The organism is Paenibacillus segetis (assembly GCF_014639155.1).
GTDB classification, from domain to species: domain Bacteria; phylum Bacillota; class Bacilli; order Paenibacillales; family Paenibacillaceae; genus Fontibacillus; species Fontibacillus segetis.
The window spans coordinates 1730147-1960832 of the sequence record NZ_BMFT01000001.1; the positions used below are offsets into that span (position 1 = coordinate 1730147).

General features: G+C 40.6%; 237 protein-coding genes and 6 pseudogenes (2 of these 243 cut by a window edge). 150 read left to right on the plus strand and 93 right to left on the minus strand.

From position 1 onward, the window contains the following. From IEW05_RS07900 to IEW05_RS07915, 4 genes are all read left to right on the plus strand, one after another. A protein-coding gene (locus IEW05_RS07900) for a DUF817 domain-containing protein (RefSeq protein ID WP_188537455.1) crosses the window boundary here: on the plus strand, positions 1-380 show its 3' portion. Its footprint begins 427 nt before the window's first position; the window shows 380 of its 807 coding nt (coding positions 428-807); its start codon lies off the left edge, out of view; it ends in the stop codon at positions 378-380. 12 nt (positions 381-392) lie between these two features. Beyond that, entirely contained in the window at positions 393-788 is a 396-nt protein-coding gene (locus IEW05_RS07905; RefSeq protein WP_188537457.1) for a hypothetical protein, read from the plus strand. A 34-nt stretch (positions 789-822) separates the two neighbouring features. Then, on the plus strand, positions 823-1707 hold the full coding sequence (locus IEW05_RS07910; protein WP_188537459.1) for an NAD-dependent epimerase/dehydratase family protein: 885 nt from the start codon (positions 823-825) through the stop codon (positions 1705-1707). 83 nt (positions 1708-1790) lie between these two features. Continuing rightward, on the plus strand, positions 1791-2540 hold the full coding sequence (locus IEW05_RS07915; protein ID WP_188537461.1) for an SDR family NAD(P)-dependent oxidoreductase: 750 nt from the start codon (positions 1791-1793) through the stop codon (positions 2538-2540). Positions 2541-2783: 243 nt separating this feature from the next. Here the strand turns inward: IEW05_RS07915 and IEW05_RS07920 are convergent, their stop codons facing one another. After that, positions 2784-4013, minus strand: coding sequence for a chromate transporter (locus tag IEW05_RS07920; RefSeq protein WP_373285824.1), 1230 nt, complete (start codon positions 4011-4013; stop codon positions 2784-2786). Between the two features lie 187 nt (positions 4014-4200). On the opposite strand from IEW05_RS07920, the gene IEW05_RS07925 reads away from it, so the two are divergent. Further along, complete coding sequence (locus IEW05_RS07925) at positions 4201-5127, plus strand: Gfo/Idh/MocA family protein (protein WP_188537463.1); 927 nt, start codon at positions 4201-4203, stop codon at positions 5125-5127. Positions 5128-5162: 35 nt separating this feature from the next. Further along, on the plus strand, positions 5163-6101 hold the full coding sequence (locus tag IEW05_RS07930) for a V-type ATP synthase subunit I domain-containing protein (protein WP_229753295.1): 939 nt from the start codon (positions 5163-5165) through the stop codon (positions 6099-6101). Positions 6102-6191: 90 nt separating this feature from the next. On the opposite strand, the gene IEW05_RS07935 is transcribed toward IEW05_RS07930, so the two are convergent. Both IEW05_RS07935 and IEW05_RS07940 read right to left on the minus strand, forming a co-directional pair. Beyond that, positions 6192-6698: a YfiT family bacillithiol transferase gene (locus IEW05_RS07935; RefSeq protein WP_188537466.1), complete on the minus strand. Its 507-nt coding sequence runs from the start codon at positions 6696-6698 to the stop codon at positions 6192-6194. Positions 6699-6759: 61 nt separating this feature from the next. After that, positions 6760-7998 (minus strand): multidrug effflux MFS transporter, encoded by a 1239-nt coding sequence (locus tag IEW05_RS07940; RefSeq protein ID WP_188537468.1) that lies wholly within the window; start codon positions 7996-7998, stop codon positions 6760-6762. Positions 7999-8476: 478 nt separating this feature from the next. Between IEW05_RS07940 and IEW05_RS07945 the strand changes: the two genes are divergently transcribed. The 8 genes from IEW05_RS07945 (at position 8477) to IEW05_RS07980 (ending at position 15866) form a co-directional block, all read left to right on the plus strand. Continuing rightward, a complete protein-coding gene (locus tag IEW05_RS07945; RefSeq protein ID WP_229753296.1) occupies positions 8477-9820 on the plus strand; it encodes a lytic polysaccharide monooxygenase in 1344 nt (447 codons plus the stop codon). 271 nt (positions 9821-10091) lie between these two features. Beyond that, positions 10092-11126: an ABC transporter substrate-binding protein gene (locus IEW05_RS07950; protein ID WP_188537470.1), complete on the plus strand. Its 1035-nt coding sequence runs from the start codon at positions 10092-10094 to the stop codon at positions 11124-11126. 31 nt (positions 11127-11157) lie between these two features. Further along, positions 11158-12072 carry an ABC transporter permease gene (locus IEW05_RS07955; RefSeq protein WP_188537472.1) on the plus strand — a complete coding sequence of 305 codons (915 nt, stop codon included), beginning with the start codon at positions 11158-11160 and terminating at the stop codon, positions 12070-12072. After that, positions 12072-12866: an ABC transporter ATP-binding protein gene (locus tag IEW05_RS07960; RefSeq protein ID WP_188537474.1), complete on the plus strand. Its 795-nt coding sequence runs from the start codon at positions 12072-12074 to the stop codon at positions 12864-12866. The genes IEW05_RS07955 and IEW05_RS07960 overlap by 1 nt, the downstream gene beginning before the upstream one ends. A 230-nt stretch (positions 12867-13096) precedes the next feature. Beyond that, positions 13097-13399: an antibiotic biosynthesis monooxygenase family protein gene (locus IEW05_RS07965; RefSeq protein ID WP_188537476.1), complete on the plus strand. Its 303-nt coding sequence runs from the start codon at positions 13097-13099 to the stop codon at positions 13397-13399. Positions 13400-13423: 24 nt separating this feature from the next. Next, positions 13424-13930 (plus strand): GNAT family N-acetyltransferase, encoded by a 507-nt coding sequence (locus tag IEW05_RS07970; protein ID WP_188537478.1) that lies wholly within the window; start codon positions 13424-13426, stop codon positions 13928-13930. A 71-nt stretch (positions 13931-14001) separates the two neighbouring features. Continuing rightward, complete coding sequence (locus IEW05_RS07975; protein ID WP_188537480.1) at positions 14002-14616, plus strand: TVP38/TMEM64 family protein; 615 nt, start codon at positions 14002-14004, stop codon at positions 14614-14616. Between the two features lie 44 nt (positions 14617-14660). Next, positions 14661-15866, plus strand: a complete 1206-nt coding sequence (locus tag IEW05_RS07980; protein WP_188540777.1) for an MFS transporter — start codon at positions 14661-14663, stop codon at positions 15864-15866. 76 nt (positions 15867-15942) lie between these two features. On the opposite strand, the gene IEW05_RS07985 is transcribed toward IEW05_RS07980, so the two are convergent. Further along, complete coding sequence (locus tag IEW05_RS07985; protein ID WP_188537481.1) at positions 15943-16641, minus strand: metal-dependent hydrolase; 699 nt, start codon at positions 16639-16641, stop codon at positions 15943-15945. A gap of 127 nt (positions 16642-16768) precedes the next feature. On the opposite strand from IEW05_RS07985, the gene IEW05_RS07990 reads away from it, so the two are divergent. Then, a complete protein-coding gene (locus IEW05_RS07990) occupies positions 16769-16924 on the plus strand; it encodes a hypothetical protein (RefSeq protein WP_188537483.1) in 156 nt (51 codons plus the stop codon). A 254-nt stretch (positions 16925-17178) separates the two neighbouring features. Further along, entirely contained in the window at positions 17179-18072 is an 894-nt protein-coding gene (gene rpoD, locus IEW05_RS07995; RefSeq protein ID WP_188537485.1) for an RNA polymerase sigma factor RpoD, read from the plus strand. A gap of 86 nt (positions 18073-18158) precedes the next feature. Here rpoD and IEW05_RS08000 read toward each other — a convergent pair whose 3' ends face one another. Next, positions 18159-19256, minus strand: coding sequence for a chymotrypsin family serine protease (locus IEW05_RS08000; protein WP_188537487.1), 1098 nt, complete (start codon positions 19254-19256; stop codon positions 18159-18161). A 167-nt stretch (positions 19257-19423) separates the two neighbouring features. On the opposite strand from IEW05_RS08000, the gene IEW05_RS08005 reads away from it, so the two are divergent. Further along, positions 19424-20734: a voltage-gated chloride channel family protein gene (locus IEW05_RS08005; RefSeq protein WP_188537489.1), complete on the plus strand. Its 1311-nt coding sequence runs from the start codon at positions 19424-19426 to the stop codon at positions 20732-20734. A 78-nt stretch (positions 20735-20812) separates the two neighbouring features. Here IEW05_RS08005 and IEW05_RS08010 read toward each other — a convergent pair whose 3' ends face one another. After that, the gene (locus IEW05_RS08010) at positions 20813-21232 is read right to left on the minus strand and encodes a DUF4183 domain-containing protein (protein ID WP_188537491.1); all 420 of its coding nucleotides are present in this window, start codon (positions 21230-21232) and stop codon (positions 20813-20815) included. Positions 21233-21445: 213 nt separating this feature from the next. Between IEW05_RS08010 and IEW05_RS08015 the strand changes: the two genes are divergently transcribed. The 5 genes from IEW05_RS08015 (at position 21446) to IEW05_RS08035 (ending at position 25440) form a co-directional block, all read left to right on the plus strand. Further along, positions 21446-22372: a DUF4183 domain-containing protein gene (locus IEW05_RS08015; RefSeq protein WP_229753297.1), complete on the plus strand. Its 927-nt coding sequence runs from the start codon at positions 21446-21448 to the stop codon at positions 22370-22372. Positions 22373-22638: 266 nt separating this feature from the next. Continuing rightward, positions 22639-23187: an RNA polymerase sigma factor gene (locus IEW05_RS08020; RefSeq protein WP_188537493.1), complete on the plus strand. Its 549-nt coding sequence runs from the start codon at positions 22639-22641 to the stop codon at positions 23185-23187. 21 nt (positions 23188-23208) lie between these two features. Beyond that, on the plus strand, positions 23209-23901 hold the full coding sequence (locus IEW05_RS08025; RefSeq protein WP_188537495.1) for a hypothetical protein: 693 nt from the start codon (positions 23209-23211) through the stop codon (positions 23899-23901). Positions 23902-23919: 18 nt separating this feature from the next. After that, entirely contained in the window at positions 23920-24423 is a 504-nt protein-coding gene (locus IEW05_RS08030; RefSeq protein WP_188537497.1) for a GNAT family N-acetyltransferase, read from the plus strand. 126 nt (positions 24424-24549) lie between these two features. Next, positions 24550-25440, plus strand: a complete 891-nt coding sequence (locus IEW05_RS08035) for a radical SAM/SPASM domain-containing protein (RefSeq protein WP_229753298.1) — start codon at positions 24550-24552, stop codon at positions 25438-25440. A gap of 257 nt (positions 25441-25697) precedes the next feature. On the opposite strand, the gene IEW05_RS08040 is transcribed toward IEW05_RS08035, so the two are convergent. Both IEW05_RS08040 and IEW05_RS08045 read right to left on the minus strand, forming a co-directional pair. Then, complete coding sequence (locus IEW05_RS08040; RefSeq protein ID WP_188537499.1) at positions 25698-26543, minus strand: 1,4-dihydroxy-6-naphtoate synthase; 846 nt, start codon at positions 26541-26543, stop codon at positions 25698-25700. Next, positions 26540-27217 carry a futalosine hydrolase gene (locus IEW05_RS08045; RefSeq protein WP_188537501.1) on the minus strand — a complete coding sequence of 226 codons (678 nt, stop codon included), beginning with the start codon at positions 27215-27217 and terminating at the stop codon, positions 26540-26542. The genes IEW05_RS08040 and IEW05_RS08045 overlap by 4 nt, the downstream gene beginning before the upstream one ends. A gap of 262 nt (positions 27218-27479) precedes the next feature. Here IEW05_RS08045 and IEW05_RS08050 point away from each other — a divergent pair, with 262 nt between their 5' ends. After that, on the plus strand, positions 27480-28331 hold the full coding sequence (locus IEW05_RS08050; protein ID WP_188537503.1) for an ABC transporter ATP-binding protein: 852 nt from the start codon (positions 27480-27482) through the stop codon (positions 28329-28331). 5 nt (positions 28332-28336) lie between these two features. After that, the gene (locus tag IEW05_RS08055; RefSeq protein ID WP_229753423.1) at positions 28337-29017 is read left to right on the plus strand and encodes an ABC transporter permease; all 681 of its coding nucleotides are present in this window, start codon (positions 28337-28339) and stop codon (positions 29015-29017) included. A 52-nt stretch (positions 29018-29069) separates the two neighbouring features. Here IEW05_RS08055 and IEW05_RS08060 read toward each other — a convergent pair whose 3' ends face one another. From IEW05_RS08060 to IEW05_RS08070, 3 genes are all read right to left on the minus strand, one after another. Beyond that, positions 29070-29726 carry a CatB-related O-acetyltransferase gene (locus IEW05_RS08060; RefSeq protein ID WP_188537506.1) on the minus strand — a complete coding sequence of 219 codons (657 nt, stop codon included), beginning with the start codon at positions 29724-29726 and terminating at the stop codon, positions 29070-29072. Positions 29727-29948: 222 nt separating this feature from the next. Further along, a complete protein-coding gene (locus IEW05_RS08065) occupies positions 29949-30140 on the minus strand; it encodes a hypothetical protein (RefSeq protein WP_188537508.1) in 192 nt (63 codons plus the stop codon). Then, on the minus strand, positions 30137-31291 hold the full coding sequence (locus IEW05_RS08070; protein ID WP_188537510.1) for a DUF4062 domain-containing protein: 1155 nt from the start codon (positions 31289-31291) through the stop codon (positions 30137-30139). The genes IEW05_RS08065 and IEW05_RS08070 overlap by 4 nt, the downstream gene beginning before the upstream one ends. Positions 31292-31511: 220 nt before the next feature. Between IEW05_RS08070 and IEW05_RS08075 the strand changes: the two genes are divergently transcribed. From IEW05_RS08075 to IEW05_RS08090, 4 genes and pseudogenes are all read left to right on the plus strand, one after another. Further along, the gene (locus IEW05_RS08075; RefSeq protein ID WP_188537512.1) at positions 31512-32108 is read left to right on the plus strand and encodes a nitroreductase family protein; all 597 of its coding nucleotides are present in this window, start codon (positions 31512-31514) and stop codon (positions 32106-32108) included. A 149-nt stretch (positions 32109-32257) separates the two neighbouring features. After that, positions 32258-32863, plus strand: a pseudogene (locus IEW05_RS08080) (pentapeptide repeat-containing protein). Positions 32864-32937: 74 nt separating this feature from the next. Further along, positions 32938-33597: a phosphatase PAP2 family protein gene (locus tag IEW05_RS08085; RefSeq protein WP_229753299.1), complete on the plus strand. Its 660-nt coding sequence runs from the start codon at positions 32938-32940 to the stop codon at positions 33595-33597. A gap of 207 nt (positions 33598-33804) precedes the next feature. Further along, positions 33805-35100 carry a glycosyl hydrolase family 8 gene (locus tag IEW05_RS08090; RefSeq protein ID WP_188537514.1) on the plus strand — a complete coding sequence of 432 codons (1296 nt, stop codon included), beginning with the start codon at positions 33805-33807 and terminating at the stop codon, positions 35098-35100. A 73-nt stretch (positions 35101-35173) separates the two neighbouring features. Here IEW05_RS08090 and IEW05_RS08095 read toward each other — a convergent pair whose 3' ends face one another. Continuing rightward, positions 35174-35338, minus strand: a complete 165-nt coding sequence (locus tag IEW05_RS08095) for a hypothetical protein (RefSeq protein ID WP_188537516.1) — start codon at positions 35336-35338, stop codon at positions 35174-35176. A gap of 195 nt (positions 35339-35533) precedes the next feature. On the opposite strand from IEW05_RS08095, the gene IEW05_RS08100 reads away from it, so the two are divergent. The 14 genes from IEW05_RS08100 (at position 35534) to IEW05_RS08165 (ending at position 47190) form a co-directional block, all read left to right on the plus strand. Further along, entirely contained in the window at positions 35534-35836 is a 303-nt protein-coding gene (locus IEW05_RS08100; protein ID WP_188537518.1) for a DUF6509 family protein, read from the plus strand. 12 nt (positions 35837-35848) lie between these two features. Further along, entirely contained in the window at positions 35849-36373 is a 525-nt protein-coding gene (locus IEW05_RS08105; protein WP_188537520.1) for a hypothetical protein, read from the plus strand. Positions 36374-36397: 24 nt separating this feature from the next. Next, positions 36398-36790: a VOC family protein gene (locus tag IEW05_RS08110; protein ID WP_188537522.1), complete on the plus strand. Its 393-nt coding sequence runs from the start codon at positions 36398-36400 to the stop codon at positions 36788-36790. A gap of 73 nt (positions 36791-36863) precedes the next feature. Continuing rightward, entirely contained in the window at positions 36864-37262 is a 399-nt protein-coding gene (locus IEW05_RS08115; RefSeq protein WP_188537524.1) for a GNAT family N-acetyltransferase, read from the plus strand. 270 nt (positions 37263-37532) lie between these two features. Beyond that, positions 37533-39500 carry a stalk domain-containing protein gene (locus IEW05_RS08120; protein WP_188537527.1) on the plus strand — a complete coding sequence of 656 codons (1968 nt, stop codon included), beginning with the start codon at positions 37533-37535 and terminating at the stop codon, positions 39498-39500. A 296-nt stretch (positions 39501-39796) separates the two neighbouring features. Continuing rightward, on the plus strand, positions 39797-40156 hold the full coding sequence (gene nrdI, locus IEW05_RS08125) for a class Ib ribonucleoside-diphosphate reductase assembly flavoprotein NrdI (RefSeq protein ID WP_188537529.1): 360 nt from the start codon (positions 39797-39799) through the stop codon (positions 40154-40156). Beyond that, positions 40143-42227 carry a class 1b ribonucleoside-diphosphate reductase subunit alpha gene (gene nrdE / locus IEW05_RS08130; protein WP_188537531.1) on the plus strand — a complete coding sequence of 695 codons (2085 nt, stop codon included), beginning with the start codon at positions 40143-40145 and terminating at the stop codon, positions 42225-42227. The genes nrdI and nrdE overlap by 14 nt, the downstream gene beginning before the upstream one ends. 58 nt (positions 42228-42285) lie before the next feature. Then, positions 42286-43251 (plus strand): class 1b ribonucleoside-diphosphate reductase subunit beta, encoded by a 966-nt coding sequence (gene nrdF, locus IEW05_RS08135; RefSeq protein WP_188537533.1) that lies wholly within the window; start codon positions 42286-42288, stop codon positions 43249-43251. Between the two features lie 129 nt (positions 43252-43380). Further along, positions 43381-43548 carry a hypothetical protein gene (locus tag IEW05_RS08140; RefSeq protein ID WP_188537536.1) on the plus strand — a complete coding sequence of 56 codons (168 nt, stop codon included), beginning with the start codon at positions 43381-43383 and terminating at the stop codon, positions 43546-43548. A gap of 16 nt (positions 43549-43564) precedes the next feature. Further along, positions 43565-43954 carry a response regulator gene (locus tag IEW05_RS08145; RefSeq protein WP_188537538.1) on the plus strand — a complete coding sequence of 130 codons (390 nt, stop codon included), beginning with the start codon at positions 43565-43567 and terminating at the stop codon, positions 43952-43954. Between the two features lie 127 nt (positions 43955-44081). Beyond that, complete coding sequence (locus IEW05_RS08150; RefSeq protein WP_188537540.1) at positions 44082-45998, plus strand: beta-N-acetylhexosaminidase; 1917 nt, start codon at positions 44082-44084, stop codon at positions 45996-45998. A gap of 64 nt (positions 45999-46062) precedes the next feature. Beyond that, positions 46063-46899 carry a glycosyltransferase gene (locus IEW05_RS08155; RefSeq protein WP_505818317.1) on the plus strand — a complete coding sequence of 279 codons (837 nt, stop codon included), beginning with the start codon at positions 46063-46065 and terminating at the stop codon, positions 46897-46899. Positions 46900-46901: 2 nt separating this feature from the next. Then, positions 46902-47057 carry a hypothetical protein gene (locus IEW05_RS26055; protein WP_194434103.1) on the plus strand — a complete coding sequence of 52 codons (156 nt, stop codon included), beginning with the start codon at positions 46902-46904 and terminating at the stop codon, positions 47055-47057. Continuing rightward, entirely contained in the window at positions 47035-47190 is a 156-nt protein-coding gene (locus tag IEW05_RS08165) for a hypothetical protein (RefSeq protein WP_188537546.1), read from the plus strand. Before IEW05_RS26055 ends, IEW05_RS08165 begins: the two co-directional genes overlap by 23 nt. Positions 47191-47236: 46 nt before the next feature. Here the strand turns inward: IEW05_RS08165 and IEW05_RS08170 are convergent, their stop codons facing one another. Further along, entirely contained in the window at positions 47237-47569 is a 333-nt protein-coding gene (locus IEW05_RS08170; RefSeq protein ID WP_188537548.1) for a helix-turn-helix domain-containing protein, read from the minus strand. Between the two features lie 414 nt (positions 47570-47983). Between IEW05_RS08170 and IEW05_RS08175 the strand changes: the two genes are divergently transcribed. The 8 genes from IEW05_RS08175 to IEW05_RS08210 all read left to right on the plus strand — a co-directional run bounded on the left by IEW05_RS08175 (position 47984) and on the right by IEW05_RS08210 (position 56161). Then, positions 47984-49222 carry a hypothetical protein gene (locus IEW05_RS08175; RefSeq protein ID WP_194434104.1) on the plus strand — a complete coding sequence of 413 codons (1239 nt, stop codon included), beginning with the start codon at positions 47984-47986 and terminating at the stop codon, positions 49220-49222. Positions 49223-49434: 212 nt separating this feature from the next. Continuing rightward, on the plus strand, positions 49435-50184 hold the full coding sequence (locus tag IEW05_RS08180; RefSeq protein ID WP_188537553.1) for a YfjL-like protein: 750 nt from the start codon (positions 49435-49437) through the stop codon (positions 50182-50184). A gap of 35 nt (positions 50185-50219) precedes the next feature. Then, complete coding sequence (locus IEW05_RS08185) at positions 50220-50627, plus strand: MerR family transcriptional regulator (protein ID WP_188537555.1); 408 nt, start codon at positions 50220-50222, stop codon at positions 50625-50627. A 74-nt stretch (positions 50628-50701) separates the two neighbouring features. Then, the gene (locus IEW05_RS08190; RefSeq protein WP_188537557.1) at positions 50702-51655 is read left to right on the plus strand and encodes an alpha/beta hydrolase; all 954 of its coding nucleotides are present in this window, start codon (positions 50702-50704) and stop codon (positions 51653-51655) included. Between the two features lie 132 nt (positions 51656-51787). Continuing rightward, a complete protein-coding gene (locus IEW05_RS08195) occupies positions 51788-52660 on the plus strand; it encodes a carbohydrate ABC transporter permease (protein WP_188537559.1) in 873 nt (290 codons plus the stop codon). A gap of 56 nt (positions 52661-52716) precedes the next feature. After that, complete coding sequence (locus IEW05_RS08200) at positions 52717-53595, plus strand: carbohydrate ABC transporter permease (protein WP_188537561.1); 879 nt, start codon at positions 52717-52719, stop codon at positions 53593-53595. 67 nt (positions 53596-53662) lie between these two features. Beyond that, positions 53663-54829 (plus strand): efflux RND transporter periplasmic adaptor subunit, encoded by a 1167-nt coding sequence (locus IEW05_RS08205; protein WP_229753300.1) that lies wholly within the window; start codon positions 53663-53665, stop codon positions 54827-54829. A 42-nt stretch (positions 54830-54871) separates the two neighbouring features. Beyond that, a complete protein-coding gene (locus IEW05_RS08210) occupies positions 54872-56161 on the plus strand; it encodes an ABC transporter substrate-binding protein (protein ID WP_188537563.1) in 1290 nt (429 codons plus the stop codon). Positions 56162-56207: 46 nt separating this feature from the next. On the opposite strand, the gene IEW05_RS08215 is transcribed toward IEW05_RS08210, so the two are convergent. Then, positions 56208-57029, minus strand: a complete 822-nt coding sequence (locus IEW05_RS08215) for a class I SAM-dependent methyltransferase (protein ID WP_188537565.1) — start codon at positions 57027-57029, stop codon at positions 56208-56210. A gap of 176 nt (positions 57030-57205) precedes the next feature. Between IEW05_RS08215 and IEW05_RS08220 the strand changes: the two genes are divergently transcribed. The 7 genes from IEW05_RS08220 (at position 57206) to IEW05_RS08250 (ending at position 63758) form a co-directional block, all read left to right on the plus strand. Further along, complete coding sequence (locus tag IEW05_RS08220) at positions 57206-57709, plus strand: ferritin (protein ID WP_188537567.1); 504 nt, start codon at positions 57206-57208, stop codon at positions 57707-57709. A gap of 196 nt (positions 57710-57905) precedes the next feature. Next, on the plus strand, positions 57906-58655 hold the full coding sequence (locus tag IEW05_RS08225; RefSeq protein ID WP_188537570.1) for a GTP pyrophosphokinase: 750 nt from the start codon (positions 57906-57908) through the stop codon (positions 58653-58655). 45 nt (positions 58656-58700) lie between these two features. After that, positions 58701-59843, plus strand: a complete 1143-nt coding sequence (locus IEW05_RS08230) for a DNA alkylation repair protein (RefSeq protein ID WP_188537572.1) — start codon at positions 58701-58703, stop codon at positions 59841-59843. A 102-nt stretch (positions 59844-59945) separates the two neighbouring features. Beyond that, on the plus strand, positions 59946-60785 hold the full coding sequence (locus tag IEW05_RS08235) for a DegV family protein (RefSeq protein ID WP_188537574.1): 840 nt from the start codon (positions 59946-59948) through the stop codon (positions 60783-60785). A 221-nt stretch (positions 60786-61006) separates the two neighbouring features. Then, the gene (gene msrA, locus IEW05_RS08240; protein ID WP_188537576.1) at positions 61007-61519 is read left to right on the plus strand and encodes a peptide-methionine (S)-S-oxide reductase MsrA; all 513 of its coding nucleotides are present in this window, start codon (positions 61007-61009) and stop codon (positions 61517-61519) included. A gap of 39 nt (positions 61520-61558) precedes the next feature. Further along, the gene (locus tag IEW05_RS08245) at positions 61559-62248 is read left to right on the plus strand and encodes an HAD family hydrolase (RefSeq protein ID WP_188537578.1); all 690 of its coding nucleotides are present in this window, start codon (positions 61559-61561) and stop codon (positions 62246-62248) included. Then, entirely contained in the window at positions 62232-63758 is a 1527-nt protein-coding gene (locus tag IEW05_RS08250) for a prenyltransferase (RefSeq protein WP_188537580.1), read from the plus strand. The genes IEW05_RS08245 and IEW05_RS08250 overlap by 17 nt, the downstream gene beginning before the upstream one ends. Before the next feature lie 115 nt (positions 63759-63873). Here IEW05_RS08250 and IEW05_RS08255 read toward each other — a convergent pair whose 3' ends face one another. Further along, positions 63874-64926: a 2,3-butanediol dehydrogenase gene (locus IEW05_RS08255; protein ID WP_188537582.1), complete on the minus strand. Its 1053-nt coding sequence runs from the start codon at positions 64924-64926 to the stop codon at positions 63874-63876. Between the two features lie 283 nt (positions 64927-65209). Here IEW05_RS08255 and IEW05_RS08260 point away from each other — a divergent pair, with 283 nt between their 5' ends. Continuing rightward, on the plus strand, positions 65210-66235 hold the full coding sequence (locus IEW05_RS08260) for a LacI family DNA-binding transcriptional regulator (protein ID WP_188537584.1): 1026 nt from the start codon (positions 65210-65212) through the stop codon (positions 66233-66235). 90 nt (positions 66236-66325) lie between these two features. On the opposite strand, the gene IEW05_RS08265 is transcribed toward IEW05_RS08260, so the two are convergent. After that, entirely contained in the window at positions 66326-66688 is a 363-nt protein-coding gene (locus IEW05_RS08265; RefSeq protein WP_308420391.1) for an iron-sulfur cluster biosynthesis family protein, read from the minus strand. Positions 66689-66906: 218 nt separating this feature from the next. On the opposite strand from IEW05_RS08265, the gene IEW05_RS08270 reads away from it, so the two are divergent. The 17 genes and pseudogenes from IEW05_RS08270 (at position 66907) to IEW05_RS08350 (ending at position 84504) form a co-directional block, all read left to right on the plus strand. Then, positions 66907-67707: a DUF427 domain-containing protein gene (locus IEW05_RS08270; RefSeq protein WP_188537586.1), complete on the plus strand. Its 801-nt coding sequence runs from the start codon at positions 66907-66909 to the stop codon at positions 67705-67707. A gap of 161 nt (positions 67708-67868) precedes the next feature. Beyond that, positions 67869-68609 carry an IclR family transcriptional regulator gene (locus tag IEW05_RS08275; protein ID WP_188537588.1) on the plus strand — a complete coding sequence of 247 codons (741 nt, stop codon included), beginning with the start codon at positions 67869-67871 and terminating at the stop codon, positions 68607-68609. 259 nt (positions 68610-68868) lie between these two features. After that, positions 68869-69606: pseudogene (locus tag IEW05_RS08280) on the plus strand (ABC transporter ATP-binding protein); the annotation flags it as partial. 48 nt (positions 69607-69654) lie between these two features. Beyond that, on the plus strand, positions 69655-70305 hold the full coding sequence (locus IEW05_RS08285) for an ABC transporter permease (RefSeq protein WP_188537593.1): 651 nt from the start codon (positions 69655-69657) through the stop codon (positions 70303-70305). Positions 70306-70333: 28 nt separating this feature from the next. After that, positions 70334-71269, plus strand: a complete 936-nt coding sequence (locus tag IEW05_RS08290; RefSeq protein ID WP_188537595.1) for an ABC transporter substrate-binding protein — start codon at positions 70334-70336, stop codon at positions 71267-71269. A 22-nt stretch (positions 71270-71291) separates the two neighbouring features. After that, positions 71292-72650 (plus strand): LLM class flavin-dependent oxidoreductase, encoded by a 1359-nt coding sequence (locus IEW05_RS08295; protein ID WP_188537597.1) that lies wholly within the window; start codon positions 71292-71294, stop codon positions 72648-72650. A gap of 6 nt (positions 72651-72656) precedes the next feature. Next, positions 72657-74333 carry a thiourocanate hydratase gene (gene ertB, locus IEW05_RS08300; RefSeq protein WP_373285787.1) on the plus strand — a complete coding sequence of 559 codons (1677 nt, stop codon included), beginning with the start codon at positions 72657-72659 and terminating at the stop codon, positions 74331-74333. Continuing rightward, positions 74326-75435 carry a thiohydantoin desulfurase gene (gene ertC / locus IEW05_RS08305; protein WP_188537599.1) on the plus strand — a complete coding sequence of 370 codons (1110 nt, stop codon included), beginning with the start codon at positions 74326-74328 and terminating at the stop codon, positions 75433-75435. Before ertB ends, ertC begins: the two co-directional genes overlap by 8 nt. Next, positions 75428-76951 (plus strand): HAL/PAL/TAL family ammonia-lyase, encoded by a 1524-nt coding sequence (locus tag IEW05_RS08310; RefSeq protein WP_188537601.1) that lies wholly within the window; start codon positions 75428-75430, stop codon positions 76949-76951. The genes ertC and IEW05_RS08310 overlap by 8 nt, the downstream gene beginning before the upstream one ends. Positions 76952-76999: 48 nt before the next feature. After that, on the plus strand, positions 77000-77821 hold the full coding sequence (locus IEW05_RS08315; RefSeq protein WP_188537603.1) for a DUF427 domain-containing protein: 822 nt from the start codon (positions 77000-77002) through the stop codon (positions 77819-77821). A gap of 37 nt (positions 77822-77858) precedes the next feature. Beyond that, positions 77859-78761 (plus strand): DMT family transporter, encoded by a 903-nt coding sequence (locus tag IEW05_RS08320; RefSeq protein WP_188537605.1) that lies wholly within the window; start codon positions 77859-77861, stop codon positions 78759-78761. Positions 78762-78794: 33 nt separating this feature from the next. Continuing rightward, complete coding sequence (locus tag IEW05_RS08325; protein WP_188537607.1) at positions 78795-80375, plus strand: phospholipid carrier-dependent glycosyltransferase; 1581 nt, start codon at positions 78795-78797, stop codon at positions 80373-80375. Positions 80376-80483: 108 nt separating this feature from the next. After that, complete coding sequence (locus IEW05_RS08330; RefSeq protein ID WP_188537609.1) at positions 80484-80930, plus strand: divergent PAP2 family protein; 447 nt, start codon at positions 80484-80486, stop codon at positions 80928-80930. 33 nt (positions 80931-80963) lie between these two features. Next, positions 80964-82433, plus strand: coding sequence for a sensor histidine kinase (locus IEW05_RS08335; RefSeq protein WP_188537611.1), 1470 nt, complete (start codon positions 80964-80966; stop codon positions 82431-82433). Then, the gene (locus IEW05_RS08340; RefSeq protein WP_188537613.1) at positions 82430-83119 is read left to right on the plus strand and encodes a response regulator transcription factor; all 690 of its coding nucleotides are present in this window, start codon (positions 82430-82432) and stop codon (positions 83117-83119) included. Before IEW05_RS08335 ends, IEW05_RS08340 begins: the two co-directional genes overlap by 4 nt. 166 nt (positions 83120-83285) lie before the next feature. Beyond that, on the plus strand, positions 83286-84071 hold the full coding sequence (locus tag IEW05_RS08345) for a COG4705 family protein (RefSeq protein WP_229753301.1): 786 nt from the start codon (positions 83286-83288) through the stop codon (positions 84069-84071). Between the two features lie 118 nt (positions 84072-84189). Further along, a complete protein-coding gene (locus IEW05_RS08350; protein ID WP_188537615.1) occupies positions 84190-84504 on the plus strand; it encodes a MazG nucleotide pyrophosphohydrolase domain-containing protein in 315 nt (104 codons plus the stop codon). A 39-nt stretch (positions 84505-84543) separates the two neighbouring features. On the opposite strand, the gene IEW05_RS08355 is transcribed toward IEW05_RS08350, so the two are convergent. Next, the gene (locus tag IEW05_RS08355; protein ID WP_188537632.1) at positions 84544-85233 is read right to left on the minus strand and encodes a Crp/Fnr family transcriptional regulator; all 690 of its coding nucleotides are present in this window, start codon (positions 85231-85233) and stop codon (positions 84544-84546) included. A 78-nt stretch (positions 85234-85311) separates the two neighbouring features. On the opposite strand from IEW05_RS08355, the gene IEW05_RS08360 reads away from it, so the two are divergent. Beyond that, positions 85312-86049 (plus strand): HAD-IIB family hydrolase, encoded by a 738-nt coding sequence (locus IEW05_RS08360; RefSeq protein WP_188537634.1) that lies wholly within the window; start codon positions 85312-85314, stop codon positions 86047-86049. A gap of 134 nt (positions 86050-86183) precedes the next feature. Here the strand turns inward: IEW05_RS08360 and IEW05_RS08365 are convergent, their stop codons facing one another. From IEW05_RS08365 to IEW05_RS08375, 3 genes are all read right to left on the minus strand, one after another. After that, positions 86184-86534, minus strand: a complete 351-nt coding sequence (locus tag IEW05_RS08365) for a DUF2178 domain-containing protein (RefSeq protein WP_188537636.1) — start codon at positions 86532-86534, stop codon at positions 86184-86186. After that, positions 86524-86763 carry a helix-turn-helix transcriptional regulator gene (locus IEW05_RS08370; RefSeq protein WP_188537638.1) on the minus strand — a complete coding sequence of 80 codons (240 nt, stop codon included), beginning with the start codon at positions 86761-86763 and terminating at the stop codon, positions 86524-86526. The genes IEW05_RS08365 and IEW05_RS08370 overlap by 11 nt, the downstream gene beginning before the upstream one ends. A 325-nt stretch (positions 86764-87088) precedes the next feature. After that, positions 87089-88030, minus strand: coding sequence for a tyrosine-type recombinase/integrase (locus IEW05_RS08375; protein WP_188537640.1), 942 nt, complete (start codon positions 88028-88030; stop codon positions 87089-87091). A 251-nt stretch (positions 88031-88281) separates the two neighbouring features. On the opposite strand from IEW05_RS08375, the gene IEW05_RS08380 reads away from it, so the two are divergent. Continuing rightward, positions 88282-88461 carry a transcriptional regulator gene (locus IEW05_RS08380; RefSeq protein ID WP_188537642.1) on the plus strand — a complete coding sequence of 60 codons (180 nt, stop codon included), beginning with the start codon at positions 88282-88284 and terminating at the stop codon, positions 88459-88461. Positions 88462-88796: 335 nt separating this feature from the next. Here IEW05_RS08380 and IEW05_RS08385 read toward each other — a convergent pair whose 3' ends face one another. The 3 genes from IEW05_RS08385 to IEW05_RS08395 form a co-directional block, all read right to left on the minus strand. Continuing rightward, on the minus strand, positions 88797-89732 hold the full coding sequence (locus tag IEW05_RS08385; protein ID WP_188537644.1) for an alpha/beta hydrolase: 936 nt from the start codon (positions 89730-89732) through the stop codon (positions 88797-88799). Between the two features lie 54 nt (positions 89733-89786). Then, complete coding sequence (locus IEW05_RS08390; protein ID WP_188537646.1) at positions 89787-91121, minus strand: metallophosphoesterase; 1335 nt, start codon at positions 91119-91121, stop codon at positions 89787-89789. A 72-nt stretch (positions 91122-91193) separates the two neighbouring features. Then, positions 91194-92552, minus strand: a complete 1359-nt coding sequence (locus tag IEW05_RS08395) for an MATE family efflux transporter (RefSeq protein WP_188537648.1) — start codon at positions 92550-92552, stop codon at positions 91194-91196. A 333-nt stretch (positions 92553-92885) separates the two neighbouring features. On the opposite strand from IEW05_RS08395, the gene nhaC reads away from it, so the two are divergent. The 5 genes from nhaC (at position 92886) to IEW05_RS08420 (ending at position 98831) form a co-directional block, all read left to right on the plus strand. Then, the gene (nhaC, locus tag IEW05_RS08400; protein WP_188537650.1) at positions 92886-94256 is read left to right on the plus strand and encodes a Na+/H+ antiporter NhaC; all 1371 of its coding nucleotides are present in this window, start codon (positions 92886-92888) and stop codon (positions 94254-94256) included. Between the two features lie 174 nt (positions 94257-94430). Continuing rightward, positions 94431-94988, plus strand: a complete 558-nt coding sequence (locus IEW05_RS08405) for an RNA polymerase sigma factor (RefSeq protein WP_188537652.1) — start codon at positions 94431-94433, stop codon at positions 94986-94988. A 13-nt stretch (positions 94989-95001) separates the two neighbouring features. After that, positions 95002-95937, plus strand: a complete 936-nt coding sequence (locus IEW05_RS08410) for a hypothetical protein (RefSeq protein ID WP_188537654.1) — start codon at positions 95002-95004, stop codon at positions 95935-95937. 83 nt (positions 95938-96020) lie between these two features. Further along, on the plus strand, positions 96021-97445 hold the full coding sequence (gene wsfD, locus IEW05_RS08415; protein WP_188537656.1) for a glycan biosynthesis hexose transferase WsfD: 1425 nt from the start codon (positions 96021-96023) through the stop codon (positions 97443-97445). 273 nt (positions 97446-97718) lie between these two features. Further along, complete coding sequence (locus tag IEW05_RS08420; RefSeq protein WP_229753302.1) at positions 97719-98831, plus strand: D-alanyl-D-alanine carboxypeptidase family protein; 1113 nt, start codon at positions 97719-97721, stop codon at positions 98829-98831. A gap of 15 nt (positions 98832-98846) precedes the next feature. On the opposite strand, the gene IEW05_RS08425 is transcribed toward IEW05_RS08420, so the two are convergent. Next, the gene (locus IEW05_RS08425; RefSeq protein ID WP_188537660.1) at positions 98847-99668 is read right to left on the minus strand and encodes a YiiX/YebB-like N1pC/P60 family cysteine hydrolase; all 822 of its coding nucleotides are present in this window, start codon (positions 99666-99668) and stop codon (positions 98847-98849) included. Positions 99669-99968: 300 nt separating this feature from the next. Between IEW05_RS08425 and IEW05_RS08430 the strand changes: the two genes are divergently transcribed. The 7 genes from IEW05_RS08430 to IEW05_RS08460 all read left to right on the plus strand — a co-directional run bounded on the left by IEW05_RS08430 (position 99969) and on the right by IEW05_RS08460 (position 104953). Beyond that, positions 99969-100571, plus strand: coding sequence for an RNA polymerase sigma factor (locus tag IEW05_RS08430; protein WP_188537662.1), 603 nt, complete (start codon positions 99969-99971; stop codon positions 100569-100571). After that, positions 100498-101811, plus strand: coding sequence for a DUF4179 domain-containing protein (locus IEW05_RS08435; protein WP_188537664.1), 1314 nt, complete (start codon positions 100498-100500; stop codon positions 101809-101811). The genes IEW05_RS08430 and IEW05_RS08435 overlap by 74 nt, the downstream gene beginning before the upstream one ends. Before the next feature lie 487 nt (positions 101812-102298). Next, on the plus strand, positions 102299-102757 hold the full coding sequence (locus IEW05_RS08440; protein WP_188537666.1) for an NUDIX hydrolase: 459 nt from the start codon (positions 102299-102301) through the stop codon (positions 102755-102757). Between the two features lie 223 nt (positions 102758-102980). Continuing rightward, positions 102981-103451 carry a P-loop nucleotide/nucleoside kinase family protein gene (locus IEW05_RS08445; RefSeq protein WP_188540784.1) on the plus strand — a complete coding sequence of 157 codons (471 nt, stop codon included), beginning with the start codon at positions 102981-102983 and terminating at the stop codon, positions 103449-103451. A 54-nt stretch (positions 103452-103505) separates the two neighbouring features. Further along, entirely contained in the window at positions 103506-103928 is a 423-nt protein-coding gene (locus IEW05_RS08450; protein WP_188537668.1) for a macro domain-containing protein, read from the plus strand. A 199-nt stretch (positions 103929-104127) separates the two neighbouring features. Then, a complete protein-coding gene (locus IEW05_RS08455; protein ID WP_188537670.1) occupies positions 104128-104550 on the plus strand; it encodes a DUF6678 family protein in 423 nt (140 codons plus the stop codon). A gap of 19 nt (positions 104551-104569) precedes the next feature. After that, positions 104570-104953 carry a NisI/SpaI family lantibiotic immunity lipoprotein gene (locus tag IEW05_RS08460; RefSeq protein ID WP_188537672.1) on the plus strand — a complete coding sequence of 128 codons (384 nt, stop codon included), beginning with the start codon at positions 104570-104572 and terminating at the stop codon, positions 104951-104953. Positions 104954-105106: 153 nt separating this feature from the next. Here the strand turns inward: IEW05_RS08460 and IEW05_RS08465 are convergent, their stop codons facing one another. Beyond that, complete coding sequence (locus IEW05_RS08465; RefSeq protein ID WP_188537674.1) at positions 105107-105784, minus strand: stalk domain-containing protein; 678 nt, start codon at positions 105782-105784, stop codon at positions 105107-105109. Between the two features lie 233 nt (positions 105785-106017). Between IEW05_RS08465 and IEW05_RS26060 the strand changes: the two genes are divergently transcribed. The 23 genes from IEW05_RS26060 (at position 106018) to IEW05_RS08575 (ending at position 128653) form a co-directional block, all read left to right on the plus strand. Beyond that, positions 106018-106224, plus strand: a complete 207-nt coding sequence (locus IEW05_RS26060) for a DUF4181 domain-containing protein (RefSeq protein ID WP_194434106.1) — start codon at positions 106018-106020, stop codon at positions 106222-106224. Positions 106225-106522: 298 nt separating this feature from the next. Continuing rightward, a complete protein-coding gene (locus IEW05_RS08475; RefSeq protein ID WP_188537678.1) occupies positions 106523-107011 on the plus strand; it encodes a GNAT family N-acetyltransferase in 489 nt (162 codons plus the stop codon). Between the two features lie 21 nt (positions 107012-107032). Further along, a complete protein-coding gene (locus IEW05_RS08480) occupies positions 107033-107566 on the plus strand; it encodes a GNAT family N-acetyltransferase (RefSeq protein ID WP_188537680.1) in 534 nt (177 codons plus the stop codon). A 75-nt stretch (positions 107567-107641) separates the two neighbouring features. Next, the gene (locus tag IEW05_RS08485; protein WP_188537682.1) at positions 107642-108445 is read left to right on the plus strand and encodes an aminoglycoside phosphotransferase family protein; all 804 of its coding nucleotides are present in this window, start codon (positions 107642-107644) and stop codon (positions 108443-108445) included. 323 nt (positions 108446-108768) lie between these two features. Continuing rightward, a complete protein-coding gene (locus IEW05_RS08490; protein ID WP_188537684.1) occupies positions 108769-110310 on the plus strand; it encodes a hypothetical protein in 1542 nt (513 codons plus the stop codon). Continuing rightward, positions 110307-112241, plus strand: a complete 1935-nt coding sequence (locus IEW05_RS08495; RefSeq protein ID WP_188537686.1) for a TOMM precursor leader peptide-binding protein — start codon at positions 110307-110309, stop codon at positions 112239-112241. The genes IEW05_RS08490 and IEW05_RS08495 overlap by 4 nt, the downstream gene beginning before the upstream one ends. Positions 112242-112351: 110 nt before the next feature. Continuing rightward, positions 112352-112462 (plus strand): YjcZ family sporulation protein, encoded by a 111-nt coding sequence (locus tag IEW05_RS25745; RefSeq protein ID WP_229753304.1) that lies wholly within the window; start codon positions 112352-112354, stop codon positions 112460-112462. A gap of 327 nt (positions 112463-112789) precedes the next feature. Beyond that, positions 112790-113245, plus strand: coding sequence for a RidA family protein (locus IEW05_RS08500; protein WP_188537688.1), 456 nt, complete (start codon positions 112790-112792; stop codon positions 113243-113245). Positions 113246-113338: 93 nt separating this feature from the next. Continuing rightward, positions 113339-114061 carry an AAA family ATPase gene (locus tag IEW05_RS08505; protein ID WP_188537690.1) on the plus strand — a complete coding sequence of 241 codons (723 nt, stop codon included), beginning with the start codon at positions 113339-113341 and terminating at the stop codon, positions 114059-114061. 226 nt (positions 114062-114287) lie between these two features. Next, on the plus strand, positions 114288-114857 hold the full coding sequence (locus tag IEW05_RS08510; RefSeq protein WP_188537692.1) for a hypothetical protein: 570 nt from the start codon (positions 114288-114290) through the stop codon (positions 114855-114857). A 375-nt stretch (positions 114858-115232) separates the two neighbouring features. Next, positions 115233-115595: an ArsR/SmtB family transcription factor gene (locus IEW05_RS08515; protein WP_373285788.1), complete on the plus strand. Its 363-nt coding sequence runs from the start codon at positions 115233-115235 to the stop codon at positions 115593-115595. 22 nt (positions 115596-115617) lie between these two features. Further along, complete coding sequence (locus IEW05_RS08520) at positions 115618-116616, plus strand: NADP-dependent oxidoreductase (RefSeq protein WP_188537696.1); 999 nt, start codon at positions 115618-115620, stop codon at positions 116614-116616. 13 nt (positions 116617-116629) lie between these two features. Beyond that, complete coding sequence (locus IEW05_RS25750; protein ID WP_188537699.1) at positions 116630-116968, plus strand: DUF3626 domain-containing protein; 339 nt, start codon at positions 116630-116632, stop codon at positions 116966-116968. Between the two features lie 156 nt (positions 116969-117124). Continuing rightward, positions 117125-118744: a Na/Pi cotransporter family protein gene (locus tag IEW05_RS08530; RefSeq protein WP_188537701.1), complete on the plus strand. Its 1620-nt coding sequence runs from the start codon at positions 117125-117127 to the stop codon at positions 118742-118744. 150 nt (positions 118745-118894) lie between these two features. Next, positions 118895-121486 (plus strand): glycoside hydrolase family 84 protein, encoded by a 2592-nt coding sequence (locus tag IEW05_RS08535; RefSeq protein ID WP_188537703.1) that lies wholly within the window; start codon positions 118895-118897, stop codon positions 121484-121486. Positions 121487-121921: 435 nt separating this feature from the next. Beyond that, the gene (locus IEW05_RS08540) at positions 121922-122596 is read left to right on the plus strand and encodes a DUF4339 domain-containing protein (RefSeq protein WP_188537705.1); all 675 of its coding nucleotides are present in this window, start codon (positions 121922-121924) and stop codon (positions 122594-122596) included. Between the two features lie 690 nt (positions 122597-123286). Further along, entirely contained in the window at positions 123287-124069 is a 783-nt protein-coding gene (locus IEW05_RS08545; RefSeq protein WP_188537707.1) for an SDR family oxidoreductase, read from the plus strand. A 57-nt stretch (positions 124070-124126) separates the two neighbouring features. Further along, positions 124127-124705, plus strand: a complete 579-nt coding sequence (locus tag IEW05_RS08550; protein ID WP_188537709.1) for a histidine phosphatase family protein — start codon at positions 124127-124129, stop codon at positions 124703-124705. Positions 124706-124721: 16 nt separating this feature from the next. Further along, positions 124722-125327: a class I SAM-dependent methyltransferase gene (locus IEW05_RS08555; protein ID WP_188537711.1), complete on the plus strand. Its 606-nt coding sequence runs from the start codon at positions 124722-124724 to the stop codon at positions 125325-125327. Between the two features lie 531 nt (positions 125328-125858). After that, entirely contained in the window at positions 125859-126308 is a 450-nt protein-coding gene (locus IEW05_RS08560) for a YhfM domain-containing protein (protein ID WP_194434107.1), read from the plus strand. Between the two features lie 322 nt (positions 126309-126630). Beyond that, a complete protein-coding gene (locus IEW05_RS08565; RefSeq protein ID WP_188537715.1) occupies positions 126631-127080 on the plus strand; it encodes a DUF1569 domain-containing protein in 450 nt (149 codons plus the stop codon). Positions 127081-127323: 243 nt separating this feature from the next. After that, complete coding sequence (locus tag IEW05_RS08570; protein ID WP_188537717.1) at positions 127324-127761, plus strand: GNAT family N-acetyltransferase; 438 nt, start codon at positions 127324-127326, stop codon at positions 127759-127761. Positions 127762-127999: 238 nt separating this feature from the next. After that, entirely contained in the window at positions 128000-128653 is a 654-nt protein-coding gene (locus tag IEW05_RS08575) for a lysozyme inhibitor LprI family protein (RefSeq protein WP_188537719.1), read from the plus strand. Positions 128654-128869: 216 nt separating this feature from the next. Here IEW05_RS08575 and IEW05_RS08580 read toward each other — a convergent pair whose 3' ends face one another. After that, positions 128870-130435 carry a histidine kinase N-terminal 7TM domain-containing diguanylate cyclase gene (locus IEW05_RS08580; protein ID WP_188537730.1) on the minus strand — a complete coding sequence of 522 codons (1566 nt, stop codon included), beginning with the start codon at positions 130433-130435 and terminating at the stop codon, positions 128870-128872. A 737-nt stretch (positions 130436-131172) separates the two neighbouring features. Between IEW05_RS08580 and IEW05_RS08585 the strand changes: the two genes are divergently transcribed. From IEW05_RS08585 to IEW05_RS08640, 12 genes are all read left to right on the plus strand, one after another. Continuing rightward, a complete protein-coding gene (locus tag IEW05_RS08585) occupies positions 131173-131415 on the plus strand; it encodes a hypothetical protein (protein WP_229753305.1) in 243 nt (80 codons plus the stop codon). A 360-nt stretch (positions 131416-131775) separates the two neighbouring features. Next, positions 131776-132333, plus strand: coding sequence for a GNAT family N-acetyltransferase (locus IEW05_RS08590; RefSeq protein WP_188537731.1), 558 nt, complete (start codon positions 131776-131778; stop codon positions 132331-132333). A 127-nt stretch (positions 132334-132460) separates the two neighbouring features. Continuing rightward, complete coding sequence (locus IEW05_RS08595) at positions 132461-133396, plus strand: P-loop NTPase family protein (protein ID WP_188537733.1); 936 nt, start codon at positions 132461-132463, stop codon at positions 133394-133396. A gap of 192 nt (positions 133397-133588) precedes the next feature. Then, positions 133589-133984 (plus strand): hypothetical protein, encoded by a 396-nt coding sequence (locus IEW05_RS08600; RefSeq protein ID WP_188537735.1) that lies wholly within the window; start codon positions 133589-133591, stop codon positions 133982-133984. A gap of 213 nt (positions 133985-134197) precedes the next feature. Next, positions 134198-134650, plus strand: coding sequence for a VOC family protein (locus tag IEW05_RS08605; protein ID WP_188537737.1), 453 nt, complete (start codon positions 134198-134200; stop codon positions 134648-134650). A gap of 289 nt (positions 134651-134939) precedes the next feature. Further along, complete coding sequence (locus IEW05_RS08610) at positions 134940-135431, plus strand: hypothetical protein (RefSeq protein ID WP_188537739.1); 492 nt, start codon at positions 134940-134942, stop codon at positions 135429-135431. Positions 135432-135564: 133 nt separating this feature from the next. Next, positions 135565-136122 carry a GNAT family N-acetyltransferase gene (locus tag IEW05_RS08615; RefSeq protein WP_188537741.1) on the plus strand — a complete coding sequence of 186 codons (558 nt, stop codon included), beginning with the start codon at positions 135565-135567 and terminating at the stop codon, positions 136120-136122. 113 nt (positions 136123-136235) lie between these two features. Further along, positions 136236-136742: a DUF4188 domain-containing protein gene (locus tag IEW05_RS08620; RefSeq protein ID WP_188537744.1), complete on the plus strand. Its 507-nt coding sequence runs from the start codon at positions 136236-136238 to the stop codon at positions 136740-136742. A gap of 251 nt (positions 136743-136993) precedes the next feature. Continuing rightward, the gene (locus tag IEW05_RS08625) at positions 136994-137503 is read left to right on the plus strand and encodes an AAA family ATPase (protein WP_188537746.1); all 510 of its coding nucleotides are present in this window, start codon (positions 136994-136996) and stop codon (positions 137501-137503) included. Positions 137504-137834: 331 nt separating this feature from the next. Continuing rightward, positions 137835-138695, plus strand: coding sequence for an EamA family transporter (locus IEW05_RS08630; protein ID WP_188537748.1), 861 nt, complete (start codon positions 137835-137837; stop codon positions 138693-138695). Positions 138696-138819: 124 nt separating this feature from the next. Then, entirely contained in the window at positions 138820-139146 is a 327-nt protein-coding gene (locus IEW05_RS08635; RefSeq protein ID WP_188537750.1) for an ArsR/SmtB family transcription factor, read from the plus strand. 65 nt (positions 139147-139211) lie between these two features. Then, positions 139212-139718 (plus strand): SRPBCC domain-containing protein, encoded by a 507-nt coding sequence (locus tag IEW05_RS08640; RefSeq protein ID WP_188540785.1) that lies wholly within the window; start codon positions 139212-139214, stop codon positions 139716-139718. A 167-nt stretch (positions 139719-139885) separates the two neighbouring features. Here the strand turns inward: IEW05_RS08640 and IEW05_RS08645 are convergent, their stop codons facing one another. Further along, complete coding sequence (locus tag IEW05_RS08645) at positions 139886-140527, minus strand: glycoside hydrolase family 16 protein (protein WP_229753425.1); 642 nt, start codon at positions 140525-140527, stop codon at positions 139886-139888. On the opposite strand from IEW05_RS08645, the gene IEW05_RS25925 reads away from it, so the two are divergent. From IEW05_RS25925 to IEW05_RS08710, 14 genes and pseudogenes are all read left to right on the plus strand, one after another. Next, positions 140480-140602: a hypothetical protein gene (locus tag IEW05_RS25925; protein WP_268238751.1), complete on the plus strand. Its 123-nt coding sequence runs from the start codon at positions 140480-140482 to the stop codon at positions 140600-140602. The two genes, IEW05_RS08645 and IEW05_RS25925, sit on opposite strands and share 48 nt — an antisense overlap. 177 nt (positions 140603-140779) lie before the next feature. Beyond that, complete coding sequence (locus tag IEW05_RS08650; protein WP_188537754.1) at positions 140780-141700, plus strand: ABC transporter permease; 921 nt, start codon at positions 140780-140782, stop codon at positions 141698-141700. 18 nt (positions 141701-141718) lie between these two features. Continuing rightward, entirely contained in the window at positions 141719-142603 is an 885-nt protein-coding gene (locus IEW05_RS08655; protein ID WP_188537756.1) for a carbohydrate ABC transporter permease, read from the plus strand. Between the two features lie 91 nt (positions 142604-142694). Continuing rightward, positions 142695-144362 carry an extracellular solute-binding protein gene (locus IEW05_RS08660; RefSeq protein WP_188537758.1) on the plus strand — a complete coding sequence of 556 codons (1668 nt, stop codon included), beginning with the start codon at positions 142695-142697 and terminating at the stop codon, positions 144360-144362. Between the two features lie 140 nt (positions 144363-144502). Then, positions 144503-146341, plus strand: coding sequence for a sensor histidine kinase (locus tag IEW05_RS08665; RefSeq protein ID WP_188537759.1), 1839 nt, complete (start codon positions 144503-144505; stop codon positions 146339-146341). A 3-nt stretch (positions 146342-146344) separates the two neighbouring features. Further along, positions 146345-147916, plus strand: a complete 1572-nt coding sequence (locus tag IEW05_RS08670) for a response regulator (RefSeq protein ID WP_188537761.1) — start codon at positions 146345-146347, stop codon at positions 147914-147916. Positions 147917-148182: 266 nt separating this feature from the next. Further along, entirely contained in the window at positions 148183-148581 is a 399-nt protein-coding gene (locus IEW05_RS08675; RefSeq protein WP_188537764.1) for a hypothetical protein, read from the plus strand. Positions 148582-149105: 524 nt separating this feature from the next. Then, entirely contained in the window at positions 149106-150125 is a 1020-nt protein-coding gene (locus IEW05_RS08680; RefSeq protein WP_188537766.1) for a 3-oxoacyl-[acyl-carrier-protein] synthase III C-terminal domain-containing protein, read from the plus strand. A 125-nt stretch (positions 150126-150250) separates the two neighbouring features. Beyond that, a complete protein-coding gene (locus tag IEW05_RS08685; protein WP_188537768.1) occupies positions 150251-150655 on the plus strand; it encodes a hypothetical protein in 405 nt (134 codons plus the stop codon). A 481-nt stretch (positions 150656-151136) separates the two neighbouring features. Continuing rightward, a complete protein-coding gene (locus IEW05_RS08690; RefSeq protein ID WP_188540786.1) occupies positions 151137-152066 on the plus strand; it encodes a VanW family protein in 930 nt (309 codons plus the stop codon). A gap of 199 nt (positions 152067-152265) precedes the next feature. Further along, on the plus strand, positions 152266-154335 hold the full coding sequence (locus IEW05_RS08695) for a serine hydrolase domain-containing protein (RefSeq protein WP_188537770.1): 2070 nt from the start codon (positions 152266-152268) through the stop codon (positions 154333-154335). Between the two features lie 178 nt (positions 154336-154513). Continuing rightward, positions 154514-154729 (plus strand): annotated as a pseudogene (locus IEW05_RS08700) (RNA ligase family protein); the annotation flags it as partial. Between the two features lie 200 nt (positions 154730-154929). Then, a complete protein-coding gene (locus IEW05_RS08705) occupies positions 154930-155328 on the plus strand; it encodes an Rrf2 family transcriptional regulator (RefSeq protein WP_188537772.1) in 399 nt (132 codons plus the stop codon). Positions 155329-155442: 114 nt separating this feature from the next. Next, entirely contained in the window at positions 155443-156387 is a 945-nt protein-coding gene (locus tag IEW05_RS08710; RefSeq protein WP_188537774.1) for a DMT family transporter, read from the plus strand. 888 nt (positions 156388-157275) lie between these two features. Here IEW05_RS08710 and IEW05_RS08715 read toward each other — a convergent pair. The 4 genes and pseudogenes from IEW05_RS08715 to IEW05_RS08730 all read right to left on the minus strand — a co-directional run bounded on the left by IEW05_RS08715 (position 157276) and on the right by IEW05_RS08730 (position 160172). Beyond that, complete coding sequence (locus tag IEW05_RS08715; RefSeq protein WP_188537776.1) at positions 157276-158058, minus strand: polysaccharide deacetylase family protein; 783 nt, start codon at positions 158056-158058, stop codon at positions 157276-157278. Positions 158059-158238: 180 nt separating this feature from the next. Continuing rightward, positions 158239-158355 (minus strand): annotated as a pseudogene (locus tag IEW05_RS08720) (helix-turn-helix domain-containing protein); the annotation flags it as partial. Positions 158356-158372: 17 nt separating this feature from the next. Further along, complete coding sequence (locus IEW05_RS08725) at positions 158373-159644, minus strand: sensor histidine kinase (protein WP_188537778.1); 1272 nt, start codon at positions 159642-159644, stop codon at positions 158373-158375. Between the two features lie 18 nt (positions 159645-159662). Then, positions 159663-160172 carry a DUF885 family protein gene (locus IEW05_RS08730; RefSeq protein ID WP_188537780.1) on the minus strand — a complete coding sequence of 170 codons (510 nt, stop codon included), beginning with the start codon at positions 160170-160172 and terminating at the stop codon, positions 159663-159665. Between IEW05_RS08730 and IEW05_RS25595 the strand changes: the two genes are divergently transcribed. Continuing rightward, complete coding sequence (locus tag IEW05_RS25595; RefSeq protein WP_194434108.1) at positions 160158-160457, plus strand: hypothetical protein; 300 nt, start codon at positions 160158-160160, stop codon at positions 160455-160457. The genes IEW05_RS08730 and IEW05_RS25595 overlap by 15 nt on opposite strands. A 64-nt stretch (positions 160458-160521) precedes the next feature. Here the strand turns inward: IEW05_RS25595 and IEW05_RS08735 are convergent, their stop codons facing one another. The 5 genes from IEW05_RS08735 to IEW05_RS08755 form a co-directional block, all read right to left on the minus strand. Continuing rightward, the gene (locus IEW05_RS08735) at positions 160522-161199 is read right to left on the minus strand and encodes a response regulator transcription factor (protein ID WP_188537782.1); all 678 of its coding nucleotides are present in this window, start codon (positions 161197-161199) and stop codon (positions 160522-160524) included. 886 nt (positions 161200-162085) lie between these two features. Continuing rightward, entirely contained in the window at positions 162086-162982 is an 897-nt protein-coding gene (locus IEW05_RS08740) for an NAD-dependent epimerase/dehydratase family protein (protein WP_188537784.1), read from the minus strand. Positions 162983-163165: 183 nt separating this feature from the next. Beyond that, entirely contained in the window at positions 163166-164035 is an 870-nt protein-coding gene (locus tag IEW05_RS08745; protein WP_188537786.1) for a LysR family transcriptional regulator, read from the minus strand. A 594-nt stretch (positions 164036-164629) separates the two neighbouring features. Continuing rightward, positions 164630-164824: a helix-turn-helix domain-containing protein gene (locus IEW05_RS08750; RefSeq protein WP_188537788.1), complete on the minus strand. Its 195-nt coding sequence runs from the start codon at positions 164822-164824 to the stop codon at positions 164630-164632. 10 nt (positions 164825-164834) lie between these two features. Next, positions 164835-165224, minus strand: a complete 390-nt coding sequence (locus IEW05_RS08755; protein ID WP_373285825.1) for a DUF2975 domain-containing protein — start codon at positions 165222-165224, stop codon at positions 164835-164837. Positions 165225-165615: 391 nt separating this feature from the next. Here IEW05_RS08755 and IEW05_RS08760 point away from each other — a divergent pair, with 391 nt between their 5' ends. Then, positions 165616-166110 (plus strand): hypothetical protein, encoded by a 495-nt coding sequence (locus IEW05_RS08760; RefSeq protein ID WP_188537792.1) that lies wholly within the window; start codon positions 165616-165618, stop codon positions 166108-166110. Positions 166111-167119: 1009 nt separating this feature from the next. Here the strand turns inward: IEW05_RS08760 and IEW05_RS08770 are convergent. From IEW05_RS08770 to IEW05_RS08795, 7 genes and pseudogenes are all read right to left on the minus strand, one after another. Further along, entirely contained in the window at positions 167120-168049 is a 930-nt protein-coding gene (locus IEW05_RS08770; protein ID WP_188537796.1) for a poly(ethylene terephthalate) hydrolase family protein, read from the minus strand. 726 nt (positions 168050-168775) lie between these two features. Continuing rightward, entirely contained in the window at positions 168776-169864 is a 1089-nt protein-coding gene (locus tag IEW05_RS08775) for a GNAT family N-acetyltransferase (protein ID WP_188537799.1), read from the minus strand. 657 nt (positions 169865-170521) lie between these two features. Continuing rightward, positions 170522-170938 carry a VOC family protein gene (locus IEW05_RS08780; RefSeq protein WP_188537801.1) on the minus strand — a complete coding sequence of 139 codons (417 nt, stop codon included), beginning with the start codon at positions 170936-170938 and terminating at the stop codon, positions 170522-170524. Positions 170939-171060: 122 nt separating this feature from the next. Beyond that, positions 171061-171421: pseudogene (locus tag IEW05_RS25600) on the minus strand (VOC family protein); the annotation flags it as partial. A gap of 13 nt (positions 171422-171434) precedes the next feature. Next, complete coding sequence (locus tag IEW05_RS08785; RefSeq protein WP_188537803.1) at positions 171435-172061, minus strand: type 1 glutamine amidotransferase family protein; 627 nt, start codon at positions 172059-172061, stop codon at positions 171435-171437. Positions 172062-172186: 125 nt separating this feature from the next. After that, positions 172187-173149 carry a helix-turn-helix transcriptional regulator gene (locus tag IEW05_RS08790; protein ID WP_188537805.1) on the minus strand — a complete coding sequence of 321 codons (963 nt, stop codon included), beginning with the start codon at positions 173147-173149 and terminating at the stop codon, positions 172187-172189. Positions 173150-173392: 243 nt separating this feature from the next. Beyond that, complete coding sequence (locus tag IEW05_RS08795) at positions 173393-175705, minus strand: glycoside hydrolase family 3 N-terminal domain-containing protein (protein WP_194434109.1); 2313 nt, start codon at positions 175703-175705, stop codon at positions 173393-173395. Positions 175706-175919: 214 nt separating this feature from the next. On the opposite strand from IEW05_RS08795, the gene IEW05_RS08800 reads away from it, so the two are divergent. Continuing rightward, the gene (locus tag IEW05_RS08800) at positions 175920-176933 is read left to right on the plus strand and encodes a copper amine oxidase N-terminal domain-containing protein (protein ID WP_188537809.1); all 1014 of its coding nucleotides are present in this window, start codon (positions 175920-175922) and stop codon (positions 176931-176933) included. Between the two features lie 253 nt (positions 176934-177186). Here IEW05_RS08800 and IEW05_RS08805 read toward each other — a convergent pair whose 3' ends face one another. From IEW05_RS08805 to IEW05_RS08880, 16 genes are all read right to left on the minus strand, one after another. Further along, on the minus strand, positions 177187-178971 hold the full coding sequence (locus tag IEW05_RS08805) for a S41 family peptidase (RefSeq protein ID WP_188537811.1): 1785 nt from the start codon (positions 178969-178971) through the stop codon (positions 177187-177189). A 251-nt stretch (positions 178972-179222) separates the two neighbouring features. Then, on the minus strand, positions 179223-179987 hold the full coding sequence (locus IEW05_RS08810) for an ABC transporter permease (RefSeq protein WP_188537813.1): 765 nt from the start codon (positions 179985-179987) through the stop codon (positions 179223-179225). Beyond that, a complete protein-coding gene (locus IEW05_RS08815; protein ID WP_188537815.1) occupies positions 179984-180733 on the minus strand; it encodes an ABC transporter permease in 750 nt (249 codons plus the stop codon). Before IEW05_RS08815 ends, IEW05_RS08810 begins: the two co-directional genes overlap by 4 nt. Next, positions 180730-181443, minus strand: a complete 714-nt coding sequence (locus tag IEW05_RS08820; protein ID WP_188537817.1) for an ABC transporter ATP-binding protein — start codon at positions 181441-181443, stop codon at positions 180730-180732. Before IEW05_RS08820 ends, IEW05_RS08815 begins: the two co-directional genes overlap by 4 nt. Positions 181444-181535: 92 nt before the next feature. Next, entirely contained in the window at positions 181536-182543 is a 1008-nt protein-coding gene (locus IEW05_RS08825) for a HAMP domain-containing sensor histidine kinase (RefSeq protein WP_188537820.1), read from the minus strand. Further along, positions 182540-183217, minus strand: a complete 678-nt coding sequence (locus IEW05_RS08830) for a response regulator transcription factor (RefSeq protein ID WP_188537821.1) — start codon at positions 183215-183217, stop codon at positions 182540-182542. The genes IEW05_RS08825 and IEW05_RS08830 overlap by 4 nt, the downstream gene beginning before the upstream one ends. A 241-nt stretch (positions 183218-183458) precedes the next feature. Next, on the minus strand, positions 183459-184412 hold the full coding sequence (locus IEW05_RS08835; RefSeq protein ID WP_188537823.1) for a cation diffusion facilitator family transporter: 954 nt from the start codon (positions 184410-184412) through the stop codon (positions 183459-183461). A gap of 366 nt (positions 184413-184778) precedes the next feature. After that, the gene (locus IEW05_RS08840) at positions 184779-185663 is read right to left on the minus strand and encodes a YwqG family protein (RefSeq protein ID WP_229753307.1); all 885 of its coding nucleotides are present in this window, start codon (positions 185661-185663) and stop codon (positions 184779-184781) included. Between the two features lie 58 nt (positions 185664-185721). Beyond that, complete coding sequence (locus tag IEW05_RS08845) at positions 185722-186060, minus strand: DsrE family protein (RefSeq protein WP_188537825.1); 339 nt, start codon at positions 186058-186060, stop codon at positions 185722-185724. Between the two features lie 209 nt (positions 186061-186269). Next, positions 186270-186929, minus strand: coding sequence for a DNA-3-methyladenine glycosylase family protein (locus IEW05_RS08850; protein WP_188537827.1), 660 nt, complete (start codon positions 186927-186929; stop codon positions 186270-186272). Positions 186930-186982: 53 nt separating this feature from the next. Continuing rightward, complete coding sequence (locus tag IEW05_RS08855; protein ID WP_188537829.1) at positions 186983-187861, minus strand: cation diffusion facilitator family transporter; 879 nt, start codon at positions 187859-187861, stop codon at positions 186983-186985. Between the two features lie 248 nt (positions 187862-188109). Beyond that, positions 188110-188613: a DUF3600 domain-containing protein gene (locus IEW05_RS08860; protein WP_188537831.1), complete on the minus strand. Its 504-nt coding sequence runs from the start codon at positions 188611-188613 to the stop codon at positions 188110-188112. Beyond that, positions 188603-189166 carry a sigma-70 family RNA polymerase sigma factor gene (locus IEW05_RS08865; RefSeq protein ID WP_188537833.1) on the minus strand — a complete coding sequence of 188 codons (564 nt, stop codon included), beginning with the start codon at positions 189164-189166 and terminating at the stop codon, positions 188603-188605. The genes IEW05_RS08860 and IEW05_RS08865 overlap by 11 nt, the downstream gene beginning before the upstream one ends. 408 nt (positions 189167-189574) lie before the next feature. Then, positions 189575-189871, minus strand: coding sequence for a putative quinol monooxygenase (locus IEW05_RS08870; protein WP_188540790.1), 297 nt, complete (start codon positions 189869-189871; stop codon positions 189575-189577). Positions 189872-189881: 10 nt separating this feature from the next. Further along, positions 189882-190520, minus strand: a complete 639-nt coding sequence (locus IEW05_RS08875; RefSeq protein WP_188537835.1) for a nitroreductase family protein — start codon at positions 190518-190520, stop codon at positions 189882-189884. A 21-nt stretch (positions 190521-190541) separates the two neighbouring features. Then, positions 190542-190946, minus strand: coding sequence for a MarR family winged helix-turn-helix transcriptional regulator (locus tag IEW05_RS08880; protein WP_229753308.1), 405 nt, complete (start codon positions 190944-190946; stop codon positions 190542-190544). A gap of 236 nt (positions 190947-191182) precedes the next feature. Here IEW05_RS08880 and IEW05_RS08885 point away from each other — a divergent pair, with 236 nt between their 5' ends. Continuing rightward, positions 191183-191818 (plus strand): LysE family translocator, encoded by a 636-nt coding sequence (locus tag IEW05_RS08885; RefSeq protein ID WP_188537839.1) that lies wholly within the window; start codon positions 191183-191185, stop codon positions 191816-191818. A gap of 105 nt (positions 191819-191923) precedes the next feature. Here the strand turns inward: IEW05_RS08885 and IEW05_RS08890 are convergent, their stop codons facing one another. The 5 genes from IEW05_RS08890 to IEW05_RS08910 form a co-directional block, all read right to left on the minus strand. Further along, on the minus strand, positions 191924-193309 hold the full coding sequence (locus IEW05_RS08890) for a hypothetical protein (protein ID WP_188537841.1): 1386 nt from the start codon (positions 193307-193309) through the stop codon (positions 191924-191926). Positions 193310-193641: 332 nt separating this feature from the next. Next, positions 193642-194259, minus strand: a complete 618-nt coding sequence (locus IEW05_RS08895) for a suppressor of fused domain protein (RefSeq protein WP_229753309.1) — start codon at positions 194257-194259, stop codon at positions 193642-193644. Between the two features lie 43 nt (positions 194260-194302). Next, positions 194303-194875 (minus strand): hypothetical protein, encoded by a 573-nt coding sequence (locus IEW05_RS08900; protein WP_188537843.1) that lies wholly within the window; start codon positions 194873-194875, stop codon positions 194303-194305. Positions 194876-194948: 73 nt separating this feature from the next. Continuing rightward, a complete protein-coding gene (locus IEW05_RS08905) occupies positions 194949-195461 on the minus strand; it encodes an SMI1/KNR4 family protein (RefSeq protein WP_188537845.1) in 513 nt (170 codons plus the stop codon). 23 nt (positions 195462-195484) lie between these two features. Continuing rightward, on the minus strand, positions 195485-196204 hold the full coding sequence (locus tag IEW05_RS08910; protein ID WP_188537847.1) for a suppressor of fused domain protein: 720 nt from the start codon (positions 196202-196204) through the stop codon (positions 195485-195487). 280 nt (positions 196205-196484) lie between these two features. Here IEW05_RS08910 and IEW05_RS08915 point away from each other — a divergent pair, with 280 nt between their 5' ends. After that, entirely contained in the window at positions 196485-196856 is a 372-nt protein-coding gene (locus tag IEW05_RS08915; protein WP_188537849.1) for an ArsR/SmtB family transcription factor, read from the plus strand. Positions 196857-196988: 132 nt separating this feature from the next. Here the strand turns inward: IEW05_RS08915 and IEW05_RS08920 are convergent, their stop codons facing one another. The 3 genes from IEW05_RS08920 to IEW05_RS08930 all read right to left on the minus strand — a co-directional run bounded on the left by IEW05_RS08920 (position 196989) and on the right by IEW05_RS08930 (position 202424). After that, entirely contained in the window at positions 196989-199211 is a 2223-nt protein-coding gene (locus tag IEW05_RS08920) for a heavy metal translocating P-type ATPase (protein ID WP_188537851.1), read from the minus strand. Between the two features lie 114 nt (positions 199212-199325). Beyond that, positions 199326-201320, minus strand: a complete 1995-nt coding sequence (locus tag IEW05_RS08925) for a heavy metal translocating P-type ATPase (RefSeq protein WP_188537853.1) — start codon at positions 201318-201320, stop codon at positions 199326-199328. Between the two features lie 261 nt (positions 201321-201581). Beyond that, positions 201582-202424 (minus strand): aldo/keto reductase, encoded by an 843-nt coding sequence (locus tag IEW05_RS08930; RefSeq protein WP_188537856.1) that lies wholly within the window; start codon positions 202422-202424, stop codon positions 201582-201584. 450 nt (positions 202425-202874) lie between these two features. Here IEW05_RS08930 and IEW05_RS08935 point away from each other — a divergent pair, with 450 nt between their 5' ends. The 3 genes and pseudogenes from IEW05_RS08935 to IEW05_RS08945 all read left to right on the plus strand — a co-directional run bounded on the left by IEW05_RS08935 (position 202875) and on the right by IEW05_RS08945 (position 204124). Next, entirely contained in the window at positions 202875-203054 is a 180-nt protein-coding gene (locus IEW05_RS08935) for a hypothetical protein (protein WP_188537858.1), read from the plus strand. 41 nt (positions 203055-203095) lie between these two features. Further along, positions 203096-203221: pseudogene (locus IEW05_RS08940) on the plus strand (winged helix-turn-helix transcriptional regulator); the annotation flags it as partial. Positions 203222-203329: 108 nt separating this feature from the next. Then, a complete protein-coding gene (locus tag IEW05_RS08945; RefSeq protein WP_188537860.1) occupies positions 203330-204124 on the plus strand; it encodes an SDR family NAD(P)-dependent oxidoreductase in 795 nt (264 codons plus the stop codon). 124 nt (positions 204125-204248) lie between these two features. On the opposite strand, the gene IEW05_RS08950 is transcribed toward IEW05_RS08945, so the two are convergent. The 4 genes from IEW05_RS08950 to IEW05_RS08965 all read right to left on the minus strand — a co-directional run bounded on the left by IEW05_RS08950 (position 204249) and on the right by IEW05_RS08965 (position 208954). After that, positions 204249-206198 (minus strand): FtsX-like permease family protein, encoded by a 1950-nt coding sequence (locus IEW05_RS08950; RefSeq protein WP_188537862.1) that lies wholly within the window; start codon positions 206196-206198, stop codon positions 204249-204251. Then, complete coding sequence (locus tag IEW05_RS08955; RefSeq protein WP_188537863.1) at positions 206173-206943, minus strand: ABC transporter ATP-binding protein; 771 nt, start codon at positions 206941-206943, stop codon at positions 206173-206175. The genes IEW05_RS08950 and IEW05_RS08955 overlap by 26 nt, the downstream gene beginning before the upstream one ends. Before the next feature lie 338 nt (positions 206944-207281). Then, positions 207282-208256: a sensor histidine kinase gene (locus IEW05_RS08960; protein WP_188537865.1), complete on the minus strand. Its 975-nt coding sequence runs from the start codon at positions 208254-208256 to the stop codon at positions 207282-207284. Next, positions 208253-208954: a response regulator transcription factor gene (locus tag IEW05_RS08965; protein ID WP_188537867.1), complete on the minus strand. Its 702-nt coding sequence runs from the start codon at positions 208952-208954 to the stop codon at positions 208253-208255. Before IEW05_RS08965 ends, IEW05_RS08960 begins: the two co-directional genes overlap by 4 nt. A 625-nt stretch (positions 208955-209579) precedes the next feature. Between IEW05_RS08965 and IEW05_RS08970 the strand changes: the two genes are divergently transcribed. Beyond that, complete coding sequence (locus IEW05_RS08970; protein WP_188537869.1) at positions 209580-210359, plus strand: alpha/beta fold hydrolase; 780 nt, start codon at positions 209580-209582, stop codon at positions 210357-210359. Positions 210360-210481: 122 nt separating this feature from the next. After that, a complete protein-coding gene (locus tag IEW05_RS26065) occupies positions 210482-210589 on the plus strand; it encodes a DUF418 domain-containing protein (protein ID WP_188537871.1) in 108 nt (35 codons plus the stop codon). Positions 210590-210656: 67 nt separating this feature from the next. On the opposite strand, the gene IEW05_RS08980 is transcribed toward IEW05_RS26065, so the two are convergent. The 10 genes from IEW05_RS08980 to IEW05_RS09020 form a co-directional block, all read right to left on the minus strand. After that, complete coding sequence (locus tag IEW05_RS08980; RefSeq protein WP_229753311.1) at positions 210657-211415, minus strand: class I SAM-dependent DNA methyltransferase; 759 nt, start codon at positions 211413-211415, stop codon at positions 210657-210659. 333 nt (positions 211416-211748) lie between these two features. Next, on the minus strand, positions 211749-211916 hold the full coding sequence (locus IEW05_RS26000; RefSeq protein WP_308420392.1) for a tyrosine-type recombinase/integrase: 168 nt from the start codon (positions 211914-211916) through the stop codon (positions 211749-211751). A 103-nt stretch (positions 211917-212019) separates the two neighbouring features. Then, complete coding sequence (locus IEW05_RS26005) at positions 212020-212496, minus strand: tyrosine-type recombinase/integrase (RefSeq protein WP_308420423.1); 477 nt, start codon at positions 212494-212496, stop codon at positions 212020-212022. Positions 212497-212687: 191 nt separating this feature from the next. Then, positions 212688-212912 carry a DUF3953 domain-containing protein gene (locus IEW05_RS08990; RefSeq protein ID WP_188540792.1) on the minus strand — a complete coding sequence of 75 codons (225 nt, stop codon included), beginning with the start codon at positions 212910-212912 and terminating at the stop codon, positions 212688-212690. Between the two features lie 673 nt (positions 212913-213585). Continuing rightward, a complete protein-coding gene (locus tag IEW05_RS08995) occupies positions 213586-214356 on the minus strand; it encodes an ABC transporter permease (protein WP_188537875.1) in 771 nt (256 codons plus the stop codon). Further along, positions 214357-215115: an ABC transporter ATP-binding protein gene (locus IEW05_RS09000; RefSeq protein WP_188537877.1), complete on the minus strand. Its 759-nt coding sequence runs from the start codon at positions 215113-215115 to the stop codon at positions 214357-214359. Beyond that, on the minus strand, positions 215099-215479 hold the full coding sequence (locus IEW05_RS09005) for a DUF1048 domain-containing protein (protein WP_188537879.1): 381 nt from the start codon (positions 215477-215479) through the stop codon (positions 215099-215101). Before IEW05_RS09005 ends, IEW05_RS09000 begins: the two co-directional genes overlap by 17 nt. 9 nt (positions 215480-215488) lie before the next feature. Further along, on the minus strand, positions 215489-215836 hold the full coding sequence (locus tag IEW05_RS09010; RefSeq protein ID WP_188537880.1) for a DUF1048 domain-containing protein: 348 nt from the start codon (positions 215834-215836) through the stop codon (positions 215489-215491). Next, a complete protein-coding gene (locus IEW05_RS09015; RefSeq protein ID WP_280175229.1) occupies positions 215833-216141 on the minus strand; it encodes a PadR family transcriptional regulator in 309 nt (102 codons plus the stop codon). Before IEW05_RS09015 ends, IEW05_RS09010 begins: the two co-directional genes overlap by 4 nt. 276 nt (positions 216142-216417) lie before the next feature. Then, positions 216418-216765, minus strand: a complete 348-nt coding sequence (locus tag IEW05_RS09020) for a VOC family protein (RefSeq protein ID WP_188537882.1) — start codon at positions 216763-216765, stop codon at positions 216418-216420. Positions 216766-217005: 240 nt separating this feature from the next. On the opposite strand from IEW05_RS09020, the gene IEW05_RS09025 reads away from it, so the two are divergent. Further along, the gene (locus tag IEW05_RS09025; RefSeq protein WP_188537884.1) at positions 217006-217221 is read left to right on the plus strand and encodes a hypothetical protein; all 216 of its coding nucleotides are present in this window, start codon (positions 217006-217008) and stop codon (positions 217219-217221) included. Positions 217222-217553: 332 nt separating this feature from the next. Here the strand turns inward: IEW05_RS09025 and IEW05_RS09030 are convergent, their stop codons facing one another. The 6 genes from IEW05_RS09030 to IEW05_RS09055 all read right to left on the minus strand — a co-directional run bounded on the left by IEW05_RS09030 (position 217554) and on the right by IEW05_RS09055 (position 222305). After that, positions 217554-217712 (minus strand): hypothetical protein, encoded by a 159-nt coding sequence (locus tag IEW05_RS09030; RefSeq protein WP_188537886.1) that lies wholly within the window; start codon positions 217710-217712, stop codon positions 217554-217556. A 188-nt stretch (positions 217713-217900) separates the two neighbouring features. Further along, a complete protein-coding gene (locus IEW05_RS09035; protein WP_188537888.1) occupies positions 217901-219127 on the minus strand; it encodes a CynX/NimT family MFS transporter in 1227 nt (408 codons plus the stop codon). Between the two features lie 250 nt (positions 219128-219377). Then, positions 219378-219941: a helix-turn-helix domain-containing protein gene (locus IEW05_RS09040; protein WP_188537891.1), complete on the minus strand. Its 564-nt coding sequence runs from the start codon at positions 219939-219941 to the stop codon at positions 219378-219380. Between the two features lie 480 nt (positions 219942-220421). Beyond that, a complete protein-coding gene (locus IEW05_RS09045; RefSeq protein ID WP_188537893.1) occupies positions 220422-221078 on the minus strand; it encodes a hypothetical protein in 657 nt (218 codons plus the stop codon). 247 nt (positions 221079-221325) lie between these two features. After that, complete coding sequence (locus IEW05_RS09050; protein WP_188537895.1) at positions 221326-221793, minus strand: DUF8821 family protein; 468 nt, start codon at positions 221791-221793, stop codon at positions 221326-221328. Between the two features lie 32 nt (positions 221794-221825). Beyond that, positions 221826-222305, minus strand: coding sequence for a GyrI-like domain-containing protein (locus tag IEW05_RS09055; protein ID WP_188537897.1), 480 nt, complete (start codon positions 222303-222305; stop codon positions 221826-221828). Between the two features lie 109 nt (positions 222306-222414). On the opposite strand from IEW05_RS09055, the gene IEW05_RS09060 reads away from it, so the two are divergent. After that, a complete protein-coding gene (locus tag IEW05_RS09060; RefSeq protein ID WP_188537899.1) occupies positions 222415-223377 on the plus strand; it encodes a helix-turn-helix transcriptional regulator in 963 nt (320 codons plus the stop codon). Positions 223378-223390: 13 nt separating this feature from the next. Here IEW05_RS09060 and ppsA read toward each other — a convergent pair whose 3' ends face one another. From ppsA to IEW05_RS09090, 6 genes are all read right to left on the minus strand, one after another. Beyond that, on the minus strand, positions 223391-225985 hold the full coding sequence (gene ppsA, locus IEW05_RS09065; RefSeq protein ID WP_188537901.1) for a phosphoenolpyruvate synthase: 2595 nt from the start codon (positions 225983-225985) through the stop codon (positions 223391-223393). 225 nt (positions 225986-226210) lie between these two features. Continuing rightward, a complete protein-coding gene (locus IEW05_RS09070; RefSeq protein WP_229753313.1) occupies positions 226211-227449 on the minus strand; it encodes an MFS transporter in 1239 nt (412 codons plus the stop codon). A 122-nt stretch (positions 227450-227571) separates the two neighbouring features. Further along, positions 227572-228444 carry a YitT family protein gene (locus IEW05_RS09075; RefSeq protein WP_188537903.1) on the minus strand — a complete coding sequence of 291 codons (873 nt, stop codon included), beginning with the start codon at positions 228442-228444 and terminating at the stop codon, positions 227572-227574. Between the two features lie 423 nt (positions 228445-228867). Further along, positions 228868-229650, minus strand: coding sequence for an ABC transporter ATP-binding protein (locus IEW05_RS09080; RefSeq protein ID WP_188537905.1), 783 nt, complete (start codon positions 229648-229650; stop codon positions 228868-228870). 47 nt (positions 229651-229697) lie between these two features. Further along, on the minus strand, positions 229698-230384 hold the full coding sequence (locus tag IEW05_RS09085; RefSeq protein ID WP_188537907.1) for a FadR/GntR family transcriptional regulator: 687 nt from the start codon (positions 230382-230384) through the stop codon (positions 229698-229700). Positions 230385-230576: 192 nt separating this feature from the next. Beyond that, on the minus strand, positions 230577-230686 hold the 3' end of the coding sequence (locus IEW05_RS09090; protein WP_229753314.1) for an alpha/beta fold hydrolase. The gene runs 805 nt beyond the window's last position; 110 of the gene's 915 nt are visible here — the last part of the coding sequence; its start codon lies off the right edge, out of view — the gene reads right to left on this strand; the stop codon is at positions 230577-230579.

A 230686-nucleotide genomic window follows, 5' to 3' on the forward strand; every position in this document is an offset into this window, starting at 1 on the left:
CGGCGATATATCTTAATTTCTTCACCCATCATTATATTGGAGACTATCGTTGGATATTGATTGGACTACTGTTGATCGTGTTCTTCCGCACATGGGTCAATTTCACCTTATCAGGTACAACCTTACGAATGCCGATGACCTTAGCATTTTTTCTGATTGGTTTCTTCATCTGGATAGCTGAGAATATATCAACTTTCCTTGGAGCTTGGCGTTATCCTAATCAGGAGCATATCTGGCGGGTAGTTCATCTTGGTAAAATAAGCTCATGGTTTTTACTAGTCGTTATCACTATGATCATTGTAGCTCAGCTCAAGCATGTCAAAGCCGGGAAGAGTAAAGAAAAGGAAGTTGAAATAACAATTAATCACATTAAACATTAAGGGGGTTAATTTATGAAAAAAGGTTATTTTTATTATTTTCTCTGGATGGTAGGTGCGCTGTTACTTGTTTATTACGGGAATCGGTTCTTGGATATCATGGCGCAAAAAAATGATTCTTTAGGAAAAGTGGATTACACCTTAATCGGGAAAATTATTTATGCTTTCATCTTCGGTATTTATTTGAGTCTATTAAATGGTATTCCGAACCGACGCAAGTTTCATAGACCGCTGTTTTTCTTTGTGTTTTTACCGAGCTTTCTGCTATTGATCTATCCTATTATTTCGCTTTATGTTACCTTGCCGTACAATTCACTTTATAACGAACATGTGGCCAAGTGGAGTGGGTATTTCTTCTTTGGTTTGTTGACTGGACTCGGTTTTATGAAAAGTCTGTTTATAACCAGATAATCTGTGAGTATCAATGAGGAAAGAGGTGGATGTTATGAGTAATATTTTGGTATTAGGTGGATCACGTTATTTCGGTAAAAGGTTGGTAGATTTGCTGCTTCATGAGGGAATTCACAACGTAACTGTTGCTACGCGGGGTTTAACAGAGGTGAATTATGACGGTCCTGTTCAACGTCTAATCTTGAATCGTACGGATCAGCAGGATTTAAAGAAAGCTGCGGTCGCTGGACCTTGGGATGTTGTTTACGACAACATTTGTTATTCACCTAATGATGCATTAGCCGCTATAGATACTTTTGACGGCCAAGTTGGTCGCTATATTTTAACTTCTACATTATCTGTCTATGATTGTGCTGAGTATGCACTGAAAGAAACGGCATTTGATCCGTATCAATATCCACTGCGTAAAGGTAATACTTCGGATTTCAATTATGCAGAGGGCAAACGGCAGTCAGAAGCCGCCTTCTTCCAACATGCAAACTTTCCGGTTTGTGCCATGCGAATTCCCATTGTTCTAGGACCAGATGATTATACGAAAAGATTGCATTTTCATGTGGAACGTGTGATGAATGGAACTCCCATTGGTGTACCAAATCCAGAAGCTGCGATGTCGTTGATTACCTCGGCTCAAAGCGCATCCTTTTTGCATTGGCTAGCAAGTGCACCTATAACCGGACCGGTTAATGCTTGCTCCGACGGCAAACTGAAAATTCGGGAGATCATTTCGCTGATAGAAAAAGAAACGGGAGCAACAGCGGTTATCAAAGCTGATACAGAACCAACGGACATGTCACCGTTTGGCATCCCCTCCAATTGGTACATGGATACTTCCAAAGCCCGCAAAGCGGGATATTCATTCGATAAAATCAATGATTGGCTTCCTGATTTAATCGGGGATATTGCTAGTGGGCGAGCTTAAGTTAGTTAACATTTTGGGAACGAATTGAAATAGGAACAAATAAGACATCCAATCGATCATAAATCCGTTAGGGGGCTAGATATATGTCTTTTGAACATCAGACGGTAATCGTTACAGGGGCTGGAAACGGTATAGGTAGAGGTGTAGCGGAAGCTTACGCTCAGCGTGGTGCATCCGTTGTACTGGCCGATATCGATACAATCAATGGGGAGAAAGTAGCCAACCACTTGAACAATTTGGGTGGTGAGGTTATCTTTGTACCTTGTGATGTTAGACAAGAATCCAACATCATCCAAGTGATGTTAACAGCGTATGAGAAATTCGGAAGTGTTGATGTAGTTATAAATAATGCCGGTATTTCGCGCTTCAAGCCGGTATTCGAATTAACAGTAGATGAATGGGACGATGTTCTGAATACCAATGTGCGAAGCTGCTTCTTGGCTTCAAGAGAAGCCGCGAAGTATATGAAGAAGAATAAAAATGGAGGCGCTATCGTAAATATTGCGTCTACGCGCGCCTTGATGTCTGAACCAGGCTCCGAGGCTTATGCCGCTTCCAAGGGGGCGATTGTATCCATAACCCATGCGCTCGCGGTGTCTCTTGGTAACGAAGGAATTACGGTGAACTGCATAAGTCCTGGGTGGATCGAGACTGGGGATTATAGTGCGCTTGCAGAGAGTGACCACCGTCAGCATCCAGCGGGGCGGGTTGGAAAGCCTACCGACATCGCTGAAGCTTGTCTTTACTTAACACATCCTGACAATAAGTTTGTGACCGGGGCGAATCTAGTGATTGACGGTGGAATGACTCGAAAGATGATCTATGAGCCATAAAATATTAAGTGAAAGACGCACAATCTATAGGCCATTTCTGAAATCGGTGCTTGACAAAACCTGCGTACCAGTGGAGTTTTGGAGGAATGTGAACAAGTGAAGCGTTCGCCTTTAAATGAGAACTTCAACCACTAAAATCGTATATTTAAGAAATTCTCATTTAACAGCGATGATAACATCCTTCAAAATGTAACGTTACTTCCTAATTTATTACGTCAAGTACCGATTTTGGTTTTGAACCAATTAATTGCCCAGCCATCCGAGGAGCATGCCGCCAGCGGCCCCTGCAATAACAACACTCCAGGAAGGTAGTTTCCAATAGCTGAGCATTCCAAATAACAGAAGTGCCAGCACGAAATCTCCGGTAGAGTTAACGGAGGTCGTCCAAATGGGGTTATATAAGGCAGCCAATAAAATTCCAACAACTGCAGCATTAACACCATGGAGTGCACCTTGAATATGATGGTTGTGACGGAGCTTGTTCCAAAATGGAAGGACACCAACGATGAGTAAGAACGCAGGTAGGAATATGGCAATTGTAGCAATGATGGCCCCAGGTATCCCATTAACTAATGTTCCCAAGTAAGAGGCGAATGTGAAGAGAGGTCCAGGAACAGCTTGAACCAATCCATATCCAGCAAGAAAATCGGACTCGGTAATCCATCCAGTTTGAACAACTTCACTTTGAAGTAGCGGTAGAACAACATGCCCACCGCCGAAGACGAGCGAGCCTGTCCTGTAGAAGCTATCAAACAACATGAGTCCACTTACATGACCATCGGGGTTAAATAAGCGTCCTAATAAGGGTAAGAGTACAAGCAATCCGCAGTACAAACCCAAACATACGACCGCCCATTTCCGCGAAATCGATATGACTAGCGAAGTCTCGGTCACAGTTTCATTTGACTTACGGTACAACCATAGACCAAGTAGTCCAGCAACAGCAATTACGAGCACTTGACTGAAGGCATTTGGCCAGAGAAGTGAGACAGTCGTAGCAAGTACCGCGATTGTAGCACGACTTCGTCCCGTGGCCAGTTTACTTCCCATACTCCATACCGCTTGGGTTACAATAGCAACGGCTGTAAGCTTCAACCCGTGAAGCCAATAAGCACTGCTGATATCCATCCCTTGCATGAATAACGCAAAGATAACAAGTGCAATGGCTGACGGTAGTGTAAAACCAAGCCATGCAGCAATCGCTCCAGCTAAGCCGCCTCGGCTTAGTCCGATACCGATACCGACCTGACTGCTGGCTGGTCCGGGTAGGAACTGACAGAGTGCTACAAGATCGGCATAACTTTTTTCATCCAACCATTTTCGCCGCATTACATATTCTTCATGGTAGTAGCCTAAGTGGGCGATGGGGCCTCCAAACGAAGTGGTCCCAAGTTTCGCTGATACCGCTAATATTTCAAGGGTCCGCAAAAGTTTATTTTTGTGCAAAGACTTGATGTTTGGTTGCGATTGCAATCTATCCAAATCGGAATCTCCTTTCTCAAAGCACCTTTCGAATGATTACTCGAATTCCTCTCAGCCTAACATAGATTTGTAAAGAGAGGATTAGAAGAAGATAGGGTTCAGACATTCGTCAGGGAGTCCGTAATTCTATATAATGTGAGTTAGCGATATATTATAAGTGATCCAAGGAGGATATAAGATGCGTATTGGAATAATTGGACTCGGAAGCATCGCGTGTAAGGCCTATTTACCGGTGATTACGGGAATTGAACATATCCAGCTTGTATTTTGTACACGGAACCGTGACAGGCTGGAACAGTTAGCAAGTAAGTACCGTGTTAGCGAAACTGCAGAAAGTGTTGAAGAGCTCATTCAAGCTGGAGTTGATGCGGCTTTTATTCATACAAGTACAGAATCTCATGTGAGCATCGCGGAGCAATTGATTAGGAACGGGATTCATGTCTTTGTAGATAAGCCAATCTCTTACCACTACGAGGAGTCTAAGAGACTTGTTGATTTAGCCGAAGAGGCCGGAGTGACTCTAATGGTCGGCTTCAATCGGAGGTTTGCTCCGATGTACGCGTCGATGAAGGAGCAAAATGATCTGCGATTAGTTCATTTGCAGAAGAATCGAATGGCTTCACCTGATTTCGCCCGCCGATTCATCTTTGATGACTTCATCCATGTGGTGGATACGATTCGCTTTCTTGCTCCAGGTGAAATTACAGAAACCTCTGTTTCATCCTATATTCAAGATGGGAAGCTCCATTTTGTTAAGCTTCAACTTCAAGGAGACGGATTTAATTTTACAGGTCTGATGAATCGTGATTCAGGTACAAATGAAGAAACGCTTGAAGTAATGAATCCAGGAAATAAATGGGTCATTGAAGGGTTGAACACGACAGCTCATTTTAATGGAGGACAAGAAAGTAGACAGCAGTTTAATGATTGGGATCCCGTGTTATATCGTAGAGGGTTTGAGCAAATGATTTCTCATTTTATTACCTGCATTCGTGAGAACAAGCAACCGATGATTTCCTCGCGTGATGCGCTTGAGAGTCATCGCTTGTGTGAATTAATTGTAGGGCAAGTGGAAGCAAAAGGCGCTGAGGTCTGGAGCAAGTAATAGGTTGAACTCACCAGGAATTAGTTAAGAGAGGAGTGATTGTTTTGTTTGAGGATCTAAATGCGCGTTTGATCGAGTTAAAGGAACTTGGACGGAAAAAAGAGAAGTTGGAGGCTCGCTTAATTCAACTTCAGAAGGAACTTGCTGAGCTAGAGTCCACAAGGGATATGTGGCAACAAAGACTTGTTTTGGAAGAGAAGGACGTTGATAAGCTAACGGGGATGTCGCTGACTTATTTTTTCTACACAATTCTAGGTAAAAAAGATGAAAAACTGGATCAAGAACAGCGGGAAGTATTTGAGGCAAAACTTAAATACGACGAAGCTGAACGGGCGGTTATAGATACACTCGAACAAATCAATCATTTAGAGCAACAACTGAAAGACGTTCGATTCTGGAAGATGGATTATGATCAAATATTCCGGACTAAAGAGGAGCAGCTTCTTCGTGATAATGCCGAACTTAGAGAACTTACCGAACGCCGAGCTGAATTGAAAGTTCAATACAAGGAACTTAACGAAGCCGTCCAGGCCGGTCAGTCCGTTATTTATGATTTGGGTCGGGCAGAGGATGAATTGCGTTCCGCAAAGAACTGGGGCACCTATGATATGCTCGGAGGTGGGATGATTTCCACTCATATCAAACACAGCCGTGTTGATGAAGCGATGGAACATATTTATATAGCACAGAACAGTCTTCGACGATTCCAGAAGGAGCTGGGTGATGTGGGTGAGCATTTACCTGAGGACTTAGAAATTAGCGGTGCGCTTAAGTTCGGTGATTATTTCTTTGATGGATTCATTACGGATTGGCTGGTTCAGGGGCGGATTAATGATACGCTTGAACAGGTGAGAGAGAAGCAATCCAAGATCAATAGGATGCAGTCTGGTTTAGAATCTGCAAAACGCAAAGTCGAATCTGAGTTAGCTACCATTGAACGGAAGTACATCCAAACGGTTGAACTATATAAGTAATATTATATAAAAAAGAACAGGTCATGATGATGTTACCCCGTGCTACTAAATGGGTATAACTTCGTAATGACCTGTTCTTTCTTTTTTTGATTAATGTAGAGCGTTTTGAATATGTGCTAAATGATGATTGCCATGCCATGCATAAATGCCAATGTTTTTTTCTAAAGTCACTAATCCAGAATCAGGATGATGAAAAGTTCTCTTTAGTTGGTCATCAGTTAAACTTCGTAGTAAATAGCTCCATCGTTCATGCAAGCTTTCAATGATTTGAAGAGAGCCCTCAATTGGAAGTTTGTTATCTGATAAATTAGCCCATTCATTTTGATCATACGGTTTAATTGTTGGATTGTCTTCGGTTAATGCTAACTTAAAACGAATATAAGCATTCATGTGGCTATCGGCAATATGATGTACAACTTGGCGGATTGTCCAACCATGCTCACGATATGGGCAATCTAACTTTTGATCTGACAAATGACGTACTACCTCAATTAGTCTACTTGGAAGCCCACGAATTTCATCAATCCAATTTGTGATCTCATCAAACGTAATAGTAGCTGGACATTCAAATTGACCAATGGGGTACTTTTCATTCATCCGATACATCTCCTCATTTCTTATCCTGAAATATATCTTATCACTTACTTATCTGGGAAAACTACAGTTGTTTTTGAGCCTGCGCTCTACGAACGATTAAAAAGTAGCACATGAGAGCGCTAATGCTGGAAACAGCAATGACAATTCCCATTGGTACTGCTGTTTGATCACCGCCAAGACCAACGAGTGGTGCTACTACAGCGCCGAGGATGTAGGGTAATAGACCGAGCAGTGCTGAAGCGCTGCCAGCGGATTGACTCTGATTCTGCATTGCTAATGGGAAGCTTGCAGTTCCAACGATACCAACGCAAGATACAACGAAGAATAATGGTACGAGGACAGCGAATAGTCCGCCACCCGTCAAAATAACACTCAACAAAACGATAGAGGAAATTGCCGACAGCCCTAAACCGAAAGTTAGTAGGGAGGATTCTTTAAATCTTCCTGCAAGACGCCCTGTTGTCTGTGTAGCAATAATGATGCCTACACCGTTTATAGCGAAGATTAGACTATACATTTGCTCTGATACATGGAATATATTTTGCATTACAAAAGAAGAACCGGAAATATACCCAAACATAGCTGCAGTTACAAGACCTTGGGATAAGCAGTATCCGATAAATACCCGGTCCTTCACGAGACGTCTGAAGGTTAACAAAGTCTCTTTCATCCCACCAGATTGTCGTTGATCCTTGGGTAATGTCTCGGGAAGTCCTAATAGAACTGATAACATCATGGCAACACCAATCAGACTTAGCACGACGAACACACCACGCCATGATACGAAATTCAGTAGTTGCCCACCAAAGAGTGGTGCCAGTATAGGAGCAGCTCCGTTAACAAGCATGAGGAGTGAGAAGAATTTCGTAAGCTCCGTGCCGGAATACATATCACGTACGATCGCACGCGAGATAACGATTCCCGCTGCCCCTGACAACCCTTGTATGAAGCGAAATGCAATCAAGAACCAGGCTGATGGTGCGAAGACGCATAGCAGTGAACTCAATGCATACATGGTTAAAGCAAAAATTAGGGGAGTACGTCTACCACGTACATCGCTTAGTGGTCCAGCCACGAGTTGGCCAAGCGCAAGCCCAAGTAGACAAGCTGTTAGGCTAAGCTGAGCCATAGAGGCGGTCGTGTTAAGATCGCCTGCTAACTTCGGAAGTGCAGGGAGATACATATCCAGTGAAAGTGGTCCGAAGGCAGATAGACTGCCAAGAATAAGGATGGATTTTAATCGACCTGATCGTGATATTGGACTGTCAGAGATAGAAGAATTAACTGTGTTTGTATTCATTCGATGGAACATCCTTTCTACCAAACTACTTCTCTTTTTGACGCAGATTTGTCCATTATACTATATAGGATAAAGATGACGTAAGCGTCTTTAGGTAATTAAGTGCGGACTTATTTTTACTCAATTATTTAAAATAAGAATAATATTGTTTAAATTAACAATTAATGTATAATAAAGGTGTGATTAATGATACACTATCGCCAGTTAAATAAGTATATACCAGCTATATTTTGTAATCTAAGTTCAAATCTCACTCCATTTTTGTAATCGCTTTCATTAATAGTTTTACTTGTGCTGTTATAAACTCTCAAAGAGTTTATATACACATTCTGTATAAAGGAGGATCAGGATCGGAAGGACAAGCCATTATGGGTAAAGTTTAACTCAGAGGATGACATCGAAGGGAGGTATCGCTTAAGGAATTGCTTGTGTATGGAACTTTATTCTAACTTTTAACATTAAGAGGAGGGAGTTTATATTGACGACTTTACGTTTAAATCAACCTGGAATGATAAAAGTACTACTTACAAGCTGTATGGCGCTAATGCTAGCTATTATTATGTTATTTGTGCTTGAGGGAAAAGCCTCTGCCCACGGTTACGTGAATAATCCATCAAGCCGTGCTGACCTATGTGCCTCTGGAATAAATAAAAATTGTGGCCTCATCATCTATGAGCCTTATAGTCTTGAAGCGCTTAAAGGGTTTCCTGCAGCAGGTCCGGCTGATGGTAAGATTGCCAGTGCTAACGGTGCGTTCGCCCCACTTGATGAGCAATCAGCGACACGCTGGAATAAGGTGAACATAAGCCCAGGTCCGACTACGTTCAATTGGAATATAAAAGTCCCACACTCTACATCAAGTTGGAAATATTACATTACCAAGCAGGACTGGAATCCAGATGCGCCACTTACCCGAGCCTCATTCGATTTGACTCCTTTCTGTAGCGTTTCTTATAAAGGAACGCCTGGAAATACTTATTCTGACACTTGCAATGTTCCTAATAGAACGGGGTATCAGGTTATTCTAGCGGTATGGGAGATTGCTGATACAGCTAATGCTTTCTATAATGTTATCGATGTTAACTTTGCTGGCGATGTCGATAATATAGCTCCAACTGCACCTACTGGTGTAGCGGTGTCTAATATTGCAGCGACAAGTGCAACAGTTGTATGGGGAGCTTCTACAGATAATGTTGGTGTTGCTGGCTACCGGATATTTAATGGTGCTACGCAAATTGCTTCAACTAATGGAGTATTGAGTTACAATTTGACCGGTCTGACATCCAGTACAGCCTATAACATTACAGTAAAAGCATTTGATGCAGCTGGTAATGTATCCGCATCGAGTAACACGGCTTCCTTTACAACCCTTGCTGTCACCGGGCCGGATGTTGATCCCCCTTCAGCTCCAACAAGCCTTCATGTCATGGGTAGTGCAACCTCAACAACAGTACCCCTGATGTGGAGCGCATCGAGTGATAACGTTGGGGTGACAGGTTATCAAATATTCCGTGGATCTACACTTGTGGATACGGTATCAGGATCTACTTTGGAATATTTAGTCACTAATTTATCGCCGAGTACAGCTTACTCTTTCACCGTAAAGGCGGTCGATGCCGCTGGGAATGTATCGGCAGCGAGCAACACGCTTAACGTAACGACACCGGCTGCACCTACCACTTATCCAGCATGGAGCGCGTCAACGGTCTATGTGGGTGGCAACAAAGTGACGCATAACGGTGTTAACTATGAAGCCAAATGGTGGACACTGGGGGAAACGCCTGGTTCAAGTGGGGCAGACGTATGGAAAGTGATTCCTTAACTACCTTCTAAACGATTAATAAGAAAGATGACTTCTGATCTATCCATTCTATCAGAAGTCATCTTTCTATGTTCTTATAGACTACGAAACAATTTAGATTGACGGATAATTGACCACCATATAATATAATGATAACATATCGCACTCAGGGGGCGTAAGGTATTTGCATATCATGATGCTTTAATGCTTTTATGGATGAAAGCGTTAACCAATTCATGCTCTATGTATTTAATGTGATGAAGTTTTTATTTTATGGAGGGGGACGGTATAAATGAAGAAGAAATTAGGTGCGATCTTGGCGGTATCCGCGCTATTGATCAGTGTAGTAGGATGCGGAAACAACAGTAATAAGAGTAGTAGTAGCGGTAATGAGGGAGGTTCAGCAGATAAGACATCTTATAAAATTGCGATCTCGCAAATCGTTGAACATCCGTCGCTCGATGCGACACGTGAAGGTTTCCTAGCTGCACTCAAGGATGCTGGAATAGTAGAGGGAGACAACTTGAAGCTTGATTATAACAATGCACAAGGAGATCAAAACAATAATAATACGATTGCGCAAAAAATTGCCGGAGAGAAATACGACCTTGTTCTGGCTATTGCAACACCGACAGCTCAAGCGATCGTCCAAAATGTGAAAAACTCACCAATCCTCTTTGCAGCTGTAACGGATCCAATTGATGCGAAGCTTATTGACAATCTGGATCACCCAGGCGGCAATATCTCTGGAGCTTCCGATACAAACCCGGAAGCCATTTCGAAATTGATGGATTTCTTAGCTGCCAATGTTAAAGATGTGAAAAATGTAGGTATTGTGATCAATCAAGGTGAACCCAATTCGGTGATTATGGCCGACTATGCTGAAAAAGCGCTCGATAAACATGGGATCAAGCTTGTGAAGGCATCGGTAACGAATACATCAGAAGTGAAGCAAGCAGCAGAGTCTTTAATAGGCCGTGTGGAAGCTCTCTACATTACGCTTGATAATACGGTCGTAGAAGCAGTTAGTTCGGTTATTCAAGTGGCGAATGAGAACGATATCCCTTTCTTCTCTAGTGATCGCGATTCGGTAGAAAAAGGTGCTTTTGCTACAGTAGGATTCAAATACTATGATCACGGTTATCAAGTTGGTCAAATGGCTGTTGAAGTGTTGAAGAACGGTAAAAAAGTTGGAGATATGAAAGTAACGGTACCAGACAAACTCGACTTGATTCTTAATTTGAAGGCGGCAGCTGAGCAAGGAATAGAAGTGACTGACGCAATGAAGGATCAAGTGAAGGATAAAGAGAACAACCTTCTGGAATAGGTTTCTCACCAATACGTAGGAGGAACACATCATGTTGAACTCGTTGCTCGGAGCGCTTGAATCGGGAATGATCTATGCCCTGATGGCGTTAGGGGTGTATATCACTTTTCGAATATTGGATTTTCCTGATTTAACGGTTGATGGCAGTTTTACGACGGGCGGGGCGATTGGTGCAGTTATGATAACTGGGGGCGTTGCTCCTTGGATCGCAACAATTGCCGCTTTTGGTGGAGGTATGGTAGCAGGAGCTCTAACGGGTTTGATCCATACTAAAGGTCGGATAAATGGTCTGTTATCAGGGATCGTGATGATGATCGCTCTTTACTCTATCAACATGAGGATACTGGGCAAGCCTAATGTATCATTATTAGGTGAAAATACATTGTTCAGCTCGGTACCAGTACTTTTGTTGATGCCATTTATAGTTATTATAGTGAAGCTATTATTGGATTTGTTCTTCCATACAGATCTCGGTTTATCGCTTCGAGCGACGGGTGACAATCAACGAATGATTCGTAGTTTCGGTGCGCACACCGATTATACGATTATTCTTGGCCTAAGTCTCTCGAATGGGCTAGTCGCGTTGTCAGGAGCGCTGATTGCTCAGAGCTCTGGATTCGCAGATATTTCATCCGGAATTGGGATGATTGTGATCGGGCTTGCTTCCGTTATTATCGGGGAAGCAATTTTCGGGGCAAGAACGGTATTCTTTGCCACACTTGCCGTTGTATTAGGTTCCATCGTTTATCGCTTTATTTATGCATTGGCGCTACGGATAGAATGGATTGAACAGACCGATTTGAAATTGATTACTGCCGTCATTGTCGTGGTGGCGTTAGTACTACCAACCATGCAGAGATCTCGGAAGCAGAAGATCATGGCGCGGAAGCGATCAAGTGAAATCGCAGCGGTGACCGACAAGATAAGCCTGGGAGGGGAACAATAATGCTGCAGCTTATTAACGTATCTAAGTTGTTCCATCCCGGTTCAGCAGACGAGAAGATCGCACTTGTAAATATTAACCTAACCCTAGAGCCGGGAGATTTCGTTACAGTGATCGGCAGTAATGGGGCCGGCAAATCAACGCTGATGAACATGATTTCTGGTGTAATTAAACCAGATGTGGGTCGTATTATTATAGGTGGGAATGATGTGAGTAACCTACCTGAATATAAACGAAGTCGCTGGATTGGGCGTGTCTTTCAAGATCCGATGGCTGGAACCGCACCCCATATGACGATTGAAGAGAATTTGGCAATGGCCTATACTCGTGGTCAAAACCGTGGTTTACGCATTGGTGTTACATCGAAGCGGCGCACGCTCTTCCGCGAGCAGCTTAGCCGTCTTGGGATTGGTCTTGAGGATCGTCTGCGTGCGAAAGTAGGTACATTGTCCGGTGGGGAGCGTCAGGCACTGAGCTTGCTTATGGCAAGTTTCACAGAGCCGCAAATCTTACTGCTTGATGAACATACCGCAGCACTTGATCCGGCAAGAGCCGAATTGGTGACTCAGCTCACGCAGAGCATTGTCAGCGAATTGAAGTTGACGACCCTGATGGTTACACATAACATGGAACAAGCTATTCGTTTGGGCAATCGCTTAATTATGATGGATAATGGGCGAGTAATCCTTGATGTAAATGAGGATAAGAAGTGTCATCTGACGATGGAGCAGTTGCTGGGTGAGTTTGAAGCGATTAGTGGACATAAGCTATCGGATGATCGCGTTATGCTTGGTTGACTCCTTCTGGGGATTGTAGTAACCTACTCGGAAACGGAAGAGCCCGATGTTTGAAAATGTTGCAAAGCCTATTGCGGGGATTTTTCAACCGTAATAGGCTTTTTCAATTAATTGCGGGGCAGAACGCCTGTTTTTGTCGTATTATTAAGGAGAATGGTATAATTATAGAATTAGATATCGTGTTTAACTGAAGTGAAGTCAAATTTGCGCGGGAAGAGTGGTGGGCTTGGGTGATTCTTGAAGTAGCCGAATTACATGTTAAACCGGGCACTATAAATGATTTTGAGAGCCAGTTCAGAAAGGCATCCAAGATCATTTCACAAATGAATGGTTATCTTGAGCATGAACTCCATAAATGTGTAGAAGAGGAGAACAAATATATTCTGCTCGTTAAATGGAGATCAATTACTGACCATGAGATCGGCTTCCGCAAGTCACCTCAGTACGAAGAATGGAAGGCGTTATTACATCATTTCTATGATCCCTTTCCAACGGTCCAACATTACGTTCAGATTAGACATGAAGCAAACTGAAGACAAAGACATAGGAGATTGTATATGAGTGTGCCTTATATTATTGAAGATGCAACAAGAAGTGATTTGGAGCGAATCGTTGAGATTTATAATGAAACGATAGCTGGACGAGTGGTAACCGCTGATCTAGAACCGGTTACTGTAGCTAGTAGAGAGCCTTGGTTTCATGAACATTCTCCAAATCATCGACCTTTATGGGTCATGAAATCGGGTGAGACAATTATCGCATGGCTCAGTTTTCAATCTTTTTACGGAAGACCTGCTTACAATGCGACCGCAGAAATTAGCATTTATATTTCCGGAGAATATCGTGGATGCGGTATTGGCAGTCTTTTTCTTGACAAAGCGATTACTGCATCCCCTGAGCTATCTATTAATACACTACTCGGATTCGTGTTTGCCCACAATGAACCAAGCCTAGCTCTTTTGCGTAAAAAGGGATTTGAACAATGGGCTTATCTTCCCAAGGTTGCCAATTTGGATGGGATAGAACGCGATTTAGTTATTTTAGGGAGAAGGATAGATGCTTAACTAGAAAGACCTATCAACGACTTATCAGTTTTGGTTATTATTTTATTTATTAGAATGGAGAAATGGATCAGTTGGACGAATGGATACAACAGATGACGGAGTGGCTGGTCGAGACGACTCAATTGGGTGGATTTTCAATTTTATTATTAACGATTCCACTTGCGATTATTCAAGGGGTGGTCGGTTTCTTTCCGTTTGCCACGTTGCTCATGCTTCATTTATCGGTTCTTGGTGTTGCAAAAGGTTTATTTGCTAGTTGGCTGGTAGGGACAATAGCCGGTACGGTTATCTATCTACTCTGTCAATATTTATTAGCGGATTGGTTCAATCGTAAATGGATGAAAAAGTTGGAGAAATATCATAGATGGCAAGAAAGTATTGATCGCTACGGAGTATGGGCGGTTATTTTTCTGAGAACAATCCCAGTAATGCCTAATAATCTTATTTCCTTTATGTCGGCAATTTCAAATATGAAGACGATCTCTTACACTTGGGCTAACCTCATCGGAAACTTATCCAGTATATGGTTATTCGGCATTATAAGTGCCCCAATTGTATTTCCGGATATTGATTTAAGTAAGCTTATAACATCATATGTTCTATTTTTGTTCATACTGGGTATTGTATTTATTATTAGACATCGTCAGATGACAAGGAGAGAACGTAGGTTAAGAGTTAATAAATAGATAGATATTGATTAAATGGTTACCAAGGGGAGAATACTGTGGAAATGCCGGAAATTGTTCGTGATCCTAAGCAACGTAAGTTACTGACGAGTGCTGGGTTTAGTTGGATGTTTGATGCTATGGATGTTGGTATAATATCTTTTGTTGTAGCCGATCTAACGATGAAATGGGGTCTGACACCGCTGCAAGCTGGCATTTTCAATAGTGTCAATTTAGTCGGGATGGCGTTTGGAGCTGCGATTGCGGGAATTATGGCGGACAAATTTGGTCGTAAAGCAGTTCTCCTGTGGACGCTGCTTATTTTCTCAATAGCGAGCGGATTGTCTGCGGCAGCAACTGGTTTTGTAGTCCTATGCATACTACGTTTTATCGCAGGATTTGGACTTGGAGGGGAGCTTCCTGTGGCTTCAACCTTAGTCTCTGAATCCGTACCATCTAAAGATCGAGGAAGGGCAGTTGTACTTCTTGAAAGTTTCTGGGCTGCTGGGTGGATCGCAGCTGCTTTGGTTTCATTTTTTGTAATCCCTAAGTATGGCTGGCAATTTGCTTTTCTTATTGGAGCTTTACCGGCTTTCTATGCACTTTATCTTCGGAAGGCCATTTCGGACTCTCCTCGTTTTACCAAGCAGGTAGCACACAGATCTCTAAAGGATAGATTTCGTACTCTTTGGGCGAAGCCGCATAGACGTTCTACGATCATGTTATGGATTTTATGGTTTACGGTTGTGTTCTCTTATTATGGGATGTTCCTATGGCTTCCATCGGTCATGATTCTTAAAGGATTTAGCTTGGTGAAGAGCTTTCAATATGTGTTGATCATGACATTAGCGCAACTTCCGGGTTATTTTACAGCGGCTTATTTCATTGAGAAGTTCGGACGTAAGTTTGTCCTCGTATTGTATTTGATCTTAACGGCATTTAGTGCAGTTTGGTTCGGCAACGCTGCGACAGAAGGGATGTTAATCGCAGCGGGAATTTGTTTATCCTTCTTTAACTTAGGAGCTTGGGGTGGAATGTACGCTTATACTCCAGAGTTATATCCAACCAGTGTTCGCTCGACTGGCGTTGGGTTAGCTGCATCCTTCGGGAGAGTAGGCGGAATTATCGCTCCCCTGCTTGTTGGTCTGTTGGTATCACGACACGTTACAATTGGATCGATCTTCGTGATCTTCTTTTTGACGATCATCGTTGGTGCTGTAGCTGTATTATGTCTAGGTAAGGAAACAAAAGGTCAAGAGTTAATCGATTAATACTTGAAAATAAAAGGCCTCCAGCCCGGATATATGAAGGGGAATGGAGGCCGCGTTTCTCTTAATTGTATATTTATTATAGGTTCAGTTCTTCGAGAATGAGATGATCTCCCGGCTTTAAGGTATGTCCTACGATATTTCTGTGAGCTAGTTCGGTCACAAATTGATCCCCGTTCTGCTTAATTGGGGGAAAAGTATTATAGTGTACAGGAATTACATGTTTCGCTTTGAGCCATTCAGCTGCTTGAAGAGCATCCTCAGGACCCATCGTGAAGAAATCACCAATGGGCAATAGTGCAAGATCAATCGAGTTCCGATCTCCGATTAACTTCAGATCACTGAATAGTGCAGTATCACCGGCATGATAAACGTTAAATCCTTCTAAATCGAGCAGAAGTCCAGCTGCAACACCCAAGTAGACATTTCTACCGTCAATCTGTACGGAAGAGCTGTGCAATGCAGGTGTGAATTTGAGTTTACCAAACGGAAATATACAAGACCCTCCCAAATTCATTCCAACAGTCTGAAGACCCTTACTTTCGAAATAATCAGCTAATTCAACAACAGCAATGATCGTCGCACCCGTCCGTTTCGCAATTTTCTCTGTATCTCCGATATGATCGGAATGACCATGTGTAAGTAGAATATAATCGGCATTGACTTCCTCTGGAGCTATAGCTGCGCTTGGGTTTCCATCCAGGAACGGATCGATAATCAATTGATAGTGTCCTGTATCGATGTGGATGGATGAATGTCCTAGAAAAGTTAATCTCAATTGCTTCACCTCATGGTATATTTGTTTATTTGTATATAAGTATAACGAACTTTACCCATTTTAGTCACATGCATCAAGTAGTTGCGATAGATTGGGATATATTCAAAACACGAGGGGTGGGCTTGGTATGAAAATTATCATTACGCAGGGGGAAGCGGTTCAAAAGGGGATTTGGGGTAAGATTATGGTTATGTTTGGTATTACTGAGGACAGTGAGGTATGGATTAATGAACAGTTTATTCTCACGGAAGAGCAAGCTAAGAAATTAGGGTTGATTTCCTAATAGATCCCCCATATTTAACTCGGAATTAAAAAAGCTGACCCATTGTATGGATCAGCTCTATATTAGATAAAATAAGACTTGAATTAGCTAGATATTCATGATAAAATAACGGATAGTCATTGCATAACTTATTATATAACAATTGCCTCTATAATAGCACTTTCACAGCAAATTGTCAATTGAAATATAGAGATGTTTGAGAAAAATGTGAGTCTTTAGCATTTTTTTATTTTTTTAGGGTGGGGGTCATATTCATGTCAGAAGATTTGAAACACGATGAACCAAGTTATACAGACGATTTATCATTGCCACCAGGCATAAAAATTGATGACCCAGTTCGTATGTATTTAAAAGAGATTGGTCGGGTACCTTTGTTGTCCGGCGAAGAAGAGATCAAACTTGCTCAACGAATCGAGCAGGGCGACGAAGAAGCTAAACGTAGATTGGCTGAAGCCAATTTGCGGCTAGTAGTAAGTATTGCTCGGCGATACGTTGGTCGGGGTATGGTATTCCTTGATTTGATTCAGGAAGGTAACATGGGTCTGATTAAGGCGGTTGAGAAATTCGATTATTCCAAAGGCTTTAAGTTTAGTACTTATGCGACATGGTGGATTAGGCAAGCTATTACAAGAGCGATTGCAGACCAGGCAAGAACGATTCGTATTCCAGTTCATATGGTAGAAACCATTAATAAACTGATTCGAATTTCGAGACAATTACTGCAAGAGATTGGTCGAGAGCCTACACCTGAAGAAATTGCTAAAGAAATGGAACTTTCACCTGATAAAGTACGAGAAATAATGAAAATAGCGCAAGAACCCGTATCATTGGAAACACCGATTGGTGAAGAAAATGATTCGAATTTGGGTGACTTTATTGAGGATAAGGACGCTATGGCTCCTGCAGATGCGGCAGCATATGAACTCCTTAAAGAGCAGCTTGAAGAGGTGCTAGATACGCTAACTGAACGGGAAGAGAATGTGCTTCGTTTACGCTTCGGGATTGATGATGGGCGTACACGTACCCTTGAAGAAGTAGGCAAGGAGTTTGGCGTTACTCGGGAACGGATTCGTCAGATCGAAGCCAAAGCGTTGCGTAAGCTTAGACACCCAAGCCGTAGTAAGAGACTTAAAGATTTCATGGAATAAGCATCTATGAGTATAATAATTTCTGAACAGAAAGACGATTGAGCAGGAAGGATATCCTGTTCGATCATCTTTCTGTTTTTTTTATATTATCTGCATCTGGACCCTCGTCGGCTAGGACGGACCACCCTGATAGTAGACAAGACTTTGGAAGATAAAGGTCGAGTATATAAGTACTTTTGTTTACTGCCTTTCTGTACGCGGCTTACACCACATTTTCTAGACCGAGCGACTTTGTCTCCAAACACCTGCATAAACCATTCGACAGGGTAGGAAATGGACATGTAGCCATCACTAGATCCAGCAAAGTTAACAGCTGCAGCCTGATTCCCTGATCGGGTCAGCCAAACAGAACCTGAGTCGCCAGGTAATGAGACGGGACGTTTACCACGGATCACACTTTGGTTCTTAAATGTTATCGTACCTAGATTACCATAATCGCCGTAACCGACTTGGATATCTGTATGGATAGAATCCACAACCCCTGTAACAACTCCGCTTGTACGGCCGACTTTTTTGAATCGATCGCCGACTCGGTAAGAACGGATGTGACCGGGAACGGTTCCAAAGACGGCATAACTTGGTTTCAGTAAATTACGTCGCAGCGGTTTTGAGGTCGCTGCATCGATGTAATTAACTTTTCTCTTTTGCAATTTAACAAAACGGTCCATATGTCCAATGAGATCACGTTTAATCGTGCCTCCGTCGGCGCCTCCTGGTTGAACGGTCGGAGATATTCGGCATGAATTCTCGTTTACGAGTACATGGTTGTTACTGAGAATATATCTGCTTCGGGGAAAATGAGCACGACTGACGATCAGACCAGCGGTACCAGATTCACTCTCTGTACCAATACTATATCCTCCGATTAAGGGGCGAATTCTTCTCTGAAACCTTTGACTATGGGGGATGCTGTTCTTATGAAACTTTGCCGACCGGACGATACGAATGGGAACCCCTGAAGTTGACTTCGGGTTTAGAATACGTGTGATGTTATGCTGGTTTTTCTTATCTTTCTTTTTCATACCTGTTGCGGCGAGAGAATTGGCATAGACTATAACTGCAGCACCTTTTTTAGGATGTGCGGGATCTTTAAGTCCAACACCGATACCATGAATCCCACGTTTCCTTAACAAGCTTCCGGATAGACGTTTCTTAACTAAATACGCTTTATGAAAACTGGTCAATGAAAATCACCTTTTTTCTCTAAGTTTGCTTCATACTATGTAATAGGTGATAAGCTTGCGTGCCTAAATTTCATTTTCATCGTGTCGGCTTAATGATAATATAATGATCAGTATTCAAAAATGTGTTGTGATCATCAGAGGGATTCAGGAAAAAGGGGAAATAGGTCATGATTACAAAGATAAGAGCTGATTGGCAAACCTTTATTGAGCGAATGCCATACGCCGTAGTACTTGGATTCTTTCTCAAATGGTTGTTGTATGGAGGAATCGTTGGTCTGATCGTAGGATCGGCTTCGGCATTTTTTCTAGTAAGTTTGGAGTATGTTACGGGGTTACGCGTGGATCACTCGTGGTTATTGTTTCTGCTTCCTCTCGGAGGGGCATTGGTTAGCTATTTATATATGAAATTCGGGAAGAATAGTGCAAAGGGAAATAATCTGGTTCTGGAGAGCATACAAGACGGACATGAGACGATTCCGCTGCGGATGGCACCACTAGTGTTATTCGGGACACTCGTAACTCATTTGTTTGGCGGTTCAGCAGGTAGAGAAGGTACTGCGGTGCAGATGGGGGGAAGTCTGGCCGAGGGCTTTGGTAAACTCATACACGTGAACCGGAATGATCGGATGATTCTGCTCATGTGCGGGATTAGCGCCGGGTTTGGTTCTGTATTTGGCACCCCACTGGCCGGAACGGTGTTTGGACTTGAAGTCATCGCTATCGGATTAATGAGTTATCAAGCACTTATACCGTGCTTCATCGCGAGCTTTATTGGAGATTTTGTTGCGACTAAGCTTTGGGGGATATCGCATATTCATTATCAGGTGGGACAAGTTCCTGCGGTAACGGTCCTCGTTCTCCTCAAAGTTGTGATCGCCTCAATTCTATTTGGATTAACCAGTCTTTTGTTCAGTAGATTAACCCATTTTTTGAAAAAATGGTTCTCTCGTATTTTTGCTAATGCGGTATTAAAAAGCGCTGTCGGTGGACTTGTCGTGATTGCTCTTGTATATCTGGTGGGTTCTAGGGATTACCTTGGATTAGGTGTACCTTTGATAGCTGATTCCTTCGAAAAAGATGTGTCTCCACTAGCCTTTCTGTGGAAAATAATCTTTACTTCTACAACTTTAGGAGCCGGTTTTCAAGGTGGCGAAGTCACTCCGTTATTTGCTATTGGTTCTACTCTAGGAAATGCATTGGCCGGTCCTTTACATATCTACGCTCCTTTTCTTGCTTCGCTAGGCTTCATCGCGGTATTCTCCGGTGCTGCAAACACACCGATCGCTTGCTTCATTATGGGGATCGAATTGTTTGGGGCTGAGGGAGCCTTGTTTATGTTTATCGCTTGCATCATCAGTTATCTGTTCTCAGGTCACAGCGGGATTTACACTTCTCAACAAATTATGATCTTTAAAAACGGGATAAGATCAGTCCCGGGGGATGAAAAGAGTGCGAATTCAGCAAAGAATGAGCATTAAGTAGCTATAGCATAAATAAACGACAAAACGAACCGTAGTTGATACGGTTCGTTTTGTCGTTATAACCATTTTAACTACTTAGGTATAGATTGTAATAATGGGTGCAGAGATGGTTGGTTGAGTTGTAATTGTTGAAGTTGTATTGTCAAAGCTGGAAATTTCGAGTAGGACCGGTACCCCTGCTGTAATATCTGGTGTAATAGCGTTCAACACTAAGTCGGTCGTTGCTAAAGTGGAAAGTCCTCCTTGCTGAAGTACTCCATTCAGATAGACATTGAAATAGTCTTGGCCTGTGAGTGGAGGGAAGGTAACTACCGGATTATCAAGATCATCAGTAAAGCTACCTGCTGGAATGGTAGTATCCGTTGCTCCTATCATACCTGCATTGATAATAGCCAAATAACGAGAAACTTCAGGAGTCACATCGGTTGTGACTACCCCACCAGATGCAACTGGCGCGGTTGCTGTGGCGGTGTAAACTGGTTTAATAACAGCCATATGACCAACTTCTTTCTATTATAAAATTAATCGAATGAGCATTCGATTTACTATAGTTAATGCTGCAAATCTCATAGTGAAACGGCTTATTATTAGAGAATAGAAAATTTAGATTTATATATTACGACAAGGGATAGGAGTCCAATTCAATATGGGATAAAGATACATATTATATGATTATTAACCTGGATATATGAAGGGAGTTGCCTGGGATTGAAACATCGTTCTCTTAAGAAGAAGGGGAAGTGTTCGAAAAAAGTAGAGATTAAGTTAAAAAGACGACGGAAATCTTCATGCCTATGTAAAGTAAGAAAAGGCAAACAAAGTCTAAGACGAGTCAAAAAGTTCCGGTTCCGGAGAAAACATAGTCATTTAAGAGTAATTGGGTTACGCCGCTCTAAGGGGAAGCATCGTCTTCATGGGAACTCAGGTCATGTTGGTCATTTCGGATCAGATTGTTTTAGAGGTTCCGAAGGTCATCATAATCAAAATGATCATCATGAGAACCATCACAAGCATTGTCTTCCCGGACCACAAGGGCCAGAAGGACCTCAAGGCCCACAGGGACCGCAAGGACCGCAAGGGGCACAAGGAGCGCAGGGAATACCTGGTCTGCCGGGTATTCCAGGTGCACGAGGTCCAACGGGCGCAACAGGAGCCCAAGGATTACAGGGATTACCGGGAGCGCAAGGCCCACAGGGGATCCCAGGTACACCAGGTCTACAGGGACCGCAGGGAAATCCAGGCGTACCTGGTCTGCCAGGCATGCAGGGTGCACAAGGTCCAACAGGGGCAACGGGGGTTACAGGGCCACCTGGAGGAATAACTGGTGGTATTGAAGTGGATGTCCTGCCTACAGCCTACAGATACGTTACTTTCCCGACTGATAATTTACAGTCCACTGTAACTATTCCAAGTCATCTGTTCATAGATGACGATGGAAATGTAGTAACCGTATTTAATGGTACCGGCACAAATAGTTATACGAATGTATTTATCAATGGCATTTTACAGGAAGGTAGTTTATATACAATTACGGCTAGTGATCTGACACTGTATCTTGATGAGTCTACTATCTATGCAGGCGTTCCAATCACGGTTGAGAACGTTGAATTTAATACCCAAGTCACTTATATTTAGTTATTTTCCTGCGGTCTGCTTCAATGTTAGAACCCAAATTACTATTGAAGCGACCGTTGGAGACAGCAGTACATAATCGCACAAAAACACGGTATATTTTGAATAATTAGTTAGAGTATTTCATGAATATTTGGACAAGTTTATCTTCTTCTATGAGAAAGTTAGATTGAACATATAGTAGATGTAGCTAGATTAACTTAAATCATTTTTGAAAAATAAGATATTTTTATATGCTCAATCGTGTTATTTATGTAGGAGGTGAAGAGATGAGAAAGAATTCTTTATTGCGTACGGATAGAGAATTGGGTGAGATATATAGACGGAATGTAGATACAGTTTATAGACTCTGTTATATGTATTTGAAAAATTCAGCGGATGCAGAGGATGCTGTTCAATCTATATTTTTAAAATTAATAAAATCTAGTCCTATCTTTTCTGACCATGAACATGAAAAAGCATGGTTTATTGTTCTAACTCAAAATCACTGCAAGGATATTTTAAAAAGCTGGTGGAAAACCCGCCGGATTGATTTAACCGCGCTGCCAGAGGTGTCTTGCTGGGATGATTGTGAGCAATCAGGAGAAGTACTTGAAAGACTGCTTACGCTACCCAATAAGTACAAAATAGTGCTATACCTATATTATTTTGAAGACTACTCAGTGAAAGAAATATCAAACATGCTCAAACGCAAAGTAAGCACCATTCAAACCCAATTAGCAACAGGGCGTAAATTATTAAAAATGAATTTAGTAGATCGGACTCAAGATAACTATGTTATAAATCTAAGAACGAGAGATAAAACAGTTGAAAACTAAACTTTATAGTAGGAGGTCACTATGAAAAGTACGCAAATTCATCATGTATTTGAAGCTTTAACACCAAGCGCTGAACAGAAGGAGAACATGTGGAACTCGATTTGTGTGCAGAAGAATTCTACAAAGAGAACAGGCAAAATTCAACTACATATTAGGCGTAAACTATTGATTCCCATCGTAGCATGTATTGTAATGTTTACAGTATCCGTGACTTCATATGCGGCCACAGATGGTAAAATTGTTGCGATGATTAAAGATCAGGTGCACCAAATCTTCTTTGCCAACGGTGATACTGTTGAGCTTCAAATTTTTGATAATGGTAATACCAATCTGGGTATCAGCGGAGTTGAAGGCGATTGGCTGGTTAAGAAATCAGGTGCGCGGTTGCTTTTGAAGATAAATGGAGAAAAAATAAATATTGCAGAAGCACTTTCGAAAAATGGATATTTCTACTACGATTATCGAGACGGTGGTGATATTCTACACAGGCTTTATATCGTCAAAAACGCAGGAGGTACTAAGGACTATTCTGAACGCTGGTATTCTCAATTTGAGTGGCTACCGGAATATGGTATCAGTGGTGGCAGCAGAGGGATCAGTGGTCCGCTCGCGACAGCAATTATGTCAGCAGAATCAGAGGCAACGGACGGAAAAGATTCATTAGATACTCTGCTACAGAAATATTTAGCGAAATATTGGAATGAGTATAGTTAAACCAAGGGGGAGTTTTATGTGATCAGATCATGCGCTATTGACGGTAGTGAGGACGTAATCATTCATTCAATTATTAATGATGCAGCTCAAGCTTATAAAGGGATTATTCCGCAAGATCGATTCAGTGACCCTTATATGTCGATGGAACATTTAAAGAGTGAAGTGGCGGATGGAGTTGCTTTTTGGGGATATGAAGATGAAGAAGGCAATCTTATTGGTGTGATGGGTGTCCAAGACAAGGGAGATGTGGCTTTAATTCGTCATGCTTACGTTAGAACGAATCAACGTGGTAAAGGGATCGGAAGTAAGTTGCTTGCACATTTGATGGATGACGGAGATAAACCACTATTGATCGGAACATGGGCATCCGCGTCATGGGCGATTTCTTTTTACATGCGGCATGGATTTAAACAGGTGGATCAACAAGAGAAGGAGCAACTGCTTCGTACATATTGGAGTATTCCAGATCGGCAGATTGAAACGTCCGTAGTGCTGTGTGATCCAAGCTGGAGTACGAGATAACCTAGTAGAACTTGTTAAAAATCATTTATGGACTACCATCTCCTAAAAAGATAGCTTAAAATATAAAGAAGCTTCAATAATATTCATGCGATGAATAATCGCAAATTTAAATAGATGAGTAGGTCCATGATGAAAAAGAAATTTAAAAAATTCTATGTAGAAACAACGAGTATATGTAATTTAGCTTGCAGTTTTTGTCCGCCAACGAAACGGGAATATAAGTTTATCAAGGTCGAGGATTTCAGCAAACTATTGGATGATATCAAGCCACATACGGATTATATCTATTTTCATGTCAAAGGAGAGCCACTTCTTCATCCCAAAGTTGGGGAGCTTCTGGATATAAGTCATGAGAAGGGATTTAAGGTCAATATCACTACGAATGGTACCTTAATTACTAAGAATCGAGATAAGTTGCTTGGGAAACCAGCGCTTCGCCAGATGAATTTCTCTTTGCATAGTTTTGACGGACATGAAGGTTCTACAGACCGGGAAGGGTATATCTCTAATATTCTCTCTTTTGTAAGGGAAGCTGTAGCGTCTTCCAATATGATTGTATCGTTCCGTCTTTGGAATTTGACTAGGGATAATGAGAGTAATCTAGAGCGAAGTCGTAACCGTGCCACGCTTGAAATGATCGAGAAGGAGTTTGGGCTGGATTATCATATCGAAGAGAGAGTGATCCCAGGGACTGGGATCAAGCTTGCTGAGCGCGTTTACTTAAATCAGGATGCTGAATTCGACTGGCCGGATCTGAATGCTGAAGAGGATGATGGGCGAGGGTTCTGTCATGCACTCCGTAATCAGGCGGGAGTTCTGGTGGATGGGACCGTCATTCCATGCTGTTTAGATGGAGAAGGGGTTATTAACCTTGGGAATGCGTATGAAACACCATTCTCAGAAATAGTTGATGGTGAACGAGCTAATCGATTGTATGATGGATTCTCACGCAGGGAAGCTGTGGAGGAATTGTGCCGCAAATGTGGTTACCGCAAACGCTTTGGGGGAATGGCATAAACAAAACAACCGTCCGGATTAAAAACCGGGCGGTTGTTTTATTATAGAGATTTAATTGTATCTTCTACAGTTAAAAATGAGGTTTAGCAATGATTTCTGAAATTAGTTGTATAAAGTACAGCTAAATTGGATGAATAGGACCTGATCGAGCTTCTATCTTACTTTTAAATGTATTTTGTACAATTAAAACTGACAGACGAACTGGACAGCTATCACTCTAAATGGTGCCAGCGACGAAACGATGAAATTGCCAATTCTTAACGGCGTAAGGCCGATAGATCCACTGTTGGAACAAGTCCTTCCTTAGCTGCGCGGCCTAAGAGAGCTGAAATTGCGTTATAGCCGTCTTCTCCTAGATCAGCTGTATATGAATTTACATATAGATTGATATGCGCCTCAGTAACTTCCGGCGACATTTCTTGAGCATGAGCTGCAATGTATTCAGCTGAAGCCTCAGGATGATCCCAAGCATACTGTACGGATTGTTTGATCCAGCCGGTAATGGCTTCTAAGTCCATGGAGCGGCGAGCAACAATCGCTCCAAGCGGAATCGGAAGGCCCGTATCCGATTCCCACCAGCTTCCTAGGTCAATCAGCAGATTTAATCCGTAGGACGGATAAGTAAATCTAGCCTCATGGATAACCAACCCGGCTTCAACTTCTCCACGTTGCACCGCAGGCATGATCTCGTCGAAGGGTAGGACAACGATTTCACCGACACCACCAGGTACTGCGCTAGCGGCCCATAAGCGGAATAGTAAATAAGCGGTCGAGCGTTCACTTGGTACGGCTACTCGGCGCCCCGACAATAATTCGGGGGTTGGTGGAGTTCCGTGTTGATTTCCCGCCGTAAGAACGAGCGGACCGCAGCCACGTCCAAGCGCTCCACCGCATGGTAATAATGCATATTCATCCAGCACCCATGGAAGTGCGGCATAGGATATTTTGAGTATATCAGGACCGTCTCCTGTGGCAGCAAGTCCATTTGTAATATCGATATCAGCATAGGTTACGTCAAGCTCAGGTGCGCCTTGGATTAGACCATGCGCCCAGGCATGAAATACAAAAGTATCATTAGGACAGGGAGAAAAGGCAATTTTCATCGATGTAACACCTCCGGTAATATAGAAAAGGCAGTTTCTAAAGTTTGCATAGCTTCTTTAATTTTCCACAATTCACGTTGTCTAGGTCCAACGATGTTAGAGATCGCTCGAATTTCCATCACAGGAAGTCCCAAATGATGAGCGGCAAGGGCGACCCCATACCCTTCCATAGCTTCGGCCGCTACGCCTGGGATTCGCTTCGATAACTCAGCACATGTGTTGGCAGTTCCCGTCGCGGTTGATAGCGTGACTATAGGACCGATACTTGTTGGTATGCTAGTAGACTTCAACAACTGAAGTAGCTTAAGGGGTAAATGGGGTTCAACTGGAACACGGGCAGACCCAAAACCAAGCTCGTCCACACTAGCAAAACCCTCGGCAGTCTCTACTCCTAGGTCTGCTGCAATGATTTCATTAGCTATAACCAATGAGCCAACATCCGCTTGCTCTCGGAACCCACCACCAATTCCGGCGCTGATCACAAGATCATACTTCGCAGCAGTTAGGGCTGTCGCTGTTCGCGCTGCCGCTGAGGCTGGGCCAACCCCTGCCAGACGTACATCAAAACCTTTTGCCTCGCCTAGGCCACGTAATACGGCGTCCTGTTCCCCTTGTACTGCTGTCATAATAAGCACATGAGGGTAGGTGGAATCTATTCTAATGTGTTCTTTCATAGACTATTAGTCATCTCCTTAATGAAACCCCACGAACGATAATTTGTATGTAGATTCTAAAATCCAATCCTAACATGCACTTTCAATTATATAGTGAGTGAGCTTGAAAACCAAGTTAGTTGTTATTTTCACATTACATGAAATGCTCACAATTTCGTAGAGGAACAGCTTCTTTAACAGCGAATGTTCAAGTATAAATTGAACTGGAAGCTAGAGTGGATGTTTACGTTGCATGATTTTGGGCTCATAGGAGGGATGGAATTTGATTGATGTTAAGCAGGTTTCGAAGTATTACCCAAATAAGAAAATGGCGGTAGACGGACTTTCTTTCTCGATCGGAGAAGGGGAATTGTTTGGCTTTCTTGGACCTAATGGGGCGGGGAAAACAACGACAATACGAATGATGATCGGATTACTGCAACCAAGCGCGGGCGAAATCACGATTAATAACTTAAATGTGCAACGGAATAAGAAGCAAGTTCAATCCGATATCGGGGTGGTCTTTGAGCTGCCAAATCTATACGTCCGATCCTCCATCCGAGATAATTTGAAACTATTTGCGGCTCTAAATAATGTTTCGAATGCAAGAATCGATGAGGTACTCGACAGCCTGCAACTACTCGAACGTCAACATGATAAGGTAAGCAGCTTGTCCAAAGGGTGGAAGCAACGTGTATTGATTGCAAGAGCCTTGCTACATAAACCAAAAGTATTATTTCTTGACGAACCAACTAGTGGTTTAGATCCTAATACAACAGCATTAATTCGAAGTTTTATTTATAAATTCAAGCAAGAGGGAACGACGATTGTGTTAACTACGCACGATATGCATGAAGCCGATGAACTATGTGATCGAGTCGGGATTATGTGTAATGGTAAATTGGCTGCATTAGATGATCCAGCTAAACTAAAAAGCCTGCATGGTAAAAATGAAATTCATGTGGAGTATACCTATGACGGTAATGTAGTAAAAGAGGTATGGCCATTAGACGATGAAGAGACGCCAAGATCGGTCTATCAGTTGATGACGAGTAATCAATTGATCAGCTTGCATACCAAAGAAGCATCTTTGGGCGATGTGTTTGCTGTATTGACGGGAAGTGAGCTAAGTTGAAACATATGTTCAAGCTAGTGGGACATGAGATGAGAGATATGATTAAGAATCCTGCAAGTCTCATTCTGATCTGCTTACCTATTCTGATGTCGAAGATGATCATGGTTGTGATGGATCAAGCGGAGGATGTCAATTTCATACTCTTATCAACCTGGGTGTTATTTGCTCAGGTGATGGTAGGCATCATGTTGACCGGACCTAATCTCATTGAAGAAAGAGAAAGTAGAACGATGGATGCATTACTTCTGACTCCGCTCAGATTTATCGACATCGTGGCTGCCAAAGGTCTATCGATTCTTGTCTTTTCTCTATTTTCTCAGATTTGCGTTCTCTTATTGAATCAAGGGTTATCTTGGAGTCTCATACCTTCGCTACTGATCTTAATTGTTGGAGGTATTCTGTTTGTTGAGATTGGCTTGATCATTGGCCTTAAAATGAACTCATCGAAAAATGGTACCGCTGTAGCCTCAGTACTCATGGTTACATTGTTTCTGGTTACAAATCTATATCAGGCCATGCCTGAATGGACCTATAAAGTATTTGTACTCATCCCAAGTATTGAAGTGGTAGTTAGCTTGAATAGTGTGTTGGAGGGTGGAGGCCTTTTAGCGCTGGAAGGAGCTCTAATTCTTGCTTGGGTTATCGGTCTATCGTTATGGATTAGAAAAATAGGCAAGCATTTTTAGTCGATTAAAAAAAGTCACTTCTTAATCAACTGTTAAGAAGTGACTTTAAACGTTATGGTTTTATTTCGCTTTGATAATAGTCATATAATTGGTGAATAGATGAGCTTGACAAGATATGACTGGCGCGCTCAATTTGCTCACGTTCCCAATCGAACCAACGCATTTCCTTTAGCTTCTCTATTTCCACGTCTGTAAAGCGTTTCTTTATCTCTTTTGCAGGGTTACCGCCTACTATTCTATATGGTGGAACATCTTTTGTAACAACCGATCCAGCCGCAATGATGGCACCTTCACCGATGGTCACACCGGGCATAATCATTGCATTCATGCCAATCCAGGCATCACTCCCAATGATTGTATCTCCTTTTGGCTGGTAAGAAGTTTCAATCTGGTCCACAAACGGATATACGGTAATCCATTCAGGATGGTGATTATGATTGCCACCCATTAAAATAATTACTCCACTTGCTATACATACGTAATTTCCTATAATCAACTTATCTAAATGCCAACCATAGTCTTCGATGGGGTTAAATAACTTTCTTGATTTTTCATCTCCCCATTGATACCTAACGCACCCATCTTCAAAATCAAGATGATCGTAATAACCTGAATAGTACGAATATTCTCCTACTTCAATCAGTGGGTTGGTGACAATATCCTTTAGATACTTAATTTCGGACCAGTGGTTAAATTGATGTTGTTTCATTCTTTTCCCTCGCTTCTAAGTAATATAATCATTGTTTACTTAGAAGCTTAAAGCAGTAGCAACATTCTTAAACCGTTTCAAACGACGAACCATCGCTCTCATCCTTTTCGTATAAGATGGTGCGATTGTAACAAAGAGATGATTTGTTCGTCAAATCTACCTGGCCGAAAATAAAGCCGCTCCCGATCAGAATCGGGAGCGGCTTGTTATGAAATCAGTACCTTACGCTCGCTTCGTTGCTTGCGCAAAACGGTCTTTAATCTGCTTGTTATTATGTTTCATCGCGGTACGTTGTTCGCGTAAAATTTGAGAAGAATTTTTCTTGGAAGGTGCGAACAGTAAAGCTTCTTTGGGCTGATACCCTTTGGCTTTTGTAACTACGCCGTTCTTGGATACGAATACTCCAGCACTCATGGCTGTATCCCTCCTAAGAATAATTTGATGAACTCGATAATTAGCGGATTTTTACTTAGTATAGCATGATTAGCACATTCTTTGTAGTGGATGAACTTCCTATAATCCCAACTTGGATCCGAAGGAAAATGAAGAGTTAGAACATATTCACCCATGCGGATGCAATAGTAAAACGTCTTTTTAGCCTCTTTGAAGTAAACCTGCTCTTCATTGTTACCCATATGATAGGTTAATACAGCATAAGAACTCTGATTATCTAACATATAAGAGGGCGGACCAGAGGCATCCCCAACTTTGGTGGACATCCGAAGCTCCTTACCGTTACAAAAGTATAATGTTGCTCCGCTACACTCCTCATAATAACCGACTTTCTCCGACATATATTGCCCATAACTCTGTTCAATGATTCCACCAGAAAATCGATTCATAATTAGTGTTAAAAAGGATTCATTATCCTTAAGACCGTTAATTTGTAGCTCAGGAATCAATTCGCCAAGTAATTCAAATACTTCATCAAACTGCTCTAGCCGTGAACTGCTCTGCTCAATCGAAGCTTCAAGTGGGAGTAAAAGAGATCCTCTTCTTAATAAATCGCTGAAAAAAGATCGCCAGTCGATAGGAACGCCCAAACTTAGATCATCGATATATACTTTGCGCATCGTCATGTCATACAAGAAATACCAGACATAGGGATCAACATTTAGTGCAATGTTACTATGGGAGCTTATTGTGTTAATTATATGTAGGGGTGAAGGGAAGAGTGCTTTTTTTACAATATAACGATCAACATATTCTTCAATAATTGGCTTCACAGTACCAAAGAATGTAGCTTTGATCTCCACATCGCCGAATACAAGGATCGTCTTGCCTTGTTCATAAGCTTTAATAAATTCCATGTGTGTGACGGTTCGTTGAGCCACTTTGTCGTATGTACCGGCCTTACTCCCGATGAATAGGAGGTAGATGTCACAAGCACCAACCGCCTCGAGACATTTGGTAACAGGATCTACACCTGCAGGCCAGGGTCCGAGATTTTCTTCCCACATGAGTGGTTCGTGCCCTAGGTTCGTGAGTTCCCGAAATGCGCTCCGGCGCAGAGGTTTTAAACCGTCTTCATTTACGGAACTGATGAATACGTTTGTTCTCGCCACCCAATTACACACTCCCAATATCAATTTGTTTCCATTATAACCCAAATACTTCGATCCTTCATGAATAAAATTAATACTTGCATTTATAATATAGTTCATGTAATATGAAAAACGTAGTTACTAAACAAATGAAAGTTAGTATATTAATGTTTAGTAATGAGGTTTTGTTTTGTAGGTACATTATCATCACATAAATTATAAACAGATAGGAGAATTCATCATGAGTCAATTCTTGAATGCAATTAAAGAAAGACGTAGTATCTATGGGATCAGTAAAGAATCCGTTATTTCGGATCAACGTATCGAGGAGATTGTTGGAGAAGCAGTGCTTCATACACCATCTTCCTTTAATTCACAAAGCGCGCGGGTTGTTGTTTTGCTAGGCGAGCAACATGACAAATTGTGGAATATTACAAAAGAAACATTGAGAAAAATCGTACCTGCAGAAAACTTTGGATCAACTGAAGAAAAACTGGCTTCATTCCAAAACGGACGTGGTACAGTATTGTTCTTCGAAGATCAAGATGTAATTAAAGGATTGCAGGATCAGTTTGGTCTATATGCTGATAACTTCCCGATTTGGTCTTTAGAATCTTCCGGGATGTTACAATTCGTTATTTGGACTGCACTTGCAGCAGAAGGGGTGGGAGCCTCCTTGCAGCACTATAACCCACTGATCGACGAACAAGTCGCTGCTGAGTGGAACATTCCTTCCTCTTGGAAACTGCTTGCTCAAATGCCATTTGGCAAACCTACGGGTGCTGCTGGAGAGAAACAATTCGCTCCGCTCGATAGCCGATTGAAAGTATTCAAATAATAAACCAAGGTATCATTAGGAATTTATAGAGTTGATAAGGAGCGTTTGACAGGAGACTGTTGACGCTCTTTTTCTTATAATTTCGACTCAATTCATGTTAAAATTATAAAACATTTAATTATTTCTTATTTAGTGGGGAGCATACGTATATGTACGAGTATCACGAACAGCATTATGAGGATGTTGATTTCAGCCATAAAGATTTGAAATATGGAGAATTAACAAGATGTACTTTTGTTCGTTGTAGGTTTCGTGGAACATCGATGGAGGAAATTTCTACTTATTCGAGCCAATTTATCGAGTGTGATTTTTATGGGGCACATTTGAACGCTTCTATTCATAATGAATCCGCTTTTGTGAATTGCCAGTTTGGAGAAACTAATTTTTTTGTATCTAAGTTTAATCACTGTAAAATGACAGGTTCGGACTTTTCTTAATCGCAGTTGGATGGGATAACCATAGTTCAAGGAGACTGGTCTTATACCAATTTCAGATTAGCGCAATTAAATAAGCAAGATCTACGAGGAGTTCGGTTTCTTGAAGCAGATTTATCTGGAGCTAACTTGCAAAAATCAGATCTAAGAGAAGCCGATTTAACTCATGCGGTGATGGCTAAGTCTAAATTATCCGGAGCAGATTTGCGCGGAGCAATTGTTGAAGGGATAGACTTTCAAACCATCGATGTAAAAGGAGCAAGGCTGGATATAGCCCAAGCCATTGTATTTGCGCGCGCTTATGGAGCTAAGGTCGAGTAAAATATTTAATTACATTAACTATTTGATGTTATGAATAGGGAAAAGCATTTCCAATTGGAGGTTAAGTATCCATTGTGAATTCAACTAAACAATCGCGGCCATCTTTCGTATTGTTATATACCAGCGTAATCTACGCGTGCTTATTCGGTTTAATTGCGATAGCTGTTGGAAATCTGAAAATTGAACAATTTGATCATGTGATTATTTCATACGTTCAAGGTATGGAATCACCCACTCTAACAACTGTGATGAAGTTTTTCACATGGATCGGTGGAGGGCTTCCAGTCATTGTGATCATCATCCTTACGATGGTTGTTTTGTTTGTGTTTCTTAGGCATCGTAAAGAGCTCATTTTTCTAGTAACCGTAGTAATTGGCTCGGCGCTGATTAATATGGTGCTAAAACATCTATTCAGTCGCTCACGTCCAGATTTTCACCGCCTGATTGAGGTGGGAGGTTACAGCTTTCCTAGCGGTCATTCTATGTCTGCATTTAGCTTTTATGGGGCTCTTGCATATTTGCTATGGAGACATATCCCCGGTTCATTAGGACGTGTGATTCTTATCGTACTTAGCTCCATGTTTATTCTATTCATTGGGTTAAGTCGTATATATTTGGGTGTGCATTATCCGAGTGATGTATTAGGAGCTTATCTCGTGAGTAGTTGCTGGCTGTCATGTTCCATCTGGGGACATCAACGACTGATGGAGCACTCAAACATTCCTCACATATAAAAATAATAAATATCATTAAAGCTAACGAAAGTCTCAAATCCTCGATTTGGGGCTTTTTTTGCTGCTGAATTTTGCATGATTATGAAGATTAATGATATTAAATATACATTCGTGCGATGATTAAAAATTGACGAAATACAACGTTTATAAATTTCTATATTTGTAATATTATAGATATGTGAACAAGCATGCAGAGGAGGATTAAGAATGTTTGGAGGAAGCGCTAGAGTTAGCAAAATGATTGAAAAATCAATGATGGTAACCCTAATTTGTATTGCGATTTTAGCGACCACCGTTTTCCCTTTTCCTCACCAAGTAGCACATGCAGACGGAGCAACAAGATCATTTCCTCAACAGTCAAAATACGCTGAGATCATGAAGCCAAATCACAATACTCAGTACGAACTGAATATGGCAGTGTCAACCTATTATGATTACTGGAAATCCAAGTATCTTAAGAAGGATTTAACTTCATTATCTGGTGGGTATTATGTTCAAAGCAATATTACCGGTGATAATGAGGGCTATACAGCTTTAGGATCCTCGGAGGGACAAGGCCTTGGTATGATCATTACAGTTCTGATGGCGGGCTATGATCCTGATGCCCAGACGATATATAATGGTCTCCTCAAAACAGCAAAGACTTTTAGAAGTTCAGAGAACGAGTACTTAATGGGAAGCATAATAGCAGACGCAATCAGTGCCCAGGGGCACTTCAGCGCAGCAATTAGTGGGGATCTAAATATCGCTTACTCACTCATTCTTGCTCATAATCAATGGGGATCTAAGGGGAATATTAATTATTTAGCAGAAGCAAATAATAGAATTTCGAAAGGAATTAAAGCGAGTACTTCTAAAGTGGACTCCTTGCTTGGGCATTGGAGTGATAACGAATTGTATTACTTTGTAGGAGACCAGGCGTGGATTAATGTGATTAATGATTCTTCGTTTATCTCAACTGGCACAGTGAATGGAAGCGATCAGAATAAGGTGAATACGACTTGGAATGTGATGAAGAACAAACATAAAGATGGGATTAGTGATTCGCATAACTTACTGAATATGCTTTATATTTCGGGAAATGGGTGGGTTCCTTCCGCGGATACGGTTCCATCTATGGTGAATCTTGCTAAGGATAAGCCGGCTATTTCTAGCACTAACATAGGCATTGGTTTTGAGGCTTCTAGGGCTTTTGATAGCAATTATATGACAAGATGGGCAAGTGCTGGAGGGAATGATCCTGAGTGGATCTTTGTTGATCTCGGTTCGGTCCAAAGTATTCATCGTGTGAAGTTGAAATGGGAGGACGCCTACGCAACCCAATATGCTATTCAAGTCTCATCAGACAGTCTTCATTGGACAGATGTGTACTCTACCAGTAATGGAGATGGTGGGGCGGATGAGATTACTTTCCAAGCACAATCGGGTAGGTATGTTAGGTTATATTGTACTGCAAAAGGAGCTTCACAGGGCTATTCCGTTTATGAGTTTGAGGTGTATTAATTCAAAAATGTAGAAATAAACAAATCCGCTTGGCCACCAGCCAGAGCGGATTTGTCTTTGGTGCATCGGGTGGTTATTTGGTAGAGGATTCTGGATTGTAATACGGTGATGGTTTGGCAATCCATTCATCTGCTTGGGGCTCAATATCTACGCCATTCTCCATTTTTTTACGCTCAGCCAGAGAGTCCCCGTCTTTATTTTCTTTATTGCGTAGTTGATCTTCAGATAGATGTTCCATTATAATTCCTCCTCATGATGTTTGCGAAGTTGATTGGTTCCTTATGTATAGTTCCCAATAGGTCAAAATACAAAACATTTTTATTAATAGACATAATAAATATTATGTTAACTAATTGGCAATTGAATTAATTGGGTTACTCCAAATGTGGTATAGTAAGTGATATTAAAGATATGATTTGGAGAGGATAAGCTTATGTTAAACATTAGTGCGTACAGCGTAGAGTTGATTAAGGACCCCTTTGGTATTCTGGAAGGTGAACGATATGAATTCATTCTCGATGTTGAAGTGCCGGAAGATGATGAGTTATTTTCCGATAATGGATTGTATCTAAAAGTTCTTTATGGTGTGTCTGCAAGCCGGACAGGAATGATTAAATATGAAATTTATGAGAGATCAACAGATAAATACTTAGAGTTTGACCTAGAAGAAGATGAAATTAAACAGGTGGAGAGTTTCTGTGTAGAGCATCTGGCGGAGATTTCTCCCAAATCATAGGAGGGGCTGATTATGCCAAAGAATCCGCAAGTCGTTCCCTTTGGTTATGAACCTCCGAAACAGGAGCGCAGAGGAACGCTGATCTTTTACGATGATTTTGAGCATACGACGAATGAGGAATTGGAATCTGCCCTGCAGTATGGTGAAAACCATTTCTTCACGAAATTTGTCCTCTATCCATTACATGAGGAAACCGTGAAAAGGTTAAGCAAGAAAACAGTTAGCGCGTTCTATAAAAGAGAAGACAGGCTTCACGAATGGAAGCGAGAGCAGGGACTGTCTATGGTTGTTGTTGAAGGATGGGACGGAAAAAGGAAGAAATATACACCGATTGAAGCTGCGTTAAGGCATATCATTGAAAAATATCCGGCTCCTCATTTCTTGTATCTGACACCAGAAACGGCCAATCTATTCGCCTCGTTTGCTTCTTTTGAGGAATGGATTGTGAAGATTAGACTGATTTTATCAGCTGAACCTGAGAGGTTACATCCAAAGCTTACGAAATTCCAGCATCGCTGGGGGTTGGATACGAAGTAATTAAGGTCGCATGGGAGAGGTATAATGATTCATCATCTAGAGATTAATGTGTCTAATCTGGGCAAAACAATTTCCTTCTGGGAATGGTTCTTGTTAGAGCTAGGCTATGAGCAGTTTCAGAAATGGGACTCTGGAATCAGCTGGAAGCATGGAGATACATATATTGTATTTGTTCAAGTCGAAGAACGATTTACGGATATTTCCTATCACCGTTGCAGGGTGGGGCTGAACCACTTAGCATTTCATGCTTCATCTAGGGCCCAAGTTGATGCGATTACAGCTAAATTGATAGAGATGGGAGTTTCTATTTTATATAGTGATCGTCATCCTTATGCTGGTGGTCATGAACATTACGCTGTATTCTTTGAGGATCCAGATAGAATTAAAGTAGAAATCGTAGCTCCGTCTGAAGATTAATTAGATTGCTTCTTCTCAACTCATCTATTTGTGTATATTATTGTAAAAAATAACTTACATAAGAGGTGTAAAAATGGCTATAGAATACAAAATTAATTCTCATCTTCATGCTAAGGATGTTTCTAATGTATTTAAAAGTTCTGGAATTAAACGTCCTGTGAATGACCTTGATCGTATTCAAAAAATGATTGATAATGCCGATATTTGCATTTCTGCTTGGGATGGAGAAAAGTTAGTTGGAGTTGCGAGAGCTATTACTGATTTCTCATATTGTTGTTATTTATCAGATCTGGCAGTTAGTCTGGAATATCAGAAGACAGGTATAGGAACTGAGCTTGTTGCACGATTGCGGAAGCACCTAGGAGAAGAAGTTTCTTTATTGTTACTATCAGCACCAACAGCTATGGATTATTATCCATGTATTGGATTTGAAAAAGCAGAGAACGCATTTCTAATACGACGTATAAAATAACGAACATGTATAAATCTGAGGTTGAAAGTTTTACTGAAAGGCACTTGGTAAATACCAAGTGCCTTTTTGTGTTAGTTAGAAAGAGGCAATATTTCAAATCGTTTTAACGCGGAAACAGTAAGTGGCTGATATTTAGTCGAGATTAATTAACATTATGAACTATTCTGAAAAAGAAAGTCGGTTTTTGTAGAACTAGTTAAAAAAAGAGGGATATTTAGGATATATCTAGAATATTCTTGAAAATGACTCAGGGATAAAGGGGAAATGCATATGAAGTTGAAAAGGGGTACAAGCTTATTGCTTAGCTTGGTTCTAGCATTAGGGTTGACTGCTAACATCAATCAGATAGCGGTGGCAGATTCAAACGGTCAAGCGGAATCAACTACTTCCATAAGGTATGTGATTGATCGAGATACTTACCTGCTGAGTGACGGTTCAGTATGGTCTTATGATGTAACGAATGGACCAACGCATGAGCAGTTTAATCTAACTGGAATTACGTCGGTGTACAACAGTTCATCTTATTATGGATGGACAGAGGATGGACAAGTTGTGGGATGGTCAAGGGCTGTAGGTCAGCTTGAGAAACTACCACAATATAAAGGGGTTGCTGTAGTTGTAGGTGATGTTCTATTCCTTAAGAAAGACGGAACGGTCTATCAGGGTGATAAACGGATAGAGAACATGACCGGAATTCAAAGTTTGCATGCGTACAAGAATAGTTTTGCAGCACTTTCTACTTCTGGAGAGGTATGGTATAACGCAGGATATCAAGGGAAATCACGAAAGGTTGGAACTGTACAGGGAGCTGACTCTTTAAAGATAAATTCCTCGTTTGCGGCAGTTCTACAGAACACGGGTAAGGTTATATTGTTGGATATGCAAACGGATGATCAACCCAGGGAAATTACGCAAAATGTCGCGTCTATGATATGGGACGGTGATACGCAAAGCCTCCTAATAGTTAAAAAGGATGGCACAGTATGGAGATATGATCGAGGAACGGATCGCGCTAGGACTTATAAAGCTAGTCAATTAAGCGGATTGAGTGATGTTGTGCAAATCGTATATTCCCCTACGGAGTTGTTCGTGCAGCAGAGCAATGGCTCATGGTTTGGATATAACCAGGGTACGCTTACTCCATTAACGATTCCAAGCATGACCAGTATTTCTTTGCAAGTCTCTCAATCAGATGCGGCTATAGGGGATCTAGTCAAATTAAACGTTGAAGAGTCTTATTCAAACGGGTATAAACTTACACGTCTACCGATGGCTGGTGAAGTCTTGGTTGATCAGCCTCAGGTTGCAGAGCTTCAAGGGACCGATACTTTAAAGGTTAAGGGAATCGGGAATGCGAAGATATCACTTCGAGTGGGAAGTTTTACTGCGGATGCCCAATTGAACGTGACCTCACAAGAGCATTTGACTGGAGCACTTCTGATTGATGGTAAGATGTATTTACCTATACAATCTGTATTCAAGATTTTGGGAGGAACGGTTAACGTTGCTAGCAACGGAATGTTTACGATCCAATTAGGAGAGAAGACTATCGTATTACAGAAGGACAGTGCTTCTGTGGTAATCAATGGTGAGTCGAAGTCCCTTCAAGGTAAAACTCAGCTAGTTAAAGGCGCTACTGTCATTCCTGCGACGCTACTTATCAACGAATTAGGTGTTGCAGTTACATGGAATACAGAACTTAAGCAGGCTGAATTGATGGTCGATGGATCAAAGGTGGTTATCGAATCGGCGGAGACTGCAAAAATTATCAAAGCAGCTGATCTCGGTAATTTGAGTCGGCTTATCGGCAAGTCATACTGGGTAAATTATGGCGGAGAGGTAGAACGCTTTAGTAAAGTCACGATTAGTGACATTTTAGTGGAGAAGGATAAAGTCGGTGTTAAGTCATATAGTGTTGTATTCCGAACTCCTAAAGGCAAGACATATACAGAGAATTATGGAGTTGGAGCTTTTAGAGTGACTGATCAGCTAACAAATCCAAATTGGTTCTTCACCTATGATCCCTATAAGAAATATAAATGGTCACAATCGGTTTGGAATAATATCAAAGCGGGAAAAGTTGATTACGGCATGACCCCAACTCAAGTTGAGCTTTCATGGGGAAATCCGAGAGCAAGATCTAAAGAAGGAAATGTGGAAGTATGGATCTATGGAGATAGCAAAAAAATTTATGATGTCATCACGTTTAAAAATGGAAAAGTAGTCGGTTATACGTAAAATATTTATTGAGTATAAGGCTCTTCTAAAAATAGAATAGGCTGTACATAAGGCGTTTGGTAGAAATATCATGCGCCTTTTTTTTTGCAAGTGAAGTAGGGGGCTATATTTCGCCAGATCCTTCTAAAAAGAGGAATTAACGATAGAGTTTGACCCGTTTCCTCTTTGTTTTGGGCAAATAGCTGTGATTGACAAAGCACTATATATTGCTATAGATTAATTAATGCACTACTACATATTGATGTGATTTTTATTATGAGATATAATCAAGAGCAGCGATAGAGGGAGAACGGAACATGCTAATTGCCTATGATTCAAAGACCGGAAACGTAAAGAGATTTATTAACAAATTGAATTTACCTGCACTACAAATAGATGATCACATGACGGTGGAGGAACCGTTTGTGCTCATTACTTATACGACTGGATTCGGTCAAGTACCTGATCGTGTAATGTCCTTTTTGGAACGAAATTACCAACATATGCTTGGTGTAGCTGCTAGTGGTAATCGCAACTGGGGTAACAAATTTGCTAGAAGTGCTGATATAATATCTGAACGCTATCATGTGCCCGTGATTAGTAAATTTGAGATGGCGGGAACAAAGCGTGATGCGCAATATTTTGAGAGTGAGGTGAGCCGAGTTGCGTCATATTGAACTGAACAATCTGCTGATGCAGCGTGACTCGTCTGGTTTTTTCCAATTGGAAAAGGATCAGGAGGCCGTTGAGGCGTTTATGGAAGAAGTAGGACGCAAGAGCATGACTTTTGCTGATATTCCTACGCAAATTCGTTATATGATTGACCATGATTACTATGAAAACTTATATGAGCGCTATTCAGAGACTGAGGTTGAGGAAATTTTTGCTCTTACTCGGAGTTATCATTTTCAATTCCAGTCCTACATGGCTGCTTCGAAGTTCTATACAGACTATGCACTGAAAAGTAATGATCGTTCTTTCTATCTGGAGCATTATTCCGATCGAGTGGCAGTAGTAGCGCTACATTTAGGAAGAGGACATATCGATATTGCTCGCACGCTTGCGGCTTCGATGATGGATCAACGACTTCAACCAGCGACGCCAACGTTCCTGAATGCTGGTAAAAGCCGTAGAGGTGAGATGGTATCTTGCTTCTTGCTAGAAATGGATGATTCACTTAATTCGATCAACTATATCATTGGGACCTGCTTACAGTTGTCCAAGATCGGTGGAGGTGTGGCGGTCAATCTCTCCAAACTACGTGGTCGTGGCGAGAGTATTAAAGGCGTTGAAGACGCAGCTAAAGGGATAATGCCGGTACTCAAACTCATGGAGGATGCCTTCTCCTATGCAGATCAGATGGGGCAACGTAAAGGTTCAGGAGCTGGATATTACAACATCTTTGGATGGGATTTGCTTGAATTTTTAGATAGTAAGAAAATCAATGCCGATGAGAAGACGCGACTGAAGACGTTATCCATCGGGCTAATTGTACCGGATCGGTTCTATAAACTGGCAGAGAACAACGAACCACTGCATGTATTTGCGCCTTATAGTGTGTATCGTGCATATGGCACTCATCTGGATGATATGGATCTTGATGAAATGTATGATGTTCTACTCGCTGACCCACGTGTTCGTAAAAAGGTTGTCATGAGTGCTCGTGACATGTTGACGAAGATCGCTACGGTTCAATTAGAGTCAGGTTACCCTTATATTATGAACAAGAGTAATGCAAATAAGGGACATGCGCTTAAAAATATCGGGCCAATCAAAATGTCGAATCTTTGCACGGAAATATTCCAACTCCAAGAAACTTCGGACATTAACGATTACGGTCAAGACAACATCATCCGTCGTGATATCTGCTGCAATCTAGCTTCCTTAAACATTGTAAATGTAATGGAGCATAAGAAAATTAAGGAATCCGTACATGAGGGAATGATCGCACTTACGGCAGTAAGCGATATGACGAATATCGCTAACGCACCTGGTGTGGCGAAAGCCAACCGTGAGATGCATTCCGTAGGGCTTGGAGCTATGAACTTACATGGCTACTTAGCGAAGAATAAAATTGCATTTGAGAGTGAAGAGGCTAAAGATTTTGCCCGTACCTTCTTCATGATGATGAACTATCATTCACTTGAGAAGAGTATGGAAATTGCCAAAGAGACTGGGGCTGTGTTTGCAGGTTTCGAGCAATCCGATTATGGTGATGGTTCGTATTTTAATCGTTATGAAGAACAGGATTACCGCCCGGTGACATCCAAAGTGCAGGAATTGTTCGAGGGGATCGACATCCCAGGGCCAGCACAATGGACGGAACTTAAGAAGCATGTAGGGAAGCATGGTTTGTATCACGCTTATCGCCTTGCGATTGCACCGACTCAAAGTATTTCCTATGTACAGAATGCGACATCCAGCGTGATGCCGATTGTAGAACAAATTGAGACGCGTACCTATGCGAATTCAACGACGTTTTACCCTATGCCTTATATGAATCGGGATAATTTCTTTTATTATAAATCTGCTTATCAAATGAATCAGTTCAAGGTGCTCGATTTGATCGCTGAGATTCAACAACATATTGATCAGGGTGTATCTACGGTTCTTCACGTAAATAGTGATGTGACTACCCGTGAACTGGCTCGTTATTATATCTACGCTGCACGTAAAGGGCTGAAGTCCTTGTACTACACGCGTACCAACCGCCTGACAGTTGAAGAGTGCGTTAGTTGCTCAGTGTAATGAACAAGAAGTGATGGTTTATTGGAACAGCTAGGCAAGTGAGGGGAGAATACTTATTATGAGCGCAATCCAAGCCGTGAACTGGAATCGGCCTGATGATGATTTTACCAATATGTTCTGGTATCAGAACATTCAGCAATTTTGGACAGATGATGAAATCCCGTTATCTGATGATAAAATGTCCTGGATCACGTTAAGTGATACTGAACGAGACTGCTACATGAAAGTGCTAGGTGGACTAACATTACTCGACACGGTTCAAGGCGGTGTGGGTATGCCCAAAATACTAGAGCATGTCGATGGTTTGCAGCGTAAGGCGGTACTCGGCTTCATGGCGATGATGGAGCAAATTCACGCCAAATCGTACAGTAGTATTTTTACCACGCTTGCATCTACGGAAGAGATTGATCAAGTATTTCGCTGGGTAGAAGACAATCCGATTCTGCAGCGTAAAGCGCAGACCGTATCTAAGTACTACAAAGGAATTCATTCTCCTAAAGATCTCTATATGGCCATGGCAGCATCTGTCTTGCTAGAGAGCTACTTATTCTATAGTGGTTTCTTCTATCCATTGTACCTGGCTGGTCAAGGGAAGATGACCTGTAGTGGTGAGATTATCGATTTGATCCTTCGAGATGAGAGTATCCACGGTGTATATGTTGGTCTGTTAGCTCAAGAGATTTATAACGAGCTAAATCCTGAGGAGCAGCGTGATTTGTATGCAAAGCTGGAAAATTTGGTCCACGATTTGCACGCAAATGAGGAGCGATACACGGAAGAAATTTATTCGTCGATTGGTTTAGTGGATGAAGTTAAAGCGTTTGTACGCTACAATGCGAATAAAGCGATGATGAATTTGGGATTTGATCCTCTGTTTGAAGAAGAAGAAGTTAACCCTATCGTATTCAATGGGATTAACACACGTACGAAACAACATGATTTTTTCTCTAAAAAGGGTAATGGTTACGTGCGTGCCATGCACGTAGAGTCCTTGACAGATGAAGATTTCAAATTTGATTTTTAGGCATATATTTCAGTCATAATTACTTCTATAACAAAGCAGGAGAACTTAACAGTCCTTCTGCTTTTGGTATACTCACATATACATATGAATCATTGCTCGAAATACCAATAAATGAAGACGGAGGAATGTATGGGACGACCCAAATCACCGAATCCAAAATTATGCATATATGAAGGCTGTGGTATGAAGCATTATGCAGGAGATTATTGCAAGAAGCATTACGGCATTCACTGGAGACTCAAGAGAAAGAATAATGAATTGGGACAATTAGCAGATCCAGTTACACATAAAATATGATTGGGGGATGCTCGTGTTGAAGAAGAAATTGTTGATAGTGGATGATCAGTATGCCATACGTAAACTACTGGAAGAGATGTTTTGTTCGGAGGATTATGAGACCTTTGAAGCTTCGAACGGCGAGCAGGCCCTTCAGATGCTGGATCTTGTTTCTCCCGATTTAATATTTCTCGACATGAAGATGCCAGGTCTAAATGGTGCTGAAGTGATGGAATTGATCAATGAAAGAGGGTCAAAAGCATTTGTTGTGGTCATTACGGCATATAAAGAATTAGAGTCTGTTCAACGTGCAAATTATATAGAACCCACGCTGGAATTCGCTAAACCTTTTGATATTTATGAAGTTCAAAATGCCGTTCGTAATATACTGCAAATGGATACTGGTATGCAATCATCACTAAGTTAGTTAGTAGAATATAAATTGTATTGCTTTGTTAAAACTCCTCCAAAGTATAGTAGTTTCAAAGTATAATAGGGTCAGTGTTGCAGCAATTATTGAAAATAATGGGATACGAACCTAGGAGGAATCCACGATGAAATTATGTTTTGAAGGGGATTTAACGTCATTACTGCCAGGTATTCAAGTCTTGTCACAGGAGCTTAACTATACTCTTGCAGAAGACGGTATTACCGTCCGTGTTGAGACATCTGCAGGCGAACTGGAAGTTGGGCTTGAGCATGAGCAAGGAAAAGCATACATAAGATATGGACAAAAACATCAGTTCTTTCGGGGACTTGGATTACTTGTGCAACATGGTGTTAATGGAACTTCCTTCAACATTCGTGAGAAGCAACAGTTCGATACGATTGGCCCGATGTTCGACCTGTCACGGAATGCAATACTGACTTTGGACAGTTTTAAGTTCATGCTACGAAAAATGGCATTGATGGGCCTTAACACTGTAATGCTGTATATGGAAGATACATATGAGATTAGCGGAGAGCCGTATTTCGGATACATGCGGGGTCGGTATACGCAAGCTGAGCTGCGAGCCATTGATGATTATGCCGATCAATTTGGAATTGAGGCCTTTCCAAGTATTCAGACACTCGCTCATTTAGAGGAATTCCTGAAGTGGGAACCGGTTGGACAATACAAGGATACCAAAGGGGCGCTTCTTGTCGGTGACGACAGGGTCGATCAATTAGTTGAGAAGATGATCAATAGCGCCAGTGCTCCGTTTCGCAGTCGTAAAATTCATATTGGTATGGATGAAGCAGAGGAACTTGGTCGTGGGAAGTATCTGGACCTGAACGGGTATCAGAGCCGATTCGATATCATGACGGGGCATCTGGACAAGGTATTAGAGATTACTCGGCGTCTCGGCTTGAATGCCATGATGTGGAGCGATATGTTCATGAAGTTTGCTTCCGCTGATGGCCGGGAGCAGTATAACACCGATGAGCAAATCCCTACGGAAATGGCGGCACGTATTCCGAAGGATGTCGATATGGTGTATTGGGATTACAACCATATTGATGCGGAGGACTATGAGAAGTTGATCGCGAAGCATCGTCCTCTAGGATGTAATCTCGTGTTTGCTGGGGCTGTTTGGATCTTCAATACATTTGGCGTTAACTATGGTCTGTCACTTAACGCTACAGATACAGCACTTAAAGTATGCAAAAAGGAAGGAATCCGGGAAGTCTACGCTACAATGTGGGGTGACGACGGTAATGAGAGTAACCCGCTTGCGGCATTACTTGGCTTGCAACTTTACGCCGAGCATGCTTATACGGAGGGGACACCGGACTGGGAGCAAGTGGCGGAGCGCGTCAAGTTCTGTACCGGAACTTCAGCTGAAGCCTTCTTGAAATTCAAGGATCTGGATGAAACCCCAGGCCAGGAGCCTAACAACAGTAAGCAAAGCAATCCGTCGAAATTTCTTCTATATCAAGATGTGCTGCTTGGTATGTTTGATAAGCAGATCGATGGGCTTGCGTTAAATGCCCACTATGGTGAACTGGAACAGGTGATCAAGGGCATACGTGTTCCTGATGCAGAACTGGATTACTTGTTTGAGGTGCCTGAGAAATTATGTGGTGTACTGAAGCTGAAGAGTGAAGTCGGTATCGAGCTGAAGCAGGCTTATGATGCTGGTGATAAGGGAACTCTGAAAAGAATAGCAACAGATGTGCTACCTGAGATAGCAGAAGCGGTGCAAGCGTTGCGTGCTGCTCACCGTAAGCAATGGCTAGGGATGTTCAAGCCATTTGGTTGGGAAGTGATCGATATTCGCTATGGGGGAGTAGTAAATCGGCTGGATACGGCTTCGATGCGTCTTCTTGATTATGTGGATGGTCGACTTGCTAGTATTGAAGAGTTGGAGCAAGAACGTCTTCTCTATAGCTCATCCAATCGGTACAATAATCGAGGAATCGGTTGGTGCAGCTATTATTATCGGATGGCCACTCCGAATGTCTTCTTTCACGTGTTGAATCCTTTTTAAGTTATGCAATTCCGCCATGAATCGCTCCGATGCTAAATATAAAGTATATTTGCATCAGGATGTCCTGATCGTCAACGAGAACTTTATTGCAGACATGTTGCAACTGTTCCATTCTTCCCCCTCCCTCGGAATGTTTGGTGTTGTTGGCGCGCAGCAACTTCCGCAATCAGGTGTATGGTGGGAAGCGGTGCATAGGTTCGGTAAGGTGATGGAGAGCCATACTGGTGTATTGAGTGAATTATCATTTCAGGAACCATCTGGGATCTATGAAAGGGTGGAAGCTCTGGATGGTTTACTCATGGTTACACAATATGATTTACCTTGGCGGGAGGATATATTTAAAGGCTGGCACTTCTATGACGCGTCTCAGTGTTATGAATTTATTAGTAATGGATATGAAGTTGGCGTACCCAAGCAAATACAGCCATGGTGCGTCCACGATTGCGGGCTTGTTAATACATCTAATGGGTTTGCCGAGAACCAACAAATCTTTCGAGCGGAGTATGGCTTGGGGCGAGTTCTATACGGCAACACGTTTCACCAGTTAGGTAGGCATTGTCAGATTGATCCCACTTGCGATTTTTTCGCTACGGAAGGGGTCGCTATCGAGGACAGGGTCAAACTGCAGAAGGACTGTTGGGTAATGCTGCCTTATAACAACTATCATGGGGAGCCACGGATTCGTATCGGAACCGGCTCGGATATCGGTAGACGATGCAATCTGTCCGCTGTAAGTCATATTTCCATTGGGCGTGAAGTAATCATTGCTCCGAATGTTCATATTAAGGATCATAATCATGCTTACCAGAATGTAAATATACCGATAATGAAGCAAGGAATTAGTTCGTGGACTGATCGTGTGAGTATCGGGACGGATGCTGGATCGGGATTAATGCAGTGATCGTGGGAGATGTAACCATCGGTAAAGGTTGTGTAATCGCGGCAAAAACGGTTCTGAAGTCGGGTACGAATTACTTGCAATACTCGATATTGGCTTCAAACCCAAACTTTTGCATTTATCATCAGAGGTTATTTGGTGGCGCTGGGAATTCTCGCTAATCAATTAGAGCAGCTTAAGCCGGATACCTTTGAGCCCATATTTATCGAAGCTTATCAAGATGAACCTTATTTTCTTGGTGCTTATGAGCAATTCCTTGTCATTAAGCATCACAACATGCACAATAAAAAGTAAGATGTAAGAAGAAAAAGAACCTCTCAATGATACATTGGAGGTTCTTTCACTGTTCTTTAAATTCTACAATGGACTTGATCACTTGCATAATCAATTTGATCTTCTCTGGGGAGCAGTCCTCTAACATGAGGATAATCTCATTTCTTAGATAATCTTGAGTAGGAATGTTTGCGCCACTTAGTATGTACTCAGGTGATTCATCAAGAACAACACACAATTGTGACAGTCTGTCCAAGTTAATGGGAGTTTTTCCTCGTTCAATTTTACTTATGTACGCATTCGAAACATCCAGTTTCTCGGCTAATACTTCTTGTGTAATCCCTTGTTTGTCTCTAGCATGTTTAATTCTCTTACCTATTAGTGAATAATCAAAAGCCATCTGTATCACCTCATTAAACTGTAGCTAAATTGTAGCAACCAATACTAAGGGATTACATGCACCAAAGGTTAAGTTGAACTTCCTAGTTAACCATGATAAACTAATGATTATTATTACTATGTTGTATCATTTTACCTATTTTGTATGTATGATTACATTATGGGATAAGTCGGAATCTTGATGTTATTCTTACCAACACTTACTATTCTAATACTCTATATTTAAGAGGAAGGAGGGTTTAGTCTGAAATATAGGACTAGCATTTCACTGAGTATTAAGAAGTATTTAGATGACAATCATTTGACTATAGAACAGTTCTCCGAAGTAAGTGGTATCGGAAGAAGGACATTAAAGCGAATAATACTTGGGAATAAACGAATTTCAATAGGACAACTAGACTGTATTACGAGTAGCATGAGATTACCTAAGGGTTCTTTGTATGATCTGTATGGAGAAGATCTCCTGGTTAACCCTGATTGGAAATGGATTCAGCCCTTTTTGGTGCGATGTGAGAAATTAGAAATGTACGAATACTTGAAGAAGATTGCCATTCTTATTATGGAGAACAATAAATTTATTCCGAAGGTTTTTGAGACTGCCGAATCTTTTTATGAACTAGAAAAGTTAGGTTCCGCAGCAATATTGTATGAAGGAATTATAGAAGTTGAAAGAGATATTCGTTCTGAGAGACTAGCCATTTGTCACTATCGGCTGTTCCAAATTGTCCTTGAGCATAACTTTGGAAGTTCTTATGTAGCTCATCGCTTTATTCCCTTTCGTGCTAGGCTTCCTAAGACGTACTCTTTGAATGGTTTACTCCTGATTGCAGAGAATTTTGCGGCTCTGGAGAGATGGGAGGATGTCGAGAAATATGCAGAGGAGTTGCGAGAATTAGCTCAAGACATGTATGCGGACAACCGAAGGAGCTATAAGAAATCGAAATATAGGTTACAACATCCATTGGTTTTTTATTATGGACGAGCTCTCTTATTAAAATCACTTTCATTCGAATATCGTGAGATGTACGAGGAAGCTAAAAAGTGGATAATGGGATATGTTGACTTGAGTTGGTTTAAGGGATTGGATGAGCAGGGACGTATAGAAGTACAGCGATTCAGCATGTATGCACGTGCCAATTTATTATGTATTGAGGTTAAAATGGGGAATCAAACCGTGATACCTCAGTATGCTGCCTTCCTGCAAGAGAATCCAGATGAGATTCTAGAAGGATTAATCACCTTATTAATCTCAGCCAACCAACACCAGTATTCTATTGATGAAACGTTACAACTATTTGCAATCGAATCTATGGATATAACAAAGATGGAAAGCACAGATAGCTATTATAGAGAGTTTTTCCATCGACATAGGTACTGTCAATTTTGCTATCATTACGCTGCTTATAGTTTTTATAGAGACCATTTTTCCGAAGGAATCAAATATACATTACTAAGTCTTGAAGTCGCTATACAGATGAAAAATAATCGTATGATGGTTCTTTGTATGACTTTATTTGAGAAATATCGTGAACATGCTACTTTTGACCAATCGATCGTATACGATCTGTTATGTAAGGGGGTACATAATAATATGCAAGAACAACAACCGGGCTCTCTTTGGTCATTTTGGAACTCAATTATGGCAGCGTTGTGATCTGCACCGGTATGTTGAAAAGCCTGTAATAGTTAACTATTACAGGCTTTTTTATGTGGACTCAAACCAAGTGATCACTACATAACCAACCAAATACCGACAAAATCAGTTATACTATACGGAGAACTAAATACATAAACAACATTTGACCCGACTTATGATAAGCGTTATCTATGGCCGGGTCTTCATATTTGAACTGATGGAGGAAATTTATGAGAAAAATTAGAATCCAATATATCGTTCTATTTTTAATCTTCATTCTGTTTGGGTCGGTAGCCTTCTTCTTCTATACAGAAATTAATGGATATCCATGGAAGCATGCAGAAGTGAAAAGAGAAGCCGTAACCTATATGAAGGAAAAATATAATATGGACGTGAAAGTGGTTGGAAGTTCTTTTAATTTTAAGTTTGATTATTATACGGCCCAGGTTTACAACACAAAAGATAGTAATAAAACTGTAATTAGGATTGAGAAGCAACGGTTCTATGACGAGAATAATCAAGCTGGAGGAGAACAGCTAGAAGATAATTATAGAGAAGTCTATTGGGAAAAAGAAATCAATGATGAATTACATCAAAAGTACTCTACGTTTTATAAACTGAATGATATCGAAACATCGACGATTGATATTCCCTCTTTCACGTCTCCACTCCGAAATGGTGTAAGTTCTCTTCAAGATCGTAATGGTGTTTTTATTCCTTCAGCACCAGAGTATAACTACATATTAGATGTTGATCTGAAAACTAACGATTTCACGGAAGAATTGTTACAAGAACTTATTTTTGTGATTCGGGATTTAGTGAACACGGAGTTTAGGGTTGATATCGTTGTATCAGGGAAATATGAAGTAAGTGATACGGAGGGTGAGCGGAGAAGAACGAAGTATTTAGACTTACCCTATGAGAAGTTAAAAGAGATAGAAAATGTCGAAGACCTGAAGAAAGAAATCTCTGAATATTAACAGTCTATAAGGGTCCTGGGACGGAGGGATTAAGAATGAGAAAATATCTGCGAGGAGAAATTGCGAGTTTGGCCAACGTGAATATGGCTACATTGAGGTATTACGAGAATCATGGCCTTATCCCAGCTCCTCCACGATCGGAATCAGGGTACCGACTTTACTCGGAAGATGTGTTGACAAGGATGGAATTTATTAAAAATGCTAAACTCTGCGGTTTTACGCTAAAGGAAATTAAAAAAGCATTAATTAACTCGGCAGATGGAAGTATTAGCATTACTGATTTTATTGACTTTATCAATAGAAAGATGGATAGGATCGACGAAGAAATTGCTGCTAAAGAGCAAACAAAGCATATGTTGTTGGAATTGAAAAATAACCTAGAATCAACCATGAAGGCTCCTGAGGTGCAAGAAGTACTCGATATTCTTCATATGGATTCATAACTTGACCCTGCTCTATACTGCAGGGTTTATTATTGCGTTATGAAATCTTGCAGTTGGAATAGGGAGGAATGAACATGAACATGGAGAAAACTCCAAAAGAGCAGTTAGAAGCTATTAAGGGCTACTTAAAACAAGTAAACGTTGTCGAAGGTAAATCCGTGGAGCACATTAGACAGCAGATGGAGGAGGCGGTGACACAGCTTCCTAAACTACCTAATATCGTGATTGAGCCCGTGCAAATGGGGGATTTGAGCGGAGAGTGGGTTAGCACAAACGAGGATCATACTGAATACGACGATGAAGTCGGCTTTGAATCTAATCAACAAGTCATCCTATATTTCCACGGTGGGGGGTTCACTTCAGGTAGTTGTAACTATTACCGTGATCTAGCTGCAAGAATATCGAAATCCAGCGGGATAAAAGTTTTGGTATTAGAGTATCGTCTTGCACCTGAGCATCCATATCCTGCCGCCAATGAAGATTGTCTGTTCGCCTACCGTTGGTTGCAGGCTAACGGGCATTCTGCTGATCATATCGTGCTTGGAGGAGATTCTGTGGGAGCAAGTCTGGTGCTAATGACGCTTCTATCTTTACGAGATCATGGTGAAGCTCTACCAGCAGGGGCGTTCCTCATCTCACCGCACAGTGATCTTGTGAATTTAGATGGCGAATCCTATGAGAGTCGTGCAGAGCTTGATCCTACGGGCAGCTTGAACGGTAATCAAGCGATATTAACTCATTATTTAGGTTCATACTCAGGACCCATTCCAGAGTTGTTGTCTCCTCTGAGGATGGACCTAGGTGGCCTACCTGAGCTGTTAATTCAAGTAGGTGACCATGAAGTGCTGTTAAGTGATGCTACACGGTTAGCCGAGCGTGCTACAGCTGCAGGTGTCCAAGTCTCGCTGGAGGTATGGGAAAATATGTGGAGTGTATTTCATTTTCTAGCATATATGTTACCCGAAGCAGAGCAGGCGATATCGAATATTGGTCAGTTTGTAGGAGCAAGGCTTAAAATCGAGATTTGAATATAAAATTCCAGCTAATCCAATCAAATTAAGAAAATCTTTATATTTACCCCACTTCTTTTTAAACAGTTTCTCCTATCTTAGATGAATGAAGGATAGGAGGAAGCGTGATGAAGAAGTGGGGTTTTTTGTATGTCGATAAAAGGAAGACTCCGTAAGGATGCTACGGTGGCAGGGATGTTTCTTTTACCAAGCATCATAGGGTTTTCGTTATTCTATATCATTCCATTTGCCATGGGTGTTTATTATTCCTTTATGGATAGTTCAGTCAATAGCCAATTTGTTGGTTTGGACAATTACCGCGAGTTGATCGCAAGCGAATCCTTTCAAAAGGCTGCTGCCAATACGTTCTATTTTACCGGAGTTAGCGTTCCAGTGATGCTTGCGTTGTCACTAGGATTGGCAATGTTGCTGAACCAAAATGTATATTTTCGCAGCTGGCTCAGGACAGCTTATGTGCTCCCGCTCGTCGTTCCTGTAGCCTCGGTTATTCTAATCTGGCAAATTCTACTCGATTGGAACGGTTCTCTTAACGCCTGGCTGAGTATCTTCGGATTTGAACGTGTGGATTGGATGAAGACAGATGCAGCAAGAACCGTGGTGATCGTCGTTTATTTATGGAAAAACGTTGGTTATAACATTATTTTATTCTTAGCCGGGTTACAGCAAATTCCGAAGGATTATTATGAAACCGCCCAAATTGAAGGCGCTGGACGGTTCCGACAGTTTGGCAGTATTACGCTTGTCTATTTAACACCGACGATGTTTTTTGTCATCATCATGTCCATCATCAATTCGTTTAAAGTGTTCCGAGAAACGTATTTAATCGCGGGTGACTATCCGCACGACAGTATATATATGCTGCAACATTATATGAACAACATGTTCATGTCACTAGATGTTCAAAAATTGACGGCAGCGGCAACGATGATGGTCGGCTGCATTCTACTTATTGTGATCTTGCTGTTTATGTTGGAACGTCGGTTCCGACAGTTTATGGAGTAGCTTACATACATGACGCACTTTACTTTTCTACGAAAAATTTAAAGGAGAGCGGTCGATTGAAAAGTACAAGAGTATTACAAAAGCTTGCGTTAACTGTTGTCATGACCGTTATCGCTGTACTGTTATTATTCCCTCTGGTCATTACTTTCACTAATTCGTTCATGACTGAACGAGAAATTGGTATCAATTATAAGCAGATCGGACAAATAAACGAAGTTACTGCAGGGAATAGGAATTCATTTGTTAATTTAAAGCTTGTTCCAGATGTCATCTCACTGGAGCAATACGGCAAGATCTTGGTCAGTAATTCGATATTTCTAGTGATGTTCTGGAGATCCGTATTTTTGGTCGTGCCGATCATTGCAGGGCAGACCCTCGTAGCAGCGCTAGCTGCATATGCATTCTCCAAGCTGCAATTTCGTGGTCGGGAAGTCTTGTTCCTTGTCTATCTTTTGACGATGCTCATGCCGTTTCAAGTGACCTTAGTGCCAAACTATATTATGGCAGATAGGCTAGGATTGCTGAATAGTTCGAATGCGATTATATTACCGGGGATTTTCGCAGCTTTTGGTGTCTTTATGCTCAGACAGTTTATGCTACCTATTCCATATTCCTATATCGAAGCAGCTAAGCTCGATGGAGCAGGACATTTACGGATTTTCTCCACAATTATTTTCCCGATGATCAAACCAGGTCTGGCTGCACTTATTATTTTATTGTTTGTTGATTATTGGAACATGGTAGAGCAACCTCTTATTTTTCTTGATGATCCGTTTAAACAACCGTTGTCAGTCTACTTATCAAACATTAACCAGGGCGAGCGAGGGGTCGCTTTCGCTGCATCCATGCTCTATATGACTCCGATGGTGCTGCTGTTTCTGTATGCCGAGACCTATTTCATTGAAGGCATTCAACTTTCGGGGATCAAGGGTTAGTTTGCCTGAAAACTGATAGCTACGATGCGAGTGTTTTTTAGAACAGAGAATCTAGGAGGAAGTGGACGTGGAATTAGAGTTAGGAGAAGTGCCTAAAGGCAGTGGACGCAAACGAAAAGTTCAATTTTACTTGATCATTTTTATTGTTCTGTTAGTTTTTTTTACGCTATTTAGTAACACATTCCAGTCTTTCACTTTGCCAAAAGTGAGAACGGAAAAAGCTGAGTATGGAAGTATTATACATACGCTTGGAGGAAACGGTGTTCTGCTTCCCATCGCGGAGGCTAAGCTATCGAACCCTGATCATTGGAAGGTCCGCACGATACTTGTGAAAGAAGGAGATCGTGTGAAGAAAGGTCAAAAGCTTATTACCTATGACAGCACAACCGCTGAACGCGAATTGCAAGATGAAGTCGCTTATTTAAAAAAGCAAAAAATTGACCTGCAAAATATACAAGATCGTTATATTACTTCAACAATAGATGGAGATGAGATGGGCATTCGGAAAGCAGGACGCGATCTTGAAACTAGTAAACTTGATCTAGGCGTACAGGAAAGAAAAGTTAACGCATTAAAGGAGCGATTGGCAAGTCAAAAGGAAATTTCAGCTCCATTCAATGGTGTAATAACAAAATTGATTGCTATAGAGGGGATGCAGTCAACGGGAGAACCGGAAATCGTAATATCAAATGACAGCGAGGGTTACCGGTTTGAATTCCTGTTCGATGCGTTGTTGATGCCTAGCTTTGGTATTTCGATGGGAGAGAAGATTCAGGTTGAAGTACGAGGGATAGTAGATCAGCAAACGACAATTATGGAGGGTACAATTGCTGAAATCGTCGATGCAGAATCGCGTATGGAGAACATGTCTGATAACGAAGCCAACAAGACCCTACTCATTGCACAGAAGATTTTGCGAGTAAAAGTGATGGATTCCAAATTGAAGGGAGGTGAACAAGCATTCGTGAAACTTACGAAAAACTCCTCTCAAGAGGGAATGGTGATTTCCAACAAGGCTATTCATCTAGAACGTGATGGCAAGTTTATCTACAAAATTGAAGAACAAATGGGGGCCTTAGGCAATGCCTTCATTGTTCGAAAAGTTCAAATTGAATTGAGTGAAACGAATGACAATGAAACGGTAGTTTTATCTGGGGGGCTTAATGAAGATGATCTAATTATTCTGGAGTACAGTGAGCCCTTACAGGAAGGAAATCGCGTTCGTCTGAAATAGTTAAGCATGCAAGAGAAATCAATTATAGGAGGAATTTATACAATGAAAAAGAGGCTGTGTATGATATGTATTGGCATTTTAATGACAACAACGACTGCATGTGGTTCTGGGGGAAGTAATAATTTAGCTAGTACGGAGGAACCTGTAAACAAAGAGGGAAAAAAAGTTCTTACTTTGTCTCTGAACCAACCAAGCGAATTTATTCAGGCAGCAGAAAAAAAGTTTGAAGAAAAGTACCCGGACATCGATCTGCAGATTCAGACCACAGTTGATTATGAGAAATACCAAAAAACGACAAATACAGCGGTGTTATCAGGGAAGGGTCCGGATATCTTCGAAATAAGCAGCCTGCCTATCGATGATTACATAAGCAAAAAGCTGATTCTCAATATGGATGATTTCATGGAACAAGATCAAACGTTGGATAAAAACGATTTGCAAATGAACATATTGGAACTAATGAAGAAAAGTGGCGGTATGTATGCCATCCCTTTCGGGTTCTCCCTGCGGGCGTTCGTAGGTGATGGGGACATGCTTGGGAACACGAATATTGATGATAAGAATTGGACATGGAAGGAGTTTGAGGTGATTTCAAAGAACTTGGTAGAAAACGGCACGGATCGCCGTTACGCTTTAGCTAATGATCCGCCGGAACTCCTCCTTACTGAAATGATTGTGGATAAATACTCAGAGTTCGTTGATCATACAGCGAAAAAGGCAAAGTTCGACTCTCCCTTATTCGTGGGAATGATGCAGCAAATTAAAAAAATGTACGATGATAAAGTCATGACTTCGGAATCGGCCGATATTGGCAAACAATTGTTTTATTCTACCGTTTTGCGATCGCCGGCAGACTTTATCGATGGTACGTATATTTTTTTCTCAAATCCGAAGCTGCTGCAAAAACCAGAACAAAAAGGTGGAGCGAGGATTATTCCCGAATTGCAATTTTCAATTCAAGCCAACTCTCCTGCTAAAGAAGAGGCTTGGAAATTTATTGCTTTCCTGTTATCCGATGATGGTCAATCTCTGCAAGAGAGAGAAGGGTTCTCATTGCTTAAATCTGTGAATGAGAAGCAATTGAACGACATTCAGGAACAAGTTGAAAGTGGAGAGTATAAGCTTCCAGACGGGAAGTCACCCAAGGTATCGGACGAAGACTTCACTCGATTCAAACAGTTCATTAGTACAGCGGATAACTATACGGACCTGGACGGGAAGGTAATTTTCATTATTGGAGATGATTCCAGATCCTTCTTCAGTGGACAAAAGTCCGCAGAGGAAGTCGCGAAGCTAATTCAGAATCGAGTGACAATCTACTTGAACGAATAGGGAAACCAGAAATCATATGAACAATATAGCTCAGTAGAACTTAGGCTCATTTCACGCCGAGTCGCATTCTATAATTAAACATGACATTTAAGTCTTTACCGTTAAAATAGTGCTCCACATGTTGTTGGAAAGTTTCGATATCATGATCGAGATCATTTAGATCAAGTTTCAGTACATTTTGAACTGAACCCTGACTTAGCGCTAAGCCAACATAACGTTCTGCGTTACACGTCTCCATATTATGGAATACAATTTCTCTGGAGTATCGGAATAAGCCACTAGCTTGGATATTGCTTAAATGCTCATTCTTATTCCGTTTATGTGCTCGTTCATCAGAGGATACATGTTGATGGATGATGGCATCTGCTTTCTGAATCAAATGTAAATATTCCGCTTCTAAAGTCCAATGTAGTGTAGGAGGCCAATCACAATCGTATGCGGCAAATACGCCATTAACTTTCAGAATACGATTGATTTCATTTAGTGTACTTTCTGGCTCCATCCAATGAAAGGATTGGGAACAAGTGACGATATCAGCAGTCTGGGATTCGGAGGGAACTTGATCAGAATATCCTGCAACAAAAGAGACCGGTGGGGCTTCTTCCAATTGATGTAGCTTTTCTATTGCTTTGTTCCTCATATCTTCATTTGGCTCAACGCCAACGACTTGCTGCGCATGGTCTTTCCAGATTAACGTGGACAGACCGGTGCCACATCCCAGATCAATGACTAAGGACGGTCTATGACCAACATATTGGGTTAATAACTGTACCACTTGTAACGGAGCTTCAGGACGATACTGGTCGTACAAACCGGCATAACCAGTGAATCTCGTGACATTGTTAGGGTTATAGCTTGATTGGGACATTTGTAAACCTCCATTCTTGTGATGGGAATGAATTAACTATACCAAATATGTTTATTATATTTCTATACACCACTTTGTTGACTTGCCGAGTGAATGGGTACCGTGTTACGCTGGGATTGTGATGTGATATTGTTAATTGACATCACAAGACGAGAGAAAGCTGAGGTGACTTGTTAATGAAAGAGGGATTAGCGGCTGCACTTAATAAGCAGATGAATTTTGAATTTTATTCAGCGCATGTCTATCTCGCAATGGCGGCATACTGCTCAGGTGAAAGTTTGGATGGATTCGCGAATTTCTTCACTGTTCAGGCAGAAGAAGAACGTTTTCATGCGATGAAAATATACAAATTCCTGAATGACCGCAGACAACGTGCGACGCTCGAAGCAATGCCGGAGCCAAAGAATGAATATGCATCGATGCTGGATGTGTTCGAACACGGATATGCTCATGAGCAACAGAACACGAAGAAATTCTATCATTTGGCTGATTTAGCTACGGATGAGCGCGAATATGCAACGATTTATTTCCTGAAATGGTTCATTGATGAGCAGGTCGAAGAAGAAGCATTATTCGATAGCATCATTCAGAAGTTGAAGCGGATTGAGAAGGACAGCAATGCATTCTACATGTTAGATGCGGAGTTTGCTGCGCGTTCATTCACGCCTCCAGCGGAATAGTTTAACAACCATATAAATTAAGATAGTGGTATACTTATAACCTCCCAGTTCTTCATGTGGACTGAGGAGGTTTTTTTTGTGGTTCAGTGTGTGAAAGTGACCTTTCTTGATTCAATCAGAAAATGTATTTAGAATATAATATGCACACATGCATAAGGATCTTGTGATTCCGTATTACTGAAAGGAAGATAACAAAGTGAATTCTCTACCTATCGATAAAATAAAAGAAATGAAAAATGAAATTACCCGATTTATGATGATGTACCGGTTTGCTATCAGTGAAATTGAGACGAAGATAGATATTTTGAAAGATGAGTTTCATTTCTTACATGATTATAATCCCATTGAAAACAGTATATCCCGTGTTAAATCTCCCGAGAGTATTATGAAGAAGTTGTACAGAAAAGGTGGGGACCTTAGCTTACAATATATTAAAGAAAATATTAAAGATATCGCTGGGATTCGAATTACTTGTTCGTTCGTCTCTGATATTTATCGGATTTGTGATTTGCTTCAGAAACAAAGTGATCTGAAAATTATTGAGGTTAAAGACTACATTAAAAATCCAAAACCCAATGGATATAAAAGCCTACATGTGATAGTTGAAGTTCCGGTATTTATGTCACATGGGCAAGAGGATGTATGCGTTGAGATTCAAATCCGCACCATTGCGATGGATTTTTGGGCGAGTCTAGAACACAAAATTTATTATAAATTTAACAAAGAAGTACCTTTATCATTTCTCGAAGAATTGAAAGAGGCTGCTGATTCTGCAGCACTATTAGATGCTAAAATGGAACGTCTTCACCATGAAGTTAATGCAATTAAGCATGAAAAGGAGGATTCTGACGATTTACTAGGTGAGATTAATCAGCTTATGAGTAATAATCAACAATTCTCAATACCTAAGGAATTATTAGAAATATTTCATCGGGAAGAGAAATAATGTTTGTCTCATTGTTGTTGAGATAATCAATAGTGGAGGTAACTAATGGCGGAGCCGTTAAAATCGATGTATAACGAGGAATTTTTACGGGGATTTGGTGAGAAAATACAGTCTATATACCCTTCATTTGATCTCAACGGATTTATAGTTACGGTGATAGATAAGTCCTGGGACGAGCTCGAGTTGAAAGCCAGAATGCGGCGGATTACGGAGACACTGGGAGCTTATTTACCCCGTGAGTACGAAAAGGCGCTAGACGTATTGTTTGCGATTGAAGAGGACTGTGTTGGGTTCCCTTATCTATTCTTTCCAGATTTCGTAGAGGTATATGGTCAGGCGGAAGAACACTGGGATCTGTCCATGCAAGCACTTGAACGGTTTACTTCGAAATCGTCTGCAGAATTTGCCGTAAGATCATTCTTATTGCGTGACCCAAAGCGGATGATGTCCCAAATGATGACTTGGGCTACACATCCGAATGAACATGTCCGGCGTCTTGCGAGTGAGGGGTCTCGTCCTCGTCTTCCGTGGGGACAAGCTTTGCCAATGTTCAAACAGAATCCGGTGCCGGTACTTCCTGTATTGGAATTACTTAAGGCTGATCCATCTCTATATGTTCGAAAAAGTGTCGCCAATAATCTCAACGATATTGCCAAAGACAATCCTACGGTTGTGCTGGATACGGCTCGTCGCTGGAAAGGCACTCATCCACATACAGATTGGATCGTAAGGCACGGCTGCCGATCTTTAATCCGCAGATCCGAACCCGAGGTTATGGCACTGTTTGGTTATGCGGAACCTATGAGTGGAACATCGTTAACGACATCTTCTTCGATTGTAGTAGCGCCATCAGAGCTGTCGATTGGAGATCATTGTGAGCTAAGGTACGAACTTCATATCCGTGAAGGGGAACCCGCCCACATCCGCGTCGAATATGGAATTGACTTCGTGAAATCCGGAGGACGTACTTCACGCAAATCATTTTTGCTTAGTGATAAAACGGTACTGGGAGGATCACACCTAACTGGGACCCGAACTCATCGCTGGGCAAACCTAACAACTCGACGTCATTATCCGGGCGAGCATCGGATCGTACTACTGTTGAATGGGAGAGAAATAGCTTCTACTAAATTGAATCTGCAAGAGTCAATTGATTCGGGGCCGCCCATGTTTCCAGCATCTGACTAAATATAGGACGTTTTTTGTAGAATTATATCATTTGTTGCAGCTATAGTTCTTTGAATGATAATATTAGGTATCTATTGTTTGAATCATAAGGAGCGTATATGAATGCCGATCAAGATTATTACTGACAGCGGTTCCGACTTACCACATGAATACACTAAAAGGTTCGATATTTCCATCGTTAATTTAGCGGTTCATTTTCAAAGTGAGACCATGCCGGGAGATATGGATGCGCAAACCTTCTATCAAAAAATGAGGGAATCCAAGGACTTACCAACTACAGCTAGCCCGAGTCCACTTGATTTTCTTAATGCGTTTAAGAAAGTGGAAGAAGGGACTGACATTTTGGTCATTTGCATGTCCTCTAATATAAGCAGCACGTATCAGGCTGCCATGATCGCTATGGAGATTTACAAGGATGAAGGGTACACCAATAAGATTGAGGTTGTCGACTCCAAAACTTTTTCAGGAGGACTATCCCTTGTTGTTGCTTTGGCAGCGCAATGGTCCCAGTCATGCGAGAGCTTGGCTGAATTGAAAGAGAAGGTGCTTCATCAATGCAAAGAAGTAAGAGCCTTCTTTACATTAGAAACCTTAGAGAACGTCATTAAGGGCGGGCGATTAAGTCGTTTGTCCGGAGCGGTTGCTTCCGTACTGAATATCAAACTACTCCTTAAAATTAGTGAAGAAGGTTCGGTTGAAGTAGTTGAAAAGACGCGTGGTATGCAAAATGCACTAAAAAGCCTGTTGGCACGCCTTGAAGAGAAGCAGCATGATTACGAAAAAGCAGTTCTTGCCATCGTACACAGCAATTGTGAGAAACGGGCACTTGAGATTAAAGATCGAATTCTTGCTAAGCATCCTTTTAAGGAAGTCCTTTTCTCCAACATGGGTCCTATTATGGGCACTTATGCAGGAGAAGGTGGAGTTGGTATAGCTTTTTAATTATAGATCGAAATTTATATCAGAGTCGTGCATGGGACAACGGTTCCTATGTACGACTTTTTTATTGTGCTCATCTTTTTAGTGCTAGATGTCAAGGTTATTTTCGCTTTTTGTTTCCTATGTTAATTACTGGGAGAATGCTTGAATAAGTTCTTGTTTTGCTCCATATTAAGTAGGTAGAGGTAGAGAAAAAGGTAGAATAGGAAGGAGAGAGAGGAAGTATGGAAAAAGCAATGTTTGCGGGAGGATGCTTCTGGTGTATGGTTTCACCCTTTGAAGAGCTACCAGGAATTCTCGGAATTGAATCGGGATATGCCGGAGGTAAGAATGATCATCCAACTTACGAAGAGGTCAAGACCGGGACGACAGGTCATTATGAAGTCGTACAAATCAGTTACGACCCTACGCTATTCCCATATGAGAGATTGCTTGAACTATACTGGCCCCAGATAGATCCAACCGATGCGGACGGACAGTTTCAAGATAGAGGGACCCAATATCGGACAGCGATTTTTTATTATAATGAAGAGCAGCGGATCGCGGCACTTGACTCTAGGGAGCAAGTTGCTGCTAGCGGTAGGTTTGCTGGGCCGATCGTGACTGAAATTCTACCAGCGCCCGTCTTTTATCGTGCCGAAGAATATCATCAGGACTATCACAAGAAGAATCCCAAACATTATAAAGAAGATCGGGCGCAGTCAGGGCGAGATCTCTTTATTGAGAAGCATTGGTAACTAAGTACGATTAATGAATAAATAGGGGGAGTCACAGTAGTGAGTAGACAAAAAGAAAATATATTATTTGATCTAGATGGGACATTAACCGATCCCAAAGAAGGAATTACAAAGTGCGTAGAGTATGCGCTGAACAAATTTGACATTCATGTTGATCACATTGATCAGCTTATTCCTTATATTGGGCCACCTTTACATGAATCTTTCGTAGAATTAGGAGGTTTGTCTCCGGAAAATGCACTTCTGGCCGTAGAATACTATAGGGAACGATTTCGTGCGGTTGGTATGTTTGAGAACAGCGTCATTCCTGGATTTCCGGAATTACTTCAATATCTTCAGGATGAGGGCTATAGCTTGTATGTAGCTACTTCAAAACCAACGGTGTTCGCGGAGCAAATTCTCAAACACTTCGAGCTAGATCATTATTTCAAGCATATTGTGGGTAGTAATCTAGATGGGACTCGCTCGAAGAAACAAGAGGTTATTCAATTTGTACTTGATGAGAATCAGATTTCACCGGAACAGGCCATCATGATCGGGGATCGTGAACACGATATTATTGGGGCTATAGGTTGCGGGGTTGAATCGATTGGTGTCTTATTCGGCTATGGGTCGGAACAAGAGCTGAGAAGTGCAGGGGCGGATCATATCGCGGCTGGGGTCGAAGAAATCCGCAATATTATATCGCATATTGGAAATGGAGATTATAGTTATGGGTATACGAAGTAAACAACAAGTCATTGATTTTCTAATGGCTTCTGAAGTTGTGGCCGTTGGAACATCAAATATGGGGTCACCACGGCAACGGATGATGCATTTTGCAGTTGATGATGAATTTAATATCTATGTTACGAGCACGAAGGGTGATCCCAAAGTTATTCAATGGAGCAATATACCGGAAACTGCACTTCTGATCCATCAAGGTGAGGAATTTATGAAGATGGAAGAATGCGAGATTCTGGGTAGAGCAGAAGTGTTAAGTGATCAAGCAGAACGCGAGAGTGCGGCTCTTCTGCTACAGCATCGTTCTCCCATTGTGGCGCAATTTATGCAGATCGATGCAATCGATCGTCTGGAATTTATCCGAATTAGACCTTTTACAGTCAAATATCGCTTCGTACCTGAGATTCTACAGGGTGAACCACCGACGGTATTTGAATTTGCGGAAAATCGGTTGAACTTCAGCTCATGGGATGACGTAAAAGCAAAAGCTAGAGTTTGGAAAGAGGCTGTACGGCCACTATCCATGACGGCTTCACTGGTTCCAATCCTGCTGGGCGGTGCACTTGCTCTATCAATCACACATACGATCAACTTAGGGATATTCCTGATTACTTTAATTGGAGCTCTCATGATTCAAGCAGGAACGAATATGATCAATGACTGGAAGGACGCCGAGCGTGATAGCGATAATAATACGGGGATGCGGCCTTTTACAGGCGGATCAAGAATGATCCAGCTAGGGTTAATATCGCGGGCTGATATGGGATTCTTCGGGCTATTATTATTCGTTATAGCTACCTTATTAGGGATTTACCTCGTATTTGTTAGTGGATGGGGATTGATCCCGCTTATATTGTACGGAATTGTTGCGGGTATGTTCTATACGAATGAAAAAGGGAAGTTCTCTTTTGTTAATATAGCACCTGGGATCGCTGAGATACTCATTGCTACTACGTACGGTGTATTCATGACCATGGGGGCATATTACGTCCTGACCGGCACATACTCTATGCAGGTGTTTCTGATCTCGCTACCCGTTGCTCTATTCGTCTCCAATGTACTGTTAATTAATCAATTCCCTGACGCTGAGTCAGATACGAAGACTGGGAAGAACACTTTAGTTGTTCGTATCGGTAAGCGCAACGCCAGAAACGTACTGATTGCATGCTTCGTGCTAGGATATCTGATCGTTGCTATACTTCCACTGCTAAATTATGCTCCGTATACGTTATATATTTCTTTCCTATCTCTACCATTTGCATGGCAAGCGATTCGATATGCATGGAAAAATTACGATAAAAATGCGGGAGATCTCATTCCAAGTAACGCACACACAGCAATCAATCACCTATTTAACGGACTGTTACTAGTCTTGGCGTTTCTCTTGAATGAAGTAAATATCTTTGCATCTATCGTTTATTCTATAGTTTCACTCTTATTTGTCTTCTGGATTTGGAATTACATTGAAAGACAACGAAAAGTCATGAATGATTTCCGTAATGCATTTAAGAGATAGTTAAAGTCTAGTGAAGATATAAGAAGGAGAATACAAAAATACCGCCATCAGGGCGGTATTTTTGTTTATGTGGATTAATCGCTATTCATGAGCGTATCCATATTTCGATGCTCAATTACTGTTTAGGGCTGACAAGAATCTTCACTTGATTCTTTTCTTTCAAAAGCGCTTCAAACCCATGTTCAACTACTTCCGACAGTTGGATCTTCTTCGTTACCAATTTGTCAGCAGGGAAGTACCCTTGTTCCATCAGGCTTATTACGGCAGGGAACACGTTACGATAACCAATAATTCCGGTCATGCTGCGTTCTTGAAGCACAATGTTGTTGGGATGGAATGTAGCTTCCTTCTCGAAAATACTTACGATCATAATTTGTCCACCCAAATTAGTGGATTCAATTGCCTGTTTGAGCACTGGTGGAACACCCGTTACTTCAAAAGCAACATCTACGCCGCCGTTTGTGCGTTGTTGTAATTCTGTTATTACATCATATTGTTTAGGATCAATGACAATACCGCCTAGTTCAGCAGCTTTGTTCTTCCGCTCTTCTGATAACTCAACGACATAGATTTCTGACGCACCAGAAGCTTTCAGGGCTTCGATGACGAGTAGTCCAATTGGACCGGCACCAAAGACAACCGCTTTGTCACCAACTTTTAATTTACTTTGTCGAACGGCATGAAGTGCAACAGCAGAAGGCTCTACCAGCGCACCTTGTTCGTAGGATAGGCTATCTGGAATTTTGTGAGCCATATGTTCGTCAGCAGCTACATATTCAGAGAATCCGCCACCGCCACCAGCGAGTCCAAGGAATCCCATCTTCTCGCAAAGGTTATATCTACCTTGCCGACATGCCGCACATTCTCCACACGCATAAATGGGTTCTACGACAACGCGGTCGCCAACTTTTAACTTGGATACACCTGTCCCAATTTCGACGATTTGTCCAGAGAATTCATGTCCCATCACGACAGGGGCCTTCTCGTTCGTTAATGGATGTTCTGTATTTTCAGGAATAAAGATAGGACCAGCTACATATTCGTGTAGATCGCTACCGCATATTCCGCACCATTCAATTTTGATTTTCACTTTACCGTTTAGCGTTACAGGTTCTTCAATCGTTTCCAAACGTAGGTCTTTAACGCCATGCCATCTCAATGCTTGCATATATTCCATCTCCCGTTTATGAATTGATTTCATAGTTAGATTCATGCAGAAAGGGAAACGTTTCCGTAACAAATATGTCACATTATCAGAGGAATGTCAAATATAAATATATTGAAATTTAATATTTAACATAGTGAAAACCTTCACTAATACTGGGTTTAACGATTATCCGAGGGGCTATATGTACTCCTTATTATTAATTTATGGTATGATAACAATAATAAAGATCATAAGACTTAGTGTGGAAAAGGAAACGATTCCGAATAGGAAAGGACGTTTGTTTGTGCCTAACAAGAAGAAGGTCACGATCGAAGATGTTGCAAAAAAGGCTGGGGTGGGTATCGCTACTGTATCCAGAGCCATTAATAATACAGGTGGAATTAGTGACAAGACAAAAAACCTAATTCTGCAAGTTGTCGAAGAAATGGGATTTACTCCAAACACTTCGGCTCAAAGCTTGAAAGTACGTCATACCAAACAAATTGCCCTAGCGGTTCCAGATATTCGTAATGCGATTATTCCAGATATTGCTTGGTCTGTTGAGCAAGCTGCCAAACAGTTTAATTATCGCGTCATTCAAATTAATACTTCTGGAAATGCCAAAATGGAACTGGATACGATTCGAGAGGTTAAGAAGTTACATGTAGATGGACTTATTATCATGCCACTAGCGTATCCCAAAACCATTGTGGATTTCATTAATAAATCCAGTGTACCCGTCTCCATTATTAACTATGGAAAAAGATTGGGAGATGACGTAAAGGCAGATATCGTAAGTTTATCCAGACTGGAAGGTAAGATTGTAATGGAGCACTTACAAAATATCGGTAGAACCCGAATTGCCTATGCCGGAGCGCAGAAAGAGGTCATTGAGGATCGTTATTTCGCGTACGAGCAATCCGTCAAACACATTGACGTTTCCTTGGTTTATTTCGGTGAGGATTTCACCATTCAAACAGGGATTCAAGCAGCAGATTACTTTTATAGTCTGAAGGACATGCCTGATGCCATATATGCCGTGAACGATATGGTAGCGATTGGAATCGTAAATCGATTTAAGGAACTAGGGGTTTCTGTGCCCGAAGATGTTGCTGTAGTTGGGATTGACAACAATTTGTGGACAACATTAACAACCCCGCAGATTAGTTCTGTCTCGATCATGGGTAGCGAAGTGGCTCGAGTGGCTACTCAGCTACTCTTGAAGCGGATCCAGGAGAACAAAGTGGGGGAATATGAGAGAGTACAGCTTGAACCCCGACTTATCGTACGCGAATCGAGTGTTTCCATTACCCGTTCATCCGTTAATTAACAATCTGAACATGTGAGCAGCCCTGTCTTCTTATAAGACAAGGCTGCTCTATGTTGTATTTTATTGATAAGCTAAACGACCGTATATGAATTAACTAATCTGACACTGATTCGAATTATTCAATGGATTATGGTCTCCCCGAACATCTCTTATTCTTATATTGCTGCTAAATAGGGAGGAGTCACTGCTGAGTTTAAAGGCAGGATAATTCTCCTCGGCTTCAAGCCGCATAAATTCATCTAGGTTATGTTGCTGCTTCGGATCTACGAGGAATGGACTCAGGTTCGTAGTGATTTCAACATCTAATGGATTGGGTTTATCCACGATAAGAATAACGATTACTCCGTTACAACCACAACCTTCTGTATCATAAAATAACTTGAAAAAGCCAGGCCCGTCTCCTAAACTTTCCGCTAGTCTTTCTTTTGCCAAAGAGCCAATTTGAATTTCCATTGTAATGTGCACCCCTTCTAGAGTAAAGTTCCTTTGAATTTTAATTATAACTCACTTAGAAAAAAAGGTGTAAGTTAGTAGCTTATTCATTTATTTGTTAATCCTTATTGGAAAAGTAGGAATAAAATATTGAATTATGTTTTTTGTCGTGATATTATCTGAGTGCGATAATTCATTACTTGTATTTGATATATCCATTTGAAGGAGGAGGAATTGGAATGTCTAACAAGAAGTATCTCAAAGCGGATCTAAATCCAAGAAGAGTACGTGTGAAATTCGGTGGGGAAACCATTGCCGATAGCACAAATGTCATTACACTCCATGAGAGAGGCCATCTTCCGGTGTACTATTTTCCTGAATCGGATGTACGCAAAGATCTATTCGTGGAAGCAGATCACTTTACGGAATGCCCGCTGAAAGGAACTGCATCGTACTGGAGCATCAAGGTTGGAGAGCGATTTTCTGAGAATGCAGTCTGGAGTTATCAGAATCCTATTCCCGAGAGCGAGGCTATCAAAGGGTATTATTCGTTCTATTGGGATCAGGTTGATGCTTGGTTTGAAGAGGATGAAGAGATTTTCGTTCACGCTCGTGATCCGTACAAACGTGTAGATGCGCTTCGGAGTTCACGTCATATTCAAGTTGTTATTGATGGTGTAACCGTCGCTGAGAGCCATCGTCCAGTAATTGTATTCGAAACAGGTGTGCCTGTACGGTATTATTTGCCGAAGGAAGACGTGAAGCAAGATCTTCTAAATTCGTCTACACTACAAACAAGTTGCCCGTATAAAGGAACGGCTTCTTATTGGTCGGCTACGATAAATGATAAAGTGCACGACAATATCGTATGGAGTTATTTAAATCCAATTCCTGAGATTCCAAATATTAAGGAATATTTGTCCTTTTATAATGAACGGGTTGAAACCTATATCGATGGAGAACGAGAAGGGGAGATTTTCTGGTACCGTTCAGCCTTGGACTTTTTTAATGCCAATGAGATTAAGACTGTTACGGTATAAACGGAACTATAACATAACTCTTTCAATCAAAGGATTGAACGGATAGTAGAACGCGAATGAAGACGGCTGACCTGATCACAGGAGGTCTTTTTTTATTTGAATTGATAAATGGATAAGGTTGAATTCAGTTGAAATCGTTATCTATACATAGGGGGTTCATTATGAACGGAACACAAACGCTGAGTAGGGCGCTTGATATATTGTTTGCATTATCGGAAGCAAATGATACTTTATCAGTCAGTGAAATCGCTGAGAAGGTGTCTATTCCGGAAAGTACAACCTATCGATTTATTCAAACGCTGGAACAGAATGGGATTGTGGAGCGGAAGGGAAAAAGTCAAATTGGCTTAGGGATGCGTATATTAGATTTGGCTAGAAGCTTAAGTCATCAGGCTCATCGTGAGTTATTGCCGCTAGCATTACCCATTATGGAGCGATTAACACAGCAAACCAAAGAAACATCCGTTTTGTTTGTACGTTCAGGAATGAATTGTGTCTGTATACAAAATGTCCGAAGCCAAGGCCTTCTGCAGTTTGCGGTTGAGAATGGAAGAGTACTGCCGCTATATTCCGGAGGTTCAGGGAAATGTATCCTTGCTTATGAGAATGAGCGATTTATTCAGCGGGTTGTAGAGTCTCTTCAATCACCTGAGGAACAACGTAAACTACAGAATGAATGTGCGGATATTCGGGAAAAAGGTTACTGCTTTACGCATGGGGAAGTAGACCCGGATATTTTTGCGGTAGCAGCGCCTGTGCTAGATGCACATGGCTTAATCGTTGCAAGTCTGTCGATCGCGGGTCCGAATTTCAAGTGCAATAAGGAGTATGATCAGGAAGTATCGGGTTATGTAGTAGCTGCAGCAAATCAGTTGTCACAAAAATTAGGAAGTGTGTTTTAAAGAAAATAAGGTGAAATAAGTAGATCGTTAATTCCGATAGGTTTACTTATAAATAATGATTGACAAAAGAAAACTCCCGCTATAATATTACATTACAATATTAAATTATCGAATGATAATAATAAACGAGACTGACCTTGCAAATGGAGGTCTCATTTTCCTTAAATGAGGGAAATGAGGCCTTTTTTTGTTATTTATTCATACTAAAACCATCAGATAAATAAGATAAATAAAATTATACAGGGGAAGAGTGATTGTGATGAGTAGTCATACTGCAGCAGTAGAATTTAAGCAAGTTACGAAAAATTATGGTTCTGGAAATGTGTTGCAGAATTTTGATCTCATCATACCGGGCGGAAAAATCATAACGATTATCGGTCCGTCCGGTTGTGGGAAAACAACCCTTCTTAAAATGATCAATCGATTAATTGAGCCAGAGCACGGTACGGTGCTAGTGGAAGGAAGAAGCGTTAGTAGCCTTGATTCAGTAGCACTACGAAGAAATATTGGCTATGTCATTCAACAGATCGGGTTATTTCCACACATGACGATTGAACAGAATATATCGATTGTCCCCAGACTCAAGGGTGAGAAGAAAAAGGAGTTAGTAGCTCGCACGGAGGAGTTGCTACAGTTAATCGGTCTCAATCCAGAACAATATCGATCTCGGTATCCGCACGAATTAAGTGGGGGGCAGCAACAAAGGATTGGAGTCGCAAGAGCACTAGCCGCAAATCCTTCCATCATTTTAATGGATGAACCCTTCAGTGCTCTAGATCCCATCAGTCGGATTCAACTTCAGAAAGAACTAATCAACCTCAATGAGCGAGTTAAGAAAACAATCGTATTCGTCACTCATGATATTGATGAAGCATTGAAAATAGCTGATCTCGTGGTGTTATTAAAGGATGGAGAAATCATCCAAACGGGTTCTCCATCAGATCTGCTTGATCAACCTGCGAATGATTTTGTTCGGGAATTCCTCGGTGCAGAGCGATTCGCTCAATATAGCATTTAAAACTTCAGTGAAAAGGAGCTACTTCATATGGATCAATTTTGGAATACCATTCAAGCGGATTGGCCGCTGATATTAGAAAAAACAAATGAGCATATCAACTTGTCGCTCATATCCGTTCTGATCGCCTGTGTGATCGCTATTCCTATTGGCATTGTGCTTACCGCGTATAAGCGACTTGCAAATACGGTAATTACCACCGTCTCTGTCATTCAAACGATACCCAGTCTTGCATTATTTGGTTTCATGATTCCGATTCTCGGCATTGGAACAAAGCCTGCAATCATCGCGCTTACCCTTTATGCGTTGCTTCCTATTCTACAAAATACTTATGTAGGGATTAGCGGAGTAAATCCGGCACTCATCGAAGCAGGGACCGGGATGGGGATGACAAGGTGGCAGATTTTATGGATGGTACAGCTTCCGATCGCTCGCAGTATTATCATGGCGGGTGTTAGACTCGTCGCGGTTCAAACCATTAGCTTAGCCACCATTGCTACTTACATTGCAGCCGGCGGGCTTGGTGACATCATCACTCGCGGGATATCGATGATTAATACGACAACGATTCTTGAAGGTGCAGTTCCCGTTTCACTATTGGTCATTATCGTAAATGTCCTACTGCTTGGACTCAATCGGGTTTTAACGCCGAAAGGCTTGCGTCAACAAACAAAAAACTAAAGGTAAATGAGGAGAGGGGAAATTATCAATGAACGTATTTAAGAAGATTACAAAGGTTCGACCTGGAGTTTGGTTACGCAGTTCACTCATCGCAGGACTATCTCTCGTACTGGTGCTTGCGATGACGGGTTGCGGCAAGACAGCATCATCAAGCGAGACGATTACAGTGGCAACAAAAGGCTTTGCTGAATCAGATATTTTGGCAAATGCTATCGCGTTATTGATTGAGAACGACACAAAACTCAAAACTAAAATTACGACTTTAGATAACAATCTATTATGGGAAGCGATCCAAGCGGGGAAGGTTGATACCTATGTTGAATACACGGGAACCGCTCTACTCAATATCCTGAAAGAGAAGCCGGAGTATGACCCTCAAAAGGCTTATGACATTGTAAAAGAAAAACTGAAAGAAAAGAATCAAATCGAAGTGTTAGAACAAATCGGGTTTAACGATACTTACGCACTTGTTCTCCGCAAAGAGATCGCTGAGAAGTTGAACATCAAGACAACGTCGGAATTAGCTGCTCAAGCTGGGGATATCGTATTTGGCACGAGTCAAGAATTTCTGAAACGCGAAGATACATGGCCACTCGTTCAGAAGGTATATAACCCAAAATTCAAAGAAATCAAAACGATTCAGAATAATGCACTTGCTTATAAAGCGATCGAGCAAGGGTTGATTGATGTGACTGACGTTTACACTACGGATAGCAAAATTCCAATAAGTAATTTTGTGGTTTTAGAGGATGACAAACATGTGTTTGTGCCGTATTTTGCAATTCCCGTTATTCGTGAAGAAACACTTAAGCAACATCCAGAATTGAAGGACGTTATCAACAAATTGGCGGGTAAGATTGATGACGCCGAAATGCAAAAATTGAATGGTGAAGTTGAACAGAAGCAAAGACCGGCAGTGGATGTCGCCAAAGAATGGCTCAAAAACGAAGGTCTCATTAAGTAATTAGGCAAAGGGGATCAACAGAATGGGAATCGATAAAAAACAAATGGCACTTGGAGCGATGATGTATTTCCCCGCAGGCGAACATATTTCAAGCTGGCGGCATCCGGAATCGGATGCTGCAGGTTTGCTAGATTTTAATTACTATAAACACATTGTACAGACAGCGGAACGAGGCAAGTTCGATATGTTCTTCTATGCGGATGAATTGTATGTATGGGATCGGTTTGAGTCCGGGATCGTTCAATCGAACAGTATCCGTCCCGAACCCTTTACTTTACTCTCGGCACTTTCCGTTGTTACGGAGAAGATTGGTCTAGCGGCTACCGTATCGACAACCTATAACGAGCCATATCATATCGCTCGCAAGCTAGCGACACTTGATCATTTGAGTGGGGGGCGTTCGGGATGGAACATTGTGACTTCGCAGACGGATGAAGAAGCGCGTAATTTCGGTAAAGATAAGCATCTTGAGCATAAGAACCGCTATGGACGAGCGAAGGAGTTCGTTGATGTAACTCAAGGATTATGGGATAGCTGGGAAGATGACGCTCTATTATTTGATAAGCAATCAGGCAGTTTTGCCGACAAAGACAAACTTCATAACCTTAACTACCAAACCAGTGAGTTCTCTGTACGGGGCCCTCTAAATGTATCTCGTCCACCTCAAGGGTATCCTGTGCTCATTCAAGCGGGTGCTTCTGAAGCAGGTAAAGAGCTCGCTGCTGCATCGGCAGAGGTTGTATTTGCACCCGGTTCAGCATTTGGTCCGTTTGGAACGGTGGAGGATGGAGTTCAATTATACGAGGATATAAAGAGTCGGATGACAAAATACGGCAGATCTCGTGATGAGTTACTTATATTACCTGGATTTATGCCGATTATCGGGAGGACAGAAGCGGAAGCTGCTGAACGACTGGCGATTGTCGAAGAACTTACTCCTGAGAAGCTGGGAGTTGATCTCCTCTCCCATTACCTTGGCCAAGATATCTCAGGGTATCCTTTGGATGAACCCCTTCCTTTTGTTCCACAGCTAGAAGGGTTCAATCAAAGTAAAAGCAATCTTGCTCGGATCATACAGCTACTTGAGCGGGAGAATCTAACCATACGTCAATTGTACAAACGCATAAATTCGCGTGGTGTGGCGGGAACGCCGGCGCAGATTGCCGATCAGATGGAAGAATGGTTTGTTAGCGGAGCAGCAGATGGCTTTAATATTATGTTCCCACATCTTCCAGGTGGTTTGGATGACTTTGTAGATCTGGTTGTTCCAGAGCTGCAGCGAAGAGGACTGTTCAAACAGGACTACACAGGTAACTCGCTTCGAGATCATTTTGGATTAAAGCGTCCTGCTAATCGTTATAGCACTGTTCAAACAAGCTAAGCTGAGGTGATGAAAGTGGTGGATAAGATTATAGCTACACGAGGGCTTGAACTTCGTTGTAAAGGCTGGAGACAGGAAGCGCTCTTGCGCATGCTAGAGAACGTCTTAGAGAATGGTGAGAATCAGAAGGAGCTTATCGTGTACGCTTCACTTGGTAAGGCGGCTAGAAATTGGCCTTCCTATCACGCGATTGTTGATACGTTAAAGCAGTTAGAAGAAGATGAAACGCTCGTCATTCAATCGGGCAAACCGATTGGTATATTCAAGACACATAAACAAGCCCCATTAGTGGTTATGGCTAACTGTAATCTAGTAGGCAAATGGGCAACAAGTGAGAATTTCTATGATTTACAGGAGAAGGGTTTAATCATTTGGGGTGGATTAACGGCTGCAGCATGGCAATATATTGGCTCGCAGGGCGTAATTCAAGGTACTTATGAGATATTTCAAAGTATAGCTCGAATTCATTTTGGGGGAGATCTGCGTGGTCGCTTCATTCTGACGGCGGGTCTTGGTGGTATGGGAGGTGCGCAACCGCTAGCAGGCACGATGGCGAATGCCGTTATTCTATGTGTTGAAGTGTCGGAAGAGCGAATCGATAAGCGGATGGCAAATGGTTATTTGAAGCAAAAAACGAGCGACCTGGAAGAAGCCTTGGAATGGGTACAAGATGCCATACAAGAAGGTCGAAGTCTATCTATAGGCTTACTAGGCAACGCAGCTGAGATTTACCCCGAGCTATTGAGCCGAGGGATTATTCCTGATATTGTGACGGATCAGACATCTGCTCATGATCTGCTCTATGGTTATGTTCCTAAGGGATATACCTTAGATCAAGTGATTAAGGCTCGTCAATTAGATCCAGCCAAATTACAGGATGATGCTGGGGCTTCGATAGCCGAAGAAGTGTTAGCTTTGCTTGCTTTCAAGGAGCAGGGTGCGGTCGTCTTTGATAACGGCAACAACATCCGTACGCAAGCTGTTAAATATGGAGTCGAGAATGCCTTTGATATTGATATTTTCACGGAAGCATTCCTCAGACCACTCTTTGCACGTGCGATTGGTCCCTTTCGTTGGATTGCACTCAGCGGTGATCCTGAGGATATCCGGATTATTGATGAATATATTTTGCAAGAATTCCGGGATAACGATGTCGTTACGAACTGGATAAGACTCGCTAATCAGTATGTACCGATAGAAGGACTGCCTGCACGAATCGGTTGGTTCGGTCATGGTGATCGGTCGAAATTGGCTTTAGCCGTTAATCGATTAGTTAGTGAAGGTAAGCTATCAGGGCCAATTGCTTTTTCAAGGGATCATTTGGATGCGGGTGCCATGACACATCCGAACATTATGACGGAACGAATGAAGGATGGCAGTGACGCTATTGCCGACTGGCCGCTCCTGAATGCCATGATGAGCTGTTCGTCGATGGCAGATCTAGTAGCGATACATTCAGGTGGCGGTGGTTATTCCGGTTATATGACCAGTGCGGGAATAACGATTGTAGCAGATGGAACGAAGAGCTCAGATGAACGGATTAATCTTGCCCTGAATAATGATACCGGGCTTGGCGTACTTCGTTATGCTGATGCAGGTTATGAGGAATCACTTGATGAAGTAGCTCGAACAGGAATAAGGCGTATATCGACAGAGCGTTATGGAGGTAACTTAAATGCGTGAACTAACGAAAGAGGATGTACTGGCGGCTGTAAAGGGTGGGTCTGTATTCGCTTCCGGTGGCGGTGGCTGGGTAGAGCATGGATTAGAAATAGGGGGAGCGGCGATAACTCTTGGCAAACCTAAACTGGTCTCCGTTGATGAATTACCGGAAGACGCCATTATCATTACTTGTACAGCAATTGGAGCTCCAGCGGGGACGCAGTGGCAAATGCTCGGTAAAGACTATATTAAAGCAGTTCAGTTAATCATCGATCACTATGAAGGAAAAGTCGTTGGTGTCATGACACCTCAGAATGGGATGTCCAGCACGATAAATGGGTGGTTACCCGCCGCGGCACTGGGTTTGGTTGTAGTTGACGCAACGGGAGACATCCGTGCGCATCCAACGGGGAAAATGGGGTCGCTAGGGCTTGCTTCTCGCATTGATTTCGAGACGATTCAGGCTGTTGCCGGTGGTAAACCGGAGAATGGCAGCTATATCGAGCTTGTTACGAAAGGGACCCCAGCTAGAACCTCAAACATATTGCGGACGGCTTCCGACATGGCTGGAGGATTTATCGCAGCGGCAAGGCATCCGCTCCCTGCTAAATATATTAAAGAACATGCTGCTATAGGCGGAATCACGATGGCAATTGAGCTGGGGCAGGCTATTGTGGAGGCTGAAGCTATTGGTGCGGAACATGTATTAGATACAATCTGTCAAAAAACCGGAGGAACCATTATCGGAAGAGGTAAGGTCGTAAAGAAGAAGGTTCAATATTCGGGTGCATTTGATATCGGAACGATTAAAGTAAAAGCTTCTGATGGGAATACACTAATACTTCATGTGATGAATGAATATATGGCGGTCGATGACCGTAACAAGGAAAGACTTAGTACTTTTCCTGATGTGATCACTACCTTTTCTCTAGAGACGGGATTGCCCGTAAGTGTAGGCCATATTTATGAAGGACAGGAGATAGGTGTATTCGTTATCGATAGATCTCTTATTCCGCTTAGCTCTAGCGTAAAGGATCCCTCCGTATACCCTGAGGTAGAGCAGGCCTTAGGAATTGAGCTTTATAACCTGGCATTTCCAGAGGCAGAGAAGATCAATGCCTAATGATGTTCTTATTCTGGATGGGCAGAGTTTGACTGTAGCTGATGTTTATACCGTTGCTTACGGCCGGAGACCCGTTCAAATTTCGGAGGAAGCTATAGTAAGGGTCAAGGCATCCCGTGATTTGATCTTCGAACTTGCGGAACAGGATGTTCCCGTGTATGGGCTCAACCGTGGTGTCGGTTGGAATAAAGATAGAGTAATTGATAAGGCATTCTTCGAGCGGTTTAATCGCAATTTGATATTATCCCACTCCGCAGGTGTTGGAGCTGAGGCAGCGGAAGAAGAGGTCCGCGCTGTGATGCTTGTAAGATTAAACGCTCTACTGTTAGGTTGTACGGGTGTTCAGCTTGCAATTGTTCAACGGTATGTTGACTTCCTTAATTTAGAGATTCATCCTATGCTTCCGCTTAAAGGATCGGTTGGAGCCGCGGATATTACGATCCTCTCGCATATTGGCCTTTCTTTCATTGGCGAAGGTGAAGTTGTGATGAATGGGGAGCGACTTCCTACAGAAGCTGCGATGAATAAGGCTGGACTTAAGCCACTTGTGCTTGGACCAAAGGATGGTCTCGCCATTGTTAGCTCTAATGCACTCTCAGCAGGTACAGGTGCCTTAGTATTGCATGAGTGTGAAGAGATTCTTGAACTCGCAGATATCGTATACGCTTTATCACTTGAAGCATTACGAGGCAATGTAAGTCCACTAGACGAAGCTGTACATCGCGTGAGACCTTATAAGGGACAGTTGAAAAGCGTAGCACACGTTAGAGATATTCTTAAGCAGAGTTATTTATGGAATTCGAATCTAGTTGATTCGCTACAGGATCCTCTGAGCTTCCGTGGTGCATGTCAGATTCACGGTGCTGCCTATGATGCGCTTCAATATACGAGAGAGCAACTCCATATTCATCTGAATAGTTCCGATGATAATCCTTGCGTATTGCTAGAAGAGAAACGAATTTTATCATGCGCTAATTTTGAATCTGTCTCTTGGACGTTGGGGTTTGAAATGCTTGGAAGTGCACTTCACCATGTCTCCAAAAGTGCATGTTATCGAACGATTAAACTCGGAACCCCTTCATTTACGGGGTTGAGTCGGTTTCTAACGGCAAACGAGGAGTATTCTATTGGCTATTGCACTGTGCAGAAGACGATTACGGCACTAGATGCTGAAATTCGTCATTTGTCTAATCCAGCTTCAGCGGATTATTTCTCATTGGCAGGCGATCTAGAAGATCACGCAGCGAACTCGCCATATGTAGTAGCTAAGACGAGGGATATTATCGATCGACTGTACTATATTATCGGAATTGAAGCACTGCATGCGGTTCAAGCCATTGATCTACGTAAGGATTTAACGCAGGGGTTAGGTACAAAAGCTGCTTATGAATCGATTCGCTCTGCTGTACCGTTTCTTGGAGAGGATCGTAATTTGAGTATCGATATTGAGCAAGCCTACCAGTTGCTTAAGAGTGGCCAATTTCTCGCTAAGGTTAGAGCATCGCTCATCAATTAAGTTTCCGTTTATATTTTCTGCCAATTTAAATGTAAGGAGTTGTTAAATATGGCTCATCATGACCCACAATGGACTTTAAGAGATAATTATAGTGAGGATTGGCAGATTAGAGCTGAACGTAGTCCAAAATGGATTCGAGTGAAGCTCGGTGAAGTGTATATTGCTGACAGTAAGCGGGTTCTTGTTATAACGGAGACAGGTAAATTACCTGTGTACTATTTTCCTAAGGAAGATGTGAGAAGTGATCTCTTTGAAATATCGGATTATCGGAAAGAGGACCCTAACAAAGGAGAAGCTACCTATTGGACGATTAGAGTGGGGGACCGAGTCGTAGAAAATGCTGTATGGAGTTACTTAAACCCACCACAAGTTAGCTTTATTCTTGCAGGGTATGTCTCCTTCGTATGGAATAAGGCAGATGCATGGTTTGAAGAGGAAGAAGAGATATTCGTTCATGCAAGAGACCCTTATACAAGAATTGATGCCCTTCCGAGCTCAAGACATATTAAAGTCGTTGTTGGGGGTCAAGTTATTGCCGAGAGTCGTAATTCTGTAGTTCTGTTTGAAACAGGTTTGACACCGCGATTTTATTTGCCCCAAGAGGATATAAATTTCAATTTTCTTCTACCATCAGATACGGTTACACGTTGCCCTTATAAAGGTGTGGCTTCCTACCATTCGATCGATGTAGGGGGTAAACAGTACAAAGACGTCGTATGGAGCTATGCGGAGGCTCTTCCAGAGGTTCATGAAATTGCGGGTCGGTTAAGTTTCTATAACGAAGAAGTAGATGCAATCTATATTGATGGAGAGAAATGGTCTTTACAAAGCAAGGACCGTCTGCCTTATAAGAAGATTGGAGATAAATAATGAATTCGGATTCCTCTGACATGGGGGGATGTCAATAATGTCAGCGCATAAATCAGCTCTATTTGGACTTTTAGGAGTTGCCGTACTTTGGGGCTTTAGCTATATCATCAGTTCTTATCTAATCACTTACTTTTCTCCAACATTCTTATCTTTTACTCGGATGGGACTGACTTGGTTTGTAGTCCTTGCACTTCTATATAGAAGCGGATCTTTAAGTAGACCGACGAAAAAAGAATGGTTGCTTCTGTTAGCGTCTTCTGTCTTCGGTACATTAATCCAACAACCTTTATATTTTAAAGGACTACAACTATCATCGGCGGCCAATGCCTCACTCATTTATGCAGTTGCACCACTTGTTGCTGTCTTCATGGAACGATTATTTCTCAAGACCCCATGGACAGGGGGGAAGCTGATTGGCGGTATTCTTGGTGTGATTGGTGTCACTATTATTATCAGCTTTGGTGGTGGGAAATTTAGTTTATCCTCCGGAGATGTCTACTTATTGATCGCTATGCTAGGAATGACAATTAGTATGATATTTACTCCGATACTAGCTAGGACGATGTCATTGACCTCGATAAACATCTTCGGTGGAGGAGTAGGTATTGTCATGATGGCGCCAGTAGCCACCATAGATGTATTAAATGGTAGCCTACTAGTTAGTAGTAGTATTGTGATATGGCTCATGCTACTTCTATTAGCCTTCATTACAGCTACCTCTAATATATGGTGGACGCGAGGTGTGGCAATAACGGGCCCAGGTACAGCAGCTATGTTTATGAATATTCCGCCGTTTATTTCTTTGGTCGCTGGCCACTACCTCTTGGGAGATGCTATTCATGGAGCTCAATTGATCGGCGGTCTTCTAATTCTCTTCGGCGTCTATGTATCTAATCGTAATAAAGAGCAAATCAGAGACTTCTCTTCTTCCAATATATAGATTATATTGGAAGAAGAGGTGAGTATGTTGTCCATGAGGAAATGGAACTGGCTCAATACATGCTATAAAGGTTTCAAGAATAATCCATGGCTCGTACTTTTGTTTCTTGTGGGCGCAGTCATTCGTATTCTATACATAGGTTCCATCCCGCCGGGGCTGAATCAAGATGAAGCATCCATTGGTTATGACGCATATGCCATACTTCATTACGGCATAGATAGAAACGGGGTTCACTTACCCATTCACCTCATTGCCTGGGGAAGCGGGCAGAATGCCCTTTACGCCTATTTATCCATGCCCTTTATTCTGCTGTTCGGACTGACACCGATGTCGGTTCGAATGGTCAGCTTGTTCACGGGTCTGCTCGGAATGATCATATTTTACTTAGTAGCCAAGCATCTTTTTAAATCAAGTGCGGCAGGTATCGCAGCCATGTTCTTCATCTCCATTAATCCATGGCATATCATGATGTCGAGATGGGCGCTGGAATCCAATCTATTTCCTACGTTAATCCTAATCGCTGTTTATTGCGTAATGAAGTCATTTCAATCCCCAAAGTGGTCATATGGATTCACTATTATTTTGGCTCTATCCCTGTATGCATATGGTACAGCCTACTTTTTTGTTCCCTTATTCATATTTACCGTCGCTGTTCTTCTACTATTTAAAAAAGTACTGAAGCTCCGAACGATTCTTTGGAATGGGGGATTGTTTATTCTGCTGGCTTTACCTATTTTCATGTTTGTAATGCTGAATCGTTTGAAACTTCAGGAAATTTCAACTCCGTTCTTCACCATTCCTAGATTGACCAACCCACGTGTAGATCAAATTTCTACTATTTTCAGTGGAAACATAATAGAGGCAGCTACAAATAATTTTCGTAAGTTTATCTCCATTTTTCTAAGCGGGAATGATGGTCTTCCTTGGAATTCGATCTCTTCATTTGGATATGCTTATCCGATTGCTGTACCTTTTGTGCTATTGGGACTTGTTATCTTGCTTAAATCATCGTTACACCTGCAAGACCAAACGCAAATGAAACAAGTTATCGTGATAATCTGGCTCTTTATCGCTGTACTATTGACTTTTATTACTGATGTAAACATCAATCGGATCAATGTTATTTTCTACCCGTTGATCTTACTGATTGTCAGTGGATTGATGTGGCTATTCCGTAAGGAGAAAGTAGTAGGAGTCATCAGCGTTATTGTATTCGGAATATTCTTTGTCATGTTTACAACTGTATATTTCCGTGACTATCCTAAGCAGATCGGACCGGCATTTTTTGAGTCTATAGGTGAGGCTATTCAATATGCTTCGACTGAGAGTGACGGAAAGATTTATGTTACAAACAGGGTGAATATGCCTTATATCTATGTACTCTTTTATGAAAGAATCAACCCTAAGGACTTTATTAATACAGTTAATTATACAAATCCAGGAGGAGCGTTCCAACAAGTGTCTTCGTTTGGGAGGTATGTATTTGGTAATCCTGATTTAGTACCAGGAGAGCAAGCTTCCTATATTTATTGGAATGGCGATCCAATCCCTATGGAAGAAGAGGGAATGAGTATTAAACGGTTTGCAAATTATACTGTAGTAACGGTACAGTGAGTGAGTGACTTAATTAATAAATCGTTAAGAATTGATTCATGACCAGTTTATACTTAACTTATAAATTGGATATATAACATAAAGTCTAATATAGGAGGCAACCAGAGAGTGCATACACTATTTAATTTTCCTTTGGCTTCGGCCTTACTATCGATGATAGTAGCGCAAGTCATCAAACTTCCATTACAATTAATTAGCAAAAAGAGCTGGAATCCAGCGATCTGCTTCAGCACGGGTGGAATGCCCAGTTCTCATTCAGCAACAGTTGCTTCACTAGCGACTGCTGTTGGAATCATGGAAGGATTTAATTCTTCGGTATTTGCTGTTGCAGCAGTGGTTTGTGCGATTACAATGTACGATGCTGCTGGTATTCGCCGGAATGCAGGATTGCATGCTTCTTTATTAAATCGATTAGTTAAACAGACACCTGCTCTTCTAAAGGATGCTCCTCCTACAGATCTCAAAGAGCTTCTCGGGCATCGCCCCGTTGAAGTGCTTGCTGGAGCATTGCTCGGTATAGGGATAAGTTTGTTAATACATTTCACCGTTTCATAGTCATCGGGTGAGCAAGGTAAGGTGATCCAAAAGATGTCCATTCGTATAAAACTTTTGTTATCCTATGCGGCAATGCTAGTTATTCCCTTATTCCTACTTATGATCACTGCATTGCTGTTAACTGTTGTGTATCGTGGTGACGTGCAGAACCTGAAAAATGCTTATGAGCGAAAATTCGAACCTCTTGAAGACAGTGACTATGGCAATCTGATTAAACATACGATGATGAAAAATCCAGATTTGTTGAATGACGCGAGCTTCTTGAAAGACTTATCTGCCGATATGTTAAAGAACAACACGGCATTATATATCCGTTCTGATCAAGAGACTCTGTATATCTCTGATGAACTGTTATCTAAGGAAACATTAACTGAGAAACTTCCAGCATTCAAACATGAGGGAACCCGCTATGAGCCCTATAAAGTAAAGTATGAAAATGATTGGTATCAAGTCGTTCAATTCGATTTGCTATCAAAGGATTCTAAACCAGTAAGCTTGTTCCTGCTAACAAAACTGGACCCACTTGTCCATTTCGTTCTAACCTTTTTCCCCATACTATTTCTATTGACAGTCGTCGTGCTCATATTGACGCATACTTTGTTAACTACGTATATGTCTAGACGAATTATCAGGCCGATACTAGAACTACGTGGGGCGGCAAGACAGGTTGCTGAGGGTAATCTGGATTTCCAAGTACAGGTCAGTGGTAAAGATGAGCTTGGTCAGCTGGGGATGGCTTTTGAGGAGATGCGATCTAAACTTCAGGAGTCCATTGTTCTTCAACAGCAATATGAGACAAATCGGAAAGAGTTAATTACGAATATTTCGCATGATTTGAAAACACCGATTACTGCAATTAAAGGGTATGTAGACGGGATATTAGAAGGTGTGGCGAATTCACCTGAAAAAAGAGAAAAGTATATGCGTACGATCGCAACAAAGACAGGTGAATTGGACAGATTGATTGATGAGTTGTTTTTATACTCGAAACTAGATATGCAGAAGCTATCTTTTTCATTCGAATCCGTATCCATCCTCCCCTTTCTGAAAGATTGGGCAGAGGAACTGATAATTGAATTAGAGAAGAAGGATGTAAAACTAGCAATGAATTTGGATGAAGGGGAGCATGCTAGAGTATCTGTCGATCGGGATTCGTTCAAGCGTGTCCTTGGAAATGTTATTCAGAACAGCTTGAAATATATGGACAAGTCTGAAAAGATGATCACTGTACATACCTTTATGGAAGGTGAACAGTTTGTTCTGACTATCGCAGATAATGGTCCCGGCGTACCCAAAGAAGCAGCTGATCACATTTTCGAACGCTTTTATCGTGCTGAACAATCACGGAATTCAGACACCGGTGGCAGTGGGTTAGGACTTGCCATTGCTAAGCAAATTATACGAGGACATAGTGGAGAGATATATGCTAAGAGTGAGGAAGGTCAAGGGACAACGATTTATATTGTATTACCGATAGACGAGGATAGGAGTACCCAAGGATGAATAGAACGATACTGATTGTGGAAGACGAACCGTCCATTGCAGAGCTACAAAAAGATTATTTGGAAATGAACGGATACCAAACCAAGATCGCTGATAATGGTGAAGCGGGACTGGAATTAGCTCTATCAGGTAAATTTGAATTGATTGTGCTAGACGTTATGTTACCCAAACTAAGTGGATTTGAAGTATGTAAAAGAATTCGCGATGAACTGGATATTCCAATCCTTCTAGTAACGGCCAGAAGGGAGGATATCGATATTATCCGCGGACTGGGTCTGGGTGCTGATGATTATATTACGAAGCCATTTAAACCTGCGGAGCTTGTAGCTCGGGTGAAGGCCCATTTTTCACGATATGATCGGTTGAAAGGACATAGATCGAGCACCAATGAACTGGAGGTTCGAGCGTTGCGGCTTGACCCTGACTCACGTCGTGCCTTCATACGGGATGAGGAGATCTCGCTGACCAACAAAGAATTTGATCTTCTCTATTTTCTAGCAATACACCCGAATCGTGTGTTCAGTAAAGACCATCTATTTGAGAGATTGTGGGGGGCAGATTCATTGGGGGATACTCAGACTGTGACCGTGCATATTCGAAGGATCCGAGAGAAAATAGAAGAAGATTCTACGAATCCACTATATATTGAGACTGTGTGGGGTGCTGGCTACCGCTTTCATTCCTGAAACAGTTTAGAGATCAACCAAAGTGAATCTACGGATTCTACTTTGGTTTTTTTTGTTGATTTCCAGAATTAAGGATTTATTAATAGTTCGTTCATAGGCAATTTAGATCTGAGATATACACTAATATGGAAGTACCAATCTATGTTAAGAGAAGGAGAGTTCAAATTTGAATTCGTCAAATTCGTTCATAACGGAAGGTAAGAAGGTATTTAACAAGGTTCCCGAGATCACGATTTTCTTCTGGATCATCAAAATTATGGCTACCACCGTGGGCGAGACAGCGGCAGATCTCTTGAATTTCAATCTGAACTGGGGGTTAACCAATACAACTTATGTTATGTGTGTATTATTGCTAATTACACTATTCCTTCAATTCAGAACAAAGAGGTACATTCCAGCGATCTATTGGCTTGCTGTCGTGATGATCAGTGTCGTTGGGACGCTTATTACCGACAATCTAGTTGATAACTTAGGGGTATCGCTAGTGACAACTACCATTTTCTTCACCGCCGCCTTAATCATAACTTTTATGGCATGGTACTTTAGTGAGAAGACATTATCTGTTCACTCTATTCACACGATCAAGCGAGAATCTTTCTATTGGTTAGCTATTCTATTCACATTTGCATTGGGAACTGCGGCGGGTGATCTTGCATCAGAAGGGCTCAATTGGGGATATTTGAACTCAGCACTCATATTTGCAGCTTTAATTGCAGTAATTACCATCGCCTATTATCGATTTAAACTGAATGCTGTGACTGCATTTTGGATCGCCTACATTTTGACCCGTCCGTTAGGTGCCTCTATCGGCGATTATCTATCCCAATCTTCAGATAATGGTGGACTTAACCTTGGTACGGTGGGTATCAGTACGATTTTTCTCGTGATTATTTTGTCCTTGGTTATCTATTTATCGAAGACAGGAAGAGATGAGATCAAAGTTGAACAGTAATTAATAAATCTGAGGACGGCATCGAAGGAGCCGTCTTTTTTACGTGAATCCACACTCATTTCATATAGAATAAGGTATAATGAACTTTCAATTTGCATCGTGCAGGAGGACATGAATAATGGACGTAAATGCATTTCAGAAATGGGTTAAGGAATTTTATGAAGAACGTGGATGGTCAGAACTCGATATTTTTATACGTATTGGTTTTTTGGCGGAAGAAACGGGTGAGGTTGCAAGAGCAATTAGAGCATTAGAAATTGGTAGAGATCGTCCAGATGAAACCACGGGTACACACGCTGAGAATAAACAAGAGCTAATCGAAGAGCTAGGGGATGTACTAGGAAACGTTATTGTGATCGCCAACAAGTATGACGTCAGTTTAGAAGATATTTTTAAATCTCATCAAGCGAAATTATCAAAACGTTACAAGTAATTTATAGAGTAAAAAAGGATTGGCGATCATCGCCAGTCCTTATTCATATCGCAAACCATTGGATAGTTCATCTAAACGTTCCCAATCGATCACAACGATTTTCTTCTTATCTTTCCTGAGCATGTTCACATCAGATAACTTTTGAATGACACGGTTTAAATGCCGCGGGGTAGTACCAATAAGCGAAGCAACTTCATGAATATGTGGAGTTTGAATTTCTTTTCCAAAATCATGCTGAAGGCGTATGGTTAATAAATAGCTTGCTAGGCGCTCTTCAACAGAGGCTAATAAATTGATTCGTGAGGCTGTCGTACATGTCTGGAGTTTATAAGCGAGATGCCTGGATAGCTCGGTCAAAAACTTATAATCTCGCATCAATTCCGTTTCAATTGTATGTTTGTTGATAAAAAGAAATGAAGCTTGTGTTACGGCCTCAACCTGCGACTGTACAACAACTTTTTGCATGAGTTCAATGTCTCCAAAGACCGCTAAAGGGTGACAGAAGCGCAACAGTAGAGCTTTTCCGGTCTCCACACTCGATGTTACTTTGGTTCTACCGTCTACTTGAAAATAAAGGCCATCTAGCGTATCTCCCTCTTGTAAAATGACCTCATTCCGCTCATAAATCCGTAGTTGAAAGGGAAGAGATTCAGGATGAGAAAAGATTTGATCGATATTTATTTGTGATTTATAACGTTGTAGGATGTCTTGCTCTTGCGTGAATTTCATCATTTTCTCCTTTTTTGGACATCTGTCCTTTTTATTATACAAGAAGCTGTTATGATAAAAAAACGAGGAGGTTGTACGATGAAAATAGTATTTGATCTAGACGGGACAATTTGTTTTAAGGGGAAACCTTTAAGTAAAGATATGGTACAGGCATTAGAGTCATTAGCAGGAAAGGGGCATGAAATCATTTATGCCTCGGCCAGACCAATACGTGATTTATTGCCGGTATTGCCGCCTCATATGCAGCAGTATCCGATGATTGGTGGGAATGGCGCATTTGTAGCATCAGGTGGAGAGATCATTTCCACGATTCATTTTGACAAACCGCTAGCTGACAAGATCGTTAAGTTAATTAGAAAGTATGAGGCAAGCTATTTAATTGATAGCAGATGGAATTATGCTTATACAGGGAATAATGAGCATCCTATTCGAAGAAATGTGGACCCGGAACAGCGCGCTGCAAATGTACCACTTGATGAGCTAAATGAGATCGTGAAAGTCGTCATTTTACATAGCATAAATGAGCAGCAGTTGCTAGAGGAGTTGCAGCAATTACCGATCGTAATTTATGTCCACGGTAATGAAGGGATTATTGATATCAGTCCGCAAGGTGTTGATAAATGGGCAGGATTACAAGCCCTTGGTATCCTACCACAGCAATTTATTGCCTTTGGTAATGATGCGAATGATGTGTCCATGTTCAAGCATGCTCAGCGTTCTGTTTGTGTTGGAGAACATAATACCCTCATGCAAATTGCATCAGAACATGTGGCTAGTGATGAAAATCAGGTTATTCTGAAAATAAAAGAGCTTTAGTATACACGATTGAAGAGAAGGACCGGCGATGCTTGCCGGTTATTTCTTTGTAACAAATGACCCAACCTAAGATAAGAGTTATTAGCTTTGTCTAATTCTTCATCCTTGGTTGAGTCTCGTTTCCCGACTTTTCCTTATGAAAAATCTTTTTTATATTGGACGGCTAGATAAATCCCACCAGCTAAAAATGCCAACGCATATTTGAACAAGAAAAAGATGGTCCACATATCGTCTTTAGGAAAAATCATGTCACATAGAATAATTACCAATAGCATATAAAAGCTGCTTGTCAAAAAGATTTTATTTGTCCGTTCGTCGTCTTGTCCAAGCTTCTTATAAAATACAAAGGTAAAAATCGCACTACCCATAACCAGTAAAAAACCAACTCCAATGAGAATATTCCAATTTCCCGAAGAATGTTCAGCCCAGGACTTTAAAGGGGAAAAGATTGAATTATGGATATCTGAGATAGATTTAGTTATCATTTTGATCATTTCCTTTCACATAAGTAAAAATATCGTTAACATCAACACTAAAAAATTCGGCAATTCGAAAAGCTAACAGCAGAGTCGGAATATAATTTCCTTTTTCCATTACGAAGATGGTTTGTTTGGAAACCCCGACTTTCTCTGCTAATTCTTGCTGAGACAATCTGGCAAGTACACGATATTCATAAACTTTATTAGATATCGAATCACCAAAATCTTTCTTCATGACCATCACCTCTTGAATCAAAATTATAAACTCAGTTTTTATAAAAGTAAAGTAAACTTATATAAAAACATCATCTACTTTAATATTTAATTGGATTACTTAGATTTAATAAGAATCAGAATGCAGAAAGAACCTGACGAAATTCATAATTCCGTCAGGTGTTAATTTAATAGTAGCAGATATTAACGATAGGTACAGTCTTTGCCATTACTCGGCACAATCCAGAAACTAAAGCATAAAATGGATAATAGAATACATCTTAGTTAACATAAATAATATTATGTTAACTTAAGTGAGGAATAATAATTTTATGTGGTATGTATTGTTATTTTTTTCCGATTTCCGAGAAAAGGGGAAGTGCTGGACGAACATTCCCCATAGCTTTTCGTTTAGCTTCATCCATAACGTGAGTGTAGATCTGAGTAGTAGAAATATCCTCATGTCCAAGGAGTTCTTGCACTGCACGTAGATCTGCACCGTTTCTTAAGAGATCCGTGGCGAAAGAGTGTCTTAATTTATGAGCGGACAGTCGCATCCCCCGTAATTGGGGGTATTCTTCAATTAATGATGTGAATGTTTTCTCCGAAATGGTTTGTACCATACGTTTGCTAATTCTCCGACCAAACTGCGAAATGAAGAAAGCCATCTCATCCTTTTTCCCCTTAGGAATTATTCGCACTGCAAGACATTGTTGAAGCAATTGGTTCAACTCGGGTGGGAGGGGGATATAACGCCATTTTTCGCCTTTCCCCAACACACTAATCTCGGATCCTTCAAAATTAAAGTCAATTGTGTTTAAACGGACGATCTCACTAACACGAAGTCCTGCATATGACATTAAGGCGATGATGGAAACATCGCGAATCAAATATTTTCCTTTCACTAGCTGCATAGAAGCATCTAAATATTGTTTCTCTAGAAATGTTGGTTTACGTTTTTTCTCAACCTTTGCTTTTTCAATATCAATGGTAGGGTTATGATCGGTCACATTAAATTTAATCATCACCTTGAAGAAGAGGCGAATCGCTGATTGACATCTATTTCTATATCTGGCACCAGCACCCGTTTCTCTCACATTGGAGAGATGTTCCATAATATTAATGTCCGAAACCTCGGAAATTGCTTTGCCTTGCAAACTATTTAGAAAATGTTTCAAATCATGCATATATGCATTTTGGGTGTCCTTCGAATATTCACGATCTTTCATATAGATCAAAAATAGGTGAATTTCGCGTTCATATTGCTCTAAAGTTGCTGGGTCTATCATCGAATCCCGCCTATTCAATCGATTTGAAGTGAAATTGCATTAAATATGTATTTAATGCAATTATATCAGATGTAAAAATATAAAAAAAGCGGAGGAAATGGGGCATTTCAGACCCATAAAAACCCAAAAATGATGTCAAAGATAATTTTGGAGCCATTTAACGATAAACATGAACATTTTTCGAACAGGCTAGGCAGGGGAACGAATGTTTGTTATCCTATTTGTAAAATCGTGGGATGGAGGTGTCAGTGATGAGCGTGAAAGAACAAGTTCTGGAGACGATGAAAGCCGCAGGAAAACCGGTTAGTGCAGGAGAGGTTGAACAACTGTCTGGATTAGATCGCAAGGAGATTGACAAAGCATTCAAAGAACTGAAGAAGGATGAAGCGATTACTTCTCCAATTCGTTGTAAATGGGAGCCTGTTAAATAAAACAAAAAAACAAGATAAGGGAATGGAGACAATAGTGTGCTCCATTCCCTTTTTGTATATAATTATAAAATTATATGGATAAACCATTTCTTTAGTTAACATAAAAATAATTATGTTAACTAAAGCGTTTGTGGGTCGTTTTTGTCTTAATCAAAAAAATCCTGTTAACAATGAACTGTTATTGAATAATGCGCAAACAAGGAACATTATTTTGGGAGAGGGTACCGGAATGGATAAGAATGCAGTTTATGAAAAAAACAGCGCATACGAAATAGTTGTATGCGCTGTTTTCGTTAGGTAGCTTCTTGATTGTGAGTGAATTAAGAAGCCATCATCTATTTCACGTAATTCCCTATAAATTGTGTTACTACACGATCATAGCCCACTGGATCAACACGTCTAGCTGCACCATGGCCTGCTCCAGGCACAACAAACAGTTGTTTGTCCTTTGGACCGTTCTCATACAATGTATTAACCATTTCGTAGGGGACGAACAGATCGGCGGCGCCGTGTATGAATAGGATGGGTGTTGTAGATTTTTTGATTTGCGTCAAGGCAGATGCTTCATTAAAACCGTAACCTGCCCGAATCTTGGTCAATAAACTGGTTGATTGAACAAGAGGGAAAGAGGGCAAATGATACATTCGTTTCATTTGGTAGCGGAGTTCATCAGCAACAGTAGTATAACCGCAATCCTCGATAATCGCTTTAACGTTGGAAGGTAGATTCTCACCACTAGTCATCATGACCGTCGCACCTCCCATGGAGACGCCATGAAGTACGATTTGTGACTGCTTCCCTGTATGTTCGATGACTTTATCGATCCACTTGAGGTAATCCTTACGTTCCGGCCAACCGAATCCGATGTAATCTCCTTCGCTTTTCCCATGTCCGCGAGCGTCTGGAAGAAGAACATTATAACCCAATACTTCTCTGTACATTTTAGTATATCCACTCATATTTTCTGGAAGTCCAGAGTATCCGTGTGCGAGAATAACGGTCCGATTTGTTGGCTGCTTGGCATCTAAATAGTAGGCATGAAGTTGAAGCCCATCATCCGAAGTTATACTCCAATCTTCAAAAGCTTGTTCAGACCACCAAGCGCTAGTGTCTTCAAGAGGTTGCTCCACATTCGTGTCAGCTTCTAGATCTGGATTGCCATTTAGGAAGTCCTTATCCGAACGAGCAATCGCTACATTATAGAAATAAAAGCTGGCGGACCCAACGATAATCAGTAACAGTACAATGATTGAAATAATTATGATGAACACCCTTTTTTTATATCAGATTATTGATTCATAAATATTTAAACTCTATCGGCCTACTTATTCAGTTGGGTTAAGGGATAACGTTAAGTGATTGTTCTCTTTGCTACTATTAAGCATGCTTTCTACATAACTTTTAAGAAACTGGTCTTTCGCTTTGTTCCATAATTCTATTCCTTTAGAGTTTGTGATTGTCGGCCCAATTTCCTTGGAGTTACCTGAGAAATATAATAGATTCAACTTCGCCATGGACGTAGCCATTTCTGTACGTTCTTCTTCAGTGTAACCTTGACCATCTAGAGACTGATATGCTTTTCTATAGGAATCCTCATAAAAGAAATCCCTGGCGTAAGAGCTAAAGTGAAGTAAATCCTCATTCTTAATTCCCTCTTGCTCACTCCATTTTTCAACATCGACCATTTGTGTCCGGTACTCTATTGAAGATGGATTAGGAGAATAGTGAAGAGTACCGTATTGATGCGGATAAACCCCAAATGCACTTGTAGCGATATCATAGACATTCTTCTCAGACTGAATATCCTGGATGTGAATATGGCCAGATAACACGAGAGATATGTTTGACTTCTTCAGAACATTTAAGACCTCTTCGTGATTATTTAAAGTGAACCCGTTACTTGAAACATCACTGTGATCAATCAAGTTATGATGCATGACTGTAATTATATTGACTCTTTTTTCCTCTGCTAGCCGTGTGTTTTCTTGAATCCAATCCAAAGTTTCCTTTGAAACCTCGCCGTCTGTTTGGGGGATTTTCAAGATCACGTTGTTGTCATACTTACTAGTATCTAGCATTAACAGCCATAAATCATCTGATATTTCAGCTACATAACTAAGGGAATCCGTATCCCTGGATAAAGCCTCGTCATACCCAAAGTTGTTGTAAATGGTTGTGAATTCCTTAGGAGTTATATAATCTGTAACGTATTGACCATCCGTTTTGAAACTCCGTGCCCATGGATTCAAAATATCATGATTACCAGGAATGACATATACGCTTGTTCCTGATTGTTCAATTTGCTTCAGCTTGTTGGCTAATTCAGAATGACTTTTCTTTTCACCGTTATTTGTCAAATCACCACTGAGGATCACAACATCTGGTTTCTCATGGATTACATCATTTACAAATGAATCAGCCAATGGATCAGAGTAATTTAGTAATTTCGAATCGCCATTCTTGATATATTCCTGAAAAGCTTGACCATTATCGTGCAAATCAGGACTCAAATAATGAAGGTCTGTTGCTACAAATAGATTCAAATCGCGAGAACCTTTGGACTCCGTTATAGGAGGATCCGCTTCCAAACTGTTGTTGCAGCCAGTAATGGTAAGAAACGAGAGGGTTAATAACATGGTTGTAATTAATTTCACTTTCATAAGTACCTCCAAAAAACATGACCTGTAATATGATTAGTTACATCTGCTAACACATTATAACATAAAATTTCTCTAGGCTTGATGGTCAAATACGCGTATCCACTTATATCGATTGACTTTAAAAACAGCAACGATGCATTTAAGAATTTGATCGGATTTGAGAAATATAAACGTGATGATTGGCGAAAAATTAAAGACAAAAGCAGACATATAGGATAGAGGTAAGACTAAGAAAAACATAAATATGAAATCATTATACATGACAAATTTCGTATCTCCGCCACTGCGTACAATTCCAGTCAGTGCCGGCATTTGATAAGCCGTACCACAAACCGTAATTGAGAGTATGGTCATAAACTGCAGGGCAAGGGTTTTAGATTCAGCAGAAATGGCATAGAAGGAAAGAACATGATCTTTTGTAATGAACAAAATGAGGCCTGTCACAATCCCGATGAGTACATATAAAATTTGTAATGTTTTACTATAAGCTTTAACTCTGTCCAGAACTCCCTCACCGACTGCCTTACCAATTAGCACTGTAGTTGCGCTTGCAGAAGCGTAAATCACTACCGTTACCAATTGAAAAATAGTTGTGGCAACGCTATTCGCAGCGATAGAGGCTTCTCCCATATGGCCAAGAATGGCCGTTTGCACAGCCATAGCCGCTGCCCAGATAAAATTGGCCAATAGTATGGGCGAGCCGATTTTTATATATTGCTTCAACATCGTCATATCTAGCTGTAAATAATCACTAAACTTAATACGTAATCTTAGCTTAGCTTTCTTTATATAGAGAATAACGATCATTGTTTCGATAATTCGTGCTATTAATGTACCAATAGCTGAACCTCTAATCCCCATGCTTGAAAATCCAAAATGGCCATAAACAAGTAAATAATTCAAACAAATATTAATTACTAGAGTGGAGAGGGAGACAATAAAGCCGATCTTTACGATTTCCATACTGCGTAGTGAAGCTAATAAAATATTGGTGATGGCAAAAAAGACATATGAAAATGAAATGATTTTTAAATAACGCGCGCCTTCTACAATAATACTCTGTTCATTGGTTAATAACGATAAACAGTTAGTAGGGAAAAAATATACAACAATCCATATGCTAAAACTCAGGGCGAGCGCTAACGCCATACCAACGCTACTAATCTTCTTAATGGAATGAAGTTGATTAGCCCCCCAAAAGCGAGATCCCAGAATCACAACAGCTTCAGACACGCCCATCACAAGCATAGATACAAAAAATTGAATTTGATTGGCAAGCGCAGCACCCGAGAGAGCGGATTCACTATATCCTCCAAGTATTAAGTTATCTGAAAGATTGACTCCAATCGTAATAACATTTTGAAGACCGATTAATAAGGTTAACCGGAAGAAATTTTTATAAAAAGTACTTTCACGAACCATGAGACTCATAGAGACGTACTCCTTCTGTTATTTGATTATGGCATCTGAACAAACTTATTTAAGGGTACTATTAAAGGTATAATTTAACAACGGATAAAATTGAACAGTCTAAGAAGAGGGGGGGAAAGGGGATCTATGGTTTGATCAATTTGGCTGAATCATCCTGCTTTGGATGTACGTAACATTGACTTTATTCCTATTAATCGTTTATACTTCAATGCGCAAAAGCAAAAAAGCATAAAAGCGAAAAAGTTGATTGTCCAATCCAAAAAGATATTATCGAAGTGATAGAAGGATTTGAATCTTCAAAAGCTACAACAATGTATAAGGAGCCTCATCAACATGAACCGACAGCTTAGTTTCTCAAAAAGTGTTATTCTTATTATCTTTATTCTAGCATTTCTATTTGTATCTATCTTTCTCTTAAAAGCGGAACCGCATCTCCCGCTTCTCGCAACAACCGTGGGTACAGCCACATTATTACGATTATTCGGCTTTACTTGGAAGAAGCTCGAATCTGCCATCATTCAAGGTATTCAAACGGCCATAATGCCAATTCTCATTCTATCGCTCATCGGCATACTGATCGCCGTGTGGATGATGAGTGGTACGGTGCCGACGCTTTTATACTATGGTATGGATTATATTAACCCGCATTATTTTGCCGTGAGTGCATTATATGTCACCATCGTCGTCTCTATGTTCACCGGAAGCTCGTTCACTACAGTCAGTACGATCGGTGTCGCCTTCATGGGAATTGCTGTAACGACGGGTGTCTCTCCGACTTTAGCTGCAGGAGCGGTTATCTGTGGAGCTTGTTTTGGTGATAAGATGTCGCCATTATCCGATACGACGAATTTTGCTCCTGCGGTGGCTGGTATATCCATATTCACACATATTCGCAACATGAAGCACACAACGCTTCCGGCGCTTGTCGTGACTACTGTCTTTTTTCTGCTCGCGCCAAAGCCTAGTACTATCGATTTGTCATCGATACAAGATATCAAGCTTGCATTGCAAAGCGGTTTCCATATTCACTGGTTCACGTTGATTTCACCGCTTGCTGTTATCGTCTGCTCCATCAAGAGGGTCCCGATTATCCCAACGCTAATCGTTGGTATTGTCACTGGACTTCTAGTGACCGCCTTCATTCAGCAACAAACGGCAGTTGATGTCTGGTTCAGCGTGATGCAGAGCGGCTACGAGAGCTCTATCACCAATGAAACGGTCGCTTCCATCGTAAATCGCGGCGGCTTGCAATCTATGATGTGGTCCGTATCTTTGATCTTAATCGCTTTATCATTAGGAGGATTGTTACAGCATTGCGGAGTCATTGAATCCTTCTTCCATAAAGTCGTTCAACCATTGAAACGTAAAAGTAGTATTGTACTCATGACAGGTGCTTCATCGATTGCGGTTAACGGCATGACAGGAGAGCAATATCTATCCATCCTATTGCCCGGCCAAATGTTCAAGGATGAGTATACTCGCAGAGATATTCCAGCAAAGACATTGTCCCGTACCCTGGAGGATTGCGGTACACTCGTTAACCCATTGATTCCATGGGGCGTCAGCGGTGCCTTCTTCGCAGCTACACTTGGTGTTCCGGTGATCGAATATGCACCTTATGCAACCTTCTTGTGGTTAAGCCCGCTAATCACATTTGCCTATGCTTTGATACCTAGATTGCAGAGGAACTCGCTTGGTAAGTAAAAATGTGACTATCAGTTAATAAACCAATAAATTATGTAAGCACCCCAACCAGATTATAATGAGCTGTGGGTGCTTTTTGCATTTTACAAAAAAATTATAATAGCCTTGTCACAAAACAGCTGTTTGTATTGTTATAACGTGTATAAATGGGAAACTAACACGAAAGGAGTACATATGAAACCAGATCTTGAAGACATACTGTTATCCGATGCGCAAATTGAATTGATCATTCAGCAGATCAAAGAAGGTCACAAGGAACCGTTTCGATTCCTGGTTAAACAATATCAACGTCGGATCCACGTTTATTGCTATCATATGATGGGCAATCGACAGGAAGCCGAGGATGCGGTTCAAGATATTTTTGTAAAGTGTTATCAGCATTTAGCCAGTTATACAGAGAACATTTCTTTTACGGCTTGGTTATACAGAATATCCTATAATCACTGTATGAATTTACTGAAAAAGCGAAAAGCAAGGCATAGGGTGTTCAGTTTGTACCGAATGGAACAACAAATCATCGTGTCTGATAAAAATGACTACGACGATCTCGTAGGAGATTTACTTAGCGGACTCTCGTCTGAAGAGAGAAATCTGATTTTAATGAGGGTACTAGATGAACGTACCTTTGAAGAGATTGGGCAAATCTTGGGGTGCAAACCAGCCACTGTACGCAAAAAATATGAACGGTTAAAAAAACGACTGAGATTGAGACCCCTCTGGTCTCAACGATAGGAGGGAACAACAAATGAGGCTTAAAGACCTTTCTCAGGAAAAAGGTATGATTCATAAAATCAAAGTTGTCATGGAGATGACAAATCTACCTGAGCAAGATTTCACTGATCGGGTTATGAATAAGATTGTGAACATGGAAAATGTGCCAGCAATTTCTCGCAAAGCTCCAGTTATTACGATGAAAAGATTCATGATCGCCGTAGGTGTGATCTGTCTGTTGAGTGGATTTTCCTATGCGGCTACAGCGTGGTTTAATTTACATGATAATGCAGGTAACATTGTCCTGGAGGTCAGAAAGACCAATACGAAGATTCCAGATTGGCAGACTAGGATTCTGGAAGAAGTTCAGCAGACCATAGCACCAGGCGAGTCAGCGGTTGTCTATTTCGGAAGCAAAGAAGAGATTGTTACACAGTCAACGGACCAGATTCTATGGACGTCTTCTCCTAGAGAATATCGTGATCAGGACGAATTTAATAGTACAATTACAAGAGAAGTCAGAGGGCCGTTAACTACAATACAACGAGTAGATCAGGTGCCTGAAGGATATGAATTTGAAGCCGGTTATTTGCTCATGAACTATCTACCGACAAGTCAGGAGGATGACCAACTCACTTTTGCTAAATCATCAGATGGTAAGGAATATGCTTACGGCGTAAGACTGCCAGGCAATGTAATCCAGTCGATTGCGTGGAAATACAGGAAGGACAGACAGGAAGTTGACTACCAAGTTCATTTTGTAGCTGGTGATGAAAAGTCGAAGTTCTTTGATATGGAACCATCTAAGGATTCCATTATTAAAGTAGCGGGCATAGAAACTTATTATTATGACCGCACCTTGAACTGGGTGGTGAAGAGCGAGGGAGGATTCATGAACTATCGCCTTTTTGGACCTGCAGCAACGAAAGAGCAACTTGTAGATTTCGCTAAGGCTATATTGACGCATTAAAGTGCAATGTAGTTGCGTTGCATAACTTAAGCAAAAAAGTCTAAGGATTGTTGCGTCATAATAAAGGAAGTGTCTAAGAAAGAATGAGAAGATTTCTAACCGTCGAATGGTTTGCTGTATTAGCAGGTATATGTCTTGTCACCATTCTATTATTCACTCATCCATTTATCGGTGTTGCTGACAACGGGGATTTTCTGCGGGTTATGGGAACCAGTGGACTGAATTATGGAGTACCCGGAGAGTCTTATGAGGATCGTTTTTTCGGATATGCCCACCAGTATTTCGCTTATGATCAGTTCTTCCGGGGCTTTTATACGTCTACACAAATGATATTAGTTATAGTGGCACGCAAGATAGGATATGTTATTCATCCGTCTTCCTTTGATATTCGTGTGCTTGGGGCTTTATATGCTGTACTTCTGCTATCGGCAACTTATATCATTGTTCGTTATAATCAATACAAATCGACGATCGTAGGCATCGTGCTTGCTCTTTGCTTGCTGTTCGTATTCTATGACATCGGATATATTGCCTATTTCAATTCGCTGTTTGGCGAACCCGTTTCGCTCGTGTTTTTATTGTTGTCAGTTGGTTTTGGGCTATGTTTGTTACATCAGAAGGAACCGTCACAAAAAATGTTCTGGCTATACTTTATTGGGGTCTTCTTCCTGACATTCTCTAAAATCCAAAATGCCCCGGTAGGCATTATGTTTGCCCTATTAGGTTTCCGTTTCACCATGCTCCGTCAAGACAAGACCTGGCGGCGGCTAACAGTCTGGCTGTCGGTCTCCATGATTGTGCTTTCGGTTGGAAATTACATTGTAGCTCCAAAGGAACTGAAGGACATCAATTTGTATCAGACTGTTTTCTTTGGGATATTGAAAGATTCTCCCAATATAGAACAGGATCTACAGGAGCTTGGATTGCCTGAGCATCTGCTATCGCTTGCTGGTACGAATTACTTCCAGAGTGATACGGTGATCATACAGGATGCACCCTCCATGAAGCAGGATTTTTATGACCGTGTATCTCACATGGATGTCGTGCTATTTTATATGAAGCATCCGAATCGGCTTATCGAGAAAATGAAATATGCAGCGAACAACAGCATGAGCATTCGGCCATACTATCTAGGCAATTATTTGAAGCAGGAACATAAACCTTCTGGCGCATTAACTATTAGCTACAGTTGCTGGAGTGAGTTCAAAAATTCGTATGTACCTAGATCATTGTTGTTCATAACCTTGTTCTATCTCATTTATTATGCTATCGCTATGTTCGAGTACATTCGCCACCGTGATCGAACCATCCGGATTCGGATAGAATTGATGATGCTGATTGGATTATTGGGGTTTATGGGCTTTTTGACTCCAATCATAGGCGATGGCCAGGCAGACATAGGAAAGCATCTATTCCTGTTTAACGTCTGCGTTGATATGATGCTTGTTGTATCCTTGACATGGATTGTTTATCAACTTGTGAATTTCAAAAAATCTGATTTGGGGTAGTACCAGCAAAGTAATCCCTTGTTGGCGCTGCCCTTTTACCAGCTCATTGTATAGGTTCATCTTTTTTACTTCATAATTAATAGAAGTGATTACATTTTGTATCCGTGATTATTTTACTTGAGTTAATTCACCGTAATGAGTATGATAAACTTTTCGATAATCGATTAATGTTCTGAACTTTTATTTAAAATACTACTTAGAACTGAACTCTATAACTGGAAAAGGATTTGCTAAATGAAAAGATTCTTTGCATTATTCATAATGTTGATCATCATGTTTAGTTTTCAAGATCAGTCCTATGCTATGGAAAGCAAGGGAATCCAGCCACTTAATAGTGAAGCTGTCATTTTGATCGATGGAACCACAGGCACTATTTTATATGAAAAAGATAGCGAAAAGTTGATGTATCCCGCAAGTATCACCAAAATTGTTACAGGGATCATCGCGCTTGAAGAAGGAAATATAAATGATCTTGTAACCGTTAGCAAGAATGCGAGGAATATCGATGGTACAAGAGTTTACTTAGTTGAAGGTGAACAAGTTTCATTATTAAAGCTTATACAAGGAATGCTAATTAACTCAGGCAACGATGCAGCAACCGCTATTGCAGAGCATTTCGATGGAAGTGAAGCTCAGTTTGCAGAACGAATGAATCAATTTGTTAGGGAAAAGGTTGGTACCCGAAATACTACGTTTCAAAATCCACACGGGTTGTTCGATGAGAACCATGTAACAACAGCTTACGATATGGCGCTCATTACACAGTACGCGATGAAAAATCCAGTGTTTCGATCCATAGTAAGTACCAAAAGTATGGAATGGATTGGAGAGGGCTGGGAGACGACAATCTATAATCACAATCGACTTTTGTGGCGGTATGAAGGCACGACGGGTGTGAAGAATGGTTATGTTACTCAGTCCGGGTATACTTTGGTTGCTTCAGCCAAGCGTGAGGGCTCAGAGTGGATCGCGGTTACCTTAAATGCGAGCTCAGCAGAGTTAGCCTATAGCGATATGGAAAATCTCTTTGATTACGGTTTTAACAATTATCAAACCAATCTATATACAGTAGATCCTTTAGTGATTTTAAAATACCAAGATCGTTTTCAGATTCCCAATCAATTAGTCTTTACAAGTAAGAAATCCGAATCATTCCATGTTGAATTTAATGAAAGTAATGGTCAGCTCGTTGTTGTTGACTCGAACGATAATCAGGTTTATTCTAAACAATTAATCCCGTTAATTAAAAATAAATACATCTTAGACAAGCTAAGAAGCCCATTGAACGAGGCAAGTCAATCCTTTATCGCAGCTAAAAGTATTTCCATAGCGTTACCAGTGTTATTAATTCTTCTATTTGTGAGAAAAAAGATGCGGAAGAGCTAGTACTATTTACTACCGTTAATATAGCTCCTTCGGGTTCATGCCGTAGACCTGTATGAGCTCCAAGAGTGGGCTGTTCGCAATACTTTTTGGTGTGATAATCCTGCCGCCATTACTATCCAGATCGTAACCAAATTGGCGGTAGGCTTCCCATACCAGGTGAGCACAATGTGTTTCCTTTAGCTTATTTTCAGGGTGCTTGGCAGACCATATACCTACTCCAAAACCATAGGGTACGCCATTCAGTCGGTTGACTGCTTCCTGTGCAATTGTATGTCTCTCTTCAGCAGATGTGTTTTTTAAGCGGAAGACAAGAAAGCTCGGATATTTCTCCCATTTTCCAATCGTCTGGAACCCGGAATTCTCCCCCAGGACGGCTGACTCCAATGTCAGTCCTTCGTTCGCATCCACCACGATCGCCGCATGGCCATTTCTCCAGCCAAAGGTGAGTGAGTTTTGAGTGATTAGGATATCGCCATCTTCAAGTGCAATCATCTCAGATCCCGCCGTATAGTTACCCTTTTTGTCTACAACGAATTCTTCGTTTGAAATGGGGCTATTTTTTTCGCGAACTAGTAGAGGAGTTGAGAAGAATTGATTTTGAATCTGATAAATCATATTCTCCTTTCCTGTAGCTAGAAGCTTGTCTACAACCGGACGACCAAGTCCTGATTGCTTGAGTAGAATCTCATAATCATGCTCGTTCAGTACATCCTTCGTTAGAATTGTAGATAAATCGACCATAGAGTAATCTGGCGTCCAATGAGCGAACGGCTCTGCGGCAAGGGTCCAGCGGTGTAGAAATAATATCAATCCAAGCACTGCGATCATTCCTATCAAAATCCTAAAACTCCAACTTCTTTTCTTTCGCGTAGTTGTGCTCATTTCACTGCCCTCACTATCTAGCTGTAAGTTTAAGAGTTAAGATACATATCACAGCCTTATTATCGGCAAGGAGCATAGGAAATAATCGTTCGATTAGGTGGCTCCATCGGAGTATTCTCAAAGGAAACTTCGCACTCTTTTGGGAGGGGCATTGGTTCTCCTTCTTCATGACACCTCAAGGAATTTTGAGTTTTTTTGTATGAAATGAACTTTTTTAATCGCTGCGATCTCTTATCTATGAAAAGGGGTGAGAACTTGAAAGTAAGCCGTCTTGTCAAACAAGCCCAAAAAGGCAACAAGGAAGCTTTATTACAGCTAATCATAGCTGATCAGGACGCTTATTATCGTCTTGCCCATACATACATGGGAAATGAGCATGACGCGATGGATGCAATGGAAGACATGATTGTTACACTTTATGAAAAGATTGATCAGTTGCATAAAGGCGAAGCATTCTACAGCTGGAGCAAAACCATTCTCGTCAATCGGTGCAAAACATTACTCCGCAAAAAGGATCGATTTCTTCCATTGGAGAACGAGCGAGAATCCCCACTTGCTGCATTAACTGACGATAATCCCTATCGCCACTCAGAGTCTGAGATGAATATGGATATGTTGCTATCTCATCTGAATGCACAGCAAAGGGAAGCGATCGAACTTCGTTATGTTCATGATCTTCCGTACCAGACGATTGCGGACATGACCGGTACACCGCTTGGCACAATCAAATCTAGAATCTCACAAGGATTACAAAAACTGAAATTCTTAATCGGAGGTGATGGTTATGCAAACGATCGAGGAGAAATTACTCGAACACAAACAAAGCTTGAATGTGGTACAGGCTCCGGCAGAACTTGAGAGCAGACTTCGCAATGCACTTGAACATGTCCCCGCTAAGAAGAAGAATATGAGCAGACCTATGACGTGGATTGCATCATCAGCTGCAGCACTCCTTCTAATTATCGGAACGTATCAATATCCAGCCTTTGCTTATTATGGAAGTAAGTTGCTTAATACAACCGATTTGTATTCTCTCAGTTTTTCTGAAGTGGCAGATCAAGGATACGGTCAAACGGTAAACAAGAGCAAAACACTTGATGATGGTACGGTCATAACCATTGATGGTGTTATAGCGGATGAAAATGCATTGCTCATGTATTACACCGTTGGTCGACATGCAGGCTCCGTATATAATGACCATGGTTCATATCGTTATGGTGTGGATGGTTTGCATGGCTTCATGACGAATTCAGATTGGAAAGAAGGAGGTGGCAACCCTAGCGAAGATGAGACCCAGTTCGAGGGAGTATATAAATTTGAGCCCGTTAGTCCATTCGCAAGAACGTTAACCGTTACATTTTATGAGTGGCTGGATAATGGGGAGCGGGCATCATATCCTATCTCTTTCGATTTTGAAGCGAATAAAGCGATGAAAAGTATGATTAAAGAGGATATTTCAAAATCCGTTCCTGTAGATGAGGGGACTGTCCATTATGACTCCATTACTGCTTCGCCAACTTCAACCATCGTTAAGGGGCATTATGACATGGATGAAAAGGGATATCCAAGATTTATGGGTAATACGAAACTTTATGTGAATGGAACAGAAATGAAACCAAGGAGAATGCAGTCATCGGATGATTCTAAAAAGGATATCTTGGGATTTGAACTTGAATTTGATGTGCTTCCGACAGACAAGATAAAGACCATTGAACTTGTACTCGAAGATTTTCCCGGATATCAGAAAGTAGAAGAACCCATCTCCCTAGCCTCACCATCAGATCAATCCATCAAAATTGGCGATGAAAAGGTATGGATTCGGAGCGTAACAAAAACCGATGCAGGCTATGATATCGTTATCGCCAGAAAACAATTCACATTCTTGGAAACGGATAATTTATCCGTTCAAGCTGGTGATATCGTAGTTCCCGTATCATCAATTTCCTCATCACGCCCGTGGGATCTGAAGAACGGTAACATCCTGTGGGAGCAGACGTATTCTTTTAACATAACGGAGAAACCGGAACGCTTGCTACTGGACGGATTTGACTATATTAAAACCTACGATAAGACAATATCTATTCCTGTAGGTCAATAAAATTACCATTAGGTTATAATGAAAGAATAATAATGATTTCTGATCTTGTTACACCAAGTGCCATAAACCATATATGAAAGCATCGTTTGGGAAGTAGCTACAAGCTCAGACATCTAACGACCCAGCCTAAGATTGGAGCTATCTAAGGCTGGGTCGTTTCGTAAATACAGAAACGTTATGAAAAATGAATGTGGAAAAAAGCAGATGATTTAAGAAGAAACGGGGATTTATATTATGAATAATAACAAAATCATGGAAGAACATATTGAAGGACTTTCAGAAAAATTGAAGACTGTATATTAAACAACGAGCTATTGTAAAGTAATGAAATCACTTAGACATGGACATGGGAAGGTTGGCCTCCTCAGAAATACACGATAAAAAGTCGAATCGTATATTGTTATGCGGATTTGATAATTAAGAATCGGTTAAGTTAAAAAAGATTTTTGAAACTCATTAATCTTATTGAAAAGAAGAGGAGAAAAGAATGGACTATATTAAGTGGATTAGAAGCAAAGTCGGTAGCGAAATGATAATTCTTAATTTTGCTGGAGCTATAATAACTAATGAAGAAGGACAAATTTTATTACAACGAAGAAAAGATAAAGATGCATGGGGATTTCCAGGTGGAGCTATGGAGATTGGTGAATCCGCAGAAGAAACAGCAAAAAGAGAAGTAGAAGAAGAAACCGGGTTGAAAATTAATATCAAAGAACTAATTGGTATTTATACTAAGTACTTTGATGAATATCCAAATGGAGATCAAGCGCAAACAATTTCATTTGTTTTTAAAGGGGACATTACTGGAGGAGAAGTAATTAAGGAGAATGAAGAAAGTATAGAACTTAAATTTTTTGATAAAGACGAGATTCCAGAATTATTTAATCAACAACATAATGATGCATTTCATGATTTTCTTAATAAGAGAACTGGAGTATATAGATAGTCTGGATTTAGCTTTTTGGTCAGATAATTTTACTTTTACAAGAACAACTATTCCAAGAACAAGACAAACATATAATAGAGGATGTTTTTCAATTAATTACATATCGAAGTCTCTTTATGTTTATTAATTTGACTAAAGGGTGAAAGGAGAAAGTTAGTTGCTTGACGATTATGAAATTGATGATTTTATTGACCAAGCAGATGTTTCCGTTCCATTAGTAGCAATGATGTGTGGAGTAGCAGGATCAGGAAAAACAACTTTTGCTCAAAGATTAGAGAAGAGAGGTTTTGTACGTCTTTCTATTGATGAAGAAATATGGGCTACACATGGTCGATACGGAATTGACTACCCCATTGAAATGTATGAGCAATTAAAAGTTGAAGCCGAGTTAAAGCTACGTAATGAACTAGTGAATCTTTTAAATGAAAAGCGTCATGTGGTTATCGATTTCAGTTTTTGGCAGCGAAAGAAGCGAAATGAATATAAGAAGTTAATAGAAGATGGAGGAGGATTGTGGAAGCTTATATATTTGAAAGTTCATCCTAATGTATTACGTGAACGACTTCGTATTCGGAGTCAACGATTCGATGCAAATGCAGCATTTACAATAACAGAAGAAATATTATCTTCATTCCTAAAGGGTTTTGAAACACCTTCTGGAGAAGGGGAAATAATCATAGAAGCAAAAGTATAATCAAACTGAACTTAGGGTAAGACCCTATATAATGTTATGCATGGAGTGATCACAATGGAGTTAATAGAATTAAAGAAAGACTTATTTACAATGCCTGAGGAGTACTACTTAGCTCATTGCATATCCGCAGATGCAAAGATGGGAGCTGGAATTGCTGTGCAGTTTCGAAAAAGATTTAAGTTGGCTTCGCTCCAGGAAAGAGCAACAAGGAATGAATTAGAAGTCGGTAAGTGCTATAAAGTTGATAGGACATTGAATTTAGTTTCGAAGAGCAAGTATTGGCATAAACCAACGTATGAGACATTAACAATGTCGATAAAATCAATGAAAGAAATATGTCAACAAGACTCGATTCATAAGATAGCCATGCCGGAAATAGGATGTGGTTTAGATAAACTGCAATGGGGACGTGTAAAAGAAATATTAGAGGAAGAGTTTGATGAAACGGCAATTGAGATTACAATTTGTAGATTATAGATTTAAGGGAATGGAAGTGGCGGACATATCGAACCTCCTAGATGTGCCTCCTTCAACGCCTCACCAAATATTCAATCGGACAAATACGGCAATAGAATTTTGGTTATTTCGCAACCCACAACAAAGGGTGATAGAATATCGGTATAGTTGATCCAAAGAAATTAGAAAACAAATCATTTATTGAACTGAGGATATCGTTATGGTACTAAATAGAAACAAAACGAGAGTAGTTGAGGCCATTACTGAAAGAAATTTAATTTCTATCATGAATGATACAAAATGGCGAGAACTCCAAGATGAAGTGGTAAATACTTTGTTGTTTCCCCCACCATACCAAGCCAAATATGTGTTAGAAGATTTATTACACCCAGAAGAATTTGAAAAGGATGTTTGGTATTGGGGGGATTGGAAAGAGGGAATTGTACCATTTTACAATGTGGAGTGGATCAAGGTAAGGCCAAGATATTTAAAACATCGTGGTAGTCTGGTATCACCAGAATTAATTGATATTACAGAGGATTTTGTCAATATATTAAAAGAATTATCTATTCCTTATAGACAAGACAATAATACATATTTTATTTATGGTTATATATCTGATGCAAGCGTATTAACTTTATGAGGACGGGAGAACTAAAAAAATGTTGAGGGTATTGAACTCAATTTTTGGGATTGTTTTACTGTTAGTTATAGTTTCTTGTTCTGCGACAACGACAGAACCGAAGGAAGAAGGAATTAACCCTAATAGCGATATATTGGCGCAATTTTCCTTTAAGAATAAAATTTACTCTATCGAAGGCAACATGACTCCTGCCGAAAAAATAAAAAAAGAGATTGGGAAGATAGAAAAGATAGTAGTAGATGAGATTAAAGAAAACGGTCAGGCTAAAATATTTGACTCAAAAATAGATCTTTTAGAGAGTACAAAAATATTTTCCATTCAAGATACAGACAAGGATCTTGTGGTTGCCATCAAAATTAATGATATTTATTATACTGCAATTTTTTGGGGGAAATTAGATTAGTTATTGGGAAATGTGAAAGGATCGCAAATAAAGAAAAAGCTCATCCCGACGAACTGGGATGAGCTTAATATATTTTGTAAATCGGATAGGATTAATGCTCAAGGTGAACACAAATTAGCTACTCACAGTATAGATGGCTTAATCATAATTGGACTACTTGTATATAGATGTCGTAAGAGGAATAAGGAAGCCACCATCAGTGGATTGCTTAACATTAATAGAGATGTTGTTTACTCCAGTAATATCTATCTCAATGGTCTGCATGCCGCTAGCAGGGGTGATCCCATCTACTTTTTTAAGCAAAGTATTCTTATCATTATCCTTAATTTCTATATTTTCGACTTCCGAATCGATAGCAGCGAACTGCAAAATCAGTTTTTGGTATTTGCCATTTGGACTTAGAGCAGTATATTTAATATTTGATCCCGAAGAACTGAACAGAACTTCACCGTAATCTTTGTTGTTGAATTTTGTTTGTGCAGGATCCTTGGAATATAATGTATCGTTAAAATCTTCTTGCTTAATTGCAACACCATCTATAAGCTCGCCAATAATGACTTCTTTTGCTTTCGCGTCATAATTGACCGGTATGTCCAGTACATTAGAAACTGCTCTTACCGGCAAGTATGTGGTACCTTCGTATGTAATAGGAAGGATTGCATTCCCTTGTGCATCCTTCATTTGAGTGATTTCCCCATTAACTCGAATTTTTAATTCTCCGTTTAAATAAGCTTTAATTTCTTGAAGTTGTGAACTAGCAAAGGCTCCTACACTTATTCCGACCATAAGAATCATAGCTCCGCAGAAAGTAATCATTAACTTGTTCTTCATCAATATCCCCCTCTAAATTATTTTTAATTTCTTGAAAATTATAACATTTCAAATTTATGATAACAATGGTACGTTCGTTTTAAAAGGTTTTTTAGTCGTATAGAGATAAAGTAATTAAAGATAGCTGAGACTAAGATCCAGAATGAGTTCACGTATGAGAACAAAACGATAAGGACCAGTGGGGACACTCATCACCAAAGAAATGAAGTCACCATGAATGGCTTGAATATTAAATGAAAATCAATACAAAATTAGGGGGTGAATTGGGTGGATCTCGTGAAGTTTATTTCTTGACCTCTTTGGCATTATTATTTGGTTTCTATGCAATTATGGAATTTATCTTTATAAAGGAAACAAAGCAGTATATCAGCACAACTATAATTCTAATCATAGTTCTTGTTATTATGTTTAATCTAGATCAGTTTCCTTTGTTGGATTAGATGTCCAACACTTCATGCCAAGTTTGTTCATTATCTAAGCGACGACTAGATGTTAAAAAACATTAAGTTCTATACCTGTTGCTTAACCAACAAAAGCGCTTTTATTTACTGATTGAGAATGTTTTTTTGTTTCTTATGCTTTATGTGTAGGGGCTCATTAATTATTGATCATTTCATTGATACTGGCTTCTATATTTCCAATGCTATTTGAAAGTACTCAAGTATCGGGGTTACCACCTCGAGGTTGTCAGATGTATAATTAAGGAAGGTTATAGTTACTAAAAATATGGAGGTTCTAATGCATAATCTTATCTTAACAAAGTTTGAGCCGAGTGATTTTAATGATTACTATTCATTAGTATCAAATGAGAAGGTAATGGCGTTTATCACTGAACGTTCTACTCCTTTTGAAGAAGCGCAAGTAAATTTTAACAAGTTATTGGATCGCAATAAAAAGTTTGAACAATTTGGGTCGTTTAAAGTATATAACAACATTACTAACGAATTTATAGGTCTTGGAAGCTTGATACTTAATGAAGAGAAATCCGATGAAGCAGAGTTAGGTTATATGTTAATTCCAGAGCAATGGGGTAAAGGATACGGTAATATAATTGCTAACATTCTATTACAGAGAGCCATTAATACAAATTTAAAACGGTTAGTAGCTATTATTGATCCCAATAACATACCTTCTAGAAAAATTCTAATAAGTAAGGGGTTTACCTCCGAGAAGATAGGTGAGATCGATGGCCTGCCTGGAGAAATTTTAAGTAAAGATCTATTCTGAACACATTAGAGGTGGAGAAAAGTGATCTATATTGAAACAGCGAGATTGCGTCTGCGAGATTGGGAAGAAGCTGACTTGGAGCCATTTTGTCGACTCAATGCAGATGAACAAGTTATGAAGTATTTTCCTAAAACCTTATCGGCAGAAGAAACAAACCTATTTTATAAGTCAATTCAATCTGAATTTAATGAATGTGGCTTTGGGTTATATGCTGTAGAAGTTAAGGAAAATAAAGATTTTATAGGGTTTATAGGATTTCATAGGGCAACATTTGAGGCCGACTTTACTCCTTGCATCGAAATTGGTTGGCGACTAAAAAAAGATGCATGGGGGAACGGATATGCAACTGAAGGAGCGGCAGCGTGTTTACAATATGGATTTAACACCTTGGGTTTTGATGAAGTGTATAGTTTTACAGCCGATATTAATGCACCTTCAAAAAATGTGATGATAAAAATCGGTATGAGATATGTAAAAATGTTCGTTCACCCGAAAGTTGACGAAGATAGCCCATTAAACAAACATGTTCTTTTTCATGTAAAAACAAAGCCATAATAGTATCGTCGCGAATACCATAACGTTATAGGAAATCTGCGCGAATTAAATTGATGGTTCAAGGGGAGGAAAAAATTGACGGAGCACGAGGAAGTCCTTTCTGGAGGAAATATTAATAACGTAGTTAAGGTAGGAGAGACAGTCCGACGTAATGCTCAGCCAAATCCGTATGTACATAAATTGCTTAAACACCTTGAAAAAGTTGGCTATCCCCACTCTCCTAGATACATGGGTATAGACGTGAAGGGGAGAGAAATCCTTTCTTACCTTGAAGGTGTAGTTCCAGGGAACGATTACCCTGAAATTGATAGATATATGTGGTCTGACGAGGTCTTAGCCGAGCTGGCTAAACTCTTAAGAAACTTTCACGATGCAACTATAGGCTTTATATCATCTACACAGTCAATTAATGAGTATCCTGAGCCTTCATTACATGAGGTTATCTGTCATAACGATGTTGCATTGTATAACGTTGTGTTTAAAGAACAACATCCTGTAGGTATTATTGATTTTGATATGGCGGGGCCAGGACCACGTATTTGGGATATTGTTTACACATTGTATACATGTGTTCCACTTTCAACATTTTCTCCAGGAGAAGATGATAGAGTAGTTGAGGATTACAATCAAAAGAGTCATGCAGCTACGCGAAAGAGACGTATTGAGATATTTTTCAATTCTTACGGTATCCAAGTGCCAAGTGATCTTAAGCAGTGGGTAATTTCTCGTATCAATTTTATGTGTACTACACTATCCGACAGAGCTGAAGCTGGAGACACTGCGTTTATAAGGCTAGTTGAAGAAGGTCATTTAGCTCATTACGTGAATGAGATTGAATTTCTTGAACAGCATTTTAATGACTGGTGGGGTACTCACTGAAGGGCTTATACAGTTTGGTTGTCAGAGATGAATCAACATAGAAGAAGCTTTGAATACAAATGACCCAGCCTAAGATAAGAGCTATCTAGGGTTGGGTCATTTGCTGTCTACATAGTCATTAAGGTCGTTAAGTATGCAACAGTTGAGGGACACTACAATCAAAATAAAGCCTATAAGCAATCCATTGTCCGACGAGAGAAGAGTCATAGATAAACAGCAGATCACATATCTTTAAAATGAATTTTGTCGTTCGTGGAATCAGTGTTTTGATTAGCTTGAATAGTTCATTTAGCTTCACAAAGTTGGGGAAGGAGTTGTGCAAGATGTCTCTTCATGAGGAAGGTACGCTTGTGGTCGGTTCTGGCCGAATCTTGCTCTCGCTTGCTGAATCATGGTATGAATCCGGTTTGTCCAAACTCACGATTTATGTAACAAACAAGGAACCAACAGACATGGGACAACTTATGAACCATTGCAAAGATACTCAAGGCAGTGAGAATGAGAGCACTTTAAATATTATTGCAACTGAAGGAGAAGAGGACCCGAATTGGAAGACGATCGTTCGGCCTTTTCAATTTATTTTATATGTTGCGGAGCATGGCGAATTGGAGGAGCTACGGAATGTTCAGCAAGCTTGTATAGCAGAAAAGAAACAGATGCTACCTGCCATCGCGATAAATGGAATGGGAATGGTAGGCCCGCTACTACATCCAGATGGGGACAGACTTTGGGAATCTGCCTGGCTGAGAATTCATTCGTCCGTCTTTCCCGAGAATCCAACGCAGGAGATCTTCTCCACTGCGGCCGCAGCCATCTTAGCGAATCTTATTGTTCATGAATGGCATCAAGAGATTACGGGTGAGCATGAATTGGACGCTAGAAATCAATGCTATTTACTTGACCCTGTCACTTTAACTGGAAGATGGCATCCTTTTCTATCTCATCCTTTAGTATCCGGATATGACGTGGCCCGTCCGTTGAAAAATATGGCATTTAGCCTAAGCATAAATCATGAACAGGTAAGTCCGGAGGTATGGTTTACAGCGTTCAACCAACTGACTTCAAGGGTAACAGGCATTTTTCATTCATGGGAAGAGGCAGATTTAATCCAGCTTCCGCTGGCACAGTGTCTTGTTCAGCCGGTGGACCCTTTGTCCAAAGAACCCACACATCTTTTACCAACCATTGTCCGAAGTGGATTAACACATGTAGAGGCTCGGCAAGAGGCGGGATTGGCGGGGCTCGAAGCCTATGTGGCCCGTTTAATCCCGTTGTTGTTTACTGGTTTTCCTCCACAACAGCTGGAAGAAATCAGTATCGGAACAGGGTGCGATATTACTGAAGCCGCTTTCCGGGGGGGGAGGGCTTGTTTAACTAAAGAGTTAGGCAAGCGGATTTTGTCTGATCAGCCGACTGTAGTTCAGCGTATAGCATGTCCGCAAATTGAAGACGTCCGTTGCCAGTATTATTTGCAAGCGTTAACCATCCTAGAGGGCGAATCTCTTCTTGCAGTAGGTGAGCCTTTGCTCGGTTTTCCGACAGTGTGGGTTTTTTCGGATTCCTTGTGGTATGGCAGCGTAGATCTTAGTTTTACACTTGCACTTCGTCAATCTCTACAGAAGGCGCTCCGTAAGACCGAGCCTACTGAAGTTTCTCCTGTCCTTTGGGAGGATCATGAAATGCAAGACATGACAATTTCCAATGCCGATCCTCTAAACTATAGCTCTTTGCTGTTATCGGCCATTGAAACTCTGGAGCAGTACACTAAGCGTCTTGAGGTATTTGAACTGAGCACTGAATCCTTGTGGGGTAAAGGGCCGTTTGTAGCCTATGGAGTCATTCTGGGAGAGGAGGTATCCGCTTGAATACTGTCGCTATTATTGGGGAGGGTAATCTTGCCGACACGGTGTGTAAGTGCCTGTCAGGGCTCGTACTTGTCCGAAGCAAGGACTTCAGTGAAGCTATACCATCTGTAGATTTGGTATTGGTACTGCAGGATGAGGATAACTCCTCATTTTTTTATGAAGCTGATCAGATGCTACGGCCGCGTGGGATGCCTTGGTTGTGTGCCTATGTATCCCTCGGAGAAGGAATCATAGGGCCTCTGATCGTTCCGGGAAAGAGTGGATGCTTCCAATGTGCAGAAACACGGTTATCTCTGGCAGGGAGCAATCGCAAAGAAGTCGAGGATTATCTTAAGAAGCTCGTATCTGAGGATTATGTTCTCGATTATACTACTGAAATATCTTCAGCGGGAGCTAGTTATATGGCACATATTATCTCAGCGGAAACGGAAAAGGTGCTGCGGGGAGACAGAGCGAATTGTGAAGATCATCTCTATTTGGTCAATTTGAGTCATTTGAGCAGTACCATCCATTATGTCTTACCCATTGGGACTTGCTCGGTATGCGGCCAATTGCATGATGATTCCGCGGAATTAGCAAAGATCTCACTACAGAAGTGTCTCAAACAGGGCAACAGCTATCGCTCCCGTTCGATGAGTGATTTGAAGAAGGTTCTGCTCAAAGACTATTGGGACAGTCGAACTGGTATTTTTAATGATAAGAAGTGGGGGCTCGCCTCAACCTTTGCCAGTGCCGCTATAAATCTTCCTTTAGGTTTTTATGATGAGGTCACGGGAGGGCATTCACACTCCTATGTGAATAGTGAACTTGCGGGGATATTAGAAGGATTAGAGCGTTATTGTGGTGTAACTCCACGTGGTAAAGAAACGAATGTAGAGGGCAGCTATTCCCAACTTAAGGACATTGCGTTTAATCCGTCTACGGTAGGGTTTCATGCAGAGGAGCAATTCGAACAACCTGATTTTCCCTTCATCCCATATGATCCTGATTCTCCAATGGAATGGGTCTGGGGATATTCGTTTGTAGAGGCACGTCCGATTCTGGTCCCCAATCTGTTAGCATATTACAGTATGGGCGATGTAGGGGGCTTTGTATATGAAATCTCCAACGGGTGCGCGGTGGGCGGAAGTTTAGAGGAGGCCATCTTATACGGGATTCTTGAGGTGGTTGAACGAGATTCCTTTCTAATGACCTGGTATGCAAAACTACAGGTTCCGCGGCTTGACATTAAATCATCGGGAGATTCGGAACTGATCCTAATGGCCCTACGTTTAGAAGCGGTTACTGGTTATGAATTAAGTTTATTCAACACTACGATGGAAAACGGAATTCCGAGCATATGGGCACTGGCAAAAGGAAGGTCAGAACACAATGTGAACCTCATCTGTTCTGCTGGAGCTCATCTCGACCCGTTACGGGCGGCCAAGAGCGCGATACATGAGCTGGCGGGCATGATCCCAATGGCTGAAAGGAGATTGAAGGAACGAAGGCTCGAAGCTGAAGCTATGCTTGATGACTCATTCCTGGTGCAGCAAATGGAAGATCATTCTTTGCTCTATAGCTTGCCACAGGCAGAGGAACGGCTTCACTTCTTATTAGACGAACGGAACCCTATCCGTACTTTTGCAGAAGAGTTTCATTCACTTCCGTGGCAAGAAGATTTAACAGAGGATCTAAAACAAATTCTTTCAGTTTTCCACAGTCTTCAGATGGACGTCATTGTAGTTGACCAGTCATCAAGTGAGACTCTCCGCAACGGACTGCGTTGTGTGAAGGTGCTCATCCCGGGAATGTTACCCATGACATTTGGACATCATCTTACCCGGCTCATTGGCCTGAATAGGGTACTGGATGTACCGATGCAGCTAGGTTACGCAGACCGCAGACTGACTCCGCAGGAGCTTAACCCTTATCCGCATCCATTTCCGTAGGCGGGGACAAATTACTTAAGGTATTCACATATTTTTTTAAAAAGAGTCCAATCCACTAGTCGTTTGCATTCATACAATTTAGAATAATCGACGAGGGGAGGAATATCGCGATGGGAGAACTTGGTGGAATCGGAAGCTGTAGCTGTGGCTTGTTTACAAGCACAGGTGTAATCCTCGTATTATTCATTCTGTTAGTTATTGTTTCTCGTGCATTTATCTAACATCTAACATTTGCAGCATACAGACTATCGAGCCCTGTCTTGATGAATCAAAAGACAACGTCAGCAATCCTATTGACGTCCTTAATAGTCGTTCTCGGCTTTTTATCTAGTCTGTTAAAGCTTAAGTGGAGATACCGCTTAAGCTTTTTCATTTTTTATAATATGAAGAAGCTTGTATATTGGCCTTATCGTTGCAGGGCTACCCCCCTTGGGTTGTCTAGATGTATAATCATGGAAGAAGCTAAGGCAGGGTCATTTTGTGAATGTACATACGTTAGGTGAAATCCTAGCAATATAAATCAAAACCTAGAAAGGTAGGAAAATTAAATGGGAAATCACATTGAAGATCGTTTAGAAAGCTTAGGAATCACATTACCTAATGCTAGTAATCCAGCAGCTAGTTATACGAATTTTGTAATCGTAAACGGACTCATGTTTGTATCGGGTAAAGGTCCTACTGGAAAACCTAAAGGAAAACTTGGAAGTGATTTTAATACAGATGATGGCTATGAATTTGCAAGGCAAACAGGAATTGAAGTTCTTGCTGTATTGAAGGATGCTTTAGGATCATTAGAGAAAGTGAAAAGAGTTGTTAAGGTCCAAGGATTTGTAAATGCAGAAGCATATTTTGAAGAGCATCATAAAGTTTTAAACGGATTTTCTGAATTGATGTTTGAGGTGTTTGGAGATAAAGGCGTTCATGCAAGATCTGTTTTTGGAGCAGTATCAGTAAGAGATAATCTACCCATCATTGTTGATTCAATATTTGAAGTAGAAGAATAATTGACACAATATTTACCTAAGACGATTTTAAATAACGAATACCATATTTTTTCAATGAATGAATTAGAATAAAGATTCCGGAGGAAACTAGTTATGTTTCTACGTGAAATAATTAAGATGACTGACAAGATACAACATCATGATCAATATCCATTCAATATACCCACGATTCGAAGTTTAGATAGGCTATCCTTTAATAAAAATGTAACTTTTTTTGTGGGAGAGAATGGTTCTGGAAAATCCACTCTGTTAGAAGCCATTGCCTATCAATGTGGTTTCAATACTGGTGGGGGAAGTCGGAATAATCAATATGATTTAGAGTCCTCAGAAGCCCGATTAGGTGATTGTATTAGGCTTTCTTGGATGCCTAAGGTAAACCAGGGGTTCTTTCTTAAAGCAGAAACATTCTATAGTTTTGCTTCACATATCGATAAGCTAGCTGAGGAAGATCCTTCTCTTTATAGGTATTACGGAGGGAAATCTCTACACGAACAATCGCATGGAGAAGCATTCGTCTCCTTATTTAAGAATCGATTTGGTCAACGAGGGATTTATATTTTAGATGAGCCGGAGGCGGCCCTCTCTCCTCAAAGGCAGATATTGTTCTTAAGCATCATTCATGAATTGCAGAAGAATGCTCAATTAATAATAGCAACCCATTCACCCATTCTTATGGGGTATCCTAATGCAGATATCTATAACTTTGATTCAATCCCGGTGACAAGAATTGGATACAAGGAAACTGAACATTACCAGGTTACTCGCAGGTTTTTAGAGAATAGAGAATTCTATTTAACAGAGATTCTTGAAGAATAAATGTACGCATACTTACTATTCAATTGAAACTTTTAGAATTACGGCATGCTGAAAGAGGATTGGATTAAACAAGAATTAAAGCAATATTAAAGTTTAGGGGAAATAGATTCACCAGATAACCTTACACTGGCTTGGTCTACCGGACCCGTTCGCGATGCTCCCTTAAGTTAGTGAGGTTCGTGAATGTGATAACATTATCGGAAATCTGATTAGGAAGGTATTTGCAATGAAGAAGTTTATATTGGTAGTTTCTATATTAGTTTTCATAGGCTTAGCTCTTGTTATTCTAATCAATTATTATCCCAAAGAAGTAAGTATAAATGCACAAGGCATAAAATATAGATTAGGAACTGAGCTTGTGGAATCGGAAAAACTAGTACATGTACAAATTGAAGGAAAGTTATACAAAAGCTTCTCTGGTAAGAGGAGATTTGAAGGTATGATTGATATAGAGGGAGAAGAAATACCTGTTCCGCTAGACCAGAGACAACTAACAATACCCATTACCAATGAAGGATGGGGAGCCATTAGTTATCCTTATTTTAAGTATCGAGAAACAAATGGTGCAGTAGAAAGTGCCCACATTTACCAGTATGGATCTATTGTGATAAACAATGATTTCACGAAAGTAACAATATTTGTCGTAGATCAAAATCAATTAATAGATAATAACGGAACTGGGTGGAATGGAGAAAGTGGTCAAATGATAACAGCACCAGCTAGTAGCAGGACAGAAGCTATTCGTATATCCAACGAGATAGCTGAGAAATTTCTAAGAGGGTTCCAATTGAAATAATGTTAAAACATAATGTAAGAAAAATTCAGGGGATGCCTCAGACATCCACTAAACTAGGATCACGCTAAGGCGTAGGACGAAAGAAGTAAAGTTCAGTAGAAGTAAGCGCACAAAGACAGATGCCCAGTCTAAGATTAAAACTATCTAAGGCTGGGTCTTTTCGTGAATACAACAACAAAATATACGTAATCAACGCAAAAAAAGCGGCAGTTAAGGACCATTTTTCTCGTCCAAGGCTGCCGTTGCTTAATATGTTGGGGTAAAAGAAAAACAGATGCAAAATTTTACCATGTCATCTCGATTTTCTTTCCCAAGGTTGCAGAGCACATCCAATTATGACATACTCGTCAGCAAATGGTTCACTAAGTTAAACGAATGAACGAGACGAAAGCGGTGAGAATCATAAATAAACAGCAACAAGTCGAAGTCATCAAAGAAGACTTCAAATATTGCCAGAAAGTCTTTTTAGCTATTGGTAATGAAACCCGGCAATCAATTATTACGGTACTTATGGAAACTACATGTTCGAAAGGACTGCGCGTAGGTGAGATTACTGAAAAAACCCATCTATCACGACCAGCGGTCTCCCATCATCTAAAAATCTTAAGAGACGCTGAAATTATTATGGTGAGGGAAGAAGGATCTAAAAATTATTATTTTATAGACGTTAGAACAAAATTAGGGACGTTAAAAATTCTGATTAACCATATCGATGAATTTATAGAACAATACTATTAGATATAAAGATGGAGGTTTCTTGATGAAAGCTATGGTAATTAATAAATATGGGAAACACCCTCTTCAATTGACCGACATGCCAGAACCTGAAGTGGGTGATTATGATGTGCTGGCAGAAATCCATGCGGCAAGTATTAATCCTATCGATTTCAAAGTACGAGATGGCAAAGTTCGTATGCTGTTGAAATACGATATGCCGCTTGTTTTAGGAAATGATTTTTCAGGTATTGTCATCAAATCAGGAAACAAGGTTACAAAATTTAAAGTCGGTGATGAAATTTACGGTCGACCAAGTAAGAATAGAATTGGAACTTTCGCTGAATATATTTCCATACATGAAGACGATATAGCGTTAAAGCCAGAAAACCTTTCCTTTGAGGAAGCTGCATCCATCCCATTAGTCGGACTAACATCCTATCAAGCATTGCATGATATATTACAGCTATCGGCAGGACAAAAGGTATTAATTCAAGCTGGGGCGGGTGGTGTTGGCACTTTTGCTATCCAACTTGCCAAAGCGATGGGGGTTTACGTTGCAACAACTACTAGCGAGGCTGGAGCTAAATTGGTCGAATCACTTGGAGCCGATCAAATTATCAATTATAGAACAGAACAATTTGATCAGGTCTTACAAGATTATGATGGAGTATTCGATACAATAGGCGGAGAGACATTAGAAAAGGCTTTTAAAACAGTTAAATCAGGAGGACAAATTGTATCGGTATCAGGGTTACCCAATGCACGCTTCGGAGAAGAATTTGGGTCCGGATTCATAAAAACGAATCTTTTTCGATTGATCACCCGTAAGCTGACCAAATTAGAGAATAAATATAATGTCAAATACAACTTCCTGTTCATGAAACCAAGTGGCAGACAATTGGAGATCATTTCGGAACTTATTGAATCAGGAAAAATAAAGCCTGTTATTGATCAAATTTTTCCTTTTGTAGAAGCTCAAAAAGCGATGGAGTATTCCGAATCGGGCAGGGCAAAAGGAAAGATTATTTTAAAGATAAAGTGATGGGTAACCATAGTTGAATAGCGTAATTAAAAATCTCAATTATAGAAACAAGTTGGGGCTATTGTATAATCTTGAACGTCCGTTAAAAGATCCGTCAGAACTGTTTCCCCATCGGAACCTTAACCATTTTATCGAAGCTCAAGTTCATGGAGAAATATTTCTTCAAGATGATGTGGAAATTTTAGTTGCTGATCCATCGTTCAAACGAACAGGTATTGGGAATTACTTAGAGCAAATCAGTATCAAATATTCCATTAAACTAGTTTGGCATATGGGGTTTGCAATGTTTGGCATGTACTCGTTCGATATGGTAATCCGATTGATGAACATCGAGGCAACTGATTTAATATGAAAATTTGCTTATTACAATCATTTCATAAAGTCCTCCCTAAATACACACAATAAATGCCATAAGTTGTCTAAACTTGAATTATTCAATTTCGTACAAGTTTATGATAAATTAATATGGGTTTTGAACGAACCAACATCTGAGGGAGGCTTACACATATTGGATTGGCAAGAGATATTGTTTAAGTTTGTTGGGGGGCTCGGCATCTTTCTGTTTGGTATTAAATTTATGTCGGATGGTCTGCAAAAGTCAGCCGGAGACAAAATGCGCGGAATTCTGGAAAAATACACTTCTCATCCCATTCTGGGGGTGCTTGTTGGTATCGGGGTCACCTGTCTGATTCAGTCTTCAACAGGGACGACAGTCATGGCGATCGGCTTGGTTAATGCAGGTCTAATGACACTCAGACAAGCAATCGGAGTCGTACTTGGAGCGAACATCGGTACAACGATGACCGCATTTATTGTAGGGATTAAAATCGAAGAGTATGCATTGCCTATTATTGCGGTAGGGGCATTCTTTTTATTTTTTATGAATAAGAAAAAATTTCAATACATTGGGCAAGTCATCTTCGGATTCGGTGCGTTGTTTCTCGGACTTTCTACGATGGGTGGAGGTGTGAAGCCGCTCCGGGAACTACCTGCGTTTACTGATTTTATGGTACAGCTTGCCGATCAGCCCGTGCTCGGACTAATTGTCGGTACGGTCTTTACGATGATTGTACAGAGCTCAAGTGCGACGATTGGGATTCTGCAGACTATTGCAGACGAAGGGATGATATCTCTTCATGGGTCTCTGCCGATTCTGTTCGGTGATAATATCGGGACCACCATAACAACGGTGCTTGCTTCAATTGGAGCTTCCATTGCGGCAAAACGGACAGCGTTGGTGCACGTTATTTTCAATGTCTGTGGGGCCATTATCTTTATGCTCTTGCTGCCTGTGGTACTCTGGGTTGTGGAATGGATGGGAGAAGGACTTAATATTCGGATGCAAATTGCTTACGCGCATGGACTGTTTAACGTGACGAATACACTCATCTTCCTCCCATTGATTCCCGTGTTAGCATGGGTTGTAACAAAAGCTATTCCAGGAAAAATGGAAGAGATTCAATTTAGACCGATCTTTCTAGACGAGCGTTTGCTTGCTACACCCGCGGTGGCGTTAGGTCAAGCCCAACACGAAATTTTACGGATGGGTCAGTATGCCAAAGAGTCATTGCAAGATGCGACCAAGTTCTTTTTTAATCAGGATACGAAGTTTGCAAATCTTGCATTACAGAAGGAAGGGCTCATAAATGAGCTCAATCGCAAAATTATCGACTATATTACTCGGATTCACCAGAATAACGGACTTCCAGAGGGCGAATCGGAAAAAGCTTCCGGCTGGTTCCAGACTGTCAGTGACATCGAACGGATCGGAGACCATGCGGAGAATGTTGTAGAGTTAGCTGAATTCAGCATAAACAACAAGATGGAGTTCTCGGAAGCCGCGACGAAAGAGCTTCAGGAGATGATGGAAGTCGCTGATCAGACCGTAGAGAAAGCGCTGATAGCTCTGGAGAAACAAAACGCCGAAATGGCTAGAGCAGTATTACAGCTGGAATTGAAGCTGGATGAACTTGAGGTTATATTCCGAAAGAATCACATCAAGCGTCTAAACCAACAATTGTGTGCAAGTGGAGCCGGCACGATCTACTTAGACCTGCTTACCAATCTCGAACGGATCGGAGATCATTGCAAGAATATTGCTCAATTCGTTCTGCACGAACAACATTAATAGAGTAGGTTATGGATTGTCTCGTCCTGTTCTGTAAGGGCGGGACATTTTTTATGGGGTTGAAATCGAGCCACTTTGTTTGTCATAATGGTTATTGGTGTTATACGGATTCATCATTAACATTTACTCCATGAGAAGAGGTCAATCACAATGAACAATCATTTAAGTCAGACAACAAACCATCCTTATGAAATTTATCCTATTCCTCAGGATATTAATTATTATGAAGGTGAAGCTACAATAACAGATTGTGTTCATATCGTTACCCATGCTGAGCTAAAAGAGGCCACATTGCCTAAACTGCAAGAGGCTTTAACTTTATACGGTTATACATATACGGTATCAGATGATTTTGCAGCTGGTAAAAGCAATATTTATCTTACAAATCAGCAGCAGTGTAATAAACATTGGTTGGCAAGTATTCATCCAGAGTCCATTTCCGAATTGACTCAAAGAGAAGGGTACAGCCTAGTGATCAATGGAGATTCAGTTTGCAATGTGGCTATTATCGGTAGTGATAGCGATGGAATCCATTATGGTGTTGTTACTTTGAATCGTATTCTGAGCCAATTAACAAATCATGTTATACAGAAATGTGTGATCACGGATTATCCTGAAATATTGTATCGTGGATATATTGAGGGGTTTTATGGTTATCCGTGGAGTCATGAAGATCGTATGGATCTCATGAAATTTGGTGGCGAACAGAAGTTAAATACTTACATCTATGCTCCTAAAGATGACCCTTATCACAGAAAACACTGGAGAGATTTATATCCGAGCGAAAAAGCACAGGAAATTTCCGAACTTGCGGCTGCTGGCCACGCTAACAATTTGAATTTTGTATGGACCATTCACCCAGGGGAGACGATTGACCTCTCATCAGAGGAGGATTTTCAATCTGCGATTGCTAAGTTAGAACAGCTATACACCCTAGGAGTACGCCAATTTGGCATACTGTTCGATGATCTCGTTGGCGTTCCAAATGGAATAGAGCAAGCGGAGTTTATCAATAGAATTGATACCGAATTTGTCAAAGCTAAAGGTGATATCAGGCCTCTCCTCACCGTGGGTACAAGATATTGTGAAGCTTGGGGCCCATCGATGACAGAATATTTCAAACCTTTTGTAGAGGTCCTTCATGATGATGTTGAAATTATGTGGACGGGTGCAGCGACGATGTCCAATATCTCTAAAGAACAATATGATGCACCAAAACGAGCAATAGGTACTGACAAGAACCTATCTGTATGGTGGAACTATCCTGTTAATGACTATTGTGACTCCAAAATTCTCATGGGTAAAATAGAAAATTTAAGCTCGGATCTGAATAATGTAAATGGGTTCTTCTCGAATCCTATGAATCAACCTCAAGCTTCTAAACAAGCCTTATTCTGCATTGCGGATCACAACTGGAATACAGATGCTTTCAACTGTGAAGTAAGTTTTTCCGCATCATTTAGAGCGCTTGCTCCAGAAGTAGCAGAAGATTTGGAGCTATTCGCTTCGAATAGCTGTTATTTAAATGATGACGGCGGGATCAGTGGAGACTTTTTGTTCGATGAATCATGGTACTTGAAAGATGATGTCAAAGAACTACAAACTGGCATAGAACATGGACAAGATATAACTGAATGTGCGAACAGATTGATGAATCATTTCATTAGAATGGAAGCAGCAGCAGATCGTATTAAAGAGAAATGTTTAAATTTACAGTTGGTAAAAGAATTAGATCCTTTCTTGGATGCTTTTAAATTGATGACCCAATCAGCGAAGCATGTGATTCAAGCTGTTACAGCCTTGCAACGTGGTGACGTGCTTGAAATGGAACGTAACAATGAAGTTGCGCATAACCTGTTCAAATCCATGGAACAATGTAAAGTTCAAAGACTAAAAGATGAGGTTCCACAGAATTATGTCGTAGATGTAGGTACCTTAGTAATTAAACCTTTTATTGCTGAAACGATTACGTTGACAGCCATTATTGCTGGAACCGAACAAAAGCCATTATCGCTTGACTACGATATGAAGAATCTTGCATTACAATCTCTTGGGGTTACAGCAACGGCTTCGAGTAGTGTGAATGACAACGAAAATGGCAGTAAGACCATTGATGGCACGATTAAAAGTGGGAAGTGGTGTTCGCCAGATCATAGACCACATCTTACTATCGATTTGCAGCAGCCTAGAACTATTAAGCAATATCGTATTATTAACTGCGGACATCCTGTGGCTAGGGAAACCAAAGTATGGAACACCAAGCATTTTCAGATCCTTGCTAGTTTAGATGGTGATCAATTCACAATCATTGATGAAGTAACAGATAACAAAGATGATGTGGTTAACCGTATTCTTGACAATGAAACGACAGCAAGATATATCCGTCTGCAGATTGTTGAACCAACACAAATAAGCATAGACGGAAGCGGACATACGCGTATCTACGCTTTTGAATTATTCGATGAATGTTATCCAGAGCAATCAGAAAAAGTACTCACATCTGAAATCCAGATTGAAAAACCAGGTAAAATCATCATTAAGAATGTAAAAATGGGCGATGTTATCTCTTTGTATCGATCATTGAATGAAGAAACTCCATTTGCGGTATCTGAGAAAGCTTCTGAAGATAAAACTGAGGTTGTGTTTGAAGGCGTAGCGCTGCGTGAAGATGGAGACAGAATATTTATTGAGAGAACATCTGGTAAATATCTACCAAGTATCAGAACATCAAAAGGAATCTAGAGATATCTTTACAATAGAACCATCCAGCTATCCGATCATGGAATAGTTGGAGGTTCTTTTTTTAGGACGGATTCACAAGCTAAGTGTGACAGCTCTTCTATGGAGACTACTTGAGCAGAATTCCAATCAGGACTTTTACGAGGACGATGGTTAATGAGATGAATTACAAGAGCCAATTCTTCGCTGGAACATCCTCAAAATCATACCCCTTAGGCAAGAACACCAAAGGCTACTTCTATCGAATAAGCAGTTTTATCCGGCATTTTCAAACCCACATATTATCGGGTTTTCCTTGGATTATGAGCTTAATGCCGGGCTATCGCTCCTTGGTTTTTAGCTGTATAATCATGGAAGAATCCCCTTGATTAAGGCGGGTCATTTCGTCGACACCAAAAGATTGGAACAATATAATATAATCCAATAAGGAGGGAATATATGTTTTGTAGCAAGTGCGGAGAGGAAAAGAAAAATTCAACTTGTCCTAATTGTGGAAATACCGTCTTTACTCCACATAAACTTAAAGACTTAAAATGGGACAAGCCCAAAGAAAGTGAATATAGAACTATTTCCGCAGATACGTTAACCCCTGAACAAGAAGCTGAAGAATGGTACTATGTATTAAGAGGGGAAAGATGCGGACCAGTTTCAAGACTCCAGTTCCTTAACCTTTATAACAATGAAAAGGTGTTTTTAAGTACTAAAGTTTGGAAAGCTGGGATGCCAGGATGGGCTGACGTTAATCAAACAGATTTGATTGATATAAGTAATCAACCACCACCATTGCAAGGTGATGATATTAATAATTCAATAGTATGGGTATTGGCATTTGTCCCAATTTTAGGGCCAATAATAGAAAATATTATTTCTGGAGTAATTGGTGAAACTAGTGGTTCATTATGGTTTGTTACGTTAATTCTCAATATAATACTATGTATTACTGATGAAAATAGATTGAAAAGAGCTGGTTACAATACAAAAGAAATGTTGTTGTGGGCAATATTCTTAATCCCAGTATATCTTTTTAGAAGAGCACATTTATTGAAGCAGAAAAATGTCTATGCCATTGTTTGGTGTATAACGTTTGCATTCATGATCTTGATTCCATTTTAGGATTTCTAAAAATAATAGTATTTTAAACGCAAATATTGTTGAAAGGGCAAATCAAATGGTTGATAACTAATGGGAAGCTTTTGTTGGTGGCGATAGAAATACATACGTTAATGTCATAGGTAAAATTACATATCAAGGGAAACAAACTAATGTACTAATACAATATAAACTAAATAATGATCGTTCATTTGTGTTAAATTCAATGGAGTTTGATGGAGTTTTACAAAATATAATAACTTATACTGGATTGATGAATAGCATGTATGATGAGTAGATTTTATGTGGTATATAGAAGATGAGTCGGAGATCATTGTAACAATATCGCTCAATTCGTTCTACAGGAACAACATTAATAAGAATATCTGATGGAATGTCTCGTCCTGTCCTGTATGGACGGGACTTTCTTTATGGTCCGATCATATTGGTCTACCACACCTTAGTTGTCAGTTGTATAATCATGGAAGAAGCTCAGTATACACATGAATATTATTCCTAAGGAGAAGACCTATGAAAGAGATTATGCATATGCTCTGTTATTAGAAAAATCATCTAAATAAGTACTCCTTGTAAGAAACGGGACTGAAAAATAGATGAGAGAATGAACTCGGCACTTTATTTTTATCATGGAGAGGTATAGTCATTCAATTTTCATGGACAAATATTTTTATTTTCTAAAAGGAGAAATAAATCATGCAGAAGAGAGATCTAGAAAGAAAAATAGCCATAGTAACAGGTGCTTCTCGCCTTAGCGGCATCGGGGCAGCAATATGTACAGCGCTGGCTAGTAAAGGAATTGATGTATTCTTTACATATTGGACTACCTATGATGAAGAGATGCCTTGGGGAATTCATGTAAATGAACCTCAATTGATACAAGATAACATCATAAAATATGGGGTGCGTTGTGAGAAACTAGAGTTAGATCTTTCAGATTCACTTGCTCCTGGTAGGTTATTAGATGCAGTTGAAGCGAAATTGGGAAACCCATCCATTTTAATAAACAACGCGACCTATTCCGTTGATGTAGGTTACGACACTTTAACCGCTGAAGTACTTGATAAACATTACCAAGTAAATATTCGTGGTACCATGTTATTAAGTGTAGAATTCTCTAAACGATTTAATTATTCAAAAGGTGGAAGAATTATCAATCTAACTTCTGGTCAATCACTAGGACCGATGGCTGGTAATATAGCTTATGCTACTACTAAAGGAGCCATTGATATATTCACTTCAACCTTGTCGGCTGAAGTAGCCTCTAAAGGAATTACAGTTAATGCAGTGAATCCAGGACCAACGGATACTGGATGGATGAATGATGGCGTGAAAAATGATATTTTGACTAAATTTCCAAGGGGTAGAATTGGAGTGCCTCAAGATGCTGCGCGATTAATTACTTTTCTTGCAAGTGACGATGCAGAGTGGGTAACTGGACAAATTATTCACTCAGAAGGTGGATTTCAAAGAGGTTAGCAAGAAGTTTAGACAGAATCTCAAGGATGCCGAGAATGAAATGAAAGAGGAAAATATATGACATTGATAGGGCTTATAAGACATGGAGTGACAGATTGGAATGATGAACACAGAGCACAGGGGCAAGCCGATATACCTTTAAATGATGAGGGACGGAGACAAGCTGAATTACTATCTAGGAGAATGGCGAACGAAGACTGGGATTATATTTATTCAAGTGACCTATCAAGAGCTCTTGAAACAGCAGAAATTATAGGAAGAATTAAAAATATTGAAGTGACAACAGACCAACGGTTAAGAGAAATGAACTGCGGACTTATTGAGGGAACTACTGAACAAGATAGGGTTAAAAAGTGGGGATACGGATGGTCCAAACTAGATCTTGGTATTGAAACAAATGATGAGATTATGACAAGAGGAATGAAATGTATTACAGACATTTCCGAAAGACATCCCGACCAAAAAATACTGATAGTAAGTCATGGAGCGCTAATTGGCCTGACCTTAAAGAAACTAATTCCGCATATCGATACAGAAGAACCGCTTCATAATTCATCGGTAACTATTTTAAATAAAGAGAAATTTAGATGGGATTGTGAACTATATAATTGTATCACTCACTATAAAAACGATTAACAAAGGTGGGAGATTTATGGAGAAACAGAAGTTAATACGTATTTTTGATAGGCAAGCAACCCAATATGATAAAAAAAGAGAAGACCCAAAACAAAAACTTTGGCGTCAGAATCTTCTAAGTCATGCTAAGGGCGAGGTGCTTGAACTTGCAGTAGGGACCGGTGCAAATTTTCCATACTATCCTAAGGAAGTGAAAATTACCGCAACTGACTTTAGTGAGGCAATGATTGAGAAAGCGCAACAGGCAGTAAAACACTATCACCTTCATGCAGATTTTATTTGTTCTGATATTGAAGAACTGAACTTTCCCGATCAATCGTTTGATACTATTGTTTCAACGCTATCGATCTGTAGTTATAAGAATCCAATAGTGGTACTGGATAAAATCAAACGGTGGTGTAGACCAGGCGGGAAGATCCTGCTCATGGAGCATGGGATCAGTTCTAACTTTATGGTTTCCACACTCCAAAAAACTTTTAACCCGCTGTTATATCGTGTGTATGGTTGCCACTATACGAGGGACATACTTGGACTGATTTCAGAGTCGGGTATCAAAATCGATAAAGCGGAAAGCTATTGGCTTAATATGGTTCATCTTATTTGGGCGAAACCGCAACATTGAAGTGAAGGTGAAATTTTGTTTAACAGATAAACCTGAAATAACAGGGTTCGAATTGGTAATCAACAAAACAAGCGAGTGAAAAATTGCGGATGTGGAGTTCTTAGAAACTCCTCATCTTTTTTATTATCCCTTAAGTTAGATGAGTACGCGAAACGTGCGAAACAAATAAACATCTGGATCAAACATTATAAAGAGAACAAGGCTGCTGTCATAACCAGTAGTCTCGTTGTGCTAACGCGCGGTCATGTGTAATTCCATGTAAAATTGAATAATCAGGAAAATATTTCCGAATTATAGTGATATAATTTGGGAGGGGGTGAGAGTTGATTCACCATGCTAAGCTAGCTGTAAGACTGCTTGGGCTCATAGGTGTGATTCAACATTTGGATGACAAGACTTGGACGAATAGCTTCGTCTATCACTTTACATAAGTAATTAACACGAATTCGTCTATCTACCCCAATGTGGACGATAAATGAGTTCGTAGATTAGAAGTTATAAGAAATCCCCGCAATGCTTATTTAATTGATAATGGAAGGGATGATTATTATTAAAAGACCTATTGTAATTCTAATAGTAATCGGTATTGCATTTGTATTTATTGGATGGTATTTTTTTGGTAATAGTTTCTCGATTAATAGTAGAGATGTAAAAAGTATAACCTTAGAATGCGTTCAAGATTGTATTGGAATGGATAACAGACCATTTCTAGAAAAGACTATTACCGATAAACACTCGATTAATTTATTTATAAAGGCAATTAACAATTCAGAAAAACTAAGTGGAAGTCTTGATTATGGTGTGATGTTTCTAATACGAATATCTTTTAATAACCGTACGATAAAAGAATTTCATTTAAACATTTCTAAGAATAAAGAAGCAAGTAATGGATTACTTGTAAGTTCATCAAATAGTGAAAAAGGTTACAGAATACTTGAAAAGTCAACGAATGATTTAAGGGATATCATTTATAATGACTGATTATTTGTAAGATATTGCTTCGAAGGCGGGGACATCTTATAACAATGCATTCTTGCTGCGTCGCTGACGCTCCTTGGTCGCCAGGAGGCATTTCAGAGAAGTGGAATCAGGCGACACATCCAACCGGCTAAGTGGCGAAGCCACCCGGACCTACGGTCCTTAAGCCGCTTGAACGTCAGAAATGCGAAACGTTATAGGAAATCAGTGCAAGAAATCAAAACTAATAAATTCATAAGTGATTTTATCTAACGGGTAGAACCTGAAGAAAAGCAGAGGATAAGAGATACACATAACTCAAAAAAGTTACGGAGGCGTTGTTCTAATGAAAAACATTTTTAATCAATTAAATACAAATGAAATTTTAGACCGTATCGATCAATTACGCCCAGATTCACAACCGCAATGGGGTACAATGGATATTGCACAGATGCTAGCTCATTGTTCATCTTTTCAGGATATAGCTATGGGAAACTCCACTTTTCCAAGAAGTTGGATAGGGATATTAATAGGAAAGTTTGTGAAACCCATCGTTTATAACGATAAGCCAACTCCTAAGAATATGTCCACGCTTCCAACATTAATAATTGTAGATAAAAGAGAATTTGAAAAAGAAAAGGAAATACTGAAACAAAAAATAATAATTTTTCAAAGTAATGGTCCTGAAAAATGCACAACACACCCACATCCTTTTTTCGGTAAACTCACTTCTGAAGAGTGGGGAAAATGCATTTACAAGCACCTAGACCATCATTTAAAACAGTTTGACGTTTAGCTAATAATAATGAAGTTGCAGGTTTTCAAAGAAGGCGCTGACATCCTATAACACCATATCTACGCTGCGGGCTACGCCCTTGGTTCGCAAGATGAGGTAGGCAGAGAAGTGATTACAGCGCACAACCCTGCGAGGCTAAGTCCGTCGGACCCGGTCGCATTCGCTCCCTTAAGCCTTTCGGGTTAGCAGATACAAGAACGTTAGATGAAACCTATGCTATTACTATTTATTGGGGGTAAGTTCATGGAAGTATTATTTAATGACTATCTTATTAGTGATGATAAGTTAAAGATTAATATTGATGAAGTACTCGATTTCTTATCTAAAAGCTATTGGGCAAATACAAGACCCCATGATCGGACGAAGAAAGCAATAGAAAATTCGTATTGTGTTGGAGTTTTTTATAGAGATAAACAAGTAGGATTCGCTCGAGTCGTATCTGATTGGGCAACATTTTTTTATTTGTGTGATGTATATATTGATGATGAACATAGAAGTAGGGGAATCGGCAAGAAATTAATAGAAACAATCATGAATGTGGCAGAGCTTGAAGGTCTAATGGGGCTATTAGGTACCAAAGATGCTCATGGATTGTATGAGAAATTCGGATTTATTAAAGATGGAGAACGTTTTATGAAGCGGCCTCCTCAATGGATTTCAAAGCCTATTAACAATTCCTGATAGTAAATCGAAGAAGGCACAGGCATCATCTAACACTGTATTCACGCATCGTAGCCTGACGGCTGCTCGGTCCGCCCGAGGCATTTCGAGGAAGCGAGTTCGGGCGAACACCCCTTCGAGCCAAAGTGGCGGAGCCACCCGACGACTTTGTCGCCTTAAGCCTCTCGGGTTCGTGAATACAAGAACGTTATGCGCCATTACCGGTAAATACTAAAGATAATATTTAAGGAGATAATTTATGAAAGGTAAGATACTCTTATTATTTTTTACAACGATAGTGCTTTCAGCTTGTCAAAATATTAGTCAATCGACTACCTTGAACAGCGAAACAAAATCAATAATGAATTCTGAACTGACTCCTGATGTAGTGAGTACTGGTAATGGAACAGAATCAAAAGAAATAACTGAAGGTCATTCAGATCCTTCTAATAATGAAGGGTTATTCATGAGCATTGGGACCTATGATTTGACAGGTGAATTTCGAGATGAAATGCTTCGAAATCCTATAGATCATGATTATGAAGTGGAATTTAATGAATTTCAAAATTCCAAAGAGATTATTACAACACTGGGATGGGGGGCGTTGGAAAGCAAATATACAGAGATTTGGGATAAAGAGTTGAATCAAATATATAAAAAGCTTCTTTCTAAGTTGGATAGAGAACCAAGAGAAGCACTAATTGAATCGCAGAAAGAATGGTTACTGTATCACTTAGGGGAAACAAAATTTGTAGAGAAGACATTTATTAATAATGGTTACCTTGGATCACAAGGATCGGTAAGCCTAGGTACGGTTATACGGGAGAGAATTAGGGAAAGAACAATGCAATTATTTGAATATCGATATTTGCTAGATGGTGAAGTTGAGTTTTTATACCAGAGTAAAAAATAGAGTTGGAATCTTGATCAAAGGTTTTTAGGTGATGCTTCGAAGACAGTAACGGCGCATAACAATGTATTCACGCTTCGGGCTATTCGGTCCTCGGTACGGCCGAGGAATTTCGGGGAAGTGGCGGCAGCCGGACAATCCTACACTGGCTAAGTCCGTCGGACCCGCGCTTGCCACTTCAGTATGTATCATTAGTGACTTTATTGATTACAAACTGTACTATTCCACAAAATTGAATTTTTCAGTAAAAACCTGTACTTGATTTCGACCAGCTCTTTTGGCAGCATAAAGTGCTTCATCAGCCTTTCGAAGAAGTTGATAGATTGTTTCATCCATAGCTCCTGTTGTTACAGATACTCCAAAACTGGAGGTAACCAGTACAACTTGTTCATTTTTAACTAGAGGCTTTTGTTCGATGCAAAATCTTAGATGATTAGCGAATTTTTCCCCTTCTACTAGTGTAAAACCAGTTAAAGCGAGTACAAATTCTTCACCACCATATCTAGCAAACAGCATATGTTCTCTCAGCTCAGCCTTACATATTTGAGCCACATGTACTAGTACTTGATCTCCGATTTGATGTCCATAAGTGTCATTCACTTGTTTGAAAAAATCAATATCAAATAGAATAATCGTATAGGATGACAAATTACTTTTTGCTTTCATTAAACTTTGCTCACTTTGCTGGAAAAAGGCACGACGATTGAATATTTGTGTTAGCTCATCATAATAGGCTTGGTGCTCTAACTTTTGTTGTAATGTATGTAGCTCTGTTATATCCGTAAATATAATTAGAAAGCCAGAGTTATTATTTGATTGCTGAAGTTTAGAAATACGTAGTTGATAAATATAACCAGCTTGATGAATCGTAGTATTCAATTTATCTGATATCGTATCTAGTTGAACAGGAAATGATTGACCCGTTAGCATATACCAAACTTGATCAAATGGTTTCCCTATCATGGATCGGTCCAATTTACTAAACATATCTTTACAAGCTTGATTATCTTCGATTAATTGATAGGTACCATTAAGTACAATAACACCATCACTCATATTATTAAAAATGGTATCCTTCGCAATTGGCATAATGGATAACATTCGAGAAGAAGTAATAGACCAGAGGTACAAAACAGAAGAAAACCATATAACCATGGGTACAGGATCGATACCATCGGGTGTCACTCCAATGAATAATAAAAATGCAGTCACTATTGGAAGCAATTGACCACAGATGAGGGCCAATAATTGAGGTTTATATACACTAACCGTTTCCTTCCAGCGTGAAAGCAACAATAATAACGCAGCAAACATACAGCAAAAAATGTAAATATTATGTACAGCAAACCATGTCCCATGTTCAATTTTACTAAATGGAACCCCAAGTACCGAATGTATATCATATACTCTATAGTAAAAATGATGGAATTCATTTGTTACATTGATTATTAAAGTAAGAAAAGGAAATGCAAGTAAAGCGATTGTTCTTTTTCTTTCTAATTTATAACCTAAATATTGCATGACAAACAATAATCCTAACGGGGGGAAAAACGGCAACCCTACATATTGTACAATATTCCAAAATCTAAGTTGTTCTAACGAAGTGGATGTTAAGCTAAAGGCATAACCAAAGCAATAAATCAAGGAAGCTAATGTATACCACATGAACAATTTCGCGATATTTGTATAATAATGCCTCTTCCAATAAGTATAGACTAGTATAGACAAGTTCAATACAACCGAAGTGCAAACTAATGTTATATATGCCTCTAGTTTCGGTTCCAATAGTTTTACCCTCTTTCATATCATCTGTCTATATCATATTAACATTATTAAAAAAAAAGTTAATGTATTCCATGAAATATGTACAGAATTCGATCCACATCACTATAGTAACTATTATTATACAGAGCATATTCAGTTATTAATTTATACTATACTTTGCTCCTGATCACTTAAGAAATCATTTTCATAAGCCTCTTGTTTGTAAGGCGTTTGCAGAAGCCAACCACAAATGCATATAGCCCATCCTCTGTAAACAGTTGCAGCTTATATACATATACAAATGTAAGAAAAAAACTTTAGCCAAGCCCACAACTAGTCCGCATATTTGGACAATAAGTACAGAAAGAACTTTTGGACAGTTAATAAATTGCTTGAGGATGTTGCTAAATCAAACGAGAGAATTTACATTCTATACGGAGGAAATGATCTAAGGGCTATCTTCCTAACGCCTGAAATGTATCAATAATATCTAGGACAGATTTAATCGAAAAGAAAGTGAAACCAATACTACTTCCCAGGTATCTCTAAGAAAGATTGCCGAAGTAATGAAAGTACAAAACATAATATCAAGGGATTTCTACTTATCTTCATTCTTATTTGAACAAAATAAAAAGGGTGAAATGTGTGATAAGAAAAGGCTATTTCATTGACAAAGAAAAAAAAGGATTTATAACGATGAATTAATAGTTTCTAGTAAAATTTACGCTGATTATCCTTCGTTACAGGAACTTGGACAAATGATTTTTAATGGTGAGGTAGAAGAAATATTTATCTGTAACTATCAAACAGGAGAAAAATGCGAATTAGAGCTTTTATCAATCAATGATGTTAAGGCTGATTGGAATTCAAAGTATGAAAAAAATATAAACTTTGACGATGAAGCATATTTAGATGATTTCCCTAATGGATATTGCTTTTTTGTTGAGCTTTGGGAAAGCGAAAAAGGAATTCCAATTTTGGTGTTATTCTATTGTCATTAAAAGTTCCATTAGTTTGGTAGCAGTACAAGAGGACAAGGACTTCGTATAACACAATATTTGCGCTTCGGGCCATTCGGCCCTCGGTCCGACCGAGGGTTTTCGAGGAAGCGGCTAGCAGCCGGACACATCCATCCCCCTAAGATAAGAGCTATCTAAAGGGAATGGACGTCGCGAATACAAGAACGTTATCGGAAATCAGCGAAAACCATAAAATTCTCTATCAGGTATTGATTATCTACATTATAGATATATTTCAGATAACAGGAAGATTGGTTTTAGAATCTGTAGTACTATATCTGTATATAGGGTGTTTTAATTGTCAACATCGTAGTGAATTTACAATAAAAAAGGATGATTAGTATGAATTCAGGGTTCACATTTGTTGAATTTCCCTGTTTTAAGTCAGAGCGTTTTACATTAAGGAAAGAAGAAGCGAACGATCGCTATGATATTTACGAGCTCTATTCAAAAGAAGATGTAGTTAAATATATGCCATTTACACCATTTACTTCTGTTGAGGATGCAATTAATGAAATGAATTGGTATCAGAAAATTTTCAAGGAACAATCTGGTTTACGGTGGATGATTGAAGATAGTGAGTCCAAAAAAGTGATTGGAACATGTGGATTTTTGAACTACGAGAAGATACATAATCGTATAGAAATTGGTTATGATTTAACTCCTGACTTTTGGGGAAAAGGTATCATGACAGAGGTAGTGAAATGTATCATGGATTTTGGCTTTTTGACCATGAAGCTAAATAAAATTGAAGCGAAAGTCGAACCGGGGAATGAGGCGTCGATCCGTTTGATGTTTAAGCTCGGTTTCCACAAAGAAGGTGTCTTAAGGCAACATGAGTTCGAAAAAGGGAAGTATATTGATCTTGCTATCTTCTCTAAATTGAAAAGCGAGTATTAATCTCTTATTTTTATGGAACCAGCATCACATTTAGCCGAAAAGGGATTCACCTTGAGTCTCTTGAACGTCAGGAATGCGGATACGTTAGCTGAAATTCGGTTAAACCTATTATTCGAGGGAGGACTCAATGAAGAAAATAGTATTTGTCGAAGGAGTCCCTGGATCTGGGAAATCGACAATGGCTCGGTTTTTAGCAAACCAATTTGAAAGGAATAGCCACACATGTAGTTTATTTTTTGAGACTACGTATAACCATCCAATTATTCATTCTGTATCATTCGATGATTACAATATGTTTATTGAATCATATTTAGAAAGATGGAATAAGTTCCTTTTAAATCAATGTGATAGCGATGTTGTTGTGATGGAATCTGCATTATTTCAAAATCCTATTGTTCACTTGTTACATAAAGATGTTGATCGAAATATAATCAAATCTTTAATTGTTAATGTAAGCAAGCTTTTTAGAGAAGTGGATTGTAAATTGATTTATTTTTATCAAGAAAATGCTGAAGCCGCAATTCATAAGATGATTGACATTAGAGGCAAAGAAGAATTTTTACTAAGGAAACATAATGAGTATAAACATGAGAAGTATTTCATAAATCGGATGGAGCTGGGCGTGAAATCACATATTACTTTTTTTCTTGATTATGCTGCACTTGCTAATGAAATTGTCAAAGAAGTGTCTCTCGAAACAATAACTATAGAAAATTCAAAAGGAAATTATTCGTTATATGAGCAGCAATTAATCAATGAATTTGATTTGGAATATATTCCTGATCCTTATGTGGATATAACTATACTTAAGAATTATTCAGGAACATACTACAATCAGGATTTAAACTTCGGTTTAAATGTTGAACTGATAGATGATCACTTGTTTATATTTGGAGATAAAAAGTTGTTGCCAAAAAATAATAGTCAATTCTATCTAAATGACATGAGTGTGATTGCAAACTTTATTAAAGAAGACGATGAAGTCAATCGAGTAGTTATAACTGAGAAGGACATGTATGCAAATAGAAATGAAAATGGAACCCATTTCGAAAGAATTTCATAGGAGAACCGAACTTCAGCTAACACCGAATTCACTCTACGGAACTATCGCCCCTTGGTTGACAGGTGTATAATCATGGAAGAAGTTCAGACAACAAATGACCCAGCCTAAGATAAGAGCTATCTAAGGCTGGGTCATTTCGTGAATATAAGAAGGTTAGCTGAAATACCATTATACTCTGAAAGGACAAAGAGGATGAAGACAAAAACATCTCTTCAGATATTATTATTTATTTCTCTATTAATGACTTTTATTACTTTCATTAAAGGATTTGTAAATACAGTGCTAGAAAGACCTAATTGGCTAGTCGCATTACAATTATCGCCAATCCCAATATTTATGTTTGCTGCAGTAGTGATTTCTCTGGATCTGGTTAAGAAAGATTATGTAACTCTTAAAGGGCGTTTAAAATCTAAGGTACGGAATAAAATTGTAGTTAAAGTTAATAGCGATGTGGATAGAAAATTTACTGTTAAGAATGATCTGATGAACGACATAAGTGAAGATAACGACATTGAAATTCAATATTATAAGAGAACAAAAGCAGTAATAAGTATAAAGAGTATAAATTCAGAAGCAAGAGAATTTTGAGGGCTAATCCATTGAAGTATGGTACATCAGCTAACACCGTATTCACGCTGCGGGACAGAAGGCCCGCGTCCCGCGAGAAGTGATTGACAGGGAAGTGTATTCATTGGATTCATCGGACACATCTGCACCGACTAACCACCGGCCGTTCGCTTCGCTCACTTAATAATATTGAATATGATCAGGTAAAAAATTTGTACACGAGGAGATAAAACTATGACAAAAAACAAATTACTAAGAATGGACAATGTAGGCATCGTTGTAGAATCACTTGATAACGCAATCTCTTTCTTCGAGGAGATTGGCTTGAGCCTCGAAGGGCGAGCCCATGTTGAAGGTGAATGGGCTGGTCGTGTAACCGGACTAGGTTCTCAATGCGTAGAGATTGCTATGATGGTTACCCCAGATGGCCATAGCCGACTTGAACTTTCGAGATTTCTCACCCCACCTACTATATCAGATCACCGGACTGCTCCTGTAAACTCCCTCGGTTATCTACGTGTCATGTTTACAGTTCAAGACATTGACGAAATGGTATCCAGACTCAGTAAATATGGTGCTCAACTCGTTGGCGAAGTGGTTCAGTACGAGGACTCGTATCGGCTCTGCTACATTCGTGGAATTGAAGGACTTCTAATCGGTTTGGCGGAACAACTCGATAACAAATAAGTAAGTGACGGTTTATAGAATGACTTTACTGAAATATACATTAATAGAGTAAAAATAGAAACAGTAAGGCAGTGTAAAAGTAACTCGAAGTAGTTGAGTACGTCATATAACACCGTATTCACGCGGTGGGCTGACCGAAGTAAAGAAGCTAGGAAGCATATTCAGCCGGACAAATCCTGCGAGACTAAATCTTCGACCCGGTTACCGTTTGTCGCCTAAGCCTCTCTGGGGTTCGTGAATACAACAACGTTATATGCAATCGATCAAATTCTGAAAGAGGAGTAAACATGTGAAGAATAAACCTCTTCGATTAATACTAATTTGTTCATTGGTATTCAATATTATATTAATTTATTTAACCTTGGATTATCGAACAAAGATAAACACAGTGAATGAATCAACTTTTCTACCTATTTTAAGCTCTAATTTAGATTCTTTGCCGAAAATAATATTAAATAATATAGACAATAAATTGAATGGTGAAATAATCATATCTAATGGAATAGATAATACACTGAATACATTAGGTCATTTTATTTTAATTGGAGAAGATACAGGTTGGTTATCTGATAAAGATAAAAGCGAATTATGGTCTTTATATAAGTTTATTGATAGTGCTCCTAGAAAGAGGGAGGTTTCAGATGGTAGATTTTCAGAAATTGAAAAAACGGATTTAATCAAAATCGCTAAAATACTTAATGAAATAAATTGGACAAACATAAAGGGATTTAATAGATTTTTAAATGCTACGTATGAAGTCCTGGGTAACTCAGAGAAGTGAATTCAGCTCACAACCTTGCGAGGTTAAGTCCATCGGACCCGGTCGACTGCGCTCCCTTAAGCCTCTCGGGTTCGTAGATACATTAATGTTATCTGAAAGAACAGTAAGAAAATATTAATAAGGTGGAGATTACTTGAACATAACATCATTATTTGAAAACATCCCAAATTTTGAAACCAACAGATTAGTCTTACGCAAACTAGAAGTTTCAGATGCCGAAGACTATTATAATGTTTTATCAGACCCAGAAACAATTAAACATACAAGATGGGATTTATTCAATACTGTGGATGATTCGATGGCGTACTTAATGTATCTTGAACAGAAATATCAAAGTAGGCAAGCTTTTCACTGGGGAATAATAGAGAAGGATTCACAGAAGTTAATAGGTAGAGTAGCATTCATTAGCTTTGATGAAGAAAACGATAGGACAGAAATTGGCTACGTTTTATCAAAACACTATTGGAGTAAAGGATTTATATCTGAAGCAATCCAGGAACTAATAAAATATGGCTTCAATGAACTTGGAGTGAACCGAATTGAAGCTAGATGTAATGAAGATAATATTGGATCTGAAAGGGTAATGCAAAAAGTCGGCATGAAATTTGAGGGAATACTAAGAGAACAACTCAAAATGAAAGGGAATTACAAAAATCAGAAACATTATTCATTAATCAGAAGCGATTTGTAAGTATATCGAAGAAGTTTATATGAAGATAAAAACCCATGGTATTTTTCTAAAGCAGTATTAGGTATGCAATTATAATTAACCCTATTTTGCCAAAAATAAAAGGAGTGACTTATGTGGCGAAAGTAATTCCAGGTAGATATGCAGCCGAAATAGAAGGTCCATTTGTTGTATTTATTATTGGAATGAGAATAAATCGTTTTTTTGCTTTTCACAAATGGATTCCTGTGGCAAAAGCAATGGGGCCAATGGTCAAAGAGCTATACCAGAATCCTGAGATTGGATTTATTAGTACAGAGTTTTTTTTGAATTGGAGAGGAATTACATTATTACAATATTGGAGAAGTTACGAGCAACTAGAGAAGTATGCACGGGGAGGGATTCATCTTGATGCATGGAAGAAATTTAATAAATCTGTTGGTACAGATGGGACAGTAGGTATTTATCATGAGACATATATGATTCATCCTGGACAGTATGAATGTATTTATGGAAACATGCCCAAATTTGGCTTGGCTAAAGCCGGAACGCATATTCAAGCAGTTGGAAACATGGAGACATCGAGAAGAAGAATGGGTGGAGATAATAATCCTGCGGTCCCAACCCCTGTGAATCCAAAGTAGTTTATTAAACATTATTTGAAAGTAGTAATGTGGGGCATATGACAAGTTAACGCCGTATCTACGCTGAGACTACTGACTGAGCTTCGGTCTGCAAGAGGCGATTCAAGAAGGCGAATTAGCTCATAACCCTGCGAGGCTAAGTCCCGTTGGACCCAGTCGCTTACGCTCCTTTAAGCCTCACGGGTTCGTAGATACAACAACGATAGATGAAATCGGAGCAATATTTTATTAAAAGCTATTCTGGAGGAAGAATGAAAAAAGTGTTAGTCATTGGTTGCCCCGGATCTGGCAAGTCAACTTTTTCTTCAAGACTTAGCAAAGAATCAAACATACCTGTAATTCATTTGGATTCATTTTACTGGAAACCGGGATGGATCAGTTGTAGTAATCAGGAGTTTGATCAAATACTTAGGGATTTATTACTTCAAGAAACATATATCATGGATGGGAACTATTCAAGGACAATAGATTACAGAATATCTTTCGTGGATACTGTTTACTTTTTTGATTTTTCACGATATCTATGTCTTTATCGGGTAATAAAAAGGAGAATTTTGAATCATGGTAAATCCAGAGAATATATGGGGAAGGATTGTCCGGAAAGTATTGACTATGAATTTATTAAGTCCGTATGGAATTTTAGGAAAAATCAACGAATGCAAATAATTAATGTATTAGATAAGTACAAGAAAAGTAAGAATATTGTTGTTTTCAGAAAGCCGAAAGAAGTAATTAACTATTTTAAAAGCTTTTCCAAGTAAATCGAAGATCTGTAATCATCTAACATCGTTAACCCAAATTAATGAACAATATAAAATTTCTGAGAATATGACATATGGAGAAGTTTTTACATTACTAGGCAATGAATAAGATATAGGATGGACGTCGCGAATACAACAACGTTATAGGAAGTCGGCGTGATTGAAAAAGGACCATAAAAAAGTTCTCATCTATCGTGCAATAATCCAGGAGTTGAATTGAGTTTAGGTGTATTAGGAATCCAAAATGATGAGGAATACACTCAAGAATGAGTTTTGATTCAGTAGGCTTAGGTTACTTTCGGTCTTATTAGTAGAATAGGAGTAAAATGAAATGTGGGTATTATTTGCATTTAGTTCTGCACTCTTTGCTGGGATCACAGCGATCTTAGCGAAAATAGGGATTAAAAATACGGATTCAAATGTAGCAACGGCTATTCGAACCATTGTTATATTGATTTTTTCATGGTTAATGGTATTTGTAGTAGGTTCTTTTGACAATATTACAGCGGTGAGCACCAAGACACTTATTTTCCTTGTGTTATCGGGAATGGCAACAGGAGGTTCCTGGCTTTGCTATTTCAAAGCTCTTCAATTGGGAGATGTTAATAAAGTAACCCCCATTGATAAATCGAGTACGGTGCTGACTATGATTTTGGCATTTATCATTCTAGGTGAAACATTAACCGTAATCAAGGTTTTGGGAATGGTAGCTATCGGAGTTGGTACCTATTTAATGATCACAAAAAAAGAAGTTGCGAAAAAAGCTGTTAAGGCAAAGGGATGGATGTTCTATGCGATCCTATCAGCTGTATTTGCAAGCTTAACTTCTATTCTTGGCAAGATTGGAATTGAAGGCGTAGAGTCCAATCTTGGAACAGCGATTCGAACGATAGTGGTTCTTTTTATGGCATGGATTGTTGTATTTGCAACGAAGAAACAGGACGAAGTCAAACAAATAGATAAGAAGAGCTGGTTATTTATTTGTCTCTCTGGAATCACGACGGGACTTTCGTGGTTGTGTTATTATAAAGCACTCCAAGATGGAGAGGCGAGTATCGTAGTCCCCATTGATAAACTGAGCATTTTAGTTACGATTATGTTTTCATATTTGTTCCTAAAAGAAAAATTAACAAAAAAATCTTTCTTAGGTTTGATTGTAATTGTAGCAGGTACAGTAACACTGTTGATATAAAAATCGTCCTCAATATTCCTTTGCGGGAATATTCCCTTTGTGGTATATTTAGTTTAGCAAGAATACAACCTACAAACACTGAACGAAGTACGTGTATTATTTCATCAAGAAACGGATGATAACAATGAATACTAACGTCATGAGTGCTTTGGCAGAGCCTAACCGTATGCAAATAGTTGAGCTTTTGCTGGAATGTCCGCTCACCGTTGGAGAAATCGCAGAACGGCTGCAACTACGCCAGCCGCAAGTATCCAAGCATTTACGTGTTCTAAGTGAGGCAGGGATCGTGGAGGCCAAAGTAGACGCGAATCGACGGATCTATAGGTTGCGACCGGACCCTTTTCTAGAGTTGAACGATTGGCTTGAGCGCTATCGCGTTATCTGGGAGAATCGGTTCGACCGACTGGATGACTATTTGCAGAAGGTCCAGGACAAGGAAAAACGTAGCTGAACGCTGCATCAGGTCTAATTGGACCAAGAAATGAAATCGAGGAGGAAGTTAAAGTGACAAATCAAATGGTTTCCAAGGTTGAGGGCAATGTGCTTATTTTAGAGCGTGAATTCAATGCCCCTCGTGAACTTGTTTTCCAAGCATTCACGCAAGCAGAACATCTAAAGCAATGGTGGGGGCCGAGAGGCTGGACGATTCCGGTATGCCATGTTGATTTTCGTGAAGGCGGGGTTTGGCATTATTGCATGAAGTGCGAGGACAAGAACTTGGGAGAATTCTATGGTATGGAATCATGGGGTAAGGCAGTTTACCATGAAATCGTCGTGCCGGAGAAGATTGTGTATGTGGATTATTTCTCTGATGCGGAGGGTAACGTGGCGGAGGATATGCCGCAAACGCTCGTGACGCTGACCTTCGTTGAGACGGATACGGGAACAAAGATAATTAACCGTGGTGAATATGCTACACCTGAAGGGTTAAAACAGGTGATGGATATGGGCATGCTGCAGGGCATCACAGAAACATGGGATAGACTAGTTGAGCATTTGGAGTCGATCCAGAAGGACATTTAAGGGAATAATTCGAAACTAAACGGGATCACTTGAAAAATCATTCTCTCAGTTCGTCAATAGAGTTTCATTAGAAAAAGGCTGCCCATAAAGGCGGCCTTTTAGTTTGTGCTATTATTAATAGGATTAAGTACACGATATGAGTACTAAAAATCCCCGAGTTATTCCATTTACGATTGATACAGCCATATCCCTGAGACCGTCATTATCGCCGGCAATGCAGCTTCATCCACTGCGACATTGTCATACCATCCGCCCACGGCAAGGTTGAGCACCAGATAAAAGGGCTCGTCAAAGGGTGTTATGCCCGGTTGAAGACTACGCTCGGCGAAGCAATGTCCATCTACCAGCCACCTTATGGAGTTGGCATCCCATTCCAATGCGTAATCATGGAATTCGTTAATTGTTCCGTTTTCAAGTTGATAGGAGAACTCATCGGTGATTTTATGGTCCCAATCCTTCCCGTAATGCAGCGTTCCAGAGATATGCTGAGGTAGACGCCCTTTAGCTTCCATGATATCGATTTCGCCGGAAGCGGGCCAAGGACCGTAAGCCTGTTCCTGCGGGAGTAACCAGATGGCAGGCCATACGCCCTGTCCTACCGGACACTTTGCACGTACGATTAGCTTACCGTAGCAAAAGGAAAGGTGGTCCTTTGTGTCCAAACGAGCCGAGGTATAGGCAAAAACCCGCCCGTCCTGTTCGATAGTCTCGCGACGCGCGCATAGGTTTAAGCCAAATTCATCGATATACAGGTTATTAGCATGATCCGTATAAAACTGCTGTTCTCCGTTGCCCCAACCCGGGCATATAGGCTTACCATTGTTATCAAGCAAGTCGTTGCCAAGACGAATGTTCCATTCGCTCAAATCGGTTTGGCTATTTAAAAAATTCTGCTCCCATAAAAGCTTGTTCATTCTTTGCACACTCCTTTCATTTAATCACAGCATACTTAATTCTAGCGCCCGGTCAACCAAATCTAAAAAATTGGGATAGGGTCAAAAATCATGGCCTTTTTTTTCTATACCTATTTTCATACGATGAAAAGGAAGGAGGTATAGAAAATGTTCCAAAATAGGACAGGACAAATAAAGACATTTTTTAGACAATGGCAATTGCAAAGCATGGTAATCCCAGGCATTATCTGGATGATTATTTTCTGTTATCTCCCCATGCTTTGGTTGATCATTGCATTTATGGACTTCAGCATCGCGAGGCCCATGCTGGAATCACCCTTTGTGGGACTGAAACATTTTCAGGCCTTTTTGACAGATGACCGGTTTTGGCGCTCGATCCGCAATACCTTGGGGATGAGCAGTATCAAGCTGGTGCTAGGTTTTCCAATCCCTATCTTATTTGCCTTGATGCTTAATGAAATAAGAAGCATTCGATTTAAGCGTACGGTACAAACCATTTCGTACCTACCGCACTTTATTGCCTGGACGATATTTGGCGGCATCATGCTCAATTGGCTGGGCGAGGGTGGTATGATCAACCAATTGATGATGGCACTTGGACTCCAGGAGCGAGAAATTCTGTTTAATAGCGAACCTTCATACTTTTGGTGGATTACCTATTTCTCCGATACGCTAAAAGAAACCGGTTGGGGTGCCATCATTTACATAGCTGCAATGGCCGGTATTGATCCGGGGTTATACGAAGCTGCGGAGCTTGATGGAGCAAATCGCTGGAAGCGTATGTGGCATATTACCATTCAGAGCATTCGTCCAACCATCGCCATTTTGTTTATCCTCGCGGTCAGCGGGATACTCGGCAGTAACTTTGAGCAAATCTTTATGTTGAAGAACAACATGAACCTGAAGATGGCGGAAAGTTTAGATTTGTATATCTATAACATGGGCTTGGTATCTGGGCGCCACTCCTTCTCAACTGCCGTTCTGTTTGCTCGCTCCATTGTGGCACTAGGGTTGTTGTTTCTGGCTAATTACACATCCAAAAAGCTTACGGGCGATAGCATTTATTAAAAGGGGGAGGGCAGAACCATGGATAGACGCAGAAGATTTCAACGCATCGGATTATTTGAAGTGTGTAATACCCTGCTGATGTTGGCGGTTTGCTTTATAACGCTGTACCCGATGTGGTTTGTACTCGTAAACTCGCTCAATTCGCCACAGCAGGCCATGCTGGGAACGGTCAATTGGTTTCCAAAGGAATTATCGCTAGCTAGTTACAGTGTTGTGTTAAATGATAAAAGTCTGATGCACGGTTTTTACATAACCACGCTACGTACGGTGATTGCGACAGTGGTGCATGTGTTGTTTACCGCCATTGTGGCATACGGATTGAGCAAGTCCAATCTGGTTGGCCGCAAGGTGTATCTCAAAATCGCCTTGATTACGATGTTATTTTCAGGCGGGTTGATTCCCACTTTTATCCTAATGACAAAGCTGGGCCTATACAATAATTTTTGGGTATTCATCATTCCTGCCATGTACAGCTTTTTCAATATGGTTATATTCATGAGTTTCTTTCGTACCATCCCCGACAGCCTGGAGGAATCTGCGAAGGTAGATGGCGCTTCGGATTATGGCGTCTTGTTCAGGATTGTATTACCCAATAGCATGGCCGTAATTGCCACCATAGCGCTATTCTCAGCCGTCTATAATTGGAATGATTATTACCAGGGCGTAATTTACATCCGCTCGCAAGACCTGTTGCCGATGCAAACAATTCTATACAAAATCATTGCGGAGAACTCCATGTCTTTCATGCAACAGCAAGCTATGGCACAATTCGGCGCAAGACTACCTGGTAACTCTATCAAGTTTGCATCCATGATGGTGGCCACGTTACCTATTCTGGTGTTCTATCCCTTTATTCAGCGCTATCTGGTCAAAGGCGTGATGATTGGTGCTATTAAAGGGTAAGTGTTATACGATTCTCTTAGCTATCGTTTAGAGAAACGTATGAGACGTATATACAAAAATACAGCAGTAGCAAAGAAAGGATGATCATGCAATGAAACGTAACTTCATCAAGCAAGGCATGGCCATAGTTCTAGCAGGAATCCTGACGCTAGGGTTGGTCGCGTGTAACAGTTCTAGTTCTGTAAGTGAAACTAAACCTACCTCAGAGCCTGCGGATAGTACGCAGCAACCGACGAGTGAATTAACACTGAACCCAGATGAGCCTGCATGGAAGCTGGATACCAGTCCTGTGGACTTAACATGGTTCGTAGGCGCAAACTGGTATGCCCACACCTGGGGGGAAAGTTTGACCTCCAAGTATGTAACGGAAAAAACAGGCGTCAACATCAAACTTGAAGTGCCCTCGGGCGAAGCAAATGAGCATATTACCCTGATGATGACCTCAGGAGAGTTGCCGGATTTGATTTCGATGGGCTCGTGGGAAACCGCTGTCAAAAAGTTGTGGGAAGGCGACCATGTGTATGCCTTGAATGAATTGGCTGAAAAGTATGATCCCTATTTCTTCAAGGTGGCGGGTGACGGTACACTGAAATGGTATCGTCAAGAAAATGGCAATACTTATGGCGTTCCGAATGATTCTTACAGCCCCAACCTGATGCATGAAACTGGCATGACAGCCGCCAACCAAACCTTTTTAGTAAGAAAAGATCTGTATGAGGATATGGGCAAACCGGACTTAAGCACCCCAGAGGGCTTTCTGGGTGCACTACAATTATTAAAGGATAAGTATTCCGAATATAAGGGCCAGCCTATCAGCCCCTTCTTTGCACAGGGGAATGTTCCTTACGGGATGACCGAGTACCTGCATAATCTACTGGCTGTTCCATATGAAAAGGACGGCAAAGTATACGATCGCTTTACCGATCCGGATTACATCACCTGGCTGAAAACCTTCCGCACTGCTTATGAGCGTGGGCTGATTAATGTAGATTTTCTAGTGGATTCTGATAGTCAAGTAGAGGAAAAAACGAATAACGCCCGTTATTTTATGCAGATTCGCGAGTGGACTGGCATGACTGCTGTCAACCCTTTACTAGCCGCGAGTGGTAACCCAGATTCTTACTACATCGCAGTGGATGGACCGCAGAACAGCAAAGGTGATAGCGCCAAACTGTTCCCCGGCAACATGGACGGCTGGATGGTTACGATGATTAGCAAATCTACCAAAAACCCTGAACGAGCAATGCGCTTTTTGACCTATCTGGCCAGTGAAGAAGGCCAAAGGGATCTATTCCTTGGCAAAGAAGGCGAAACGTGGGACATGGTGGATGGCAAGCCGCAGTTGAATGCTGAAATGATAAAACTGTCAGAAACCGATATTGAGAAGATGGAAAAGGAATACGGTATCATGGATACCTACTGGATGATGAGAAACCCTGTAATCATCAATCAGTGGAGACCAGAGAAAGCTCCTGTCATTAAGCAAATGGAGGAATTCTCTAATCTACAGGCCGATATTGACAGCGGCCTTTACAAAGGCTTAGATCCACTAGGTGATTCTGAAGTGGCGGTAGCCTGGTCACGTATTTCTCAAAATTGGGAGGAAGTGATGCCGGAGCTGATTACCGCGAAGGATGAAGCGACTTTTGATAAAATATTTGAGAGTTTCCTTGATCGCCGGGAAAATTACGGCTTTGACAAGGTGATGGAATACCGCCAAACCGAACTGGATGTTCGAAAAGCTAAAATGGCGGAATAATGCCCATATCATGATTGATACCGGCTACCGACAGGGTGGCCGGTATTATCTACTTTTCTTACAAGTTAACAATAACGCCTAGCTACCTATCAGCCGGTTTTCTAAATATGATATATTACAGAGGTGGGGAGGGCATTTAAATGAAATATCTGCTAGGAAAAATAAGGAAGCACTACCGCAATGCCCGCATATCTCAAAAGTTGTTTCTAGCTTTTAGCATAATGATTGTCATACCTGCCATTTTGGTATCCTTTTTATTTATCCGCATGCAGGAAACCCAACTATATAAAGACGCTATGGCCACCGGCAGCAGTCATGTCTCACGGTTGAACGAACAGCTACGCAGCAGAATGGATATACTTGAAAACGCTTCATCTACCGCGCTGACTCAAAAGTCATTTGTAGATTTTATTCATACTAATATGCGTGGGGATGGCCTACGTCTCGTTAAATTTAGGCAAAATCAGTTTGAGCAGATGCATAATATCATCCAAAGCCATGAGATGATTAGTGAGCTCAGCTTTTATGTCGATAACCCAAACCTTTATGAAATCTGGCCCGAGATTTACCATTATGACAAGTTTTGGCCTCAGGATTACTGGTCAACCCTTCGAGATGAAGGCGGTGCTGCATTCCGTTTATTTGCTTTTAAAGACGGTGAGCATACGCTATCCTACTATCGTCTGGTACGCCTTCAGGGGCAGCAACAGAAACTCCCTACTATTATGGAAGTTCGATCACAACACAGCATGTTTTTCAGTGACTTGCTTCAGGAGAGCGGGGGAGACTTCTTTTCTGTTGTGATGGACGGAACGAATCCCTCCCGATCTGTATATAATCCACAGCATGTGTTTTCTAAAAATGCAGGAGAGGAACTGGACGAGATCCTTGGCAATATACATAGGCAGCTTGATGTGCTGAATCAGAATAGCCCTATTAAGGTGCATGTAGGAGATCAAACTTACTACGCGCTGTACCGCTATATCGCTCCACTTAACGCTTATGTGGTGGATATTGCTTCTCATCAAGCGCTGATGCAGGGTCCGCGAAGCTGGTATGCAATTGTGGTAGCGATTACATTGTTCGTGCTACTGCTGATCATGCTGCTGGTATCACACACCACCCAGCGCATTTTTCGCCGGTTAGACAGCGTGTTATCATCTATGCGTCAGGTAAGGAAAGGCCAACTGGATGCAAAGATTGTTACCGGCCTTGATGAAAACGAAACCGGTGACGAAATCGACGAAGTGGCCATCAACTACAATAAAATGCTGGACGAAATCAAACGATTGATGACGCAGGTGGTGGATAAGCAGTTGATTGCCAAAAACGCACAGCTGCACTCGCTGCATTCGCAGATCAATTCACACTTTTTGTATAACGCGCTGGAATCTATTCGTATGCAAGCGGAGGTTCAACATCAGCCCGCTATCGCCGGTGCATTGGTATCGCTAGGTTCGCAGCTTCGCTATAGCATGCAGTGGCGTAGCGATACTGTTGCCCTCAGTGAGGAGCTTGCCAACATACAAAGCTATATTCAATTCATCAACTTTATGGAAGGTGGCAGCATTGTATTGAAGGCGGATCTCCCCCCAGAGGTACTTAGCTATACCATTCCTAAAATGTGCTTGCAGCCCATCGTTGAAAATTCCGTTCATCACGCGGCGCCTTCGGGCGGCAGTGTACGCATACAAATTACCGTAAGGGTGGAGGATGACAGCTTGCTGCTGATCGAGATATTTGATAACGGCGCGGGTGTCGACCCGGAATTGCTGACCAGTTTGCAGGCTGTACTGCGAGGCGATTCGGATACACCGATCGTAGCCAGCAAGAACGGACTAGGCCTGGAAAACGTACATAAACGCCTGCAACTTCATTATGGTAAAGGCTGCGGTCTTTGGATTGACAGTGTGCAGGGATCCTATACCTGTGTAACCTTACGGTTGCCTTGGGAAAATGTGAATCTTGGAGGATGGTAGGACATGATAAATATTCTGGTTGTTGACGATCAAAAGCACATACGCGATGGACTTCAGGCCATGCTACGTCAATTTCCTCTTCAGCTTGACAACATTTACTGTGCCACCGGTGGGATCGAGGCGTTACAAATATTGCGTCAACACAGCATTCAGCTGGTGATTACCGATATCATGATGCCGGATATGGATGGACTTACGCTAATGGCACAAACCAAAGAAGAACGCATCAAGGTGGATTACCTGATTATCAGCGGATATAGCGATTTCTCCTATGCCCAAAAAGCCATTGGGCTTGGAGCAAAGGGCTACCTGCTCAAGCCTGTGAAGCGGGAGGATCTGCAATCCGCGGTAGAGCATGTATGGCAGGAGATAAGGACAAGGCAGGTACTCTCGCTTAATATGGAGCATATATCCCGTCGCGCTCAGGAGACAGACCGCAAAGAACTGTGTATGTTTATGCAGGGCGCGGTGAACGATGAGGCGTGGATACGCCAAACCCAGCAGCAAAATCCAGAGCTATGGCAAGGCTACCGCCTATGCCTGCTGCGGGAGGAACTAAGGATTAACCAACCAGGGGTTAGTAATGCCCATGGCATGGAATCCATTGCCTACCAGGTATATGGCAGGCAGGGGTGTATTTGCCTACAACATCGCCCGTACCTGATTCTCGCAGTTGATGCAGTCATAGACACAGAAGCTTTGCCTACCGCACTTAAAGCAGGACAAATAGATGCCATCACTGCCATGACCGAACCACAGCAAGGATTAATGGGGCTGCCCGGCAGCTATACACAAGTGTTAGAGCTGTACCGCCACAGTTACTTGTTTCCAGAAAAGCGCTGTGTTCTGCGGGAGCATACCCAACGGCTGGAGCGGCAGTGGGAACTTCCCCATGAGAAGCTATATGCTCTTTTCCAGTTAATTGGCACCAAAAACAGCGGGCAACTCATTCAAGAAATTTCCATGCTTTTCCACAAAAATGTGCTGCAGCGCTATCACATCCAATACACTGAGCAGCTATGCCGCGCCATGGTGCAGATGCTAGAGGAATATGAACGTGTGATCCGCCCCTATATGGGGGAAGAGGCGCTGGATATAGATTGTTTGCGAAATCTTTTCGATTATCCGGGGATTCGCGAATATATTCAAGCGCTACAACAACAGGTGCTTCGACTGAATCAATTTTATTATGAATATAAGTGCAGCTATCGCAACTCGCAGGACTTGAATGAAGCCATCCGCTTTATACACGAAAGTTATCATAAACCGCTAGACCTTGCGATGGTATCCAACCATGTGTCGCTTAATTACGCCTATTTTTCAAACTTGTTCAAGAAGAATGTCGGCAAAGGATTTACTGAATACTTACGCGATGTGCGCCTGGATAAAGCTCGGCGACTGCTGTCCGAAACCGATCATAAAATAGTCGAGGTGGCCGCAATGGTAGGGTATGAGAGTTATAAAAGTTTTACACGAGCATTTCGGGATGTGATGGACATGCAGCCCACTGAGTATCGGCAGATGATGCGGCGGAAGCAAGAAAGAGAGGGGAAATACCGAGAGACAGCGTTATAAATTGGGCGATACAGCGGTTAATGCAAATCAATCTTTAGAGACCAATAATGTGGATGAGAGCATATTGATTCTAAGATCTATTGCAAATATATATAGGGAGTCTAAACACTATATGATCTTGAGAGTATTTCAAGGTAACTTCGTCTGCTTGTTTAGAACTTGCGTCCAATGCAACTTTTGAGCCACTTGCTCCGTCGATGCTACAGAAGGGTGTTCTTTTATCCAAAATTCACCTTACCTAAACCCTGCTTTAAAAGGAGGAAACAATGAAGAATTTAAAAATGAGTCTTTTCTTAATACAACTCCTTTTCATTCTAATTCTAGTTGGGTGTAAGACAAATGATTTAGATATAATCCAAATTAACAGTACTTCTAATCCAGCAGCTGAAGAAATCTTAACTGGAAATCCTAATGCAAATATATTTATGTACTCGGATATTATATACAACGCGGGAGTTTCATGGGTGGATGAATTAGAGCTTACTAAAGATCAATTCATGTTAGAAATAGTTAAGAACGCTGATCATGGAAAAGATTTTGTTAATGGTACAGCAAATAAATTAAAGGTTGAAACAAAAATATATAGCGTGAAAGAACGAGGGGATATATTAATTGCCGAGACCAATGATGGAGATATAAGATTTTATAAATTAGTAGAAGGTTGAAACTCCCGACGGGACTATCGCTGTTTATAATATTACTATTGGAAGTAACGAAGATTAACTTCATTAACTTTTAGGATTCAAGTCGATTTAAATGAAGAATCAAAAGAAAAATATAAACTTCCAAAATGACTTTTTCACAAAAAATTCTTATTTTGAATTTATTTCTCTCATTCATTCTATTAAAAGTAGTATTATGCCGATAAGTAGCTGCCATGATATAATGGCGGCTTTTTGTTAGCTCTAAACTACCAGACATTTACTCCCATGCTTTTCTTTAATTATATGAAATAGTAATTTGACGAATAATTACAAAAAAGATATTCTTGTATTGAGGAGGGATGCTTCCAGAAATAAACAATTAAAAGACAGCATATGACCCGTTTTGACAAAAAACTATCTGAGTACAGAATTTATCGGCAGTCGAAAGCGTAAACTTGCTCCCACAATGTTTCTTAATTATTATCAAGATTACTACATAGTATTGGGAAAATAGAGATGCTATAACATCAGGAGGAAATTTGAATATGACTGAAGCTCACGATAACAACAAAGAAATTCAAGGTATTGCTAAAGGGGTCAAAATTAACACTGTTGCTTTCTATCAACCAGATCATAAGGTTGATAATCAATACTATATCGACCGTTACGATGGTTTAGGTGTCGATGTTCGAGGACTCATTGAATCTCTCGGTAAAGATATTCGATATATTATTGATAACGAAGATGAGAATGCTGTAACTATGGCTATTATTGCTGCTAAATCTGCTCTGGATAAGGCAGGGCTCCTTGCTGAAGATATTGATATGATTCTTTTCGTATCTCAAACTCCTGAGTATCTTATTCCTACAAACGCTCTTAAGATTCACGCTGCTATCGGTGGTAAGCTTACCACATCTTGCTTCGACTTAAACGGTAACTGCGCTGGCATTCTTGTTGCCGTCGAACAAGCATGCAGAAATATTATCGCTAACAAATATGTTAATCGTGTACTTGTTGTAGGAGCCGACTACATCTCAACTCATAGTTTAGGAGAACCTATCTTCGATTGTAACTTTGCTGATTCAGCTCTTGCTGTTATTGTTGAGCGAGCAGAAGGAACCGGGTTCATCGATTCTGAATATCAAACAGACACATCTGTAATTGATAATGCATTATTCCCTGCAAATGGGCTTTCTAGCTGGGGTAAACCTGAGGATGGCCCTCGGATGAAGTTTGAACCGTTCGATACTAGCGCACCTGTGAAAGTCGCTGTAGCTTCAATCGAAAGGTTGCTAGAACGTAACGGACTGACAAAAGATGATGTAGCCAGTTACTATTTATCTCAATTCGCTCCTGGTAACATCGAAGGTGTTATCGAAGGGTTGGGTGTCGATAAGAATAAAGCTCTCTATATTGGTGACAAATACGGATACACTTCGACTAACAGTCCCTTCACCGCACTGTACGAGGCTATTGAAACTGGTAAAGTTTCACGTGGCGACTATATTGTCATGTGGACTGTCGGTGCAGGTTGGCAGAACGTGAGCCTTCTGTTCCAGTATTAATAGAATTAATTACTTCATTTAATTAGGTATTAGTCTTCCACACATTTTGTACAACGTGTGAGGGGATTTTTATATTGCAGTATATTATCATCACAAACAATCAAAAATTTCGGAGGTAATCAATCATGATGACAACAGTTTTTACAACAGACAGTGCTACAGTATCATGGAATGAGAAAGCTAAGGCGGTTCACGTTGAATTCAACACTTTTGTACATAGTCAAGAACTACGTGACATCTGTGATAAAGCTATGGAGCTTCAGGAACAAAAGGGAGCACAGCGAATGATTTCTGACAATCGCAAACTTACTGTTATCAGTCAAGAAGATCAACAATGGATCAGTACTGTACATAATCAACGTATTCAGGATTCCGGCATCAAATTTGTAGCTATCGTTCTGCCAGAGAAGACCATTGGAAAAATCAGCATGAAGCGCGTAGTTGCTTCTTCAGTAGCATTTGACGACATCCAAACTGTCTTTGAATCCTTCGAAAGTGTTGAAGAGGCTGAAGATTGGTTGAATTCCTAAAGTAATCTAAAAAGTAAGGGACCGTTTGTTGTCAAACGGCCCTTACTTTCTCAAGTATATAACTATGCACTATATAGTGGTTGCATTAATCCCTTATACTATAAGGGATTTTTTTGTTTTTACTACTTTTTTTACATGAAAGTGTCATTTCAGGAGATCGGATATAACCGGAGACACCCACCCAGCTCGTTAGAAGTAAACGAAGTTGAATGGATCTTTGATTTGGATATATCTTTCCTCAAAAAGTAAGATTTATTACCTGTGGGTATCAGTATTTACATATAAGGTTCAAGAGATGCAGGTCTAGCACAGCAAGAGAATAAAATAGCACCCTGATATTGAATGAATATCCAGAAATATAATCATAATAGCAGGATGAACAGAGCGAATCGAGAAGCACAGGTTCGAAATAGAAGTGCATTGTTCAAAAGTCAAAAGATGATCATAATGAAACGAGTGATGATGCTTGAAATGGACATCCATGGCTTATCTCCTGCTTATACTTTTGCAAAACCACGATGGTGACAAGGTTATTAATGATAAACTTAGTGTCACCCAAGAGGGGAAAATCATTTCCACGATCAACCGAAATGCCCACACCTTTCCCGTGTTTCCTTTGCTTGATATAGACAAATATGACAAGTGGGTAAACGAATTGGATCGGAAAACATACAGGGAAGCAACCAATGCCCGAATTAACAACAACGAACAAATCGTGTCCGGGCAAAATGGATTCAAACTTAACCGCATAGAGTTTTTGAAACGATACTATGAATATCTCTACGGCATCGGTCCGGCATCGGTCGAAGTCCCCATGTACCCGGTATATCCCGAGGTGGATGCGGAGCTTCTTGCTTCGCTACGATCTAAACAGATCAGCAATTATGTGACTTATTACAACTCCAGTAACAAAGACCGTTCCCATAATATTGCTTTAGCGGCCAAAGCGATTAATAGCACTGTAATTTTTCCGGGAGAAACCTTTTCATTTAACCAGGTGGTCGGAATCCGAACGACGGGGAAAGGATATAGACGGGCGAGTGTAATCGTGCGGGGCGAATTATCCGAAGGTGTAGGCGGAGGCATCTGCCAAGTATCTTCAACATTATTTAACGCGGTCGATCGGGCCGGTCTAAATATATTGAAACGGTATTCCCACAGCCGTCATGTGACTTATGTTCCTCCGGGTAGGGACGCGACAGTTAGCTGGGGCGGTCCGGACTTTGTATTTAAAAATGCATATAACCAGCCGATTTTAATTCGGGCGTTTGCAGGTGGAGGAAGTATGTCTGTTACCCTATTTTCCTCTGATGTGATTGAATTCTCCTCTAGAAAGGTACCGAGTATGTCAAATCGGCTTCCAGAAGAAATCAATGACCCTTCTCCAAAACCTGCTAACGTTAAAGAGTAAGGGGTTCCTTTTTCTCCTTTTCTCCAAATTCTATTTATAGCTCCAGTACAAGTCTCTTGGGCTGAATGTTGCATTTACTTAATTTCGTTTACGGAAATGAGTAGATTGCCATCGTTTGGCCTTTTTTTTGTGGAAATATGAACCATTCAATCTTTTGAAACGTAATACATCATAGTTTCATATTGAAGGAGGTTTTTTAATGAAAAAAAGATTGATATGGATTCTGAGTGCTACTATTGCACTGACACCGCTTGTTCCGACTGCAGCACTAGCGTCTAGCGAGAATGTTGCAACTTCTAATCAGACACAGGCGACGATCGCCTCTGAGAAAGCGGCACTGCTTACCGAACAATACGGTACGACCAGCGTACAGTATGCACTGATCGACAACGGGAAGATTACTATTTCAGGACAGACGGGATTAAACGATGGAGCAGGGAAAATCCCTTTGACCAAGGAAACGATGTATGGTATCGGATCAACGAGCAAAATGTTTACGACTGTTGCCGTCATGAAATTGGTAGATGAGGGAAAAATTAATCTGGATACTCCCTTGGTGCAGTACATAACTGATTTCAAGATGTTAGATGAACGTTATAAGCAAATTACGCCTCGTATGCTGCTGAACCATTCTTCTGGACTTCAAGGTTCAAGCCTGGGGAATACAGTTTTGTTCAACGATAATGACACATTTGCGCATGACAATCTGCTTGAGATTTTGTCTAAGCAGCGTTTAAAAGCTGATCCAGGAGCATTCTCTGTTTATTGCAACGACGGATTTTCACTAGCTGAGATTCTTGTAGAAAAAGTCAGTGGTATGAATTTCACTGCATTCATTCATCAAAATTTTATCGAACCATTAGAAATGAAACATACAAAGACACCACAAGACGTAATAGATTCAAGCAAACTTCCAGGTCTTTATTATCCAACGTTTCAAAAGCAGCTCCCAAATGAAACTTTAAACGCGATTGGAGCGGGCGGAATCTATTCTACAGCAGAGGATTTGGTACAATTCTCGCAGATTTTTATGGGTCGTGAAAAGGAAATTCTCTCGGATAGCGCGGTCTTAGCAATGGAGCAAGAGGAATACAAGAAGGGAATCTGGCCTCAAGATGCGGATAGTATAATCGACTTCGGGCTTGGTTGGGATAGTGTAAGATTATTTCCATTCAGTGATTACAAAATTAAGGGTCTCAGCAAAGGTGGAGACACAATTTTGTATCATGCTTCTCTCGTAGTGCTTCCAGAGCAGGACATGGCTGCTGCAGTTCTATCATCAGGCGGAAGTAGTTCGACGAACGAACTTCTGGCTCACGAACTTCTTCTTCAGGCGTTGAAAGAGAAGGGCGCAATCAAAGACATTAAGCCGGAGAAATCATTCGGCACACCCGTAAAGGCTGACATGCCAAGCGACATCACAAAGTACTCGGGCTATTATGGTGCTACCGGTCAAATAATTAAAGTTGCTATAAAGGATGGAGAGCTTTCATTATCGGTGCCGAGTGTACCTGCATATCCTGAACAGAATTATATATATACATCGGATGGCTCTTTTGTCAACGAAACTGGAAGTTCGAAGGTCAGTATTGTAACCGAAAAAAATGGACGCAGCTATCTGTGGAATAGAGAATATGTAACCGTTCCGGGATTGGGACAATTGGCAATATCTCAGTACTTAGCCGAGAAGCTGGAAACTGAGGCCTTATCTGCAGAGACGGAAGGTGTATGGGCAAAGAGAGAAGGCAAAACATATTACCCTGTGAATGAGAAATATAGTTCTCTTATGTACATGCTTGATCCAACTCTCAAGATTTCCCGTACCCCAGAATTAAAGGATTATTTCGGAGATAAGAAAATTACTGGACCGAATACTGCAGTGAGCCAACATCAAGTCCCTAGCACGGGAAGCCGGGATACGGCTGGATTTAGTTTCTATACGAAAGAAGGAATCGAATACTTTGAGGCTGCTGGAAATTTGTATGCCAGTGAGGAAATAGTATTACCTCTTTATCAAGGGAAAAAATCCACGGTTACTGTGCAAACTGACGGAAATGCAAGATGGTATAGTGTGCCACAAGCAGTTGTTGGTAAGAAGATGATAGTAGAGATGCCTGAAAAAGGAGCCTTTGCGGTATACGATGGAAATGGAGCATGCGTGAACTACACCATAATCAGCGGCAGTAATGAAGTTGTTCTCCCTGAGAACGGAATAATTGTATTTGCTGGCAACGCTGGATCATCATTTATCATTTCATTGGAAAAGTAGATTGATTCATCTGATTTGATAGTTATAAAGACTACTTTTTAATAAGCAAGCACATCGTTAATTTTGGATTTCTCAAAGTTAACTGGTGTGCTTTTTTTATTGTATATACACTTTTCCAATCAAACTTAATCAAATATCTACGCCCCCTCCATTGTAAACCAAATACTATCATGCCCGTTCCATAGATTCCAAGGATCATTCTTCTAGACACAGGCTTAAACAATTTCATGCCACATTTGACTATGAAATTCCTGAGAATTGGCGAGTTTGTGGGGAGTACGTGTATGCGAAGCACTCAATCTTTTATGAAGAAATAACGCATTATTTTTATTGGTTTTCCATTTGGAATGAAATGAACCATTGTTTATCTTGGGGCGAAACTTCTTCGAAGTAGAACCCAATCAATTAATAAATTAAAAAGCATGCTGTTAAAATAAGGTGGTTTGAATTTACCATTCATAGAAAAGCGGGTTGGGGAGATATTAGACCGTTGAGTTTTTTCTACAATTGGATTGATTGGGCAATAGAAGGTTGACATATTATCGATTTCAAGGATATTATAGACACAATAAGTCTTTGATTGAAGGTGATAACATGAAGTTTACTAAAGCCACGAATTATGCTCTGCACACCATGCTCGCACTGATTGACGCTTCTTCGGTTAAGCCAATAGGTGTTCAGCAATTAGCACAGACACAAGGTGTTTCCCCAACATATCTCTCAAAAATTTTAACAAGGCTCGTAAAAGCAGGAATAATAGAATCTGTTTCTGGTGCTAACGGGGGATATCATTTATCTCGAAAGAAAGATAATATTACATTTTTGGATATTATCCACGCCATTGAAGGTAATACCTCGATGTTTGAATGTGATTTTGTCCACGGTGAAGAATGCTCGATTCAAGCTGTGATGAAGGAAGCAGAAGAGAAGATGGAAAGCTATCTTAAAAATACAAAGTTGATGGACCTGGTCAAAAATCAAATACAAAATTAGGGTAACTTTGTTCCATATTATGTTTGAATGAAGATTACAACAAGTAACATGTTTTTTTATCTTTATTATAGACATTAAGAGTCTTTTATATCTATATTATAAGGGGTTGAGTTCATGCATATCACGCTTTATTTAATTACAGGGATAATTATGGGAACATTTTTCCCTATCCAGGCATCTATGAGTACTCGTTTAAGTTCTTCTTCAAAAACACCTTTAACAGCTTCGCTTATTGCATTTACTTTAGGAACGGTGATACTACTCATTATAAATCTAATAAAAGATCCAGTAGGATTTACTGTAGGAATTGATTTTACATACCCATTGTATGTTTTTATCGGTGGAGCAATAGCTGGAGTTGGTTTTAATGTGGCTAATATTATTCTTTTCTCAAAACTTGGTGCGTCTATCACAACGCTAGTAACCGTAGCGGGGCAAATGATTGTAGGGATACTTATTGATCATTTTGGGTGGTTCGGAGTACCGGCTAATCCCGTTAGCATAACTAGAACACTCGGAATGGCCATTATGATTTTCGCCATTTCATTAGTTCAACCTAACAAGAAAAATGATTTACCAATGACGTCAGAAGAGGAAAAGAAGAATAGCAAAATCATTTGGATCATTACGGGGGTGTTGGCCGGTTTTTTACCTCCATTGCAAACCGCTATTAATGGAGAACTACGTGTTGCAACAGGATCACCTTTAGGGGCTGCCTTTATTTCTTTTTTTGTTGGTGCAATTATCTTGATAATTTTGATATTGATTACTCAACGTCGATTAGAGTTTCCTATATATGACACTAAAAAAAATCGCATTCCCATTTGGACATATATGGGTGGTATATTTGGAATATTTATCGTATCAGGCAACATTATATTGTTACCAATACTTGGATCGGTTCTAACTACAATGGTTTTCTTATTGGGACAAATGATTATGGCATTAATAATTGATCAATTTGGAATGTTTAAGTTACAAAAAAGAAAAATTGATAGTAGAAGAATTGTAGCTCTGGTATTGATGGTTATTGGAGTCATATTTGTAAAGTTCTTGTAGTCTAGAGTAGATGTGATTAACCGAGGATTTATTGATAATCTCTGTAGAGATCGACAATATTGCAAACTTTGTGTCTAATGATAAGTTTGGAAAGGCTTGATTTATTAATCAAGCTTTTTATTTTTTGTAGAAAAAAACTTCGTTATCAAAAATACACAAAAGTGAATGGATGATAACATACATAACAGGGATAACAAACTCAAAATGAATAAATGGGAATTGATATGATAAATCTATAAACCAATCGCTCACTCCATGTTTTCCTATGACTTCTTCACAAAACTCGTATTTTGTACATATGTATGAGTCAGTAATTCCGTTGCCCGTCTTGTACTCCTATAACTTGACAAGAACATAGATTCATAAATAAATGATCGTTAAACGATTGCTATGCTCTGGTTCTCTCTAAGAATCAATTCTTTTATCTCTTCTGAATAATTCTCCAATCTTTCCATAAACAATAACCCCTTTTATTTTAAAAACTCAAACAGACACAGTCCCCCTCTGGAGTTGTGTCTGTTACTCAAACATGCGTATTTCGAGAGGATAGCCCAGCGATCATTGTACTAATGCAGAAGACCCGTGGCTTCGGTCTTTCGATCTGGTTTGGGTTTGTTGTTTTCCTATTTAAACATTTTGCTTGAGTGATGCAGCACAATGTTTCGCAAGAATGACGGAAGCCATCACATCTCGAGGTAATCTCCTCACATCAAACTGCGAATTAGACCCGAAGCAATTAAATGAAAAGCCGGTGACTTGATCATCATGAACACCTAAACGGAAATATATACATTGCGATTCTATGTTCTTGTCATCCGACACCGCCCTTTTTGAACGAAAACTCATATTCCAGCTTCAGCACTGTATGTAATCAAGACATATCACTTTTTAGTCTATCTGGATATTCATTGGATCAACGAAGCTGTAACCTTTCTCAGTAGCCTTTGTAAGCAAAATTTCGAGGGCTTCAGCCGTCCATGGCAACTCGTGCATGAGAATGTTAGCCCCTGGGTGGAGTTGATCCGCAATACGTTGAGCAAGCTCTTCGGGGTCATTTTTCTCTGCCGACATTTCCCAATCCCTTGAATCTATCGTTATGGTTATTATATTAAGATTGTTCTCTTCTGCTGCTTGTGTAACATTTTCGTTGATGGACAAATATGGAGGGCGAATAAATATCGGGGCTGTTTCTGTTATATCCATTACTGCCTTCTGAACGTCACCCATCTGCTTAACGACCGAGTCTTTGCTTTCCTCGCTTAGATCAATATGATCCCAAGAATGATTACCAATCATCTGACCTCGTTCATGAACAAGCTTAACAAGCTCCGGATTTTTCTCGATCTGAGGACCGTTCATAAAAAAGATCGCTTTCGCCTTATGTTTGTCGAGTGTGTTCAAAATCTTCGTACTCACTTCTGGATTAGGACCGTCATCGAACGTTAACAGAACAACATTAGTTTCGTGCTTCTGCGGATCAATCGGCACGATGGTGTTCGTTTGCTTGTCTATTTTATAAGACTGTCCATTAGACGTTGATCCAGTGTTTGATCCAGAACTCGTTCCTGATGGTAATGACTCCACATTCGACGTCTTCGAAGCACACGAAGCCACCAATAGGATCGCAAGCAAAGCAACTAACATGCTGTACAATCTCTTTCTAACCTTCATGAATGAACAACTCCTCAGCTATTATTAATAAATATCCACTAACGACTTACAGTGATCTCGAACTCGGGATCCTCATTCAGGGTAGCAACCGCCATCTCTTGAAACGTGGTTACAAGGTTCATGCCTTAATCTCCCCTTTATAGAGTGTATAAGATGAAACTTTGATTTCCCTTTGAAAAACTACTCGTGTATTCTGAGTATGTAGCCCAGACCTCTTACGGTTTGGATATATTGATCGGCATGCCATGAAGACAGCTTCTTCCGAAGATAATGGACATAGATCTCCACGATGCCAATTCCAAATCGAGTCGTCTTTAACTAATTACCGGAAAACGAATCATAACGGTCGTACCACACCCTACCCAGCTGCTAATGTGGATAGAACCTTGATGTTGATCGACGATCCAACGCGCGATCGATAGCCCTAGACCCGCTCCATGCTCCCCTCTATTTCTAGAGGAATCTCCCTTGTAAAAGCGATTAAATATGAGTGGCAATTCGTCTTCCGAAATACCCACTCCGTTATCCTTGACGGTTATGAGAACTGATTTCCCCTGCCTAAGACACTCAAGATCGATTTTCCCATCTGCTTGCGTAAATTTAATAGCATTGTCCAACAAAATTATGAACAACTGTGTGAGGCGATCCTCATCTCCTTTCATGAGCAATTCCGAGCCTTCGACATGAAGCTGTAACCGCAACTGCTTGTAATCCATTATCGGCTCCATATTTTTTGCAATCTCTTTAATGATCCCGTCAACTCGCACAGGTTTGCATGAGATAACTTCCTCATGGGAATCGCCTCTTGCCAGAAGAAGCAGCCCGTCTACCATGTTGCTCATTCTTTTGGTTTCTTTCAGAATGGTTGAAATTGGAGCGATTTCTTCTTCGATCGTATGATCGGGATGACGTAACAATATTTGCGTTTGCCCTCGGACGACTGAAAGCGGACTCCTCAACTCGTGAGAGGCATCTGCAACGAATTGCTGCTGCTTGTCCCAAGCCTTCTGAATCGGAATGAGCGCCCGTCTAGCCAATGCGTAACCTGCTATGATAGATATTAACGCGCCGATACCGATACCGATACTAATACTCCATAATAACCGATTCAAATAATACGCCTCGGCAGAAATTTCCGTATATAACTGAACTGTTTTCAAAGGCGTGTTAGACAGTTCCTCGACTACTGGCAAATTGCCCTGATAGGGTCTGCTCACGAATCGATAGGTTTTCTTATCCACGCGTATTGACTCGGGTCCCATGTGGTTTTGTTTTTCCCGAAGCATCGAACTCAAATCGATAAATTGCCATTTATATATAAAGCTTTGAAGCAAGGTATCGTTGGAATCCCAATAAAATGACATCATAAAACGTTCTGGTTCCTGCGAATCAATGTTAATGACTTGCTCCCCGTTAATTAGAGAAAACTGTTGCATGTGGTCAATATTAAACACCAGCTGACGGTCAATGTCGGAATAGATCCGATAACGCGCCAACCCGTATAACGCTCCCCCCAGTATGATGAGCAAGCAAAATACGATCGTGCTGTTCCATATCGTCATTCGTACTAGCGTGCGTTTAATCATACGGGGTCTGCTCTCCTTTTATTTGGCGGACTTGATGTATTGATTCACTTGCTGCTCCAATATCGGAAATGGCATTTTACCGTTTCGAAGAAGAACGGAATGAAAAGTTTTAATGTCGAAACGATCCTTGAGCTCGCTTTCCGCTATCTCTCGAAGAGATTGAAATTGATCATATCCGATGGTATAGCTTATTGTTTGTCCGGGAAAAGCAATGGCGCTGTCAATCCAGGCATTCACTTCCGTTCCAATCATGCTTACCAGGTACGCATTAGCTTGTTCTCTTGTCCATTTCAGCCCATTAATACCCGTGTCGATAACGGTTCCAAGGTAAAAATAAAGCAAATGATTTTGTACCGTCTTCTGATCAAGCAAGTTCATCTCTACGCCTAAAGTTTGCGCATAGACTGCCCATCCTTCTGAGAATCCGCGTATATTAGTTAGATTACGGGCAAATGGAATTTCCGGTTGGTTGTATTCGATGGAAATTTGAAAATGATGTCCTGGAACGCCTTCATGCATCGCAAACATTTTAGCTTCCTCTTCGGAAAACAGTCTGGCGGGCGGGAAAAAAATCTTCCATTCCTATCACCATTAATAGATGGGGGGATATATAACGCGGCTGCATTCGAGAACGAAGCCGGATATAACCGCGCATCCACTGGATTGTTGGGAATAAGCGCTTCTTCAAACCAATCGAACAATTTGGGCTTTATTTGCGACAAACTGCGGTTAACCGTTTGCAGTAATCCTGCTACCAATAAAATAGTCAATCTGGTGTTCTTAAACATCTGTCTTACAAAGTTCATGCATTAATATCTCCCCTTTATAGAGTATAAGAAGAATATATAAGATGAACCTTTGATTTCCCTTTGAAAAACTACTCGTTTATTCTGAGTATGTAGCCCAAACCCCTTACAGTTTGGATATATTGATCGGCATGCCATGAAGACAGCTTCTTCCGAAGATAATGGACATAGAGCTCCACGATGCCAATTCCCGCTTCCGAATCGAGTCCCCAAATTCGGTTATAGATTTGCTCCTTCGTCACGATCTGCTCTTTATTCATGAGCAGGTACTCAAGCAGCTCATATTCCTTTTCTGTTAAAGTCAGCTCTTCTCCTGTAACCGTTATTGCTCGATTTCTAACTTGAATAGCAATCGGGCCGTAGCTAATCTGCTCTTCTTGATTAACATTGCCATAACGGCGCAGCAGTACTTTAGCTCTGACGATCAGCTCTGGAATCTCGAATGGCTTCACCACATAATCGTCCGCTCCGATCGTTAACCCCTTTATCCGGTCGTTCAATCCGTCTTTTGCCGTCAGACAAAGAATCGGGGTATCCACTCTTTGCCTCCTCAACTCTTGGATGAACGTAAATCCATCAACCTTGGGCAGCATAATATCCAAAATAATTAAATCGAACTCGCCGTACAATGCGTGATGTAAGCCCTCTTCTCCGTTATGACACTCCGTGACCCCATACCCTTCATCCCGCATAACTCTTGCAATTGTATACGATATCCCAATATCGTCCTCTACGATCAACAGCTTCATAAGCTCCTCCATGGATGAACAAATATGGAATAGTGTAACATATTTTAATAGGTTAGTGAGTCCGTCGTGGGTAATATCTCCTTTTATTCTTACCGGTCTAGTTATCATATGCTTAGCCAGGTTGTCACCGGATTCCCCTCATAACTAATCCAATCGCTCTAGCTTCTTATCCCCACAAAGGGTGGATGGGCTGGGGCTGTTTGCATACCATCAGAATTGAACTATCGTGTCCCGTTAGCTTAATGAAGAACTGACTTCAATCCTCGAAATGCTATGGGAGAATCCAATGAACCGAAGCGTGAATATGGTGTTATACGCTGTTTCACACTCCTTGAAATACGCCGGCTGGAATCATAGATCATGGACCAGGGCCTAAAGAAAAGAGAGCTTTTTTATGGGGTGAGCAAGGGGATTGTCTCCGGAGAGGATAAAACTCTTGTTTACCTGGAGCCAAAGATTCGTGCTCAAGTGAAAATGAGGAGCTGGACCAAGGCAAGGCTCCTTCGTGATCCAGTCTTCATACGGTTTATAGTTTAGCTCGCATATATAAACGTGCAGCTATCGCGCACATAGAACTCGTAATTGGCGTTACGCGTGTTCATCCAATCTTGACTAATGGACGTGACATATAGTAGTTAAATACAATATCTTCCCTACCTCAAGGTTATAACTATCTACCTAACTACTTAAGTGAGGGGATTGAATGGTATTAGTTCTTGTCATCAGTCGGGAATGTTATCAAGTTCTTGTCACCATTTTCTGTAAATTCGACAATTTACAAATTTTATATGTCGATCAATCTTTAGCTAGTAGCTTCATGCTGAATAAATGAGGGCATATTAGGAAAAATATACCTAATATGCCCATCTGATTAGAATACCCCGGCTTATGAGTTGTTCTTAATCCAGCTCAGCATAGGTTCTTCTGAAGGTTTCCAGTCCAGCAGATTTCTTGCATGTACCGCACGTACACGACTGTTGGATGCAATGGCAAAGCGAGCCCAATCACCCAGTTCTGCAATGGCTTCGTCGGCCGGCCAACTCATCGTTTTTCCTTCAAAACCAAGTGTTTCACTGATGGATTTGGCAATATCCTGGAATGATTCCTCTCCATTCTCTGCGAAGAAATAAGAAGCTGAAGCTGCTTTTTCTAAAGCCAATCGATATAAATCGGCCAAATCCTTGATATGAACATTGGACCAGCGGTTCACACCTTTGCCGACATGAACGCCCGCTCCGACCATCTTCGATTTGCGGATAACCTGGGGCAGTTGATCGCTTTCCGTCGGTAATCCTAGCGCATTGCCATAGATCATGGAAGGTACGATAACCACACTTCTGACCCAATCATCTATTCCTGCCTTGCGCACCAAATTGTTGATAGCGACCCGGTCAGCGCGGATATCCATGGGAACAAACGGCGTCTCCTCGTCATAAATATTCTCACTTTTAGAATCGCCCCGGGCATCATCTCCGACCACACTAGAACCCGATGTATGCAGGAATGCTTTGCCGGTACCGCGCAAGGCGCTGATAAAGGTCTCCACAGCTCCCCTGTGATCTGAATCGGCAGTATGAATGACCGCGTCACTTAATTTAGAATACTTAGTCAGCACTTCAATGTCTTCCAGCGTGCCCAACACGGGCTTAATACCGATTTGTTTAAGTGCGTCCACCTTCTTCGGATCACGCACCAGACCGTAGATGTCATGCCCGGCATCAATCAGCACCTTGGCCACGGATCCACCTATATAACCTGTAGCACCTGTCACGAATACTTTCATTGCTTCTCTCCTCCTATATCTCTATTCCACAATTTTGTATTGCCTCTAACTAGTATGAATTTTGGTTACTCACCTATTGTAGTCTCCCTCCAACTATAAAACCAATTATATTATATAGGGTAAACAATAAATAAATTTATACAAAATGAAAAAAAAGACCGCCCAACAAACATTGGTCGATCTCTATTCCTCTTCGCGTATGACCGCCATAATCTCGCGGATCTGGGGCAAATGCTTGTGCTTAAGTTTATAAGCAAAGAACAATTCGTTTTTCACCTTTAAATCCTCATAAATCACCTTCGTATGGACTCTGGACGCCTCATCTTTCAGATAGGTAGGTATCACACTAAGCCCGGTTCCATTGCCAATAGCCTTCAATATCATATGTAAATTTGGAATGACATGAACGGGTCTGATCTGAGGACGCTTTTTAAAATGTTCCCTCCAAATCCTCCGGATAATCGGCAACTCCAGTCCATAACTCATCCACGGCTGCTCGGTCAACCATTGCTCTCTGACTTCGAGATCGTCTGTGTCTGGTATTTCATAATCCTGCGGGGCCACAATCACAAATTGCTCATCCATTAATTTCAGGTACTCGATGCCAGGCGTCTGAATCTTCTGCGAGGTAATGATGATTTCCACCTCATCCTCTTTCAACATCTCCAGCAATTCAGCGGCAGAGCCAAAATGGGTGTTAGTGCGGAAATCGTATCGATGTAGCTGGGGAAGTATTTTTTCCGTATAGAACTCATGCGCCGTTCCTATCTTGATCACGGTAAGCGTCGGCAGCGAAGCCGTCCTAAAATTCATCGTTGCCTCCTCCAGCGACTCGATTAGGGGGGCCAACTGGGAGTATAATTCCTTCCCTCGTTCAGTGGGTAGCATCTTACGTGCCGTTCGAATAAAAAGCGCTTCGCCCACTTCGGCTTCGAGAGAGGCCAAATGCTGGCTCATTGCTGGTTGTGTCAACATGCGAGTCTTTGCCGCTTCGGACACCGAGTTATGTTTATAAATGTTGCAGAAGCTTCTGTACCACTCAAAATCTGCCATGCTGTCTCACGCCTCCTACGCTAAATAAAGTCCTAAAAATGTCGCTGTTTCATTGAACTAACAATTAGTACAACTTACATAAAAAAATTTCCAGTAATTGAAGATTTGCTTGGCATGCGCATTCTTAAGTGTAGTATAACGCTGACTCTTTATTAGAAAAATCTTGACATCTACTAGATGGTTAACTTCAGCAAAGGGGTAATACCTTGTCGTTTCCTAGAATCAAGAGAAGCTCATTGGCCTTTGCCATGGGAATCGCTCTTCACAATATACCCTTTAAACCACTACCAGCGACAATGTAGGTAACTTTGTGTCAAATAACGATTATGTAGGCATATTTGTGCATTTTTGCATGACACAAATGTGCCTACAAAAAATAAGAAAAGCCTGATTTATCAAGCTTTTCATCGTCAAGTTATGTTGGCACTTTTGTGTCATTGGACATCGTATGACAAGAATATGTTCCGATAACCCATCAAGACTCCTCTTCTCTTTATCAGAGTACCTATCCCACCATGCTGAAATTCCTTTTTAACAGCAAGAGCTTGAATTACCTTGGGATAGGGTTGTTTTTTAAGAATTCTGCCCGTTAGCTTAACGAAAAATATCACCTGGCTGACAATCCAAAGTCTTACATATCGCTTCTAATGTTGAAAAACGAACCGCTTTTGCTTTCCCATTTTTCAGAATAGAAAGATTAGCCATTGTAATTCCAACCCTCTCCGAAAGCATCGTTACGCTCATTTTTCGTTTTGCTAACATCACATCAATATTAATAATAATTGCCATATCCTTCACCTCAGACCGTCAAATCAATTTCTGATTCTATGTTAATCGCTTCTTGTAGAAGCCGTTGGAGGATAGCAGCAAAAACGGCGATAACCAACGAAACAAAAATGATGATGAGTACGATTAATCCAATAGGAGGGTCAACTTTCTTCGCTATAAAATGAAAGAGTGGCATACCTAATACATACAAACCACTGATTGTTATCGCGCAGAGTTTTATGTACTTTAATGCCTTTACAGATAATTCCGTGAAAGCTGTGTTATCGTCGATGTACCGTAAAAGATTAAAAGCCTGATAGAGAGCAAAGTAAAAAGGTATGGCTGCTCCATACATCACGATGAAAACGAGATATTTCATTGGGAAAATATTTGGATACAAATTTGCTGCGAAATTCCCCATAGGGGGCACTAAAAATATACATAAAGCAAGAACCGGTATTCCTATAATAATAACAACTATTTTTAAAAACAGTGTTGTGACTTCTCTCAAAATAAACACCTCACATTTTTATTTCATTTTTTCTTAGAAAGTGGTTATACCTCGTTTAACATTCATTTAAAACATCTCCACTTATTTAAAGATAACATGATCTTAGCATTCAATTTATCGTTTTTTAAAGCATTTCTCTTTACAAAGAAATGCTCTCCGTTAGCGCAACACGCTATCCACTGAGGAATCTCCTTTATAGGCATCAGCACAATCATATAGTTATTAACCTGCATACTGTAAAAACAGGTTATTTGACTTTACGAATAGTGCATTATCTTTTTAAAGAAAAAGGAGATATTATATGACAAATTTTTATTCTTTTCACGGGACTATCACTATGATTAATGATTTTTTTACAGGTCAAAATGATGAAGGATGTTTAAAATTAATATCTGTAGATAACGGATTGGGAGCATTAGTAAATTTCGTTGTGTCACCCAATACTTATTTTGTAAACCATGAAATGGTGTCAGTAGGAGATCAAGTGACTGGATACTATGACGGAAATGCACCTGCTCCTCTAATTTACCCTCCACAATATCAAGCAATTGTCATGGTAAAAAATAGCCCATATCAGAATGTAAAAGTGGATTATTTTAATACTGAATTGGAGAGTAGTGATGGACGATTACGATTAAATATTTCTCCGTATACTCAAATAGTATTAACAAATGGGCAACTCTTTTCAAGAACCCCTGCGAACCGAGATCTAATTGTTATTTATGGACCTACCACAAAAAGTATCCCCGCCATTACCACACCCTATAGAATTATAGTTTTGTGTTTTCTCCTCTGACTATCGCTTGTTTAATATCTTGATCCATGACAGCTTTGCTCCCCCTTTAAATGTACGAGTATAAGATTTTGTTATCATGGTGTGATGATAGCACTTGTCACTTTGTTTGTCCATTAAACAAAGTAAGTTTATTTATATGTCGGATTGTTACTGAAGACGACCTTGAAGTTCTCGGATAGTTGATCATCCGACCTTCCACGGGTACATTCGAGTCCAATAAAAGCACACGAAAATTAACTCCTATAGGATCTCCCTTCCACTTCTGTGAAATAAAAACTGCTTGCCAATACGGCACCAAAAACAAATCAGTATCAAAAAAAATATCCACTTTCACATTAAGTTCATTCCTGTGCTGTAGCAAATCCAGAGGAAGATGGACTAGATGTTCTACAATTTCTTCCCGTGTTTCAATAATTTGATGATCATTATTTATTTTATTCCTCCATGCTGACTAACAAAGCCGTGACTTTCTTTCATGATCAGTTGATGCAAGTGATCATTGAAAGTTTAAAAAATAGAATGAAAAATAAATTCATGAGCCAAGAGATTGATAATGAAGTTGTTGTCCAATTTATGGCATCTGCTTACGTCGGCGTCGTGGAATGGTGAATTAAAAATAAAAGAACCAATCCTCCCGAAATTATGGCCCTACAAGTGAAGATTCTTTTTAATAGCAGCCATCTTTTTAGTCACAACTAAGTCGGCAATGGCGTCTGTGGTAACCTTATGAACCATGTTTAGCGATGTTTGCAAGCACTTGCAACGTTAAATCGGTTAATTAGTTACTTATCTAATCGGCAATGAGACCATGTTCTTGTCCATTATCGGTTAAGGGATCAAGTTCTTGTCCTGGACAAAGGACAAGAACTTGATCCCTTAAAAAAGAAAACCCGCGCTGGGCGCGGGTTCTTATGGGACTATATTCTAGTCCTGTGACAAAAAGCTGTTTCGTAATGGCCCTTTTCGCACGCAGGTTTACAGTAAAACCGGCAAACATGCCGTTTTTTTGTTATTGATGCACGAATTTATTATCATCCATATTTGCTTGTATAACGTCCACCCAATTTGTATTATGCATCATCTCGGAAGAATCCCCATGAAATGCCTTCATGGCTTCCTGATCATCAAGCAGCCGATATCTCATCCAAGCCGTCAAGTAACCCCTATGATTGCCACCATTACCTTCAATCGCTGTATGAGCTGCACCTTTTGCCATCCCCATCATAACAGGCGTGCTTGCGTTAGTACTATGCAAGGCTAATTGATTCGTTGATACCGGTGAGATTAGAAAATCTCGTGTACCGCCCATAATGAGGAAAGGAACGGTAATACGTGCTGTATCGTACACATCTTCTGGATCACAATGCTTCAAATCCGGGAGAGCGATGGATACAATCGTCTTAATCAACGATCCACTTATATAGTTGGTATGAGCATTAATGACCCCAGTAGACCCTTGAGAATGTCCAGCTACACCAATATGTTCCATTTGTATTTTTTGATAAAACAAGCTGTTTGCTAGTTGGTTTTCATTTCTCAAATAATCAATAGCCTCCACAATTTCTTTGCCCGTTCCTGTTGTTTTGCTATAGGAATCTATTACAATGAATCCCCAGCTAGTAAGATGAGTTAAGAGCTCATCATAACGATCTGGCGTGGCACCTGTGCCATTCCCCCAAGAAATAATAGGATAGGATTCGTCTCCTTGAAATGCTGGGTAGTATATTCTAAATAAAGCCTCTCCGCTCGTACTCTTAACTTCTTCTACCTTTACATGATAGCTTCCTTGCTGTGCATACCGCTGCTCAATGCTTCCTTCTGCAAGTTCTGGTACATTAGAATGAATGATTATTTGCATGAAAATTGTTATTGGAACTGCAACGATAAGGACTAAAGCTGACAACCATAAAATCCACTTTCGTTTTTTCAAAACCGACATACACGTGACCTCTACGATAGTCTATAGGTTTCTCTATCGTTTTCTTTGTTAAAATATGAAACTAAAGGGATGTATACCAATAATATTCGACTGATTGGGTATTAATTCCTCTTGCAATCCAACTATTCTGCCCGTTAGTTCTATAAAAAAGGACGCTCCCGCCCCTACGCATGGGCTACGTCCTCCTCATTATATTCCATTTTAATTTATTATTAAAAGAACATACGCGAGTAGCATGTAGTTCTTTAATAAGATACTGAGATTTATCTAGGCACTAAGAAATTACTTTATTATCTTTTCACATGAATACCTTTTCAAATTGACCTCATGGCCAAGTGATACAAAATACACTTGCCTTCACTGTAACTCGTCGTACTTTAAGCGTTATTATGTATGAAACCATGGCTATTAAATTCAAATAAAAACTTAGAGCATTCATTCTAAGAGTTTATATTTTGTAATAGTAATTTACAAACTAGTTTAATACATACAAAATTCGCGTACTGAATGTTGCACCGACCCCGTCTGTCCTGAGTTATTTGCCTGTGTTTGTAAAATCACTGTATTGAAGATGCAAGGTTCATTTAGCGAAAGTACCTCCACAATGTAGAGTACCACCTTTGTCTTTGTACACATTGTACAGTTCAAGACCATTTTGTTTATTTAAAAATAAACAAGTCTTTAATCAATCCCCCACCCAACCGGAGGGGGATTTGGTTTTGCGAGTTAACGTTGTGTCAGGAGCGATATCAATCGCTGCTTATTGAATTGAATGAAGGAATAGGCTCGAAGCAGCTTGGTTCTACGTGCTCGGTTAATGAACCGGATATGATAGTTGATTTTTACGCGATCTGCCCAGTAAAATTTGTAATCCTGCTGACCGCTTAGAAAATCGATTTCTTGTAAGCAGCTACTGGTATTCATGAGATGACGAATCACTCGATTAGTCAATACCAACCCAACTCCATATTCCGCGTAATGCTTAGGTGATGCGATCATGTACATATATGCTTTGTCTGCATAGATCATAGTGTGCCAAGCTGCAGCAACATGGCCATTTATTTCAATATATGAGAGGTGTGTGCGTTCTTGGTTGTGGAGTTGCAACAAGACTTCTTCAAAGAAAGCTTGGTTATTAGGTTGGTTAAACAAACTATCCTGCCAACGTTGTTTATGTAATTCGATAAAGTTGCTCCATTTTTGCAGATCAAAGGGCTCAAAGATTTTAATTGTTACATCATGATGATCCCGTAATAATTTCCGCTCTTTGCGTTCAATTGCTTTAATCCTGCTCTTATCGGCTTTCATATCGTTATATTGCATTAAATCGATATATGGGAGAACAGATAATTTTCTTTCGAACAGATCAAATTGTTCACCGAAGAAATGCTTAACCAGCTCTGTTTGCGGATTACTGGATTGTAAATTATACAGGTCGATCCAATCCCATTCATCTTGATGCTGCAGGAGTACTTGGATGATTTGGTTGAGTACCTTCACGCCATGACAGTCTTTATGGATGTAAATAAGATTTACATCTCCTACATCGGCAACAATAAACTGTAGTGTACTTATTCTGCGCCATATGATTTTTTGGCTCACTATACACAAAGGAGCTATGGCTACGCATGTATCTTGATCGGTAACGACGATAATAAATAGTTCTTTCGAAGGGTCCATCAAGTGATGAATATACGATTCCACCCACTCCCACGATGCGAAGATTTCAGGATTCTCTATATGACGCATGAATTCCCGCCATTGATGTTCGATGTTGGATAATTCCTCCACAGTTCGAATAATTGACGTCTGCATAATACAACCACCTTTTCAGCGTAGTACTGTTCCGTTTCATATTCGAAATACACCCCTTAGATTCCTTCTGACTTCCACTCATTCGACGAAGGTTCTAAATATCCGACAGAGAATAAAAAGGCGCCCCCATAAGCATGAGAACACGATGATGGTCAAGTCGATCCAACCCATCCCCTCCCCTCAAAGACAAATATACCTTGGTCGGCGCACTCCATGCGAAATATGAACATGGTGTGTGCTTGATATGCCTAAAAAACTAAAAAAGAATGAGAAATCACCATTCCAGCTCTTCCGGCTTCACGTTTGCCCAAATTGTGCCTGCAAACTGTTCAATTGGATAACAGCGTAGCAAAAAGAGCGAGCGCTCGTGGAAAACTTAGCGAAACCTCGCTCTTCTCTTTTGTTATATCGATGGCTATTTTGTAACCATGACTACGGAAGATATATTATAACATCATCTTGTCCAACTCGGATTCCTCGAGCCCTTCGTTATAGACGCGATATTACTCGGCGTTTTCTTCGAACATCGTCCGGATCGCCGACAGGTCTTCCGCTTCCTCCATAACGAATATTGCGCACTGCCCATTCCCTGCAATCGGGACAGCCAGACTCGTTCACAGTTATTGAAACTCATGGTTAACCTAATAAGTTACATTGTTACTCATGTGGCATCTTGTCCATATCCATATACAACACATTCCATCGATGGCCGTCCAAATCGGCGAATCCGGAACCGTACATCCACCCGTCCTTGTATCCGGGCTCTCCATATACAGTACCACCCGCGTTAACAGCCTTGCGTACCATTTCATCTACTTCTTCCGGGCTTGCCGCATCAATGGAAAACAACACCTCGGTTCCCTTCGTTGTATCGACAATCTCATTTCCCGCAAAACCTTTGAAAGCGGACTCTGGAAAAAGCATCACCATCACCTTTTTATCGCCTATGACTAAGCCGGCCATCTCACTGCTGTTCATATGACGCGGATGAAGCGAGAAACCGATTTTGCTGAAAAATTCTTTTGACTTGCTCAGGTCTTTGACTGGCAAATTGAGCCATAATTCTTTGGTCATAGTAATCCTCCTTTACATTGGTATTGGTCAACAGTAAGCTTTCAACCTCAAAATTTGAAGTTTCTATTTTCGCCAACTATTTAATAAAGTTATTGCATTTATTCTTCACTAAAGCTTCTGGCCTATTCAGCTACCCTGCGACTACTTTCTTCTGACAAATCCTTAATCCTAGTCATAATAGACCATCTTACTCCAAAAGGATCCAATATACTTCCGAATCGATCACCTGAAACAAAGTTTGCAACCGGTTCCTTTACTTTTGCTCCTCTTGCTAGCATTTTCAAATACCTGGTCAACATTAATTACATAAATTCATAAAGAATAACACACATTGTCTTCATCTGGCGGCAAGGTCAATTTATAAGTCGGATTCGCTGCTCCCAGCTGTAAAAAACCATTTCCAAAATCTAAGAAAACAGTTTTATAGAACTCCATTGCTTCAGAAGGATTCTTCTCTGTTATAAATGGTGTAATAGATGTAAAGATGCTGATACCTTCATTGTATTGAATTCATCAACTCATAGTAATATTTAGGATCATTAGTCTTATTAAGGCTATACCAGGCGTCTAATGTTTTTGGAGAAAACACATCCAAAGCTTTCAAGATATGTACAGAAAATTCCAATGGAGCTATTCCAGATGCTGTGATCAGTTTTCCATCAGTTACAGCAGACTCCATTTTGTAATACTTTTCTCCTGTATAAGTGGGACAGATCATTTTAAGGTATTCCAGATCATTGCTTGTATGCCCACGTGAATTCAGCAATCCTGTCTGGGCAAGTCCCATTGTAGCACCACAAATCGCTGCAACCCATATACCTTCCCTTAAACACCTCTCAGCGATTGTTAAGAGGGGGTGGTGAATGGTTTCTGTCCACGTATTTCCACCTGGTAAAATCAATAGATCTGATTTTTCAATGCTGCACTCATCCAATTTGATGTCAGGCAGTATTGTAAGTCCGCCCATTGTAGTTACTGGAGTCTTATCAATTCCCACGGTAACTATTTTTGATGGGGCCAGTCCCTTTTTATAATATCTTCCCGAGTTCAGTTCGGCAGTTAAGTAACCTATTTCCCAGTCTGCCATTGTGTCAAACACATAGAGATATACCGTATTATTCATTTGCAAGTTCTCCTTATTTAACAATTCATCAAGTGATACCAACCATCCATCCATCCATCCATCGGTAATCAATGATTATCATCATTATAAAATGACTTCACTGACATCCGCTGTCAGTGAAGCTATTAAAGTTGATAATATTCCATTAACTCCGACACAACATCAACAAGTTTTTCCTTCAAACTCTGTGGTTCGATTACTTGAATGGATTTCCCGTAGGATAAGAGAAAATTAGGAACATAGGTAAGAATTGATTTTTCCTCAAGTAAAAAGATTGCTTGATTTGGTGTACGCTCTTTCAGATGATGCCCCAAAAACCAATGCAGGCATAAGTCATCCAACGCCTCTGACCTACCTTCGATAATTACAGCAATTAACCCGTCCTTGCCGACTAAATCAGGTAATAGATTTCGCACAAAAAATTCCCGAGCCAAAAAAGCTTCGGAACGCTTAAATATGTTTTGAGTACGCTTGATTTGTAAAATCCGTCCTACCCGAAAGCTGCGGATCTCATTTCTCAGGTGGCAAAATGCAACAATATACCATTTATTGTTCCAGTAAACCATTCCATAGGGATCTATCACCCTAGTCTTGGGTTGATCATCACGACGTGTGCGATAATCAATTTCTACAGAGAATTCGTTTGCTACAGCTTGCTCCAATTCCGCCAATATTGGCTGCATAGAAGGGTCTCCCATACGGTTTATAACTTCAAATCCGGCTAAATGACGGCTGAGAACACTTTCCTGTTCCTGATTCGAATACATTTTCAATTTGGATGTCGCATTACCTAATGCCTCACTCAAAGGGTATCCGGCTTCTTTTGCAAAAACAGCAGCATGAAGAAGTGCTTTTTTTTCTTCAATATCAAATAGCAGAGGTGCTCTGATAAAATTATTCAGCAAGCTATACCCGCCATTATGACCAGTGTCGGATATTATAGGCACTCCACTGGCACCTAGCGCATCAATATACCGATAGACTGTCCTTATATTTATTTCTAACTTTTCGGATATTTGTTTTGCGGTCATTTTAACTCCCGAATTCAGCATCCATAGGATTGCCAGCATATTATCGTTTTTTGGCATCACATATACCTCATCTTTTATTAGGATCGCACTAAATTATTAGCTTTACGAATAGTCTACTCTCAACTCAACTTTCTACTTTACCACAACTTGTGATACGGTTCACCGATTCGCTGAAAAGCTAAAAACAGCATGTCTCTCTCAAGAGATATGCTGTTTCCATTTCCCATTATTTTCGTTTCATCTTTGACTCTGCTTTCGTCATCATACTAATCCTGCTTCTTATCTCCCAACTGGGAGAAATTAATTATCACTTACCCTACTTTGATCCATTGTCACTGGCAGTACGCCCCCGGCTTCCAATTGGCCGAGCAGCACTTTGATCCCGGCGGTTGTATTGGGCTCCTGTTTTCCGTAAACTGCAAGTCCTGAGCGTACGTTCTGCAAAAAGATCGTCTCATACGGGTTACCAAGAGATAAAAGCGCGTATCGCTTATTACGCTCGTTCATCTCTTGGATCAACGTTTGAACATCGGTCCATCCAAACTGACTGGCTACGTTACGGAACTGGTAAGTGGCCAGGATGACGTAATCCGCCTTTTCAATAGCTTTAAGCGCTTCCGCCTTGTTTCCTTGACCGATAACAGAAATCTCCGTCTTAAGCGATAGGTTGCTGGCGGCTTGCAGCAGCTGTCTCTCAAGCTGCTTGGCCTGTTCCTGCTCAGCTGCGACAATAACAACCCGGTCTCCTTGATGGATTTGATCCGGAAGCGCACCGTCGCGGCTGGCCAATAATGTGACCGCTCGTTCAGCAATTTTCCGCTCCACTGTGCGATGCACCTCGGATCCGATGATATCGTTAAGTGCGCTCAACTTATGCGTAAGGCTTTCGCCGCGGTCAAACAAACCATATTTTGATTTAAGCTCTAATATTCGTTTCACCGAATTATGGATGGTTTCTTTCGGGATCGTCCCGCTATTCACCGCGTTAACCAGTGTTTGATGTGCAGCTGCTGGATCTTGCGGCATAAGGATGATATCGACACCTGCGGAGACCGCACGTTCCACTGCTGTATTCTCCCCAAAATGCTCCGCTATCGCATTCATGGTGAAGGCATCAGAAATGATAACGCCTTTATAACCAAGCTCTCCACGAAGCAGTCCTGTCAGCACCTTTTTAGATAACGTGGCAGGGATCGGCACGCTGCTTCCGTCCTTAAGCGAAATAATGTGCTCGTTATCTACTGCGGGGAAAGCAATATGGGCGGTCATGATCATCTCCACCCCGTTCTCGATCGAGGCGCGAAACGGTTTCAGTTCGACCGCATCGAGTCGTTCGCGGTTATGTGTCAACACCGGCATTCCCAGATGGGAGTCTACAGTCGTGTCACCATGCCCCGGAAAATGTTTAACTGCCGCAATGACTCCAGATTGACGCAGCCCTTTTATTGTTGCGATCCCAAGCCGTGATACCAAGTCCGCATCCGAGCTAAACGAACGCATCCCGATGATCGGGTTGTCTGGATTACTGTTAATGTCGAGCACCGGGGCAAAATTGACCTGCAGCCCGAGCGCCTTCAGCTCTTCCCCTGTCAGCCTTCCTGCCGCTTCGGCCAGTGCCGCGTCACCGGTTGCGCCAAGCGCCATTTGACCTGGCAGATTCGTCCCGCCGGGGATTCGCTTAACAACGCCTCCTTCTTGGTCGATGCCGAGAAACAGCGGAATGTCACCTGCTTCCATTTGCAGATGATGTGTGAGTGTTGTAACCTGCCGTACGTCTACAATATTTTTGTCAAACAGAATTAGTCCGCCCAAGTCCTGATCGTGGATGCTGCGTTTAATTCCTTCATTGACGGTAGTTGTCACTTGACCATTCCATTGCCTAATATCAGGCATGAGCATTTGGCCGACTTGCTCACTGACGGTCATATAAGATATCAGCTTATCCCAATCGTGATCCTGAATAGCTGCTTCACGTTCAAATCGAATCACCCGGGTCATAAACACGGCAAACTCCGCCCGAGTGACAGGTCGATCCGGCCGATAGGTGCCATCCGTATATCCACCGATCAATCCGTTAGAGTTCATAATGAGAATTGGTGCTGCTGCCCAATGATTCTCCGTATCCTTCAAACTTGCTGGTTGCTTCCCTGTTACAAGTGAATATGCGCGTGTAAGGAAGGCAGCCGTCTCTGCTCGGCTCATCGCTGTATCTGGATGAAAGGTGCCGTCAGGAAATCCGCTGGCCAGCCCGTTTTTTTCCGCAATAGCGATTTCACGATAAAAAGGATGTGTTGTTGGAACATCTGAATAATTTGTTCCTTTCGTTGCAACTTGCAACTGTTGAGGATAGAGCTCCCGAACCATGAAAGTTACGGCTTGCGCTCTTGTTACATGCCTCTCGGGCATAAACTTCCCATTGCCATATCCGGCAACTGTTCCCCTTTTAGCCATATAGTTAATGCTGTCTTCTGCCCACTTCGCATGCTGCAGATCAGTAAACCGTTCTTCCGCAGCCGCACTTCCTGCCCAAACGAGCATTGAACCGATTACGGCACCGAATATCGTCATCATTTTCAAATTCATCTGTTCCACCTCTGTAGCTGTTATATGCATGATGAATAGACGCTTCCGAAGTCCCTTTTGTTGCGATTAATCCTCATTTTGCTATCAGCACCATCCCCTTCGGGATGCCCTCTACATGATTATTGCATTGCGATGCCTCAACAGATGGATTGTACTTAAGTTTGTTTAATCAACTAAAAATTGATATGATTTTTAATAAACTCACATTTTAGACTAGTATATTGTTGTGAAGGAGAACGGAAAAATGTATAAAAAATTAAATTATATTTTAATAGCTTTTATTACGACAACTCTATTTTTTGCAGCTTATAATACGGCTACTGCTACTGCTGCTATTAAAATCTTTGTAAATACTAAAGAAGTAGTAATGGATCAGAAACCTATAATAAAAAATGGCCGTACCCTTGTGCCACTTCGATTTATATCTGAATATTTAGGTCATGATGTAAAATGGGATCCGAAAAAGAAAGTAGTTACTATTGTTTACTCTATTGAAAATATAAACTACACGGTTACCTTACCCATTGGCCAAAAAACGGCTACTAAAACTCCCAGCTCTTATTTGAATAAGTACAGCCAAGAAGATATAGTACATATTCAATCAGATGTAAATAGTCAGATTATTAATGGAAGAACTGTTGTCCCCTTAAGATTTATAGGTGAATTACTTGGTATAGATGTCCGCTTTGATTATCAGAACAAAGATATATATATTTCTAGTTTAGGCGTGAACTTAATCCCATCTGATTTTGAAAAAGAGGTTTATGATAAAGAATTACGTAAGGTGAAAGATTTTGGTAAACCTACTGTCAATTATGAAAAATTCCTAGCTCTCGATGCGGATCATTTCAACTCCATCGATCTTGATTATCTTTTTGCTAGAAAACCTAGTGTTGACTTGTTCGGAGCCCCCGAAGCTTTCCGTGATGGCTTCAATGAAGTCATAATATCCGGGCCCATTCAAATCGATTACCTAAATATGATGATATATAAGGGAAAGGATTTACCCATTTTAAGCTACCCAGATGTTACAGTCGAAAGTACTGCTACTATTAAAGAAGGCATGACCTATGATGAAGTAGTCAAAATATTTGGTGGTCCTGGAGTATTATCAGGTAAAGGTACTCTTCGAGAGGAATACAAATGGGCATCGTCTTCAGAGAAAGGAGAAGCCTATATCACATTTGTTAAAAAGGACTCTTCTCTTAATGTCACACCATCTCCATATAGATCGTATTCTTGGGAATATACTTATTGAGTTTGACAATTAAAAATCGAACTTGCTTTTAACCGTGCTTTTAAGAAATATGAAAGAGGGCTCAAAATTATTTGAGCCTTCTTTCATTCTATTTTGTTACGTTCTCTAAACCTGTGTTCTTTACATATGAAATGACATTCGCCTATGCAAAAAGACATGCTTAAAGCACATCTTTATTAATATTCTTCCAAAACACTTTCATATCTCAAGTGATTTTCTTGTTATGTTCGATATAGATGCGTTAAGAGACAGTTTAATAACCATCTTTAATTAATTCAACGGCTCTCTCAACATACTCGTCTCTGCCTTCCATAATTCCTTCAATGGTTGGATCAAGATGAATATCAGGCTGCACTCCTATTCTTTGCGTTGGTTTTTTCTCTGGATCAAAAACACCGATTCCACTTATTTTAGTTATTATATTTCCTGGAAGAGTAATTCTAAATACATTACCATCCGCTCCTGCAGTTGGCCTCCCAAGAACGATTGAACTTTCTGTTTTTCTCAGCAACATCGTTGTAAACTCACCATTACTAATAGTATGTTCATTGATTAAAATCACGACTTTCCCTTTATAAACCTCGCCATCTGTATCTTGAAGCTTCCCTGAGGTAAGAGGCTCAAAATAATATTCACCGGGTACTGCACGATTAGGAAATGACACTTTGGCAAACTCTTTTTCGGAAGGGATCAGATATTGGGCTAATTTATAGTCCAGTGCGCTGGATGGGTAGTTTCTAAGATCAACAATTAGACCTTTAGTGTCCCACCATTTTTTCATGATGTTATCAATCTCTCCTTCTTCCAATAGACCAGCATTAATATAGAAGATTTCTCCGTTCTCCATTGCTTGCGATTTCGTATCAACAAAGTAATTAATCTCTTGTAGGTTACTCGTCGCACTTATATTTATCGTTTTTCCCTGTCGAATTACGGTAACGTCCATATTCTTTTGATGTGTTCGGAATAATGCATTAAAGAAATCTCTTGACGTGTCATCTCGAGATTGTGAGATGTATTTTCTTCTATCTTCTAATAATTCATCAATACTATTGTCGCCAACTTTTAATACAATATCTCCAACCTCAAGTCCACATTCGTTAAATAATGTACTTATAACAATCTGATTGTTAATTTCGACAAAGTTTACGGGAAGCCGATACGTTCCAAAATATTCAATAATGGACTCTCTATTTTTGCCCATCAAATTAACATGAGAATCGTGTACTCTAGTTGTTAATTCTGCTAAGGTCATCAAATAGGAATCATAATCAGACCCATCTATCATTTTAGGAATAAACTCCAGAAGCACTTGATCCCAATCCTCTCCGATAACATCTTTATAAGGATAATAGTATTCGATAATATTCCAATAGCGGAATAAGCCAAGCAACCTGTAGCCGGTGTCATCAAATTTCATTCTATTATAAGGGTTTTCATTATGTATAATTGGAAATGGTGATTCATCATTAAAGCTAACAAATGCCTGTTTTCGTTCCGCAATGTTAGATTCTAATATCATTGATAATTCAAGACTCAGATCTGTTCCCAGATATTCCTCGTCATTGGACCAATCTGTAGTTGGACTTAGCTGTATAGAATCTTCGGAAAACTGGTATTGCTGTTCAAGATCCCCGGAAACGCTCTTATTACCTAGCGTATGAACCCACTCATAGAGAATGGAGTTCACATCCGAATGGTCTTCTAAAATAGAAGGCATCACCCGAAATAGCTCATAATCCCAATTTTTATCTCCAGATACAACCTTAGGATGGTAATATTTCACCACTCCCCATACTTTACTGAGCTTAGCAAGATCCACGATCTTTTGTTCAGAAAGGCTAGAAAATATCATTCCACTTCCTTGGTCAAAATTCGGCTCCTTCTCTTTCTCGATTTGATGAGCCCCTTGTGATGTAGAACATCCTGCAATTATAAGAATAAGCAATATACTGAAAAATACCAGGGACTTTCGATTTCTTCTTCCTTTTTTCACCTTTCCCCCACCTTTTAGCTCAACGTTTTTTCTTTTTGTCATTCTTGAAAATCTAAGATCTACTTAGCCTATCTCGCGGTATTTGTTTCCCATTTTTATAAAAATCTCGAGTGTAAATAAATAGCCCCAGCCATAGGCAGCTCCTATCCTAGGCTGGGGCGTATGTTGTCTGAGCTTTCACTTTGATTATACATCTAATAACTTTAAAGGTGATAGCCCAGCAACAAATATTGATTCTCCTCTTTGATAATCATTGTTTTCTGGCTTAAGCGGACAAAATAATGAACCCCAACTTAGGCATCTCGTTTACGGTAAACTACAATAGCTACTGTAATAAAGATCAGTGTCCATAACATTAAAATACTTGTCCCTTGCATGGGTGTAAGAACATTTATTTCATCAGAGGAAGGCGGCATATACATATAATATCCTGCCATATCCGGAGAATAATTTTTAATACTGGGTAGAAAATCTCTCGACAATGGACTGACAATGAAATAATAACCAAGCAGTACCACTAAAGCAGGTGTGGTTCGTCTTAATAAAGCACCTATAGCTGCACTGAGAAGTGTGGTTAATGTTAGATAGCCTGTTGCACCTACTAATGTTTTTATCATTATCATTGTGTCTGTTTTAAACCCTACTGCTGTGTCTCTCATCATAAAGAAAGTATATAGTACACCTGATGCAACAATAATAAACGCCACAGGAATGGTTATAATCGCTAATGCCAAATGCTTCGTGGATAATTGAAGCCCACGCCAAGGTATCGTAGTTAATGTAGTTCGAATCTGTCCACCAGCGTACTCCGAACAAGTAGCTACGATTCCAAGAATAATGAACCCTGCTTGAAGATATCCCATAGAAGCAAGTCCTATATTCAGAATACTTTGTGTTCCTGCTGCCCCTTGTAGACCAATAGAAGTAAATGCTGTAGCTAAAACTAAATTAAGAATGAATATACCAATTAGAGTGAGCCATATCGATGGTAATGTAACTAATTTTTCCAGTTCAGCACCAAGGATTTGTGTTATCTTCCTACTAGGAGAGACACTCATGATGCAACGTCCCTCCTATGGAATACAATAGTTGCAACAATAAAAAGAACGACTAACCAGGCAAACATGACTAAACCACCTTTGAACGGGGTGAGAAATCTGTCGCTCATAAACATAAACATTTCAAGGCCAGCCCTATCGGGTAAGTATAACGCCAACTTTGTAACTTTAGAGAGCAGGAAACTGAATGATACTACAGATGTGTTTATGATGAGCACAGCAAGCGGAATAATGCCATTCTTAGTTAGAACAGTAATCCCAAATGCTAAAAGGGCAGTGAATGTCCAGTAACAAACTACACCGATAAGCCTAGGCCATTCAAATGCAGGGGCATATTCACCAAGAATAAGATGCGTTGCAGACACAGTTGTCATAATTGCAACAATACAAAGCAGTATGCTGATCACAGTCACAGCGCCTGCTTTTGCCAGTAAAAAATGAAGCCTTGATGGAATAACAGTTAAACTTGTTGTAATCTGCCCCCCTCCACCAGATTCACTGCTCTCTGTCAAATACTCACTGCTGACAGCAAGCACACCAAGAATAATGACACCTTGCACACCAAGAGCGAGTCCAATATAACCAACTTCCGATAGCCGTGTGCTAACTCCAGCTATAATCTCCTCTTGTTGTGCTATACTGTCCAAGGCAGCAATGACCGCTGGGGCAAATACTCCAATAAGAAAGGCAAGCCAAATGCCTGGCAGGGAGAACAATTTAGATAGCTCCGCGTTGAATGCTCTCATACAACACCACCTGCATGTTCAGATGTCAGGGCAAAAAAGGCTTTCTCTAGTGTAGAATGGTTACCTATTACTTCTTCCAATGTTCCATCTGCAACGATTGTTCCATGCTTAATAATCACCACATCATCAACCGTCTCTGCAAGCTCTCCCATGAGATGACTGGATAGTAACACTGTGTTTCCAGACTCAGCACGTTCACGTAAAAATGTCCGAATCCACCGAATTCCTTCTGGGTCGAGCCCGTTTACGGGTTCATCTAAAACCAATATTGTTGGATCACCAAGTAGTGCAGCTGCCATGCCAAGTCTTCTCCCCATACCAAGAGAATACTTCCCAACTCTTTTCCCAGCTGCATTAGAAAGACCTACTATTTCTAGAACTTCCTCGACACGTGAGCGAGGCAATCCTGCGGCACGAGCAATCCAACGCAAGTGTGCCCGTCCTGTTCGCATACGATGAGCTCCAAATCCATCAAGTGCGGCACCTACTGTTGCTAGAGGATTATGTAATTCAGCGAATGGCTTTCCATTAATTAGTGCACTCCCTGAGGTAGCGCGATCTAATCCAAGCAGGATGCGAAGTGTAGAACTTTTTCCTGCCCCATTTGGACCTAAAAAACCAGTTACTCTACCTGGTCTAGCTGTAAAACTGATACCTGATAAGATTTCTTGAGATCCGCGACGTTTGACTAAGTTATTAATGGTAAACAACCATAACACTTCCTTTCTGTTATGGTTCTAATTATAAAGAAGCAAAGTTACATCTCAGTTATCATGCTGTTTACATCTGGTTTAACTTTCGGTTAATCTCTACCAATAGCTACTCTTGTGCCATTTTCATTGGATGTAAAGTCAGCTTTCAGCCTCATTTTTTGCAACATATAATTTGAAATCGATAAACCAACTCCCGCCCCACGCTCATAGGAAGAGTTATCCATACCTGGACCTTTGTCTGCAACAATGATCTGTTCTTTTTCTACATCAACCACAATGTTTGCATATTTTCCTTCTGCTGCATGGCGAAGAATATTCTGAAATAGATTATCCAGAACCCGTGTCATCCATTTAGGATCTGCTTCCCAATAAAAAGTCTCCTCTGTCGGTAAATCAACATCGAGCTGAATTTCTTGTTCTTCAAATGCAGGATACCACGCTGCAACAGATGCTCTTACTAAACGTCCAATATCTGTTGAAGTGGGATGAAAAGGATGTTTCCCTGATGTAAGCAATGTATAGGAAAGTAAATCATCCATGAGATCTCCGACTCTTGTAATCGTATGGTTCATCTCTGTTAATGAGTTTTGTCCTTCTAGACTCATGGATTCTTTATTTAATCGGGTGACATGTCCTCTCAAAATGGTAAGTGGCGTTCGTAAGTCGTGAGATAAATTCGCGATGAGTCGATGTCGTAACAATTCCTCTTCATATTCTCGCTTGCGACTGTCTTCAAGCTGCTGAATCATCCAATTAAAAGAACTTCCTAACTGGTCTATTTCATCCATACGATCAATTTGAACAGATATTGGTCTAGGAAATGAGTTATGATTAGCTGAAAATGACATGACTTCCTGTAAGCGCGTGAGCCTTTTACGAAGTCTCAAGAAGAAAATCCAAGATATTACAACAAATGCGACAATAATAAAACCAAACAAAAGTAATGTAACGTAAAATAGATTTAACGTATTCAATTGTTCTCCATTTTTAGAAAACCCAATGAATGCAGATAAGAGAATTAGCACAATGGGAGGAAAAAAGATAAACAGAAAATGTCCTTTTAGATACCTACGAAATAATGATTTAGTCTGTTTCATAGTTTCACCCGATAGCCTATTCCCTTCAACGTTTCAATAATCTCTGGACAATCTGGATCGCGTTCCAACTTTTGCCGCAGACGATGGATATGTACCATTATTGTTTTATCACCCGTTATGTAAGCTTCTTCCCAAATTGCTTCATAAATTTGTTCTTTTGGTAACACTTGATTAGGGTGGCGTAAGAAATACATTAAAATTTGATGTTGTTTCCCTGTCAATATAATTTCTTCTCCTGTGCGTTTATCCAATACCATTTGGACTTGTGGATCTACTTCAATATGATGTCCTAATGAAATGCGTTCGGAATGTGTTCCACCACTTCGACGGATTAATACTTCTAATCTTGCAACCAATTCATCCGTATGGAATGGTTTCGTTAAATAGTCATCTGCAAATTGTAAACCATCTACCTTATCATCTATCGATGTTCGAGCAGATAACAGCAAAATAGGAACCGCTGGAGCTACCTTTTTTAATCGTTTTCCCACAGTAAATCCGTCTAAGCCGGGCAACATGATATCCAAAATAACGATTTCATGATGATTTACTTCTTTTTCGGCTCCTTCACCAGAGAGCAGCCACTGAACTGAAAATCCTCGCTGTTCCAATTCTTCTTTTAGCAGGCTACCTATTTTCTCATTATCTTCAATATATAATACGTTTCTTTTCAAGTAAGATCCCTCTCTCTAAATAGCATTCCTATTAGACAGATTAACACAATATAAAAAATGATTTCCAGTTCAGACCCATTTCCAATAGAGTATACGACAAAAGTGCCGGCCTTGTACCTTTTATCGAGCTGATGACTCTCTATCACTTTGATGAATCACTTTAATAATAAAAAGAGGTTCGTCCCTTCTTCAGGAACAAACCTCGCTAGTTTAAGAATCTGTTTTTTCGAATGCAAAATTCTTAATGATGATGCGCATGTGCAACAGGCGTATCAGCTTTGAATGTACACAACACTGAAGAATCGTGTATGTGTTTTTCTGACTCAATTTGTAGAGTAACGTGATGAATTCCTTTATGTTCTAGCCTATGTTCAACCTTCTGTAAGAGTGATTCAGTATCATATACACTTTGCGTTCCTTCAACGACTACGTGGGCAGTCAGGGCATTCAGGCTACTTGTGATCGACCACACGTGTACGTCATGTACGTCTTTAACACCTTCGACTTGTTTTATGGTCTGTACAAGTTCGTTGACGTCCATATTTGTTGGCGTTCCTTCCATTAGTACGTTTAAGGCTGACTTGGTGACATAGTATCCACTACGTAACACCAAAGCTGCTACAAGGACGCTTGCAAGAGGGTCAGCCCAGCCCCAACCAAAGAACATCATGAGCAGGGCCGCTGCAATGGCACCGATGGAACCCAGCATATCACTGAGAACATGAAGGTAAGCACCACGCATATTCAAGTTATTTTCGGTATCGCTTTTGCGCATCATGATCCATGCGACTAAGATGTTAACGAGTAAACCAATTACGCTGATAATCAGCATCCCTAGTGTAGCGACTTCTGGCGGATTGATGAATCGGTCGATAGCCTCATAGAAAATATACAGGGAAATCGCAATCAAAGTGATGCCATTCAATGCTGCGGCTAAAATTTCAAAACGACGGTATCCATAAGTCTTCCCAATATTGACCGCTTTTTCACTGAAGATAAATGCTAGCAGTGCTACTCCAAGCGCAATAGAATCGGACAACATATGTCCTGCATCCGAAAGCAGGGCCAGACTATTCGTAATAAATCCACCAAATGCTTCAACAAGCATATAACCTGTTATGATAATGAATGAGATTAGAAGAACTTTTTTGTTAGCAGTTTGTCCATGATTGTGTGTATGATCATGACCGGACATTGTGATCCTCTCCTTTGATGTATTCCATAAAATTTCAAATCTTATTATATTAACATATGAGCAACTGTTCATATGTTTTCGGTGTCTTTATTATATGAATGTTTAGTATGAATGTCAATCATTTGAATGAATAGAACTGTAGCTTCGGGACATGTAGTTTATTTCGATAACTTCACGAGTCGTTGAACTTCATTTGATAATAGTTCTATGCCCCGATTATTTCTAGAGCTCTTTCATTTTTCATGTTCCTTACTTATAACTAAAATTTAAACATAAATAAATAAAAAATATCCACCGATCATAGATCAGTGGCTTGGAATAATTCATTTGTTTTAAGTGTGTAAATGAAGTAGTGCAATCATTGGCTTAGCTAGAATATAGGGAGCAATAGGTGTTTGCAAAGTTGCCTGCGAGCAGATCTTCTTTTCGAATATAAAACTGCAATTCTCCAGCGTCCCACCAGCAGAATCCCACATCCTGATCGGAGTCAAGCGCAAGCAACAATAGTATATCCTGCACTTCCTGCTTCGCTCTATCAGAATCACCTTTGAAATGATCTGTGATTTGCCTTAACGCTGAATCCATTGAATAGTTATACTGTTGGCCTGTCAACAGATGAAGTGCTGCTTCGTATTCACAATCCCCATGTTGGGTAGATGGATAGCCAAATATCACTGCCAGATCACTTGAGTTCTTACCGATCAACTCGAAGCATAAATCTTCATATTGATCATAATCATGTTCATCGTCTTCCACAATCTCGTAATCTACATAACCATAATTGGGAAGTTCCATCGTTGGTCTAGCACTCACACGATAACCGGTAAACTTATCCTCAAGAGAAGTTACTTCAGGCGAAGGGTAACGTTTAGCTTCCTGAAGCTTGTCTTCTGATAGATAGATCACCTTGTGCTCGATTCCATAGGCAGGTTCATCCACTCCTACGAAAAAGTACAACATACCTTTTGTAGGCAACAGTGTTGTTACATCATGAGGTATCAAATCACTTAAGCGCAGCTGGGCCAAGAACGTCATAGGCATCCCATCAGAATTCAGCGGCCATTCCTCGTTAAAAGGTAGATCTGGATCTCCCCCTATACGGGATGGGTTTATTTCGTTGTATGTTTCGATCTCTTTCTTGGATAAGCGAATGCCTTTACGAACAGACTCTTTAAAATATTCCATTGCATGTTCGAACTGATATTCGTGAACAATTCGTTCAAGTTTATCTCGATTGTTATCACTTAGCAATCCTTACACCTTCCTTTATGTACGAATTTCTATAACCTGTGACAATCAATATTTCGGTCTAGGAAATCGTTAAGACTTCGTACTGTTCAGCAAGTTCCATAAAGTGCCCCATACTGGAGATTTCTCCAACGGTTAATTGCTCTCGTAAATGATAATAATCAACACAGGTAGCGCAGGCGAGCACTGGGACATTGTTGTCCATAAGCTCTTTCAAATGTAATGAAGTCAGAGACTGCTCCGTTAAAGCGAACACACCTCGATTAACACAAAAGATGGCTGCTGGAAGCTGTTCACGCTGCTTTAAGAGGGTAAAGAATGTCTCTAAAAGTTGCGTTCCGAGCTCCCGATCCCCGTCTCCCAGGCTATCTGTAGTCAGAAAAATCAACTTATTCTTCATTAAATTATTCTTTCCTTTCGTATGTAAAATCGTATTTAATTCTGCGTAAGACCCCTATCTAATATTATAACGGATAAGATTCAGCCTTATCTCGATTCATTTAGTTGAATTAAATTATTTTACTTTCTTGGCACTGCGTTTCTGTTCAACTCGATGGAATACCCCAGCTTAGTTATCAAAACCTCATTTTCAGGATCCCTATAATATTCTTAAACTTCCCTCAACGGCGTACGAAACGGACCGGATTGCAATAAGCCAATGTTAATGGCTTCCCATAAATATAAGGAAGCGATCGTAGAGTGTGGCCCCCACACTTCTTGTTTCCGTTGCAATACTGAAGGACCGTCACTTGTTTCTTCCGCATACAGCCACTCTGAAGCACGCTTGAGGCCAAGATCTCCGAAAGACAGGATATTCGCTCTTCCAAAGTAAAAAATAAGGAACATCTCCGCTGTCCAACGGCCAACTCCTTTTATCAAGGTCAGTTGTCGAATGACCTCTTCGTCATTCATATTTGCTAACAATTCAAAATTAAGCGCTCCTAGTTTTGTCTGTTCCGCTAGGTTCAGAAGATAGCTTAGTTTATTCCTGGATAGACCCGCCGAACGTAAGCTCTCTTCTGATGCAGTCAAGACGGTATCAGGCGTAATAGTACCACATATCTGCTCCAACCTCTGATAAATAGTTGCTGCAGCTTTGATCGAAAGCTGTTGTCCAACTAACGTTCTGACTATGTAGGTAAACCCATCCGACTGGCGAGGTATTTGGATTCGGCCGATTCGATGCACCAACTCTTCAAGTATAGGGTCATCTTTGCATAGTTCTCGAACATCGCGATGGTTCGGATGAACATCGAAGAGATATAGCAAATGGAAACCTCCTTTCGCTTATGAGTAGTAATTATTGTATGCAAGATCATTCTTTATAATTTTGAGGGTTCATAATGCACGTGAACTTCAATGACTTCCGAAGTCTTTTTTAACTCATTCTCAACATTCGTAGCAACGTTATGTGCTTCTTGGAAATCTAAGTCTCCCTTTATCGACAGGACAACGTCAACTACAGCATTGCTGCCATAGTTTCTAGCCCGCAAATCTTTAACCTCCTCCACACCTTCAACCTGCCCTACTGTCTCTTTAAACGCGGTTATGATCGTTTCATCAAATCCGTCGGATAAATGATGAGAAGCCTCCCGGAAGATATCCCATGCTGTTTTGCAGATAATAAAGCCAACTAAAATAGCTGTTAGTGGATCGAGCCATGGGAGGTTAAACTGAGATCCAATGATACCGATTACTGCTCCAATACTGACCAAGGCATCAGAAAAATTATCTTTGGCCGCTGCCATAACAGCTTGACTCTTGATTTTACTGGCGAGATTCTTATTGTAGCGGTATACAAAATACATGACCACTGCGCACAATAAGCCTGTCCACACTGAAATCATATCCGGTGCTTGCTTACTGCCTTTAAACACAGAAAATATTGCAGTTATCAGCACCTGGATACCTACAGCCATCATAATAAAGGATGCTATTAATGAAGCTATTGTTTCCGATTTCCAGTGTCCGTATGGATGATCTTCATCAGGCGGTCTTTGAGCTAATTTCAAACCGATCAGAACGGCAATGGAGGCAATAATATCTGTCGCGTTGTTCAAACCATCTGCCTTTAAGGCTTCCGAACCCGAAATATTACCTATAATCAGCTTTAGAGCAGAAAGACAGATATACGCCACGATACTTACAATGGCTCCACGTTCACCCATTTTTAAATTTTCATAACGTTGGTGTTGTTCCATTCTCCAGATTCTCCCCTTAACACTCTTTGCATTGTTCCATATTAGCAGAGGAAATTTGAGTGGGTCTAGAGAAACGTTTTTTCATGTAGGACGAATAATGTCACTTGTCAAAGAAGCTTGCATTAGACCAACATGATTGCATTCAATCACCTTTTCAATGGATATTGGAAACTTAACAACCCCAACCCCCCTAGAAAAGAGAAGCAGGGACCCTAACCAAATCGGAAGGGTCCCTGCTTCATTTCTCTTTACGGGTTAGCAGTTCCGTTAATCTTCTCAAAGTAAGGAGCTAGCTTGGAGGTGAGCTGCTCAAACTGCTGCTGTTCCTCTATGGTCAAATTCTCTTCATGTTTGACTCCTTTTTCATCGGTGATCTTCAGTTTTAATTGTATCAACTGCTTGAATTGTGTCATGAACTCTTTGTATTCGTCTTCCGTTAGCTTGCCTTTTGCTGTTTGAAGCATTCCCTCAATCTCTTGATAACCTTCCTGTGTACCGCCGCGCTGTTCTATGGTTGCGGAGGAACCGAATATATCATCGGCTAGATAGGAAGAAGCAAATACGGCAGACGGGATTAAGATCGCTACTACGGCAATACCTGCGAGTAAACGCTTTTTCATGGGAGATCTACCTCTCTTTTCATTCACATAGTGTTGATAGGACTGCTTTACACGACCATACAATTCGGGTGGGCAATGCATCAAATCTGCTACCTGACTAAGCTCTTCACGCAATTCCTTGTCAATGGACATACGCGTTCCCTCCCGTCATTTCAAAACGTTTCCGGAGTTCTTTCAGTGCCAGATGATGCCTGGATTTCACTGTACCAACGGGAATTTGCAGCAAGTCTGCGATTTCTTCCAGGGCATAGTCGTGAAAATACCGCAGGATGACGACCACACGTAGTTTGTACGACAATTGGCGGACAAGGCTGAACAGTTCATGCTGCATTTCAGACTGCAGGACAACATCATCCGTCCAGTTGAACTGTTCACAATTCATTTGACGGTTTCGTTCAAAAAGACGGATTCGTCGCCAGGTCTTTCTTTTCCAATCTTGGACTAAACGGACAGTAATACCGTGCAACCAGAACCGGAATGACCGATTCGGGTCGTACATGAGAAACGACTGCCACATGTGCATGTAAACTTCATTCACGATATCTTCAATGTCTGGTTTGTTGTAGACGAGAAAAGCTACCGTCCGATAGACGTCTTGGTGAGTCGCCTCATAGACAAGCTGAAAGGCAGACTCGTCGCCGTGCGTTGCTTTTTCAAGCCATGGAAGTAATTCTTTATCATTCATAGGGGCCCCTCCTGAACGTGTTACAACCCTTAATTCGCTCCTGCGGGGAAAAAGGTTCAGTAATTGAATAATTTTTTTACGAAACTCGTAATTTCAACATCTTTTGATAACGCTTGTAATCCACAAAAAAAGAACACCTCGTCGAAAAACGAGTGTTCTTAGTCTAAAGTGTCACATATATAAAAGTATAATACTGGAAGAAAATCGTCAACAGCTACAGGGGGACAGGTTCTTTGTTTTAACTAGTACACATGAAAAAGAGCAGCATCAAGTGCTGCTCCAAACCGATTTATTTCATCAACATGTTCATCGTTGTTAACATATCGGAATCACTGTTCCGCGAATTTCTTATGTGTATATGTTTTTGTCCCTCCGACAAGTCGGAAGATGAAACTTTTCGATCTTTAATTATTTATTAATGGGTTGAGCTATAAAAGCTTGAGCATGTAACGGAGCTGTCAAGTATCTTGGAGCTTTAGCTACGAACGCCTGAAAATGGCTGCTTGCATTGTGAGCCCCTACAGCTTCTTCGTCTTTCCACTGTTCGACCATAAGATATGTGTTATCCTGATCAGTATCCTTCAGAAGCTTGTAAGACACATTCCCTGCTTCCACGCGGGATGACTCAATAAGTTCTTGTACAGACTCGAGGAACTCTGCTTCTACTTCTGGGTTTACTTTCAAATATGCATGAATAATTATCATGGACATAACCTTACTTCCACTGAGCAATACGGTCAATAGGAAGACGAGTTGTTCTGCGTGCTTCTTTAGCAGCTTTACCAACAGAAATGAGCATAACCGGAACATAACGTTCCTTCTCCATACCAAATGCATCCGCAATTCGAGATTTGTCATATCCACCAATTGGGTTTGTATCGTATCCATGGGCGCGAGCAGAAAGCATAAGCTGCATGGATACCAGACCGCTGTCAATAAGAATCATTTCGCGAAAAGCTTGTGCTGGAATACGTCCAAAAAGATCCGTGTAGTTAGCCATCATTTGATCTTTAATCTCTTGCGGTAAATACCCTTTTTCCACAGCAGTACCCATAATTTCATCCGCATTTTCAAATGCTTTCATATCTGCGAAAACAGCAATAACTGCAGAGGAAGTTGTTACTTGTGTTTTGTTACCTGGTGCAAGCTCCTCAAGCTTCGATTTACCTTCCGGGCTATCAACGACAAGAAATCTCCAAGGCTGAAGATTAACCGATGACGGTGCTAAAGTTGCTTCTTCCAAAATTTCCGTCATTTCCTCACGGCTAATTTTGACCGCTGGATCGTATACGCGTACAGAGCGCCGAGAAGTAATAATTTCTTTATAATTGTTGTTAAGGGTAGTTACAGTCATGTTTTTCTCTCCTAATCTCTATTATGAATTGGTCTTACTTGTTTCTTTCATTTGGTGAATCTGGCTGTTTAGCTTCTGTAGTGCTTGAATAAGTCCAAGTCGTTCAGATTCCGTGAGGTTTACCTGCAGTTCCTCGAGAAATCGATCTTTCTCGGTTTTAAACATTGCTACTTTACTTTTGCCTTCTTCGGTTAGCTGAACTAATGTAATCCGGTTATCGCTCTCACACCTAGTTCGCTGAAGTATTCCTTCCGCTTCCAATTGCTGAACATGACGAGTCACCGCAGCTGGGTCAATAGACACTGCTTTCTGTAGTTCCGACTGGCTAATTTGGCCACCTGTTAGTTTGCAAAGGAGTTCGAGTCGATTGGGACTAACTCCAGCACATTGTTCAAATCGGGTCGCAATATGCTTGTTCAAATGCATTAGCAAGTACAGCAGATCATTTGTATGGCATGTAGAGATGATAAAGACCTCCTTCAATTCATTGACCCGTCAATGGTTGATGGGTCAATAATAATTCAATATTGATAAAAAATCAAGTCCCAAGATATTGAAGTTGTCTGCCAGATCGAGATGTGACGGTCTTGCCTTCGCTTAAGAATTATATTAAAATCGTTGTTACGTGTTTTCAAAAGTACATATATTGGAAGGGAAATATCATGGATATTTATTTGAAGTACTTACTGATCGGTCTTGCCATTGCGCTACCGGTCGGAGCTATTACTATCGAAATGACCAAACAAGGTCTGAAAAATGGTTTCCTCCATGGATGGGCTGTTGGGTTGGGCGGAATGACGATCGACTTTGCATTAATTGTCTTGATGTCTTTGGGATTTGCTTCCTTCCTCTCACTTCCGTTCATTCAGATTCCGCTTTGGATGGTAGGCGCAGGATTTCTCGCTTTTCTAGGTTACGATTCTATTAAAAACGCGGACAAGGATATTACACCGGCAGACGAAAAAACAAAGAAATCATTCTGGAGTACTTATCGGAATGGCTTACTGGTGGCCGTATCACCTGGTAATCTAGTCTTCTGGGTATCCGTATTTGGAACGGTTCTTTCTGAGTCGTACATTTCTTCTGACAAATGGAATTTCGCAGGTGCTGCGATTGGTGTGCTGAGCGGCATTCTTATCCATGATCTCGGCTTGCTATCTATCGTTTCCGTGACACGAAAGGTCATGAGCCGTAAAATGATTAGAGCCGTCTCTGTCATTGCAGGAGTTCTACTGATCGGATTTTCAATCTATTTCGTTTATGAGTTCATCTTGGCGTTGTTGCCGTACATTTCATGATTGTAAACCATAATGGTCGTGCACAAAGAAGGAGTCCGCATCAGCGAACTCCTTCTTTGTCACGCGATATAGATGAGCAACAAAATTCTATAAAATATAGTTCGTTCATATCTTTTGAGCCAGATATTGTTTGAATCTTGTAAAATACTGCTCTGAGGCTTCCCAACGTCTCAGGTCTAACAAGGACATATCCTGTTTGCCATATTGATTTGGCGGTTGATAATACCGAGAAACATAAGTTTCATTGTCGAGTGTATAGAAATAATACGCTCCATCAGGTGTCAGAATTTCAATCCTAGCGTTTAGATAGTCTCCATCCTCATCCGTATGCGCTTGGCGGAAGCTGTAACATTTTGAGCCGTCCCAGAACCCTTCATTCTCATCCTCATCCAACGATAATTCTTGAATAACAGGATGCTGCAAAATGTCATGGACATATTGTACCTCAATGTTTCGTAAATAATACTCAGCCATATTAACGCAGGTCAACAACATAAGCCAGCAATCGCAAATCTCTTCTAGCTGTTCCTGAGACTCTTCTGTAATGTCCTCCCACTCAGACCCTTCATCCACGGTTCTCCTCAACAAACCGACGGAATGATCTTGCTCCACCCATATATAATAGTGATGGCGGTTATCGTTCATATAAACGCTGAGATCCCGCTCATCCCCATCAGCATCAATATGCTCCTGTTGAACTTTGAAAAACACGTCTTCTTCCTGAAAATCAAACGACTTCTTGTCATTCGGCATTAAAATGCATTGAGTCAATTTCAATATATTTTCTTCATTAATCGTATTATGGGTAAAATATAAATGACTAGCATCCTTTCTCGTGAAGGATCCATTGGATCCATTTATTTCTTTTAATGCGGAACGCCCTTCTCTAATAACGTTTACCAGCGTCCAAAAAGAAAACTCTGTTTCCTCCTCATCCATATCCAGAACCTCATCAATCAGCACCTCATGAATGCCTATCGGAAGTTCTTGGAATACTCCGTCCCCCTCCCACATATTTACGATGCAGAGGAACGATTTCTGCCCATCTACGTTGATTCTGTACTCGTCATCCTGAACTAAAACCGTAGCGCTAAGATCACCTTTAACAATCGTTTCCCCATGATTATAGGAGCCACACAATATTTCCTCAATCATCAGATTGCCCGCAACATATATTTCCTGCCCGCCTACAGCCATATTTTTCGCACTCAAATTACCGGTCACCATAAGCCCTATGGCTCCATCTGTCTCTTTATTATAGAGATTGTCTACAGCAAAATTTCCTTCAATAAAAATGATAATTACCTCTTTTTGTTCCGGAAAAGGCTCCTCCCAATCCAAATTAAGAGAAGGCAGAATCAAATCCCCTTCATAATAAGCGGCAAGTTGCTCATCACTAAAATCCTGGTAAAATTTTGACCACCATGAACCTTCCGGAAACTTATCTGCGAGTTGACTAATAGGAATGAATTTGAAAATATTGTTGTTCATGCATTGTTTTCCTTTCATTAAAATTTCATTATTCTACATGAACCTTATTTATATTTCTGGTATGTCGAGACATAACCGCAGACCAGCTAACTGGCCAGGCATATTTATTAATGGTAATTGCAGCTCAGTCAATAGCATTGCCCATTGTGAAGGGTGTTGAAATGGATAAAATCCGGCAGCACCTCCACGAACGATTATCTTATCCTTCGCTCCTCCAATGCGGGTGAATGCCGCAATGGCGAGACCTGCTATGCCAAAAATATTAGCAGCGGCCTTATTGAACCTGCTATCACCAAATTGCGTAAGGCAAACTTAATATTATTGAACCGTAATTAATAGGGACGTGTGGGATCTATTATTGAATGCTGAAGGTTTTCTATGTAATCATCAAATGCATCTATGCCTTCATGTAAAATTATATGTGCTTCATTATTCGTAATGGGTACAACCCATAAGACACTAATGATTTCTTCACCTATTTTTATTTCTTCTAAATCCTCACTTTCTCCCCTTAATTCATCAACCAAGAGGGCTTTTGTAGTCCAGTTCTCTGGTGCGAGTGCACTCTCCGTCATTACTCGTGGTACTTCGGAAGATTGTATATTTTCAATATTATGGGCAATCAGGTCGCAGAAATAAGAGAATATGCGATCAATGCTTTCTTGTCCCAAATCGGATTTTATAGCTAGCATCCATTCCGTCTCAGTAGGTTTACTTGTTTTTCGAATGGAATTCGATAGGCCAACGGTTGCGAATCTTGCAGGAATTTTATCACTATTTGATGGGAAATAATATATCTCAATATATAGGCCAATCTCCGGTTTAGTCATAATGACTCTATATTCTGGCATAGACCATTCTTTAATATATACATTCAGAATAAGGGTTCTTCTGATATCGAAATTCAGAATCTTTTCTCGGCTTGACTCTCTATTGATTTGCACATCCATCAGCAAAGTCCTCCATGTTCTAATAGTAATTCTATGAAGTTATTTAGGGTGATTGGTGCTTCATGATAGCTTCTTTTGCTCTCAAGACAATATCATCCACTTCGGAAAACTGACTCTCGATCGATGCTAGCATTTTCAGTATAAAGAGGCCAAGTTCAGTATCTCCTAGGCATAATTCCATTTCTGCGAAATATTCGATATCTTCGAGTTTTTCTATATTTTTTCTATGATTCATGCTGTTAGGGTAATCGATGTATTGATGGAGGGTTAAGACTGCATCTTTGCCTTTGGTTTTAAAATCATGTACAAGTCCATTGAATAGGGAGTCTTTGAATCCTTCCTTGAGCCTGCCTTTTTCATTCAATGCATCCGGATGAAAGTTAGCCAAATATTTTTCGTTTCTTATAGCCTGATCATTAATTGAGTAAAATACTTTTTCTTCGTCAAGAATCTTGATGATTTCTTCTATTGACTTGAACTTTAGTCTTGCAAATCTTGCCGGAGAAAATTGCTTACGCAAAGAATCTTCATGTTTTGAAAGATATGCCTTAAAAGAAATATCAGCATTCCCCTCCAAGAGTTCTTTGAAATACACAAGGTGTCTTTTATCTACCATATCTGCCTCCTGCACTTCTTGAGCTTTTGGATCAAGAGTAAATAAACTTTCATCAAAGTGCTTTGTGTTACATTTATTTATCACTGGAACTCTGGAGCTCTAATGAATTCGACATCATTAATTCCAAAAATTGATCTAGCGAATCTGCTACTTTTTCAACTTCTTCGAATTCAGGCTCATAACCACGTACAATAGCACCTTTATCATTTGATAAATCTATCGCATAAAAGGAATATCCATCATGAACTGACATAACTATTGGCAAATAACTATCCCACCACGTCGTTATCTCCGATTTCCAAATTACGTCATCCATTGCCGCTTCTAAGCTGAGTAATTCATATTCATTCCATTTAAATGCAATATCGGAGCTATTATTGAACTCATCCTCACAAATAAACCAAGTCTTCTCATTGGGTGAAATACAATGTTTAACCACACTTAAAAAATCTAAATATTCATTAGGAATTTCTATATATCTAGATTTAATGCTACCATTTAAATTTAATTGAAAGCTTGATTTTTGGGTTACATCCCAACCGTTTTCCCTAGCCCAAATCATAAATTCACTAATTATTTTAGTCATAGTCCACCTTCCACACAATTTCTCTAGTCAGCCTTGCACGTATTGCACCTTTTTAGATCGATAATCTCGTTAATGCCGTATTCTTCGAACTTATCTAACAGAGGATCGCTGCCGTGCTTCAATTTGAAGTCCATTTCTTCCGAATAGAGAGGGAGAATAGAATAGAAATGAACGGTCCGTCCATCATCCATCTCTAGCGACAGAAAATCTTCGTTCACCTCAAGGGGGGGCAGCAAAATGATTCCACTCATTTCGGTTTGCTGCGATAGCGGTTCGGCAGGATCTCCATTTGGCATTGTATGCTCCCAACCTAACCAAGTATTGTAGTCATGGGGAAAACGGGCTAACATTTTCAACCATCGAATAGGCCAATAGTAATCTGGATTTTCTAAATCTTCTTGCGAAATCCGCCAATCCGGCGGTAAGCAAATCATCAATTCTGCATATTCGTAGCCTTCTGCTTCTTCTGGCGTATTCATAGGTAAAAAGCTCATGCCTGTTGTAAATAAAGTATAATAATTGCGTTCGGGAGTCGGTGAGATAATATGGACGTCAATATGAACGACATCTGAAATGATTTCGTGGAAAACGGAATCGATTTCCCCAATATACTGGCGAACGTGGCCTTCGATTTTCTCAACCCATTGTTCTTCCCCATGCACTGGCGCCCGCCATTCATTATTTCTATCGCTATATCGATAGATTGGGCTCCCTGATTCCGAATATTCCGTCGGTTTTGACATATTTACCTCTCCTTTGCTTCCTCCTATTATCATCAAATTCATCATACCATAATGTCTTTTGACAAGGAATTAATCCCACTATTGCAATATTATTCAAATCAATAATGCTGCTATGATAATAATATATGCAATATTACTGGATAGGCATAAGCCATGATCGACATTTACATTCACATCTATCGCCTATAAAATATTTGATTATTTCTTAATTGTAATAATTTCGTTTAATCCTTCTTTTTTGATATAATGATACAAACGCGTTATAGAAGGGTGATAGTCAATGACACAGTCCATAAATACGGTGGAAGAATGCGATACGAGCTGCCCGGGCACGACCGCAGATTTGGATGCGATCAAGGCAGAGCTCATCGATGATCATGCAGCGGTTCAATTTGCTGATTGGTTCAAGGCTTTCAGCGATCCGACACGCGTCAAAATCATTAGCGCCCTTTTAAAAAGGGAGCTGTGCGTGCACGACCTGACAGTACTTCTTGAAATGGGGCAATCGGCCATTTCGCACCAGCTACGCTATTTGCGCAACCTTAGAATCGTTAAAAGGCGTAAGGTTGGAAAAACGGTCTATTACTCACTCGACGACGCTCATATCGAACAAATTTTTCTACAAACACTCCAGCACACCAATCACGGATGATGCGAATCTTACCGCTTCTTGGCTGCTGAATGGAGCATACATCTTATGAAAAAAACAAGGACTGTCCCACCGTTATCAACGGTTTGGGACAGTCCTTGTTCATTCCAAGCGATTGTTTAAACCACAATTCACTTATATTACATTAGGTTTAATCTTCAATACACGCATAGCATTCAGTACAGCGAGCAGGGTGACACCTACATCGGAGAACACCGCTTCCCACATCGTTGCAATTCCAAATGCTCCAAGCAGCAGGAAGATCGCTTTGACGATCAGTGCAAACAGGATGTTCTGCCATACGATGCGCCGAGTTCTCTTCGCAATATGGATCGCGGAAGCCAGCTTAGAAGGCTCGTCGGTCATAATGACGATATCCGCAGCTTCAATTGCCGCATCGGATCCAAGGCCACCCATGGCCACACCAATATCAGCTCTGGCCAAGACCGGCGTGTCATTAATGCCGTCACCAACGAACACGATCTTTTCTTTGCTCGATTTTTGACGGTCGATCTTCTCGAGCTCTTCAACCTTATGTTGTGGCAATAGTTCTGTTCGAACTTCGTCTACACCTAATTTTCTACCGACCGCTTCACCCACTGCTTTGATGTCGCCCGTTAACATGACAATCTTCTTCACGCCTAGATTTTTCAGTGAACGGATCGCCTGTGCCGAGTCTTCTTTCACCTCGTCAGCAATAACCAAATATCCGGCATACTGTTTGTCGATCGCAATATGCACGATGGTACCCAGCTCAGTTGGCGGAGCGAAGTAAATATTTTCTTGCTTCATGAGCTTCGCATTCCCTGCCAGCACTTCTCTACCCTCGAACATAACCTGGATGCCATGTCCTGATATTTCGTTGTAATTCGATAGCAGATCTTCATTCATTTCCTGTCCATAAGCTTCCCGAATGGACTCTGCAATCGGATGGGTGGAATGCATTTCAGCAAAAGCTGCCTGACGCAACAATTCTTGTTCGGTCCATCCGTTTTGCGGATAAATCCCATTTACCTTAAATTCACCTTTAGTCAGCGTTCCTGTCTTATCAAATACGACGTACTTAACGTCATTCAACGCTTCCAGGTAATTGCTGCCCTTGATCAGGACACCGTTCTTGGAGGAAGCACCGATACCACCGAAGAAGCCGAGTGGAATCGATACGACCAAGGCACAAGGGCAAGAAATAACCAGAAACACTAATGCCCGGTAGACCCAATCTGAGAAAGTAGCACCGCTGAAGAGTAGCGGAGGCAGAACAGCCAACAATGCAGCTACAATGACGACAAACGGTGTATAGTAACGAGCAAACTTCGTAATAAAGTTTTCCGTAGGTGCTTTTTTACTGCTTGCGTTCTCCACTAGGTCCAAAATTTTGGCAACAGTAGACTCCCCAAATATCTTAGAGACCTCGATTGTCAGAACCCCGTTTTTGTTGATGAATCCACTGAGTACATCATCACCCTTTGATACTTCACGCGGCACGGACTCACCGGTCAACGCCGAGGTATCCATTGCTGAATTTCCTTCGATTATTTTACCGTCAAGAGGTACCTTCTCACCAGGCCGCACGATAATCAAATCACCAATCTGCACTTCCTCAGGACTCACACGTTTTGTCTCATCGCCTGTTTTCAAATTAGCAAAGTCCGGTCGAATATCCATCAACGCGCTGATCGACTTCCGCGAACGGTTGACGGCAATGCTCTGGAACAGCTCACCAACTTGGTAAAAGAGCATAACAGCTACGCCTTCTGGATACTCGCCAATCAAAAATGCACCAACAGTCGCGATCGACATTAAGAAATATTCATCGAACACTTGACCTCTTACAATGTTCTTCAGCGCTTTAAGAACAATGTCCCCGCCCACGATCAGATACGATATAATAAATAAGATCAGCTCTAGTTCTTGGCTCAGGGGTAGTGCAAACGCTGCTGCACCGACGACAAGACCTGCAATCAAACGGGCTACCATAATTTTAACGCCGTTCGCCCCATGATCATGGGAATGTCCGTGCCCATCATCATCCGCTTCAGCTCCGTGATCATGGTTATGGGAGTGATTATGATTTGCAGATCCTCCCTTGTGGCTTCCCGTCTGCGATCCCGACGCTCCGTATTCCATTACTTTTATACCAGGCTCAAGTGTACGAATTTTTTTCTTCGTTTGCTCGAGAATGTCATCCGAACGGTTTGACGATATCTCCATGGTCAACGTTTTGTTGACAAAATTCACCGAGCAAGCCGAAACCCCATCAATCTTCTGGACACCGTCCTCGATTTTCATAGCACAGTTTGCACAGTCTAGACCTTCCAATACCAATTTTCGTTTAACCGCAGAATTACTGGTTTCCATATAATTATTCCACCTTTTTGAGTAAAACTATATATGATCACTTGTTCATATATAGTATATTCCTCGTTTCTTGCTGTTGTCAATAATATGTAGGAATAATGGATTCAAGAAAAGTTATTCCGTTTTAAAGGCAAGTAACCGCAGGGCATTAAAGACAACCAATAAGGTGGATCCCTCATGTATCAATACTGCTGATCTAATCCCAGCAATACCGAATATAGTGGCAGGAATCAAGATGGCTGTGACCCCAAGGCTGACCCATAAGTTTTGCTTAATAATGATCTTGCTCTTACGACTAAGCCCAATCGCAAAGGGAAGGGTTCGTAATTGATCGGACATCAGGGCAATGTCTGCCGTTTCCAAAGCTACATCGGAACCGGCGGCGCCCATCGCAATCCCTACCGTACTTCTGGCCATGGCAGGTGCATCATTCACACCATCACCGATCATCGCTACTTTTTGCTCACGCTGCTTAAGCTTTTGAATGGCTTCTACCTTATCCTCCGGAAGTAGACCGCCCCATGCATCGGTCAAACCGATCTTATTGGCCACTGCATCGGCTACTTGCTGATTATCGCCAGTAATCATTATAATCTGTTTCATTCCTATGGACTTTAACTTGGAAATGACCTCTTTGGCATCAGTTTTAGGGGTATCCATCAGCCCAATTAGACCCAAAAACTCATTCCCTTTTCTAATGATCATCACGGTGTTACCCTCTTGCTCAAGCTTTTGTAAATCAGTTTCTATTTCTGCGGGAAGTGGTACCCTCAATTCATCTTCAAAAAGACCTCTGTTACCGATAACCACTTCTTCTCCCTTCCATTCTGCTTTAACACCCCGGCCTGTCACTGACTCTAACCGCCCCGCCCCTTCTGTCTCCACAGAACCCAGGCGTTCTTGCGCTCCTTTTACGACAGCGACCGCTAACGGATGATCACTTAACTTTTCGACTGCTGCGGCAACCAAGAGAAGCTCCTTGGAATCCGTATTCCCATAAGGAATGACTTCGGTCAGTTTTGGTTTGCCCTCTGTAAGCGTTCCTGTCTTATCAAAAGCAAGCGCAGTGAGTCCACCGAGTTCTTCAAGCGGTCCGCCGCCTTTAATGAGAACACCACCTTTGGCAGCTCTGGCAATTCCGCTAAGCACTGCACTAGGCGTGGAAATCGCAAGGGCACAAGGACTTGCAGCAACAAGAACTGCCATAGCTCTATAGAAGCTGTCTGAGAATGTTTCGTTCAGGACAAGAAAGGCAAATAACAGCAATACCACTAGAACTAACACGCAGGGAACGAAGATCTTCTCGAATCTATTGGTAAATTGTTGGGTAGGTGATTTTAGCGATTCTGATTCATTGACGAGTTTAATTAGTCTGGCTAATGTGGAATCATCAGCTTCTTTGATTACCTTCACTTCAAGAACACTGGTACCGTTGATCGTTCCGGAATAAACCTTATGTTCTGGAGGGATCTTAGAAAAATCATGATAGTCAGTAGAAGGATCGCTGACCTGGCGTTTGTCTACCGGGACACTCTCGCCTGTAATCGGGGCTTGGTTGACACTGCTGTTTCCCCTGATTACAATACCGTCTGCTGAAATTGTGCTGTTCGGCTTAACAATGATGATGTCCCCTATGTATAATTCCTCAATCGGTATTTCTTCTGTATGATCTCCTCTTTTGACAATCGCTATTTTGGGAGCTACGTCCGCGAGCGCAGCAATAGATTTACGCGCTTTGTTCATGGCATAGTGCTCCAGGGCATGTCCAAGACTGAAAAGGAATAATAACAAGGCACCTTCCGCCCACTCTCCGAGAAATCCGGCGCCAATGGCGGCCAAGAGCATCAAAAAGTCGATTTCAAAATGTTTTTTACTTAGCGACTCCCATGCTTCCTTAGCTGTAAAGAAACCACCAAAGAAATAAGCTACTATATAAAAGGTTAAAGATAAATATTTAGGGTTTTGTAGAGTTAAGCCTAAGATGTAGCCAATTGCAAGTAATACCCCCGATATAATAGAAAAAATCAATTCGGTATGTGCACCAAACAACGAGTGATGATGATCATGGCTACTATTTTTTTGTGATGGTGTCTTTGTACGTTGCTGCATTTAGCGTTCCTCCTTGCAGAATCTATGATCATTCCGATTTTGAGTACTTCCATATGTTCTGCCCACTTCAACTCTAATATACAATATATAACCATATCCCATGGTTCCCAAAAGCAACGATAACATGCAGCAAACAACCGAATTATACGAAAAAAGGAGTAGCGATAAACGCCTACTCCTTTCTGTTAGCCCAGATACCAATTATAAAAACAGCCAAGGCTTCTTTAATAAAGCGCTTGGCTGTTACTGCTTATCTCTATATTAAAAATCAAAATTATCAGGGTCTGGACCTACACGGTGATTTTGATTCAATTCATCAATTTGTTTCATATCTTCTTCTGTTAGAGCAAAGTTAAAGATAGAGGAATTTTCGACAATACGATGTTCTTTGGTTGATTTTGGAATCGTAATCATGCCATGCTGTACATCCCAGCGTAAAATTACTTGGGCTACAGATTTATTATACTTCGCGGCAATTGTGCTCAAAACTTCGTTATTTAATAACTCACCTTGCATTAATGGAGACCAAGCTTCCATTTGGATGCCATGCTCTTTACAAAATGCTTGAAGCTCTTTTTGAGTTAAACGTGGGTGACATTCCACCTGGATGATCACCGGTTTAATTTCTGCGTCTTTCATTAAGTCTTCAAGATGGTGAATTTGGAAATTACTTACCCCGATCGCTTTAACTCGTCCTTCTTTATAAAGGGTTTCAAGTGCACGCCAAGCTTCTTTGTATTTTCCTTCAACAGGCCAGTGAATAAGATAAAGATCCAGATACTCTAGCCCAAGTTTCTTGAGGCTTGTTTCATATGCTGCGATAGTCGATTCATATCCTAAATCAGCATTCCATACTTTTGAAGTGACAAATAAATCTTCTCGTGAAATACCTGCAGCTTGCAGTCCTTCACGGATACCTTGCCCTACCCCTTCTTCATTTCCGTAAATCGCTGCTGTATCGATACTACGGTAACCATGCTTGATAGCAAATTTAACGGCATTAACTAATTCCGGACCCTCTTCTACTTTAAATACTCCGAGGCCAAATCCCGGCATTTTCACACCATTGTGTAGAGTTACTGTATCCTGCAAATTGTTTATCATTAAAAACTCCTCCTAATTAAAGTGTTCTACCCGAATAAATTAAACATGTTAAATATTTTGTCTAACCTTGTCGGCACAGCTATATTATGTTCTAGAACCAACCAAAACAAAAGTACGTACTTTTTTGTACTATAGGCACTTCAAAGTGCCTTTTGTCTACTAACACCCCCTTCTATTTTTAATCATCCTAATTCATCTAGATTTCTATATTTACTAGAATAATAGGCACCTAAAAGTACCTATATACCTTAAAAGTACGTACTTATCAGAACAATTTAATGGGATTATAATTGCGATCATGAAGTTGATGGTAGTTAAGGTAGTTAACATCATTAATTCAGATTAATTAAACTTTAGAAGGAGTCATGAATCAAAGGCATAACAAATCAGCAACAAAGTCAGGTATCTAAATACTTGGCTTGCTTATAAAGTAATGAAGGTAAAATTCACATGTTTGAGTATCATCAAACTTATCAAACAAGCTTCAATGAAGGCGAATTAACACTTAGTCTCCATATTCCATTAGAAAATTATCAAATGGGAACACCAATGATTGCTCGCCAAGAGGTCAATCATGAACTAGGAGTATATGGATTGTCGCATTTCCCACCACAAGATATCCGTGTGTAAAGAACTTGAATCAACTTATGATTCTAAGAGAGGAATTTAATATGATTAAATATAATATTCCTGTAGAAGCAGCCTTAGAGGTCATTGCTGGAAAGTGGAAGGTTGTTATTCTCTGTTATTTAACGAAGAAAACAAGACGTACTGGGGAGTTAGAACGCTTGATGCCGGAACTAGAAATTAGATTCTCTGAAAAGAATCTTATAATCAAATAATTAAACCTTGGAAATAGTAACTTATAGTTACTTACTCATATTTAAATTCTGGGAGGATCACACATGCAACTTCATTTAAAAGGAAAAACAGCGCTTGTTACGGGGTCAACAGCCGGAATCGGAAAAGCGATCGCCGCATCATTAGCGGCAGAAGGTGTTAACGTACTTATTAATGGCCGTCACAAAGATAAAGTGATGAGCACGATCAAGGAGATTCAAGACCAGCATGCTGGCGCTAAACTCAAAGCTGCAGTCGCGGATCTAGGAACAGAGCAAGGATGTCAACAGGTGATTGAACATTTCCCTGACATTGATATTTTGATTAATAACCTCGGTATATTCAAACCAGCCGAATTTTTCGATATTCCGGATGAAGATTGGTTTAGATTCTTCGAGACGAACATTATGAGTGGTGTTCGTCTCTCCCGTCATTACCTGAACCGAATGATTCAGATTAATGAAGGACGAGTTATCTTTATTGCTAGCGAGGCGGCCATCATGCCTTCGCAAGAAATGGCTCATTATAGTGCAACCAAAACGATGCAGCTCTCAGTTTCCCGCAGTTTAGCCGAACTGGCTCATGGAACGAAAGTAACGGTCAACACTGTTATGCCTGGTTCCACGTATACTGAAGGAGTGGAGTCGATGCTAAATACGCTTTATCCTAATGAAAACTTGACAGTAGAAGAAGCTGAGAAACGATTTATGTATGAGAATCGGCCAACATCTATCATTCAAAGGTTTATACGGCCAGAAGAAATAGCCAATTTTGTTACCTTCTTAAGTAGCCCTCTCTCCTCGGCCATTAATGGTTCTGCCTTGCGGATTGACGGAGGACTAGTACGCAGCGTATTTTAAGATTCGTTAATAAAAATGGATTGAGGAAATTCCTCAATCCATTTTTGTTTTCAGGAAAAGTTGAATTCTCCTTCATGCATGATGAGTAATTTTGAGTTTTATTCTTTCAAGTACATTAAACTCTTTATACCATTATTTTCTGCAAAGCTGTTACATAACGCGATCTCGCAATGATAAAGTAGACGGTCTGGGCGACCAGAAAAGCCAGCGCTACGGTAAGAGTAGCCGTATTGACATAAGAGACCTTCATATATCCCAGCACAGGTTTCAAAACCACAAGCGTTTGTATCGTGGATATCGGAATCGGAATATAAAAGATAAAAGCAATTTGCTTCGTAGCCGCCGCGCTCATTTCTCTGCTGCTTAACCCGATCTTGGAAAGTGCATGGTACGTTCGGCTGTCGGCGGATAGCTCAGTATGAAGCTTGAAGTACAAAAAGCTTGCCGTCGAAATCGAGAAGATCAAGGCGATAAAAATCCCGATAAAGCTGAACACTGACGTCGTATTTTTCGTGCTCCAGTATTTGTCGGAACGAACCGTCAAAAAATTAGCACAATTTGGACAGCCTGGAACGCTGCCCCGGGCCTTGTCCATTTGCTTCTGATTCCACGCGTACAGTTCTGTGCCGATCTGTGATTGCTCGTCTTGCTGTGAGGGAGGCTTAGTCCAGGAAGGTACATAATAGAGATACTTTGGTCTGGTAGGGAATTCAGCTGCTGTTAATTGGGTAAAGAAAGCATCTTCAACAATGAGCATAACCCCTGCATTACTAACACCGCCCATCTGGGGTATGCTGATTTCCTGCAATATTGTAATGCTGGACTCGGTTCCCTCAAACTTTAATAGTTGCCTTGGTAAACGTTTTGAACCTGGATAAACTGCCACAGCCGTTTGCTTCGATAGATTCTCTAGTGGCGGTAACTCCAACAAAATTGCCAGTTCTTTAAACTGACTTGCCCGAACAAACTCTACATCGCTCCCAGTTGTTGGGTCGTGGGCATAATTCTGCAGCTCGGCGAGAATAGTGTCTATCCGATACCGCTCAAAAGCGATGCCCGTCTCCTGCAAAGACTGCTCAATAGTCGCCAGCTCCGCATCAATATGCTCTGGCTGATATACGTCATAGCTTAAAGCAAATTTATTGTTCATAAACTGCTGCTTGTTGTCTTGATCAACGGCGAGTACAAAGCCTGCGCTTATGCAAGCGATCGAAGAAACAACCGTCACCAGAAACAGCATTCTGGCATTATCCTTAAGCTTATAGCAGATCTCGGAAATCCACAGCAAATTAGTGCCGCGCCATACACGCTTTCGATTTCGTTTGAGCACACGAATGATGAGAATTGACAGCTGCGAGTAAAAGAAATAGGTGCCGGAAATGCCGGACAAAGCGGCGATACTCAGAACTTTCGGAGATAGAGTGTCTTTGCCAAGGACCACAAAACTAATAGTCAGCAAAATCGTGCCCAATATGGAAAGCCAAATCGAAGCTTTTGGCTCCCGCTTCGGCCTGCTGTTTCCCTTCAAAAGCTCCAGCACCCGGTTTTTGCGAATAAATAGCAGCGTAAATAGCGATATCGCCATAAATAAAGCAACAAAGCAGCTCGCCGTCAGTACAATTGCCTTCACTGGCCAATAAAAGTCCAGCTCGCTAATATCGATCATTTTTGTACTGAACAACAAAAACAGCTTGGACAATAGCAGCCCGCCTGCGATTCCAGTGACGATGGAAACTGTACCGATGATCATATTTTCCAAAAAAATCAGGCCATTAATTTGTCCTGCCTGTGCGCCCAGCATCATTAAAATCCCAAACTCTTTATTGCGGGACTTCAAAAAAGCGCTGATCGAGTAGAGCACAAAAAAGATCGCAAAAATAAACACCACGTATGCGGCAACCTGCATGCAGATTAATGTCATTACGCCCATCGGCGCCTGCCGAATCTCAGGATGATAAATGAAGACGGCAAACGTAAAAAAAATCATCACCATAAATGCGCTGCTTAATAGATAAGCCATGTAAGCACGGCCGTTTCTTCTGACATTATTAAACGCGAACTGAGGAAAATTCATTCATATTCCCTCCCCAGAAAGACAGAGTATCGATGATTTTCTGGAAAAAGGTTTGACGATTCTCCCCACGGTGAATTTCCGCAGCCAAACGCCCATCCTTAATAAACACAATCCGATGACAGTAGCTGGCTGCGAACGGGTCATGAGTGACCAGCATCAGCGTAGTGCCCTGCTGTTCATTGATGTCGGCCAGCGATTCCATGACAACTTTCGAAGAGGTTGAATCCAGCGCTCCTGTGGGCTCGTCTGCGAGCAGCAACGATGGGGTCGCGATCACCGCCCTGGCTATGGCAGTCCGCTGGCGCTGCCCACCAGATATTTCATATGTCCGTTTGTTTAATATCGATGTAATGTTCAAACGCTCGGCAATTTGTCCCAATCTCTCTTCCATCTCCGACAGGCGATAGTTGTCCAGCGTCAGCGGAAGAACAATATTTTCTGCGACAGTAAGGGTGTCCATCAGATTAAAATCCTGGAATACAAAGCCAAGCTGCCGACGACGAAATAATGCCAGTTCCTTTGTTCTTAACTGAAAAGGATTGCTACCGTTAATTAGCACCTCGCCGGAGCTGGGCTCATCAATCGTGGAAACCATATGAAGTAGTGTTGTTTTTCCGCTGCCTGACGGTCCCATGATACCTACAAACTCTCCTTGCTCGATGGTCAGATGTATATCCGTTAATGCATGTGTCACGACTTTTCCAGGATATACTTTATTAAGAGCTTTCACTTGCAAAATGCTCATGCTTTCATTCCTTTCAAAGATACGGGTCATGGTTTTTTTCTCTATTAATGTACCTTATTAGCGGAGTGGAAACTATCGATTTACCTTAACTATAGCTTACATCACAGTTAAGTTTATGTTCGTCTTTATGTTCGGTGGTCTGCTCAAATACATTACGTTCTCGTTCTACTAATCAGACAGGAAAAGAAGTGCAGGTACAATCAAAGCTTCCTGCACTTCTTTTCCTGCCATGTGACGGTCGGGTAATCTTCTTAAACCTAATAAAAGGGGGTTCACCCCTTAATTGTTCCTGTCAGGATTTCTTTCATAAAATATGTCGCAAAAAACTATGTACGATGCTAAAACAACAGGGTTACGGTCGTACCTGCTCCCAGCTTTGATTGCAGCGTAACCTCGTGTCCGAGTCGTCCGCACACCTCTTTAACCAAATATAAGCCCATTCCGGTAGATTCGTAATATTGTCTCCCACGTTCCCCTGTGTAGTAAGGATGAAACACACGGTTTAAATCCTCTTTAACAATCCCGATACCTTGATCCTGTACGGTCAGTTTACACGAATTGCCCAGCTCTTCCGCTGAAATCGAAATCATTTTGCCAGTCCCGACGGTGTAGTTCAAGGCATTAACGACAATTTGATCCAACAAAAATCGCAGCCATTTCGCGTCTGAATACACCTTCAAACCCTCTCTGATTTGGAGCAATGGGGTAATTCCCTTACTGATAAACAGCTTGCGGTTGCTGGATACAACCTGATTGACGATCTGACGCAGCTCCACGGCTTCTACCGAGAAATCATGCTCGAAACGGTCGAGTCTGGCGGTGTATAAAACCATTTCCAGTCCTTTGCTCAGCCGGTCAAGCTCCTCCTGGATGCTGTCGGCAGCCGACTCCTCCAACTCCTGCAACAGCAGTTGAATAACGGAGATCGGCGTTTTCATCTGATGCACCCAACGGTTCATGAAAACGAGATGCTGTTCGTTTCCCCTTTGTTGCTGTTGCAGCTGGGCCTTGAAATACAGGTCGTAACTGCGCAGCAGCTCATGAACCGCAACGGATATCGGCGCCTCATCCATAGGCTGGAGCATTTCCTCCTGCGCAGCAAGCGGTTCTTCCAAGCGCCGATACAGCTCCCGGTGCTGATAGTAGTGGTAAATCAAATATAATGCAAGTACAACGGTGCTTAGTAGGAAGCCGTATAAGACGATCGAAAAAGGCCGTCCCTCTCCGGCAAGCCAATAAAGTAAAGGAACTAATGAAACTTGAACCGAATAAAACAGCAGCAGAGGTACATGCTCCTTCCAGAACAGCTTCATTGCAAATCCTCCCGCCTTACCGCAAGCTTGTAGCCCACTCCCCGAACCGTTTCTACACGATCCTCTGAGCCAAGTTCCTTCAGCTTTTTGCGCAGCCTTGTAATGTACACATTTAAGGTGTTGTCATCGATAAAATGATGATCTTCCCACATCAGATCCAGCAGCTTCTCCCTGCTCACTGCCCTTCCCTGCTTCAGAATAAGCGCCTCTAGCAACTGGCTTTCTTTCACAGTCAGCTCGGTTCCATGTCCTGCGTAGCTTACGATGTAACGCTCGGGATACAGGATTAGCTCGCCGGATTCCAGCCTCTTCTCTTCCTGGGTTGAAGCGTAAGCTCCGTAAGCTCTGCGCAAATGGCTGCGTATTTTGGCCATGACGACCTCATAATGGAAGGGTTTGGTAATATAGTCATCCGCCCCGTTCTCCAGCGCCATCACCTGATCCATCTCACTTTCCCGAGCAGATACAAATAAGATGGGACAATGTGAATGTGTACGGATTTGTCGACACCAGTAGAAGCCGTCATACTTAGGTAGGTTGATATCGAGTAACACCAGATCCGCTCCATATTCCTGAAACTCCTCCAGCACATGATTGAAATCGACTACCTCCATCGCTTCGAATCCGTATTTGGACATGTACGAGTGCAGCAGGTTGGAGATTTTAGCATCATCCTCGACAATAAATATTTTGTACATAAGTCCAGCTCCTTTTTACGACTTGAAAGCGAAAATATACATTGCTACTTCAATCTTGTAACAGAATAAGGTAAATATGTAGTATACTTCGAAACTCAAATATCGACAGTTATTAAGTTCACTTCATCCCTAAAATTTTACTTTTTACAAATCATGAAATACTCTATCATTCCACCTAAATCATCTTTCTTTTCTATTTCGAAATAGGGGTTCAACATCATTTCAAATTCGCGGTTTGTCATAGAAAACTTATCCGTTCTATCTAAATAATCTCTTATCATCAACAAATAATCTTCTTTCCGATAGGCGATTACGCCTCTGGCACTATGCCTGATAAGGATTAAGAGATCCGAGACTTCTACATGCTCGCGGATGATTTGCTATCACTATTTTACCAAAATTAGGGCATTTCGAGATACTCTAATCTTTTTACTCTACTACGTTAATCTGCCTGTTAGTTGAAAAAAGGACTGCCGATGGTGCTAGCAGCCAAGTTTCACTCAAGTTATTCCTCAGAAATCTCTACACTATCTAAACCCAATTTGACGCCGAAATTAGGCATTCACCTTGACTAGGGCGAATATCTTAATGGGGAAGTACATTTAAAAAAAATGAGGCGATACACTTGGGATACTTCGTTACTGTGGAACCGGGCGTAAAAGTATTTATAGAGGACATCAATCCGAAGGGAAATAAAACGATACTTTTTATTCATGGATGGCCGCTAAACCATAACCAGTTCGAATATCAGTTCAATTTCCTTCCTAAGCTCGGATATCGTTGTATCGGAATGGACTGGAGAGGATACGGCAATTCGGATAAACCATTCGACGGTTACAGTTTCGATAGATTAGCAGATGATCTTCGTATGGTCATCGAAGCGTTACAGCTAAAAAACATAACACTGGCAGGACACTCTACTGGAGGCGCGATCTCGATTCGTTATATGGCTCGTTACAAAGGGTACGGGGTATCTAAACTCGTCCTGATCGACGCTGCGTCTCCATCAAGCGTTCCAAAAGAGTTTACGAATAAAATCATTGAAGAAACAAACAATGACCGTCCAAAAATGCTGCAAAACCAAACGGAGATTTTTTTCTTTCAGTACATTTCTGAACCGAAATCTGAATGGTTCTTTCTAATGGGTTTACAAGCTGCGAATTGGTCGACTTCCGCCATTATGGTCACGCTAAGAGACGAGAATGTTTACAACGATCTTGGACAGATCGATGTGCCCACATTAATTATTCATGGAATTCATGATAAAGTCGTTCCGTTTATCCAAGCTCAGGAAACAAATAAGCTGATTAAAAATTCGCAATTAGTTTCATTCCAATACAGCGGCCATTGCCCTTTTTTGGAGGAGCGTGATAGATTCAACCAACTATTATCTTCTTTTGCATAACACCTCTCCAACAATTTTTTTGTCATTCTTTACAAGAATTTCCGATAACGTTTGTGTATCTATGAACCCGAGAGGCTTAAGGCGTAAACGGTACTGGGTTATATCGTTAAAGGACAAGAGCTATGGGGTACGGATTCCTATCTTTTATATTAGCCGTTATCTTCTCGCATGGGTGGAGAAAACGAATGTCCCGCGGACCGATTGAATTATTAATGCGAGAAGTATGCTAAACTTAGGTTCACCAAAAATCCCCTCGACCTGAGGGGATTTTTTCTATTGCAATGCATTACGTCTCTCCTAACATTTCCTACAAATGCTTATGATAGATGAAGATGACGGAGAGAACGGTGTTTTATCCCAGTCAGCATATTGATGTTCGACGCGAAAGCCGTGACGGGTTAATAAAGAATGCAGCGTATCCTGATCCGTGAACCGACAAGCAATTCGGGAAGTCGTTCGCTTATACCCCCAATCACGCATCGTGACCCAATGCATGATATGCTGGCTAGCATCGTAACATTGTGTGCCTGATACCTTGACGTTATTCCCATCCTTATCAATAAATGATCCCCATTCTGTCTCCTCTTGATCGGATAAATCCGTTCCCTCCGGATTACGGGTCTCGAATGCAAAGATTCCATGGGGTTGTAAATGTTTATGAACGGTCGTGAGCAAATCGATTTGATCTTGATCACTTAAGAATGCCTGAAATGCATTACCAGTCAAATAAATCATCGAAAATCGCTTGTCCGATTCGAAGGTACGGGCATCGCCTTCCATAAAAGTAACAGTCAACCCTTCCGCCTTCAACCGCGCATATGCGAGCATCGCTAAAGAGATATCTACACCGGTCATCGTTATGCCGGCTTTCGACAGGGGTATCGTTGTTAAGCCTGTACCACAAGCAAGTTCTAACACTTCCCCAGGACTCGATCTAGCAAGCTCAAGATAGAACTGATATTTGTCCATTTCACCGTCAAATTCAAGATCGTAATTTACCGGATCTTGATATTCTTCAAGATTGCTATGTTCAATCAACGCAATTCCCTCTTTCATTTCTTGTTATAACATTTCGAATTTCCAAAAAAGAATCTATTGAATAAAGTAAACACAATGTTGTATTGAGAAAAAATAATATCTATAAGGAAAAACATGTACTGTGCTTATAAAGACGCAGAAAGGATAATCGGAATGAAAGCCCTATCGCCAGCCATCGAACTTAACAGTATTATTATACTATTTTTTTATAATCCATTTGGTAATAAATAGGTATAATCAATTTTTATCGAACCTTACATAACTACTCTTTAAGTCGATAATCACTACGCTATCCTGCCCGTTAGCTTAGTCATGATAGCCATCCAAATTAGCTACCTAGACCTGAAGACATTAAAAGAACCGTCGATATAGCTCGCGTCTTCGCTCTCCACGGAGCTGAGCATATATCTGAGTGGTCGATGCTTTTTCATGCCCTAGCATCCCTTGAATGAATTCTAAGGATGCTCCATTATCCAATAGCTGACATGCATAGGTATGACGAAAACGGTGCGGGTACACATTAGCTTAAATCTCTCCCCGATTTGCTATCCGCTTTAACGTCCATCTGATCGTCGGTATTGACATTCGGCGGGTAGGATGTGTTTCCGTTACAAATAGTGCTTTACAGGAATCTTCGCGACAATTTAAGTATTTTTTTTAACCACACCTTGCATTCGGTAGTAAAGTAAACTTCTCTTTGTTTGGATCCCTTGCCATTTACAATCGCTGAACAATTTTCCCAGTTAAGATCTTCAATGTTTATTTTCTGTACCTCTCCAACACGGCAGCCAGAACTATATAAAAATTCCAACAAAGCTCGTTCTCGATGTGATAGACAGGAAATCTTAAGATGAATCACATCCTCTTCTATAAGAAACTTCGGAATGCGTTTATCCATCTTTGGCTCCCTCAATTTAAGAGAGGGATTCTTCGTAAGGTAACCTTCTTCATACGCAAAGCGAAAAAGGGAGCGCACAAATCTGATACGATGTCCTAAGCTGCTTGGCTTTAATCGTCCGGATTGTCTAGCTAAATATTCCTTAAGCTCTAGCAAAGTGATTTCCTCAATCTCAAGATCACCTAATTCGCCAACCAGCATTTTCAATTGCAATGAGTAGGCTTTTAATGTGTACGGACTGAATCCCTGAATCCGTTTATCAACTTCATACAGCTTTCATAATTCACTCAGGTACATAGCGAAACCCTCCCAATTATATAAACCTATTAGATCTAGGTTCTCTTGAAATGGAAGGGTTTAATCACTTTATTTCACAAACGTAAAGTGTCCCGTTAGTTCAACAAAAAGCCCTGTACTGATACAAATATTGAAAACAGGAAGACAACAACCAGAAGCCAACCATATGTTTTTCGCTCTTTTTGAAATTCCTCTAACCCCATCACCAACATCATTAAACCCAAAAGTAATATCATAAGTGATTGAAACTCAGAATTCTTTGTTATGAGTCCATAAGCAGCAATTATAATAATAACTGGTGATAAAATAAATCGTAACATCTTTAACAAAAAATCCCCCCCCTTTTTCTTATTGCACTAATCTGCCCGTTAGCCATCCATGCATCCTCTGCAATGCACCACAGAGCATGAAAGTTGACCCGTTCTTTCATGGTAGTTGAACGAATAAGGCTCCAACCCCATATGATCAACTCTGTTAGATTGTCATTTAGATCCGTCATATTCCGTTTCTACTTTAGTTGGTATGGTCGATAATCCGTTTTCTTTCGCATATTTTGCAAGTTCATCTGGGTCAGTAATGGTCCTCGTAATTGCTCTTTCATCTTTATTTACGTAGTGGACATACGGATCGTTTTTATCTCCATAATAATAGTTTAATCCAATAACAGCCGGAATAAGTAACAATGCAATAAGCGTAAAGAAGGGAACTAACTGTTTTCTTATTTAACTACACCTCCAACTTCATAATACGATTTTGTGGAAAATGATAAAATATGGTCAACAATGCATAACTGTCCGTTAGCTTAACGATAACAAGGAGCAGCTGCTGTGGCAAACTGCTCCTTATTTGATTGAACTCTCGTAATAGAACATCACTTCACTGCGACAGCCTTGATTTCAACGAGCAAATCTGGTGTAGCTAGCGCTTCGACAATTTGGATGGCCCTAAACTTGATATTTTTGTTGACAACTTTAATTATAGTTCATACAAACATTAAGCCGCATTCCGATTGTATGCGCGCATCGCGAATAGATATGCGACGATCATTATCCCTAAGCACCACGCTAAAGCGACCCAGATTTCATTGCCAACCGGTTGATTTGACAATAGTGCACGGATGGTCTCTACGATAGACGTCACTGGCTGGTTTTCGGCAAAGGCGCGTACGACTGACGGCATCGTCTCGGTCGGTACAAAGGCAGAACTGATGAATGGCAGGAAGATTAACGGATAGGAAAAGGCGCTTGCACCTTCTATCGTTTTTCCGGACAGTCCGGAAATGGCCGCGATCCAAGTCAAAGCCAGCGTAAACAGTACGAGTATACCTGCTACGGCAAGCCATGACAGTACCCCTGCCGAAGAGCGAAAGCCCATAATAAGCGCTACAAGAATGATGACGACAATAGTAATGACGTTGGATACCACCGAGGTCAGCACGTGTCCCCACAGCACAGTGGAACGCGCAATCGGCATGGAGTGGAACCGCTCAATGATACCCCGTTGCTTATCCAAGAACAGGCGGTAAGCCACATAGGCCACCCCGCTGGCAATAGCCATAAGCAATATGCCAGGTAACAGGTAGTTCACATAGTTATCCGTACCGGTTTTGATTGCGCCGCCAAATACATAGACGAACAACAGCATCATTGCAATCGGAGTAATACAGACCGTGAAGATGGTGTCCATACTGCGGAAAATATGGCGCATGGAACGTCCAAGCATAACGCTCAAGTCGCTGAAAAAATGTTTTTTTGCCGCCTCCATTTACATGGCCTCCTTTTTACCGATGATTGCGAGGAATATTTCCTCCAATGTTGGCTGTTTTTCAACATACTCCACCTTTGCCGATGGAAACAGCTTTTTCAGTTCCGCGAGCGTGCCGCTGGTGATAATTCTGCCCTCGTGCAGAATAGCAATTTGGTCGGCAAGCTGCTCGGCTTCCTCTAAATGCTGCGTGGTCAAGAATACCGTCGTGCCACCGGTGGCAAGCTCTCTTACAATCTTCCAAACCTCGATACGTGCCTCGGGGTCAAGCCCGGTGGTTGGCTCGTCGAGGAAAATGATCTGCGGTTTTCCCACAAGGCTCAAGGCTATGTCGAGCCTACGGCGCATACCACCCGAATAAGTAGATGGCTTACGGTCGGCCGCGTCAGTTAAGCTGAAACGTTTCAGCAAATCTTCCGCAACTTGACGCGGATGATCCAGATGCCTCAGCTTGGCAATCATGATCAGATTTTCCCGTCCAGTCAATATCTCGTCCACGGCGGCGAATTGCCCGGTCAGACTGATCGCTTGCCGCACATTCTCAGGTTTTGACGCGACATCAAACCCGTTTACGGTAGCAGTGCCTCCGTCCTGTTTGAGCAACGTGGTGAGGATTCTGATAATCGTCGTCTTACCCGCGCCATTAGAGCCAAGCAGTGCGAAAATCTCACCTCGCTTCACTTCAAAATCGACGCCCTTTAGGACTTCCGTGTTCTTGAAAGACTTTCGCAGACCTTTCACTTCAATTGCTTTTTTCATCCCGATCCTCCCCTTTTTTTGATTTCTTCGTAACCTTCTTCATGGCCTTGTTAACTTCTTGGTTAACAGATTCTTGATAGAGGTCAGCATAAGTTTTGGAATCTTTGATTAGATCGTCGCTGAAAGCCGCTACGTCACTGCCCGTCACTTCGAGCACGCCTTTACCCAAAGCCGCGCCCTCTTCAAATAGATCGATAATACCCGAGAGCAAACCCGTCCCTTCGGTTAGCTCAACAGGGCCTACCTTAAAGAGATATTTTTGAATCTCTTTATAAACAATCTGATAATCTTGCGGGAGCGCTTTGACACGCGCCACGTGTGCTCGCCATTCTTTTTTGCCTTGGATGATATCTTGTATTCTCATTTTATCCTCCTATTTACCTAATTTTTTAGCGATATTATTGTTGAGTTGCTCGCGCCACTTGTCGCGATAAGACTTTGCCCCTTCTTCGCCGGCTAGCGCTGAACAGAAGCCTTTGATATCGTCACCCAAAACCTCTTGAACACTCTGGCCGTCCGCCGCCGTTTCTTCGAGTAGGCCAAGCACGCCGTCAAGAATCGGCATGAGGTTTCGACCGGTGAAATCCGAGTACATCCAAATATTAGAGTTAATTTTTTCCCATGCGACTTGATAATCAGCCGGCAACTTTTTGGATCGCGATTCAAACCTTTTCATTTCCTTAGTCATGTCGTTGCCGGTGATTTTTTCCCAAAAATTCATTCTTTTCTCTCCTTTAACTCGTTCATTTTTGATGATACGAACTCCCATTTTCCCCAGAACTTCCGCAGCTCCTCGCGCCCCGCGTCGTTGATCGCGAAGAACTTTCGCGGCGGTCCCATGTCGGAGGGCTTCTTGGTGATCTCCACCAACTTGTTTTTTTCAAGTCGGATCAGAATGGTGTACACCGTTCCCTCCACAACATCCGTGAAACCGAGGGCGTTCAGCCGCCGCGTGATTTCGTAGCCGTAGGTTTCTTCGCGGCTTATAATTTCAAGGACACAACCCTCGAGCACGCCTTTGAGCATTTCAGTTAGGTTTTCCAGAACAATCACTCCTTGCTATTCTGTATGACTGGTATCCAGTGATACTTACTACCGCTATAAAGTAACACGTAGTAGATGTTTTGTCAATGGATTTATCTCTGACACGGATTTTACATTTTCAACAAGAAAATTGGAAACATTTGTTGCGTTATCCTGCTCGTTAGCTCGACGAGGCTACTGATCTTAGCCAGCAGACTCGTCCCGGTGATTGTTAAGCTATAGTGTCCCTTAGTACAATAGCAAATGATTTACAACTCGTTATTTCTCCCAAAGCTCGACCAGTCGACCATCAGGATCTTCAATCCAAATAAACTTTCCAAATTCACTATTCTCTTTTTCCTTTGCAAAAGGTACACCAATATGTTCAAGATGCTTAATAGTCTCGTTTAGATTATGTACTTGGAAATTTAACATCACTTGTTGTTCTGTTGGAAAATAACTGTCATTCTCGGTAAAGAAGGAAAAAATAATCTCATTTCCTAATTGGGGTTTTATCACAGTCCCATTCCAATTTTCTATTTCAATCTTCAACACTTCACTGTACCATTTTTTTATAACTTCAAGATTTTTAGTTCTCCAAAATATTCCTCCAAAACCTTTTATCATCGTATCTAACTCCTGTCTGTTATTAAATTTCAGCTATCCGATTACATTAGATAACCGAGATTTAAATTCAAGTTCCTTTTTCAACTATACTTCCGCTAGTGGAATGCTACCGATCAAGATTGATGCTGTCTTCCATTATTTTCATCTCTTTTAAGTAGTATTCCCCGTACATAATATCTCCTGTATTAGAAAACGATATAACAGTTGTTTAGTACAAATTTATTAATTTTGGAGGTTCTAATGGCACAACAAATTGATCCAAACCTGTTGAAAAAGGCAGAAGTATCAACAACACTTGCTAAAAGTCTCATTAGTCAAGCAATTGAACAATCGGCGGCAGACCCACTACTGTGCGAAGAAGTTCTAAAGCAAGCATCAGCAGAAGTAGCGCAAGCACAAACAATGATAAGTCAAGTTCAATCGTCCATCCAATCTTCTTCACAATCATCTTCTTAAATTAAGAAGAATTGTAAGAGGGTATCTTTTCAGATTCAGAAAGTAAATGACTAACTCTAATAATCAAAACAAATGAAGGCAGTCTACTACGCAATAAAAAGTAGTGGATTGCTTTTCATTGTTTAAAATCCGAATGAATATAAGTTAATTTAATCAATAAAAAAAGACCACATCACATACCTCAGTGGTCTTATGCTCATTCTGTTGTCAAAATATCTTTGTTCCGGATTGTTGTCCTATTTAATATTCTCCGGTACTTCTTTCTTGATTCTTACCAGTCTGTACGGGCGGTCCGATCTCTTGTTGTATCAAAGCAAACATAATTCAACAGTCTATTGCTCTGCCTTTTGGGATGTTCCTTTAGAGGCTATTGCATCTGCACCAACTACAGCAGCGCCTGTTTCTGCCGCAAATTCCGCATTAAGATTTGGAACACCATTTTTCTTTTTTACTTGCTTGGAGCTATGTTTCGCATTATTCTGCTTGTTCATCACATTACACCTCCTCATGTCGTGAGAATCGGCAATTATCCGAACGGTTTGAGAAAACCACTGTTTCCTCAAGTAGTATTATGTGATGAGCAGCTTCAGCCTATGCGTTGTTCATGCGAGCAAAATGTATATTTTGTGGTCAAACCTCACTTTGTGCGTAGATCATCCTTTTCTTTTGTAAGCCATAGTTACTTTTTAGGTGCACCCACAAATTGGTTCCTTGCTGCACCAATACCAAATATAAATAGTAATACAGAAGCGCCAAGTAATATGAGGAGTGGCAGGGTCCAACTATTTGTCGCATCATGCAGATATCCAATCAACGCAGGACCAATTGCTGCGAGGAGATATCCGATCGATTGAGCCATTCCAGACAGTTCAGCAGCCTGATGGGCATTTTCTGTACGCAAGCCGAAAAACATCATGGACAAACCAAAGGCGAAGCCTCCACCAATTCCGAGTATTATGATCCATATCAGAATTATTTTGGAACTTCCATAAAGTAGTCCGAGTGTTCCCGTCAAAAGCAAAATGGTGGTGATGGCCACTAACGACCGTTGGTTAGACATGCGCCCTGCAATAACGGGGACAATAAAGGTAAATGGAAGCAGCGCTAGTTGCATAATCGAGAGATACCATCCTGATTGACTTGAATCAATTCCTTGCTGTTTTAATATTTCAGGTAACCATGCAATCAGCACATAGAATATCATGGATTGTAGACCCATAAATAAGGTTACTTGCCAAGCTAGGGACGAACGCCAAACATTTACATCATTGTTGATTGGTTGTTTGTTACCAGTGGTGGATACTTGTTTTGATCGATTTCTTAGTTGCGGTAACCAACTGAGAATTGATAAAAAGCTTAGAATACCCCAGATTCCCAATGCACCTTGCCATTTTAAACCTGCACCAACTGCTAGTGGTACACTGATTCCCGAAGCGATCGCTCCACATAAATTCATTGAGATAGAATATACACCTGTCATGGAGCCAATTTTATTTGGAAAATCCCGTTTGATTAGACTTGGCAATAATACATTACACACTGCAATTGCAAATCCAAGTATCGCTGTCCCAATATACAGATTTGCTGCCCCAGATAAAGAACGTAATACAATACCAACAGTTAAAAATATAAGGGCAATACCAATGACGGGTTCCACTCCATATTTTCGTCCTAATTTTGGAACAAGAGGCGATAATAAAGCAAAAGCAAGTAATGGCACCGTAGTAATCAGGCCTGCTAACGTATTTGAAATATGAACGTCATCCCTAATGAAACTAACTAAAGGACCGACCGAGGTTAAGGGAGCACGTAAATTAGCCGCAATAACAATAATGCCTAGAATTATCAGCCACGTAGATGATGGAACAGCTTGTTTTTCCTGGTTTTTTCCTATTTGATTTGGCATTCAAATTTCTCCTTCCAAGATCAATCGTCTATTTGTTTCCAGACGATTGAATACAATTTTCGCGCGAATAAAAATAGTATATTATAATATATTTTATTTAACAATAAGTACTTTATACCATACCAAGTATTGAGGTCGTAATATCTTGAATTATTACTTTTCAAAAATCAAAAAAAATACAACAAGAAATTCCCATGTAACATGGATTTCTTTGTTGTATTTAAGAATATATCAGCAAATTATTCGAATATTACATTCCATATTTTAATGAAATATGGAGCACAGCTTCGCTATCCGTATGATTAGTATAGGAATGTGGACTATCTGCACGGAAACTGATCGAATCATATTGATTCAATAAGTAGACCTCTCCATTAACATGAATTTCAACGGCACCTGTCATTACTGTCGCAATTTCAGTTGTATTCATATGATGACCTTCAGGGTGGTACGAGCTATTTGGTTGTAAATAAGCACGATACATTTCAAATTCATAACTTGCGTTTTTAAAGATTGGTTCTACAACCCAATTCTTTTGATCACTAGTAAACCGCAGCCCCTCACCTGCTCGGTATAGACATACAGGATCTTCGGATTTGAACAAGGCCATAAACGGTAAAGATACGCCTTTTGAAATTTTCCATATAATACCTATTGTTGGATTTGTTTCGCCACGCTCAATATTTCCAAGCGTGAGTTTACTTACATCAGTCAAATCCGCTAACTCTTCTAGGCTCATGTTTTTTTCTTTTCTAAATTTTTTTAGGGCAGCGCCGACTTGTAATATAATTTGTTTTGAATCATCGACTTCCATTTAAATTTCTCCTCTATTGAAGAATAACTATTGCTAAGTATATTGCTTATCGAGACTTTTTTCAAAACCAATATTGCCTTAATTGATAGCAGACGTTTTTTCATCACACGGTTAGTGTTGATTGTGTACTGCATTTCTATCCAAAATGCTGCCTACTACTAATAAAGCGTTTAACTTAATCAGTAAGCTCAGATTACAACTTTTATATTTATCGATCACATTTGTGTCATTAGACATATGATATACAAAAAGCAATAGAACATATCACAAAAAAATCATGCACAAGATAAAGTGGCTATTATGGTAGACCTCTGAATTAGCTTCAAAGAAAAATAACCAAAAGAATATTATTACATCTCCTTCCCTAGTAATATTAGAGATAAGTTCATATTTTCAGCTACTTACAAGAACTTATGTCGTTAAAACAAAAAAAGTCGCGATTTTCGCGACTTTTCTACTATTTGAATATTATGTACTTCATTATTTACTATTGAGTCCGCTATCGTCCGTAGTCGTACGGTTATAGATGATGCTTTCTACGGTACCGTCCGCATATTCCAGTTCAACCTCGTCGATACGAATTGAATCCAAAGTAGCTTGATAGGTGAAACGACTGAACACACCGAATTCTTCCCCGGGATTGATCGGTCCTACATAACGAATATTGAAGGAGCTGTCACCGCTATGTTCGTCATACGAAGGATCTCCTACAGGATTAAAAGTGCTGAGTTTCACCGTATAGTAGTTGATCGTTTTGTCTGTCAAATTAGTGACCCACCAACTCAAAGTGATACCGTTCACGGAATTGACGCCGAATTTGAATTCACTAGGTTCGCTGATACGATTCTCAGCGTTCACTTGGGTAACTTCCGGTTCGTCAGAGGGCGGGTCGTCACCACTTTGAATATCATCCGCGGATATTGCTTCATCTTCTTCGTCATTTTCGTTGGATGCTTTATTTACTGTACCTTTCATTTGCTCAGCATCATCACCATCACCAGCTAAAGTTTGCTCTGCCTTGACTGTAGTTGATGCACTTCGATTGTAACCCAAGTCTTCCGAGAAATATACGCCGCAGCAGAACGATATGATGATTACTAATAGAAATGATAAAATGATATTTAATTTTTTAGCCATGCCTATGTTCCTCGCCTCTTCTGTTATTTTTACATAATAACAGTAATAGGTTTAAAGGAACAGGAAGAAAGTAGTAATGAAGTAACCCAAAAGACAATTAATATGGTACTTCACGACCATATAAAAAAGAGGTCGACCAGAAAAATCAGGCAACTCGAATAGATATCGCATGGTTGAATGTACAAAAGAGCTGCGAAAAATCGCAGCTCTGAAGATGTTGTTAAATCATATTGTCAGTTGATAATCTTTAATATTCTTTTTTAATTACAAAAAACGAGCCTCGAATTGTTCCAGCTAATTTAGACTTTTGCCTTGCAAACTTGAACTTCTTTTCTTCTAACTCTTTAGGTACTTCCATCCCCTCGGAAAGCTTAAAACCAACGGCCCGCTTCTTAGGGTCATCAACCGTATACATGACATTGAGTCCAAGACCATCTTCATAAAAGACATATGCAAATTGAATGTTCTCCACTTGGAAACGCGACGTTTCTAAAGGTTTGGCCGCAAACTCAATATCACGTTCTTCTTTCAAAATTCGGTTCACATAATCAAGGGTCTCCTGGCTTTCGGTAGCAGGTACAACCGTAAATTCATGCTTGTATTTGTTCATAAAGTAACGTGCTTCATTCGCACGCAAACCAGCAAGTGCTTCAGCTACTGGTGAAGATTCTAAACCAATAGTAGACACATTTTTAAAATCAACGGTATAGGACATTTTCATTCCTCCAGGAGCATTCGCTCATCTCTTTATTTTCTAACTACAGGTATCCACATTTCACCAAATACTAGCCCATCTCGTTGCCCCATCTCAACGGTTGTATTTGGCCCACCAACATAGGCAAAATCCTTTGCTTCTGGTAAGACTTGTCCAAAGGCTATGCCGGCAAGCTGATTACCGAGCTCATCAGCCGTCTTCGCTTCTCCTTTAACAACGATGTATTCCCCCTTAGGGAATTGAATAATTCTCGTTGCTTCTGGTAACGATTCCTCTGTCATGACGCCAGCATAATGCATCATCTTGCCATTCACCGCTTCGTTCACGGCAAAAATATAATCATTTGTGGCTAAGTCTTTTAAAGTGTCAAGTGTACCATCTTGTGCGACAGCTGACCAAAATTCTGCCTTTTCTTTGTTGATGCCGGCAAAGTCTGTATAATGGCTCTTCAGTTCAGTTCCAATACCTAAAACGTTAAAGCTGTCTTTTTCCTCAAGTGTATAATTTGCCATATTCAAAACCTACCCTCTTTTAAATTAACCAAATGATTTGTCTTTTCATTTGATAGGTTTATAATAGCCTTAAATCATGTCAAAAAATGATACTGTTTAGGGGGCTCTTATGAAAAAAGTTGAACGGATAAATATCATTATGCGGTATATCAACAACCGTGCCCACTTTACAATTACTGAAATCATGCAAGAATTTAATATCTCTCGTTCGACAGCTATTAGAGATATCAGAGAAATTGAAGCCATGGGGATGCCGCTTGTCGCTGAAGTTGGGAGGGATGGGGGTTATTTTGTCATGAACAACTCTGTCCTGCCCACTGTTCGCTTTACTGATAATGAGATTAAGGCTCTGTTTATTGCCTTTATGGCCACCAGAAATCAACAACTTCCTTATCTAAAGAGCCGTCAGTCTTTAGCTGAAAAATTACTAGGTCTCATTTCAGAGAACCAGCAAGATGACCTTGTTCTTTTGAATCAAATATTGCTTTTTGAAGGGACCAACCCGAATAATCCCGATCTGTTGGACCTGTCAGACCTCCCCCATCCTATGTTAGAAAAACTCATCCAAATTCTTCTGTTGGATAGCTATTTATTGGTTACCATCCAAGAAGAAAAAGTAATAAAGTCTTATCCTATTTTTCTCCTACACCTTTATCGCGAAAAAAGCGTTTGGCTAATCGAAGGCTTTGATTTAAATGAAGAAAAGAGACGGATTTTTACGGTCGATGATCTCACCGATGTCGAACCATACCCTACGAAAAAAAGAGTAAGCAAGAAAAAGATTTTAGAACAAATAAGTAAGCAGGAAGAAGTAATCAACCTTGTCCTTGAACTTGGCCCAAAGGCGATTGCCCAGTACAAAAAATACCATCCAATCAATGTTTCGATTTCCTATACGAATCCTTACCAAACCACAGCAATTCTAAAGACATTTATCAATGTTAATCATTCAGAAGAATTAACCGAAAAAACGAATTGGCTACTTTTCTTAGGTGCGGATATCAAGTTCAGAGAAGTGCCAGAAGAAGTTGTAGAAGGTTTACAAGGAAGATTATCCTTATTCTGCCCATAAACGTACTCAAACATTACAATATTTCAATATACCCTTCTGTTCCATTCACGCGAATTCGTTGCCCATCTTGTATCAGTGTAGTAGCATTTTCCACACCGACAACTGTAGGTATGCCATATTCACGTGCGATAACTGCGCCATGGGTCATTAGTCCACCAACTTCGGTAACTAGGCCTTTTATGGATACAAACAATGGTGTCCAGCTAGGGTCAGTAAAGACGGTGACTAATATATCTCCATCTTCCAGATCAGCATCTTCCATCTTTAAGATAATGCGTGCTCTACCCTCTATCACTCCGGAAGAAACAGGTAGGCCTATAATTGCTTCGGTTGGGAGATTGTCTCGTTGATACTTCCCTGTAATGATCTCACCATCAGAAGTGATAACACGTGGTGGAGTTAGTTTTTCATAATATTTGTACTCGTTTTTTCGTTTGCTGATAATCTGGTAATCTAGTTTATTAGTACGCACGACTTCGTGAAGTTCTTCAAAAGTGAGATAGTATATATCTTCTTTGTCATGTATAACGCACGCTTGTACTAGTTGTTCGGCTTCTTTCATTAAAGCCTGCTTATATACGAAATAGCGATTAATCATGCCGTATTTTGGATATTCACGATAACCGATGAAATTCCGGATTAAACTGATCACTCGTTTTGTCTCTTCAGCTTTTTGTTCACCATCCTCTAATTGCTTCAATCGATCTAATAACTCTTGTTGTTTTTCTAAAGCTTCCCGTAGCCCTTGCTCAAATTTCCGATTGCCAGCATTCGGCTCAAAGTTTTTGATGTTACCCAGAATTAACGGGACAAGTGTAATTGGTTTTTCACTCCAACGAGTTCTCGAAATATCGATTTCACCGGCACATCGCATACCGAATTTATCCAGATAAGCATAGATAGCGTCCTGAGTTTCCTGTCCACCATCCAACTTCACCAGGTCATCCCAAAAATGTTCATCTTTAACATGTTGTAAATAATCAATTACTTCCGGATAAGGACGAATCACATCTGCGACATCGAGTAGCGCCAGACCCATTTCCGAAGTAATGTTGTTTGCTACTGATTGAGTAAGCGTATCTGCTGCGTTTTTTTCACCTAACCACTCGTACATTTTTTCATTGATCCATGCAGAGGCATTCATAGCGGACATAAAAACCTTTGTACTTTGTGGGTCAAATAAGATCTTCTTTAATTCTTGGAGATCTTCCAGAATAAAATCAAATAAATCTGCTCCTGATTTCGTTTGGATGTTTTGTTTTAATTCTTCTATCGATGTTCGACTACGCTTCATTAAATCCGTAACGAGGGACGGATCGTTCTCGAATTGTTCCAGCATATCTGTATTACTTCTGCCCGGAATCGGTGCTGTTTGATCATTTGGTATCAATTTTATAAAATCTCGCTCTATGATGGTCATGAGTGCGCCTTTTATGAGCGGATCGGATCCCAGAGTATTTAATAAAGTTTCCCTGCCGACTGGTGTGGCCAGCCTAGGTGCAATATCAACAAACAACCTTCCACCAGCTTTACGCATAGGTGCTGGAGTCGTTAGCAGGTAAAAAGACAGTCCTAATGGTTTCATAGGATCCGTCATCATTTGTTGATGACCGACAGATACATAAACGTGATTGTCCTGATCATTCGCTTCAGGGATCGGGTATAAAGTCGTGATTGGCCGACTCTGGACAATATAAAAGGTATCATGGGCCAAACACCATTCGATATCTTGTGGCTGGCCGAAATGGGCTTCAATCTGTCTTCCGATGCGTGCCAGTTGGAAAATTTGTTGTTCCGTTAGTGTTGGAATCTTTTGCTGATCAGGATCGATCTGATGGGCCTCTGTTCCGCCCTCTTTCCGTCCATAGATCGCCAATTGTTTGGTTGCTATCATCTTATCGACGATTTCCTCGTCCTGTACTTTATAACAATCTGCAGATACCAAGCCTGAGACCAACGCTTCTCCAAGTCCAAAGCTGGCATCGATAGATAGTAACTTTCGGCTGGAGGTAATTGGATCAGCAGTAAATAAAATTCCTGATGCCTGCGGGAAGATCATTCTTTGAACGATAACGGATAAATAAACTTGACTGTGGTCAAATCCATTTTGCATACGGTAGATTACCGCACGATCCGTAAATAGGGAAGCCCAACATTTGCTGATATGCTCCAAGATTGCATCGACACCGATGATATTTAAATAGGTGTCTTGTTGACCAGCAAAAGAGGCATGTGGTAAATCTTCAGCTGTCGCACTAGAACGCACAGCATAAGCATGTTCATCACCAAACTGGGAGAGGTAATGAGTAACTGCAGTTACAACATCGGAAGGAATTTCAACTTCCATTATGATATGCCTGATCTTCCCGCTGATTTCACCAATTTGATCTCGATCTTCTACTGTTAGCATGTTTAGTTGATCCAATAAAGTATGATACGTCTCGTTTTGTACGATCGCTTTTTGATATCCCACGGTTGTAACACAAAATCCTTCGGGCACTTGTATTCCTTCAATTTTTGATATTTCTCCTAAATTTAACCCTTTCCCGCCAACAAGCAAAAGCTTCGTTTTATCCATTTCCTGAAAATCGAGAACCAAAGAACTCATTCCATATCTCTCCTAACTAATAAATTGCGAAAAAATATTTGACAAGAATTTGCTTGATGTGATATATTAATAATATAAGATGCATTAACTATGCACATTAATATCTTTAAACTCGTGATCTGAGTATATCATTGTGTCTGTTTTTAAGCAATATATAAGAACCTGAGAAAATTTCTCAGGTTCTTTTTTGTTTATCCACTATCATAATTCACATCGTACCCTATCTTATATAACTTCTTTACGTCTAAATAGATGAAAAAACAGTATAATTCCCGTAATTGAACTCAAAGCTGCGCATAAACCTATAACTCCATACCCAACTTGTAGTCCACGAAGTAGGCCTAGCTGAGAGTTATCTCCGAATATGCCCTTAGTGAATTCGATAACTCCCCCGATCAGATAGTTACCAATTACACTACCAATTCCCATGAGAGTTACTGTAATAGTTATTGCAGTATCACTCCCTTTTGGGTATCTTCTAGCAATAAAAGCCATGACGGTTGGATAAATCATAGCTATTCCTACACCGGCTGCAGCGAATAAGAAGGCTAGATCTTCTCCCCCTAGAATCGCTGCAAAAGTACATACCGCTGAGATCCCTGAGAATACAACCAATGATAAAGTAAAACCAAATTTGTCTGTTAATGGTCCAAGTAATATCCGTGCAAGCGCAAAGCATAAGAAAAAAGCAGATAACATACCTGAAGCAGAAACTGTATCCCATCCATATGCTTTTTCTAAAAAATTAACAAGCCAACCACCTACAGCTAACTCCGATACAACACCAAATGATAGAACTAAGACCATGAGCCACAAAACGGGATCTCGAAGCAATGTTGTAATAGGCAAGCGATCTTCGTGTGTAATGTCATCCCCTGGAAAAGTACTGAACAGGACTAATATAATGGGTATTAATGATAATAGAAGCACGATGAGATACATCCCTCGCCAATCCAGGGTATATCCATTGATCGTCATCTTCATCAAACCTGTTGCAATAAGTGGTGCTGCCGTCGAACTGAGGCCATAAAATCCATGAGATAGGTTCATCATTGTCCCTGTGTTCTTCACGAAGATACGGGCACCTAAGATTGCTAACCCAATTTCCAGCATTCCGTTTCCAATATACATTAAGAAATAAGATGCGGAAAACATGGCATAATATTGGGAGAAGAAAATGAATACTCCCGAAAGCGCCATCGATGCAAAAGCTATAATGGTTACACTCTTAATCCCCCATATTTTTGTTAAGTATGCCGTAAAAGAACAAGCAATTAGATATCCTAGCGCATTTAAGGACAATAAAGTACCTAATTGTGATTCATTGATCATAAACTCAAACTGAATACGTGGAATTGCTGGTCCTTTTATATTTTCTGATAAACCGAATATGACAAAACCAAGAAATACGGTAGCCAGTTGCATGGCATATACTTTATTGAATTTCCCTGAACGTTTCTCCACTCTGCTTGTCTCCTAATCTGTTAGTTATCAATGTAAATGATAGCCTTCCTTTCCATCAAAGTAAACAAAAAACGCGTTGGCGAGAGAAGGATTATCTTCTCAACCAACGCGTTATGATGTAATTAGTGAATATTATGCTTTCTGAAATTACCACCTTTAACTTCTGCTACATCATATACTACAACAAAGGCATTAGGGTCAATTTCATGAATTATTTCTTTTATTTTGCTTTCTTCAAGACGGTTTATTACGCAAGTGATTTCTTTGAAATGTTCATTTGAGTAGCCGCCGTAAGCATCTGTATAGGTTGCCCCACGACCTAATCGGTCACGAATGGTTTCTACCATGATTTCCGGTTGATTCGTGATGATTTTAAAGGTTTTAGATCCGCTCAAACCTTCTTCAACAATATGAATTACTTTAGAGGCAATAAAATAAGCGAGTGCTGATAGAATAGCCCCCTGTAGACCAAATACTGTTGAAACAACAATAAAGACAAACATGTTTAGGAATAAGATTAGATCACTCGTCCCAAAAGGTAATTTACGTGAAAGTAGTACAGCTAACATATCGATCCCATCTATTGCTCCACCATTACGCAATGCTAACCCCATACCAAAACCGATGATAATCCCACCAACAACGGTAACTAACAATGTATCACCTTGAATAATCGTTGGTACATGGTGCATAACACTAGTGCCAATGGCAAGTGAGGCTATTCCGATAACTGAATACACAGCAAAGCTTTTACCAATTTGCTTATATCCTAACCAAATAAAAGGGATGTTTATTACGGCAATTAGTAGCCCTAACGGTATTCCAAACAGTTTTGAGCCTACGATACTTAGGCCTGTCACACCACCGTCTGAGACGCTGTTAGGTATTAATACTGCTTCTAGACCATAAGCAGCTATAAGTGCGCCAATAATAATCAAAAATACTTTTGAGATTATCCTCATCTTATTTGATTTTTGTTGTCTCGTGTGATTCATTAACTTTCCCCGTTTCAAATAAATTTTTCTTGTTCAAGGACAAGAATAGATAGAAAACAGTTTATAACAATTATCACAGTGTTGGCAAATTATCGTATCATTGCGGAAGAAGGCCTCCCATATAAATCTCACAATTAGACGATTTAAATAGAGATGACCATACAACCGTACCCAATCCCCTTCATATTGCATTATCGGATAGAATTCTGCAGAAATATCACATATATCCATGCGATATGTTTGGAAATACGGGTACTTAACTCAAATATAGTCACATTTATCCATGAGTTCAATCTCACTACTTTATTTATAACTGCCCTGGGACTCTATCAATTTATATAGTTTATTACCAACACAAAAGCTGCCCAGTGATTACTTGGCAGCTTTTGTGTTGGTATAGGTTGTTTCGGGCAACGTCGTATCCTAGTTATCGCCGGCAAGTATAAGCCACTTGCGGTTATGATGTTCCTGTACTTCAACAGAAGTATCGAAGAAATCACTCAACACATCCGACTGCAAGCAGTTCGCCGTTTCATCCGCTTTGAAGATTTCACCATTCTTCACCAACAGTGTATGCGTGAAGCATGGCGTTATCTCTTCGATATGATGCGTCACATATAGTAAGGTTGGCCCGCCGGGCTGCTTCGTAATCTTCTCAATCATCTGCAGCAGCTGTTCGCGGGCGAAAATATCAAGTCCCGTACATGGCTCATCAAGGATTAATAGATCCGGATTGGCCATTAGTGCTCGTGCAATGAGGACTTTCTGACGTTGTCCTTGCGACAAGGTATCGTATGTACGAGTTACCAAGGCAGAGCAGCCTAGAAAATCCATCAATTCCTCGGCTTGCTTCAGATCCTCTTCATTCGTCTTGTCATACAGACCGATGGTCGCGAATTTGCCGCTGAGGACGATGGTCAGTGCAGTCTGATGGCCGTATAGCTTCTGTTGTAAGGAGGTGCTGACCCAACCGATTCGTTTGCGTAACTCCCGCAGATCCACGTCGCCGAAGCGATGGTCCAGCACTTCAACCTGCCCCGTCGTCGGCCAGATATAGCCGTTCACGACGTTCAGCATCGTCGTCTTGCCTGATCCGTTCAGACCGACGATGCACCAATGTTGCCCTTGTTTCACTTCCCAATTCATATCGCGCAAGATCATCGTCGTATCGCGACGCCATGATACATTTTTGAGTGATATAATCATGTCAAAGTTCCCTCCATTTCAATCCGCAGTTTTTGGTTTTATTTAGTTTATAACTCAGAGAGTGTTCCATTCAAAATATCCAGAGTCCATTTTACCGCTTGATCTGAATCACCATTTTTAATAGATTCATATACTTGTTCATGGGAATAGGATTGTGGATCATGGGAACTGTAATTATGGTTTAATTTACTCATCGCATCTGATAATGCATGAGAAAATGTCCTATATAGGTCAATAATCACAGCATTTTTACTTGCAATTGCTATCGCCATGTGAAATTCTATATCCGACTTGGCATACAGTTCACGATCATTCTGCTCTAGTGCCATCTTTCTTGTATCCAAATGTTGTCTCATGTTAGTTAAATCTGTGTCGTCATGCCGTAGAGCTGCCAATCGCGAGATTTCTAATTCAATCATTTTTCGAGCTTCAAAGACCTCAATTAGTTCCGCACGATGTAAACGATGGGTAAGTGGTTCTTGAATAATAGGGTTGGATTTTAAATAAGTGCCAAAACCCTGCTTCTTCTCCACTAGTCCAGCATGAACCAACACACGAATTGCTTCTCGTATAGTTGATCGACCTACATTGAATAATTGCATTAATTCTGGTTCCGGTGGCAATTTGTCTCCTGGTAAGATGATTCCTGTTGAAATTTTTTGTTGTATTTGATTTACAACATCGTCAACTAACTTAGTCGTTTGAACGGGTTGAAATGATTCTTTGTTAAACATCTGATCATCTCCTCTTTTTGCAGGATATCATGATACACTTTGCTTGACAAGTAAGATTTGTAAATTTTTGATTGCGTAAGATTAAAAAAAGCCACTGTTTATACAGCTTTCATAGTCTATGAGAAATACCCCGTAGTATGGCTACGAGGTATTAAGTGTTTGGTCAAGGAATCTTTTAAATAATAACAGCCATCAATCCCGGCCAGCTTCGTAAATCTTCTGCGCCACCATGCCCGGCCTTGTGCGAGTATCCGTAAAGTGGTCCCCATCGCCGACGATAAGGCGGAACTGACCGAGTCGTG

Excerpts from the sequence above, each read along its gene's own strand:
- IEW05_RS07905 (WP_188537457.1), top strand. The coding sequence starts at position 393 with ATGAAAAAAGGTTATTTTTATTATTTTCTCTGGATGGTAGGTGCGCTG.
- IEW05_RS07910 (WP_188537459.1), top strand. The coding sequence starts at position 823 with ATGAGTAATATTTTGGTATTAGGTGGATCACGTTATTTCGGTAAAAGG.
- IEW05_RS07915 (WP_188537461.1), top strand. The coding sequence starts at position 1,791 with ATGTCTTTTGAACATCAGACGGTAATCGTTACAGGGGCTGGAAACGGT.
- IEW05_RS07925 (WP_188537463.1), top strand. The coding sequence starts at position 4,201 with ATGCGTATTGGAATAATTGGACTCGGAAGCATCGCGTGTAAGGCCTAT.
- IEW05_RS07935 (WP_188537466.1), bottom strand. The coding sequence starts at position 6,698 with ATGAATGAAAAGTACCCCATTGGTCAATTTGAATGTCCAGCTACTATT.
- IEW05_RS07940 (WP_188537468.1), bottom strand. The coding sequence starts at position 7,998 with ATGAATACAAACACAGTTAATTCTTCTATCTCTGACAGTCCAATATCA.
- IEW05_RS07950 (WP_188537470.1), top strand. The coding sequence starts at position 10,092 with ATGAAGAAGAAATTAGGTGCGATCTTGGCGGTATCCGCGCTATTGATC.
- IEW05_RS07955 (WP_188537472.1), top strand. The coding sequence starts at position 11,158 with ATGTTGAACTCGTTGCTCGGAGCGCTTGAATCGGGAATGATCTATGCC.
- IEW05_RS07960 (WP_188537474.1), top strand. The coding sequence starts at position 12,072 with ATGCTGCAGCTTATTAACGTATCTAAGTTGTTCCATCCCGGTTCAGCA.
- IEW05_RS07970 (WP_188537478.1), top strand. The coding sequence starts at position 13,424 with ATGAGTGTGCCTTATATTATTGAAGATGCAACAAGAAGTGATTTGGAG.
- IEW05_RS07980 (WP_188540777.1), top strand. The coding sequence starts at position 14,661 with ATGCCGGAAATTGTTCGTGATCCTAAGCAACGTAAGTTACTGACGAGT.
- IEW05_RS07990 (WP_188537483.1), top strand. The coding sequence starts at position 16,769 with ATGAAAATTATCATTACGCAGGGGGAAGCGGTTCAAAAGGGGATTTGG.
- rpoD (WP_188537485.1), top strand. The coding sequence starts at position 17,179 with ATGTCAGAAGATTTGAAACACGATGAACCAAGTTATACAGACGATTTA.
- IEW05_RS08005 (WP_188537489.1), top strand. The coding sequence starts at position 19,424 with ATGATTACAAAGATAAGAGCTGATTGGCAAACCTTTATTGAGCGAATG.
- IEW05_RS08010 (WP_188537491.1), bottom strand. The coding sequence starts at position 21,232 with ATGGCTGTTATTAAACCAGTTTACACCGCCACAGCAACCGCGCCAGTT.
- IEW05_RS08020 (WP_188537493.1), top strand. The coding sequence starts at position 22,639 with ATGAGAAAGAATTCTTTATTGCGTACGGATAGAGAATTGGGTGAGATA.
- IEW05_RS08025 (WP_188537495.1), top strand. The coding sequence starts at position 23,209 with ATGAAAAGTACGCAAATTCATCATGTATTTGAAGCTTTAACACCAAGC.
- IEW05_RS08035 (WP_229753298.1), top strand. The coding sequence starts at position 24,550 with ATGATGAAAAAGAAATTTAAAAAATTCTATGTAGAAACAACGAGTATA.
- IEW05_RS08040 (WP_188537499.1), bottom strand. The coding sequence starts at position 26,543 with ATGAAAATTGCCTTTTCTCCCTGTCCTAATGATACTTTTGTATTTCAT.
- IEW05_RS08045 (WP_188537501.1), bottom strand. The coding sequence starts at position 27,217 with ATGAAAGAACACATTAGAATAGATTCCACCTACCCTCATGTGCTTATT.
- IEW05_RS08055 (WP_229753423.1), top strand. The coding sequence starts at position 28,337 with ATGTTCAAGCTAGTGGGACATGAGATGAGAGATATGATTAAGAATCCT.
- IEW05_RS08060 (WP_188537506.1), bottom strand. The coding sequence starts at position 29,726 with ATGAAACAACATCAATTTAACCACTGGTCCGAAATTAAGTATCTAAAG.
- IEW05_RS08065 (WP_188537508.1), bottom strand. The coding sequence starts at position 30,140 with ATGAGTGCTGGAGTATTCGTATCCAAGAACGGCGTAGTTACAAAAGCC.
- IEW05_RS08075 (WP_188537512.1), top strand. The coding sequence starts at position 31,512 with ATGAGTCAATTCTTGAATGCAATTAAAGAAAGACGTAGTATCTATGGG.
- IEW05_RS08090 (WP_188537514.1), top strand. The coding sequence starts at position 33,805 with ATGTTTGGAGGAAGCGCTAGAGTTAGCAAAATGATTGAAAAATCAATG.
- IEW05_RS08095 (WP_188537516.1), bottom strand. The coding sequence starts at position 35,338 with ATGGAACATCTATCTGAAGATCAACTACGCAATAAAGAAAATAAAGAC.
- IEW05_RS08100 (WP_188537518.1), top strand. The coding sequence starts at position 35,534 with ATGTTAAACATTAGTGCGTACAGCGTAGAGTTGATTAAGGACCCCTTT.
- IEW05_RS08105 (WP_188537520.1), top strand. The coding sequence starts at position 35,849 with ATGCCAAAGAATCCGCAAGTCGTTCCCTTTGGTTATGAACCTCCGAAA.
- IEW05_RS08110 (WP_188537522.1), top strand. The coding sequence starts at position 36,398 with ATGATTCATCATCTAGAGATTAATGTGTCTAATCTGGGCAAAACAATT.
- IEW05_RS08115 (WP_188537524.1), top strand. The coding sequence starts at position 36,864 with ATGGCTATAGAATACAAAATTAATTCTCATCTTCATGCTAAGGATGTT.
- IEW05_RS08120 (WP_188537527.1), top strand. The coding sequence starts at position 37,533 with ATGAAGTTGAAAAGGGGTACAAGCTTATTGCTTAGCTTGGTTCTAGCA.
- nrdI (WP_188537529.1), top strand. The coding sequence starts at position 39,797 with ATGCTAATTGCCTATGATTCAAAGACCGGAAACGTAAAGAGATTTATT.
- nrdF (WP_188537533.1), top strand. The coding sequence starts at position 42,286 with ATGAGCGCAATCCAAGCCGTGAACTGGAATCGGCCTGATGATGATTTT.
- IEW05_RS08140 (WP_188537536.1), top strand. The coding sequence starts at position 43,381 with ATGGGACGACCCAAATCACCGAATCCAAAATTATGCATATATGAAGGC.
- IEW05_RS08150 (WP_188537540.1), top strand. The coding sequence starts at position 44,082 with ATGAAATTATGTTTTGAAGGGGATTTAACGTCATTACTGCCAGGTATT.
- IEW05_RS08170 (WP_188537548.1), bottom strand. The coding sequence starts at position 47,569 with ATGGCTTTTGATTATTCACTAATAGGTAAGAGAATTAAACATGCTAGA.
- IEW05_RS08175 (WP_194434104.1), top strand. The coding sequence starts at position 47,984 with ATGAGATTACCTAAGGGTTCTTTGTATGATCTGTATGGAGAAGATCTC.
- IEW05_RS08180 (WP_188537553.1), top strand. The coding sequence starts at position 49,435 with ATGAGAAAAATTAGAATCCAATATATCGTTCTATTTTTAATCTTCATT.
- IEW05_RS08185 (WP_188537555.1), top strand. The coding sequence starts at position 50,220 with ATGAGAAAATATCTGCGAGGAGAAATTGCGAGTTTGGCCAACGTGAAT.
- IEW05_RS08190 (WP_188537557.1), top strand. The coding sequence starts at position 50,702 with ATGAACATGGAGAAAACTCCAAAAGAGCAGTTAGAAGCTATTAAGGGC.
- IEW05_RS08195 (WP_188537559.1), top strand. The coding sequence starts at position 51,788 with ATGTCGATAAAAGGAAGACTCCGTAAGGATGCTACGGTGGCAGGGATG.
- IEW05_RS08210 (WP_188537563.1), top strand. The coding sequence starts at position 54,872 with ATGAAAAAGAGGCTGTGTATGATATGTATTGGCATTTTAATGACAACA.
- IEW05_RS08215 (WP_188537565.1), bottom strand. The coding sequence starts at position 57,029 with ATGTCCCAATCAAGCTATAACCCTAACAATGTCACGAGATTCACTGGT.
- IEW05_RS08220 (WP_188537567.1), top strand. The coding sequence starts at position 57,206 with ATGAAAGAGGGATTAGCGGCTGCACTTAATAAGCAGATGAATTTTGAA.
- IEW05_RS08230 (WP_188537572.1), top strand. The coding sequence starts at position 58,701 with ATGGCGGAGCCGTTAAAATCGATGTATAACGAGGAATTTTTACGGGGA.
- IEW05_RS08235 (WP_188537574.1), top strand. The coding sequence starts at position 59,946 with ATGCCGATCAAGATTATTACTGACAGCGGTTCCGACTTACCACATGAA.
- msrA (WP_188537576.1), top strand. The coding sequence starts at position 61,007 with ATGGAAAAAGCAATGTTTGCGGGAGGATGCTTCTGGTGTATGGTTTCA.
- IEW05_RS08250 (WP_188537580.1), top strand. The coding sequence starts at position 62,232 with ATGGGTATACGAAGTAAACAACAAGTCATTGATTTTCTAATGGCTTCT.
- IEW05_RS08255 (WP_188537582.1), bottom strand. The coding sequence starts at position 64,926 with ATGCAAGCATTGAGATGGCATGGCGTTAAAGACCTACGTTTGGAAACG.
- IEW05_RS08265 (WP_308420391.1), bottom strand. The coding sequence starts at position 66,688 with ATGGAAATTCAAATTGGCTCTTTGGCAAAAGAAAGACTAGCGGAAAGT.
- IEW05_RS08270 (WP_188537586.1), top strand. The coding sequence starts at position 66,907 with ATGTCTAACAAGAAGTATCTCAAAGCGGATCTAAATCCAAGAAGAGTA.
- IEW05_RS08275 (WP_188537588.1), top strand. The coding sequence starts at position 67,869 with ATGAACGGAACACAAACGCTGAGTAGGGCGCTTGATATATTGTTTGCA.
- IEW05_RS08285 (WP_188537593.1), top strand. The coding sequence starts at position 69,655 with ATGGATCAATTTTGGAATACCATTCAAGCGGATTGGCCGCTGATATTA.
- IEW05_RS08290 (WP_188537595.1), top strand. The coding sequence starts at position 70,334 with ATGAACGTATTTAAGAAGATTACAAAGGTTCGACCTGGAGTTTGGTTA.
- IEW05_RS08295 (WP_188537597.1), top strand. The coding sequence starts at position 71,292 with ATGGGAATCGATAAAAAACAAATGGCACTTGGAGCGATGATGTATTTC.
- ertC (WP_188537599.1), top strand. The coding sequence starts at position 74,326 with ATGCGTGAACTAACGAAAGAGGATGTACTGGCGGCTGTAAAGGGTGGG.
- IEW05_RS08310 (WP_188537601.1), top strand. The coding sequence starts at position 75,428 with ATGCCTAATGATGTTCTTATTCTGGATGGGCAGAGTTTGACTGTAGCT.
- IEW05_RS08315 (WP_188537603.1), top strand. The coding sequence starts at position 77,000 with ATGGCTCATCATGACCCACAATGGACTTTAAGAGATAATTATAGTGAG.
- IEW05_RS08320 (WP_188537605.1), top strand. The coding sequence starts at position 77,859 with ATGTCAGCGCATAAATCAGCTCTATTTGGACTTTTAGGAGTTGCCGTA.
- IEW05_RS08325 (WP_188537607.1), top strand. The coding sequence starts at position 78,795 with ATGAGGAAATGGAACTGGCTCAATACATGCTATAAAGGTTTCAAGAAT.
- IEW05_RS08335 (WP_188537611.1), top strand. The coding sequence starts at position 80,964 with ATGTCCATTCGTATAAAACTTTTGTTATCCTATGCGGCAATGCTAGTT.
- IEW05_RS08340 (WP_188537613.1), top strand. The coding sequence starts at position 82,430 with ATGAATAGAACGATACTGATTGTGGAAGACGAACCGTCCATTGCAGAG.
- IEW05_RS08350 (WP_188537615.1), top strand. The coding sequence starts at position 84,190 with ATGGACGTAAATGCATTTCAGAAATGGGTTAAGGAATTTTATGAAGAA.
- IEW05_RS08355 (WP_188537632.1), bottom strand. The coding sequence starts at position 85,233 with ATGAAATTCACGCAAGAGCAAGACATCCTACAACGTTATAAATCACAA.
- IEW05_RS08360 (WP_188537634.1), top strand. The coding sequence starts at position 85,312 with ATGAAAATAGTATTTGATCTAGACGGGACAATTTGTTTTAAGGGGAAA.
- IEW05_RS08365 (WP_188537636.1), bottom strand. The coding sequence starts at position 86,534 with ATGATAACTAAATCTATCTCAGATATCCATAATTCAATCTTTTCCCCT.
- IEW05_RS08370 (WP_188537638.1), bottom strand. The coding sequence starts at position 86,763 with ATGAAGAAAGATTTTGGTGATTCGATATCTAATAAAGTTTATGAATAT.
- IEW05_RS08375 (WP_188537640.1), bottom strand. The coding sequence starts at position 88,030 with ATGATAGACCCAGCAACTTTAGAGCAATATGAACGCGAAATTCACCTA.
- IEW05_RS08380 (WP_188537642.1), top strand. The coding sequence starts at position 88,282 with ATGAGCGTGAAAGAACAAGTTCTGGAGACGATGAAAGCCGCAGGAAAA.
- IEW05_RS08390 (WP_188537646.1), bottom strand. The coding sequence starts at position 91,121 with ATGAAAGTGAAATTAATTACAACCATGTTATTAACCCTCTCGTTTCTT.
- IEW05_RS08395 (WP_188537648.1), bottom strand. The coding sequence starts at position 92,552 with ATGAGTCTCATGGTTCGTGAAAGTACTTTTTATAAAAATTTCTTCCGG.
- nhaC (WP_188537650.1), top strand. The coding sequence starts at position 92,886 with ATGAACCGACAGCTTAGTTTCTCAAAAAGTGTTATTCTTATTATCTTT.
- IEW05_RS08405 (WP_188537652.1), top strand. The coding sequence starts at position 94,431 with ATGAAACCAGATCTTGAAGACATACTGTTATCCGATGCGCAAATTGAA.
- IEW05_RS08410 (WP_188537654.1), top strand. The coding sequence starts at position 95,002 with ATGAGGCTTAAAGACCTTTCTCAGGAAAAAGGTATGATTCATAAAATC.
- wsfD (WP_188537656.1), top strand. The coding sequence starts at position 96,021 with ATGAGAAGATTTCTAACCGTCGAATGGTTTGCTGTATTAGCAGGTATA.
- IEW05_RS08420 (WP_229753302.1), top strand. The coding sequence starts at position 97,719 with ATGTTTAGTTTTCAAGATCAGTCCTATGCTATGGAAAGCAAGGGAATC.
- IEW05_RS08435 (WP_188537664.1), top strand. The coding sequence starts at position 100,498 with ATGCAAACGATCGAGGAGAAATTACTCGAACACAAACAAAGCTTGAAT.
- IEW05_RS08440 (WP_188537666.1), top strand. The coding sequence starts at position 102,299 with ATGGACTATATTAAGTGGATTAGAAGCAAAGTCGGTAGCGAAATGATA.
- IEW05_RS08445 (WP_188540784.1), top strand. The coding sequence starts at position 102,981 with ATGATGTGTGGAGTAGCAGGATCAGGAAAAACAACTTTTGCTCAAAGA.
- IEW05_RS08450 (WP_188537668.1), top strand. The coding sequence starts at position 103,506 with ATGGAGTTAATAGAATTAAAGAAAGACTTATTTACAATGCCTGAGGAG.
- IEW05_RS08455 (WP_188537670.1), top strand. The coding sequence starts at position 104,128 with ATGGTACTAAATAGAAACAAAACGAGAGTAGTTGAGGCCATTACTGAA.
- IEW05_RS08460 (WP_188537672.1), top strand. The coding sequence starts at position 104,570 with ATGTTGAGGGTATTGAACTCAATTTTTGGGATTGTTTTACTGTTAGTT.
- IEW05_RS08465 (WP_188537674.1), bottom strand. The coding sequence starts at position 105,784 with ATGAAGAACAAGTTAATGATTACTTTCTGCGGAGCTATGATTCTTATG.
- IEW05_RS26060 (WP_194434106.1), top strand. The coding sequence starts at position 106,018 with ATGAAAATCAATACAAAATTAGGGGGTGAATTGGGTGGATCTCGTGAA.
- IEW05_RS08475 (WP_188537678.1), top strand. The coding sequence starts at position 106,523 with ATGCATAATCTTATCTTAACAAAGTTTGAGCCGAGTGATTTTAATGAT.
- IEW05_RS08490 (WP_188537684.1), top strand. The coding sequence starts at position 108,769 with ATGTCTCTTCATGAGGAAGGTACGCTTGTGGTCGGTTCTGGCCGAATC.
- IEW05_RS25745 (WP_229753304.1), top strand. The coding sequence starts at position 112,352 with ATGGGAGAACTTGGTGGAATCGGAAGCTGTAGCTGTGGCTTGTTTACA.
- IEW05_RS08500 (WP_188537688.1), top strand. The coding sequence starts at position 112,790 with ATGGGAAATCACATTGAAGATCGTTTAGAAAGCTTAGGAATCACATTA.
- IEW05_RS08505 (WP_188537690.1), top strand. The coding sequence starts at position 113,339 with ATGTTTCTACGTGAAATAATTAAGATGACTGACAAGATACAACATCAT.
- IEW05_RS08510 (WP_188537692.1), top strand. The coding sequence starts at position 114,288 with ATGAAGAAGTTTATATTGGTAGTTTCTATATTAGTTTTCATAGGCTTA.
- IEW05_RS08515 (WP_373285788.1), top strand. The coding sequence starts at position 115,233 with ATGAACGAGACGAAAGCGGTGAGAATCATAAATAAACAGCAACAAGTC.
- IEW05_RS08520 (WP_188537696.1), top strand. The coding sequence starts at position 115,618 with ATGAAAGCTATGGTAATTAATAAATATGGGAAACACCCTCTTCAATTG.
- IEW05_RS08535 (WP_188537703.1), top strand. The coding sequence starts at position 118,895 with ATGAACAATCATTTAAGTCAGACAACAAACCATCCTTATGAAATTTAT.
- IEW05_RS08540 (WP_188537705.1), top strand. The coding sequence starts at position 121,922 with ATGTTTTGTAGCAAGTGCGGAGAGGAAAAGAAAAATTCAACTTGTCCT.
- IEW05_RS08545 (WP_188537707.1), top strand. The coding sequence starts at position 123,287 with ATGCAGAAGAGAGATCTAGAAAGAAAAATAGCCATAGTAACAGGTGCT.
- IEW05_RS08550 (WP_188537709.1), top strand. The coding sequence starts at position 124,127 with ATGACATTGATAGGGCTTATAAGACATGGAGTGACAGATTGGAATGAT.
- IEW05_RS08555 (WP_188537711.1), top strand. The coding sequence starts at position 124,722 with ATGGAGAAACAGAAGTTAATACGTATTTTTGATAGGCAAGCAACCCAA.
- IEW05_RS08560 (WP_194434107.1), top strand. The coding sequence starts at position 125,859 with ATGGAAGGGATGATTATTATTAAAAGACCTATTGTAATTCTAATAGTA.
- IEW05_RS08565 (WP_188537715.1), top strand. The coding sequence starts at position 126,631 with ATGAAAAACATTTTTAATCAATTAAATACAAATGAAATTTTAGACCGT.
- IEW05_RS08570 (WP_188537717.1), top strand. The coding sequence starts at position 127,324 with ATGGAAGTATTATTTAATGACTATCTTATTAGTGATGATAAGTTAAAG.
- IEW05_RS08575 (WP_188537719.1), top strand. The coding sequence starts at position 128,000 with ATGAAAGGTAAGATACTCTTATTATTTTTTACAACGATAGTGCTTTCA.
- IEW05_RS08585 (WP_229753305.1), top strand. The coding sequence starts at position 131,173 with ATGATTTTTAATGGTGAGGTAGAAGAAATATTTATCTGTAACTATCAA.
- IEW05_RS08590 (WP_188537731.1), top strand. The coding sequence starts at position 131,776 with ATGAATTCAGGGTTCACATTTGTTGAATTTCCCTGTTTTAAGTCAGAG.
- IEW05_RS08595 (WP_188537733.1), top strand. The coding sequence starts at position 132,461 with ATGAAGAAAATAGTATTTGTCGAAGGAGTCCCTGGATCTGGGAAATCG.
- IEW05_RS08600 (WP_188537735.1), top strand. The coding sequence starts at position 133,589 with ATGAAGACAAAAACATCTCTTCAGATATTATTATTTATTTCTCTATTA.
- IEW05_RS08605 (WP_188537737.1), top strand. The coding sequence starts at position 134,198 with ATGACAAAAAACAAATTACTAAGAATGGACAATGTAGGCATCGTTGTA.
- IEW05_RS08625 (WP_188537746.1), top strand. The coding sequence starts at position 136,994 with ATGAAAAAAGTGTTAGTCATTGGTTGCCCCGGATCTGGCAAGTCAACT.
- IEW05_RS08630 (WP_188537748.1), top strand. The coding sequence starts at position 137,835 with ATGTGGGTATTATTTGCATTTAGTTCTGCACTCTTTGCTGGGATCACA.
- IEW05_RS08635 (WP_188537750.1), top strand. The coding sequence starts at position 138,820 with ATGAATACTAACGTCATGAGTGCTTTGGCAGAGCCTAACCGTATGCAA.
- IEW05_RS08640 (WP_188540785.1), top strand. The coding sequence starts at position 139,212 with ATGGTTTCCAAGGTTGAGGGCAATGTGCTTATTTTAGAGCGTGAATTC.
- IEW05_RS25925 (WP_268238751.1), top strand. The coding sequence starts at position 140,480 with ATGATCCGTATAAAACTGCTGTTCTCCGTTGCCCCAACCCGGGCATAT.
- IEW05_RS08650 (WP_188537754.1), top strand. The coding sequence starts at position 140,780 with ATGTTCCAAAATAGGACAGGACAAATAAAGACATTTTTTAGACAATGG.
- IEW05_RS08655 (WP_188537756.1), top strand. The coding sequence starts at position 141,719 with ATGGATAGACGCAGAAGATTTCAACGCATCGGATTATTTGAAGTGTGT.
- IEW05_RS08660 (WP_188537758.1), top strand. The coding sequence starts at position 142,695 with ATGAAACGTAACTTCATCAAGCAAGGCATGGCCATAGTTCTAGCAGGA.
- IEW05_RS08665 (WP_188537759.1), top strand. The coding sequence starts at position 144,503 with ATGAAATATCTGCTAGGAAAAATAAGGAAGCACTACCGCAATGCCCGC.
- IEW05_RS08670 (WP_188537761.1), top strand. The coding sequence starts at position 146,345 with ATGATAAATATTCTGGTTGTTGACGATCAAAAGCACATACGCGATGGA.
- IEW05_RS08675 (WP_188537764.1), top strand. The coding sequence starts at position 148,183 with ATGAAGAATTTAAAAATGAGTCTTTTCTTAATACAACTCCTTTTCATT.
- IEW05_RS08680 (WP_188537766.1), top strand. The coding sequence starts at position 149,106 with ATGACTGAAGCTCACGATAACAACAAAGAAATTCAAGGTATTGCTAAA.
- IEW05_RS08685 (WP_188537768.1), top strand. The coding sequence starts at position 150,251 with ATGATGACAACAGTTTTTACAACAGACAGTGCTACAGTATCATGGAAT.
- IEW05_RS08690 (WP_188540786.1), top strand. The coding sequence starts at position 151,137 with ATGGCTTATCTCCTGCTTATACTTTTGCAAAACCACGATGGTGACAAG.
- IEW05_RS08695 (WP_188537770.1), top strand. The coding sequence starts at position 152,266 with ATGAAAAAAAGATTGATATGGATTCTGAGTGCTACTATTGCACTGACA.
- IEW05_RS08705 (WP_188537772.1), top strand. The coding sequence starts at position 154,930 with ATGAAGTTTACTAAAGCCACGAATTATGCTCTGCACACCATGCTCGCA.
- IEW05_RS08710 (WP_188537774.1), top strand. The coding sequence starts at position 155,443 with ATGCATATCACGCTTTATTTAATTACAGGGATAATTATGGGAACATTT.
- IEW05_RS08715 (WP_188537776.1), bottom strand. The coding sequence starts at position 158,058 with ATGAAGGTTAGAAAGAGATTGTACAGCATGTTAGTTGCTTTGCTTGCG.
- IEW05_RS08725 (WP_188537778.1), bottom strand. The coding sequence starts at position 159,644 with ATGATTAAACGCACGCTAGTACGAATGACGATATGGAACAGCACGATC.
- IEW05_RS25595 (WP_194434108.1), top strand. The coding sequence starts at position 160,158 with ATGCATCGCAAACATTTTAGCTTCCTCTTCGGAAAACAGTCTGGCGGG.
- IEW05_RS08730 (WP_188537780.1), bottom strand. The coding sequence starts at position 160,172 with ATGTTTGCGATGCATGAAGGCGTTCCAGGACATCATTTTCAAATTTCC.
- IEW05_RS08735 (WP_188537782.1), bottom strand. The coding sequence starts at position 161,199 with ATGAAGCTGTTGATCGTAGAGGACGATATTGGGATATCGTATACAATT.
- IEW05_RS08740 (WP_188537784.1), bottom strand. The coding sequence starts at position 162,982 with ATGAAAGTATTCGTGACAGGTGCTACAGGTTATATAGGTGGATCCGTG.
- IEW05_RS08745 (WP_188537786.1), bottom strand. The coding sequence starts at position 164,035 with ATGGCAGATTTTGAGTGGTACAGAAGCTTCTGCAACATTTATAAACAT.
- IEW05_RS08750 (WP_188537788.1), bottom strand. The coding sequence starts at position 164,824 with ATGGCAATTATTATTAATATTGATGTGATGTTAGCAAAACGAAAAATG.
- IEW05_RS08755 (WP_373285825.1), bottom strand. The coding sequence starts at position 165,224 with ATGGGGAATTTCGCAGCAAATTTGTATCCAAATATTTTCCCAATGAAA.
- IEW05_RS08760 (WP_188537792.1), top strand. The coding sequence starts at position 165,616 with ATGACAAATTTTTATTCTTTTCACGGGACTATCACTATGATTAATGAT.
- IEW05_RS08770 (WP_188537796.1), bottom strand. The coding sequence starts at position 168,049 with ATGTCGGTTTTGAAAAAACGAAAGTGGATTTTATGGTTGTCAGCTTTA.
- IEW05_RS08775 (WP_188537799.1), bottom strand. The coding sequence starts at position 169,864 with ATGCAGACGTCAATTATTCGAACTGTGGAGGAATTATCCAACATCGAA.
- IEW05_RS08780 (WP_188537801.1), bottom strand. The coding sequence starts at position 170,938 with ATGACCAAAGAATTATGGCTCAATTTGCCAGTCAAAGACCTGAGCAAG.
- IEW05_RS08785 (WP_188537803.1), bottom strand. The coding sequence starts at position 172,061 with ATGAATAATACGGTATATCTCTATGTGTTTGACACAATGGCAGACTGG.
- IEW05_RS08790 (WP_188537805.1), bottom strand. The coding sequence starts at position 173,149 with ATGCCAAAAAACGATAATATGCTGGCAATCCTATGGATGCTGAATTCG.
- IEW05_RS08795 (WP_194434109.1), bottom strand. The coding sequence starts at position 175,705 with ATGCATATAACAGCTACAGAGGTGGAACAGATGAATTTGAAAATGATG.
- IEW05_RS08800 (WP_188537809.1), top strand. The coding sequence starts at position 175,920 with ATGTATAAAAAATTAAATTATATTTTAATAGCTTTTATTACGACAACT.
- IEW05_RS08805 (WP_188537811.1), bottom strand. The coding sequence starts at position 178,971 with ATGACAAAAAGAAAAAACGTTGAGCTAAAAGGTGGGGGAAAGGTGAAA.
- IEW05_RS08810 (WP_188537813.1), bottom strand. The coding sequence starts at position 179,987 with ATGAGTGTCTCTCCTAGTAGGAAGATAACACAAATCCTTGGTGCTGAA.
- IEW05_RS08815 (WP_188537815.1), bottom strand. The coding sequence starts at position 180,733 with ATGAGAGCATTCAACGCGGAGCTATCTAAATTGTTCTCCCTGCCAGGC.
- IEW05_RS08825 (WP_188537820.1), bottom strand. The coding sequence starts at position 182,543 with ATGAAACAGACTAAATCATTATTTCGTAGGTATCTAAAAGGACATTTT.
- IEW05_RS08835 (WP_188537823.1), bottom strand. The coding sequence starts at position 184,412 with ATGTCCGGTCATGATCATACACACAATCATGGACAAACTGCTAACAAA.
- IEW05_RS08845 (WP_188537825.1), bottom strand. The coding sequence starts at position 186,060 with ATGAAGAATAAGTTGATTTTTCTGACTACAGATAGCCTGGGAGACGGG.
- IEW05_RS08855 (WP_188537829.1), bottom strand. The coding sequence starts at position 187,861 with ATGGAACAACACCAACGTTATGAAAATTTAAAAATGGGTGAACGTGGA.
- IEW05_RS08860 (WP_188537831.1), bottom strand. The coding sequence starts at position 188,613 with ATGTCCATTGACAAGGAATTGCGTGAAGAGCTTAGTCAGGTAGCAGAT.
- IEW05_RS08865 (WP_188537833.1), bottom strand. The coding sequence starts at position 189,166 with ATGAATGATAAAGAATTACTTCCATGGCTTGAAAAAGCAACGCACGGC.
- IEW05_RS08870 (WP_188540790.1), bottom strand. The coding sequence starts at position 189,871 with ATGATAATTATTCATGCATATTTGAAAGTAAACCCAGAAGTAGAAGCA.
- IEW05_RS08875 (WP_188537835.1), bottom strand. The coding sequence starts at position 190,520 with ATGACTGTAACTACCCTTAACAACAATTATAAAGAAATTATTACTTCT.
- IEW05_RS08880 (WP_229753308.1), bottom strand. The coding sequence starts at position 190,946 with ATGCATTTGAACAAGCATATTGCGACCCGATTTGAACAATGTGCTGGA.
- IEW05_RS08885 (WP_188537839.1), top strand. The coding sequence starts at position 191,183 with ATGGATATTTATTTGAAGTACTTACTGATCGGTCTTGCCATTGCGCTA.
- IEW05_RS08890 (WP_188537841.1), bottom strand. The coding sequence starts at position 193,309 with ATGAACAACAATATTTTCAAATTCATTCCTATTAGTCAACTCGCAGAT.
- IEW05_RS08895 (WP_229753309.1), bottom strand. The coding sequence starts at position 194,259 with ATGGATGTGCAAATCAATAGAGAGTCAAGCCGAGAAAAGATTCTGAAT.
- IEW05_RS08900 (WP_188537843.1), bottom strand. The coding sequence starts at position 194,875 with ATGGTAGATAAAAGACACCTTGTGTATTTCAAAGAACTCTTGGAGGGG.
- IEW05_RS08905 (WP_188537845.1), bottom strand. The coding sequence starts at position 195,461 with ATGACTAAAATAATTAGTGAATTTATGATTTGGGCTAGGGAAAACGGT.
- IEW05_RS08910 (WP_188537847.1), bottom strand. The coding sequence starts at position 196,204 with ATGTCAAAACCGACGGAATATTCGGAATCAGGGAGCCCAATCTATCGA.
- IEW05_RS08915 (WP_188537849.1), top strand. The coding sequence starts at position 196,485 with ATGACACAGTCCATAAATACGGTGGAAGAATGCGATACGAGCTGCCCG.
- IEW05_RS08920 (WP_188537851.1), bottom strand. The coding sequence starts at position 199,211 with ATGGAAACCAGTAATTCTGCGGTTAAACGAAAATTGGTATTGGAAGGT.
- IEW05_RS08925 (WP_188537853.1), bottom strand. The coding sequence starts at position 201,320 with ATGCAGCAACGTACAAAGACACCATCACAAAAAAATAGTAGCCATGAT.
- IEW05_RS08930 (WP_188537856.1), bottom strand. The coding sequence starts at position 202,424 with ATGATAAACAATTTGCAGGATACAGTAACTCTACACAATGGTGTGAAA.
- IEW05_RS08935 (WP_188537858.1), top strand. The coding sequence starts at position 202,875 with ATGTTTGAGTATCATCAAACTTATCAAACAAGCTTCAATGAAGGCGAA.
- IEW05_RS08945 (WP_188537860.1), top strand. The coding sequence starts at position 203,330 with ATGCAACTTCATTTAAAAGGAAAAACAGCGCTTGTTACGGGGTCAACA.
- IEW05_RS08950 (WP_188537862.1), bottom strand. The coding sequence starts at position 206,198 with ATGAATTTTCCTCAGTTCGCGTTTAATAATGTCAGAAGAAACGGCCGT.
- IEW05_RS08955 (WP_188537863.1), bottom strand. The coding sequence starts at position 206,943 with ATGAGCATTTTGCAAGTGAAAGCTCTTAATAAAGTATATCCTGGAAAA.
- IEW05_RS08960 (WP_188537865.1), bottom strand. The coding sequence starts at position 208,256 with ATGAAGCTGTTCTGGAAGGAGCATGTACCTCTGCTGCTGTTTTATTCG.
- IEW05_RS08965 (WP_188537867.1), bottom strand. The coding sequence starts at position 208,954 with ATGTACAAAATATTTATTGTCGAGGATGATGCTAAAATCTCCAACCTG.
- IEW05_RS26065 (WP_188537871.1), top strand. The coding sequence starts at position 210,482 with ATGGGGTACGGATTCCTATCTTTTATATTAGCCGTTATCTTCTCGCAT.
- IEW05_RS08980 (WP_229753311.1), bottom strand. The coding sequence starts at position 211,415 with ATGAAAGAGGGAATTGCGTTGATTGAACATAGCAATCTTGAAGAATAT.
- IEW05_RS26005 (WP_308420423.1), bottom strand. The coding sequence starts at position 212,496 with ATGCTGGTTGGCGAATTAGGTGATCTTGAGATTGAGGAAATCACTTTG.
- IEW05_RS08990 (WP_188540792.1), bottom strand. The coding sequence starts at position 212,912 with ATGTTACGATTTATTTTATCACCAGTTATTATTATAATTGCTGCTTAT.
- IEW05_RS08995 (WP_188537875.1), bottom strand. The coding sequence starts at position 214,356 with ATGGAGGCGGCAAAAAAACATTTTTTCAGCGACTTGAGCGTTATGCTT.
- IEW05_RS09000 (WP_188537877.1), bottom strand. The coding sequence starts at position 215,115 with ATGAAAAAAGCAATTGAAGTGAAAGGTCTGCGAAAGTCTTTCAAGAAC.
- IEW05_RS09005 (WP_188537879.1), bottom strand. The coding sequence starts at position 215,479 with ATGAGAATACAAGATATCATCCAAGGCAAAAAAGAATGGCGAGCACAC.
- IEW05_RS09010 (WP_188537880.1), bottom strand. The coding sequence starts at position 215,836 with ATGAATTTTTGGGAAAAAATCACCGGCAACGACATGACTAAGGAAATG.
- IEW05_RS09015 (WP_280175229.1), bottom strand. The coding sequence starts at position 216,141 with ATGCTCAAAGGCGTGCTCGAGGGTTGTGTCCTTGAAATTATAAGCCGC.
- IEW05_RS09020 (WP_188537882.1), bottom strand. The coding sequence starts at position 216,765 with ATGATAAAAGGTTTTGGAGGAATATTTTGGAGAACTAAAAATCTTGAA.
- IEW05_RS09025 (WP_188537884.1), top strand. The coding sequence starts at position 217,006 with ATGGCACAACAAATTGATCCAAACCTGTTGAAAAAGGCAGAAGTATCA.
- IEW05_RS09030 (WP_188537886.1), bottom strand. The coding sequence starts at position 217,712 with ATGAACAAGCAGAATAATGCGAAACATAGCTCCAAGCAAGTAAAAAAG.
- IEW05_RS09035 (WP_188537888.1), bottom strand. The coding sequence starts at position 219,127 with ATGCCAAATCAAATAGGAAAAAACCAGGAAAAACAAGCTGTTCCATCA.
- IEW05_RS09040 (WP_188537891.1), bottom strand. The coding sequence starts at position 219,941 with ATGGAAGTCGATGATTCAAAACAAATTATATTACAAGTCGGCGCTGCC.
- IEW05_RS09045 (WP_188537893.1), bottom strand. The coding sequence starts at position 221,078 with ATGGCTAAAAAATTAAATATCATTTTATCATTTCTATTAGTAATCATC.
- IEW05_RS09050 (WP_188537895.1), bottom strand. The coding sequence starts at position 221,793 with ATGTCCTATACCGTTGATTTTAAAAATGTGTCTACTATTGGTTTAGAA.
- IEW05_RS09055 (WP_188537897.1), bottom strand. The coding sequence starts at position 222,305 with ATGGCAAATTATACACTTGAGGAAAAAGACAGCTTTAACGTTTTAGGT.
- IEW05_RS09060 (WP_188537899.1), top strand. The coding sequence starts at position 222,415 with ATGAAAAAAGTTGAACGGATAAATATCATTATGCGGTATATCAACAAC.
- ppsA (WP_188537901.1), bottom strand. The coding sequence starts at position 225,985 with ATGAGTTCTTTGGTTCTCGATTTTCAGGAAATGGATAAAACGAAGCTT.
- IEW05_RS09075 (WP_188537903.1), bottom strand. The coding sequence starts at position 228,444 with ATGAATCACACGAGACAACAAAAATCAAATAAGATGAGGATAATCTCA.
- IEW05_RS09080 (WP_188537905.1), bottom strand. The coding sequence starts at position 229,650 with ATGATTATATCACTCAAAAATGTATCATGGCGTCGCGATACGACGATG.
- IEW05_RS09085 (WP_188537907.1), bottom strand. The coding sequence starts at position 230,384 with ATGTTTAACAAAGAATCATTTCAACCCGTTCAAACGACTAAGTTAGTT.